The sequence below is a fragment of the Rhizobium sp. L1K21 genome (genome assembly GCF_024055895.1).
Classification (GTDB): Bacteria; Pseudomonadota; Alphaproteobacteria; order Rhizobiales; family Rhizobiaceae; genus Ensifer_A.
This window is the reverse complement of the sequence record NZ_JAMXLE010000004.1, coordinates 1-230,686: the sequence shown is the minus strand read 5'-3', so window position 1 is coordinate 230,686 and position 230,686 is coordinate 1. Positions and strand designations below refer to the sequence as shown.

206 protein-coding genes, 1 tRNA gene, 1 pseudogene and 2 riboswitches (1 of these 210 cut by a window edge) are annotated in these 230,686 nt (G+C 56.1%); of the genes and pseudogenes, 100 read left to right on the top strand and 108 right to left on the bottom strand.

From position 1 onward, the window contains the following. Both NHF56_RS18115 and NHF56_RS18110 read left to right on the top strand, forming a co-directional pair. Positions 1–54, top strand: partial view of a L,D-transpeptidase family protein gene (locus tag NHF56_RS18115; protein ID WP_252807175.1) — the end only. 1,137 nt of this gene lie to the left of the window's left edge; 54 of the gene's 1,191 nt are visible here — the last part of the coding sequence; the start codon falls outside the window, past its left edge; the stop codon is at positions 52–54. Beyond that, positions 54–287 carry a sulfurtransferase TusA family protein gene (locus NHF56_RS18110; RefSeq protein ID WP_252807173.1) on the top strand — a complete coding sequence of 78 codons (234 nt, stop codon included), beginning with the start codon at positions 54–56 and terminating at the stop codon, positions 285–287. Before NHF56_RS18115 ends, NHF56_RS18110 begins: the two co-directional genes overlap by 1 nt. A 13-nt stretch (positions 288–300) precedes the next feature. Here NHF56_RS18110 and NHF56_RS18105 read toward each other — a convergent pair whose 3' ends face one another. Together NHF56_RS18105 and NHF56_RS18100 are read right to left on the bottom strand one after the other, a co-directional pair. After that, entirely contained in the window at positions 301–1,398 is a 1,098-nt protein-coding gene (locus NHF56_RS18105; RefSeq protein WP_252807170.1) for a GTP-binding protein, read from the bottom strand. A gap of 8 nt (positions 1,399–1,406) precedes the next feature. Further along, complete coding sequence (locus tag NHF56_RS18100; RefSeq protein WP_252807168.1) at positions 1,407–2,495, bottom strand: D-alanyl-D-alanine carboxypeptidase family protein; 1,089 nt, start codon at positions 2,493–2,495, stop codon at positions 1,407–1,409. A gap of 204 nt (positions 2,496–2,699) precedes the next feature. Here NHF56_RS18100 and NHF56_RS18095 point away from each other — a divergent pair, with 204 nt between their 5' ends. The 3 genes from NHF56_RS18095 to NHF56_RS18085 all read left to right on the top strand — a co-directional run bounded on the left by NHF56_RS18095 (position 2,700) and on the right by NHF56_RS18085 (position 7,653). Next, positions 2,700–3,860 carry a M20 aminoacylase family protein gene (locus tag NHF56_RS18095; protein WP_252807166.1) on the top strand — a complete coding sequence of 387 codons (1,161 nt, stop codon included), beginning with the start codon at positions 2,700–2,702 and terminating at the stop codon, positions 3,858–3,860. Positions 3,861–4,108: 248 nt separating this feature from the next. Then, positions 4,109–6,916 carry an EAL domain-containing protein gene (locus tag NHF56_RS18090; protein ID WP_252807164.1) on the top strand — a complete coding sequence of 936 codons (2,808 nt, stop codon included), beginning with the start codon at positions 4,109–4,111 and terminating at the stop codon, positions 6,914–6,916. Between the two features lie 71 nt (positions 6,917–6,987). After that, positions 6,988–7,653: an FAD-binding oxidoreductase gene (locus tag NHF56_RS18085; RefSeq protein WP_252807162.1), complete on the top strand. Its 666-nt coding sequence runs from the start codon at positions 6,988–6,990 to the stop codon at positions 7,651–7,653. A gap of 29 nt (positions 7,654–7,682) precedes the next feature. Here NHF56_RS18085 and NHF56_RS18080 read toward each other — a convergent pair whose 3' ends face one another. Beyond that, a complete protein-coding gene (locus tag NHF56_RS18080) occupies positions 7,683–8,384 on the bottom strand; it encodes a dimethylsulfonioproprionate lyase family protein (protein WP_252807160.1) in 702 nt (233 codons plus the stop codon). A 150-nt stretch (positions 8,385–8,534) separates the two neighbouring features. On the opposite strand from NHF56_RS18080, the gene NHF56_RS18075 reads away from it, so the two are divergent. After that, positions 8,535–9,821, top strand: a complete 1,287-nt coding sequence (locus tag NHF56_RS18075) for an MFS transporter (RefSeq protein WP_252807159.1) — start codon at positions 8,535–8,537, stop codon at positions 9,819–9,821. A gap of 1,795 nt (positions 9,822–11,616) precedes the next feature. Here NHF56_RS18075 and NHF56_RS18070 read toward each other — a convergent pair. Both NHF56_RS18070 and NHF56_RS18065 read right to left on the bottom strand, forming a co-directional pair. Continuing rightward, on the bottom strand, positions 11,617–12,342 hold the full coding sequence (locus NHF56_RS18070; protein WP_252807157.1) for a beta-ketoacyl-ACP reductase: 726 nt from the start codon (positions 12,340–12,342) through the stop codon (positions 11,617–11,619). 82 nt (positions 12,343–12,424) lie between these two features. Next, positions 12,425–13,609: an acetyl-CoA C-acyltransferase gene (locus NHF56_RS18065; protein ID WP_252807155.1), complete on the bottom strand. Its 1,185-nt coding sequence runs from the start codon at positions 13,607–13,609 to the stop codon at positions 12,425–12,427. Between the two features lie 354 nt (positions 13,610–13,963). On the opposite strand from NHF56_RS18065, the gene phaR reads away from it, so the two are divergent. Next, positions 13,964–14,539 (top strand): polyhydroxyalkanoate synthesis repressor PhaR, encoded by a 576-nt coding sequence (gene phaR / locus NHF56_RS18060; RefSeq protein ID WP_252807153.1) that lies wholly within the window; start codon positions 13,964–13,966, stop codon positions 14,537–14,539. 64 nt (positions 14,540–14,603) lie between these two features. On the opposite strand, the gene NHF56_RS18055 is transcribed toward phaR, so the two are convergent. From NHF56_RS18055 to NHF56_RS18040, 4 genes are all read right to left on the bottom strand, one after another. Further along, complete coding sequence (locus tag NHF56_RS18055) at positions 14,604–15,005, bottom strand: hypothetical protein (RefSeq protein WP_252807151.1); 402 nt, start codon at positions 15,003–15,005, stop codon at positions 14,604–14,606. 106 nt (positions 15,006–15,111) lie between these two features. Next, on the bottom strand, positions 15,112–15,297 hold the full coding sequence (rpmF, locus tag NHF56_RS18050; protein ID WP_252807149.1) for a 50S ribosomal protein L32: 186 nt from the start codon (positions 15,295–15,297) through the stop codon (positions 15,112–15,114). Positions 15,298–15,453: 156 nt separating this feature from the next. Further along, the gene (locus NHF56_RS18045) at positions 15,454–16,101 is read right to left on the bottom strand and encodes a glutathione S-transferase family protein (protein WP_252807146.1); all 648 of its coding nucleotides are present in this window, start codon (positions 16,099–16,101) and stop codon (positions 15,454–15,456) included. 77 nt (positions 16,102–16,178) lie between these two features. Next, positions 16,179–16,898: a biosynthetic peptidoglycan transglycosylase gene (locus tag NHF56_RS18040; RefSeq protein WP_373456335.1), complete on the bottom strand. Its 720-nt coding sequence runs from the start codon at positions 16,896–16,898 to the stop codon at positions 16,179–16,181. Positions 16,899–17,023: 125 nt separating this feature from the next. Here NHF56_RS18040 and NHF56_RS18035 point away from each other — a divergent pair, with 125 nt between their 5' ends. From NHF56_RS18035 to NHF56_RS18025, 3 genes are read left to right on the top strand one after another with little or no spacing between them, the layout of a single operon-like run. Continuing rightward, entirely contained in the window at positions 17,024–17,938 is a 915-nt protein-coding gene (locus tag NHF56_RS18035; protein WP_252807144.1) for a polyprenyl synthetase family protein, read from the top strand. Between the two features lie 2 nt (positions 17,939–17,940). After that, a complete protein-coding gene (hisC, locus tag NHF56_RS18030) occupies positions 17,941–18,999 on the top strand; it encodes a histidinol-phosphate transaminase (protein WP_252807141.1) in 1,059 nt (352 codons plus the stop codon). 27 nt (positions 19,000–19,026) lie between these two features. After that, positions 19,027–19,347 (top strand): Dabb family protein, encoded by a 321-nt coding sequence (locus NHF56_RS18025; RefSeq protein WP_252807139.1) that lies wholly within the window; start codon positions 19,027–19,029, stop codon positions 19,345–19,347. 110 nt (positions 19,348–19,457) lie between these two features. Here the strand turns inward: NHF56_RS18025 and pyc are convergent, their stop codons facing one another. From pyc to NHF56_RS17985, 8 genes are all read right to left on the bottom strand, one after another. Continuing rightward, a complete protein-coding gene (gene pyc / locus NHF56_RS18020) occupies positions 19,458–22,916 on the bottom strand; it encodes a pyruvate carboxylase (RefSeq protein ID WP_252807137.1) in 3,459 nt (1,152 codons plus the stop codon). Between the two features lie 188 nt (positions 22,917–23,104). Then, on the bottom strand, positions 23,105–23,845 hold the full coding sequence (locus tag NHF56_RS18015) for a LuxR family transcriptional regulator (RefSeq protein WP_252807135.1): 741 nt from the start codon (positions 23,843–23,845) through the stop codon (positions 23,105–23,107). 142 nt (positions 23,846–23,987) lie between these two features. Beyond that, entirely contained in the window at positions 23,988–24,998 is a 1,011-nt protein-coding gene (locus NHF56_RS18010; protein WP_252807133.1) for an MBL fold metallo-hydrolase, read from the bottom strand. A 135-nt stretch (positions 24,999–25,133) separates the two neighbouring features. Next, the gene (locus NHF56_RS18005; protein ID WP_252807131.1) at positions 25,134–26,255 is read right to left on the bottom strand and encodes a 5-methyltetrahydropteroyltriglutamate--homocysteine S-methyltransferase; all 1,122 of its coding nucleotides are present in this window, start codon (positions 26,253–26,255) and stop codon (positions 25,134–25,136) included. Positions 26,256–26,451: 196 nt separating this feature from the next. Next, a complete protein-coding gene (locus tag NHF56_RS18000) occupies positions 26,452–26,790 on the bottom strand; it encodes a hypothetical protein (protein WP_252807129.1) in 339 nt (112 codons plus the stop codon). Further along, positions 26,787–27,488, bottom strand: a complete 702-nt coding sequence (locus NHF56_RS17995; protein ID WP_252807347.1) for a hypothetical protein — start codon at positions 27,486–27,488, stop codon at positions 26,787–26,789. The genes NHF56_RS18000 and NHF56_RS17995 overlap by 4 nt, the downstream gene beginning before the upstream one ends. Before the next feature lie 66 nt (positions 27,489–27,554). Continuing rightward, positions 27,555–28,802: a flavodoxin-dependent (E)-4-hydroxy-3-methylbut-2-enyl-diphosphate synthase gene (gene ispG, locus NHF56_RS17990; RefSeq protein ID WP_252807127.1), complete on the bottom strand. Its 1,248-nt coding sequence runs from the start codon at positions 28,800–28,802 to the stop codon at positions 27,555–27,557. 81 nt (positions 28,803–28,883) lie between these two features. Beyond that, positions 28,884–29,471, bottom strand: a complete 588-nt coding sequence (locus NHF56_RS17985) for a TetR/AcrR family transcriptional regulator (RefSeq protein ID WP_252807126.1) — start codon at positions 29,469–29,471, stop codon at positions 28,884–28,886. 76 nt (positions 29,472–29,547) lie between these two features. Between NHF56_RS17985 and NHF56_RS17980 the strand changes: the two genes are divergently transcribed. Next, positions 29,548–30,006 (top strand): (2Fe-2S)-binding protein, encoded by a 459-nt coding sequence (locus tag NHF56_RS17980; RefSeq protein ID WP_252807124.1) that lies wholly within the window; start codon positions 29,548–29,550, stop codon positions 30,004–30,006. 3 nt (positions 30,007–30,009) lie between these two features. Beyond that, entirely contained in the window at positions 30,010–32,289 is a 2,280-nt protein-coding gene (locus NHF56_RS17975) for a molybdopterin cofactor-binding domain-containing protein (protein ID WP_252807122.1), read from the top strand. A gap of 6 nt (positions 32,290–32,295) precedes the next feature. Here NHF56_RS17975 and NHF56_RS17970 read toward each other — a convergent pair whose 3' ends face one another. Then, the gene (locus NHF56_RS17970; protein WP_252807119.1) at positions 32,296–33,261 is read right to left on the bottom strand and encodes an NAD-dependent epimerase/dehydratase family protein; all 966 of its coding nucleotides are present in this window, start codon (positions 33,259–33,261) and stop codon (positions 32,296–32,298) included. Positions 33,262–33,355: 94 nt separating this feature from the next. On the opposite strand from NHF56_RS17970, the gene NHF56_RS17965 reads away from it, so the two are divergent. Further along, complete coding sequence (locus NHF56_RS17965; protein ID WP_252807117.1) at positions 33,356–34,252, top strand: LysR family transcriptional regulator; 897 nt, start codon at positions 33,356–33,358, stop codon at positions 34,250–34,252. Here the strand turns inward: NHF56_RS17965 and NHF56_RS17960 are convergent. The 3 genes from NHF56_RS17960 to NHF56_RS17950 all read right to left on the bottom strand — a co-directional run bounded on the left by NHF56_RS17960 (position 34,246) and on the right by NHF56_RS17950 (position 36,829). Then, positions 34,246–35,436, bottom strand: a complete 1,191-nt coding sequence (locus NHF56_RS17960) for an MFS transporter (RefSeq protein ID WP_252807115.1) — start codon at positions 35,434–35,436, stop codon at positions 34,246–34,248. The genes NHF56_RS17965 and NHF56_RS17960 overlap by 7 nt on opposite strands. A 1-nt stretch (position 35,437) precedes the next feature. Then, the gene (locus NHF56_RS17955) at positions 35,438–36,241 is read right to left on the bottom strand and encodes a DeoR/GlpR family DNA-binding transcription regulator (RefSeq protein WP_252807113.1); all 804 of its coding nucleotides are present in this window, start codon (positions 36,239–36,241) and stop codon (positions 35,438–35,440) included. A 69-nt stretch (positions 36,242–36,310) separates the two neighbouring features. After that, positions 36,311–36,829 carry a L,D-transpeptidase gene (locus NHF56_RS17950; RefSeq protein ID WP_252807112.1) on the bottom strand — a complete coding sequence of 173 codons (519 nt, stop codon included), beginning with the start codon at positions 36,827–36,829 and terminating at the stop codon, positions 36,311–36,313. Between the two features lie 163 nt (positions 36,830–36,992). Between NHF56_RS17950 and NHF56_RS17945 the strand changes: the two genes are divergently transcribed. The 3 genes from NHF56_RS17945 to NHF56_RS17935 all read left to right on the top strand — a co-directional run bounded on the left by NHF56_RS17945 (position 36,993) and on the right by NHF56_RS17935 (position 38,828). Next, entirely contained in the window at positions 36,993–37,676 is a 684-nt protein-coding gene (locus NHF56_RS17945) for a response regulator transcription factor (RefSeq protein WP_252807110.1), read from the top strand. Between the two features lie 28 nt (positions 37,677–37,704). Beyond that, positions 37,705–38,145, top strand: coding sequence for a cyclic nucleotide-binding domain-containing protein (locus NHF56_RS17940; protein WP_252807108.1), 441 nt, complete (start codon positions 37,705–37,707; stop codon positions 38,143–38,145). An 89-nt stretch (positions 38,146–38,234) separates the two neighbouring features. Then, a complete protein-coding gene (locus NHF56_RS17935; protein WP_252807105.1) occupies positions 38,235–38,828 on the top strand; it encodes a hypothetical protein in 594 nt (197 codons plus the stop codon). A gap of 10 nt (positions 38,829–38,838) precedes the next feature. On the opposite strand, the gene NHF56_RS17930 is transcribed toward NHF56_RS17935, so the two are convergent. Further along, entirely contained in the window at positions 38,839–39,516 is a 678-nt protein-coding gene (locus tag NHF56_RS17930) for a dienelactone hydrolase family protein (RefSeq protein WP_252807103.1), read from the bottom strand. A 114-nt stretch (positions 39,517–39,630) separates the two neighbouring features. Here NHF56_RS17930 and NHF56_RS17925 point away from each other — a divergent pair, with 114 nt between their 5' ends. After that, the gene (locus tag NHF56_RS17925) at positions 39,631–40,461 is read left to right on the top strand and encodes an aldo/keto reductase (protein WP_252807101.1); all 831 of its coding nucleotides are present in this window, start codon (positions 39,631–39,633) and stop codon (positions 40,459–40,461) included. A gap of 52 nt (positions 40,462–40,513) precedes the next feature. Here the strand turns inward: NHF56_RS17925 and NHF56_RS17920 are convergent, their stop codons facing one another. From NHF56_RS17920 to NHF56_RS17910, 4 genes are all read right to left on the bottom strand, one after another. Next, positions 40,514–41,047, bottom strand: coding sequence for a histidine phosphatase family protein (locus NHF56_RS17920; protein WP_252807098.1), 534 nt, complete (start codon positions 41,045–41,047; stop codon positions 40,514–40,516). Positions 41,048–41,140: 93 nt separating this feature from the next. Then, complete coding sequence (gene leuC / locus NHF56_RS17915; RefSeq protein ID WP_252807096.1) at positions 41,141–42,550, bottom strand: 3-isopropylmalate dehydratase large subunit; 1,410 nt, start codon at positions 42,548–42,550, stop codon at positions 41,141–41,143. A 63-nt stretch (positions 42,551–42,613) separates the two neighbouring features. After that, the gene (locus tag NHF56_RS20900; protein WP_256995428.1) at positions 42,614–42,736 is read right to left on the bottom strand and encodes a hypothetical protein; all 123 of its coding nucleotides are present in this window, start codon (positions 42,734–42,736) and stop codon (positions 42,614–42,616) included. 75 nt (positions 42,737–42,811) lie between these two features. Next, positions 42,812–43,804, bottom strand: a complete 993-nt coding sequence (locus NHF56_RS17910; protein ID WP_252807094.1) for a glycosyl transferase family 90 — start codon at positions 43,802–43,804, stop codon at positions 42,812–42,814. A 391-nt stretch (positions 43,805–44,195) separates the two neighbouring features. On the opposite strand from NHF56_RS17910, the gene NHF56_RS17905 reads away from it, so the two are divergent. After that, on the top strand, positions 44,196–45,134 hold the full coding sequence (locus tag NHF56_RS17905; protein ID WP_252807092.1) for a LysR substrate-binding domain-containing protein: 939 nt from the start codon (positions 44,196–44,198) through the stop codon (positions 45,132–45,134). A 77-nt stretch (positions 45,135–45,211) separates the two neighbouring features. Here the strand turns inward: NHF56_RS17905 and NHF56_RS17900 are convergent, their stop codons facing one another. From NHF56_RS17900 to rplS, 3 genes are all read right to left on the bottom strand, one after another. Further along, a complete protein-coding gene (locus NHF56_RS17900) occupies positions 45,212–46,027 on the bottom strand; it encodes an amino acid ABC transporter permease (RefSeq protein ID WP_252807090.1) in 816 nt (271 codons plus the stop codon). Positions 46,028–46,051: 24 nt separating this feature from the next. Continuing rightward, the gene (locus tag NHF56_RS17895) at positions 46,052–46,849 is read right to left on the bottom strand and encodes a transporter substrate-binding domain-containing protein (RefSeq protein WP_252807088.1); all 798 of its coding nucleotides are present in this window, start codon (positions 46,847–46,849) and stop codon (positions 46,052–46,054) included. A gap of 147 nt (positions 46,850–46,996) precedes the next feature. After that, complete coding sequence (gene rplS / locus NHF56_RS17890; protein ID WP_252807086.1) at positions 46,997–47,530, bottom strand: 50S ribosomal protein L19; 534 nt, start codon at positions 47,528–47,530, stop codon at positions 46,997–46,999. On the opposite strand from rplS, the gene NHF56_RS17885 reads away from it, so the two are divergent. Continuing rightward, complete coding sequence (locus NHF56_RS17885; RefSeq protein ID WP_252807084.1) at positions 47,520–47,801, top strand: hypothetical protein; 282 nt, start codon at positions 47,520–47,522, stop codon at positions 47,799–47,801. The two genes, rplS and NHF56_RS17885, sit on opposite strands and share 11 nt — an antisense overlap. 2 nt (positions 47,802–47,803) lie before the next feature. Then, positions 47,804–48,550: a sulfite exporter TauE/SafE family protein gene (locus NHF56_RS17880; protein WP_252807082.1), complete on the top strand. Its 747-nt coding sequence runs from the start codon at positions 47,804–47,806 to the stop codon at positions 48,548–48,550. On the opposite strand, the gene trmD is transcribed toward NHF56_RS17880, so the two are convergent. From trmD to ccmA, 18 genes are all read right to left on the bottom strand, one after another. Then, positions 48,532–49,218: a tRNA (guanosine(37)-N1)-methyltransferase TrmD gene (gene trmD / locus NHF56_RS17875; RefSeq protein ID WP_252807080.1), complete on the bottom strand. Its 687-nt coding sequence runs from the start codon at positions 49,216–49,218 to the stop codon at positions 48,532–48,534. The genes NHF56_RS17880 and trmD overlap by 19 nt on opposite strands. Further along, positions 49,215–49,778 carry a ribosome maturation factor RimM gene (gene rimM, locus NHF56_RS17870; protein WP_252807078.1) on the bottom strand — a complete coding sequence of 188 codons (564 nt, stop codon included), beginning with the start codon at positions 49,776–49,778 and terminating at the stop codon, positions 49,215–49,217. Before rimM ends, trmD begins: the two co-directional genes overlap by 4 nt. 69 nt (positions 49,779–49,847) lie before the next feature. Then, positions 49,848–50,246 carry a 30S ribosomal protein S16 gene (gene rpsP / locus NHF56_RS17865; RefSeq protein ID WP_252807076.1) on the bottom strand — a complete coding sequence of 133 codons (399 nt, stop codon included), beginning with the start codon at positions 50,244–50,246 and terminating at the stop codon, positions 49,848–49,850. Positions 50,247–50,305: 59 nt separating this feature from the next. Continuing rightward, positions 50,306–50,608, bottom strand: a complete 303-nt coding sequence (locus NHF56_RS17860; RefSeq protein WP_252807075.1) for a chorismate mutase — start codon at positions 50,606–50,608, stop codon at positions 50,306–50,308. Next, positions 50,605–51,021, bottom strand: coding sequence for a hypothetical protein (locus tag NHF56_RS17855; RefSeq protein WP_252807074.1), 417 nt, complete (start codon positions 51,019–51,021; stop codon positions 50,605–50,607). The genes NHF56_RS17860 and NHF56_RS17855 overlap by 4 nt, the downstream gene beginning before the upstream one ends. 2 nt (positions 51,022–51,023) lie before the next feature. Next, a complete protein-coding gene (ffh, locus tag NHF56_RS17850; RefSeq protein WP_252807072.1) occupies positions 51,024–52,571 on the bottom strand; it encodes a signal recognition particle protein in 1,548 nt (515 codons plus the stop codon). A gap of 290 nt (positions 52,572–52,861) precedes the next feature. Then, a complete protein-coding gene (locus tag NHF56_RS17845) occupies positions 52,862–56,986 on the bottom strand; it encodes a translocation/assembly module TamB domain-containing protein (protein WP_252807070.1) in 4,125 nt (1,374 codons plus the stop codon). 88 nt (positions 56,987–57,074) lie between these two features. Further along, entirely contained in the window at positions 57,075–58,961 is a 1,887-nt protein-coding gene (locus NHF56_RS17840; RefSeq protein WP_252807068.1) for an autotransporter assembly complex family protein, read from the bottom strand. A gap of 176 nt (positions 58,962–59,137) precedes the next feature. Then, entirely contained in the window at positions 59,138–59,713 is a 576-nt protein-coding gene (locus NHF56_RS17835; RefSeq protein WP_252807066.1) for a DUF2585 domain-containing protein, read from the bottom strand. Between the two features lie 4 nt (positions 59,714–59,717). Next, positions 59,718–60,356 (bottom strand): septation protein A, encoded by a 639-nt coding sequence (locus NHF56_RS17830; protein WP_252807064.1) that lies wholly within the window; start codon positions 60,354–60,356, stop codon positions 59,718–59,720. Positions 60,357–60,386: 30 nt separating this feature from the next. Beyond that, positions 60,387–62,003: a signal recognition particle-docking protein FtsY gene (gene ftsY / locus NHF56_RS17825; RefSeq protein WP_252807062.1), complete on the bottom strand. Its 1,617-nt coding sequence runs from the start codon at positions 62,001–62,003 to the stop codon at positions 60,387–60,389. Positions 62,004–62,020: 17 nt separating this feature from the next. Next, positions 62,021–63,295, bottom strand: a complete 1,275-nt coding sequence (gene mtaB / locus NHF56_RS17820) for a tRNA (N(6)-L-threonylcarbamoyladenosine(37)-C(2))-methylthiotransferase MtaB (protein ID WP_252807060.1) — start codon at positions 63,293–63,295, stop codon at positions 62,021–62,023. Next, positions 63,292–64,191 carry a diaminopimelate epimerase gene (gene dapF / locus NHF56_RS17815; RefSeq protein WP_252807058.1) on the bottom strand — a complete coding sequence of 300 codons (900 nt, stop codon included), beginning with the start codon at positions 64,189–64,191 and terminating at the stop codon, positions 63,292–63,294. The genes mtaB and dapF overlap by 4 nt, the downstream gene beginning before the upstream one ends. Positions 64,192–64,317: 126 nt before the next feature. After that, positions 64,318–64,917 (bottom strand): DsbE family thiol:disulfide interchange protein, encoded by a 600-nt coding sequence (locus tag NHF56_RS17810; RefSeq protein ID WP_252807056.1) that lies wholly within the window; start codon positions 64,915–64,917, stop codon positions 64,318–64,320. After that, the gene (ccmD, locus tag NHF56_RS17805) at positions 64,914–65,084 is read right to left on the bottom strand and encodes a heme exporter protein CcmD (RefSeq protein ID WP_252807054.1); all 171 of its coding nucleotides are present in this window, start codon (positions 65,082–65,084) and stop codon (positions 64,914–64,916) included. The genes NHF56_RS17810 and ccmD overlap by 4 nt, the downstream gene beginning before the upstream one ends. Beyond that, positions 65,081–65,848: a heme ABC transporter permease gene (locus tag NHF56_RS17800; RefSeq protein WP_252807052.1), complete on the bottom strand. Its 768-nt coding sequence runs from the start codon at positions 65,846–65,848 to the stop codon at positions 65,081–65,083. Before NHF56_RS17800 ends, ccmD begins: the two co-directional genes overlap by 4 nt. Positions 65,849–65,904: 56 nt before the next feature. Then, positions 65,905–66,564: a heme exporter protein CcmB gene (ccmB, locus tag NHF56_RS17795; RefSeq protein WP_252807050.1), complete on the bottom strand. Its 660-nt coding sequence runs from the start codon at positions 66,562–66,564 to the stop codon at positions 65,905–65,907. Positions 66,565–66,720: 156 nt separating this feature from the next. Further along, entirely contained in the window at positions 66,721–67,332 is a 612-nt protein-coding gene (ccmA, locus tag NHF56_RS17790; RefSeq protein WP_252807346.1) for a heme ABC exporter ATP-binding protein CcmA, read from the bottom strand. 278 nt (positions 67,333–67,610) lie between these two features. On the opposite strand from ccmA, the gene acnA reads away from it, so the two are divergent. After that, the gene (gene acnA, locus NHF56_RS17785; protein ID WP_252807048.1) at positions 67,611–70,301 is read left to right on the top strand and encodes an aconitate hydratase AcnA; all 2,691 of its coding nucleotides are present in this window, start codon (positions 67,611–67,613) and stop codon (positions 70,299–70,301) included. Between the two features lie 98 nt (positions 70,302–70,399). Here the strand turns inward: acnA and NHF56_RS17780 are convergent, their stop codons facing one another. The 4 genes from NHF56_RS17780 to NHF56_RS17765 all read right to left on the bottom strand — a co-directional run bounded on the left by NHF56_RS17780 (position 70,400) and on the right by NHF56_RS17765 (position 73,853). Beyond that, the gene (locus NHF56_RS17780; protein ID WP_252807046.1) at positions 70,400–71,383 is read right to left on the bottom strand and encodes an alpha/beta hydrolase; all 984 of its coding nucleotides are present in this window, start codon (positions 71,381–71,383) and stop codon (positions 70,400–70,402) included. A gap of 29 nt (positions 71,384–71,412) precedes the next feature. Continuing rightward, a complete protein-coding gene (locus tag NHF56_RS17775; RefSeq protein ID WP_252807043.1) occupies positions 71,413–71,817 on the bottom strand; it encodes a thioesterase family protein in 405 nt (134 codons plus the stop codon). A gap of 167 nt (positions 71,818–71,984) precedes the next feature. Continuing rightward, on the bottom strand, positions 71,985–73,001 hold the full coding sequence (locus tag NHF56_RS17770) for an alpha/beta fold hydrolase (protein ID WP_252807041.1): 1,017 nt from the start codon (positions 72,999–73,001) through the stop codon (positions 71,985–71,987). Between the two features lie 339 nt (positions 73,002–73,340). After that, a complete protein-coding gene (locus NHF56_RS17765) occupies positions 73,341–73,853 on the bottom strand; it encodes a DUF6622 family protein (RefSeq protein WP_252807039.1) in 513 nt (170 codons plus the stop codon). An 87-nt stretch (positions 73,854–73,940) separates the two neighbouring features. On the opposite strand from NHF56_RS17765, the gene NHF56_RS17760 reads away from it, so the two are divergent. The 5 genes from NHF56_RS17760 to NHF56_RS17740 all read left to right on the top strand — a co-directional run bounded on the left by NHF56_RS17760 (position 73,941) and on the right by NHF56_RS17740 (position 80,133). Then, a complete protein-coding gene (locus tag NHF56_RS17760) occupies positions 73,941–74,750 on the top strand; it encodes a LytTR family DNA-binding domain-containing protein (RefSeq protein WP_252807037.1) in 810 nt (269 codons plus the stop codon). Between the two features lie 634 nt (positions 74,751–75,384). Then, complete coding sequence (locus NHF56_RS17755; protein ID WP_252807345.1) at positions 75,385–78,312, top strand: helicase-related protein; 2,928 nt, start codon at positions 75,385–75,387, stop codon at positions 78,310–78,312. Then, positions 78,309–78,710, top strand: coding sequence for an RNA-binding S4 domain-containing protein (locus NHF56_RS17750; RefSeq protein ID WP_252807035.1), 402 nt, complete (start codon positions 78,309–78,311; stop codon positions 78,708–78,710). The genes NHF56_RS17755 and NHF56_RS17750 overlap by 4 nt, the downstream gene beginning before the upstream one ends. 144 nt (positions 78,711–78,854) lie before the next feature. Continuing rightward, positions 78,855–79,193, top strand: coding sequence for a ferredoxin FdxA (gene fdxA, locus NHF56_RS17745; protein WP_252807033.1), 339 nt, complete (start codon positions 78,855–78,857; stop codon positions 79,191–79,193). Positions 79,194–79,563: 370 nt separating this feature from the next. Next, positions 79,564–80,133 (top strand): CarD family transcriptional regulator, encoded by a 570-nt coding sequence (locus NHF56_RS17740; protein WP_252807031.1) that lies wholly within the window; start codon positions 79,564–79,566, stop codon positions 80,131–80,133. 60 nt (positions 80,134–80,193) lie between these two features. Here NHF56_RS17740 and NHF56_RS17735 read toward each other — a convergent pair whose 3' ends face one another. The 4 genes from NHF56_RS17735 to thiB all read right to left on the bottom strand — a co-directional run bounded on the left by NHF56_RS17735 (position 80,194) and on the right by thiB (position 85,113). Next, positions 80,194–81,702, bottom strand: coding sequence for a M48 family metalloprotease (locus tag NHF56_RS17735; RefSeq protein ID WP_252807029.1), 1,509 nt, complete (start codon positions 81,700–81,702; stop codon positions 80,194–80,196). 149 nt (positions 81,703–81,851) lie between these two features. After that, the gene (locus NHF56_RS17730) at positions 81,852–82,493 is read right to left on the bottom strand and encodes an ATP-binding cassette domain-containing protein (RefSeq protein ID WP_252807026.1); all 642 of its coding nucleotides are present in this window, start codon (positions 82,491–82,493) and stop codon (positions 81,852–81,854) included. After that, positions 82,490–84,103 carry a thiamine/thiamine pyrophosphate ABC transporter permease gene (gene thiP, locus NHF56_RS17725; RefSeq protein ID WP_252807024.1) on the bottom strand — a complete coding sequence of 538 codons (1,614 nt, stop codon included), beginning with the start codon at positions 84,101–84,103 and terminating at the stop codon, positions 82,490–82,492. The genes NHF56_RS17730 and thiP overlap by 4 nt, the downstream gene beginning before the upstream one ends. Then, positions 84,103–85,113 (bottom strand): thiamine ABC transporter substrate binding subunit, encoded by a 1,011-nt coding sequence (thiB, locus tag NHF56_RS17720; protein WP_252807022.1) that lies wholly within the window; start codon positions 85,111–85,113, stop codon positions 84,103–84,105. The genes thiP and thiB overlap by 1 nt, the downstream gene beginning before the upstream one ends. A 44-nt stretch (positions 85,114–85,157) precedes the next feature. Further along, positions 85,158–85,260, bottom strand: a riboswitch (TPP riboswitch). Between the two features lie 81 nt (positions 85,261–85,341). Here thiB and NHF56_RS17715 point away from each other — a divergent pair. From NHF56_RS17715 to NHF56_RS17695, 5 genes are all read left to right on the top strand, one after another. Next, positions 85,342–85,986 (top strand): thiamine diphosphokinase, encoded by a 645-nt coding sequence (locus NHF56_RS17715; protein WP_252807021.1) that lies wholly within the window; start codon positions 85,342–85,344, stop codon positions 85,984–85,986. A 1-nt stretch (position 85,987) separates the two neighbouring features. Beyond that, complete coding sequence (locus NHF56_RS17710; protein WP_252807019.1) at positions 85,988–87,805, top strand: ABC-F family ATP-binding cassette domain-containing protein; 1,818 nt, start codon at positions 85,988–85,990, stop codon at positions 87,803–87,805. Between the two features lie 208 nt (positions 87,806–88,013). Further along, the gene (locus NHF56_RS17705) at positions 88,014–89,189 is read left to right on the top strand and encodes an NEW3 domain-containing protein (protein ID WP_252807017.1); all 1,176 of its coding nucleotides are present in this window, start codon (positions 88,014–88,016) and stop codon (positions 89,187–89,189) included. Continuing rightward, positions 89,186–90,127, top strand: a complete 942-nt coding sequence (locus tag NHF56_RS17700; RefSeq protein ID WP_252807015.1) for an ABC transporter ATP-binding protein — start codon at positions 89,186–89,188, stop codon at positions 90,125–90,127. Before NHF56_RS17705 ends, NHF56_RS17700 begins: the two co-directional genes overlap by 4 nt. Then, positions 90,117–91,070: an ABC transporter permease gene (locus tag NHF56_RS17695; protein ID WP_252807013.1), complete on the top strand. Its 954-nt coding sequence runs from the start codon at positions 90,117–90,119 to the stop codon at positions 91,068–91,070. The genes NHF56_RS17700 and NHF56_RS17695 overlap by 11 nt, the downstream gene beginning before the upstream one ends. A 61-nt stretch (positions 91,071–91,131) precedes the next feature. Here the strand turns inward: NHF56_RS17695 and NHF56_RS17690 are convergent, their stop codons facing one another. Further along, on the bottom strand, positions 91,132–91,347 hold the full coding sequence (locus tag NHF56_RS17690) for a hypothetical protein (RefSeq protein WP_252807011.1): 216 nt from the start codon (positions 91,345–91,347) through the stop codon (positions 91,132–91,134). 130 nt (positions 91,348–91,477) lie between these two features. Between NHF56_RS17690 and NHF56_RS17685 the strand changes: the two genes are divergently transcribed. The 4 genes from NHF56_RS17685 (at position 91,478) to NHF56_RS17670 (ending at position 95,711) form a co-directional block, all read left to right on the top strand. After that, positions 91,478–92,317: a MoxR family ATPase gene (locus tag NHF56_RS17685; protein ID WP_252807009.1), complete on the top strand. Its 840-nt coding sequence runs from the start codon at positions 91,478–91,480 to the stop codon at positions 92,315–92,317. Positions 92,318–92,340: 23 nt separating this feature from the next. Continuing rightward, a riboswitch (SAM riboswitch) is annotated at positions 92,341–92,417 on the top strand. A 61-nt stretch (positions 92,418–92,478) separates the two neighbouring features. Then, positions 92,479–93,417, top strand: a complete 939-nt coding sequence (metA, locus tag NHF56_RS17680; RefSeq protein ID WP_252807008.1) for a homoserine O-succinyltransferase — start codon at positions 92,479–92,481, stop codon at positions 93,415–93,417. Between the two features lie 78 nt (positions 93,418–93,495). After that, a complete protein-coding gene (locus NHF56_RS17675) occupies positions 93,496–94,683 on the top strand; it encodes a VWA domain-containing protein (protein WP_252807006.1) in 1,188 nt (395 codons plus the stop codon). A 17-nt stretch (positions 94,684–94,700) separates the two neighbouring features. Continuing rightward, the gene (locus NHF56_RS17670) at positions 94,701–95,711 is read left to right on the top strand and encodes an aldose epimerase family protein (protein WP_252807004.1); all 1,011 of its coding nucleotides are present in this window, start codon (positions 94,701–94,703) and stop codon (positions 95,709–95,711) included. Positions 95,712–95,734: 23 nt separating this feature from the next. Here the strand turns inward: NHF56_RS17670 and NHF56_RS17665 are convergent, their stop codons facing one another. The 3 genes from NHF56_RS17665 to NHF56_RS17655 all read right to left on the bottom strand — a co-directional run bounded on the left by NHF56_RS17665 (position 95,735) and on the right by NHF56_RS17655 (position 98,390). Beyond that, complete coding sequence (locus tag NHF56_RS17665; protein ID WP_252807001.1) at positions 95,735–97,198, bottom strand: RimK-like ATPgrasp N-terminal domain-containing protein; 1,464 nt, start codon at positions 97,196–97,198, stop codon at positions 95,735–95,737. Next, positions 97,195–97,665 carry a GNAT family N-acetyltransferase gene (locus NHF56_RS17660; protein ID WP_252807000.1) on the bottom strand — a complete coding sequence of 157 codons (471 nt, stop codon included), beginning with the start codon at positions 97,663–97,665 and terminating at the stop codon, positions 97,195–97,197. Before NHF56_RS17660 ends, NHF56_RS17665 begins: the two co-directional genes overlap by 4 nt. A gap of 257 nt (positions 97,666–97,922) precedes the next feature. Then, positions 97,923–98,390 (bottom strand): hypothetical protein, encoded by a 468-nt coding sequence (locus tag NHF56_RS17655; protein WP_252806998.1) that lies wholly within the window; start codon positions 98,388–98,390, stop codon positions 97,923–97,925. Positions 98,391–98,615: 225 nt separating this feature from the next. Between NHF56_RS17655 and NHF56_RS17650 the strand changes: the two genes are divergently transcribed. Next, positions 98,616–99,395, top strand: a complete 780-nt coding sequence (locus NHF56_RS17650) for a LuxR family transcriptional regulator (protein ID WP_252806996.1) — start codon at positions 98,616–98,618, stop codon at positions 99,393–99,395. Between the two features lie 109 nt (positions 99,396–99,504). On the opposite strand, the gene NHF56_RS17645 is transcribed toward NHF56_RS17650, so the two are convergent. Further along, positions 99,505–99,579 (bottom strand) — tRNA-Gly (locus NHF56_RS17645). Between the two features lie 218 nt (positions 99,580–99,797). On the opposite strand from NHF56_RS17645, the gene NHF56_RS17640 reads away from it, so the two are divergent. From NHF56_RS17640 to NHF56_RS17625, 4 genes are all read left to right on the top strand, one after another. After that, a complete protein-coding gene (locus NHF56_RS17640) occupies positions 99,798–100,307 on the top strand; it encodes a prolyl-tRNA synthetase associated domain-containing protein (RefSeq protein ID WP_252807344.1) in 510 nt (169 codons plus the stop codon). Between the two features lie 59 nt (positions 100,308–100,366). Then, on the top strand, positions 100,367–101,344 hold the full coding sequence (gene trxA / locus NHF56_RS17635) for a thioredoxin (protein ID WP_252806994.1): 978 nt from the start codon (positions 100,367–100,369) through the stop codon (positions 101,342–101,344). A 116-nt stretch (positions 101,345–101,460) separates the two neighbouring features. After that, positions 101,461–102,126 (top strand): LON peptidase substrate-binding domain-containing protein, encoded by a 666-nt coding sequence (locus NHF56_RS17630; RefSeq protein WP_252806992.1) that lies wholly within the window; start codon positions 101,461–101,463, stop codon positions 102,124–102,126. Positions 102,127–102,152: 26 nt separating this feature from the next. Then, positions 102,153–102,320: a Trm112 family protein gene (locus NHF56_RS17625; protein WP_252807343.1), complete on the top strand. Its 168-nt coding sequence runs from the start codon at positions 102,153–102,155 to the stop codon at positions 102,318–102,320. A 24-nt stretch (positions 102,321–102,344) separates the two neighbouring features. On the opposite strand, the gene NHF56_RS17620 is transcribed toward NHF56_RS17625, so the two are convergent. Then, positions 102,345–103,559, bottom strand: coding sequence for a ubiquinone biosynthesis hydroxylase (locus tag NHF56_RS17620; RefSeq protein WP_252806990.1), 1,215 nt, complete (start codon positions 103,557–103,559; stop codon positions 102,345–102,347). A gap of 101 nt (positions 103,560–103,660) precedes the next feature. Here NHF56_RS17620 and tesB point away from each other — a divergent pair, with 101 nt between their 5' ends. The 10 genes from tesB (at position 103,661) to NHF56_RS17570 (ending at position 115,102) form a co-directional block, all read left to right on the top strand. Beyond that, positions 103,661–104,548 carry an acyl-CoA thioesterase II gene (tesB, locus tag NHF56_RS17615; protein ID WP_252806988.1) on the top strand — a complete coding sequence of 296 codons (888 nt, stop codon included), beginning with the start codon at positions 103,661–103,663 and terminating at the stop codon, positions 104,546–104,548. Between the two features lie 235 nt (positions 104,549–104,783). Then, on the top strand, positions 104,784–105,134 hold the full coding sequence (locus NHF56_RS17610; protein ID WP_306431193.1) for a P-II family nitrogen regulator: 351 nt from the start codon (positions 104,784–104,786) through the stop codon (positions 105,132–105,134). A gap of 18 nt (positions 105,135–105,152) precedes the next feature. Then, complete coding sequence (locus NHF56_RS17605; RefSeq protein WP_252806984.1) at positions 105,153–106,469, top strand: ammonium transporter; 1,317 nt, start codon at positions 105,153–105,155, stop codon at positions 106,467–106,469. 174 nt (positions 106,470–106,643) lie between these two features. Next, complete coding sequence (locus NHF56_RS17600) at positions 106,644–106,982, top strand: P-II family nitrogen regulator (RefSeq protein ID WP_252806982.1); 339 nt, start codon at positions 106,644–106,646, stop codon at positions 106,980–106,982. A 24-nt stretch (positions 106,983–107,006) separates the two neighbouring features. Continuing rightward, positions 107,007–108,350, top strand: a complete 1,344-nt coding sequence (locus NHF56_RS17595; RefSeq protein WP_252806981.1) for an ammonium transporter — start codon at positions 107,007–107,009, stop codon at positions 108,348–108,350. 196 nt (positions 108,351–108,546) lie between these two features. Continuing rightward, on the top strand, positions 108,547–111,207 hold the full coding sequence (locus NHF56_RS17590; protein WP_252806979.1) for a DNA translocase FtsK: 2,661 nt from the start codon (positions 108,547–108,549) through the stop codon (positions 111,205–111,207). Positions 111,208–111,289: 82 nt separating this feature from the next. Beyond that, the gene (locus NHF56_RS17585) at positions 111,290–111,928 is read left to right on the top strand and encodes an outer membrane lipoprotein carrier protein LolA (RefSeq protein ID WP_252806977.1); all 639 of its coding nucleotides are present in this window, start codon (positions 111,290–111,292) and stop codon (positions 111,926–111,928) included. A 70-nt stretch (positions 111,929–111,998) separates the two neighbouring features. Continuing rightward, complete coding sequence (locus tag NHF56_RS17580; protein WP_252806975.1) at positions 111,999–112,802, top strand: exodeoxyribonuclease III; 804 nt, start codon at positions 111,999–112,001, stop codon at positions 112,800–112,802. A gap of 325 nt (positions 112,803–113,127) precedes the next feature. Further along, positions 113,128–114,153 (top strand): aspartate-semialdehyde dehydrogenase, encoded by a 1,026-nt coding sequence (locus tag NHF56_RS17575; protein WP_252806973.1) that lies wholly within the window; start codon positions 113,128–113,130, stop codon positions 114,151–114,153. Between the two features lie 136 nt (positions 114,154–114,289). Further along, a complete protein-coding gene (locus NHF56_RS17570) occupies positions 114,290–115,102 on the top strand; it encodes a lytic transglycosylase domain-containing protein (protein WP_373456333.1) in 813 nt (270 codons plus the stop codon). 78 nt (positions 115,103–115,180) lie between these two features. On the opposite strand, the gene NHF56_RS17565 is transcribed toward NHF56_RS17570, so the two are convergent. Together NHF56_RS17565 and pdxY are read right to left on the bottom strand one after the other, a co-directional pair. After that, complete coding sequence (locus NHF56_RS17565; protein WP_252806970.1) at positions 115,181–115,828, bottom strand: carbonic anhydrase; 648 nt, start codon at positions 115,826–115,828, stop codon at positions 115,181–115,183. A 27-nt stretch (positions 115,829–115,855) separates the two neighbouring features. Further along, complete coding sequence (gene pdxY / locus NHF56_RS17560) at positions 115,856–116,737, bottom strand: pyridoxal kinase (protein ID WP_252806968.1); 882 nt, start codon at positions 116,735–116,737, stop codon at positions 115,856–115,858. Between the two features lie 244 nt (positions 116,738–116,981). Here pdxY and NHF56_RS17555 point away from each other — a divergent pair, with 244 nt between their 5' ends. Together NHF56_RS17555 and NHF56_RS17550 are read left to right on the top strand one after the other, a co-directional pair. After that, on the top strand, positions 116,982–121,766 hold the full coding sequence (locus tag NHF56_RS17555) for an NAD-glutamate dehydrogenase (RefSeq protein ID WP_252806966.1): 4,785 nt from the start codon (positions 116,982–116,984) through the stop codon (positions 121,764–121,766). Positions 121,767–121,874: 108 nt separating this feature from the next. Then, positions 121,875–123,209, top strand: a complete 1,335-nt coding sequence (locus NHF56_RS17550) for an MFS transporter (RefSeq protein WP_252807341.1) — start codon at positions 121,875–121,877, stop codon at positions 123,207–123,209. Between the two features lie 86 nt (positions 123,210–123,295). Here the strand turns inward: NHF56_RS17550 and purH are convergent, their stop codons facing one another. The 4 genes from purH to htpX form a co-directional block, all read right to left on the bottom strand. Beyond that, complete coding sequence (gene purH, locus NHF56_RS17545; RefSeq protein ID WP_252806964.1) at positions 123,296–124,912, bottom strand: bifunctional phosphoribosylaminoimidazolecarboxamide formyltransferase/IMP cyclohydrolase; 1,617 nt, start codon at positions 124,910–124,912, stop codon at positions 123,296–123,298. A gap of 134 nt (positions 124,913–125,046) precedes the next feature. Next, a complete protein-coding gene (locus NHF56_RS17540; protein WP_252806962.1) occupies positions 125,047–126,732 on the bottom strand; it encodes a heparinase II/III family protein in 1,686 nt (561 codons plus the stop codon). 123 nt (positions 126,733–126,855) lie between these two features. Next, positions 126,856–128,223, bottom strand: a complete 1,368-nt coding sequence (locus tag NHF56_RS17535) for an RsmB/NOP family class I SAM-dependent RNA methyltransferase (RefSeq protein ID WP_252806961.1) — start codon at positions 128,221–128,223, stop codon at positions 126,856–126,858. A 70-nt stretch (positions 128,224–128,293) separates the two neighbouring features. Continuing rightward, entirely contained in the window at positions 128,294–129,229 is a 936-nt protein-coding gene (gene htpX, locus NHF56_RS17530; protein ID WP_252806960.1) for a zinc metalloprotease HtpX, read from the bottom strand. A gap of 95 nt (positions 129,230–129,324) precedes the next feature. Here htpX and NHF56_RS17525 point away from each other — a divergent pair, with 95 nt between their 5' ends. The 3 genes from NHF56_RS17525 to NHF56_RS17515 all read left to right on the top strand — a co-directional run bounded on the left by NHF56_RS17525 (position 129,325) and on the right by NHF56_RS17515 (position 130,397). Then, positions 129,325–129,543, top strand: a complete 219-nt coding sequence (locus NHF56_RS17525) for a DUF1674 domain-containing protein (protein WP_252806958.1) — start codon at positions 129,325–129,327, stop codon at positions 129,541–129,543. Positions 129,544–129,596: 53 nt separating this feature from the next. Then, a complete protein-coding gene (locus tag NHF56_RS17520; RefSeq protein ID WP_252806957.1) occupies positions 129,597–130,055 on the top strand; it encodes a thermonuclease family protein in 459 nt (152 codons plus the stop codon). A gap of 87 nt (positions 130,056–130,142) precedes the next feature. After that, positions 130,143–130,397, top strand: a complete 255-nt coding sequence (locus NHF56_RS17515) for an excalibur calcium-binding domain-containing protein (protein WP_252806955.1) — start codon at positions 130,143–130,145, stop codon at positions 130,395–130,397. Between the two features lie 48 nt (positions 130,398–130,445). Here the strand turns inward: NHF56_RS17515 and acs are convergent, their stop codons facing one another. Continuing rightward, positions 130,446–132,395, bottom strand: a complete 1,950-nt coding sequence (acs, locus tag NHF56_RS17510; protein WP_252806953.1) for an acetate--CoA ligase — start codon at positions 132,393–132,395, stop codon at positions 130,446–130,448. 220 nt (positions 132,396–132,615) lie between these two features. Between acs and NHF56_RS17505 the strand changes: the two genes are divergently transcribed. Beyond that, positions 132,616–133,311: a DUF1013 domain-containing protein gene (locus NHF56_RS17505; protein WP_252806950.1), complete on the top strand. Its 696-nt coding sequence runs from the start codon at positions 132,616–132,618 to the stop codon at positions 133,309–133,311. A gap of 64 nt (positions 133,312–133,375) precedes the next feature. Here the strand turns inward: NHF56_RS17505 and NHF56_RS17500 are convergent, their stop codons facing one another. Both NHF56_RS17500 and NHF56_RS17495 read right to left on the bottom strand, forming a co-directional pair. Then, positions 133,376–135,289 (bottom strand): propionyl-CoA synthetase, encoded by a 1,914-nt coding sequence (locus NHF56_RS17500; protein ID WP_252806948.1) that lies wholly within the window; start codon positions 135,287–135,289, stop codon positions 133,376–133,378. A gap of 117 nt (positions 135,290–135,406) precedes the next feature. Next, positions 135,407–136,066, bottom strand: coding sequence for a YggS family pyridoxal phosphate-dependent enzyme (locus NHF56_RS17495; protein WP_252806946.1), 660 nt, complete (start codon positions 136,064–136,066; stop codon positions 135,407–135,409). 152 nt (positions 136,067–136,218) lie between these two features. Here NHF56_RS17495 and leuS point away from each other — a divergent pair, with 152 nt between their 5' ends. Genes leuS through holA form a run of 3 tightly spaced genes read left to right on the top strand, consistent with a single transcriptional unit; the run spans position 136,219 to position 140,406 of the window. Next, on the top strand, positions 136,219–138,849 hold the full coding sequence (gene leuS, locus NHF56_RS17490; RefSeq protein WP_252806944.1) for a leucine--tRNA ligase: 2,631 nt from the start codon (positions 136,219–136,221) through the stop codon (positions 138,847–138,849). Further along, complete coding sequence (gene lptE / locus NHF56_RS17485; RefSeq protein WP_252806942.1) at positions 138,836–139,363, top strand: LPS assembly lipoprotein LptE; 528 nt, start codon at positions 138,836–138,838, stop codon at positions 139,361–139,363. The genes leuS and lptE overlap by 14 nt, the downstream gene beginning before the upstream one ends. Beyond that, positions 139,360–140,406 (top strand): DNA polymerase III subunit delta, encoded by a 1,047-nt coding sequence (holA, locus tag NHF56_RS17480; protein ID WP_252806940.1) that lies wholly within the window; start codon positions 139,360–139,362, stop codon positions 140,404–140,406. Before lptE ends, holA begins: the two co-directional genes overlap by 4 nt. 71 nt (positions 140,407–140,477) lie before the next feature. Here holA and NHF56_RS17475 read toward each other — a convergent pair whose 3' ends face one another. The 8 genes from NHF56_RS17475 to hemE form a co-directional block, all read right to left on the bottom strand. Beyond that, positions 140,478–141,368: a ParB/RepB/Spo0J family partition protein gene (locus NHF56_RS17475; RefSeq protein WP_252806938.1), complete on the bottom strand. Its 891-nt coding sequence runs from the start codon at positions 141,366–141,368 to the stop codon at positions 140,478–140,480. Positions 141,369–141,400: 32 nt separating this feature from the next. Further along, positions 141,401–142,195 (bottom strand): ParA family protein, encoded by a 795-nt coding sequence (locus NHF56_RS17470; RefSeq protein ID WP_252806936.1) that lies wholly within the window; start codon positions 142,193–142,195, stop codon positions 141,401–141,403. Positions 142,196–142,204: 9 nt separating this feature from the next. Continuing rightward, positions 142,205–142,831 carry a 16S rRNA (guanine(527)-N(7))-methyltransferase RsmG gene (gene rsmG / locus NHF56_RS17465; RefSeq protein ID WP_373456339.1) on the bottom strand — a complete coding sequence of 209 codons (627 nt, stop codon included), beginning with the start codon at positions 142,829–142,831 and terminating at the stop codon, positions 142,205–142,207. Between the two features lie 13 nt (positions 142,832–142,844). Then, positions 142,845–144,716, bottom strand: a complete 1,872-nt coding sequence (mnmG, locus tag NHF56_RS17460; RefSeq protein WP_252806934.1) for a tRNA uridine-5-carboxymethylaminomethyl(34) synthesis enzyme MnmG — start codon at positions 144,714–144,716, stop codon at positions 142,845–142,847. 41 nt (positions 144,717–144,757) lie between these two features. Further along, positions 144,758–146,116, bottom strand: a complete 1,359-nt coding sequence (mnmE, locus tag NHF56_RS17455; RefSeq protein WP_252806932.1) for a tRNA uridine-5-carboxymethylaminomethyl(34) synthesis GTPase MnmE — start codon at positions 146,114–146,116, stop codon at positions 144,758–144,760. 78 nt (positions 146,117–146,194) lie between these two features. Beyond that, the gene (gene rho, locus NHF56_RS17450) at positions 146,195–147,460 is read right to left on the bottom strand and encodes a transcription termination factor Rho (protein ID WP_252806930.1); all 1,266 of its coding nucleotides are present in this window, start codon (positions 147,458–147,460) and stop codon (positions 146,195–146,197) included. A 160-nt stretch (positions 147,461–147,620) separates the two neighbouring features. Then, on the bottom strand, positions 147,621–148,157 hold the full coding sequence (gene hemJ, locus NHF56_RS17445; RefSeq protein ID WP_252806928.1) for a protoporphyrinogen oxidase HemJ: 537 nt from the start codon (positions 148,155–148,157) through the stop codon (positions 147,621–147,623). An 8-nt stretch (positions 148,158–148,165) separates the two neighbouring features. Next, positions 148,166–149,197 (bottom strand): uroporphyrinogen decarboxylase, encoded by a 1,032-nt coding sequence (gene hemE, locus NHF56_RS17440; RefSeq protein ID WP_256995427.1) that lies wholly within the window; start codon positions 149,195–149,197, stop codon positions 148,166–148,168. A 544-nt stretch (positions 149,198–149,741) separates the two neighbouring features. Between hemE and NHF56_RS17435 the strand changes: the two genes are divergently transcribed. The 4 genes from NHF56_RS17435 to dnaQ are packed head-to-tail and all read left to right on the top strand — an operon-like array spanning position 149,742 to position 152,478. Then, positions 149,742–150,335 carry a Maf-like protein gene (locus tag NHF56_RS17435; RefSeq protein ID WP_252807340.1) on the top strand — a complete coding sequence of 198 codons (594 nt, stop codon included), beginning with the start codon at positions 149,742–149,744 and terminating at the stop codon, positions 150,333–150,335. Next, on the top strand, positions 150,328–151,188 hold the full coding sequence (locus NHF56_RS17430; protein WP_252806924.1) for a shikimate dehydrogenase: 861 nt from the start codon (positions 150,328–150,330) through the stop codon (positions 151,186–151,188). Before NHF56_RS17435 ends, NHF56_RS17430 begins: the two co-directional genes overlap by 8 nt. Then, positions 151,185–151,778: a dephospho-CoA kinase gene (coaE, locus tag NHF56_RS17425; RefSeq protein ID WP_252806922.1), complete on the top strand. Its 594-nt coding sequence runs from the start codon at positions 151,185–151,187 to the stop codon at positions 151,776–151,778. Before NHF56_RS17430 ends, coaE begins: the two co-directional genes overlap by 4 nt. A 1-nt stretch (position 151,779) precedes the next feature. Continuing rightward, the gene (gene dnaQ, locus NHF56_RS17420; protein WP_252806920.1) at positions 151,780–152,478 is read left to right on the top strand and encodes a DNA polymerase III subunit epsilon; all 699 of its coding nucleotides are present in this window, start codon (positions 151,780–151,782) and stop codon (positions 152,476–152,478) included. A gap of 53 nt (positions 152,479–152,531) precedes the next feature. On the opposite strand, the gene secB is transcribed toward dnaQ, so the two are convergent. Further along, positions 152,532–153,029 (bottom strand): protein-export chaperone SecB, encoded by a 498-nt coding sequence (secB, locus tag NHF56_RS17415; RefSeq protein WP_252806918.1) that lies wholly within the window; start codon positions 153,027–153,029, stop codon positions 152,532–152,534. A gap of 96 nt (positions 153,030–153,125) precedes the next feature. Beyond that, positions 153,126–153,623, bottom strand: coding sequence for an FxsA family protein (locus tag NHF56_RS17410; protein ID WP_252806916.1), 498 nt, complete (start codon positions 153,621–153,623; stop codon positions 153,126–153,128). 144 nt (positions 153,624–153,767) lie between these two features. On the opposite strand from NHF56_RS17410, the gene NHF56_RS17405 reads away from it, so the two are divergent. From NHF56_RS17405 to NHF56_RS17345, 13 genes are all read left to right on the top strand, one after another. Then, entirely contained in the window at positions 153,768–154,466 is a 699-nt protein-coding gene (locus NHF56_RS17405; RefSeq protein ID WP_252806914.1) for a Tim44/TimA family putative adaptor protein, read from the top strand. Continuing rightward, positions 154,466–155,572, top strand: coding sequence for a murein transglycosylase A (locus tag NHF56_RS17400; protein WP_252806912.1), 1,107 nt, complete (start codon positions 154,466–154,468; stop codon positions 155,570–155,572). The genes NHF56_RS17405 and NHF56_RS17400 overlap by 1 nt, the downstream gene beginning before the upstream one ends. Positions 155,573–155,592: 20 nt before the next feature. After that, on the top strand, positions 155,593–156,153 hold the full coding sequence (locus NHF56_RS17395) for a Smr/MutS family protein (protein WP_252806910.1): 561 nt from the start codon (positions 155,593–155,595) through the stop codon (positions 156,151–156,153). Continuing rightward, complete coding sequence (locus NHF56_RS17390; RefSeq protein ID WP_252806908.1) at positions 156,150–156,527, top strand: helix-turn-helix domain-containing protein; 378 nt, start codon at positions 156,150–156,152, stop codon at positions 156,525–156,527. Before NHF56_RS17395 ends, NHF56_RS17390 begins: the two co-directional genes overlap by 4 nt. Positions 156,528–156,737: 210 nt before the next feature. After that, the gene (gene gyrB, locus NHF56_RS17385) at positions 156,738–159,167 is read left to right on the top strand and encodes a DNA topoisomerase (ATP-hydrolyzing) subunit B (protein ID WP_252806906.1); all 2,430 of its coding nucleotides are present in this window, start codon (positions 156,738–156,740) and stop codon (positions 159,165–159,167) included. A gap of 271 nt (positions 159,168–159,438) precedes the next feature. Further along, positions 159,439–160,746: a polyhydroxyalkanoate depolymerase gene (locus tag NHF56_RS17380; RefSeq protein WP_252806904.1), complete on the top strand. Its 1,308-nt coding sequence runs from the start codon at positions 159,439–159,441 to the stop codon at positions 160,744–160,746. Positions 160,747–160,879: 133 nt separating this feature from the next. Then, a complete protein-coding gene (locus NHF56_RS17375) occupies positions 160,880–161,278 on the top strand; it encodes a DUF2852 domain-containing protein (RefSeq protein ID WP_252806900.1) in 399 nt (132 codons plus the stop codon). 89 nt (positions 161,279–161,367) lie between these two features. Continuing rightward, positions 161,368–162,126 carry a M48 family metallopeptidase gene (locus NHF56_RS17370; protein WP_252806898.1) on the top strand — a complete coding sequence of 253 codons (759 nt, stop codon included), beginning with the start codon at positions 161,368–161,370 and terminating at the stop codon, positions 162,124–162,126. Positions 162,127–162,209: 83 nt separating this feature from the next. After that, positions 162,210–162,869, top strand: a complete 660-nt coding sequence (locus tag NHF56_RS17365) for a phosphoribosylanthranilate isomerase (RefSeq protein WP_252806895.1) — start codon at positions 162,210–162,212, stop codon at positions 162,867–162,869. A gap of 15 nt (positions 162,870–162,884) precedes the next feature. Further along, positions 162,885–164,117 (top strand): tryptophan synthase subunit beta, encoded by a 1,233-nt coding sequence (trpB, locus tag NHF56_RS17360; protein ID WP_252806893.1) that lies wholly within the window; start codon positions 162,885–162,887, stop codon positions 164,115–164,117. Further along, positions 164,114–164,953 (top strand): tryptophan synthase subunit alpha, encoded by an 840-nt coding sequence (trpA, locus tag NHF56_RS17355; RefSeq protein ID WP_252806891.1) that lies wholly within the window; start codon positions 164,114–164,116, stop codon positions 164,951–164,953. Before trpB ends, trpA begins: the two co-directional genes overlap by 4 nt. 21 nt (positions 164,954–164,974) lie before the next feature. Then, positions 164,975–165,877 (top strand): acetyl-CoA carboxylase, carboxyltransferase subunit beta, encoded by a 903-nt coding sequence (gene accD, locus NHF56_RS17350; protein ID WP_252806889.1) that lies wholly within the window; start codon positions 164,975–164,977, stop codon positions 165,875–165,877. 19 nt (positions 165,878–165,896) lie between these two features. After that, positions 165,897–167,243, top strand: coding sequence for a folylpolyglutamate synthase/dihydrofolate synthase family protein (locus NHF56_RS17345; protein WP_252806887.1), 1,347 nt, complete (start codon positions 165,897–165,899; stop codon positions 167,241–167,243). A gap of 50 nt (positions 167,244–167,293) precedes the next feature. Here NHF56_RS17345 and trxA (NHF56_RS17340) read toward each other — a convergent pair whose 3' ends face one another. The 12 genes from trxA (NHF56_RS17340) to NHF56_RS17285 all read right to left on the bottom strand — a co-directional run bounded on the left by trxA (NHF56_RS17340) (position 167,294) and on the right by NHF56_RS17285 (position 184,800). Next, on the bottom strand, positions 167,294–167,617 hold the full coding sequence (gene trxA, locus NHF56_RS17340) for a thioredoxin (RefSeq protein WP_252806886.1): 324 nt from the start codon (positions 167,615–167,617) through the stop codon (positions 167,294–167,296). A 76-nt stretch (positions 167,618–167,693) separates the two neighbouring features. After that, complete coding sequence (gene addA / locus NHF56_RS17335; RefSeq protein ID WP_252806884.1) at positions 167,694–171,251, bottom strand: double-strand break repair helicase AddA; 3,558 nt, start codon at positions 171,249–171,251, stop codon at positions 167,694–167,696. Then, positions 171,244–174,432, bottom strand: a complete 3,189-nt coding sequence (addB, locus tag NHF56_RS17330; protein WP_252806882.1) for a double-strand break repair protein AddB — start codon at positions 174,430–174,432, stop codon at positions 171,244–171,246. Before addB ends, addA begins: the two co-directional genes overlap by 8 nt. 3 nt (positions 174,433–174,435) lie before the next feature. Further along, the gene (locus NHF56_RS17325; protein WP_252806880.1) at positions 174,436–175,167 is read right to left on the bottom strand and encodes a nucleotidyltransferase family protein; all 732 of its coding nucleotides are present in this window, start codon (positions 175,165–175,167) and stop codon (positions 174,436–174,438) included. Positions 175,168–175,180: 13 nt separating this feature from the next. Then, positions 175,181–176,686, bottom strand: a complete 1,506-nt coding sequence (tsaE, locus tag NHF56_RS17320; protein WP_252806878.1) for a tRNA (adenosine(37)-N6)-threonylcarbamoyltransferase complex ATPase subunit type 1 TsaE — start codon at positions 176,684–176,686, stop codon at positions 175,181–175,183. A gap of 4 nt (positions 176,687–176,690) precedes the next feature. After that, positions 176,691–179,237, bottom strand: coding sequence for a PAS domain-containing sensor histidine kinase (locus tag NHF56_RS17315; RefSeq protein ID WP_252806876.1), 2,547 nt, complete (start codon positions 179,235–179,237; stop codon positions 176,691–176,693). Between the two features lie 205 nt (positions 179,238–179,442). Further along, positions 179,443–180,840: an adenosylhomocysteinase gene (gene ahcY, locus NHF56_RS17310; protein ID WP_252806874.1), complete on the bottom strand. Its 1,398-nt coding sequence runs from the start codon at positions 180,838–180,840 to the stop codon at positions 179,443–179,445. A gap of 141 nt (positions 180,841–180,981) precedes the next feature. Beyond that, positions 180,982–181,254 (bottom strand): HPr family phosphocarrier protein, encoded by a 273-nt coding sequence (locus NHF56_RS17305; RefSeq protein WP_252806872.1) that lies wholly within the window; start codon positions 181,252–181,254, stop codon positions 180,982–180,984. 11 nt (positions 181,255–181,265) lie between these two features. Next, a complete protein-coding gene (locus NHF56_RS17300; RefSeq protein ID WP_252806871.1) occupies positions 181,266–181,667 on the bottom strand; it encodes a PTS sugar transporter subunit IIA in 402 nt (133 codons plus the stop codon). Between the two features lie 129 nt (positions 181,668–181,796). Continuing rightward, entirely contained in the window at positions 181,797–182,264 is a 468-nt protein-coding gene (locus tag NHF56_RS17295) for an HPr kinase/phosphorylase (RefSeq protein ID WP_252806868.1), read from the bottom strand. Further along, the gene (locus NHF56_RS17290) at positions 182,254–183,972 is read right to left on the bottom strand and encodes a sensor histidine kinase (protein ID WP_252807339.1); all 1,719 of its coding nucleotides are present in this window, start codon (positions 183,970–183,972) and stop codon (positions 182,254–182,256) included. The genes NHF56_RS17295 and NHF56_RS17290 overlap by 11 nt, the downstream gene beginning before the upstream one ends. Before the next feature lie 108 nt (positions 183,973–184,080). Continuing rightward, a complete protein-coding gene (locus tag NHF56_RS17285; RefSeq protein ID WP_252807338.1) occupies positions 184,081–184,800 on the bottom strand; it encodes a response regulator transcription factor in 720 nt (239 codons plus the stop codon). Positions 184,801–185,150: 350 nt separating this feature from the next. Between NHF56_RS17285 and NHF56_RS17280 the strand changes: the two genes are divergently transcribed. The 13 genes from NHF56_RS17280 to NHF56_RS17220 all read left to right on the top strand — a co-directional run bounded on the left by NHF56_RS17280 (position 185,151) and on the right by NHF56_RS17220 (position 201,692). Next, positions 185,151–186,764 carry a phosphoenolpyruvate carboxykinase gene (locus NHF56_RS17280; RefSeq protein ID WP_252806866.1) on the top strand — a complete coding sequence of 538 codons (1,614 nt, stop codon included), beginning with the start codon at positions 185,151–185,153 and terminating at the stop codon, positions 186,762–186,764. Positions 186,765–186,833: 69 nt separating this feature from the next. Then, a complete protein-coding gene (gene arfB / locus NHF56_RS17275) occupies positions 186,834–187,268 on the top strand; it encodes an alternative ribosome rescue aminoacyl-tRNA hydrolase ArfB (RefSeq protein ID WP_252806864.1) in 435 nt (144 codons plus the stop codon). 98 nt (positions 187,269–187,366) lie between these two features. Next, on the top strand, positions 187,367–187,819 hold the full coding sequence (gene lysM, locus NHF56_RS17270; protein ID WP_252806862.1) for a peptidoglycan-binding protein LysM: 453 nt from the start codon (positions 187,367–187,369) through the stop codon (positions 187,817–187,819). 68 nt (positions 187,820–187,887) lie between these two features. Next, a complete protein-coding gene (locus NHF56_RS17265) occupies positions 187,888–188,502 on the top strand; it encodes an alpha-ketoglutarate-dependent dioxygenase AlkB (protein WP_252806860.1) in 615 nt (204 codons plus the stop codon). A gap of 206 nt (positions 188,503–188,708) precedes the next feature. Further along, positions 188,709–189,698, top strand: coding sequence for an NAD-dependent epimerase/dehydratase family protein (locus tag NHF56_RS17260; RefSeq protein WP_252806859.1), 990 nt, complete (start codon positions 188,709–188,711; stop codon positions 189,696–189,698). Positions 189,699–189,715: 17 nt separating this feature from the next. Beyond that, positions 189,716–191,038: a UDP-glucose/GDP-mannose dehydrogenase family protein gene (locus tag NHF56_RS17255; RefSeq protein ID WP_256995426.1), complete on the top strand. Its 1,323-nt coding sequence runs from the start codon at positions 189,716–189,718 to the stop codon at positions 191,036–191,038. 28 nt (positions 191,039–191,066) lie between these two features. Beyond that, positions 191,067–193,391: a hypothetical protein gene (locus NHF56_RS17250; protein ID WP_252806857.1), complete on the top strand. Its 2,325-nt coding sequence runs from the start codon at positions 191,067–191,069 to the stop codon at positions 193,389–193,391. Positions 193,392–193,632: 241 nt separating this feature from the next. Further along, on the top strand, positions 193,633–195,330 hold the full coding sequence (locus NHF56_RS17245) for a hypothetical protein (RefSeq protein WP_252806855.1): 1,698 nt from the start codon (positions 193,633–193,635) through the stop codon (positions 195,328–195,330). Positions 195,331–195,472: 142 nt separating this feature from the next. After that, complete coding sequence (locus NHF56_RS17240; RefSeq protein ID WP_252806853.1) at positions 195,473–196,504, top strand: glycosyltransferase family 2 protein; 1,032 nt, start codon at positions 195,473–195,475, stop codon at positions 196,502–196,504. Further along, positions 196,494–197,180, top strand: a complete 687-nt coding sequence (locus tag NHF56_RS17235; protein ID WP_252806851.1) for a trans-aconitate 2-methyltransferase — start codon at positions 196,494–196,496, stop codon at positions 197,178–197,180. The genes NHF56_RS17240 and NHF56_RS17235 overlap by 11 nt, the downstream gene beginning before the upstream one ends. A 4-nt stretch (positions 197,181–197,184) precedes the next feature. Then, a complete protein-coding gene (locus NHF56_RS17230) occupies positions 197,185–197,580 on the top strand; it encodes a GtrA family protein (protein WP_252806849.1) in 396 nt (131 codons plus the stop codon). A gap of 475 nt (positions 197,581–198,055) precedes the next feature. Beyond that, positions 198,056–200,086, top strand: coding sequence for an FkbM family methyltransferase (locus NHF56_RS17225; RefSeq protein WP_252806847.1), 2,031 nt, complete (start codon positions 198,056–198,058; stop codon positions 200,084–200,086). Between the two features lie 487 nt (positions 200,087–200,573). Beyond that, on the top strand, positions 200,574–201,692 hold the full coding sequence (locus tag NHF56_RS17220; RefSeq protein ID WP_252806845.1) for a glycosyltransferase: 1,119 nt from the start codon (positions 200,574–200,576) through the stop codon (positions 201,690–201,692). Positions 201,693–201,782: 90 nt separating this feature from the next. Here NHF56_RS17220 and NHF56_RS17215 read toward each other — a convergent pair whose 3' ends face one another. The 3 genes from NHF56_RS17215 to NHF56_RS17205 are packed head-to-tail and all read right to left on the bottom strand — an operon-like array spanning position 201,783 to position 205,304. After that, positions 201,783–202,496, bottom strand: a complete 714-nt coding sequence (locus NHF56_RS17215; RefSeq protein WP_252806843.1) for an ABC transporter ATP-binding protein — start codon at positions 202,494–202,496, stop codon at positions 201,783–201,785. A gap of 3 nt (positions 202,497–202,499) precedes the next feature. Continuing rightward, positions 202,500–203,297, bottom strand: a complete 798-nt coding sequence (locus NHF56_RS17210) for an ABC transporter permease (RefSeq protein WP_252806841.1) — start codon at positions 203,295–203,297, stop codon at positions 202,500–202,502. A 54-nt stretch (positions 203,298–203,351) separates the two neighbouring features. Next, positions 203,352–205,304, bottom strand: a complete 1,953-nt coding sequence (locus tag NHF56_RS17205; RefSeq protein ID WP_252806839.1) for a glycosyltransferase — start codon at positions 205,302–205,304, stop codon at positions 203,352–203,354. 482 nt (positions 205,305–205,786) lie between these two features. On the opposite strand from NHF56_RS17205, the gene NHF56_RS17200 reads away from it, so the two are divergent. The 4 genes and pseudogenes from NHF56_RS17200 to NHF56_RS17185 all read left to right on the top strand — a co-directional run bounded on the left by NHF56_RS17200 (position 205,787) and on the right by NHF56_RS17185 (position 211,723). Continuing rightward, positions 205,787–207,214 carry a mannose-1-phosphate guanylyltransferase/mannose-6-phosphate isomerase gene (locus NHF56_RS17200; protein WP_252806837.1) on the top strand — a complete coding sequence of 476 codons (1,428 nt, stop codon included), beginning with the start codon at positions 205,787–205,789 and terminating at the stop codon, positions 207,212–207,214. 68 nt (positions 207,215–207,282) lie between these two features. Next, on the top strand, positions 207,283–208,377 hold the full coding sequence (locus NHF56_RS17195; RefSeq protein ID WP_252806835.1) for a glycosyltransferase: 1,095 nt from the start codon (positions 207,283–207,285) through the stop codon (positions 208,375–208,377). Between the two features lie 228 nt (positions 208,378–208,605). Then, on the top strand, positions 208,606–210,684 hold the full coding sequence (locus NHF56_RS17190) for an NAD(+) synthase (protein WP_252806833.1): 2,079 nt from the start codon (positions 208,606–208,608) through the stop codon (positions 210,682–210,684). 302 nt (positions 210,685–210,986) lie between these two features. Beyond that, positions 210,987–211,723 (top strand): annotated as a pseudogene (locus tag NHF56_RS17185) (SDR family oxidoreductase). Positions 211,724–211,760: 37 nt separating this feature from the next. Here NHF56_RS17185 and coaA read toward each other — a convergent pair. The 7 genes from coaA to hisB are packed head-to-tail and all read right to left on the bottom strand — an operon-like array spanning position 211,761 to position 216,354. Further along, entirely contained in the window at positions 211,761–212,756 is a 996-nt protein-coding gene (gene coaA / locus NHF56_RS17180; RefSeq protein WP_252806831.1) for a type I pantothenate kinase, read from the bottom strand. Beyond that, entirely contained in the window at positions 212,757–213,077 is a 321-nt protein-coding gene (locus NHF56_RS17175) for a phosphoribosyl-ATP diphosphatase (RefSeq protein ID WP_252806829.1), read from the bottom strand. It abuts the gene before it with no gap. Between the two features lies 1 nt (position 213,078). Beyond that, positions 213,079–213,867: an imidazole glycerol phosphate synthase subunit HisF gene (gene hisF / locus NHF56_RS17170; protein ID WP_252806827.1), complete on the bottom strand. Its 789-nt coding sequence runs from the start codon at positions 213,865–213,867 to the stop codon at positions 213,079–213,081. Continuing rightward, complete coding sequence (gene hisA, locus NHF56_RS17165) at positions 213,864–214,607, bottom strand: 1-(5-phosphoribosyl)-5-[(5-phosphoribosylamino)methylideneamino]imidazole-4-carboxamide isomerase (RefSeq protein ID WP_252806825.1); 744 nt, start codon at positions 214,605–214,607, stop codon at positions 213,864–213,866. Before hisA ends, hisF begins: the two co-directional genes overlap by 4 nt. Further along, the gene (gene hisH, locus NHF56_RS17160) at positions 214,604–215,254 is read right to left on the bottom strand and encodes an imidazole glycerol phosphate synthase subunit HisH (protein ID WP_252806823.1); all 651 of its coding nucleotides are present in this window, start codon (positions 215,252–215,254) and stop codon (positions 214,604–214,606) included. Before hisH ends, hisA begins: the two co-directional genes overlap by 4 nt. Continuing rightward, positions 215,254–215,724: a DUF2628 domain-containing protein gene (locus NHF56_RS17155; RefSeq protein WP_252806821.1), complete on the bottom strand. Its 471-nt coding sequence runs from the start codon at positions 215,722–215,724 to the stop codon at positions 215,254–215,256. Before NHF56_RS17155 ends, hisH begins: the two co-directional genes overlap by 1 nt. Before the next feature lie 21 nt (positions 215,725–215,745). Then, positions 215,746–216,354: an imidazoleglycerol-phosphate dehydratase HisB gene (hisB, locus tag NHF56_RS17150; RefSeq protein ID WP_252806818.1), complete on the bottom strand. Its 609-nt coding sequence runs from the start codon at positions 216,352–216,354 to the stop codon at positions 215,746–215,748. Between the two features lie 184 nt (positions 216,355–216,538). Here hisB and hslV point away from each other — a divergent pair, with 184 nt between their 5' ends. From hslV to NHF56_RS17125, 5 genes are all read left to right on the top strand, one after another. Next, complete coding sequence (gene hslV / locus NHF56_RS17145; RefSeq protein WP_252806816.1) at positions 216,539–217,096, top strand: ATP-dependent protease subunit HslV; 558 nt, start codon at positions 216,539–216,541, stop codon at positions 217,094–217,096. Further along, positions 217,059–217,607, top strand: a complete 549-nt coding sequence (locus tag NHF56_RS17140; RefSeq protein WP_306431192.1) for a GNAT family N-acetyltransferase — start codon at positions 217,059–217,061, stop codon at positions 217,605–217,607. The genes hslV and NHF56_RS17140 overlap by 38 nt, the downstream gene beginning before the upstream one ends. After that, the gene (gene hslU / locus NHF56_RS17135; RefSeq protein ID WP_252806812.1) at positions 217,604–218,914 is read left to right on the top strand and encodes an ATP-dependent protease ATPase subunit HslU; all 1,311 of its coding nucleotides are present in this window, start codon (positions 217,604–217,606) and stop codon (positions 218,912–218,914) included. Before NHF56_RS17140 ends, hslU begins: the two co-directional genes overlap by 4 nt. Positions 218,915–219,135: 221 nt before the next feature. After that, positions 219,136–220,086 carry a DUF1402 family protein gene (locus NHF56_RS17130; protein ID WP_373456338.1) on the top strand — a complete coding sequence of 317 codons (951 nt, stop codon included), beginning with the start codon at positions 219,136–219,138 and terminating at the stop codon, positions 220,084–220,086. Positions 220,087–220,133: 47 nt separating this feature from the next. Next, positions 220,134–221,528: a cytochrome P450 gene (locus tag NHF56_RS17125; protein WP_252806810.1), complete on the top strand. Its 1,395-nt coding sequence runs from the start codon at positions 220,134–220,136 to the stop codon at positions 221,526–221,528. Positions 221,529–221,540: 12 nt separating this feature from the next. Here the strand turns inward: NHF56_RS17125 and NHF56_RS17120 are convergent, their stop codons facing one another. Continuing rightward, on the bottom strand, positions 221,541–222,068 hold the full coding sequence (locus tag NHF56_RS17120) for a hypothetical protein (RefSeq protein WP_252806808.1): 528 nt from the start codon (positions 222,066–222,068) through the stop codon (positions 221,541–221,543). 193 nt (positions 222,069–222,261) lie between these two features. Here NHF56_RS17120 and NHF56_RS17115 point away from each other — a divergent pair, with 193 nt between their 5' ends. Continuing rightward, positions 222,262–224,421 (top strand): malate synthase G, encoded by a 2,160-nt coding sequence (locus NHF56_RS17115; protein WP_252806806.1) that lies wholly within the window; start codon positions 222,262–222,264, stop codon positions 224,419–224,421. 56 nt (positions 224,422–224,477) lie between these two features. Here NHF56_RS17115 and NHF56_RS17110 read toward each other — a convergent pair whose 3' ends face one another. Then, on the bottom strand, positions 224,478–225,131 hold the full coding sequence (locus NHF56_RS17110; protein ID WP_252806804.1) for a L,D-transpeptidase: 654 nt from the start codon (positions 225,129–225,131) through the stop codon (positions 224,478–224,480). A 175-nt stretch (positions 225,132–225,306) separates the two neighbouring features. Between NHF56_RS17110 and NHF56_RS17105 the strand changes: the two genes are divergently transcribed. Then, positions 225,307–225,819: an MmcB family DNA repair protein gene (locus tag NHF56_RS17105; RefSeq protein ID WP_252806802.1), complete on the top strand. Its 513-nt coding sequence runs from the start codon at positions 225,307–225,309 to the stop codon at positions 225,817–225,819. An 8-nt stretch (positions 225,820–225,827) separates the two neighbouring features. Here NHF56_RS17105 and NHF56_RS17100 read toward each other — a convergent pair whose 3' ends face one another. From NHF56_RS17100 to NHF56_RS17085, 4 genes are all read right to left on the bottom strand, one after another. Next, positions 225,828–226,379 (bottom strand): ActR/PrrA/RegA family redox response regulator transcription factor, encoded by a 552-nt coding sequence (locus tag NHF56_RS17100; RefSeq protein WP_252806800.1) that lies wholly within the window; start codon positions 226,377–226,379, stop codon positions 225,828–225,830. 20 nt (positions 226,380–226,399) lie between these two features. After that, a complete protein-coding gene (locus NHF56_RS17095) occupies positions 226,400–227,746 on the bottom strand; it encodes an ActS/PrrB/RegB family redox-sensitive histidine kinase (protein WP_252806798.1) in 1,347 nt (448 codons plus the stop codon). A 78-nt stretch (positions 227,747–227,824) separates the two neighbouring features. Beyond that, entirely contained in the window at positions 227,825–230,302 is a 2,478-nt protein-coding gene (gene hrpB, locus NHF56_RS17090; protein WP_252806796.1) for an ATP-dependent helicase HrpB, read from the bottom strand. 190 nt (positions 230,303–230,492) lie between these two features. Next, positions 230,493–230,686, bottom strand: a 194-nt coding sequence (locus NHF56_RS17085; protein ID WP_252806794.1) for a hypothetical protein, incomplete at its 5' end; no start/stop codon positions are given.

The following is a 230,686-nucleotide window of genomic DNA, read 5'->3' as shown; positions in this document are numbered from 1 at the left end:
AAGCAGGAGCCCAGAAACAAGCTTTGGGACCTCTTCTCCTTCGGTAAGAAATAATGACGGACGAGCCCGTGCGGCTGGACCTGCGCGGCCTGAAATGCCCGCTGCCCGTCATCAAGGCCCGCAAGAAAATGCGTAGCCTTGAGCCCGGCCACCGCCTGGAGGTCGAAACCACCGACCCCCTCGCCGTCATCGACATCCCCCACTTTTGCAACGAAGACGGCCACAGCCTGGAAAAAACCGAAAAGCTCGAAAGCAGCCACCGTTTTTTGATCCGCAAGGGCGGGTGATCGCCGCCGAAACCTAAAACCGCATCCCCGGCACGGCAAGCGGATTGTCCTCCAGCGCCTGGCGGTCCGGGCGGTCGGTCTGGGGCTTCCCGATAAATGTGTCGAAGAGTTCACGTACAAAGGCTTCCGGCAGGTCCTGCGTGATCAAGACCATGCGCGTGCGCTGGTCGCCATCGGGCCATTTTTCCAGCCGTTTGGGCGGATGCATCACGGTTTGAACGGCGTGCAGAACGAGCGGGCGTGAGGGATCGTCGGAGAGTTTCACGACCGCCTTCATGCGAAGAAGCTTGTCCCCATGCGCCGAGCGCAGGAGATCGACGAACATGCCAATGACGGCCTGGTCGAGCGGTTCATCGTGTACGATGGAAAAGGAGCGTATGCGATCATTATGCCGGGTGACATCGTGATGGTGATGATGGTGGTGGTGCCCGTGGGCTTCCTCTTCGCCCAGCCAGCGCGCCACATCCGGGCTCTTGTTGGCCGCATCAAATGGCCCAGCAGCCAAAAGGCTGCCCGCCGCCGCTTCGTCACCGTCGGCATCGATGAACGGCGCAAACGGGTTGATTTCGCGCAAGCGCGCTTCCAGCGCCGCGATAGCCTCGGGTTCGGCAAGCGTCTGCTTCGAAATCACCAGCCTGTCAGCAACGGCGGCCTGTTTGACCGCCTCTTCCAAATGCTCCAGCGTGCGCATGCCATTGACAGCATCGACAACCGTGATCACCCCGTCGACGTGAAAATTCTGCGCAATCACCACATTGCCGATAATCGATTGCAGAACGGGTGCGGGATCGGCAAGGCCGGTCGTTTCAATCACGATTCGCGAAAGCGGCGCCATCTGGCCGGTCTGCATCCGGTCGACGAAATTGGCGAGCGTATCGACCAGCTCGCCGCGCACCGTGCAGCATAGGCAGCCATTGGAAAGCTCCACCATCTGATCGCCGGAAACTTCGACGAGCATGTGGTCGATCCCCACATCACCGAATTCATTGATGATGATGGCAGTATCTTTCAGTGCCGGATCCTTCAGAAGCCGGTTCAGAAGCGTCGATTTCCCCGCGCCAAGAAAGCCGGTGATGACGGAAACCGGAATGCTTTTCAAATGTGGCAGCATGCTCAAACTCAAAAATTTGCCGGACGCGGAAGCGGGATCGGCACCCGGTGGATATTCGGGCCGCCATCAGCCGCCACGGGTTTTGCGGTGGCGATGAGCCCGGTAAAGGCAAAATCCGGCTTTCCGGAAAATTCGCTGATATAGGCCGAATGCAGAACCATGCGGCCCGCTTCATCGCGGTTTTCGGCCCGCTCCTGACGTGCTTCCTTGGTGCAGATCTGGTCGCGGATATCCATCACCACATCCCGGCCCGAACCATAAGGCGCAAGCCCGGCAAGCGTTGGTCCACTCCCACCGGACATCTGGAAGCCCTTTTCCAGAAGATCGGCAGACAAGTCGGCCCGCCCGCCCAGGCTGTCAGCACCCAGAACAACGGCCACAAGCGTGCGGCCACCACGCGTGGCAGACGAAATCTGATTGAAGCCTGCAGAGCATATATAGCCGGTTTTCATGCCATCTGCGCCGCGAAAACGGCCAATCAGCAGATTGTAATTGGTATATTGCTTCTTGCCGGTGTTCACGCCTTCGACTGCGAAATAATGCGCGTATTCGGGAAATTCGCGGCGCACCGCAACCGACAGGACGGCGAGATCACGCGCCGTGGTATACTGCCCCTGACCCGGCAGGCCGTTCGGATTGACGAAGCGCGATGAAATCATGCCGATACGGCGGGCTTCACTGTTCATCAGATCGACGAAGGTCTGCTCCGAACCTGCAACCGTTTCGGCTATGGCAACGGCAATATCATTGGCGGATTTGACCAGCAGGATTTTCAGGGCGCTATCGAGCGTCAGCGTATCACCGGGCTTGAAATACATCTTGCTGGGCGGCTGGCTGACGGCGTGTTTTGACATGACAACGGGACTGTCTGGACGCAGCCTGCCCGCTTTCATGGCGCTGAATGCCAAATAGGCCGTCATGATCTTGGTAAGCGATGCAGGATACCACCGCTGAAACGCCTCCTTGTGCTCCAGAACCTTTCCCGTTCTCACGTCAACGAGAATGTGAGGACGCGCCAAGGCGCTCGTTGCCACGAAGGTCGAAAGCAGCACCGCAAAAAGAAGTTTGAAGCCAATTCTGCCGCCGGAAAAAGTCATCTACACCCCAATGCCAGCTTGTTTATTTCCACGCGCATGCCATATCTTGCCTATCTACAGACGCGCCAGATCCCTGATTTGCTCGAAATCTCCTGATGGTTTTAACCAAATCAGAGCCACTTGGCAAAGGCCCGCTTTGGACTTCATTCAAGGCGAACTTCATTTTGATGTGGAGCAATGGGTCAACATTTTGAAGGATGAGACATGCCCGTACTAAACCGTGCCGCAGAACTGCAAGAAGAAATTGCCGAGTGGAGACGCCACATCCACACCCAGCCGGAATTGCTTTTCGCTGTTGAGAAGACCGCCGCTTTTGTCGCCGAAAAGCTCAAGAGCTTCGGCGTTGACGAGATTGTAACGGGCATAGGCAAAACCGGCGTTGTTGGCCTCATCAAGGGCAAGGGTCCGGGCCGCACCATCGGCATGCGCGCCGATATGGACGCGCTACCCATCACCGAGCAGACCGGCAAACCATGGGCCTCCACTGTCCCCGGCATGATGCATGCCTGCGGCCACGATGGTCATACGGCCATGCTGCTTGGCGCGGCAAAATATCTGGCCGAAACGCGCAATTTTTCCGGCTCGGTGGCGGTGATCTTCCAGCCTGCCGAAGAAGGCGGCGGCGGCGGCAACGAAATGGTCAAGGACGGCATGATGGAGCGCTTTGGTATCCAGGAAGTTTACGGCATGCACAATATGCCGGGCATTCCCGTGGGCCAGTTCGCCATCCGCCAGGGCCCCATCATGGCGGCCACCGACGAGTTCAAGATCACCATCAAGGGTCACGGCGGCCACGCCGCCATGCCGCATCTGACCATCGACCCGATTGTCGCCGGTTCGCAGATCGTCAATTCGCTGCAGACCATTGCCTCGCGCAATGCCGACCCGCTGCAATCCGTCGTGGTTTCGGTCACCAAATTCAACGCCGGCTTTGCCCACAACATCATCCCCACAGAAGCCGTCATTGCAGGCACGGTCAGAACATTGATGCCTGAAATGCGCGATCTGGCGCAAAAGCGGCTGACGGAAATTGCCGAAGGCGTCGCCAAGGCGCAAGGAGCCGTTGCCGATGTCTATTACGACCGCAATTACCCGGTCACCTTCAATCATGCCGAAGAAACGCAATATGCCGCCGCTGCCGCAGGCGAGGTTGCCGGTTCAACCAACGTGAATGCGGAGGTAGCCCCGGTCATGGGCGGTGAAGACTTCTCCTACATGCTGGAAGCGCGCCCCGGCGCCTTTATCTTCATCGGCAATGGCGACACCGCAGGTCTCCACCACCCCGAATACGACTTCAACGACGAGATCATTCCCCACGGCATTTCCTATTGGGTCAAACTGGCGGAAGACCGCCTTGCCGGATGAACCGATCCGGCCCTTTGCCCTGAATTGATGTATAAGCTGAGAAACGGCCTCCATAATACTTGGAGGCCGCCTTTTATTTTTTAGAAATGAACCAGAATTTGGGCGCAGTTCTCTAAGTTAGCGAGCGTAAATATATATTTAAACTTTGCTCATTAAAAATACCGCCAGAATAAAGGCGGAGAGAGACACTGCAAGATCGTCGAGCCGACATCCCTGGCGAAAAACTTCTCGTCCTCTTCGGGCTGCGCTTGAAGGGGTGTTCGCGACCCGTTTCCGATTACTACACGATCATCGGTCAGGATCGTTCTACGCCCGGCGATGGCCTGTTTGCGGCAGATATCGCCGATCTTGTGCAGCAACTGCCGTCCATTCAAAGAGTCGGCTTTTACCGTAAGTTGATGGCGTCCGCCCGCCTATGCGAACCCGTCGAGTTTCATTTCGACCTCGCTCACGGTCATGCAGCGCACCCTCAGTCGCTCACGGCTTTTCTCCAGCCGACAACCGCCGAAAACGGTGACATTGTCTGGCATGGCGCGATTTCCACGACAGGCACGCAGAGCGCATATCAAAACGTGTTCGCCGCTTCGCCGAATAAAATCGCGATTTTTGACAGCAGCGCAAGGTTTGTGCTTGTCAATCCAAATCTGGAAGCGTTTCTGGGTCTTGGGCAACGGCAGGTTAAGGGCCGGTGCGCTGGTGAAATCTTCAAGGGCCAACAAGCCAAATTCCTGGACCAGGCCATTCAAAACGTTGCTCTGAGCGGCAATGAAACATTTGTTGAGATCGCGATTGAAAATGCCGATGGCGTTGCCAGCGTGCAGATTTTCAAACTTTTCTCGTGTCCAGATGAGGCAACCGGTCGCTGCCGGGTGATCGCCTATGGACACGCGGCAGACGATCTCGTCAAGTTGAAGGCCGCCGCGGAACATTCACAGGATCAGCTCCACGCAGCCATTCGAACCTTGCCCGATCTTTTCTGGATCAAGGACATGGATGGCCGATACACGCTTTGCAATGATGTATTTGACGCTTTCAACCGCGTGCCAAAGGGCGCAATGTTGGGCAAGACAGCTTACGAAACGGCCAATCCCATCAACTTGAAAGATCACCTGGAGACCGACCGAAGGGCTCTGGAGACAAATGAGCCCGTAAGCTTTGAGATCGAACTTCCTGCAGAGGACAACGACCCCGCCAAAGCCTCACATTATTTCGTCCAGAAAATCGCCATTCGAAACAACCTCGGCGAAGTGACGGGAATTCTCGGAACCGCACGAGACGTGAGCGAAAGCAAGCGCCTGGAAGCGGAAATTCGCCAGCGCGAAGCCGAATACCGACAATTGCTCGACAATCTTCCCGATTGCATCGTGCGTCATTCGGCCAAGGATGGTGCCATCTACCTGAACGCAGCGATGCGGGAGACCATCGAAAAGACGATCGGCTATCCGCTCGACATCTATCTCCAAACAATGGCGGCCAACCCGCAAGCCCATATCACCATGGCGGTGCCGATGGAGACCGCGCTAGAAGCCATCAGGACCCGCAAGCCCGTGGTGCGCGAACTGGAATTTCCCGGCAAATCCGGCGAGGTGTTTACCCACGAACTGCGCTACTTTCCGGAATTCAGCAGCGACGGATCGGTTCACTCCGCCCTGGGCATAGGCCGCGACATCACCGGCGAGAAAGCCGCCGAGCGAATGTTGCAGGCCAAGGAACGTGAACTGGAACGGATTGCCTATACAGACGCGCTCACCGGCCTGGCGAACCGGGTGAGGTTGCAGGAGACACTGAGAACGTTCCTGAACGACGCCATCGCCAATTACGGCCAAATGGCCCTGCTGACACTTGACATCGACCGCTTCAAATCGATCAACGACACCCTGGGCCACATTGTCGGTGACGAGTTGCTGATTGAATTTGCATCGCGGCTGAAGAAGGTCATCGCCACGAAAGGGTGGTTGGGACGTCTAGGCGGCGACGAGTTCGTAATCATTCTTCCGCATGTCAAAAACCGCGCGGACGTGCACGAGGTTGCTCAGGATATTATAGCCGCGATCAACAAACCGATGCGGATTGGTGGCAACATCGTTAGCGTGTCCACCAGTATCGGTGTTGCGATCGGACCCGAGGACAGCGCCTGCGAGGAAACACTGTTCCGCTTTTCCGACATTGCTCTCTATCAGGCCAAGTCTGAGGGCAGAAACCGCGCATGTTGCTACTCGCCCTTGATGAGCAAGCGTGCCGAAACCCATTTCAAACTGGAAGGCCTGATCCGTGAAGGATTGTTGAACGACCAGTTTGAGGCTTTCTTCCAGGCCAAGATCGCGCTTTCATCCAGACGGATCACCGGGGCGGAGGCACTGTGCCGCTGGTATCACCCCGAACTCGGCTTCATTGCGCCAGACCAGTTTATCCCCGTTGCAGAAGACACCGGCCAGATCATTGAAATCGGCAAACGCATTCTGCGTAAGGCCTGTGAATTTGCCGTTGCCTGCAATCGCATTTCCACGCGCCCGTTCACGGTTGCCGTCAACCTTTCGCCACGCCAGATCGTCTTCGGCGGTTTCCTGGGGGTTCTTGGACAATGCCTGGAGGAGACCGGTTGCAAGGCTGAATGGCTGGAGCTGGAGATCACCGAAAGCCTTCTTCTGGCGGACAACGAATCCATTCGTGAGACGCTTGCTGCCATAGCCGGGCTTGGCATTCTCATCTCCATTGACGACTTCGGCACGGGCTATTCGGCGCTGAGCTATCTGCGCAATCTGCCGATTGGCGGCCTCAAGGTTGACCAGTCCTTTGTGCGCGACATGAATACCGATGAAAAGCAGGCGGTTCTGGTGCGCAGCGTTCTCGGCATGGCGCAGGGCCTGAAACTCAAGACTGTTGCTGAAGGCGTCGAAAACGAAGAAATTGCCCGCAAGCTTGAAACGCTCGGCTGTGAGACCGGGCAGGGCTACCTCTGGCATAAACCCGCCCCCGCCACCGACCTGCTGGCGCGCCTGAAAGCGCAAACGGCAGCGGAGACACCCGCTCCTTTGTCCGTGCCGACAGCCGTTTGAAACAGCACATCTGGAACTTTGTCACGCCTGTCTCATTACCCTCTTGAACGGGTATCGACGGAGGTTGCGACATGGCACATAGGCTGACAATCAATTCCATTACGCCAGTGGGCGGCACGGTTTTTCAATACGATCTCGAGAAGCCTGAGAATTTTTCCTTCAAACCCGGACAGGCAACAGACGTCGCCATCGACAAGGATGACTGGCGCGAGGAAACGCGGCCTTTCACCTTCACGTCCCTCCCCGACTGGGACAAACTGCAGTTCACGATCAAGAGCTATCCCGATCATGACGGGGTCACAAAGCAGCTGATGAACCTGAGCCCGGGCGATCGCCTCATCATCGATGATCCCTGGGGTACAATTCAGTTCAAGGGCAAGGGCGTGTTCATTGCAGGCGGGGCCGGTATGACGCCGTTTCTTTCAATCCTGCGCGACCTGCGCGAAAGCGGTGAACTGGCAGGCAACCGCCTGTTCTTTGCCAACAAGACCGTGACCGATATATTCTGCAAGGATGAGATCGATGGCATGAGTGGGCTTGCTGTTCACCATGTGCTCAGCGAAGAAGACCGTCCGGGCTACCTCCACGGCATCATCGACGAAGACTTCCTCAAGCAGCATGTCAGCGACTTCAACCAGAAATTCTATGTCTGCGGCCCGCCGGAAATGGTCAAGTCGGTGAAGCAGGCGCTGAAGTCACTCGGTGCCAATGCCGAAGAGGTGGTCTTCGAAGAATAGGCCAGCCTGAGGATGGGCCAACGCGCCGTTCAGATGCCCCGCTCCACGCGCTTGCGCACTTTCGAGAATTTCATACCCGGTTCGGCAAGCCGCTCGCCGGGGCCGATCCAGGCATAGGCAAGCAGGCAGGGATCAAACTCGCCGGTGGTGATGCGATGCTCTTCACCCGGCCTGTTGAGAATGAGCGAGCCCGGCGCATAGACCGCCTGTTCATTTTCCGACCAGGCACCTGAAACGGAAATATAGCTTTCCTCAATGTCCTGGTGGCTGTGCTGGGGATAGACGGTGTTCGGTGCAAAAAGCACAAAACCCAGCGTCAAGCGCTCGGATTTGACCGGACCGCCGGGGCCTAAAATATCACAAAAGGCATATTTGCGCGCCAAAGCTTTTGGCACGGATTTATAGCCGTACTGCCAGGTCAATTGCGGGCTCAGGCGTTCGAGTGCGCGGCTGATACCGTAAAGCCCATTGCGGGCGGCAAGATCAAAAGCCCGGCCAAGATGCGCCGTCACCGGCTTTTGTTCGGGCTCTGAAAAAACAATCTCCGGATTGGCGTCGATGACGGCGGACAGCGTATCGCGAACGCGTTTGCGATGGGTGCGGATGGCTTTTGAGCCGCCCGCCGATCCGTGGCGGTAGAGAAGCTCGAACTCATGCAGAAGATAACGCCAATCGGGACGATCAGTCAGCCGCAGCGGCACCATATCAGCCTCGTCATGATGCTCCGCCATTCCCCTTCGGCCCCCATCCCTTCACTGCCAAAACCGGATCAAAGGATGCGGCAAAGGCAAACGCTGTCAAGCGCATAATCCGGCCACCGCATCATTGACCATGACGGGCAGCAATCGTAGGTTCGGCGCTCTTTGATTGGAGAGTGATGCATGTTTCAGGTCTTTTCCGGCATTTGGGCGCTGCTGCTCGGTATCGTGCTCATCATGCTGGGCAATGGCATGCAGTCCACGCTGATCGGCCTGCGCGGCAACCTGGAAGGCTTCTCCGCAACAGCCCTTTCCATCGTCACCTCCGGCTATTTCATTGGCTTCCTTTCCGGCGCACGCTACACGCCCGTTCTCTTGCGCCGTGTTGGCCATGTGCGGGTGTTTGCGGCGCTCGGCAGTTTCATGTCTGCGGGCGTGATTGCGCTTCCCGTGCTGCCCGACCCCTGGGCCTGGATGGTGCTGCGCCTGCTGATCGGCTTTTGCATGTCGGGCATTTATGTGACCGCCGAAAGCTGGCTGAACGATGCAGCGACGAACGAGACACGCGGCAAGGTTCTCTCCGCCTATATGATTGCCCAGACGCTTGGTCTCATTGGCGCGCAGGGGCTTTTGACGCTCGGCGACACGCAGACATCCGTGCTCTTCATCGGTGCTTCGATCCTCGTATCGGTTTCCTTTGCGCCGATCCTCTTGACAGTCAGCCCCGCACCGAAGACGGAACTCACCCGCCCTATGCCGCTGCGCGAACTCTTTACCGGATCGCCGCTCGGCACGGTCGGCGTCTTTCTTCTCGGCACCGTATACGCGACGCAATCGGGGATGGGACCGGTTTTCGGCGCGATGATCGGCATGACCACGGCTGGCATTGCGCTTTTCGTCGCCATGCTCTTTGCCGGCGCGCTTTTCCTGCAATATCCGATCGGCTGGCTCTCCGACCGCATGGATCGCCGCCAGGTGATTTTCGGCCTTTCGGCGATTGCAACGGCTGCCTGCATCTTCGGCTGGTTTACCGGCGAAAATTTCTGGCCGATGATGATTGCAGCCTTTATCTCCGGCGGCATGACCACGCCGCTCTACGCGCTCCTGCTGGCCTATACGAACGACTATCTTTCGCCCGAAGACATGCCGGCAGCCTCTGGCGGGCTGGTTTTCACCTTCGGTCTCGGCGCTATTCTCGGACCGCTGATCACCGGCTGGACGATGCAGCAGGCAGGTCCCTTCACCTTCTGGCTGGTCTTGACCGTCACCTTCGCGGCCATTGCCCTTTACGCGCTCTACCGCATGACCCAGCGCGCCGCGATCCCCGCCAGCGAAACCGAAAGCTATATCGGCGTCATCCCGACCGCCACGCCGGTCGCCGTGGAAGCGGCCAGCGCCTGGGCGGTGGAAAATGCCGAATCCGAACGCAGTGAAGAAAGTGACGAGGAAGAGACGCCAACCCCGGCGTGATGGCTTCCCTCTCCTTGGCCGCCGAGAGAAGGTCAGGGCGAGGGGCATTCTCGGATTTTTCAGCACATGCATGTTTTTTCGAGGCCTTTTGGCTTGCATACGCTTTTAACTATCTGATCCCTTCCGAACGCTTCGTTCCGCGCTGCCCCTCATCCGTCCCTTTTGGCCATCGCTCGTCTCCCTCGTCATGCTCCGGCTTGACCCACCACTGTCCGCAAGCTTGTGTTTGGATCCTCGGCTCAAGGCCGAGGATGACGGTGTGTGTGGTTGGCGCGGTGTCAAACAACGTTCTTCCTTCCTCCTGCACCTTAATCCCGGCAAGCAGATCGCTTCCGGGTTTCGCATCATTCTCTGCCGGGACTCGCTGATCTTTCTCGGCGTTGCCGTAAAAGGCGTCCCGGATGGGTGCCCTCCTGACAGGGAAGGCGGATGGGGCGTTTTGTGCGCCACATTGTTGTTAGTTTATGATGCGCACAAAGCGCCCCGCCTTCAGTCGTTTTTGAATTGCAAACTTGGTGATCAACGCCCGGTTCTCCTTCTCCTCCGTAGAGGTATCCAGATAAAGGCACAAACCGTGTCTTAGCTTATGCAGGCCAAGCCTGCACGTCGGAGGGGGCTGCCTTACCCTTGTCTCCGCCGGGTCACCGCTTCTTGCAAAACCCCGGTGCGAACATTCCCGTTTGAATGTCCAATGGCCTCTTCGGCAAGAGCCCATATCCGAGGCCTGCGTCTGCCCCCGAACCCGGAACCGACCCCGCTCGCCACAGCGCCCTGTGGTGTATCCGTGCGGGATGGGGGTATTATGAGCATGCGTGGAGAGGGCGGGGATGAAATGGCCTAAAATTTTTATCCGTCATCCTCGGCGTTGACCCGAGGATTCCTGCGTAATCAATGGCTTGTGTGTGGATGGTCGGCTCAAGGCCGACCATGACGGTGGTTTTTTTATCCCCGTTTTCGGGGTGCCGAGCGCGCTGCCCCTTGTCTTCTCCCCTTGGGGAGAAGGTGGCCCGAAGGGTCGGATGAGGCGTTCTCAGGCCCGTTCAGTGGGAACCCCTCATTGTCACGCTGCGCATGACATTTCTCCCCAGGGGGAGAAAGCCGGGTCGTGCTTGCGGCAGCCTCAATGGTGAGCCCTCACCCTGAGGAGGCCGAAGGCCGTCTCGAAGGGCGGGGGCGGGTTGTTGGATGATCGGGGCCAGCCTGACCCTTCGAGGGTCGCTACGCTCCCACCATGAGGCATGAGGCTGGACGGAGCTTACGCTTTGACCGCCGTCATGCCAGACTTGGATACTGGCATCCAGCCACCGCGCGTCTGCGCGGTGAAAGGACCCTGTTCGTTGGCGTGGAAAAGAGTTTCCCGCGCGAAGGACTTCGCGCTGCTGGATCCCTGATCAAGTCCGGGATGACGGAGGAGAGTTGGTGCCGCCCCCCTATCCTCTCCCCTTGTGGGAGAGGATAGCAAGCCCCAAGAGCGCAGCGATTGGTCGGCGCGCTTGGTGAGGGGTAATCCTTCGATGTATACTTTACCCCTCACCAAGTGCGTCCAGCGTTCAGCGATTGCTTCACGCGGACTTACTATCCTCTCCCACAGGGGGAGAGGTGGGAGCCTGGCGCGGTCGTGCCGGATGTCTCCGATCGAACAAGCGGAAAGGTTTGCCTTTGGCAAGCGCAAACCAAAAATGTTCGGATGAGGGGTCCTCGGGACCGTGCAGTGGAAACCCCTCATTGTCACGCTGCGCATGACATTTCTCCCCGAGAGGAGAAAGCCAGGTCGCGCTTGCGGCGGCGTCAGCGATCAGACGAAGAATTGGCCGCCGTTGGCTGACAGGGTCGAGCCGGTGATGAAACCGGCGTCGTCGGAGGCGAGGAAGACAACGCAACGGGCGATTTCCTCCGGTTCGCCGAGGCGGCCGACCGGGATTTGCGGAATGATACGTTCATTCAGCACCTTTTCCGGAATCGCGCGCACCATTTCCGTGCCGATATAACCAGGGCAGATGGCATTGACTGTGATGCCCTTCATCGCGCCTTCCTGGGCGAGCGCCTTGGTGAAACCAAGGTCACCGGCCTTGGCGGCGGAATAGTTTGCCTGACCGGCCTGGCCCTTCTGGCCGTTGATGGAGGAGATATTAATGACACGACCAAAGGAGCGATCCCGCATGCCGGACCAGACCGGATGGGTCATGTTGAAAAGACCTGTCAGATTGGTGTTGATGACCGCATTCCACTGATCCGGCGTCATCTTGTGGAACATGCCATCACGGGTGATACCGGCATTGTTGACCAGCACCTCCACCGGACCAAGATCGGCTTCCACTTTCGCGATGCCTTCCACGCAGGACTCATAGCTCGAGACATCCCACTTATAAGTCGGAATGCCGGTTTCATCGGTGAATTTGGCGGCCGCTTCATCATTGCCTGCATAGTTTGCAGCAACCTTATAGCCGGCGTTCTTCAGTGCGATGGAAATCGCTGCACCAATGCCGCGCGATCCGCCCGTGACGAGTGCTACTCTGCTCATCTTATCCTCCCAGTCTTTTTAAGAAGTGTTCCCTTGGAGTGCGGCTCTTCTGCGGAGCCGCATTTCCATGTCTCTGAGGTTCTTATTGCATGCTCTCAACGCACATGGCGACGCCCATGCCACCGCCGATGCAAAGGGTTGCGAGGCCCTTTTTCTTGCCCGTGCGCATCATTTCGAACAGCAGCGTATTGAGTACGCGTGCGCCCGATGCCCCGATCGGGTGACCAATGGCGATGGCCCCGCCGTTGACATTGACGATGGACGGATCCCAGCCGAGGTCCTTGTTGACGGCGCAGGCCTGCGCCGCAAAAGCCTCGTTGGCTTCCACCAGATCCAGATCGTTGATTGACCAGCCGGCTTTTTCCAGCGCCTTGCGGGAGGCCGGGATCGGGCCTGTGCCCATGATCTGCGGGTCGACACCGGCAGTTGCCCAGGACGCAATGCGCACCATGGGCTTGATACCGCGCTTGGCCGCTTCCTCTTCGGTCATCAAAAGGGTTGCGGCAGCACCATCGTTGATGCCGGAAGCATTGCCCGCCGTTACCGTGCCCTCCTTGTCGAAGGCGGGGCGAAGCTTGGCCATCGCATCCAGCGTCGCACCGGCGCGGATATATTCATCCTGATCCACCACGATGTCGCCCTTGCGGGTGCTGATGGTGAAGGGAACGATCTCGTCCTTGAACTTGCCGGCCTTCTGGGCAGCTTCAGCCTTGTTTTGCGAGGAAACGGCGAAGGCGTCCTGATCATCGCGCGAAAGCTGCCACTGCTTGGCAACATTCTCCGCCGTGTTGCCCATATGGTAGCCGTAAAAGGCGTCGGTGAGGCCATCACGGATCATGGTGTCGATCATCTTCAAATCGCCCATCTTGACGCCGGAGCGCAGATGCGCGCAATGCGGCGCCATGGACATGGACTCCATGCCACCGGCAACGATGATGGAGGCATCGCCCGTTGCAATCTGCTGCATGCCGAGCGCCACGGCGCGCAGGCCCGAACCACAGAGCTGATTGAGCCCCCAGGCCGTCGCTTCCTTCGGAATGCCGGCATTGATGGCGGCTTGGCGTGCCGGGTTCTGGCCCTGGCCCGCAGACAGAACCTGACCCATGATGACCTCGTTGACCTCTGCCGCATCCACACCGGCGCGCTCCAGCACGGCCTTGATGGTTGCGGTTCCCAGATCATGGGCGGGCGTGTTGGCAAACGCACCATTGAACGAACCGACTGCGGTGCGTGCCGCACTTGCGATAACGATTGAAGGGCTGCTCACTGAAATTCCTCCTTGCGAAAATCCGGTTTGCGTCCCTCAAACGGGAACGCTTTGCCTTGTTTTATCCTGTTACGATTGCACTTTTCGCGCTGACATGGAAGTCCACTTTCTGGTGATGTTCCAAAAACAAACGTCCACACTTTAGCAATTGCTAATTGCTGCACCTCTTTGAAAAAGCATGCGCTGCAGCAAATTGAATCCTCTGAGTTAATCGACACTTACATAAAATCGTTGCGCATGGCCCAAAAATGCGCAAGGTTCGCCGCAGCGCACAAATCGTTTGGCATTTCAGCCATTTTGCGTTTAAGCTCGCTAAAAGCCGTGTGGCGGCGCAGCTTGGGTGAGGAAGCAAATATGGCAAAAAACGACGGTCAGATTGTTATCAAGAAATACGCCAACCGGCGCCTGTATAATACCGGCACCAGCACTTACGTGACGCTTGACGACCTGGCGGAGATGGTCAAGCGCGGCGAGGATTTTGTGGTGCAGGATGCCAAGAGCGGCGATGACATTACACATTCGGTGCTCACGCAAATCATCTTCGAGCAGGAATCCAAGACCGGCAACACGCTTCTGCCGATCTCCTTCCTGCGCCAGTTGATTTCCTATTATGGCGACCAAATGCAGATGGTGGTGCCGAGTTATCTGGAGCATTCAATGAAAGCTTTCGCCGAGCAGCAATCGCAGATGCAGGAGCAGATGACGAAAGCCTTTGGCGAGACCCCGCTGGGCAAGAATTTCCAGCTGCCCATGCAGATGGTGGAGGAACAGGTGCGCCGAAACACCGAGCTTTTCCAGAATGCCATGAAAATGTTTTCGCCCTTTTCCACCCCGGCTGCCGCCGAGGAAAAGAAGAAAACGGAATCCAGCGACATCGAAGAGCTGAAAGAGCAACTGCGCTCGCTTCAGGTGAAGCTCGACAGCCTCTGAGCGGCGGCAACAACGATAGAATTCTTCAAGCCCGCTTCGTTTCGAGGCGGGCTTTTTCGCGGCATCAAAGGCCGATGGAAACGTCGCGTGAGGCGGAACGGATGGAAACGGCAAAGCCTGCAATCACATCGATAAAGGCGATGGTCATGAGGATGAAGAACACCTGGGTTGCCGCATTCTTCACCATCAGGAATTCGATCAGGAAGGCCACAAAGACCAGCATCGACAACAGATGATCGACAACGGAAAAGGTGCTGGTGCGGGTTGCCTTCATGATCTCCACAAAGAGGATGACAAGGCTGGCAACGATCAGGAGATCGCCGCCGCTCATGGTCCAGTCGGCCCCGGACATCATGTTCAGCGACAGCAAATTGGCCGAAAAGGTGGCCATGCCGCCGAACACGCCGAGCATGATCAGATTATAGGCCAGAAGGGGCAGAAGCATCAGCGGCACGATTGCGATCATGGTGTCCTCTCAAGACGGGTGCGGTTTGCAGTCAGCTCTATAGAAAACAAAAAGGCTGGTCCAAGACCAGCCTTTTTAAAGATTTCCGCCTGATGGCAGCGCCGAATTATGCGCTTTCCTTCGGGGTCAGAACCTGACGGCCACGGTACATGCCGGTCTTCAGGTCGATATGGTGCGGACGGCGCAGTTCGCCGGAGTTCTTGTCCTCAACATAGGTAGAGGCCTTGAGCGCATCTGCGGAACGACGCATACCGCGCTTGGAAGGGGTCGTTTTTCTTTTCGGTACAGCCATTTTACTTAACTCCTTGCCAGGCAATAAAACGTTGCTGGCCGAATGATAGGCCGGTGTCAACTTGCCGGTTTGTTCGAAATTTGGCGGGCTTATACCTTGCGAGACCGGTTTTGACCAGTCCCCGCCCGCAATTTTTTGCAATTCCCGCGTCAGCTATCAGATTTCGTCTTCGGGAACAACCCAAGGCTCCTTCAAAGCCTCCGTCTCCCACGCTTTCCAGGCAAAATGCGATTTCATGTTTTCCATATAGATTTCCGCCTCGGGCGACGGCGTAAGACCGTAGATGTCAAACCGGTTGACGACCGGCGCATACATGGCGTCTGCCGCTGAAAAATCGCCGAACAGGAACGGCCCGCCATGGGCAGCGATCTGCGATGTCCAAATGTGGTTGATACGGGCAATATCGGCCTTTGTCGCATCATCGACTTTCAGCTCAATGGGCTGCTGGCGGAAGTTCATCGGGCAATGGCTGCGCAGCGCCGAAAAGCTGGAGGCCATTTCCGCAGAGACCGCCCGCGCCAAGGCACGCTTTTCCATGCCGCCCGGCCAGATGCTGTGATCGGGATAAAGCTCGGCGACATATTCGATGATGGCAAGCGACTCCCAGACCTTCACTTTGCCGTTTTGCAGAAGCGGCACCTTGCCGCTTTCCGAGACCGCCTTGATATCGGGATTGCCGGCTGGAAAGTCGAAACGGATCAACGCTTCCTCAAAGGGGATGCCCGCCGCCGTCATGGCGAGCCAGGGGCGAAACGACCAGGAGGAATAGTTCTTGTTGCCGATATAGAGTTTGAGCGGTGCCATCGCGAAAATGCCTTCCATGCTTGTGGAGAGAGACCATAGGAAGCCGCTATCGATCTATCAAATGAATAGGTGTGATCTTATTCATAAAGACATTTGATGTAACTGCCGGATTGCCGCGCAAGACGCTTCACACGTGCCGCCAGCGACTGCATGCGCCCTGACGGCTTATTGGCAATCCGCTCATAGGGATTGGGCAAGGACACGGCGAGATAGGCCGCCTGACTGGCCGAGAGTTTCGAAGCCGGCACATTGAAATAGTGTTGTGCGGCGGCTTCAATGCCATAGATGCCATCGCCCCATTCGGCGATATTGAGATAGATCTCCATCATCCGGCGCTTGGACCAGATGAAATCGGCGGTGACGGCGAGCGGCAGTTCCAGCGCCTTGCGCACGACCGAACGGATATTGAAGAGATAGAGGTTTTTCACCGTCTGCATGGGGATGGTGCTGGCGCCGCGCGTGGCGTCACCATTGAGCGCATCCTCCACGACGGTTTTCAGCTCGCCGACATCGACGCCGTAATGGCTGCAGAACTGCCCGTCTTCCGACATCATCACCGACTGCACCAGAACGGGCGCGATATCGTCAAAACCGACCCAGCGGCGCTCATAGCCCTGAAAGGTCGCAAGATCGAGGATCATGAGCGTGGAGACGGGGTGGATGAACGGAATGGCGTAGAGAACAACGAGAGCATAGGGCAGGATCAGCAGGAAGATCAGCCATTTGATCGCCAGCCGCAGCCAGGACGCCCACGACGCTGTCTTTTCTCGTCTGCCTGTCTCCTCTTCCACGCGCAATCCCTTGATCTTTGCCCTTCGTCTGACGCTTTCTTAGCCGCTTGAACCGCAGATGGCCAGTATCGCCGTTGCTTTGATGAAACGACCCCGTTGCAAGCGCCCGTTTGAAGTGCCAAAGAGCAGATATGAACCTTTTGAGCCAAACCTTTGCAGACAGGCTTGCCGCGCGCGCCAGCGCCGTGGAAGCCATGCTCAATGCCATATTGACTGAGACGCCGCTGGAAGGCGAGACGGCGCGCCCCGCTCACCTGCTTTCGGCCATGCGCCACGGTGTATTGAATGGGGGAAAGCGCTTCCGGCCCTTTCTGGTTCTCGAAAGTGCGGCCCTCTTCGGCTTTGATGGCAATGCGGCCATGCGTGTCGCCGCGGCGCTGGAATGTCTGCATTGTTATTCGCTGGTTCACGATGATCTGCCTGCGATGGACGATGATGATCTGCGGCGCGGTCGGCCAACGGTGCATGTGGCCTATGACGATGCAACGGCAATCCTTGCAGGTGACGCGCTCCTGACGCTGGCATTTGACCTGATTGCCGACCCGCAAACCGACCTCCCGGCGGACCGACGGGCCGATCTCGTGCTGCTGCTGGCCCGCGCCGCGGGCATTGGCGGCATGGTGGGCGGGCAGGTGCTGGATATTGCTGCTGAAACGAAGACGCCCGATGAAGCGGGTATTATCACATTGCAGGCTATGAAAACCGGGGCACTGCTGCGCTTTGCCTGTGAGGCGGGCGCAGTCATTGCGGGTGCCGGGACGGACGACCGTACACGCCTTCGCCAATATGGCGAGAAAATCGGCCTTGCCTTCCAGCTTGCCGACGATCTCCTCGACCTGACGGCTGATACAGCCACACTCGGCAAGGCGGCCGGCAAGGATGCCGGGCGCGGCAAGGGAACTCTGCCCGCGCTGCACGGCGAAGCCTGGACGCGTAAACGGCTCGGAGAACTCGTGAGCGAGGCTGAATCCCTTTTGGAGCCATTCGGCGAACGGGCCGCCATCCTCAAAGAAGCCGCCCGTTTCGTAGCCAACAGAGACAAATAGTCATGAGCAAATTCTGGTCTGACATCGTTGCTGACCTACACCCCTATGTCGCGGGCGAACAACCGCGCATTGCCAATCTCACCAAGCTGAACACAAACGAAAACCCTTACGGCCCCTCGCCAAAGGCGCTGGAAGCCATCAAGACGGCAGCCGACGAGCGCTTGCGACTTTACCCCGACCCGGTTGCGCTGGAGCTGCGCGAGGCCATTGCCGCACGTTATGGTGTGACAGCCGATGAGGTCTTTGTCGGCAACGGGTCGGACGAGGTTCTGGCGCACACGTTTGCCGCCCTGTTGAAGCATGAAAAACCGCTCCTTTATCCCGATATCAGCTACAGCTTCTACCCGGTCTATTGCCAGCTATATGATATTGCCGCCGAAACGGTGCCGCTGGATGCAGACTTTGCCATCCGCCCCGCTGACTATGACCGCGATTGCGGCGCAATCATTTTGCCCAACCCGAACGCGCCGACGGGACGCGCACTGACCCTCGATGAAATCCGCGAACTGCTCAACGCCCATCGCGATATTCCGGTGGTGATCGACGAAGCTTACGTTGATTTTGGTGCCGAAAGTGCCGTTACGCTGGTCAAGGATTACGATAATCTGCTTGTCGTGCAGACCTTTTCAAAGTCCCGCTCGCTGGCAGGCATGCGTGTGGGGTTTGCCATCGGTCAACGGCCACTGATCGATGCACTGGAGCGCGTAAAAGACAGCTTCAACTCCTATCCGCTCGACCGCCTTGTGCAGGTGGCCGCCAAAGCCTCCATTGAAGATGAGGCCTGGTTTGAGGAATGCCGCGCAAAAGTGATCACAACGCGCGACTGGCTGACGGATGCACTGGAAGCACTCGGCTTTGACGTTCTGCCTTCAAAGGCCAATTTCGTTTTTGCCAAGCATGAGACGGTAGGTGGTGGCGAACTTTATGCGGGCTTGCGCGAACGCGCGGTTCTGGTGCGCCATTTCAACAAGCCCCGCATTGCCGACTATCTGCGCATGACCATTGGCACGCAGGGCGAATGCGAAAAGCTGGTTGCCGCACTGAAAGAGATTTTGACCTGACGCAACCAACCGTTCATTGGGACCGATATGATGATTGATATTCCAGATGGCGCAGTCATCCACACGGTTTTGTTTTCGTTTTACGATGATGTGGACGAATGCGCCCGCCAGAGCGCCGTGGAAATGCTTCGTTCGGCCGGTCACACATACGCAGCTGGTGACGATGGATTGTTGTACTGGCGTGTGAACGAAAATCTCGATCTGCGTAAGAACTGGCATCTGGTCGAGATTGGCATTTTCGCCGACCATGAAAGCCTGAGGCGCTTTGTAAAGAGCGAAATTCACCAGGCAGTCGCTGAGCGATTTCGAACGATTTCAAATTGGGCCGTTGGGGATCTGATGAGCTGAACCATGCAGTGGCAAACGCGCAGAACGCGTTTATAGGCGATAACCCCAGGCTGACCTGCCACGGGATGTGAAAAACGGGCCATTTCGGCCCGTTTTCTTTTGTCTCTGTTTCACGTTTCGAAGACGACCAGCAGATCCTTGGCGTCGATCTGGTCGCCGGTCTTGACGAGAACCTCCGCGATCTTGCCATCGCGTTCGGCATGCAGGGCCGTTTCCATTTTCATGGCTTCGATGGAAACCAGAACGTCGCCGGCCTTGACCTCCTGACCGGCGGCAACCGCCACGGTGGAGATGACGCCCGGCATGGGAGCACCCACCTGAGCGGCATTGCCGGCTTCAACCTTGCGTCGCACAGCCGATCCGCCTGTTCGGTTGCGATCCGGCACCTTGACGCGCCGCGGCTGGCCGTTCAGCTCGAAGAACACGGTGACCATGCCCTTTTCATCCGTTGCGCCAATGGCCTGATTGAGAACGACCAGCGTCTTGCCGCGCTCGATCTCGACGAAAAGCTCATCGCCCACCGGCAGGCCGTAGAAATAGGCAGGGGTCGGCAGCGTGGAAACCGGGCCGTACATTTCAGCAGCCAGTGCATAGTCGGTGAAGACCTTCGGATACATGAGGTAGGAGGCAAACTCGTATTCCGAGACTTCGCGCTCAAGCTTGGTTTCGATATCCTTGCGCTCGGCATCGAGATCGGCATCTTCGAGCAGCGAGCCTGGGCGAACCGTATAGGGCTTTTCGCCCTTCAGCGCCTTTTTCTGCAGACCTTCAGGCCAGCCGCCGGGGGGCTGACCAAGATCGCCCTTGAGCATGGACACCACTGAATCGGGGAAGGACAGATCCTTTGCCGGGTTCTCGACATCGGCCACCGTCATATCCTGGCTCACCATCATCAGCGCCATATCGCCGACAACCTTGGAGGATGGTGTCACCTTCACAATATCGCCGAACATGCGGTTGGCGTCTGCATAGGCCTGAGCAACCTGGTGCCAGCGGGTTTCCAGCCCCAGAGAACGCGCCTGTTCCTTCAGGTTGGTGAACTGGCCACCCGGCATTTCATGCAAGTAAACCTCGGACGCCGGACCCTTGAGGTCGCTTTCGAAGGCGGCATACTGGTTGCGCACCGCTTCCCAATAGAAGGAGATGCGGCGGATCCATTCCGGGTTGAGGCCCGGATCACGGTCGCTTCCGGTCAGCGCTTCGACGATGGAACCGAGGCACGGCTGCGAGGTATTGCCCGAAAGCGCATCCATGGCCGCATCAACAGCGTCCACACCGGCTTCGACAGCCGCCAGAACGGTGGCAGCCGCAATACCGGACGTGTCATGCGTGTGGAAGTGGATCGGCAGGCTGGTGGCTTCACGCAGCGCCTTGAACAGGATCTTGGCAGCAGCTGGTTTCAAAAGACCCGCCATATCCTTGACCGCAATGATATGGGCGCCTGCACGCTCCAGCTCCTGAGCCAGGTCGACATAATATTTCAGGTCGTATTTCGGCCGGGCGCTGTTCAGGATATCGCCGGTATAGCAGATGGCCGCTTCACAGAGCTTGTCTTCTTCGGCCACCGCATCCATCGACACCCGCATGTTTTCCACCCAGTTCAGGCAGTCGAATACGCGGAAGAGGTCAATACCGCCGCTGGCAGCCTGGCGGACGAAATGTTTCACCACATTGTCGGGATAATTCTTGTAGCCAACGCCGTTCGCACCGCGCAGCAGCATCTGCAGAAGCAGGTTCGGCGCGCCTTCGCGGACCAGCGCCAGACGCTCCCACGGATCCTCGGTGAGGAAGCGCATGGACACGTCAAATGTCGCGCCACCCCAGCATTCCAGCGAAAACAGGTTCGGCAGGGCGCGAGCATAAGCGCCGGCAATGCGGGCAATGTCATAAGTGCGCATGCGGGTGGCCAACAGCGACTGGTGGCCGTCACGCATGGTCGTATCTGTCAGAAGAATGCGCTTTTCATTGCGCATCCATTCGGCAAATTTCACTGGTCCGAGTTCGTCGAGCTTCTGCTTGGTGCCATCGGGAATATCACCATTGATATAGGGAAGAACGGGTGCCGCCGCATCTTCCGGGGGCCTGGTGCGGCCCTTGGCTTCGGGATGGCCGTTCACGGTAACATCGGCAAGATAGGTCAGAAGCTTGGTGGCGCGGTCCTGGCGTTTCACCTGCTCGAAGAGTTCTGGCGTATTGTCGATAAACCGGGTCGTATAGGTGTTGTCGCGGAATTTCGGGTGGCTGATGATGGCTTCAAGAAAGGTCAGGTTGGTCGCCACGCCGCGGATGCGGAATTCGCGCAGCGCACGGTCCATGCGGTCGATCGCCTCCTGCGCAGTCGGTGCCCAGGCCGTGACCTTCTCAAGCAGCGGATCATAAAAGCGCGTGATCACAGCACCTGAATAAGCCGTGCCGCCATCCAGACGGATACCGAAACCGGTGGCGCCGCGATAGGCGGTGATGCGGCCATAATCGGGAATGAAGTTCTGCTCGGGATCTTCCGTGGTGATACGGCATTGCAGGGCGTTGCCGTTCAGGCGGATTTCTTCCTGCGGAGGAACGCCGGATTCCGGCGTGCCAATGGCAAAACCATCAAGAATATGGATCTGCGCTTTCACGATATCGATGCCGGTGACCTCTTCGGTGACCGTATGCTCCACCTGAATACGCGGATTGACCTCGATGAAGTAGAACTTGCCGGTATCGGCATCCATCAGATATTCGACGGTGCCTGCACCGATATAGCTGGTTGCTTCAGCAATTTTCAGCGAGTATGCGGCCAGTTCCTGCCGCTGATCTTCCGACAAATAGGGTGCCGGTGCGCGCTCGACGACCTTCTGGTTGCGGCGCTGGATGGAACAGTCGCGCTCGAAAAGGTGAACGGCATTGCCGTGCGTGTCGCCCAAAATCTGGCTTTCCACGTGACGTGCCCGCTCAACGAGCTTTTCCAGATAAACCTCGTCCTTGCCGAAGGCAGCCCGCGCCTCGCGCTTGGCCTCTGTAACCTCGCGCTCAAGGTCTTCTGCCTTGCGGATGGCGCGCATGCCGCGCCCGCCGCCGCCCCAGGAGGCCTTGAGCATGACAGGATAGCCGATCTCATCGGCCATGCGGCGCACTTCGTTCATGTCATCCGGCAGCGGGTCGGTGGCCGGAACGACCGGGACCCCGATGGAAATCGCCAGATTGCGGGCGGCCACCTTGTTGCCGAGCGAGCGCATGGTTTCCGGCTTCGGACCGATGAAAATGATGCCGGCCTTTTCGCAGGCCTCGGCAAATTCCGGGCTTTCCGAAAGCAGGCCATAGCCCGGATGGATGGCGTCGGCACCTGAAAGTTTGGCAACGCGCAGCACCTCGTCAATCGAAAGATAGCTTTCGATCGGCCCCAGATCACGATCAAGATGCGGGCCGCGCCCGACCTGATAGGATTCATCCGCCTTGAAGCGATGGAGCGCGAGTTTATCCTCTTCCGCCCAGATCGCTACAGTCTTGATACCAAGTTCATTTGCGGCACGGAAAACGCGGATAGCAATTTCGGAACGGTTTGCAACGAGAATTTTGCTGATGGGCAAGGCGGGCTCTCCATATTTTTGCAACAGACGATGCTGCAATGCGAAGAAGTTTTAGACTGCCTCCTGCATAAGTTCAAGAATAGGGACAGAATTCTTGGCGCACGCAGGCCCTTGCCGAGAGTGACAAACCAAAGCCCCACATCATCGCATGCAAGCGCGCTGCCATGCCGGCTTGCATGCGCATCCGCTCATACGATCAAGCCTCTGCGAAAAGCGAGCGCCACAGTGTGCTGACGATTTCGCGCGCCATGTTTTTCCTGCAGGCTATTCACATGCCAGTCGACCGTGTTGGGAGAGATTTTCAAAAGCTCGCCAATTTCCTGTGAGGTGAGGCCGTCGGCCAGAAAATTCAGGATCTCCAGTTCGCGCACGGTCGCCTCGACCGCGCCGGTATCGAGCTGACCGGCCTGCCCTTCAACCGCCTCCATTTTCTGCAGCTCAAGCAGTGAAACCTTGGCAACCTGCTCGAACAGGCTCAGCTCCAGCGGGGAAAGCTCCAGTTCGTCACCCACAAGAACCAGCCCCCCGATCAGGCCGCGCGGGCTGTGGACCGGGAAACTGTAGCCGTGGGAAAGCCCATGCGCCTTGGCATCCTGCAACATCCTGCGCATCTTGCCGTTTTTGGTACTCTTATCGAAATACTGGATGGCCGTTTCCCATGTAAAACCACCTTCGGCACCGGAAAGATACCGGATCATCGGATCGACGAGAACATACCTTTTCTCAATGTAGCGCTCTGTCCAGCCATCGGGCCAGCGGCCCGCAAGGATCTGCCCAAACAGTTCGGGCCCGGGCTTGGGCTGCTTGAAAAGCCCGTAAAACGGAACTCTATACTGGGCGAGAAGATGTTCGAGGTCTGCAATCAGATACCGTGGCTTGGCGTGTTCCCTGGCCATAACCAGGAACTGCACAATCTCATTCACACTCATCTTACGCCCCAAAAAATGCAGAAACTGCAAAGTCATTCGGATCGAAAATCCAAATAGCCCAATAGTTTAAGGAAGCAGTAACCCTAAACAGTCTCTTGTCGTCAAGGTTGTTTCAACCTGAAATTTCAATCTTCCAGTTTTATTACTTACCCACGCTGGGGATTTCTGCTGTTTCGCCCGGCCGCAGCGCTCTGAAACGCGCAGGCTCAATTGCGGCTTCCATCAGCGCCTCGCACAAATGATCGACCGGATGATGGATCGCCTCGTTGGTGAGCTGGAAAGTGCCCCAATGATGACCAACGGCATACTCCGCGCCGCAGAGCTTGAACCCGCCAACGGCCTCCTGCGGGTTCTGGTGCTGGCCCTTCATGAACCAGCGCGGCTCATAAGCGCCGATGGGGAGGATCGCGAGGCGGATTTTCCCGTGTTTTTCCGCAATAGCGCGGTAGTGGCTGCCATCATGAAAGCCGGTGTCGCCGATGTGATAAATCTTTCCCGCTGGCGTATCGAACACAAAAGCCGCCCACAGAGCCATGCGCCTGTCGCCGGTGCCGCGCGCCGACCAATGATAGGACATTTCGGCATGGATGCGCAATCCATGCGTTTCCAGCGCATCGCCCCAATCCATCACGGCAAAGCGTGCTTTCGGCGCAAATTTCCGCATGATCGTGTCGTTGCCAAGCGGGGTGACAACCAGCGGATCATGCGCCTTGATGATTGTGCGCAGGCTGGCTGAATCCATGTGGTCGTAATGATTATGCGTGACGACGAGGATATCGATTTGCGGCAGATCTTCAAGCTTCACACCGGGCGGATTGACGCGCTTCGGCCCGGCAAACTGTACCGGGCTGACCCGGTTTGACCAGACGGGATCGGTCAGAATGTTCACGCCAGCGGTCTGGATCAGCAGAGAGGCATGCCCGATCATGGTGACCACCATGCGGCTTCCCTCAACGCGGGGCTCCGGCACTGTGCCATGAAACGGACTTGGATAGGACTTCGGCCACTTATGCCGCTTTTCGCGGAATTGCCATTTCAGCAAGCTGGCCAGATTACCGGGAGCCTCACCGCCGGGGACAAAGAAGCGCATGCCGTCAAAATGGTCGCTGACCGGGCCTTGATAGTAGGGATTGTCCGGTTTTTTTGCCGCCATGCTGCGCCTCACTCTGTCTTTGACTGTCTATATTTGGGCTGCTGGTGACATAATTCAACTCGGCCACGGAAAGCGGCAACCAAAAAGGGGTGGCGAAACCGCCACCCCATTTGCAAGGCGCTTTGTCCGCGCGCCTTATTTATCGACGCCGCCCCAGATGGCTTCGGCGGTCTTGACCACCAGTTCCAGTTTGCGGCGCTGATCGTCAGCGGTGATCTTGTTGCCTTCTTCGGTTGACGAGAAGCCGCATTGCGGGGCAATGCCGAGCTGATCGATATCCGCATATTTCGAGGCTTCCTCGAACTTGCGCTTCAGATCGTCGATGCTTTCCAACTCGCCTGTTTTGGTGGTGATGAAACCGGGCAAGACGCGCTTGTTGCCCTTGGGCAGCAGCCGCAACGGCTCAAGGCCACCGGCGCGGTCTGAATCATATTCCATGAAATAGATGTCGATACCGGTCTTGTTGAAGATGGCGTCAGCCGCGAGATCGTAAGCGCCTTCGGCCGCCCAGGTGGAGACAAAATTGCCGCGGCACAAATGCATGCCGATCTTCATATCCGCCGGACGATCCTTGATCGCCTCATGCATGGTCCAGGCATACCTGTCGATCAGCCAATCGGGATCGGTGCCTTCCGCCTTCTTGGCAGCGCGATGCTTGGGATCGCACAGATAAGCAAAGAAGATATCATCCATCTGCACATAGCGGCAGCCGGCATCGTAAAAGGCCTGGACCGCCTTTTTGTACGTTGCGGCAAGATCGGCAAACAGCACGTCGAGATCTTCATATTCCTTCGGATGGATGTCCTTTTTCGCCGTACGGAAGTGGCAGCAGGAGGGACCGGGAATGGAAATCTTCGGCTGTACCTTCGTGTGCTTGGCCACGAACTTGAAATGTTCGAGCATCGGATGGTCATCGGGAAAGTCGAGCTTTCCGGAGATGACAGGAAAGATCGGACGCAGCTTCACGCCATGGAACTGAACACCTTCATCGCGCTCTTCCAGATCGAAACCGGTAAGTTCGCCCATGAAATCATAATGCCAGAACGAACGGCGCTGTTCGCCGTCGGTCACGCATTTCAAGCCGACATCTTCCTGCATCTTGATGAGGTCGATAATCGCCTGATCCTCAACCGCAGTCAGCTCTTCTTTGGAAATGGACTTGTCCTCGAAGAATTTCTTGCGGGCATCGTGCACGGATTGCGGACGCAGCAAAGAGCCGACATGGTCGGCACGATAGGGCGCATTGTTCACAGACATGGGGGCCTCCATTTTTGTTATGATCTATAATCTCCTAAGGCGGTTCGGCGGTATTGTCGAGGGTGGTTTGACGCCTCTGCCAAGGTCTGTTTTATCTTAAAACCGCTTGGGGAGCTTATATCGGCAAAGGACGCAATCGGGTGCTTCTTTTCAAAGGAATCTCAAATATTGCAGGAGGTGCCGTAAGTTCAGTAATTTACTGAATGTCAGGCCAACGCCAAATCAGCAGACTTGCAACCTGATGCAGGGGAGTTTTCTGAAAGCCAGCCGCCATGACAAATCCATGCAATCCTGCGGTCCTCAACGCTGCTCTCTCTGCCGCATTCCTCAGGATTTGAGCGTCTGCTGAGATAAATATCCATTTCTCATTTGAGCGTGCTAGATAGCTGATCCATTCGATATCGCTTGAGTGGCGTCCGGATGGCAAATCCCGCAAGTCTCGAATATGCGCTGCTTTATGGCCTTCATGGCGAATGAAGCCATCAAGTGTGCTCGCGAGTTTGGGTGACGCACAATTGTCGAAGAAGACATTCACGCTGCCACTCGAGCTTCAAAATATGATTGAAATTCGACGGCATTACGGACGGCGCCCTCGCTCACATCATACGCTTTGGCCGCCGCTGCGACGCTCCCTTCGGCATGGACTGCATTTGCCAGTATCGCGGCGGGAACGTTTGATCGTGCATCAATAGGCTGCCCAAAAGAACGCTTTGGGTCAACGACGATATTCAGCTTTCTGCCGATGGGCCACCAAACCGTCGGCAGTCCATCGTCTCCGAAATCAACAGATTTTAGAACCGGCTCCAATATGCCATTAAATTCATACTGTCTTCTAAACAGGTTTAGGAGCTTTTCCTGATCTTCACCATCTTCGGTTCGTTCGATTGTTTGAAGAAATATCTCCCGTCCATCAGTACGAAATTTGTTGGTTGAGAGTGGGTGAGTTTCTCCAATTATTTCGCGGGCTGTCAAAATGGCAGACCTCACCTTGATCGCCGATACTCCAGCATTCATAAAAGCGTTAGCGACACGGGCCTCCATAAGGTCTCGGAACCCAAGATAGACTTTGTTGTCGCCCAGGGAAACTTCGCTCCTCCAGAGGGCAGGATAAGAACGGTCTCCCACTTTGTGGCCACCAAGCCAACGTGAAAGGCGCGCAGCTGGAATCTTCAAAAGCTTTCCAGCTTCCGAAGGTGTGTACAGCCCGACACCGATCAAATCATTTGTTTTCATCGCCACATTGATTCATCATCGCTGCTCGCTGTCAACGAGCTTCATCAAGCTATTGATCAATCAGTACTATTCAGCGGCTTCAGTCTTCCGCCCGAAACGGGCCTCAATGTAATCCTTCACCATGGCCTCGAAGTCCTCGGCAATCTTCGGTCCGCGCAGCGTTTTGGCCTTCTGGCCGTCGATAAAGACAGGCGCTGCCGGGCTTTCACCGGTGCCGGGCAGGGAAATGCCGATATCGGCATGTTTGGATTCGCCAGGTCCATTGACGATGCAGCCCATGACCGCAACGTTCAGCGCCTCAACGCCTGGATATTTTTCCCGCCAGACCGGCATGTTCTTGCGCAGGTCGCTTTCGATCTTCTGCGCCAGTTCCTGGAAAACGGTGGAGGTTGTGCGCCCGCAGCCGGGACATGCGGCAACAACCGGCAGGAACTGCCGGAAACCCATGACCTGCAGAAGCTCCTGGGCAACCACCACCTCACGCGTGCGATCACCGTTCGGCTCCGGCGTCAGGGAAACGCGGATCGTGTCACCAATGCCCTGTTGCAGCACATAGCCCATGGCGGCGGACGACGCGACGATGCCTTTCGACCCCATACCCGCTTCGGTGAGGCCAAGGTGCAAGGCGTGATCTGAGCGCGCGGCCAACATGGAATAGCAGGCGATGAGGTCCTGCACCTGAGAAACCTTAGCCGACAAAATAATGCGGTTGCGCGCCAGCCCGATTTCCTCGGCAAGCTCGGCGGAAAGAAGCGCTGACTGGACAATAGCTTCACGTGTGACCTGGCGGGCTGTCAGCGGAGAACCGTTGTTCTGGTTCTCATCCATCAGCCGGGTCAAAAGCTCCTGGTCAAGCGAACCCCAGTTCACCCCGATGCGAACCGGTTTGTCATACCGGATCGCCATTTCGACGATCTCGGCAAACTGTTTGTCCTTCTTGTCCTTGAAGCCGACATTGCCGGGATTGATGCGATATTTCGCAAGCGCCTCGGCACAGGCCGGATGATCGGCCAGAAGCTTGTGGCCGATATAGTGAAAATCGCCGACCAGCGGCACATCGAGCCCAAGGCGCTCAAGGCGCTCACGGATTTTCGGCACCGCAGCAGCACTTTCATCGCGGTCCACAGTGATGCGAACGATTTCGGAGCCGGCGCGGGAAAGGGCCGCGACCTGCGCGACGGTTGCGTCAACATCTGCCGTGTCGGTGTTGGTCATGGATTGCACGACGACAGGTGCACCACCCCCGACGATGACGCCGCCGACATCAACGGCAACGCTGGCACGGCGTGGTTGGGGATCATAAGAAGCAGTCATTGCGGTCTCCGGGAGACATTGCTTGTTTACATGTCAGGTGGATCAAGCACGGGCTTTTGTCAACAGCGTGACAGTGGCACCCTATCTCAGAAGCGGCCGCAAAATAAGGTCCAGAAGCGCATGGATGCGCCCTTCGATATCACCATCTTCGCCCATGCGAAGCTTGATACCCTCCGCGCCATCCACGATGACCGCGGCAATGTCTTCGGGTTTCATCCGGGCGTCGTCCAGCGCGATTTTTCCATTCTCGGCAGCGCGCTTGAGAGTGGCCGCTGTCGTGGCTTCCAGCGCACCCATCCAGGCTTCGAAGAGGTCAGCAGCAAGCTCGGATTTCATGTCGAAAATTTCCTGGCCATGCGCCGTTTGCGCCAGCAGGCGGAACGGGTTGATAATTCCAGCCTCCAGAATCGCATAGACACTTTCCTGAGGCGCGGCTTCGCTGGCAATGATTTCCTCCAGCCGCTCTTTCAGCGTCTCCAGCATGTCGGTGACGCAGGCGCGGTAAATGTCCTTCTTGTTCTTGTAGACAAGATAAAGCGCTGGGCGCGACATGCCCGCCGCCTTTGCGATGTCATCCATCGTCGTGCGCTTAAATCCATAATCCAGAAATGTTCGTATTGCCGCACTGAGAACAGCGGCGCGCTTCGTTTCGGCGCTTGAATCCAACATGATTGACACTCTGACATTTTTTGTTATTTTGTCAAGACAAATCGCTTTTTGCTGATACAAGCTTGGAGGGGCTCTCATGAAATTGCAAGTGAACGGCGCATTTCACGACGTGGATGTCGAACCGGACATGCCACTATTGTGGGTTCTGCGTGACGAATTGAATATCAAGGGTCCGAAATTCGGCTGTGGTGCCGGTCTTTGTGGCGCCTGCACGGTGATCATCGATGGACAGGCGGTTCGCTCCTGCCAGACCTTTGCAAGCGATGTGACCACCGACGTGCGCACCATCGACGGCCTGGCCAAGGGCGATACCCTGCATGCGGTTCAGCAGGCCTGGCTCGATGAGCAGGTGGCGCAATGCGGCTATTGTCAGGCCGGGCAGATCATGAATGCGGTTGCCCTTCTTGAGAACAATCCGAACCCCACCGATGCCGATATCGATGATGCCATGAGCGGCAATCTCTGTCGCTGCGGCACCTATCCGCGCATTCGCGCTGCCATCAAGCGGGCGGCCGCAACGAAAGTGGAGGCGTAGACGATGGGACGTTTGGCAACCATTACCCGGCGAACCTTTCTGGTCGGAGCCGCTGTCGTCGCCGGTGGCGCAGCCTTTGGCTATTACAAATATCAGCAACCCTACGCCAACCCGTTGGAGGGCGATCTTGCCGAGGGCGAAAGCACCTTCAACCCCTATGTGAAAATCGGTACCGACGACACAATCACCGTGATCGCCCCGCGTGCAGAAATGGGCCAGGGCGTTTACACCACGCTCGCCGCACTGGTGGCCGAAGAGCTGGATGTGACGCTGGACCAGATCACGATTGAGCACGGCCCCTCATCACCAGCCTATTTCAACGAAGCAGGCTTTCGAGACGGAGCGCCCTTCGCGGCATTTGATCGGGGCTTCGTTGCCGATGCTGTTCGCTCGACGCTGGGTGTGGCCTCGAAATTTCTGGCCATTCAAATGACCGGCGGCTCATCATCGACCATCGACGCCTATGACAAAATGCGCCATGCCGGTGCTGTCGCCCGCGAAATGCTGAAGGCGGCGGCAGCCGAAAAGCTTGGGGTGCCTGCTGCATCACTGAAAACCGAGGCAGGCCAGATCACCGACCCGGCGTCCGGCAAGGTTCTCACCTATGGCGAAGTGGCACTTGATGCAGCCCGGCGCGACCCTCCGTCCGATGTGACCCTGCGCGATCGCTCGAAATGGAAAATTCTGGGCCGCTCTCAGCCACGCAGGGATATGCCCGCCAAGGTCACCGGCGCGCCGGTTTTCGGCATCGACGTCGATTTGCCGGACATGCTCTATGCGACGGTTCGCATGAACCCGCAGCCCGGTGGCGGCATGACGCGCTTTGATGACAGCCAGGCCAAATCCATGCGGGGCGTGAAGAAGGTGATCGCCATCGACAGCCCCTATGGAAAAGGGATTGCGGTGATTGCGGACAATACCTGGCGGGCCTTTCAGGCAGCACAGGCTGTGGAGATCGAATGGGCCGATGGGCCGGGACCGCGTTCTTCCGACGACGTGAGCACGCTTCTGGACGAGACGCTTGCGACGGATGATTTCTTTTCGTTGCGCACGATTGGCGATCCCGATGTGGCTTTTGCCGATGCGCCCCGCGAGAAAATCGTTGAGGCCGTCTATGACGCACCCTTCCTGTCACATGCCCCGCTGGAGCCGATGAACGCAACCGCGCGGGTGAAAGACGGCGTTCTCGACATCTGGGCGCCAAATCAGGTGCCGACGGTGATGAAAATGGTTGGCGGCCGCATTACAGGCTTCGAAGACGCTCAGATCAACGTTCACACCACCTTCCTGGGTGGCGGGTTTGGCCGCCGGCTGGAGCCTGACTTTTCCGACTACGCCGTGCGCATCGCCATGGAAACCGATGGCCGCCCGGTCAAAGTGACCTGGACCCGCGAAGAAGATGTCTCGCATGGACCGTATCGCCCCATTGCCCGCGGTCGCTATCGCGCTGTGATGGACGACAATGGCCTGCCGAAGGCACTTGTTGGATCGGTTGCCTCCCCATCCGTCATAGCGGGCATGGTGAGCCGCATCATGCCCGGCATAACACCTGCCGGGCCCGATAATACGCTGGTTCACGGCGCTTTCGACCAGCCTTACGGCATTCCGAACTACCGCATCGACGGTTACAAGCTGCCGCTGAAGGGTATCGAGGTTGCCTCCTGGCGCTCAGTCGGCAATTCCTACAACGGCTTCATGCATGAAAGCTTCATCGATGAGCTGGCCCATGCGGGCGGCAAGGATCCGCTTTCCTTCCGGCGGGAACTGATGAAGGATTATCCCGCCGCACTTGCCGTGCTCGACAAGCTGGAAGAGATCTCAGGATGGAACACGCCGCTGCCTGAGGGCAAGGCACGCGGCATGGCTTTCACCCTCTCCTTCGGCACGTGGGTGGGCGAAGTGGTACAGGTGGCCGATGTCGATGGCAGCGTGCGCATCGAAAAGGTCTGGTGCGTGGCCGATCCAGGCCAGGTGATCGACCCGAAGAACTTCGAAGCCCAGATGATGTCTGGCATCATCTTCGGCCTCTCTGCCGGGATCAACCAGAAGATCACATTTGCCGATGGCGCAGTGGAACAATCCAACTTCCATGACTTCGATGCCATGCGCATGTCTCAGTGCCCGCAAATCGATGTGGCGATCCTGGAAAACTCGGACCATATGAGCGGAGCGGGCGAACCGGGCCTGCCCCCGGTCATGCCGGCACTGGCCAATGCGATCTTTGCCCTGAACGGCAAGCGGGTTCGCCGCATGCCGCTCAATGAAGAGATAGACTTTGTTTGATTTGGCTTACGCTGCAAGCCTGCTCCTGGCCTGAACCCTGTCCCAGAGGTTCAGGTCGTAGAGCGCCTGGCGGATTGCCTCTTGCGGCGGTGTCACCTTGATGCCGCCGAGAAATGCCTCAAGCTTGGAACCGTCCAGCGAATGGGGCGTGAACCACAGATAATTCATCTTCACCACCTCCCGCAAAAGTGGATAGAAAAGGCCGATCAGCCTGAACATGCCCCATGGCACACCACCACGCTTCAGCGGAGTGCAGGTGATGGCATCCAGAGCGCGGCCAAAATCTTCGCCGCTCAAAGTGTGGCCTTGAAAGCAAAACGCCGAGAAAACAGGTAGTTCTTCACTACGCTCGCCAACGCTTACGAAAACTTTCGCCAGATCGGGCAAATAGGCGAAGGCGTGCGGGATGGACATCTTACCCGGCCACGCAAAGCGCCCCTTGCGCAGGTCTTTGGCGATCATGAGATCAAGCCAGGTCCCGGGCTTGTCGCCGCCATAAAAATCGCCTGCGCGGACGATGACGGTCTTGACGCCAAAATCGTCCGCATAGCGCCTGAACAGGTTTTCCATGTTTTCACGAATGACAGCCTTTTCGGTGGTGAGCCGATGAGGTGTCTCCTCATTGGCATTCACCGGAATTTCCTTGCCGTAATTATAGACATTGCCGATGAAAAGGTGGGCGGCCTTGTTTGCCCTCACCGCCTCGATCACGTTTTGCGCCATGGGCATGCAAACCGCATCCCACTTGTCATAGGGCGGGTTGATGCCGTTGAAGACGACATCGGCGCCCTGTGTTGCGGCAACCACATCCTGTGCCTTCATCACATCGGCGGCGCGAAACTCGACATCGCCGCTCAATCCTTCACATTTTCCGTTTCGCGTGACCGCAATCACCGAATGGCCGGCGACCAGAAATGCCTTGGCAACTTCGTATGATAAACGCCCATTGGCGCCCAAAACTGCAACTTTCATCGAACTGTCTCCTGTTTGTATTTGAGACCAGTTTGAACCAAAGATATTTTTTATTAAATCGACAAATATTGAGATTTTATATACAAAAATGAATATGGAAAATCTTGATTGGAATCTGATTCGCTCTTTTCTGGCCGTCGCCGAAACCGGCAGTCTGCTCGCAGGTGCGGCCAAGCTCAATATCAGCCAACCCACCATTGGCCGCCATATTGATGAGCTGGAAGCTACGCTGTCGCTGACATTGTTTGCGCGCGGGCGTTCCGGTGCGCAAATTACCGAAGCCGGGCTTTCGCTTCTGGATGAGGCGAAAACGATGGCGGCTGAAGCCGACCGGTTTCTTGTCAAGGCAGCCGGACGCTCCGCCGAGGCGACGGGCGCTGTTCGTATTACCGCCAGCGACGTGGTGGCCACCTATGTCCTGCCACCAGTGCTCGTGGCGCTGAAGGATGCAGAACCAGGGATCGACGTGGAGCTTGTTCCCACCAACACAGTCGCCAACCTGCTGTCACGCGATGCCGATATCGCCGTGCGCATGGTGCGGCCGGTGCAGAATGATGTGATTGCGGTGAAGGTCAATGATTTGGTCATGGGGACCTATGCGCACCGCAATTATCTCTCCCGTTTCGGGACACCCCGCCATGCGGAAGCGCTTTATGACGGATCACATCGGCTGATCGGTTTTGACCGCGATCCTCTCATTCTCAACGCCATGGCTGAGCGCGGCTTTCGCGGCGACCGTTCCATGTTTACGTTCCGCACCGATGATCAGGTGGCCTATTGGGAACTGATCCGCGCCGGCGCGGGCATCGGCTTCGGCTCACGCTGGATCGCCCGCCAGATGACCGGGATCGTGCGCATCCTGCCCGATCTTGAGCTTCCCACGCTCCCCATGTGGCTGGCCTCGCATCAGGAACTTCGCCATTCCCTGAAAATTCGCCGGGCAATGGATTTCCTGCGCGCGGCATTATCCGACATGCTTCTGGATCAGTGAACGCCATCCTTGACGCTGTCGGCGTGGCGGGCGAGGCCGGAAAGCACCAGCACGCCAACGAGGAAGACCGGCAACGTCACGTAGACGGTCGAAAAGCTCGTGTGTTCCGCCACGAAGCCAATGACCGATGGTGCAAAGAGAATGCCCGAATAGCCGAGGAACGAGGTGATGGACAGCGCCACGCCTTGCGAAAATCCCGGCAGGTTGCCAGCGGCCGAAAAGGCAATCGGAACCATGTTGGAAATGCCGATCCCGGTGATGGCAAAACCGACAAGGGCAATCCACTGACTTGGCGCAAGCCCGGCGAGGACAAGCCCGATCATGGCCGTGACCGTGCAGAAACGGAACGTGCGGACCGCGCCGAAGCGATCACGGATAAAATCGCCGGCAAAGCGCATGATCGCCATGGTGAAGGAAAACATGCCGAATGCCAGACTGGAAACGGCAAGTGACGCACCGAGTTCGGTGTTGAGATAGAGACCGCTCCAATCGAGAACGGCACCTTCCGGAACCATGGAAAAGAGCGCCATCAGACCCAGCATCCACGGCAGTGGGCTGAGCGGCAAGCGGAAACGTCCGCCCTTTTCTGTCTCCGTCTTGTGCGGTTTGTCCTGGAGAATGCCCGTCAGCGCGACAATGAAAAGAAGGATGGTCGCTGCCGTGATCAGCCAGGCATGCAGGTCGGGACCCAGATTGGCGATCAGCCAGCCACCGCTCGATGCACCGATAAAGGTGCCGACGCTCCAGAAGGCGTGGCAGGACGACATGATGGAGCGCCGCATGAATTTTTCGGTCTCCACCGCATTGGCATTCATGCAGATATCCATCGCGCCGCTGAGGCCGCCGAAGAGAACGAGTGCGACAGCAGCGAGCCAGATATTCGGCGCATAGTTTACCAGCAACAGAAGCGGCAGGAGAAGCACTGTGCTGATCTTCGTTGCACGCGCAGAGCCGATGCGGGCGATCTGTGCGCCCGCCACCGGCATGAGGACCAGCGAGCCGATGCCAAAGAAAAAGATCATGACGCCCATCGTTCCAGGCGTCAGGCTCAACCGCTCTGCGAAGACGGGGATCTTCGAAGCCCAGGTTCCAATCAACAGACCGTTCATGAGGAACAATGTCGAAATGGCGATCCGCTCCCGGGTGACGATAGCGGGCCGGGTGATGTTGTCTGCAATGTCCATTTCAGATGCTTTCCTGGGCGCTGGCGGGGCGGTTGGCGACGACGAGATCAATGCCCAGCGCGGATATATCCCGCCGTGCGGGTTCCGGTGAATCAAATTCAAGGATCAGCCGCCCGCAGGCCTGGCTGGGAAGAATGTTGTAATTTGCTGCCGTTTCCAGCTTGTCGTTGGTAAGTGCTGCCATGGTGACGCGGCTGCGCATCGCCATGGCGCGCTTGACTTCGCTTTCCTCCAGCGTATGCGCGCTCAAGCCGTTGATGACATCGAAGCCGCAGGTGCCGAGAATGGCAAGATCGGCATTCAAAGCCTCGATCTCCCGCACGGTCCTGGCCCCCACCGCAGCACCGATCTGCTTGTCCACCTGTCCACCGAGAACGACAATCTGGCAGGCATCGTGATCCAGCAAAGCCGCCGCAATGGAGGGCGCGTTGGTGAGAACCGTCAAAGCCATATCGCCAGGAATGGCCTGCGCGATGGCGAGATTCGTGGTGCCGGCATCGATGAAAACATGCATGCCAGGCTGCAGGAAATCGATGGTCGCAGCGGCAAGCGCAACTTTACGCTCCGGCATGATGGATTGCCGGCCAAGGAAGTTGGCTTCCTTCGGCGCGGGCGGCAAAGCGCCGCCATAAACGCGCTGGCAAAGACCGAGGCTTGCCATGTCGCGCAAATCCCGCCGGATCGTGTCGACCGACACATTCAGGCTCTCCGCCAGATCGGCGGCAATCACCCGCCCTTCCCTTTGCAGGCATTTGTGAATGTAGGTCTGACGCTCTTGTGTGAGCAGGTCCATTTCCATCATCATCTCAAATCATGCATAAACACGTTGAAACGTGCATAAACAGGATTCAATCGTTTCGCAAGCGGAGATTTCTTAACGGGTATCTACCCTTGTGGCCGCGCCAACGGCTTTCAGAAGCCTGTGCATGTCACGCCTGGAAATGGCGATGCAGCCTTCGGTCGGCTTGTAGCCGGGTCTGGCGACATGAAGGAAAATGGCTGAACCGCCGCCGCGTCTACGCGCGCGGATATTCCAGTCCAGCACGATGCAGATATCGTATAGACCATCCTCGCGCATCATGGTTTCGTGCGAGGCCTTGAACGGTGCGCGCACGAACCGGTTATAGGCCGGGTGGGTGGACGCATCGCACCAAAGATCGCCGGTTCCGAGCGGGTGCATGTCAAGTAGGGTGACCGGCTTCGGGCCGCGATCGCGTCGCCAGTAGCCATAAAGAAGCGCCATGGAACCAACAGGGGTTTTGCCGTCCCCTTCTCGCTTGCGCGTTGCAATGCCCGACCGGCCAAGCGCTGCGCGAATGCGCAACGGTCCGATCTGCAAAATAGCCTGACTGCGGCTGTTGGGTGCCGTTTTAACCACGATGGACTGGATCATTTATCTTCACGCTCTTGTGCATTGCCTGTGAATGGCATGAAAAACTACATCCCAATGCGATGCATGCGTTTTGCCTTTACAGGCAAATGACATTAATACCAATGTTGCGATTGGCGAGCCAATGCCTGGCAGCGAGGCGCAAGGAACAAGAGGTGTTGTTGATATGACGGCCCGCACAATACTGCTCGTGGATGACGATAACGATCTGCGCGAGACGCTCGTCGAGCAATTCAATCTCTACGACGAATTCAGTGTATTGGAAGAATCCACCGCCTCCAAGGGCATTCAGACAGCCAAGAGCCAGCAGATCGACATGCTGATCATGGACGTTGGCCTGCCGGACATGGATGGCCGCGAAGCCGTGAAGCTTCTGCGCAAGGGTGGCTTCAAGGCACCGATCATCATGCTCACCGGGCACGACACCGACTCCGACACGATCCTTGGCCTGGAAGCCGGCGCCAACGACTATGTGACAAAACCGTTCCGCTTTGCCGTTCTGCTGGCCCGCATGCGTGCACAATTGCGCCAGCACGAGCAGAGCGAAGACGCCACCTTCACGGTGGGACCTTATACATTCCGCCCGGCGCAGAAATTGCTGACCACCCAATCCGGCCAGAAAATCCGCCTGACGGAAAAGGAGGCGGCCATTATACGTTTCCTCTATCGCGCCGACCAGAAGGTTGTCACACGCGACGTCTTGCTTGAAGAGGTCTGGGGGTATAATTCCGGCGTCACCACGCATACATTGGAAACGCATGTCTACCGTCTCCGCCAGAAGATCGAGCGGGACCCGTCCAACGCCGAGATCCTGGTTACCGAAAACGGTGGCTACAAGATCGTTCCTTAATACCAATGACCGATGATCAGGAGCGCGCATGGCGCTGAAAGACGACATAGCCGTTCTCTCCCGCGTTCCAGTCTTTTCCGGAATGAACGAGGAGCAGATACGCCTTTTGGCCTTCGGCGCGGAAAAGCGTCATATCGCCGAGGGACAGACCCTGTTCCGCGAGGGCGAGCCTGCCGATTGCGCCTATCTGATTTTGAGCGGACATCTGGTGCTGAAGGCTGCAAACGGTGCCGAGCAGGACGTTCAACCCGGCGCGCTGCTCTCCGAAATCGCGATGGTTTCACCCATAGAACGCAAGTTTTCCGCCTTCGCGGCGCAAGACAGCCAGGTGATGCGCATCACGCGCGAACTTTTTGTACGTTTGCTGGAAGAGTTTCCCGAAGCCGCAGCGATTGTGGAAGCGCGGATCCGTGACAATCTGACCTCGCTTCTCGGCGGCATTGCGGCGCAAAAACACCGCTTCTCCTGAACCAAAGATAAACCATTGGTAAACAAATTCCCGCTAATTTGAGATAAACGGCTTGTTTTGCCGTCTCCATAAAGCACGGGAATTTTGTTATGCGTATCGTGTTCTCTCTGACAGCGGCAGCTTTGGCTGCTCCGATGATTCTATCCACGCCGGCATCGGCCGAGGAACTGTTCCTGACGCCAAGCGTCGGCACTGAAGGGGCCGCTCTTTCCGGCGGCTACAAATCCGACAATGGGTGGGGCCTGACCACCAAGGTCAGCGCTTTTGCCTGGAACAAAAACGGCACCGTCAACGGCTATCCAACCACCGGCAACATGCGCTTCCTGAATATAGGCGCGACGTTCGACGTTTACCCCGCAGGCGGCAATTTCCGCGTCTCGGCCGGCGCACGCATTTCCGGCAACAAGATCACCGGCACACAAACCCAAGGTGCGGTCACCTCCAGCTATACGCTGAAGCAAAACAGCGTTCAGCCCTATCTCGGTGCCGGCTATTCCTACTATATTGCAGGAAACATGGCGCTGGATTTCGAAGCGGGCGCCTACTATGCGGGCACCACCAAGGTAACGAGCAACGGCAATGTTACCGTAAATGGGGCAACGGCAACCGCCACCTCCACCGGCACCTCGAACCAAAACGTGCTTTACCCGGTGGCGCAGCTCGGTCTTCGTATGCGCTTCTGAAGCGTGAGCCTCAGCTTTGTGACGCTGTGTCGATAAGCTCCATCGTGCGCTGCCATGCAAGTTTGGCGGATTCCGGCTCGTAAGAAGCGCGCGCATCACAATTGAAACCATGGCCTGCCGGATAGATGTAGATCGGCAGGTCGGGGCGCTTGGCGCGCACCTCTTCGACTTTTTCCAGAGGAATCGACTGGTCCGTTTCGCCATAGTGCAGGATCGTCGGGCAAAGAGGCTTCGTGTCGGCATATACGCCAATGCGCCCGCCATAATAGCAGGATGCGGCAACAAGATCGGAATTGATGGTCGCCATCAGGTAGGAAAGCGAGCCGCCCAGGCAAAAGCCGATGGTGGAAACCTTGCCAAAAGGCTTCAGCGCCTCAATGGCCGCTGTCATATCGGATTCGGCGGCGGCAAAATCGAATGTCTCCATCATTGCCCGGCCCGCAGCGACATCTTCAGCCTCATAGCCATGTTCATAGCCCGGCTGCAACCGGTCGAAAAGGCTCGGCGCGCCTGCGACATAGCCGAGCGCGGCAAGGCGGTCGCATACGGAACGGATGTGATCGTTGACACCGAAAATTTCCTGTAACACCATGACTGCACCCTTCGGCGCACCATCCGGTTTTGCCAGATACATCTTCGTCGTAAAGCCATCTTTTGCCGTTATATCGATCCATTCGGTGCGCAACATATTTCTCCTCCAAGCGGCTTAGGGTCAGGACGTCGAACAATAAAGACGCGTCTGCGTTGATCTTTCAAGGCACCCATTCAACGTAAAAAAATGTATAGAAGAGGATACAGCATTATGACTGAACAGGCTTTTCTGGAATTTCACGACGGAAACCGTATCCCGCAGCTGGGGCTTGGCGTTTTCAAGACAGGTGACGATATTGCCGCCCCCACCATACGCAAGGCAATCGAAACCGGCTACCGCCATATCGATACGGCTGCCATGTATGACAATGAAAAAGGCGTCGGCGAGGGCGTGCGCACCTGTGGGCTGCCGCGCGAAGAGATCTTCGTCACCACCAAACTCTGGAATGACAACCAGGGCCGCGACAAGACCCTGAAAGCCTTCGATGAAAGCTTCAAACGGCTCGGCCTCGATTACATCGATCTCTACCTTATTCACTGGCCCGCTCCCAATCGCGGGCTTTACGTGGAAACCTGGAAAACCTTGATCGAGCTGAAGGCCGAGGGCCGGGTGCGTTCCATTGGCGTTTCCAATTTCTGCCCGGAGCACCTGGAAAAGATTATTGACGAGACAGGCGTGAAGCCGGTGATCAACCAGGTGGAACTGCATCCGCTGTTTCAACAGAAGAAGCTGAGGGAAACCCACGCCAAGCACGGCATCCTGACGGAATGCTGGAGCCCGCTTGGGCGCGGCGAACTGCTGGACAACCCGGCAATCATGGGCGTGGCAAAGAAGCACGACCGCACCGCAGCCCAGGTTATTATTCGCTGGCACCTGCAAAACGGTCTGGTGGTGATACCGAAGTCCTCCAATCCGGAAAGGATTGAAGAGAATTTCAACGTGTTCGACTTCATCCTCGACGACAGCGACATGCGCGCTATCGGAGGGCTTGATAGCGCACTCGGGCGTATCGGTCCTGATCCGATGACAGCGACCTTCTGACGAGAAAAATGCCGGCGTGGCGTGTCCGACATCACATGTCACGCTTTGGTTTTCACGAATCCTGACTCATCTTTTTCAAGATTTTCGGCGTGATGAAACGTGTGAGCGTTGCGCCATCGGCGCTCAAATCCGCCCAGCGCTCCGTTTCCACGGTCAAAACTGCGAGCGCCGCCGTCGGAAACTTCCGCTTGAGCTGCTCTTCAGCCTCAGATGGCGTGGGTCGCATGATCTGCAGCGCGAGAATTTCAAGACCGGGATTGTGGCCGACGAGCATCAGCTTTTCGACATGCTCGCCGGTCTCATGGACCAGCCGCAGCAGGTCTTCGGCATGCGCCTCGTAAAGACGCGCCTCATCCCGCCGCTCAACGCCAGACATGGCCGGCTCCACCAATGCCCAAGTTTCCTGTGTGCGCCTGGCGGTGGAAACCAGAGCGAGGTCGGGCACCAGACCCTCCGCGCGCATATATGCCGCCATCAGGGGGGCCGCCTTGACGCCCCGCTCTGCCAAAGGCCGCTCATGATCGGCCACGCCATCCGGCCAGGCGGATTTGGCATGACGGAAGAGGAAAAGTTGCTTCGTATTCATGAAAGAACCTCCGCGTTTTTGACGAGCTTGCCCGTGACAACAAAAATGGCCGCCCAATGGACGGCCATCAACACCGATTACAGGTCGGCTTAATTATTTCCACGTCCGTATGTCAACGAAATGACCGGCAACGGCGGCAGCAGCAGCCATGGCGGGCGATACGAGGTGCGTACGGCCCTTGAAACCCTGACGGCCTTCGAAGTTGCGGTTTGATGTGGAGGCACAACGCTCGCCGGGCTTCAGGCGGTCGTCATTCATGGCCAGACACATGGAGCAGCCCGGCTCACGCCATTCGAAACCGGCTGCGATGAAGATCTTGTCCAGACCCTCGGCTTCTGCCTGTTCCTTCACGAGACCGGAGCCTGGAACGATCATGGCCGAAACCGTATCGGCAACCTTGCGGCCTTCGACAACGGCAGCGGCTGCACGCAAGTCTTCAATGCGGCCATTGGTGCAGGAGCCGATGAACACGCGGTCGATGGCGATATCGGTGATCTTGGTTCCCGGCTTCAGGCCCATATAGTCGAGCGCACGCCACTTGGAGGTCTTCTTGTTCTCGTCCTTGATCTCGTCAGGATTGGGAACGACGCCTTCAACGGAGACGACGTCTTCCGGCGAAGAACCCCAGGACACGATCGGCGGCAGGTTGGCGGCATCCAGCACCACAACCTTGTCGTAATGCGCGCCTTCGTCGGTCTTCAGCGTCTTCCAGTAGGCAAGCGCCTTTTCAAGGTCTTCGCCCTTCGGTGCGCGCGGCTTGTTCTTGATATATTCGAAGGTCTTTTCGTCAGGCGCGATCAGACCAGCGCGCGCGCCGCCCTCAATCGTCATGTTGCAGACGGTCATGCGGCCTTCCATGGAAAGCGCTTCAATGGCTTCGCCGGCAAATTCGATCACGTGGCCAGTACCGCCAGCGGTACCGATTTCGCCGATGATGGCGAGAACGATATCCTTGGCCGTCACACCCTCGGGAAGCTTGCCATCAACACGCACCAGCATGTTCTTGGCCTTCTTCTGGATCAGCGTCTGGGTGGCCAGAACGTGTTCCACCTCAGATGTACCGATACCATGCGCCAACGCACCGAATGCACCATGGGTGGAGGTGTGGCTGTCGCCGCAGACGATTGTCATGCCCGGCAGGGTAAAGCCCTGTTCGGGGCCAACAATGTGCACGATGCCCTGGCGTTTGTCGTTTTCGGAGTAATATTCGACATTGAAGTCGGCAGCATTCTTGGCGAGCGCTTCGACCTGAATGCGGCTTTCTTCGTTCTTGATGCCGGTGTGACGGTCAGGTGTGGTCGGCACGTTGTGGTCGACAACGGCCAGCGTCTTTTCCGGTGCACGCAGCTTGCGGTTTGCCATGCGCAGGCCTTCGAAAGCCTGCGGGCTCGTCACTTCGTGCACGAGGTGACGGTCGATGTAGAGAAGACAGGTGCCGTCTTCGGCCTGATCAACCAGGTGATCATCCCAGATCTTGTCATAAAGGGTGCGGGGTGCGCTCATGATAGTCGTCCATTGTTCGGAAAGTCTTGAATAGTGGGTTTGGTCGCCGCTTGGGCAATCCGATCAGGCCGCGCGGGTGTTGAGCGCGCCGGAAATTGCCGCAAAAAAGCGCGCGGGCAGACGCTTCCTGTCCTGCAGGACAAAAGCGCGCTCGATAGGGCAGCCGGTTTTCGCAACAATCCTCATGATGGCTGGCTCATATCAATTTTTGCACAAGCGGGCAATTGAATTCGCTTGCACGATTTTTCGACCGGATCGGACTTAAGCGCCCCCGAAGAAGGCGTCGGAAAAGGCAGAAGGCGAAACCTGGCCCGTCGCCTCGAAATATTTCTGCAGCACGAGCAATGAAACGCGCCGCTCGGTCTCGGGGTCGAGAAAGCCTCTGATATAGGCATTCGCGTTTTGGATGATCTCTTGCGCCAGCACCGGGTTGCTTTCCAGCATGTCGATCTTTTCTTCCAGGTCGGAAAAATCGTCGCGCAGCAGAACAAAATGATGGTCGGGGATCAATTGGCCTTCGGCATACCAGGTCTCGAAACGCGGTTTTGGCGCCAGGCAGATGCTGTTCGATGCCATCGCCCATTTCAGGTTGGTTGCCACATCAACACCCTCGACGGAGAGAATGTAGCGATAATCGAATTGCGCAAGCTGCGGCACTTTCGGCTTTGCGCCCGGCCCGTGTTTTTCGACCGAGCCGGAATGACCGACATCGGCAAAGGGGCTATCGAAATGCGCATCCAGCAGCGCCCGGCGCATGGGATTGTTCATATGTCCGCGCCAGACCGCAACCGGCTTTTTCTGGTCCCAGCTCCTGGTGTCGCGATAGAGCGTGTAGTGGCGAAACTTGTCGAGGTTCATCACCACGGAATTGGCATTGTCGCCCGCAATGGGCCTGCTCTTCAGCAGGCTCGGGCGGTGCGGGATTTCCGTGATATCGCCAAAAAGATAGTCGACATTCAAATCTGCCGGGAAGTACCGCAGATATTCCGACAGATCGAGATAATAGCGGCTTCGCGAACGATCTACCTTGTCGAGCGGGGTTTCAGGCTTGGACCTGTGCCCATCGCGGGTGAGCTTGTTGTAATAGTTCACGCGCGCCATCAGCGCGTCGAGTTCGCTGTCCTTCAACGTCGCAAACAGCTTTTCGCGTGCCTTGATGAAAGGCTTGCGCGGCAAAGCGCCCAGCACCGCGCCGCGTCCATAATAGCCAAAGCGGCTCAGGGTCCGTTCAAGATCGTTTGAATAAGGCTTCATGGCGCGGTCAATAGCAGAAGCCGGTTCGAATAAAAAGCGCCAACGGCAGGAAGAGCCTCGCTCAGAGAAGCGGCCAGCCGCGCTTGAGGCTGTCGCGATAATGCTGTTCTTTGGCCTCTGAATATTTCGGGGTTCGTTGGCGATCCAATCCAAGGTCATCTTCTGATGCGGCAGCGGGCAAATCTGCCTTGCCGGCGATGTCAATCGGGCGATGGAATCGCAACCGCAGCGGTGACCTGAGCATCAAGAAGATCGATGCCAACGTATTTTTGGAAAAAGCAAAATTATTCGACACGAGCCGATCCTCAAGCAGTTATCGCTTGTGTTTTGAGGAGAATTCGTGCGTTCTGCCAACGAAAATACCGGCTGCATCCATAAAGAGAACTTATCCATGAAGCTCTCAAAGCAATTTCCGCTCAATGCCATGCGCGTCTTCGAGGCTGTTGCGCGTCACGGCAGCTTCACGCGTGCAGCCGATGAGCTTGGCATGACGCAAACCGCGGTGAGCTATCAGATCAAGCTTCTGGAAGAGAACCTTGGCGAACAGCTTTTCCTGCGCCAGCCGCGACAGATCGTGAAAACCGATGTTGCCGAGCGCATGCTGCCGGATGTGGTCAAGGCGTTCGAACTGTTGAATGGAGCCGTTTCGTCTGCTCGCCAGGCATCCAGCGAGGTGCTGGAGGTTCATGCCGTGCCGACCTTCGTGTCGCACTGGCTTGCCGGCAAGCTTGGCGATTTTCAACTGAAAAATCCATCGATTGCGGTGCGCATGAAACGGATATGGGACATCACGAATTTTGAGCGCGACACCGCAGACGTGATGATCTGGCGCGATTATCACCCGCCGCCAAACCTGATGTGCCACAAACTGGGCGCCTTTTACTGTACACCCATGCTCAGCCCGTCCTTTGCGAAAAAAGCAGGGACGATTTCGAAGCCCGAGGACCTTTTGGGCTTGCCGCTGATCGGCGCGGGCCAGGACGACCCGTGCTGGTCAAACTGGTTTTCGGCAGCAGGCATTCCCGCAGAGCGCCAGCCGACCGAATGGCGCTACAGATATGTCGAGCAGGACCTTTGCGCCAATACCGCAATGGCGAGCCTGGGCGTCGCCATGCTGGATCGCATCTATTTTACCGAAGAGCTGGCTGCGGGCCGGCTGATTGCGCCTTTCGACCTTTACACCAATGATAATTCCAAACTCTGGCTTGCCTACCCGCACGGTCGCCGGAATGTGGCGAAGATCAAGGCCTTCCGTGACTGGGTAACCAGAGCGCTGGCAGAAGACATTGCCTTGACCACCCCTGCAAACGCAACAGTCCACTCCGTGTGAGTCTTAGGGTTACTCTCACCTTTCTGTGGACCAATATAACCTGCGTCTTTCGGTGGCCGTTTTGGAAGACCCTACATTCAACGCTGCTTCTCACGCAGCCGTTTCTCCAATTGACGGATCAGCAGCGACAGGCTGATCGTCAGGATAAGGTATATATAGGCGACGATGGAGTAGGTCTCGAAAAAGCGAAACGAGCCCGAGGCGTAGACCTTGCCCATCTGGGTGATATCGGCAACGCCGAGCACGGAGACGAGCGAGGAATCCTTCACCATCGCCACAAAATCATTGCCGAGCGGCGGCAGGATCACCTTGACAGCCTGCGGAAAGACAATGAAGCGGAACCGCTGAAAACGCGACAAGCCAAGGGAATCAGCCGCTTCCAGCTGCCCCTTGTCGACGGCCATGATGCCAGCGCGGAAGACCTCGCCGATAAAGGCCGAATAGCCGATCATGAGCGCCAGAATGGCCCGCCAGAGAAGCGAAATATCACGCACCAGCATCGGCTCCATGATGCCGGCGGCAATGAGCGGTGCGCAGAGGAAGTTGATCATCGCCACAAGGGCCGGCGCACCGACAAAGGCGATATAGAAAAGCAGAACCAGGATCGGCACGCCGCGGATGACTTCGGTGTAGAAACGCGCCACCTGGCGAAGCCATTTCGCCTCCGAAAGGCCCATGAGCGCAATGGCAAGCCCAAGCGCCGTTGCCAATGTAAAGCCAGTCAGCGTGACGCCGATGGTGATGCCGATGCCGCGGAAGACGGTCTGGAACACCTGGGAATAGATGTCGTTTGCGGCGACGACGATCGCGATGACCACCGCAATGGCCACGAGAACGGCCAGCCACCAGGGAAAGCCGTCCTCGTTCTTGTTGTTCTGGGTTTTGGCGTTCATGTGGCGTGAACGTCTCAACTTGCCCTATTCGCCCATCTTGTAGTCGAGGAACCATTTCTTGTTCAGCGCGTCCATGGTGCCGTCTTCCTTCATGGAGGCAATGGCTGCGTTGACCGGTGCCACGAGATCAGACCCTTTGGGGAAGATGAAACCAAAATCTTCCGAACCGAGCGGTCCCCCAACCAGTTTCAGGCCGCCGTCTGATGAATCGACATAACCCTTGCCTGCCGTTCCATCCGTCAGCACCGCGTCGACATCTCCGGCTTTCAAGGCCTGCACAGTCGCGCCGAAGGTTTCGAAAAGCTTGATGCGCGGATTGGCCTCGTCGCCGTCCAGCACCTCATAAACGGCGGTGTAAAACGGCGTCGTGCCGGGTTGCGCGCCAAAAAGCAGGTCCGGGTTTTCGGCAAAACTCTTGGCACCGTCAAAGCGGGTTTCATCGCCACGCACCAGCATGAACTGTTCAGAGCGCATATAGGGATCTGAGAAATCGACCTTTTCCTTGCGGTCGTCGCGAATGGTAATGCCGGTCATGCCCATATCATATTGATGGTCTGAGACGGACTGGATCATCGCATCCCAACTGGTGTTGAGATATTCCACTTTGAAATTGAGCCGCTTGGCGATTTCGTCGACCGCATCATATTCCCAGCCGATCTGCTTTCCTGTCTTGGGATCGATGAATTGCAGCGGCGGATAAGCGTTCTCCGTGACCACGACCACCGTCTTGCCCCCGAGGTCAGGCAGTTCGGCAGCAATAGCGGGCATGGTGAAAAGCGAAAGCGCGGCAAGACCGCCCAGGACGGTGCGTCTGGTAAACATTTGGAATGACTCCTGAATTTGTGGCGTGGGCAGAGTGTCACAGATGATGCGAAATTGACAAGGCTTGGCGGCTTCGCCCACAAAAAGAAGGCATAAAAAAACCGCCGGTCAAACGGCGGTTTCTTCATTCAGTATCCGAGGTCGCTCTTATTCAGAAGCGCCTTCGGCCTTTTCTGCAGCTTCAGCGGCAGCCTTTTCAGCGGCTTCTGCTGCTGCCTTCTCGGCGGCCAGAGCCTGTGCTGCTGCTACCTTTTCAGCTTCGATGCGTGCCTTTTCTTCGGCAATCGCCTGACGCTCGGCTTCGTTCAGCTTGCGTGCACGTGTACCTGTGTTTTCAACGATACGGGCAGATTTGCCGCGACGGTCGCGCAGGTAATAAAGCTTCGCACGGCGAACCTTACCACGGCGAACAACGTCAACGCCTTCGACCAGCGGAGAGTAAACCGGGAATACACGCTCAACGCCTTCGCCATAGGAAATCTTGCGAACCGTGAAGCTCTCGTTCAGGCCAGCGCCGGAACGGGCGATGCAAACGCCTTCGTAGGCCTGCACACGGGTACGGTTGCCTTCGACAACGCGTACGTTCACGCGGACGGTGTCGCCCGGCGAAAATTCAGGAAGCTTGCGCTTTTCTTCAATCTTTGCGGCCTGTTCAGCCTCGAGCTGCTTGATGATGCTCATTGTCTTCAACCTTCGTTCTTCTAAAACAGCCAGAGCGCTCGACCTTCATCCTTCGGATTTCCTCCGGATGCGCCTGATCAGCAAGAGCGGGTTCGCCAGTTCTTTATTTGGTAACGGTTGGGGCCATATTGAAAGCTGGCCCATCGGTTCCGCGCGGGTCATTACACGAACCACGGGCTTTTGTCACCCCTTGCCGGCAATTTTTGTGCCGACTTCGTTTGTGGGCTTTCGATTATCGGGGTTTCTGATTAAAAGCAATGTCCGGGGGTGACCATGACAATCATAACTGCACTGCTTCTGTTTCTCGCAGGTCTCGTTTCCGGCATCATCAATGCGATTGCCGGCGGGGGTACTTTTCTCACCTTCGGTGCGATGACGCTGGCCGGCCTGCCGCCGATTTCGGCGAATGCCACCTCCTCCATCGTGCAATTTCCGGGCTACATAACCTCGGCGCTGGCTTATAAGGAGACGGTCAAGCGGGAGTGGAAGGCGCTCGCCATTCTCTCGGTCGTGTCGATTGTCGGCTCGCTCGGCGGCGCGCTGTTTCTTCTGTCGCTGTCCAACCCGTCATTCAAAAGCATGGTCCCCTGGCTTCTGCTGGCAGCAACCGCACTCTTTGCCGCCGGGCCAAAGCTTCGCCCTGCGCAAAGCGTTGAGCATCCGCCCAGCAGCCCGCTCGGCATCGCCATTCAGTTCATCACCTCGATTTATGGCGGCTTTTTTGGCGCAGGCATGGGCATCATGATGCTCGCGTCGCTCAGCCTGGCCACCGGTGGCGACTATCACCGGCTGAATGCGATCAAGAACTTCCTGTCGATCATCATCGCACTCGTTGCGATCTTCGTGTTCACGGCAGGTGGAGCGATTTCCTGGCTGCACGGCATCATCATGCTGCCGGGCGCGGGTCTCGGCGGCTATCTCGGTGTTTATGTCGCCAAACGCGTGCCGCAGACATGGCTTCGCTACGCCGTGATTGCTGTCGGCCTGTTTCTGGCGGGCTATTATTTCTTCAAGGCTTGAATAAGGTCGGGGCGGCGTTCCTGCGTCAGCTTCAGCGCCTCTTCGTGCCGCCACTTCTCGATCTTGGCGTGATTGCCGGAGGTCAACACGTCGGGGATCGTGCGGCCTTCCCATTCGGCAGGACGGGTATAGTGCGGATGTTCCAGAAGGCCGCTCTCGAAGCTTTCATGCACGCCGGACTGGTCATTACCCATGACGCCCGGCAGTACCCGCACAACGGCATCAAGAAGGATCATGGCCGCCGGCTCGCCACCTGAAAGAACATAGTCGCCTATGGAGACCTCTTCGAGATTGCGTCCGTCGATGACCCGCTGGTCCACCCCCTCAAAACGGCCGCAGACAATCACCACGCCCGACCCATCCGCCAGTTCGCGCACACGCGCCTGAGTGAGTGGTTTGCCGCGCGGGCTCATCAGCAGGCGCGGCCTTTCATCGCTTGCTATCGAATCGATTGCCTGGCCCAGAATATCGGGCCGAAGAACCATGCCGGCACCGCCGCCAGAGGGGGTATCATCCACCGAGCGGTGTTTGTCGGTGGCAAAATCGCGAATTTGCACCGTCTCGAGCGACCAGTCGCCGCGCTCCATCGCTTTACCGGAGAGCGACTGACCGAGAAAACCCGGAAACATGTCCGGGTAGAGCGTCAGGATGGTGGCGCGGAAGCTCATTCCTCTTTGCCCTTTGACTGGAAAGGTTCGTCATCATCGCCGCTGTCCACCAGCCCTGCAGCCACCGGATCAACCAGAATACGCCCTGCATCGAGGTCGATCTCCAGAACGGCGGCCTCGGAAAAGGGAATGAGCACAGGCCGTTTGCCCGGCCCCTTCAGCTCCAGGAGATCGCCCGCGCCAAAATCGAATATGGCCGAAACGATACCGTAGCTATTGCCGTCTGCATCGAAGGTTTCCAGCCCTTCAAGATCGGCGTAATAGAACTCGTCATCTTCCAGGAGTTCGTCGGGCAAGTTATCGCGTTCGATATAAAGGTCCGTACCGCGCAGCGCTTCCGCCGCGTTACGATCATTCACGCCCTTGAAACGCACCACCGCCAAGCCCTTGGCCTCGCGGATTTCCAGTACCTCAAACACCCGCCCGTCTTCGCTGTGCAGATTGCCATAGTCGCCCAGCCCTTCCGGATCGGTCGTGAAGGTCTTGGCCCGCACCTCGCCACGCAAACCCTGCGCTGCGCCAATGGTGGCCATGAGGATGGGGTTCTTGAGTTTGGTCATGCATAAAATCCAAAAGAAAAGGGCGGCTTGAGTGAAGCCGCCCAATATCATGCCGTCAAGGCAAAAGCCTTATTCAGCAGCAGCTTCTTCAGCCGGTGCAGCAGCGGCTTCAGCTTCAGCGGCAGCCTTTTCAGCAGCAAGGGCTTCCTTTTCCTTGATGCGTTCCTGAGCCTTCTTGCCCGGCAGAGCCTTCTTCGGGTTGTTGCGGGCGTCGCGCTTTGCAAGGCCGGCTTCGTCGAGGAAGCGCATGACGCGGTCGGTCGGCTGTGCGCCGTTTTCGATCCAATGCTTGATACGCTCTTCGTTGAGCTGGATGCGCTCTGCGTTGTCCTTGGCCAGCATCGGGTTCCAGGAACCGAGCTTCTCGATGAAGCGGCCGTCGCGCGGTGCGCGCACGTCAGCAACAACAACGTGGTAATAAGGACGCTTCTTGGAACCGCCACGGGCGAGACGAATTTTCAGTGCCATTTTGTTTCTCCTTCAGGCATTTACGCGCCGGGCTTCCATCCGGCTTATCTCATTAATTTCTAATTGCCGTTATGTTCGGCAGCGATTGCTTCATGATGCCGGATCACTTCCTTGATGATGAAGTTCAAAAACTTCTCAGCAAAATCCGGGTCCAGATTGGCTTCCTTTGCAAGCCTGCGAAGGCGTTCGATCTGGTATTCCTCGCGCGCCGGATCAGACGGCGGCAATTCGTGCGTGGCCTTCAAGACGCCCACGGCCTTGGTACAGCGGAACCGTTCAGCCAGCATATGGATGAGCGCGGCGTCGATATTGTCGATCGACTGGCGGTAGCCCGCGAGCTGTTCCCTTACATTTTCGCTCATATCCAACGTTCCAGCCCGCGACGAATTTCATTCTGCTCAATGTTAAAAAAGCTCCGTGCCGAAGCCCCCAGAGTATTGTACGCTTCTCGCAGGCCAGCTTCATTTCCAGACTCAGCGTTCAAGGCGACTGGAAAGAGAGCATTCTTCAGTTTGGAGTGATGCTCGCAGGACATATCAAGCATCATGTCTATATATTCCATTAGGTATTGGAGACGAATTGAGTCTATCTTACTTGTTTCCCACTTGGCCGTTTCCGCAAATACGTTAGCTACCTTTTCGCGTAGATCGTTAAGCCAAGCTTGACGCAGCTCGGCGCTCCGCTTCCTTCCTTGAAGACGATAGGTTTGGAAAGACACAAACGCAGCAATCGCCGAAAAAAAGACTGTGAAGAGCTGCAAAATATCCATTTGCATACTCACTTCTTCTTGCCCGGCAGACCGGGAAGGCCCGGGAATCCGCCACCAGGCAAGCCCGGCAATCCGCCGCCACCGAGACCTGGCATACCCCTGCCAAGGCCAGCGGCTTCGGCCTGTTTCTGCAGCGCCTCAAGTTGCTTGGGATCCATCTTGGACAGGTCAGGCATGCCGCCCATACCGCCCATACCGCCAAGACCCATCTTGCCGGCAAGACCGCCCATCATCTGGCGCATCATGCCGCCGCCCTTTTTGCCACCCATGGCTTTCATCATGTCGGCCATCTGGCGATGCATCTTCAAGAGTTTGTTGATCTGCGCGGCATCCGTGCCGGAGCCTGCCGCAATGCGTTTCTTGCGCGAATGTTTCAAAAGGTCGGGATTGGCGCGTTCTGCCTTGGTCATCGATGAAATGATGGCGATCTGGCGCTTGAACATCTTGTCGTCGATACCGGCAGCTGCAACCTTGTCCTTCATGCCGGACATGCCCGGCATCATGCCCATCAGACCACCCATGCCGCCAAGCTTTTCCATCTGGCGAAGCTGATCGGCAAGGTCGTTCAAGTCGAACTTGCCCTTGGCCATCTTCTCGGCCATCGCCTGGGCTTTTTCAGCGTCGATCGTCTCGGCGGCTTTTTCCACCAGCGAAACGATATCGCCCATACCGAGAATACGGTCGGCAATACGGCGGGGATGGAACTCTTCGAGTTCGCCCATGCGCTCGCCGACACCGATGAGCTTCACCGGCTTGCCGGTGACGGCACGCATGGAAAGGGCGGCACCGCCACGGCCATCGCCGTCCATACGGGTCAGCACAAGACCGGTAATGCCCACGCGCTCATCGAAATTGCGGGCCAGATTGACCGCGTCCTGACCGGTGAGTGAATCGGCTACGAGCAGAATTTCGTGCGGATTGGCCTTCTTCTTGATATCGGCCATTTCCACCATCAACGGTTCGTCGATGTGGGTACGGCCTGCAGTATCAAGGATCACCACGTCATGGCCGCCGAGCTTGGCAGCCTGCACGGCGCGCGCCGAAATATCGACCGGAGACTGGCCTTCGATGATCGGCAGCGTCTTGACATTGACCTGCTCGCCGAGCTGGCGAAGCTGTTCCTGGGCGGCTGGACGGCGCGTGTCGAGCGAGGCCATCAGCACGCTCTTGCGCTCCCGCTCGGTCAGGCGCTTGGCAATCTTGGCCGTGGTCGTTGTCTTACCCGAACCCTGCAGACCCACCATCATGATGACGACGGGAGCCGCTGCGTTGAGTTCGATGGTCTGGCCTTCGGAGCCGAGCATTTCGACAAGTTCGTCATGCACGATCTTGACGACCATCTGGCCGGGCTTGATGGATTTCAAAACTTCCGCGCCAACGGCTTTTTCACGCACACGGTCGGTGAAGTCGCGCACCACTTCCAAAGCCACATCGGCTTCAAGAAGGGCACGGCGAACCTCGCGCAAAGCCGCCTTGACGTCGCTTTCGGAAAGCGCGCCACGTCCGGTCAGTCCATTCAAGATGGAGCCCAGGCGATCCTGCAGGTTCTCAAACATCAACTCTTCCTTCTCGTTTCGGGATTTGCCCCGAAACGTGGCGTTTCAAACCATCGAATGCAAGACCAAAGCAAATTGACATCCGGGGGCGCAACGCGCTGCCGGATGTTGACCTCCGGGATCGCCGTCCCGGTCAGTGACTCAAGTTTGGCCTTGAGATGGATTTGGCGCGCTTAAACAGGAAAAGGACGGCAAAGTCAAGGCATGCGGCCGTGGCCGCCGCAAAGATCAATTGAAGCCTCTCAATCCGAGACTTCAAAGACAATCCAGCATTTCCGAGACGGACGGCCTCAATATTCCTTCTCGTAGAAAATACCGGCGGCACCGGCGCCATCGCTGTCGGCCTCACCGCGCAACGTCACACCCCTGCCAACGTCAAGGTTGATGATCGCCTTGCCGGAGCCGGTGCCGGTGTTCTGCTGGAGTTCGAGATAGGTCTTGGAATTCAGATACTTTCCAGCCGTCACCTCCGCATTGCCGGCATCGTCGCTGGTCACATCCAGATTGTCCAGCCCGCCAGCCTGCCTGAGCTTGGAAAAGACAGAGCCGGTGCGCGCACCCGTCAGCTGGGCAACGGCATCGGCTAGCTGCGCAATCTGGAACGGTGATAACTTGGAGGTGGACTGCTGGAAGACGAGTTGCGCCAGCACCTCATCCTCCGGCAGGGAAGGCGAGGAGGAGAAGGTGAATTGCGGGTCGTTGGCGGGGCCATCTACACCGATGGTCACGGTTGTCGATCCAGCTTTGGTTGTGGCGTTCAGGGCGAGATTGGGAATAAGCCCGCCGGAAAAGCCGATCTTGCCGGATGTGAAATCGAGCCGCTTGCCAAGCAGGCTCAAGCGCCCGCGGATCATCTCGAAACCGCCCGACACGATAGGGTTTGATGTCGTGCCGTTGATGCCGACAGTGCCGCCGAGTTCTGCATCCATGCCACGGCCACGCACAAAGATCTGGTTCGGCGCTTTCACGGTCAAATCGAGGTTGGCAGCTGCCTGGTTGCCGTCGCCGGTGTTTGCTGGTTTGATCTCCGCATACTGTCGCGCAACATCGGCAGGCGCATTTTTGTGCTCCAGATTGATGGCCGCAATCGAGGTCGGCAGGGTCTCGGGCACGGTGATATTGGCCTGCGCCACATTGATTGTGCCTGCAATGGTGGGCGTACCCGTCAAACCACCGGTGATTTTGACTTCGCCACCCAGCGTGGCGCTGACAAGATTGCCATCGGTATATTGGACTCCGTTCAGGTTGATCGTCAGGTCTGCGGGAAAATCACCGCTGGTGCCGACGGTTCCTGAAGCGGTAAACGAGCCGCCATTGGAGAAATTGCCCTTCACGTCCGATAGGGTGGCAGTGTCACCCTGAAGCTGTACTTCGCCGGTAACGCCTTGAACGGAAATGTTCTGGCGGACGAGATCGGCCCCCACATTATCGAGCGTCACCCTGCCATTGATCTGGGGCGAGGCAAAGGAGCCTGAAACGGTGACATCGGCATTGGCTGTTCCGGTGAACGAAATGCCCTGCCCGGCAGTGGCACCGTTCAGCAGGCTCGTGGAGAGCGGCCCACTAAAGCGCAGATCAAGCGTGTTCGAGGAAAGATTGATCGATCCGCCACCGTTGAGGGAAAGCCCCGCGGCGTTCTTGGCGGCGAGGTCGAGGGAAAGATTATTCCGCTGAAAACGGCCATTGGCGGATGCAGAAATGCTGCCAATGCCAAGCGAGCGCATCTGCGCAACGCTGCTGCCATCCAGCCGAAGGTCGTAGGCAACATCCGGGTCCGATGGTGTTCCGGTCACCTTCACCGTGCCGGAAATGCTGCCCGCAGCCCCAAGATCTTGTGCAAAGGTATTTGCCAGCGAGGCCGGGATGGAAGAAAGCTTGGCGGTGATTGCAAGATCGTCTCCGACGCTGCCGGAAATGTCCAGCGAACCGCCGCCAACGGAAAGGGATGCGCTTTCAATACGTGCGCCGCCGTTAGCAACGACAATGGACGCCGGCTCTTTCAGGCTGATTGGAATACCACGCGGTTTCACATTGAGCGTTTCGAGTGCGACGGTCGTTGCATCGCCTGTCGTAATGGTGCCATTTGCCTTGGCATCCGCGTTGTCATAGCGGGCGGCAAAGTCGAAGGCCACGGCATTGCCGTCGCGGTCGAATGTGAGAACGGGGTTGTCGATGCGATTGCCGCTTGCACTGATTGAGGCGGTTTCCACGCGCCCGGAAATCAGAGGGCCTTGTGTTGTGACATGCACGACCGGCTCGACGATTTCAGCGGATGCGATGGAAAGCCGGCTGCCGGTCGCGTCGATCTTCGCAGCCAGTTCGCCATCGGTCTGGCTGATCTCTGCCGTACCCTTGAGGTCACCGGCCATCTCCTGCCCAGCAATGGCCCCCAGAAGTCCGATCTCGGGAAGATCGAAACTGAACCGGCCATTGGGCTCCAGCGCTTTGGTGAGGGTGAGCGAACCCTGGAGCTGATTGGCACCCGCCTCAGCCTTGATATTGGGAATGCTGTAACCGCCGTTTTCCAGCGTCTGCAGGTCCGCTTCGGCCTGCACGGTCTGGCCGCCCAGCACACCTTCCACCCGAAGCGATGCCGCAGGGCCGACCTCATTTACCTGGCCGGAAAGGGAAGCCGAAAGATCCTGCAATTCCTGACCCGAAACCATCGCCTCGGCCACGGAAAATTCAAACGAAGCGCTGGGCTGCGCAAGGGTTCCGGAGGCCTTGGCCGCCAATTCCGCTTCACCGGAAAGATCGGATCGCCACAGGCTGAGATCGGGAATCTTGCCCGTCAGATCAGCGCTGATGGCACCGTCGTCGAGGCTGGCGCTGCCCTGCGCACTCAAAAGCTCGGAATCGATCGTGAGTGTCGGCAGGGCAAAATTGCCGTCGGCGGAAAATGTGGCCCTGCCTTCAAGCCCGGTCGCCTTCGTCACATTGGCAGCGAGATCAGGCGGCAGAACGGAGGGCGCTGCAAAAAGCTTGAAGTCGGCGCTGCCGGTGCTCTCTGCAAGATCATATTGCGCGTCGAAAGTGCCACCAATGCTGGCACTCTGCAGCTCTGCCCCTTCAACGCTCACCTGGTCGCCATCGACCGTCAAGGGCAAGCCAAGCGTCAGCGGCGCCTCAACAAGCCGATCGAGATTCTCATCATCAAAGCGGCTCGAATCTACCCTCAATGTTGCAGAGATCGCGCCCGCGCGGTTTTTAAGGTCGAACGCACCTGAACGAATGCTCAAGTTCACACCATCAATTTCGCCGGCCTGGACTTCCACTTTATCCAGTGCCGCATTCACCGTGATGTTCGAGGCTTCAGCCGGACCGGAAATGGCGATATCCGCGCTTTTGAGCAGAACGCGCCAGCCACCATCATCCGTGAGAAAGTTGAAGTCGGCGACATCGTTGAGGGCGGTAATCTGCGCTTGCAGGTCGTTTTGACCCTCGGGCGTGTAGCGACCGGAAACTTTCGCGGAAAGCGCACCGGTCTGCACCAGACCACGGTTCACGCTGACCGAGCCTTCCGTGCCGATCTCGGCTTCCACATCGACCTTTGTCGTGCCGGCAAAAAGCGGCGAAACCGCCGGCGGCATCAGTGCATCAAGCGCGCCGCCACCGCTGACGGCAATAATGTTCTTGCCCGATTCCGGCTGGCGGTAATTGGCGTCGAAACGCACCACTTCGACACCTTCCAGCGCGCCATGCGCCTCACCCTTCCAATTGTTAAGCGGTCCCTTGCCTTCCACATTGATCGCCAGTGCCGGATCGCCGGGCAATTTCAGCAGGGATGAAACGAAACCGCCATTGGCTTCATTGACGTTCAAATCCAGAGCAAGATTGTTTGCTGCGACGTCGTAGTCGACCTTGGCAACCACCTCCGCATCGCCGCGATTGAGATCGGTCGCCTTCAGATCGGTCGCAATCCGGTCCTGATCAAGCGCCAAATTGCCGTTCAGCGCAAGCTTCTCGGTCTTGCCGGAGAAGGTCTCGCCCAAGATGACCTGCGGTAGCGATATGCCGTTTATGTCGAGCGCAACCGGCAGGCCGCCGGAGGATGTGTCGCCCGTGCTGTCACTTTCGGGAAGCCGGTCAAGGTTGACCGCATCAGCACTGAGCGCATTCACTTTCAGCGTCGCGGACAAAAGGTCGACTGGCGACCAGTCGGCCTTCAGATTATCGATTTCGAGCCACGTGTCTTCGGCATCAGCAATCGCAATATGCTTTGCGGTCAAGTCTCCGCTCAAAAGCGCACTCGGTTCGTCGATGCTGATTTTGAGGTTATCTGAGTTGATCAGCGGCAGTGCGATATTCAGGGCCAGCCGGGTTCCTGTCTGCGTGAAGCCGGCAAAGGCAATCCCGCCGACAAACAAAAGCAGCAGGAGGCCCAGGATAACAAAGAGCGTCTTGATATATTTCATTCTGTAATTTGCTGCTTTCCGATCATGACAGGCGCCGAAGGGGAATCACCCCCAACGCACTATAACAACGATTGTGCGGAAAGTTGGTTCAAAACGCCTGGCCGATACCCGCGTAGAGGCCGAACCGGCTGCCACCGGGATAGCGTTTCAGCGGAACAGCTACATCAAGCCGCAATGGCCCGAACGGCGTTGCATAGCGAATGCCGACACCGGCACCGGCACGAAAATCGGAAAACGTCGGTGTGGCCGAACTGCCGACTGTGCCAAAATCGAGGAAGGGAACCACGCCAAACGTGTCGCTCACCGAAATACGCGCCTCGACCGAGCCGACAATATAAGAGCGACCGCCAAGCGCCTGATCGGCCGCATTGTAGGGTGAGATTTCCTGATAGGAGTAACCGCGCACCGAACCGCCCCCACCGAGATAGAATCGCCGGTTCGCCGGAATATCACCCAGGTTGGAAACGCCAAGCAGACTTCCCGCTCCGAGCTTCCCCGCAAGCACCGTGCTTCCGCCAACATCGTAATAAGCAGACGCGCTGGCCTCCAGAGAGGTGAAGATGGTCTTGGAGTTGAACTCGTAGCCGGGCGTCGCCTTTGCCATCACCCGGTAGCCCTCGGTCGGGTTCAGCTTGTCATCGGTCGCATCGCGCTCCCATTCAAGCGGCGTTACGAGCGTCAGGTAATGGTTGGTGCCATAGGCATCTGTGTTTTCCGTCCAGGCGAAGTTCATCCCCCCCGTCAACGTATCCTGATCGGTCAGTTCGAAGCTGGTGGACGCCCCGCCGCCCAGCGTCTTCTCCTTGTAACTGTCATTCGTGGTCATCGCCGCTTTCAGGCTGGCGCTGAATGTGGTGCGCGGACCAAAGGCACCCGGTTTCGAAAACAACAAAGACGTCGCGTAGTCGAGATCGCGAAAGTTCCGCGTACGGCCAAGGCCGCTGACCGAGCCGCTCAACTTCAATGTCTCAGCATTGCCAAACAGGTTGCGATGTCCCCAATAGCCTTCCAAGCCAAGGCCCTCGTTGGACGACACCTGTGCGCCGATACCGAAATAGCGCGGTTTGGCCTCCTTGACGGTAATCGTCATCGGTATCGCCCCATTCGCGTCCAGTTCTTCGGCATTGGTGATGGTGGCAGACGATATAATCGGCAGCGCCCGCAGCCGTTTTGCCGCGCGTTTCACATCATCCGGCGAATAGGTCTCGCCCGTCTCAAGTCGCGACCATGAGGCGATGAATTCCGGATTGACCGCGTCCGCACCATCAATCGACACCGGACCAAAGGGCGCCACAGGGCCGCCGGCTGCAGCAATTGTCACGTCCACCGTATTGGTGCGGTGATCGGCCACCACTTGACGATTGGTCAGTTTGGCGAGCGGCCGGCCTTCCGATTTCAAAGCCGTCACGATCTTGGAGGACGCATCAATGATCTCTGCTGAACCCGCAGGCTCGCCGGTTTCAAGGCCGTAATCCGCGGGATTGAATGGTGCAGCATCACCCTCCAGATGGACGGTGCCGAGCTTGAAAACGGGACCAGGCTCAACGCTGATTTCCACAGGCACCGGGCGCGACGTGTCGAACTGCGGCGACGGCGGAAGCGCATCGATATCGCGCCCGTCAACCGTCACATTCACGATCGCTCCATAACGGGCCTTCTCATAAAGTGCCGCCACCAGCCGGTCGCGGTCGTCGCGCGCCTTGACTGCGAGACCGAACGAACCTTCCACAGGCTCGTCCTCGTCCTGCACCAGATTGGACTGTTCCTCCAGAAAGTCATCCAGTTCGGGGTCACTGCTTTTCAGGTCGACGGAATAGGACACTGGGTCACGCAGAGTATCGGACGTATCGTCGCCTTCGAAAAATTTCATGCCGAAGATTTCAAACGCCATCGCCCGTTCAGGCAAACCTGAAAGGCAGACGGCCAAAGCCGTGGCAGCCACCAGAGGTGCCGCGCGCCGGTACGCAATACTCATTCCCGGTCCCGTCTTTTTCACTCGACTGTCATTCACTATGAAACAATTCTGCTACCAGAGTGTAAAATTCTGTGCCGATTTAACCAGAGTTTCATCTGCTTGTCAGGCGTCTTCATGGCATTGCTTTGTGTCGTTCCGCAATGCCTAAGAACAACCATGCCCGGTTCAAATCTGCGTTATCCCAGCGCATTCTGCCAATTGCGGACAGCCTCAATCGGCCAGATCAGCATGATCACATTCAGCGTGAGATTGTCGCGTATGATCCAGCCGGTGAGCAATTCGAACACGATTGCAATGGTAATTGTCAGCCAAACCGGCGCGCGTGCGGCAAACCAGAAACCCAATATCATAAAGATCGAATCCGAGGCGGAATTCAAGATACTGTCGCCAGTGTATCCGACCGCAGCCGTTTCGCTGCGATACCGATCAATGATCAGCGGTGAATTTTCCAGAAGCTCCCAGAAGACCTCCACCACCATGGCAAAGGTCAGCCGCGTTGCCACACTTTTACGGCGAAGCAGAAGGTGGAAAACCAGGTAGAAGATGAACCCGTGGATGATATGGGATGGCGTATACCAATCCATCAGATGTTGTGAATTGCCCGGCGTGTTGACGCCGGGTTCGAAGAGTTTGACATAGCCGCAGGTGCAAATGGGAACCCGGCCCATGGCGTAAAGGATTGCGATTTGCGCAACCAACAGACCCAGAACAGCAAGGAGCGCAAAGCGCACATGATTGTGCTGGGACGCCATGCGCCTATTCCGCAGCGTTTTCGGGCTCTTCCACCGTGTGACGCATGATCATCGGCATCTGCAACATGGTGAAGAGAATGGTGATCGGCATCGTTCCCCAAAGCTTGAAGCTGATCCAGGCCTCATCAGAGAAATTGCGCCAAACCACTTCGTTCAGGATCGCCAAAAAGAAGAAGAAGATACCCCAGCGAAACGTAAGCTTGCGCCAACCTTCGTCATCCAGATTGAACGCGGAATTGAAGACATAGCCGAGCAGCGACTTGCCGAAGAAAAGGCCACCGAGAAGCACAGTGCCGAAGATCGCATTGATGATCGTCGGCTTCATTTTGATGAAGAGTTCATTGTGCAGATAAATGCCGAGCCCGCCGAAGGCCAAAACAATGCCGCAGGATACCAGTGGCATCAGCGGCAGGTGTTTGAACACGATCTTGGAAACGACGAGCGAAAGAACGGTGGCAACCATGAAAAACGCGGTGGCCACGAACAATGGCCCACCCAGTTCGGAAAGCGGGGGGAAGGTCTTCTCGAGCCACTCGCCGCGCAGATTGGCAAAAAAGAAGACAATGATGGGGCCAAGCTCCAGTACGAATTTCAGGAGCCCGTTTTCCTTAGGCTTCACTTCGGTGTTGTTGGCCTCGGCCATCTTTTCTTCTTTCTCGTGTTTGCGGAGAATTCAGTGCAGACCGGCGACGGCCTTGGCGAATTCACCCGCCTCAAAGGGTTCCAGATCATCGACACCTTCGCCGACGCCGATGAAATAGACCGGCAGCTTATGCTTGGCCGCAATCGCAACAAGGATGCCGCCGCGGGCCGTGCCGTCGAGCTTGGTCATCACCAGCCCCGACACACCCGCCACATTGCGGAAGATTTCCACCTGTTGCAGCGCGTTCTGTCCTGTCGTCGCATCCAGCGTTTGCAAAACCGTATGCGGGGCATCGGGATCAAGCTTGCCGAGCACGCGCACGATCTTCTCCAATTCGGCCATCAATTCGGCTTTATTTTGAAGACGGCCGGCTGTATCGATAATGAGAACGTCCGAGCCCTTTTCCTTCGCCTGTTTGAAGGCGTCAAAAGCAAGGCCAGCCGCATCCGCACCGAGTGTTGTGCCGATGAATTCTGAACCGGTGCGATCAGCCCAGATTTTCAGCTGTTCAATCGCCGCAGCGCGGAATGTATCGCCAGCAGCCAGCATCACCTTCAACCCGGCACCGGAGAGCTTGGCGGCAAGCTTGCCGATGGTTGTCGTCTTGCCGGTGCCGTTGACGCCCACCACCAGGATCACATGCGGTTTGTGGTTCAGGTCGAGCGCCAGAGGCTTCGCCACGGGAGTGAGAACTTTCTCGATTTCCCGTGCCATGATGGCGACAACCTCTTCGCCGCTCACGTCGCGGCCGTAACGCTCCGACGACAGCGTATCCGTGACCCGAAGCGCCGTTTCCACGCCGAGATCGGCCTGGATGAGCAGATCTTCCAATTCTTCGAGCGTATCTTCGTCCAGCTTGCGCTTTGTAAAGAGCGCGGTGATCTGACCGGTCAGCTGGGACGAGGTGCGCGCAAGGCCCGCCCGCAACCGCTGAAACCACGAAAGACGCGGGGCTGGCGCGGCAACCTCCGGCGTGGCGGCAGTTTCCTTTGCTGTCGAAAACCCCTTAGGCAGCACGGTTTCCTTCACCGCTAGCAAATCGGAAGCATCGTCAGGTTCCGGCATGGGAGAACCGAGATCGGCATCCCACTCGCTCAGTTCCTCAGCCTCTTCAACACTGATTTCGGGGACCTGGTGCTGAACAGGCGCGGCGGGCTCTTCCGCAGGCGCTGGTTCATCCGACACTCCAGCCAAGGGTTCGGGATCAGCGGTGTTGGCATCCCAATCGGCCAGTTTTTCAGCCTCTTCCGCGCTCAGATCATCGCTGTCCGGCCTATCATGTTGTATATCCGCTGTGGCAGGCTCAGGCGCTGGTTCGGGCAAATCCGCATCCCAGTCGGCCAGATCTTCGGCCTCATCCAGGCTGATTTCGGTAACATGCGGGGGTTCAGGTTCGGCAGCATGTTCGGCCGCAAATTCTTGCGCCGTTTCGTCTGAAACGCCGGGCTCTGGCTCCGGGTCGGGCAAGCCGCCGTCCCAATCAGCCAGTGCCTCGGCCTCAGCAAGGCTTATATCACCAGCAGCGCGGTCGGCTTCAGCAGCTGTTTCTTCTGCGGCTTCAATGTGCGGAACGGCATCCTGCTTGTCGGATGCTTCCTCGCTCTTCTTGCCGAAGGTGAAAACCTTTTTGATAAATCCAAGCGCCATGGCCGTTCCGTTTCCGCTCACGCCGCGCTGGCGGCAATGTCTCTCATCATCAGATATTTGCCATCGTGACCGGCAATTTCAACCTCGACGAAGGTGCCGGGCTCAAGATCGGGCGTGCGCACGATCGTGAAGTCCTGCGTATGCGCCACCCCGCCGCGTTCGGCAAGCACCATCTGGCGCGTGCCGGCAAAACGGTCGAGATGCATAGCCAGCAATTCACCGCCCTTTTCCCGAAGCCTTGCCGCTCTTTCCTTCACGACACGACGGTCGAGCTGCGGCATGCGCGCCGCTGGTGTACCTTCGCGCGGGCTGAAGGGAAAGACGTGCAGATTGGCAATGCCGATCTCTTCGGCCAGTGCCACCATATTGGCAAAGGCCTCTTCGGTTTCGGTTGGAAAGCCGGCTATGAAATCCGCGCCAAAGCTCATTTCAGGCCGCAAGCGGCGCGCTTCATGGCAGAAGTTCAGCGCATCCTCGCGCGAATGCCGCCGTTTCATGCGCTTGAGGATCAGATTGTCGCCATGCTGCAGCGAAAGGTGCAGATGCGGCATGAAACGCGGCTCATCCGCGATCAGATCAAGCAAATGCCGGTCAATCTCCACTGAATCGATGGACGAAAGCCTAAGCCGCCGGATCTCCGGCACCTGTTTGAGAAGCGTCTTGGCAAGCTGCCCCAGGCTCGGGCTGCCGGGAAGATCGGCACCATAGGATGTGGCGTCGACCCCGGTGAGCACGATTTCCTTGTAGCCGCTTTCAACCAGCTTTCGCGCCTGATCCACGACAGCACCCATAGGCACAGAGCGCGAATTGCCGCGACCATAGGGGATGATGCAAAAGGTGCAGCGATGATCGCAGCCGTTTTGCACCTGAATGAAAGCACGCACATGCCCGTCGATCAGCTCCACCATCTGGGGCGCTGTCTCGGTGACGCTCATGATGTCGTTGACGCGCAGCTTTTCTTCTGCCGACACGCCGAAATCGGGCAAGGCTGCATAAGAGGTGCTTTTCAGCTTCTCTTCATTGCCGATCACCGCGTCCACTTCCGGCATATTGGCAAAATCGTCTGGCGTGGTTTGGGCCGCACAGCCGGTGACCACGATGCGGGCCTGCGGATTTTCGCGCCGCGCCCGGCGAATGGCCTGCCGCGCCTGACGCACGGCCTCGCCGGTAACCGCACAGGTGTTCACCAGCACGGCATTGTCGAGCCCGGCTTTGGCAGCCTCAGCCTTCATCACTTCGGATTCATAGGTATTGAGGCGACAGCCGAAGGTTATGACTTCGACGCCCTTCAAATCGCCCTCGCCTCGTCCTGATCACGTTGCCAGTCGCCGGTTTCAGGATCAAGCTCACCGGACCATTCCCATTCGGCAGGTCCAGTCATGATCACATGGTCATCGTCGCGCCATTCAAGCTCCAGCTTGGAAGGAGCCGGTGCGCTGGCGACATTGATGGTAACCTTGCGTTCCGTGCGACCGGTGCGAACGCCATTGACAGCTGTCGCACAAGCGGCAGAACCGCAGGCAAGCGTAAGGCCAGCACCTCGTTCCCATGTGCGGGTGGTAATCGACGTCGGCGATGTGACCTGCGCAATGGTGATATTGGCGCGTTCGGGAAACATTGGATGATTTTCCAGAAGCGGCCCGAATTTTTCCAGATCATAAGACCAGACGTCCTTGTTGACCCAGAAAACCGCATGCGGATTGCCCATGGACATAACCGAGGGCGAGTGCAGAACCGGATCGTCAATCGGTCCGATCTGCAGCTCGATGCGGCTTGTATCGTGAAACTCTTCGGCCAGCGGGATCTTGTCCCACTCAAAAACCGGTTTGCCCATATCGACGGAAATCAGCCCGTCTTCATGTTCGATCGCATTCAAAATGCCGGCGATGGTCTGGAAGGTAAACACCTGCTTGCCGGTTTCGGCAGCAAGCGCCTGCACCACGCAACGCGTACCGTTACCACAAGCCTGCGCAAACGTGCCGTCGCAATTGAGAATGTCGATCCAGGCATCCGTGCCCTCGGCCTTCGGGTCGTAGACGGCCATGATCTGGTCAAAACTGGTTTGCGGGTCGGCGGCAAGCGCAATGGCCGCTTTCGGCGTGATCTTGTCCTTGCGGCCACGCATATCGACCACGAGAATCTTGTTCCCGAGCCCGTTCATCTTGGCAAATGGTGCGCGTTCAGACATGTCACCGCTTCCGGTCAAAGTGTTAATCTGACGCCTATATGGCGGAATTGCACGTGAATTTCCAGTGCAGAGGCCCGCAACGACTGCAACCAGCGAACCGCCCAGCCGTCAAATCAACTTCGTTCCTCAGCGTCCAGCCTGACCCGAAGCCTTTTCGATGTGTGGCATCAACTCGTTTTGAATGCTGTCCGGGTCAAACGGACCGACCTTTTTGTAGATGATCTTGCCGGTTTCATCGACCAGATAGGTTTCCGGCACACCGTAAACACCCCAGTCGATCGCCGCCTTGCCGTTCGGATCAACACCGATCGCCGCGAACGGATTGCCGAACTCTTCCAGGAAGGACAAGGCATTGGCATTCTTGTCCTTGTAATTGATGCCCACGATCTGGATGCGCGGGTCCTTGGCCAGTTCCATCAGCTCCGGCGCCTCATCGCGGCAGGGTATGCACCACGACGCCCACACATTGACGAGCGTCAGCTTGCCCTTGACGGCTTCATAGGTGAGCGCGGGCGTGTTGGCGCCTTCAAGAGGCTGCATATTCAGCGATGGTGCCGGTTTGTTGAGCAGGGCTGAGGGCAGGACGGAGGGATCTTTGCCGCTTTCAAGCTGCATCCAGAAAACGCCCGACAGCAGAATGAAGATCAGAAAGGGCAGGAACGCAATCACGATTCCGGTCTTGGAGAGACCACCCTTTTTTTCGGGCTGAACTGGTTCGTCCGTCATTTTGCGCCTTCCGCAGACCCGGCAGAGCGACGGCGAATGCCCGACGCTTCCAGCTTTTGCAGTTCCTTCCGGCGAGCTCGGCTGTCCAACCAGGTCCAGACGACGATACCAACGATGGTCAGCGCCGCGATGCCGTAGGAAGCGTAGATATAAAAAGCGTGGCTCATCGTTGAACCTCGCGCGACGCCTTTCTGGCAGCCAAGCGGCGCATATTGGCAATACGGCGGCGCCAGATTTCGGTGCGGATGGCCATGAAGTGCAGTGTGAAAAACAGCATGGTGAAGGCAAGCGCCATCACAAACAAGGGCCGCAGGAATTCCGGATCGATGGTCGGCCCATCAAGCCGCATCACAGATGCAGGCTGATGCAGCGTGTTCCACCACTCCACCGAAAACTTGATAATCGGGATGTTGACGAAGCCAATGAGGATCATCACCGCCGAAACACGTGCTGCGCGCAGCGGATCATCCATGGCGCGGTTGAACGCGATCAAGCCGAGATACATCAGGAAGAGGATGAAAACCGAGGTCAGGCGCGCATCCCACACCCACCAGGTGCCCCACATGGGCTTGCCCCAGAGTGAGCCGGTCACGAGCGCGAGAAAGGTGAAAGCAGCCCCGAGCGGAGCAGCGGTCTTGGCCGCAACATCAGCCAGCGGATGACGCCAGACCAAGGTTCCAAGTGCGGCAATCGCCATCACCGAATAACACATCATTGAGAGCCACGCCGCTGGCACATGGATATACATGATGCGCACGGTCAGTCCCTGCTGATAATCGCCTTCCGTCGTGAAACTCAGATAGAGCCCGACGGCAAACAGGATCGCGGTGATTGCGCCAAGCCATGGCAGCACGCGATTGACCAGCGCGATAAACCGCGTCGGATTGGCCAGATCAGTCAGCCAGGAAAAGGAAAGCGTGTTCTCAGTCATGCCGGTTTCCTATCCGCAAACACTGGATGCTGCAATTGATCTTAATCAAAACCGTTTCAATCTGACGAAGATTTGAGCGCCATGGACGCGGCAAAAGGCCCGATGACCGCAAACAGCAGCGTAATAGCCGTTAATATCATAAAAGGCGGCAAAAACGGGGCGGGGTCTTCCACAGCGGCATAGGTTGCCGAAACGCCGAAGATCAGCACCGGAATTGCCAGCGGCAGAACCAGGATCGAGACCAGAAGCCCGCCCCGCGGCAAAGAGACCGCAACCGCTGCACCCGCCGCACCGATGAATGTCAGTGCTGGCGAACCAACAAGCAGGGTGATCAGCGTGGCACCGATGGCCACTTCATTCATATTCATGAAGAGACCGAGAACCGGCGAGGCAATCACCAGCGGCAAGCCGTTTGCCACCCAATGGGCCAGGCATTTCACGAAAACAGTCAGCACCAGCGGGTTTTCCTGCATCAGGAGAAGATCGAGCGAACCATCTTCACGCTCGGCCTGAAACAACCGATCAAGACCAAGAAGCGCTGAAAGCAAGGCACCGATCCAAAGAATGGCAGGACCGATACGCGACAGCAGATTGAGGTCGGGACCAACGCCGAAAGGAATGACAGCCACGACGGTCATGAAAAACAGGACGCCGATCAACGCGCCGCCGCCTGCACGGATGGCCAGTTTGATATCGCGGAGGAAGAGTGCGGTCATGCATCGCTCCTGTCTTCTCCCCTTGGGGAGAAGGTGGCCCGTAGGGCCGGATGAGGGGTTTTCATGAGGTGGCGGGAACCCCTCATCGCCTCACGTCGTTCGGCACTTCTCCCCAAGGGGAGAAGGGGGAGCGTGACGCGCGCCTCTTTGCCGCATTCAATCCACATACTCAAACCCCTTCATCACGAGGCTCTGCGGCGCTTTCAGCCCGAGTGGCTGATGCGTTGCCGCGACAATGATCCCGCCCCGCGCCTGAAAATCCTGGCAGAGCTTGCCGAACATTGCATCAGAGGCTGCATCGAGTGCCGCCGTCGGTTCGTCGAGAAGCCAGACCGGGCGTTGCACCACGAGAAGCTTGGCCATGGCCATGCGACGCTGTTGCCCCGCCGAGAGGTAGCCGAAAGGCAAGTGGGTGATACCGCCCAAACCGACGGCCTCTGCGGCTTCGGTGGCTGAAACCGCACCTTCGCCACCACCCATAAAGTCCCGCCAGAAATCGAGATTTTCCTCCACTGTCAGTTCACGTTTCATCGCGTTGCGATGGCCAAGATAGTGGCAGGCTTCGGCGGCGCGCTCATAGCCTTCAGCTGCCACACTGCCGGTTTCGGCATAGAGCAAACCGGCCACCACCCTGAGTAGCGTGGACTTGCCCGAACCGTTGGGGCCAGTCACCAGAAGCGCTTCACCATCGCTGAGCGAAAAGGAAATATCGCGAAACAGCAGCTCCTCGCCGCGCCGCGCACCCAGATTTTCCGCCATAAACCGCATTGCTGTCGCACTTCTGCGGCTCATGAATGCCGCGTTGCCAAAAAAATGTTTCTTTTCACCCTTATAGGGTCTGGCACCATCTTTAGAATAGGTCTATAAGGCCCGCAACCACGCCAGCAGCCGGTGTGATCTTTTATATCCTAGCGCCGAACTTGAAAGTCTTCAGACTGTCACGGGCGGACAGCGGAAATGGCTGCACCCGCACCCTATCACTTCTTACCCAAGTGTTCGGGCGTCCGCGCGTCAAGATTTGGCGAACAGACGTACGGGGTTTTTCAGTGGCAAAATCACTCGACAGCTTCAATTGTCGTTCGACGATCACCGTCAACGGCAAAGAATTTGTTTACTACAGCCTTCCCGAGGCTGAAAAAAACGGCCTCACCGGCATTTCCAAGCTGCCCTTCTCCATGAAGGTGGTTTTGGAAAACCTGCTGCGCAATGAAGATGGCCGTTCGGTCACCAAGGCCGACATTGAAGCTTGCGCTGCATGGCTGACCAACAAGGGCAAGACCGAAGCTGAAATCGCCTACCGCCCGGCCCGCGTGCTGATGCAGGACTTCACCGGCGTTCCAGCCGTTGTTGACCTTGCAGCCATGCGTGACGGCCTCCAGGCGCTCGGCGGCGATCCGGAAAAGATCAACCCGCTCGTTCCCGTCGATCTCGTGATCGACCACTCCGTGATCGTCGATGAATTCGGTTCTGCCACCGCCTTCGCGCGCAACGTGGAACTGGAATATCAGCGCAACGCAGAGCGTTACAAGTTCCTGAAATGGGGCCAGCAGGCGTTCAAGAACTTCCGCGTTGTTCCCCCCGGCACCGGCATCTGTCACCAGGTGAACCTTGAATATCTGGGCCAGACGGTCTGGACCAAGGAAGAAGACGGCGAAACCACCGCTTATCCCGACACCTGCGTTGGCACCGACAGCCACACGACCATGATCAACGGTCTTGGCGTTCTCGGCTGGGGCGTTGGCGGTATCGAAGCTGAAGCGGCCATGCTCGGCCAGCCGGTTTCCATGCTTCTGCCGGAAGTCGTTGGCTTCAAGCTCACCGGCAAGCTGAAGGAAGGCTGCACGGCAACCGACCTCGTGCTGACCGTTGTGCAGATGCTGCGCAAGAAGGGCGTTGTCTCCAAGTTTGTCGAATTCTTCGGCCCCGGCCTTGACGCCATGTCGCTTGCCGACCGCGCCACCATCGGCAACATGGGTCCGGAATATGGCGCAACCTGCGGCTTCTTCCCCGTTGACGGCGAAACCATCAACTACCTCACCATGTCCGGTCGCGACACCGATCGCATCGCCCTCGTTGAAGCCTATTCGAAGGCTCAAGGAATGTGGCGCGAAGGCGACGGCTCCGATCTCGTGTTTACCGACACGCTGGAACTCGACCTTGGCGACGTTGTCCCCTCCATGGCTGGTCCCAAGCGTCCGGAAGGCCGCCTGGCGCTGGAAACCATTGCACCGAACTTCGCAACCGCGCTTGAGGCCGAGTACAAGAAGCCCGGCCAGCTGGAAAACCGCTATGCTGTTGAAGGCACGGATTACGATCTCGGTCACGGCGATGTCTGCATCGCAGCCATCACGTCGTGCACCAACACATCGAACCCATCGGTTCTGATTGCTGCCGGCCTGCTTGCCCGCAACGCTGTCGCCAAGGGTCTGAAGTCCAAGCCGTGGGTGAAAACCTCGCTGGCACCCGGATCGCAGGTGGTCGCGGAATATCTGAACAATTCCGGGCTCCAGAAGGACCTGGATGCGCTCGGCTTCAACCTCGTTGGCTTCGGCTGCACCACCTGCATCGGTAACTCTGGTCCGCTGCCGGGTCCGATCTCCAAGACCATCAACGACAAGGGCCTGATTGCCGCTGGCGTTCTCTCCGGCAACCGCAACTTCGAAGGCCGCGTGTCGCCGGACGTCCAGGCAAACTACCTGGCCTCCCCGCCGCTCGTTGTGGCTTATGCGCTCGCCGGCTCCGTCCAGAAGGACCTCACCAAGGATCCGATCGGCGAAGACCAGAACGGCAATCCGGTTTACCTGAAGGACATCTGGCCTTCCACGCAGGAAATCCAGGAATACATCATGAAATATGTGACGCGTGAAATTTACGCGGCCAAATATGCTGATGTATTCAAGGGTGATGAAAACTGGCAGGCTGTTCAGGCCCCGTCCGGTCAGACCTACACCTGGGACGACGAATCGACCTACGTGCAGAACCCGCCTTACTTCGTGGGCATGGGCGCACAGCCGACGCCGGTCTCCGACATTGTCGGCGCTCGCGTTCTCGGTCTCTTCGGCGACAAGATCACCACCGACCACATCTCGCCGGCCGGTTCGATCAAGGCGGCTTCGCCTGCCGGTGAATATCTCACCGAACACGGCGTGGGCGTTGCAGACTTCAACCAGTACGGCACGCGCCGCGGTAACCACGAAGTCATGATGCGCGGCACATTTGCCAATATCCGCATCCGCAACCACATGCTCGGCCCGAACGGCAAGGAAGGTGGCTACACGATCCACTATCCGTCGAAGGAAGAGATGTCGATCTACGACGCGGCCATGAAGTACAAGGAAGAGGGCGTTCCGCTCGTCATCTTCGCCGGTGTTGAATACGGCAACGGCTCGTCCCGTGACTGGGCTGCCAAGGGCACCAACCTGCTCGGCGTTCGCGCCGTGATTGCCCAGTCGTTTGAACGTATCCACCGTTCGAACCTGGTTGGCATGGGCGTCGTTCCCTTCGTTCTCGAAGAGGGCACCACCTGGGAAAGCCTCGGCCTCAAGGGCGACGAAATTGTCACCATCGAAGGTCTGGCCGGCGTCAAGCCGCGCGAAAAGAAGATCGCCAAGATCACCTTCGGCGACGGCTCCAACAAGGAAGTCCCGATCATCTGCCGCATCGACACGCTGGACGAGATCACCTACGTCAACAACGGCGGCATCCTGCAGACGGTGCTTCGGCAGCTGGCTGCTTAAGGGATTAGGTACAAAGAGCGAAAAGGCCGGGCATGTTGTCCGGCCTTTTTTTACATGCGTTCCTCTATCTGCCTTTCGCTGCTGGCCTATGGAGAGGCTCAATCCTTCCCCAGCACGAAATCGCGAATGATCTGAGCCGTCTCCGGCTTGTTGTAGACGTCCAGATGCCCGGTTTTGTCCAACAGCACGTAGCGCCCCTTCTCTGTCGCTTCAGAGAGCGTCGGCTGATAGGCTTCTGCTTGAAAGGCTTCATCGTCGCGCCCGGCGATCAGAAGGAAAGGCGGAAGCGCTGCGACGTCTTTCAGGTAGTCTGCCCGCGGCGCATAACTTTCATTCAGCCGATAGGAATAGGATTGCGTTGCGGTTGCCCCGAGAGGGCCTTGCAGAACGCTGTCGGGAAAATTGAACTCGATAGCCGTCAGGCCGTTGAGCTGGCTAATTCCGATCATGTTCAGCATCTTCAGTCCGGCGATGCGGCGCACCAGCGCATGCGCCCAGCCGCCGCTATTGGGCCGCATGGTTGGCGCGTTATATTTCAAGAACGGAGCGATCAGCACAGCCTGATCGAGATCGGACCCATGACGGCCGCCGGCATAGCGAATAACCAACCCGCCGCCGCTCGAATGTCCGCCAAGAACGAGCTTCTGGCCAGGATGCCGCAAAATGCTGATGAGTTCGGCAATATCGTCTTCCAGCTGTCCGATGTAATTGACATCCCCGCGCCGCTGAGGATGGGGCCCGTGGCCACGCAGATCAGGCAGGGCGACCGCGATGTCGCCCTCCCCATGGACCGCTTCGGCAAACTGCACATAGCCTTGACCGTGCCAGCCAGAGCCATGAACAAAGACCAGAAGCGGGACATCGTCGCTCTTGCCGGGCAGATAGCGGTATCCAAGCGTCGTCCCGTCACCGGCTTCATAATAGCGCAAGGGTATATCGGCAGTTCCCCCAAGGCGTGTTGCCTCAAACTGCAGGGTCTTTCCGGATATATGACCGGAAGCCGGCTGGCTGAGAATGAGGCCAAAGGCAATGACGAAGAAAATCGCGACGCTGATCAGCGCGAACTGAATGACAATGTGCATTTTTTGGAACGCCCCCCAGGCTCAGAGCCTCAAGCCAGAAGCTTTGCCGCGCCGTCAATCATCTCCTGCGGCAGCGGCGCGGATTTGCGGGCAACAAGATCGAAGAGGATGGTGGCAATGGTGATTTCAGCACAGAGGCCGCCCGTTTCTGTGTTGTACATCGCATGATGCAATGTCAGGGACGTGCGTCCCACCTTCAAAATCTTGCTTCGCACTTCGATCAGGCTACCGACAGGCAATTCGTCCAAAAAGTCCACGTCATAATGGCGATCGGCCCATCCGAGTTTGCGCTCTTCCAACCAGGCAGAGCGATAACCGGCCGCCGCCACAAGGTGCCAGGAGGCATGATCGAACGCAGCGATATAATGCTGCACGTTCATATGTCCCATAACATCGCATTGCTGCGGCGAAACAACGCCTTTGTATGTGATCATCCAACCCCTCCTCAATAGCCCCTTTGCCAGCGGCAAAGGTTAACACCGAGGAGGTGGAGAATGCCATCTACAGGCTGAAAAATATGGTTAATAATTTGTTATTACACAATATTTTGTAGAGAACAAACCGGGAAAGCAACGATGTGGGCGATTCGTCTGTGATTCGTTCACGGTCTGATCGAGGTGTTAATTTTATCACCCGAAACAAGCCTTCCGGCGATTGCACGCAAGTCCTCCGGCACGTCGAGATCGGGGACGTGAACTGGCTGCTCACGCGCCACCCGTGCCTGCGCATTCTGCGCCGGGAGAGCGAAACTCGCAGCCGCACCTGGAAGCGATTTCAAACCGTTCATCTCGACAAAAGCGTTGACCACGCGGTTGAAATAGGCGTGTTGCTCCACCATCGGCAAATGCCCGGAGTTCGGAAGCAGCACTGTTTGCACATTGGGCAACTGCCTGGAAACGTTGAGCTGGTGCACCGCAGGAACCACATAGTCTTTCAGCCCGATGACATTCAGCACCGGTCGTGTGATCTTCGGCAGGCTTTTCATGATGCTCTGGTGGCGCAACCAGGTGGCCATGGCAACAATGTCCAGCGGGTTTGACAGCAACAGCTGGCGGCGCACGTTTTCCATGCTCTCAAGCGTGACTTCCGTTTCCCACGGGCAGGCACGATCGCCCACGCAACGGGCCGCGCCCATCCTGAAATTGTCCGGTGTTGAAATCCACCGCGAAAAGAGCTTCATGAAAATGGCTGGACCGAGGAATGGCATCATCAGAATTCGTGTCGCGATACTCTCCTGGCCTTCGAAACGGCCACAGCCAAACCCCCCGGCCAGAATAACACCATCGACCAGATCGGGTCTCCTTGCCGCCACAAGAAGACAGAGATGCGCACCGGTGGAATGCCCAACCAGCGTCACAGGGTTGCCGCCAAAATCGCGTTCGATTACCTCTGCATAGGCATCAACAATCATATCTGTGCAAAGACCGGCGCGCTCCTCGTCACTCAATGTCCACGGATAATGGCCCGGAAGGGGATAGGCAGCACTCATGCCCGAAAGCAATTTGTCGGGGGTGAAGCTTCGCCAGAAAACCGGTGCCATCGTCATTCCATGAAGCAGGACAAACCGGGGACCCGGCTCTTTGCTGATCCACTCTGCTGACGGCACGCTCAGTTTCATCGTTTTGCTCCTGGTTTCCCAACGCAGAAGCAGACATTTGGTTCCTCGAAAGAGGCGGTTTATTTCCTTTACAGCGTCTTAACGCGATCCCCAAAAGGTTAAAGAAGCGGCGAAAAAGGGCGATCAAGCGGCAAGACGACTTGCGCAAAATAGTCGCCCCCGCCGCTAAAACCACAGCATGTAGTATAGAACGAAACAAAAACAGAGCCCCGTCAGCGATTCGTCGCCGATTCGTTCCGGCTTTGATCGAAAAGTAAAAGATGGCGAGGAATTTCGCTTATTTAACAATATATTAACCAAAATTTCGCGCGCCGATCACTTCGCCATCACGATGGAAAATTACCCACGCTGTGCGCTGGAAACAACCTCGCCTGTGTTTGATGAACGCAGATGCGCGATCGCGCGGCTGGTCATGAAGCCGACACTGAAGCCATTGAACAGGGCGGCGGCCAGCTGCGCATTCGTCGCCACCGCCGGATTGATGACGGCTAGAACACCTGCGATATAGTTGCCTGAAAAGACGGCGAGAAATATGCAGATGGAAATCCACTCGCCCTCGATCGCCAGTTTGCCGTCGGCCAGGCGTTGGGTGTTGCGCGCTGGCTTGAGGAAGACGACCGCCCAGAGCCCACTGAGAATGCCGATCAACGTCAGCAACAAGGTCTCGTTGCCGGCCTGTCTGGCAATCAATTGGACAGCATCCAGCAAAATGAAGATTGCCGGTATCAGCATGAGAGAAATTGGATGAATGACGCGGTCCCGCGTCATGGTCCATCCGCGGTAGACGAGAGCCGCCAGAATGGCCCAAACCCAGATCGGCGTATGCGTTACGATGCCGACAAGAAATTGCATGATCTTCTCCGTTTGTTTATTGCCTTGAACATGTCCCGGAAGGGATGCGGTTCAGCTCTCATCAGATGCGAAAGGACACAACGGCAGATGCGCGAAACGCAGCCAAGCTACGTGGCCGACAGCCCCCTGCAATTCGCGCTTCGTGAAACGCGAAAGGGATTTCGTTCGCTCCAGCAATGGGCTGTTCTGCTGGCGCTTATCGTGGTGCTGACCGTCTCCGGTCCTTTCGGCACCCTGGACACGCTGGCGCTGCCCCAGAGGCTCGGCTTTTGGGCTGTTATGGTCGTTTTGGGTTTTGCTGTGGGCGATTTCACCGCGTCCAACTGCCGCGTAGCGCTGATCAAACGCGGTTGCCCGCAGCCGTTTCGGGTTGTGATCACCGGCGTGGCTGCAGGTGTCGCCGTCCTGCCGGTAGCTCTCTCTGTCGAATGGTTTGCCTTCGGAAGCGATATATTCGATCTTGCCTTTATTCTAAAAAACAGTGGCTACACGGTGCTCATGGGGATCATTGTCGCAGGCATCGTGACGATCCTGCTGAACAAGAAAGCCACTGCAGGAACGGCCTCTCGGGCGGAAGATGGAAAATGTCGGCTGCTGGAGCGTCTGGCCTTTGCCAAGCGAGGCGATCTGATTTCACTTTCTGTCGCCGACCATTATGTGGAGGTGACCACAACCAAAGGCACACAGCTGCTGCTGATGCGGTTGAGCGATGCGATCAGCGAATGCGCGCCCACAGCCGGACTGCAGATCCATCGGTCCCATTGGGTGGCACTCGTCGCAATCAAGGCAGTCGAACGCCGCAACGGAAAAGTCATGATTGAAACGGTCACGGGCCAGCATCTGCCCGTCAGCCGCTCCTTCCTGCCAAAGGTGCGCGAAGCCGGATTGCTCGCTTGAACGCGCCTCACTGATTCGCAAATCACTCATCGGCGCTCCGTTCCATCGGACTGCATAGCGGCACCAGATAATAACAAAAGATGAAATGTCGCCATCCAGTGGTTAACAAACCGAGGGAGAACCACATCCGCCCGGAGTTAATGCGCAGCGAAATAGCGTCAGCCTAAAGGAGGAGCTACGAGATATAGTGGAGAACAAAGCCGCAACGGGCCGAGGTCGGCGATTCGTCGCCGATTCGTTCCGCCTTTGATCGGTTTATTAACGCAGGCGCGTAGAATCAGCATAATTTACAATCTGTTAACCATAATTGGAATTGTCACTTGCATGGCCCTTGGGGAAGAAAGCCGGCCTGGAAGCTGGCCAGCGAGCGCAAATTAACGACTCATCACGATCTGGGGCGGCGAGCGGAGAATCCACAATATATAGCCGTGAACAAAGATCGAACGGTAAAGAGTCAGCGATTCGTCGCCGATTCGTTCCCACGCTGTTCCAACAGGCCCGATTTCGACGAAAAAAACCGCAATGGGAAGGCAATCTTCCCTTGCGTCGAATGCGACCTATATGCATTGGTGCTGGCGCCTTCGAAATTCAATCAACTCCGCCAGCCGGAAGTGAACACGTGACGATCCAGCCGATGATCCTGAGTGGTCGCGGGGTAACCGCGGTCCTCGGCCCGACAAATACGGGCAAGACCCATTTCGCCATCGAGCGCATGGTGGCGCACGGCTCAGGCGTCATCGGACTGCCGCTCAGGCTGCTTGCCCGCGAGGTTTATGCGAAAGTCTGCGAAAGGGTCGGTGTCGCCAATGTCGCGCTGGTGACGGGTGAAGAAAAAATTTCACCGCCAAACGCGCGCTACACAATCTGCACCGTCGAGGCCATGCCACGTGAGACGAATGCCGCTTTCGTCGCCATTGACGAAGTGCAACTCGCGGGCGACCTGGAACGCGGACATATTTTCACCGACCGCATTTTGCACCTGCGCGGGCGCGAGGAAACCCTGCTTCTGGGTGCTGGAACAATGAGCGGCATCCTGCGGCAGCTTCTGCCGGGCCTGACGGTTGTGGAACGTCCACGCCTGTCACAGCTCTTTTACGCTGGCCAGAAGAAGATCACCCGCCTGCCGCCCCGCTCGGCCATCGTCGCCTTTTCCGCCGATGAGGTTTACGCCATTGCCGAGCTGATCCGGCGCCAGCGCGGTGGTGCAGCCGTGGTTCTGGGCGCACTGTCGCCGCGCACGCGCAATGCGCAGGTAAGCCTCTATCAGAACGGCGACGTGGATTATCTCGTCGCAACCGATGCCGTCGGCATGGGCCTGAACCTGGATGTCGACCACGTCGCCTTCGCGCAGGACCGCAAATTCGACGGTTATCAATACCGAAACCTCAATCCCGGCGAACTGGGCCAGATTGCCGGGCGCGCAGGACGCCATATGCGTGATGGAACCTTTGGCGTTACCGGCCATGTCAGCCCCTTCGACGAGGAATTGGTGGAGCGAATCGAAGCCCATGAATTCGACCCTGTGAAGGTGTTGCAGTGGCGTTCGAAGGCGCTCGACTTTTCGTCCCTGCGCGATCTCGATGAAAGCCTGAATGCAACGCCTGTGCTACCTGGCCTTACAAGAGCTTTGCCCGCTGTCGATATGCTGGCGCTTGAAAACCTCTGCAAACTGCCTGAGGTAAAGGACTTGGCTACGACGCCGGCGCGCATTGAAAAGCTTTGGGAAACTTGCGCCCTGCCGGACTATCGCCGTATTACGCCGGCACAGCATGCTGATATTATTCTGACGCTTTATTCCGATTTGATTCGGCAGGGTCATATCAATGAAGATTATATGGCCGAACAGGTAAAACGGGCCGGACGCACAGACGGCGAAATCGATACTTTGTCCGCCCGTATTGCGCAGATCAGAACCTGGACTTATGTGTCTAACCGCCCGGGATGGCTTGCCGATCCGACACACTGGCAGGAAAAAACGCGTGAAATAGAGGATCGCCTCTCTGACGCGCTACATGATAGGTTGACGAAACGCTTTGTTGATCGCAGGACATCTGTGCTCATGAAGCGCCTGAGAGAGAATGCGATGCTGGAAGCTGAAATCAGTGTGAATGGTGATGTCTTTGTAGAGGGGCATCATGTGGGACAATTGGCGGGCTTCCGCTTTACCCTGGCCAATGCAACCGAGAGTGCAGAGGGCAAGGCAATGGCTGCGGCGGCTCAAAAGGCGCTGGCGCTGGAGTTCGAGGCGCGTGCTGCCCGCATCCACGCCGCCGGAAACGGTGATCTGGCATTGGGCTCGGACGGCGTCGTGCGCTGGGTCGGTGATCCCGTTGCCCGCATCACATCCGGCGATCACATTCTGCGACCACGCGTTGTGCTTCTGGCCGATGAACAGCTGACCGGTCCGGCCCGCGATCACGTTGCAGCCCGCATCGAACGCTTTGTGAACCATCACATCGCAACCGTGCTGAAACCGCTGGACGATCTGTCCCGCGACGAGGAACTGCAGGGCATTGCCAAGGGCCTGGCCTTCCAGTTGGTGGAAAATCTCGGCGTGCTTTTCCGTCGCGACGTTGCCGACGAGGTCAAGAGCCTGGACCAGGATGCGCGCGGTGCCATGCGCAAGCTCGGCATTCGCTTCGGTGCTTACCATGTTTTCATGCCGGCTCTTCTCAAGCCCGCGCCCGCAGAACTGATCACGCTCCTTTGGGCGCTGAACAATGATGCGATGGACAAACCCGGCTACGGCGACCTGATCCCGGCGCTGGCTGCAGGCCGCACCTCGATTGTCACCGAACCGGGCTTCGAACGAACATTCTACAAGCTTGCGGGCTTCCGTTTCCTTGGAAAGCGCGCCGTGCGCATTGACATCCTCGAGCGTCTCGCTGATCTGATCCGCCCGCTTCTGCAGTGGAAGCCGGAAAGCGGTGTACGGCCTGAAGGTGCTTATGACGGTCGTCGTTTCACCACCACGCCCGCCATGCTCTCGATCCTGGGTGCGACAGCCGACGATATTGAAGAAATTCTCAAAGGGCTCGGTTACCGCGCCGACAGCGTTTCAGCTGAAGAGGCGAAGACATTCCTGCAGGAGCAGGACGCGAAATTTGCCAAGCCTGCGGCTGAAGCGGACAAGTCTGAAGAGGGCGCGCAAGCTGAGGCTGCCGTGACCGAAGAAAAAGCTGAAGGCGAAGCAAACGCGGAGCCGGCTTCACCGGCAGCAGAAACCTCTGCCACAACCGATGCGGCGGAGCCTGTGGCCGAGGAAGAGCCGAAGCCGGTTCTCCTATGGCGGCCAGCAGGTCGCAATGACAATCAGCGGCAGGGCCACCGTCGCGGTGGTCACCAGGCCAACCAGGCCCATCAAGGCCAGCCCGGAGAGCAGCGCGGACGTGGCAAAGTGCCGCACAAGGGCAAAGGCGGCGGAAAGGGCGCGCCCGGCGGCAAACATCAGCAGCCGCGCAAGGACGGCGGCAGACCCGCCCCTCAGCGCAAGGAAAAGCCGATAGACCCCAATTCGCCCTTCGCAAAATTGGCAATCCTGAAGGACCAGCTGAAGAAATGACGACAGAAGACGGGCCGGACATCGTTGCACGCCAGCGCATCGACAAATGGCTCTTCTTTACCCGCGTGGCAAAGTCCCGTTCTCTCGCGCAGACCCTGATTTCATCGGGGCGCGTGAAGGTGAACGGAAGCCGCATCGCGCAGCCTTCGGTCAACGTCAAACCCGGCGACACGGTTGAGGTCACGCTCGACCGGCGCGACCTTGTTTTGAAAGTGGTGAGTGGCGGTTCGCGGCGTGGTCCTTACCAGGAGGCACGCCTGCTCTATGAGGATCACTCCCCGCCCCCACCGCCGAAAAATGAACTGACGCCGTTCGAGATCGCCACGCGCGCTGCCGGCAGCGGAAGACCGGAAAAGAAGGATCGCCGCGCGCTCAATCGCCTCTTGGGCCGCGGTTAGCGGATTGCACACGCCCTGCCGCAAACTTCTACTACGGACGCGACAAAATTGAGCGTTCTTTTGCCTTGCCAATCCCCCGCAAAGCCTTTACCTCACGGCGATAATTGGAACGTGCCAGACGATTGAGACTTACTGGAGCGCCGCATGACCTATATCGTTACCGACAACTGCATTCGTTGCAAATACACCGATTGCGTTGAAGTCTGTCCCGTTGATTGCTTCTACGAGGGCGAAAACTTTCTTGTCATTCATCCTGACGAATGCATTGACTGCGGCGTCTGCGAACCCGAATGCCCGGCTGAAGCCATCAAGCCCGATACCGAACCGGGGCTGGAAAAGTGGCTCGAGATCAACACGAAATACGCTGCTGAATGGCCGAATATCACGGTCAAGCGCGAGCCGCTTGAAGACGCCGAAAAATATGACGGGGAAGAAGGAAAGCTCGAGAAATATTTCTCATCCAACCCCGGACAAGGTGATTGAAGACGCCCTGATGATCCGCCAGCGGCGTTTCGTTGGTTCGACCGCGCCACCAAGGTGAAAACGTCGATAGGGCAGCATCGGTGCCCTATCGGAACCAAATCATTGATTTCTTCGCTTTTTTGTGATAGGGTCTTTTTTACTGTCACGGCTAGGTGCAGCGCGCCTGCATATAACACCACGAAAGCAAACGATCCGAACACGCGGCCAACCCCTCGATATTGCAACACCGCGTTGCAACGTTATGACCGCATTGCTCTCTTCTGTTGCGCCTATAGTCAGGACAGCACCTTAGGACCCACCGTGCGGCGGGCCCCGACTCATCCGGCACATTGGTAACTGCCGGAAGCGTAACAGGGAGTTTTTGAAACGCATGACGACCCAGCAGAAAAAATCAGCCAACCGCCACAACTTCAAGACCGGTGAATCCATCGTGTATCCGGCTCATGGCGTGGGGCAGATTACCGCTATCGAAGAGCAGGAAGTCGCGGGCATGAAGCTCGAGCTCTTTGTCATTGACTTTGAAAAAGACAAAATGCGCCTGAAAGTGCCGGTAGCGAAAGCCGTCAGCATCGGCATGCGCAAACTTTCCGAGACCGATTTCGTCGATCGCTCCTTGAAGGTTCTTCAGGGCAAGGCCCGCGTCAAGCGCACCATGTGGTCGCGCCGCGCACAGGAATATGATGCAAAGATCAATTCCGGCGACCTGATTTCCATCGCTGAAGTCGTTCGTGACCTTTATCGCGCAGAAAACCAGCCTGAGCAGTCCTATTCCGAGCGTCAGCTTTATGAAGCCGCCCTCGACCGTATGGCACGCGAAATCGCGGCTGTGAACAAGGTGTCTGAAACCGAGGCCGTGCGCCTGATTGAGGTGAATCTCAACAAGGGTCCGAAGCGCGGCAAGACAGTCGACGAAGAAGATCAGGACGAAGAAGCGGCATAACAATCGCCATTCGTTAGAACAGAATACCGAGAACCCCGGCCTCAAAACCGGGGTTTTTGCTTATTCGGAGATAATCTTGACCTTCTGACCGGCTGAAACCGAGCCGCCCACCGGCAGCGCATTAATGAGACGGAAAAGCTCAAGCTTGCGATCCGTGCCACGCATGCGTCCAGCAAGACTTGCGACCGTGTCGCCGGGCCGCACCGTGACCACGCGCACCCTGAGCGGTTTCAGGGAAGCGATTTCAGACGCGTTCATCTTGCGGAAGCTGTTGCGGATGGAGGAGGCAACGCGTTCCAGGTTGGCCGATCCCTTCGGCACGGCAGTCAGGAACCGATAGATCTGCTTGTCGATGCGGATGACGGTCACGTCAAAATCCCACCGGTCGGCGCTTGCACGCGCCGTAGCCGCTTCGAGGCCATTGAGATCGATAGACTTGATGGTTTCCGGTTTCAGACCGGTGACCCAACCGCTTTGAATATAATCGGGCAGCGAAATGCGCTCGCTGGCAGACACACCGTCGAAACGCACCGCAGTGTCGCCGGGGCCAGTGGCAAGAACAGCCTCTGCCTTGTTGTCGATGTCAAAGCCCGGCGGCACATCGAAGCGGATACCAAGTCCCGAATGCAGGAATGTCCGCCCGCGCACGTAACCCTCTTCCGGCCGATCGCCGTAAAGCAGGCCATCAATGCCTTCGAGATAATAATCGCGGCCCACATCGCCAACTTGCCCTTCCTGGCCGAAAGCACGCGCATGCCGGCGCGCCAGCTCCACGCGCTGCGGCGCATTCGGGTGGCTGGACAGAAAGTCCAGACTGTTATCGGTATTGTTGTCACCTGCGGTGAATTTTGCGTAGGCGGCCATGGATTCAAGGAAGCGTGCCGCCGCATATGGGTCATAACCCGCTTCCCCCAGAGTGCGCACACCGATGACATCAGCCTGCAGCTCCTGATTACGCGAGAAAGCAGCCAGCCGAAGCTTGCCGCGCGCCAAAGCCTCCTGCCCCGCCAGATCGCTGGAAAGAAGCTCGGCAGCAACCTTGCTGGCAATCACCTCGGCCTCTTCGCGCTGTTGGCGCTGAATGCCATGGTTTGCGGTCACATGCGCCATTTCATGAGACAGAACGGCTGCGACTTCCGAAGCATCATTGGCAAGCGCCAGAAGGCCGCGCGTAACATACAGATAGCCGCCCGGCAGCGCAAAAGCATTGATCGCAGGGGAATTGAGGATGGTGATGCGATAGGATTGGGCCGGATTGTCCGAAGCCTGCGTCAAGGCACCCACGATGCGCGCCACCAGCCGCTCGGTTTTCTCATCCTTGTATTCGCCGCCGTAGCTCGCAAGAATATTCGGATGCTCACGCGCACCAAGCTGGGCACGCGGATCATTCTTCTGAACCTCGGAAACGATCTGCGGCGAGCGCGAAGGGCCAATATCATCGCTGCCCGATAGATTGAACACGCTCTGGCATGACGAAAGCGTCAAGAGAACCGGCAAAACGCCAATAAACCCCGCCCTGCGGCGCGCTTGCAGGCCGCATGATTTCAATTGCGCGTTTCTCTTTTCCATAGACCGATCAAAGACCATCCTGATTGCCGCCAAGCCCGGATGGCAGGCTTGAACGCTTTCAACTTATCCGATTTGGATTGCCTTTGCATAGGCGGAACCGGAAAAATCCGGTTACACAGGGCAACGGCCAAATTGTGGCGCACGCGCATTCAACCCGCGATTCTGCCGTTTTCGATGCGAATGGTGTAATTGGCAAGCCTCTCGGCTTCAGCCGGTTCGTGGGTGATGATCAGGATCGTTGCACCCTCGCGGCGGTGGAGTTTGGTGAGCAAGGCGCCCATTTCGACCCGCAGATGCGGATCAAGTGACGCAAAAGGCTCATCCAGCAATAAAACCGGGCGTTTGCGGACCAGCGCGCGGGCAAACGCGACCCGCTGCCGCTCTCCCCCCGAAAGAGAGCCCGGCATCCGCTCCCCAAAACCGGCAAGTCCCACCTCCTCCAGCGCGACGTCAATGCGTGCGCGATCTTCGCCCTTGAGGCGCAGGGCCGGATGAATGCCCAGTGCAACATTTTTGAACACATTAAGATGAGCAAACAGGTTGTGGTCCTGGAAAATCAGCGAGACCGGGCGCGCAGCCGGCGGCGTGTCATTCATTATCGCCTGCCCAATCCTGACCGCACCCGTGTCAGGTGCCACAAACCCGGCAATCAGATTAAAAAGCGTCGTCTTGCCCGAACCCGAAGGGCCGGTGACGGCCACAAAGGAACCCGCATCGATATGCCTATGGAAGTGAAATTCTGCATTCCCGAGTTTCAGACGAACATTGTCGAGGTCGATATCGGCTGTCAAATCGCCTTCTCCTGCGTTCCGCGCGGCGCTCCGGCAATGGCAAGTGTGAGGCAGATGATCGCCAAAAGAAACGCAATCGCTGCCGCATCGTCGCTGCGATAACTGCCGAGGCTCGAATACATCAGCCAGGGCAGCGTAACGATCTGATTGCCGCCGAAAAGGGCTACCGCACCGAGATCACCCAGCGAAAGCGCCGCAGCAAAGGCCCAGCCCATGGCAAGCGGCTTTCGCAGCACCGGCCAGTCAACGATGCGAAGCCGGGCCAGACCGAGAATACCCAGGCTCTGCGCCAACCGCTCCACCCGCAACCGGTGGCTGACGATAGCCGGTTCAAGGACACGTATGGCAAAGGGAAGCGCCATCAAGGCATTGATAATGGTGACCAGAATGATCGGAAGGCTCTCTCCGCGCCCGCGCAGGACCAGAAACCAACCCGTTGCCAACACAACAGGCGGCACGACAAGGATAAGCGACCCGGCACCTGACATGAGGGCCGAAAGCAATCTTGCATAGCCGGCTTTGTTTTCACCCAGCGTGAAACGCGCCACCGAAAGGCAATAGGCGAGAAAGACCGAGATAAGAGCCGCTGAGCCCGCAATCAGCGCGCTGGTGCCTGCTGCCCGCCAGAACAGCGGTCGCGCGGTCAGATCAACGATGGATGCGCTGACTCCTTTGGCGGCAACAGCAACAAGCGGCGAGGCACAGAACACAACGAGGGCAAGGATGAAGACGCCATCCAGAAGGCGCATTGACAGACCGGCACCATCATAGCGGCGATAGCCCATCTGTGTGAGGGCGCGGTCTTCCTGCGCGGAAGGCATCAAGGAGAGAGCCGCCAGCAGCAAGCCCATAAGGCCGACCTGAAGCAAACTGAGCGCCACGGCCAAAGGCGGATCAAAGTCAAATTTCAGGGCCTGATAAATGGCCACTTCCAACGTCGTGGATGCAGGCCCGCCGCCCAGCAGCAGGACCAGCGTGAACGACGTCGCGCACAGCATGAAGATGAGCCCTGCGATACCCGGCAGAAGCCGCAGGATGGCCGGCCATTCCACGAAACGAAAAATCTGCCAGGACCCCATGCCGAGGCTGACGGAAAGCCGCCAATATTGCGGCGGCAGTCGCTCAAGTCCGGCCAGAATGAGCCGTGCAGCCAGCGGCCAGTTGAAAAATACATGCGCAACCAGAATGCCGGAAAGGCCGTAGATACTGATAGGACGCTCAAATCCGAGCGCGTTGAGCCCGTCGTTCAATATGCCCTGTCGGCCCCAGACAGCAAGAATACCGAAGGCACCCACAAGTGCGGGCAAGCCCATGGGTGCCGCCATCAGGCGCACAATCCAGATACGGCCGGGAAACTGCGGCCGCCGGGCAAGCGCACTTGCCACGGGAATGGCACAGAGGATGGAGAGTGCGGTCGATAAAAACGCCTGCCAAAGCGTGAACTGCAGAATATAAAGCGTCCTGGCCGAGAAAATGACCTCCGTGAGCCCCGAACTGCCGATGCGCAACAGAGGAAAGATGGCCGCGAGCACAAAACCGGCTATGCCGCAGAGAGCAAGTGTCCCGGCGGCAATATCGGCATTGAAGCTGCGCCCCGCGGCCTTGGCCATTACCGGGTGCCCATGGCCGCAAGCCATTCATCCACCCACGCCTTACGGTTGGCGGAGACCTCTTCGGCACTCATGAGGAACGTGTTTTCCGGATGAACCAGCTTGTCGAATGCATCGGCCAGTGGCGCAGATGTTTTGGCAGCCGGGAACATCCAGTTGGTTTCAGGGATGATATCCTGAAAGGCCGGGCTGACCATGAAGGAGAGGAATCTCTTGGCAAGCTCCGGATTTTCGCTCGTTTTGGTGCGTCCGGCCACTTCGATCTGAATATAATGACCCTCGGAGAAAGATGCAGCCTGATAACGGTCCGTATCCTCGGCAATCATGTGATAGGCCGGAGAGGTCGTATAAGACAAAACCATCGGCGCTTCACCATTGGTGAACATGCCATAGGCCTCAGACCAGCCGGGCGTAACGGTGAGAACGCGGTCCTTGAGCTTGGACCATGCCTCGCCCGCCTTGTCGCCATAGATGGACTTCACCCAGAGCAGCAGGCCAAGGCCCGGCGTCGAGGTGCGCGGGTCTTCGATCACGATCTTCTGCGACGCATCGCCGTCGACCAGTTCCTGCATGCTCTTCGGCGGATTTTGCATCGCCTCGGTATCGTAGACCACGGCGAAATGACCGTAATCGTAAGGAACGAAAACTTCATCGGAAAAGCCGCCGGGAACAGACACGGCGGACGTATCGACATCAGCGGGCGCAAAAAGTCCGGTTGCTTTGGCGTCAGCAATCAGACCCGTGTCGAGACCGAGCACAATATCAGCTTTGGTCTCCTCACCCTCAAGCTTCAGACGGTTGAGCAAAGCAACGCCGTCTTCCACCCCAACAAAATTGACCTCGCAGCCGCAGCTCTTTTCAAAGGCCTCCTTGACCTTGGGGCCCGGACCCCACTCGGCAGTGAAGCTTTCATAGGTGTAGACGGTCAAGACCTTGTCTGCGGCATGGGACGTGGCCGAAACGGTCAATGCGGCCGCAGCCGTAAGAAGTGAAATGGTTATCTTGCGCATCAGCGCCTCCTCTCTTTTCGATTTCGGGGATAGGCGCTTCTTGGGCATTCAAGACGTCTAATCCCTCCGCCGGTGCTAGCCGGATCAGGTTCCTCGGGTTGGCACAAAGCCTCTCAGCCCAGCAAATGGGCACCCCGTTAGAGCGACACGAGCTTTAACGCCGGCTATTGCGCATTGCAAGTTCGATTACGCTTTGCTTGCCGGGCGCTTTGCGCTATTGGCGCGGATATGACGGTCTTCACCATTCTTCTTGGCGGCAATTTCACACCGAGTAAGCGCACGGCAGCGCTTGTGGCCGGCACGCGATCCGTTGCCGCCGACAGCGGCATGCGCCATGCCAAGGTGCTGGGCCTGACGCCCGAACTGTGGGTCGGCGATTTCGATTCCGCCTCCGCCGAGTTGCGCGCAGAATGGCCCAACGTTCCGCAACGTCCTTTTGATCCGAAAAAGTCTGACACCGATGGGGCAATCGCCGCCAAGGCAGCGCTGGACCGCGGTGCGACATCGCTGATTTTTGTCGGCGCACTCGGCGGGGAACGCACCGACCACGCCTTGATGCACCTGCTTTTTGGCTTGTCTTTGCAGGAGAAGGGCATATCCGTTACATTGACCTCCGGCGAAGAGGAGGCTTGGCCGCTGGAAGCAGGCGAACGGATTTTCAATCTGCCGGAAGAAAGCCTCTTTTCGATTATCGCCTTTTCCGATCTGAGCGATCTCTCCATTTCCAATGCACGCTATCCATTGGATGCTATTCAATTGCAGCTGGGCTCATCGCGCACGATTTCCAATGTTGCGCTCGGCCCGGTCACCATAACAATCGGCAGCGGTAAAGCCATTTTGCTGGCCCGCCCCTTTGACCTGACAGGAGCCTGACTTGGCCCCACCCATTCTGAAACTCGACGATATTCATCTCACCTTTGGCGGCACGCCGCTGCTGGCGGGCGCTGAACTGCAGGTGGAACCGGGCGACCGGATTTGCCTTGTGGGCCGCAATGGTTCCGGCAAATCGACCCTGCTCAAGATTGCCGCAGGCCTCGCGGAAGCCCAAAGTGGCGAAATTTTCCGCCATCCTTCTGCTACCATCCGCTACCTTGAACAGGCCCCGGATTTCGGCGCTTTTGAAACGGTGGAGGCCTATGCCCAAGCTGGCCTTGGTCCCGGCGATGATCCTTACCGTGTTCAATATCTGCTGGAACATCTGGGGCTTGCAGGCACTGAGAACCCGAAAAATCTCTCAGGTGGTGAGGCGCGCCGTGCAGCTCTTGCCCGCGTTCTGGCGCCTGAACCTGATATTTTATTGCTGGACGAGCCGACCAACCATCTGGATCTGACAACCATTGAATGGCTGGAAGGCGAACTGCAGAAAACCCGCTCCGCTCTGGTTCTGATCTCGCACGACCGCCGTTTTCTGGAAAAGGTCTCCACCGCCACCGTGTGGCTCGACCGCGGCACCGCACGGCGGCTTGAAAAGGGCTTTGCCGATTTTGAAGAGTGGCGCGACAAAGTTCTGGAAGAAGAAGCCGAAGCCCAGCACAAACTCGGCAAGGCCATCGAGCGCGAAGAACATTGGATGCGCTACGGCGTGACGGCGCGGCGCAAACGCAATATGCGCCGTGTGGGCGAACTGCAGGATATGCGCAAGGCTTACCGCGAACATCAGGGACCGCAAGGCCAGGCCAAGGCGCAGGTTGCCGACGCCAGGGAATCCGGCAAGCTGGTGATCGAAGCCGAGAAGATCGCCAAGTCCTTTGGCGAACGAACCATCGTTGCGCCCTTCTCCATGCGCGTGCACCGCGGCGACCGGATCGGTTTTGTCGGTCCGAATGGTGCCGGCAAGACAACGCTTCTGAAAATGCTGACGGGCCAGCTTGAGCCCGACGAAGGCATGCTGAAGCTCGGAACCAATCTGGAAATTGCAACACTCGATCAGCGCCGGGAAGATCTCAATCTGGATGACACGCTGGCGCATTACCTGACGGACGGGCGCGGCGAGAGCCTGGTCATTAACGGCGAACAGCGCCATGTGACCGGCTATATGAAGGATTTCCTCTTTCAGCCGGAACAGGCGCGAACGCCGATCCGGGAGCTTTCCGGTGGTGAACGGGCACGGCTGATGCTGGCGCGCATTCTCTCACGTCCAGCAAACCTGCTCATTCTCGACGAGCCAACCAACGACCTCGACATTGAAACGCTTGATCTGTTGCAGGAGATCGTGGCCGGTTTCCCCGGCACCGTGCTTCTCGTTTCGCACGACCGCGATTTCCTCGACCGCACCGTGACCTCGACAATTGCGCCCGCAAACCCGGAAAATCCCGATGGGCGCTGGATCGAATATGCAGGCGGCTATTCCGACATGCTCGCCCAGCGCAAGCTGACCGAAAAGGAAGAGCGCGCCGAGGCAAAGAAGGAAAAAGCAAAAGCGCCTGCGAGCCAGCCGGAAAAACCGAAGGGCCAGGGCAAGCTTTCCTACAAACAGAAATTCGCGCTCGAAAACCTGCCCAGGCAGATGGAAGAAGCAGAAGCCAAGGCGGCCAAGCTGGAGGAAAAGATGGCTGATCCAGCCTTTTTCAACAAGGACCCGGCTGGCTTCAACAAAGCGGCCGCCGACCTGCAAAAGCTGCGCGACAGCATAGTCGCAATGGAAGAGGAATGGCTGGAACTTGAGATGCTGCGCGAGGAGCTGGAAGGCTGATTCCAGCTGCTGCGACAACGCGCCTCAGGCCGTTTTGCGGATGTGGCGGTAATGCGGCTGTAACATGAACAAACCGTAATTTTCCTGCCCCCTTTTTGTCAAAATTCGAGCTGAGCGTTTGCGCGCCTATCCTGGGATCGGGAGGTGACAAAGGCCTTTCTGACCTTTGCCGTCGGAAACACATCAAGATCAAATGGAGAGTGATACGATGGTTCGTTTTCACCGCATGACACTGGCCGCGACCGCTGCCGGTGTGCTGCTCGCTGGAGCAAATTCTTCTTTCGCCGATAACATGAAGCCGCAGGGCCTTTGGTTGACGACGGATTATCCCGCCATCACGGAAAGCATCGGACAGGAGGCGACGCTTTCCATCAATCTCGCGAATTCCGAAGAACCGCCGCAGCGGGTCGAATTCTCAGTGAGGGACCTGCCGTCCGGTTGGACCTGGGAACTGCAGGGCAGCGGAAAGCCGATTTCCGCAGCTTACGCCATGCCGGACGACACCGCCCACCTGCAGCTCAAGGTCACCCCGCCCAAGGATATCAAACCTGGCCAGTATAACTTCACCCTGCAGGGCAATACCGAAAACGGAACGATGCTGACCTTGCCCATTGAAATGACCATGGCCGAGGGCAAACCGGCAAGCCTGTCTTTGGAGGCCAAACTGCCAGCGTTGCGCGGCACACCGAAATCTTCCTTCGACTACGACCTGACCATCAAGAACGAGAGCGAGAACGACACAACGCTGAACCTGCTTGCAAATGCGCCCGATGGTTTCCAGACCACCTTCAAGGAGCAATACGGCAATCAGGAACTGGCAAGCCTTCCGCTGAAGGCTGGCGAATCGAAGACGGTGAAACTTTCGGTGAAACCGCCCGCTGATGTTGCCGCCGGAGACTACAAGGTGGCGGTGGCTGCCGCAAATGCCGACATGAACGCCAAGACCGGGCTTCTGCTGCAGTTGACCGGCCAGCCGAATCTGGCGCTTTCCACCAAGGATGGACGCCTCTCCGGACAGGCGGAAGCCGGCAAGGAGCAGGTTTTCGATTACACCGTCTCCAACTCCGGCAGCGCGCCGGCACAGGATATCAAGCTTTCCGCCAGCGCCCCCTCCGGCTGGAAGGTGGAAATGGACCCCAAGACCATTGACCAACTGGCTCCCGGCAGCGATCAGCAGGTAGCCGTGCATATGACGCCGACCGACAAGGCCATCGCCGGCGATTACATGGTGACCGTGAACGCCCGCGGCGACGGACTTTCCGACAGCTCCAATTTCCGCGTCACTGTGACCACATCGACCCTCTGGGGCATTGCCGGTCTTGGCATTATCGGCAGCGCGCTGATGGTTCTGGCGCTGGCCGTCACCCGGTATGGCCGCAGATGAGTACGCCCGTCATTGAGGTAAAAGGCCTCCGGAAAACGTACGGGCCGAATGCCGCCGTCGACGGCCTCGACCTGACCGTGAACAAGGGCGAGATTTTCGGTCTTCTCGGTCCCAACGGCGCAGGCAAGACGACGACCATTCTGCTCATGCTCGGTCTGACCGAGGCAAGCGAAGGCGAAATCCGTGTTCTGGGACACGATCCCTTTCGCGAACCACTCGCTGTCAAACAGCGGGTGGGTTATCTGCCCGACGCGGTCGGTTTTTACGACAACATGACGGCGCGGGAAAACCTCGCCTTCATGGCCCGCCTGCAAGACATGCCGTCGTCAACGGCGCAGATGCGCATAGACGAGGCGCTGTTACGGGTTCGCCTCGCCCATGTGGCGGACAAGCGCGTGGCCACCTTCTCGCGCGGCATGCGCCAGAGGCTCGGGATTGCCGATATTCTGGTCAAGGGCGCTGAACTTGCCATTCTGGACGAGCCAACATCCGGCCTTGATCCGCAGTCAACGCAGGAACTTCTCGACCTGATCGTGAAATTGGCCTCCGAAGGCATGACGGTTGTCTTGTCCTCGCACCTGTTGAGCATGGTGCAATCGATCTGCAGCCGTGTGGCGCTGTTCAACAAGGGCAAGATCGGTCTCATCGGCAAGGTGAGCGATCTCGCCGGCGAAGTGCTGGGCGGTTCCTATGTCATCGAAACGGTCGCCGATGGTTGCGACATTGCCGCCGTCACGCGCGGTATAGACGGCATCGGCAATGTCAGCATGTCAAATTCCGGGGTGGTGCGTATTGATGCGACCCGCGACGTGCGCGGCGAGGTGGCAAAGGCCATCGTTGAGGCAGGCGGGATGCTGAAACAGATGTCTATGGACCGGTCCGATCTGGATGAGGTCTATGCGCGTTATTTCGAAAGGATGGATAGCTATGCAGCGTAAAGGTTCCCCCTTCACAGGTCTTGCTTCCGTCGCCATGAAGGAAGCCGCCGACCACATGACAAGCCCGCGCATGCATCTTGTCATGCTCCTGATCCTCCTGACCGCGCTCGGTTCGATCTATGGCGCTCTGGGCGAAATCAAGAGCACGGTGAGCGAAGATCCATTCATCTTCCTGCGGCTGCTCACCACAGCCAAACAACCGCTGCCGTCATTCGTCACCTTTCTCGGCTTCCTGCTGCCGCTGATCGGCATCGCGCTCGCCTTTGACGGCATCAACGGCGAATACTCGCGCCGCACGATGAGTCGAATATTGTCCCAGCCAATCTACCGGGATGCACTGCTGGCCGGCAAGTTTCTCGGTGGTCTGCTGGTCATCGGCATTTGCCTCGTCACTTTGTGGCTGCTGATCACCGGCATGGGTATCCTCATGCTGGGTCTTCCGCCGTCAGGCGAGGAAATCCTGCGTGGGCTGACATTCCTCTTGGTGTCATTGGCCTATGCAGGCGTGTGGCTGGCGATTTCGCTGTTCTTCTCGACAGTGTTCAAGTCGCCTGCAACGGCAGCGCTGGCCGGGCTGACGCTCTGGATGGTCTTCACCCTCTTCTGGGGCATGATTGCACCATTAGCGGCAAGCGGAATTGCGCCCGCAGACCCGTTCAACCAGATGAGTATTATCCACCAGGCCGAGGTGGGGCAGGCTATTGCCCGCATCTCGCCCAATACGCTGTTCAACGAGGCGACGATTGCGATCCTCAACCCGCAAACGCGGTCACTGGGGCTCGTATTCGCCTACCAGATGGAACGCGCGGTCATGGGCATGCCCTTGCCGTTTGGACAGAGCGCGCTTCTGATCTGGCCGGAGCTTTCCGGCCTGCTGGCGGCGATGGTGGTGGTTTACACAGCTGCCTATGTAACGTTCCAGAGGCAGGAGATAAGGGCCTGATCGCGACCTATAAGAGCAAAAAAAGCCGGGCGGAACGAAATCCACCCGGCTATTCACCAGTTTAAGGACGGTGCGCGCGATTGAGGCGCATCCGCGGTGCAAGGCGCCATGCAATCAGCGGTGTTATTGCAAAGCTGGCTGCCACCACAGCGGGGATGAAATAGGCAGCAAGGTCTTCAAGTGCGGGAATGCTCAAGACAGCAATCGCACCGGCACCGAAGAGTACGGAATTGACGACGGGCAGAAGAGCGCCCGCGATATAAGTGCGTGTACGCATGGGGATACTCCTTCTCTATGGTTTGTGTGAGTCCAACGCCACCCTCGGCGGAAATGTTCCCAGCTCACTTGCGCGAAGTCGGGCAAACCCATAGCTTTGGTCAAACTTGAACAATGAGGAACAAAACTCGATGCGTTTTGAAGGCACCGAAAGCTATATTGCCGAAAAGGATCTGATGATCGCGGTCAATGCCGCCATTCAGCTTGAGCGCCCGCTTCTGGTGAAGGGTGAGCCGGGCACGGGAAAAACGGAGCTCGCACGCCAGATCGCCGAAGGCCTTGGCCTGAAGATGATCGAATGGAACATCAAATCCACCACCAAGGCACAACAGGGCCTTTATGAATATGATGCCGTTTCCCGCCTGCGCGACAGCCAGCTGGGCGACGAACGTTTCAACGACATCAACAACTATATCCGCAAGGGTAAGCTCTGGGAGGCCTTCTCGGCGGGCGAAAAGGTCGTGCTGCTGATCGACGAAATCGACAAGGCTGATATCGAATTTCCAAACGACCTGCTGCAGGAACTCGATCGTATGGAGTTCCACGTCTATGAGACCGGCGAAACGGTGAAGGCAGCGGTTCGCCCCATCGTCATCATCACATCAAACAACGAAAAGGAACTGCCTGACGCGTTCCTGCGCCGCTGCTTCTTCCACTATATCAAGTTCCCGGAAGCCGACACGCTGATGAAGATTGTCGAGGTACACTATCCCGGCATCCGCAAGGACCTGGTGAGTGCCGCGCTCAACCGCTTCTTCGAAATCCGCGAGGTGCCGGGCATCAAGAAAAAGCCTTCGACATCTGAAGCGCTGGACTGGATTCGCCTTCTGGTGGCCGATGAGATCGATCCGCAGGACCTTTCGGCAGACGCCAAGACTATCCTGCCCAAGCTGCACGGCGCACTTTTGAAGAACGAACAGGACATTCATCTTTTCGAGCGATTGGCCTTCATGTCTCGACGGCAGAATTGATTTTTTGAGCCAACGGGATTATAGGGCTTTTCAGTGGTGATTTGCCGGCCGGCTTGCAGCCACTTAAAAAAAGTCGCTAAAGGGGCCCGAACATTGAGAATGTTTTAGGAACCGGTTGCGATTTTACGCCGCCGGTTTTTTGTTGTGTGAGAGAGACTGAAATGCCGATCAGAATTCCAGATGGTTTGCCAGCGCAGGAAACACTCATCGAAGAGGGTGTGCGCGTGATGACCGAAAAAGTGGCCATCCGCCAGGATATCCGCCCTCTGAGAATAGGTCTCCTGAACCTCATGCCGAACAAGATCAAGACAGAGGTGCAGATTGCCCGCCTCATCGGCGCCTCGCCCCTGCAGGTGGAATTGTCGCTCGTGCGTATTGGCGGCCATCAGGCCAAGAACACACCGGTTGAACACCTGCTTGCCTTCTACAACACCTGGGATGAAATCAAGGACCAGAAGTTTGACGGTTTCATCATTACCGGTGCACCGGTGGAAAAGCTGGAATTTGAGGACGTGACCTATTGGGACGAGATGAAGGCCATTCTCGACTGGACAACCACAAACGTTCACTCGACACTCAACATTTGCTGGGGCGCGATGGCCGCAATCTGGCATTTTCATAAGGTTCCCAAATATACGCTCGCGGAAAAGGCATTTGGTGTCTATCGCCATATGAACCTCAACCGCGCTTCGCCTTACATGAATGGCTTTTCCGATGACTTCCAGATTCCGGTATCCCGTTGGACCGAGTGCCGCTCAACGGATATTATCGAACATGAAGGTCTTGATATCCTGATGGAGTCGAGCGAAACCGGCCCTTGTATCGTGCACGAGCGCAAAGGCAACCGGCTCTATGTGTTCAATCATATCGAATATGATTCGACCTCTCTCGCGGATGAATATTTCCGCGACCAACAGGCCGGAATAGAGATCAAGCTGCCGCATAATTACTTCCCGAACAATGATCCGACCCGCCCGCCGCTAAACCGCTGGCGCAGCCATGCCCACCTGCTTTTCGGCAATTGGATCAATAACATCTATCAGACGACGCCGTTTGAAATCGAAAAGATTGGAAGCGAGGAGCACAATCCGGGCTATTGATGTTGCGGCGAAGAAGGGGTTGACGAATGGACGGTCAAATGTTCCGATCCCGGCCACCGTCGACAATGAGATTTCGAGATGTTCATCCCCTTCTTCCTTGAACTGAAAGCAGCCAAGGTTCCCGTTTCCCTGCGGGAATATCTGACGTTGCTGGAGGGTACAAAGAACGGCCTGGCAGACTTCGATGTCGAAGCGTTCTATTACCTTGCCCGCACCTCGCTGGTAAAGGATGAACGCCATATCGACCGTTTCGATCAAGTGTTCGCCCATGCGTTTCGTGGTCTGGAAGCCGTCAGCGGCATTCCCGAAGGCGTCGATCCGCGCGACCTGCCAGAAGAATGGCTCCGCCGTATGGCCGACCGCTTTCTGACAGAAGAAGAAAAGGCGCAGATTAAGGCGCTTGGCGGCCTCGAAAAGCTGATGGAGACGCTGAAAGAGCGTCTTGCCGAACAAAAGGAGCGCCACCAGGGCGGCAGCAAATGGATCGGCACGAACGGCACCTCGCCGTTCGGCGCCTATGGCTACAATCCCGAAGGCGTGCGCATTGGCCAGCACGAATCGCGAAACCGCCGCGCGGTCAAGGTTTGGGACAAACGCGAATTCAAGAATCTCGACGATTCCGTCGAAATCGGCACCCGCAACATCAAGATCGCGCTGAAACGGCTGCGCAAGTGGATACGCCAGGGCGCAGACGAAGAGCTTGATCTCGGCGGCACGATCAAATCGACCGCTGAACACGGCTATCTCGATATCAAAACCCGCCCGGAACGCCGAAACGCTGTCAAACTCTTGATGTTTTTCGATATCGGCGGCTCCATGGACGACCACATCAAGGTCGCCGAAGAGCTTTTTTCCGCTGCCCGATCCGAATTCAAGCACATGGAATATTTCTACTTCCACAATTGCATCTACGAAGGTGTCTGGAAGGACAATAAACGGCGCTATTCGGAGCGTATGGACACGTTTGATGTCATTCGCACCTTTGGCCCTGACTACAAGGTGATTTTTGTTGGCGATGCATCCATGGCACCCTATGAGGTCACCCATCCGGGTGGCTCAGTGGAGCATTTCAACAAGGAGGCTGGTGCCGTCTGGCTTCAACGGCTCTTGGATCACTTTCCAAAAGCCGTCTGGCTCAACCCATCGCGGGAAGACTACTGGCATTACACACACTCAACCACTATTTTGCGGCGACTGATGAATGAGCGCATGTATCCGCTGACACTTGGCGGGCTCGAAAATGCAACGCGCGAGCTAACGCGCTGAAATTTGGAAACGGGGAAATGGAACTGAAACTCTTCGGCACAACCGAACAGGGCGAAAACGTCTATCGCGCCACCCTCAGAGGCGGCGGATTGACCGCCAATATCATCAACTGGGGCGCAGTGATACAGGATCTGCGGCTCGAAGGTCATGACAAACCTCTGGTCATCGGCTTTGAAGACTTCGACGATTACCTGAACTACTCCTCCTATTTCGGAGCCACCGCTGGCCGCTGCGCAAACCGCATCTGCGAGGGCAAATTCGAAATCGACGGAAAAACCTATCAGCTGGAACGCAATGAAAAGGGCGTAACCCACCTTCATGGCGGCTCCAACGGCATTGCCAAACGGCTTTGGCAATTCGTCGAGACGACAGAGAACAGTGCCACGCTGGAAATTGTCGACCCGGACGGCCAGGCCGGTTACCCCGGCAATTGCACGATCCGCGCCACCTATACGCTGAAAGATGACGGCGTTCTCTCCGTCGTTTACACCTCAACCGTCGATCAGCCCTGCCCGGTCAATATCTGCCAGCACAGCTATTTCAACATCGGCAACAATGATGACACGCTCGACCACGAGATCATGATTGCTGCCGATCATTACCTGCCGACAGATGACGATCAGATCCCGACCGGCGAAATCGCACCGGTTGACGGCACGCCGTTTGACCTGCGCGAACTGAAATCCATGAAACAGATGGATCAGGGCAAACAGGTTCTCTACGATCACAATTTCTGCCTGTCCGACAAGCGTGTGGACAAGCGCAAGGTGGTCGAAGTGCGTTGCCCGACATCAGGCCTCGCCATGGATGTGGCAACAACGGAGCCCGGCGTGCAGTTTTACGCCGCCTTCAAGCTGGCAGGCAAACCGCCGGGCCTCGACGGCCGCGCTATCGGCCCATTCGGCGGCTTCTGCCTGGAAACGCAGGTATGGCCAGACGCGGTGAATCACCCTGACTTCCCCGAAGCCGTTCTGCGACCCGGCGAGGTGCTCGTTCAGGATACAGACTATATTTTCCGCCGTATTTAAGACGGGAAGAGACGGGGCCGGTTTTACCGGCCCATGCGCCTCTCAAGCCGGGCAGCGAACCAGGCGATAATCTTGCGCCAGAGTTCGTCTTTCAGAACTGCAGCCTCGATATCGATTTCCAGATTGGGGTTGTCGTTGATCTCAATGACAAAGACGCCGTCCTCGGTCTCCTTCAGATCAACACCGTAAAGACCGTCTCCGATCAACCTTGCTGCGCGCACGGCGGTTTCGACAACCAGTGCCGGCGCATCGGAAATCGCCATGGTCGCCGATCCGCCTTCGGTGATCTTGCCGTCCGTTCCGCGCTTGACGATCTGCCAATGACCGCGTGCCATGCGATACTGGCAGGCAAACAGCGGCTCGCCATCGAGGACGCCGATACGCCAGTCGAATTTGGTGGGCAGAAAGCCCTGCGCGATCAAAAGCGCCGTATCCTTGAACAGAGCAGATGAGCTGGCTTTCAGTTCCTCAAGATTGGTTGCCTTGACCATATTGGCGCCAAAGGAGCCATCAGGCGTCTTGAGAACCACCGGGCTTCCAAGACGCTCCATGACACCGGCCAGATCCGTCTTTTCGCTGATCACTTCGGTCTTCGGGATCGGCACACCGGCCTTTTCCAATATCTCTTTCAGATAAACCTTGTTGGTGCAGCGGATCATCGACATCGTATCGTCGATAACCGGCATGCCCTCCTGCTCTGCGCGGCGGGCGAATTTGTACGTGAAATTGTCGATCGATGTTGTCGCACGAATGAATAGCGCATCGAACTCGGCAAGGCTGGTCAGGTCGCCCGGTTCCAGAATTTCGGTTTCGACACCCATTTTTTCGGCAACATCGCAAAGCCGCTTCAAGGCAGCAGGCTTGGACGGCGGCATTTTCTCCGTCGGATCAGCCAGAATGGCAAGCGACCACTTGAACTGCGGCCGCGATTTGGGGTTGCTGGCCCGGCCCTTTGTATAGGCAGCCATCGATTCCAGAAAATGATGGCGGCGCGCGCCATTCATCTTGTGCGGCGGGATCGGCTTGATACGGGCGATATCGTGCGGCGGTTTTGGCTGAAACTCCACTTCGATAGCAGGCGTTCTAAACCAGTCTGAAAGCTCGCGGGCAAACTTGCCATAGCCGGAAACATCGGGCTTCGAAAAGGCAACGAAGAGGCTTTCCACCACCGGAGCGCCTTTTTGCCGGGCTTCCTGCAGGCGGGCGTTCAGGTCAGGGATCGCATGCGTGTAAAGACCCTTCTGCGACAGTTCCACAATGGTCTGCACACTTGGGCTGATGCGGTGGCCACGCGCTTCGGCCAGCAATGAGGCATAATAGCCGGACGACTGATACCCATAGGATCTTGCAAGATTCAGCACATAAGGCCGCCGCCCCGCAAAAAGGGAAGGTCGCGCCAGATAGTCGGCTATACGCATCACCTTATGGGGTGTCTCGCCCTGATCGATGTCACTAGTATTCTCGACAAGTATGAGCCAATCGGTCACGTTTGTTCCTCACCCAGAACCTTGCGCATTTTCAGCGCATCCTCTCCATCGTCGTAATATGATGCGATGGTTCCCGTTATTTCAAACCCGGTATTGCGATAAAGCCAGATTGCGGCATCATTTGAAACCCGCACTTCCAGGCTGAGAGCTTCACGGCCACGCGTTTGCGCGTTTCGTGCGCATGCCGCTAACAGCGCCTGTGCATATCCGCGCCCACGTGCGCTGGAAGCAACCGCAATCGAATATAGCCGCGCTGTGAGGCTGTTTGTGCGCAAAAGCAACACAGCTGCCGCCGCAATATGATCGTCGTCACGGATCACGAAAACAGTTCCGGGCTTACGCAAAAACCGCAACCAGCTGCGACGGGATATACGATCCTCTTCCGGAAACAGCTTTTCCAGTTCGATCAAAGCATCAACATCGCTCGGCCTGGCCTCATCGACCACGGCGACAGCATCACGGCTCACCGCAACGCCCTCCCGAACGCGTCAGCGGCGCTCGAAAAACATATCAATTTCAATGTGTCCATTGGACCCGCAATAGAATGCAACAACCGTCGTGCGGGGATCGTCGTTCTGCGATGTTGCTGAAACGAAGAGATACGCTCTTTTTGCAAAATCACAAGTGGAAATTTAGCGATCCGCCAAAGGCATCCTGAAACGAAAAAGGCCCCGGAAACGCCGGAGCCAAAAGCCCTTTGAAAAAGCAGAGCGATAGCGCACGATCACTTGTATAACGTGATCCACTGGCGCTTGTTTTTGAAATTCAGGAACGTCCTCTGCCCACCCTTGACGAAGGGAATGTACCAAGCCGATTTGCTGCCCGATTTCAACACCACAAGGATCGGTGTGTCGGGCTCGCTCTTGTTGCTCATGAAGGAGAAGGCGGTAAAGGCACCCTTGCTGTTGCCGGAACCATAGGTGATCTTTCCGCTACTGAAGGTCACCGTTCCCGTTTCACCCTTATAAGTGGAGAACTTCCAGGTACCGTTGATGGGCACATTGTTGGTTCGCTGGGTCGGCACAGTCCATCCCGCAGATTTGGCGGCGACGACCACCTTTTTCAAACTGGCAGGGTCCGACCTGAAACTGGGAAGAGCGGAAATGAGCGAGCTTTCACCGGCAGCATGGACCGGAAAAACCTGTGCAAGGCTCATAAAGACAGCCACAAGGAGCAAAGCATATTTTTTCATAACAAAATCCCGTTTCAATTTTTACAATATAAACAGAGGCTTACCAGCACGGAGAAATTTTGGTTTACGAATGTTGATTTCGCTGGTGAACTAATGTCTCACAGCAAATAGACAACGCGTTTTATCGTGCCTTCCCCCTATTATCGCAGCACTGCCCGACCAGTCATAAAAAGCATAGCAATGACCAGATAAATATTAAACCTGACAGATTTGATAGGATAAGCGATGAGTAAACTACAGTCATCTGCCGAAGCCCTCCTGATTGCGCAGAACCAGGAAGAAACCTTTAGAATCTATTGTGATTTCGTAGAATATCTTGGATATGACACGGCGGTTTTTTCACTGTTGTCAGATCATGACTCGATAGGCCTGAAACGCCTTCACGGATTTCTGACGGATTATCCAGAAGACTGGATAAAACATTATCATCAAAACGACTGCCACGAAGTCGACCCGGTATATCAACTTGGATTGAGTAAACCTGGAGCGTTCTTCTGGTCGGATGCAATCGATGAATTGAGCCGTGTCCCCCGCTTTGGGGGGGACGTTCGAGAAGACTGGCATCAACTGATGCGCGAGGCAGAGGACGCCGGCGTCGCCGACGGGCTGACCGTCTCGATTTTCAATGCGTCAGGCGAGGTTGCCGGATTTGGAATTTCGCGAAAGCAAACTGTGGGTAAAGGCAATATTGAACACCTGGCGGAAGTCTTTCTCCTGTCCTCCGTTTTTTATGACAAGTTTCTGAGCTTCTATCAGACCGCGCCCGTTCCACACCTCACAGAGCGTGAAAAGGATGTTCTGTCCTGGTCTGCGTCGGGAAAAACTGATTGGGAAATAGCCGAGATAACCGCAATTTCCACGGCCACTGTGCGCTTTCACTGGAATAATATCTTCCAGAAGTTGGGCGTGAACAACAAGACCGCAGCGACAGTGATGGCGATCCGCAGAAAACTTATTATCCCGGAAGCTTTGCGATCCGCCGTTGTAAAGCAGCCGCAAGCTTGAGATCCACCTTGCGAAAGGACCGCGATTCTATAGCCAGTTTGGGCGGGACCAAGCCCGACAATCGGCACGAATGTGTTACCTATGTCTCCGGGCTGGACAATTGGAAAACTGGAGCGGGCGAAGGGATTCGAACCCTCGACCCCAACCTTGGCAAGGTTGTGCTCTACCCCTGAGCTACACCCGCTCACGCGATCACGGTTCGGGGGTACGTGGTGAACCGTGCGCAACCTCAGTGGCTGCGACGGGCGCTATATGGCGCATGGCATTTTGAAATGCAACAGGAAAATCGGCATTCGCAGATTTTTTTTGATGCCGCGCGACTTTCCCTATTTGGCAAAGCGCATTGCATTCACCCCAAACCCTCGCTATTGCGGGACAAAGACGGTGAAAACAGGTTTCGAAATGACAGATGTTGCGCTGAAGAAAGCTGATGATCTTTTTGCTTTTCTCGATACGTTGGGCATCGAACACAAAACCATGTGGCACAGACCGGTCTTCACCGTTGCGGAAGGTGATGATTTGCGGGCGCAAATTCCCGGCGGCCACACCAAAAATCTCTTCGTCAAGGACAAGAAAGGCCGCTATTTTCTGCTGACTGTGGAAGAATATGCGACTGTGGATCTGAAAAAGGTGCACACAATCATTGGCGCATCAGGCCGGGTCAGCTTCGGTTCTGCCGACAAGCTCATGGAATATCTGGGTGTTGTGCCGGGCTCAGTGACCACTTTTGGGGCAATCAACGACACGGAAAACCAGGTCACTTTCATTTTGGATGAAGATTTGATGAAATGCGATATCATCAATTCGCATCCCCTGCAGAATGATGCGACGACGTCTGTGTCATCGTCCGATCTCTTGCGCTTCGTCAAGGCGACCGGCCATGAACCGCTGGTCTTGAAAGTGACGGAATAACTTACGATCTATGGTATGAGTTTTTTTGCCGCGCGAAACGCGGCAATGAGGAGTTTTCAATGAACGGCGGCAATCCCTACGGCAATTCTTTCGGTGGCTATGGCAGCCAGACAATCGGTAGCGCAACGGGTAAACCTGTGGCGAACGGCGCAGCCGGTGCGCTGATCAAGGACACGACAACGGCAGAGTTCATGACCGACGTTATCCAGGAATCCAGCACACAGCCCGTGCTGGTTGATTTCTGGGCACCGTGGTGCGGTCCATGCAAGCAGCTGGGTCCGATGATCGAGCGTGCCGTCAATGAAGCCGGCGGACGCGTGAAGCTCGTGAAGATGAATATTGACGACCACCCGGAAGTCGCGGGCCAAATGGGCATTCAATCGATTCCAGCCGTCGTTGCCTTCGTCAACGGCCAGCCGGCCGATGGCTTCATGGGCGCAGTACCGGAAAGCCAGATCAAGCAGTTCATCGAAAAGGTCGCAGGACCGGCCAAGCAGAACCCGCAGGAAGAACAGCTTGATGCGATTCTGGAGCAGGGCGAAACCCTGCTGGCGGAAAAGGACGCAGCCGGGGCAGCCAATTATTTCGCCGCAGCGATGCAGGCAGATCCGGGCAATATTCGAGCCGTTGCCGGAATGGCACAATGCATGGTGCTGGCAGGTCAGCCTGAACGCGCAGCCGACATGCTGGGCGAACTCGGCGACGAGGAGAGAAAAAACCCGAAGGTCGCGGCAGTTCTCAAGGCCATAGAGCAGCACCAGGAGGCTGCTAAGCTAGGCGATCCCCAAGCGTTGGAACACGAACTTTCGCTCAACCCGGATCATCATGAGGCCCGCATCAAGCTCGCCAAGATCGACAATGTGCGGGGAGATCGTACCTCGGCCAGCGAGCACCTTCTTTATATCATGAAGAGGGACCGCGAGTTTGGAGATGATGCTGCCCGCAAGCAGCTTCTCGAGTTTTTCGAGGCCTGGGGCCCGACTGACCCGGCAACGATTGCCGCACGGCGCAAAATGTCTGCGATCCTCTTCTCCTGATTGTCTTCCGCTTTTGACCTGAAACTGTGTTTGGGAGAGAATGCTGAAGGGGCCGAAATGGAAATGAGAAGGCTTGTTGACTGCCTGACGGCGGAACGCAGGTCAGAGAGAATGGTATGAACGCTGGAAACGCCCGATACCTGACTGCAAACGACCTACCGCAAAAAGTGGCCGTTTTTCCCTTAGCCGGCGCGTTGCTGCTTCCCGGCAACAGGCTTCCCCTGAATATATTTGAGCCGCGCTATCTCGCCATGATGGACACGGCAATCGCCGGAAACAGGCTGATCGGCATGATCCAGCCCGCTTCCGAAGAAGAAGCTGAGAAACAAAAGCCGGTGCTTGCGAAGGTGGGCTGCCTGGGCCGCATCACCTCTTTCATGGAAACGGGAGACGGTCGCCTCTTGATCACGCTGACCGGCGTCTGCCGCTTCCGTGTGACGGAGGAACTGACAACGACAACGCCCTTCCGCCAGATCCAGTTTGCGCCCTTCCTCGGCGACCTCGATGAGGAAGACGATAGTACGGTTGATCGCGAAACGCTGCTTAGCACGTTCCGCGACTTTCTGGAGGCCAACCAGCTGGAAGCCGATTGGGATAACGTCACGCGCGCCAGCAATGCCTCATTGGTCAATTCGCTCTCAATGATGGCACCATTCGGACTGGCCGAAAAACAGGCGCTTCTGGAAGCCCCCGACTTGAAAACGCGTGCCGAAACTCTGATTGCCATTACGGAAATCATTCTCGCGCGAGACGCAGACGGCGGCTCGTCGATGCTGCAATAGGAGAAGATGCTGTGCGCCGCAGTGGTATGGATCCCAAAATGCTGGAGCTGCTCGTCTGCCCGCTCACCAAGGGGCGGCTTCGGCATGACGAAGAGCGCAATGAGCTGGTGTCCGAAAAGGCCAGGATCGCCTATCCGATCAGAGACGGTATCCCGATCATGCTTGTCTCAGAAGCGCGCGAAATCGAAGACTGACGCGCGCCCGATTTCGCGAACCCGTCAGATCATCTCGCCAGCCAGCAATTTTGGATCGTTAGACCCGCCGACATTGGACGCCTGCCGGATGAAGAAATTCTTCAGGCCCGGCATGCGGTCCACGAGACCAAGGCCGAAATCACGCGCGATCCTGACCGGCGTGATGTCGTTTGAAAAGAGCCTGTTCAAAACATCCGTGGTCACACCCATTCGGAAGGTGTCAAACCGCCGCCACTCCTGATAGCGCTCCAGAATATTGAGTTGGCCGAAATCGATACCAAGCCGATCCGCATCGACAATGGTTTCCGCAAGCGCTGCAACATCCTTGAAACCCAGATTGAGGCCCTGCCCGGAAATCGGGTGAATGCCGTGTGCCGCATCGCCAGCCAGCGCAAAGCGCGGACGCACGAAATCGCGCGCCAATGTGAGCGCAAACGGAAAGGCCCGCTTGCCGCCCACCACCTTGATCGCGCCGAGCTTATGCCCAAAACGGCGTTCCAGTTCAGCTTCAAAAACAAAATCGTCTGCCGCAATCAAGCGGTTTGCGTCTTCGGTGCGCTCGTTCCAGACAAGGGAGGAACGGTTGTTTTTCAGCGGCAGCGTCGCAAACGGTCCGGCGGGCAGGAAGTGCTCCTCGGCCACCCCTTCATGCGGGCGTTCATGCTCGATGGTCGTCACGATTCCGGATTGGCCGTAATCAAAGCGAACTGTCTTGATGCCCGCAATATCCCGCAACTTGGAGCGCACGCCGTCGCAGGCAACAAGAAGCCGCGCATCAAGTGTCTTTCCATCAGAAAGCGTAATATGGGCTGCTGTATCGCCTATCGAAAAATCGAGAACCTGGGTCCCCTCCAGAAGTTCAATGCCAAGCGCGTCCATCTGCTTGCGCAATGCACCAACCATGGCGGGGTTGGGCACCATATAGGCAAACGGTTCATCACCCGCAACATTGCCTTCGAAGGTGAGAAATACCGGGCGAACCGGCTCTGAAAGCTTCGAATCGGTGATAACCATGCGCCGGATCGGTTCCGCTTCCGGCGTGATCTCATCCCAGACATTGAGCGTTTTCAAAAGATTGACAGCTCCCGCCGCGATGGCCGAAGCCCGCTCATCCTTTTTCCACACCCCGGCAGGCGCTGCATCAACGACGGTGATTTGAAGATGTGGCGCAGCTTTTTTGATGGCAACGGCAAGCGAAAGCCCAACATAACCGCCACCGCCGATGAGAATATCAATCATTTTTCGTTTCCTGCGTTTGCACGCTTTTCTGGGATTGTTCTTTTCGGCTTATCATATTAGCTCAAAGCGCAAGACCTGAATACCTTCGAGAGAGATCCAAAATGACGCGCCCCGAAACAAAAGCAGACGCCGTGGAAGATATGATCCGATTGCTCGACATCGAAACTCTCGAAGTCAACCTTTTCCGCGGCATCAGCCCGAAGACGGGATGGCAGCGCGTTTTCGGCGGACAGGTAATTGCCCAGGCGTTGGTGGCTGCGCAGCGCACGGTCGAAGACGATCGACACGTGCATTCGCTGCATGCTTATTTCATGCGCCCCGGCGATCCGAAGGTTCCAATCATCTACGAAGTCGACAGGATAAGGGACGGCAAGAGTTTTACCACACGCCGGGTCGTCGCCTTGCAGCACGGCCATGCCATTTTCTCGCTTTCCGCGTCTTTTCAATTTGACGAGGAAGGTTTTGACCATCAAATCGCCATGCCTGATGTGCCCTCTCCGGACGAACTCGCCGGCGAAGCGGAAATCCGCGACCATTATCTCGCCCATGCGCCAGAGCCCGTGCGGCAATATTGGGCGCGCCCGCGGCCCATCGAGTTGAGCCCCGCCAATCTGCAGGACTATTTCACCCGCGAGAAACGCGAACCCGTGCAGACTCTGTGGGTGCGTCCAACCGGCCCCATTCCCGATGACAGGAAGCTGGAATCAGCCGTTCTATCCTATATCTCCGATATGACGCTGCTAGACACATCACTTTATGCGCATGGTACATCGGTCTTCAGCAGCCAATTGCAGGCGGCAAGTCTCGACCACGCCATGTGGTTTCACCGCCGCGCCGATTTCAGCGACTGGCTGCTATATGTGCAGGACAGCCCCAGTTCGTCCGGTTCACGCGGAATGACGCGAGGCAGCCTGTTCAACCGGAATGGCACATTGGTCGCCTCCGTAGCGCAGGAAGGCCTGATCCGGCAGCGCTCACCCGGCCAATAAGGATGCAAATTATGCTTTTTGCACAAATTTTGTGCAAAAAGCCTCTATTGGACTGCATCGCCACTAGCCTAAAATTGAGGCAAATAAATAATCTGTTAATTTTTCAATACTTTAAGCGGCATTTTTGAATCTGGCACGCCACTTGAATGTTGAGGCTCGGCGGCTGAGTGCAGCGCACATCAGCAGCAAGGAGAGTCGTTGTCCTCTGTTTGGGGGGCTTACACATTCATAAAGGATGGGAAACCAGATGAAAGTTGTGATGGCCATTATCAAGCCGTTCAAGCTGGATGAGGTGCGTGAAGCCCTCACCGCTGTCGGCATTCAGGGCCTGACCGTGACCGAAGTAAAGGGTTACGGTCGTCAAAAGGGGCACACCGAAATCTATCGTGGCACGGAATATGCGGTCAGCTTCCTGCCGAAGCTGAAAATCGAAGTCGCGGTTGGCTCAGACCTCGTGGACAAGGCAATCGAAGCGATCGTTTCAGGCGCAAAGACGGGCCAGATCGGGGACGGCAAGGTCTTCGTTTATTCACTCGACCATGCCGTGCGCATCCGCACCGGCGAAACCGATTCCGAAGCGCTGTAAAGGCATTAGGGGAGACAAATGATAAAGAATTTCAAACTTATTGCTGGCACCGGTCTGATTGCAGCCGCTGCACTCGCGCTTCCTGCCTTGGCGCAGGATGCAACACCGGCAGCGCCTGCGGCGGTCAACGAAGAAGTCGTGAAAATTTTCAACACGGTTCTCTTCCTCGTCATGGGCTTCCTCGTGATGTGGATGGCAGCTGGTTTCGCCATGCTGGAAATGGGCCTCGTCCGCTCCAAGAACGTATCCATGCAGGGCCTCAAGAACGTCGCGATCTATGCCGTGGGCGGACTGATGTTCTGGGTCACCGGTTATAACCTCATGTATACGGGCGTTGACGGCGGCTTCTTCGGCTCCTTCGGCCCCTATAACTTCCCGGCTCCGGGCGCTGACACCGGCGATGCCGGCTATTCCGTTGCCTCCGACTGGTTCTTCCAGATGGTGTTCTGCGCAACAACGGCTTCGATCGTTTCGGGTACGCTGGCTGAGCGCATCAAACTCTGGCCTTTCATGTTCTTCACCGTCATCCTGACCGGCATTCTTTATCCGATCACAGGCTCCTGGCAGTGGGGCGGCGGCTGGCTCTCTGAAATGGGCTTCTCCGACTTCGCCGGTTCGACCCTCGTTCACTCCGTCGGCGGCTGGGCTGCTCTGGCAGGCGCCATCGTTCTCGGTTCGCGCAAGGGTAAATATGGTTCTGATGGTTCGGTTACGCCGATGCCGGGTTCCAACATTCCGCTGGCCGTTCTCGGTACCTTCATCCTGTGGCTCGGCTGGTTCGGCTTCAACGGCGGTTCCCAGCTCGCACTCGGCTCGATCGCCGATGCAGGCGACGTATCCCGCATCTTTGCCAACACCAACCTTGCCGCGGCTTCCGGTGCCGTTGTCGTCATGATCCTCATGCAGATCATCTACAAGAAGGTTGACGTTACGATGGTCTTGAACGGCGCGCTTGCCGGTCTGGTATCCATCACCGCCGAACCGCTTGCTCCAAGCGCATTCGGTGCCATCCTCATCGGTGGCGTTGGCGGTATCATCGTTGTTGTCGTTGTTCCGCTTCTCGACAAGCTGAAAATCGATGACGTTGTCGGTGCGATCCCGGTTCACCTTGTTGCCGGTATCTGGGGTACATTCATCACGCCGGCATCTGGTTCCGGCACATTCGGTACGCAGATCATCGGTATCGTTTCCATCGGTGCATTCACCTTCATCGTATCGCTGGTTATCTGGTTTGTTCTGAAGCTCATTCTGGGTATTCGCGTGTCGGAAGAAGAAGAAATGCTGGGCCTCGACAAGACGGAAATCGGTGTCGAAGCCTATCCGGAATTCAAGTAAGCCCCAGCGCTTGCTTGGCATCCGTCTGCGGCTCGCAGAGCCGTTCATACCCCCCGGGCTTCGGTCCGGGGATTTTATTGCCAGTCGGCTCAGTTGAATAAGATGATAATTTCCACACCCGGATAATATGCCGGAAAGCAAAGAAGCAGGTCACAACAGAAGAATGGGCACTATATGAAAATCATCACAGCGATCATTAAGCCATTTCGACTGGATGAGGTGCGCGAAGCCCTCACCGCCGTTGGCATCCAGGGCCTGACCGTAACCGAGGTGAAGGGTTATGGTCGTCAAAAGGGGCACACAGAAATCTATCGCGGCACGGAATATGCGGTTAGCTTCCTGCCGAAGCTGAAAATCGAGGTCGCCGTCAGCACCGACCTCGTGGAAAAGACAATCGAAGCAATCGTTTCAGGCGCAAAAACAGGTCAGATCGGCGACGGCAAAGTGTTCGTCTATTCGCTCGATCACGCCGTGCGTATCCGCACCGGCGAAACTGATTCCGAAGCGCTCTAGGCCGTGTTCAGGGAGTTATAACCAATGTCCTCTTCTCTTATCGTGAAAACTGCCAGCCGCGTGGGAGCCACCGCTGCCGCCATCATGGCGCCCGCTATTGCCTTTGCGCAGGAAGCAGCCCCCGCCGCTGCCGAAATTGTACCGGTCAAGGGCGATACAGCTTTCATGTTCCTCTCCACCATCCTGGTGCTGTTCATGATCATCCCGGGCCTTGCGCTTTTCTATGGCGGCCTCGTGCGCTCCAAGAACATGCTCTCGGTTCTCATGCAGACCACCGTGATTGCCTGCACAGTGATGATCATCTGGGTCGTTTACGGCTATTCGTTTGCCTTTGGCGGCTCCACCAACCCGTTCTTCGGCGGTACCGCAAAGATGTTCCTTGCCGGCGTTACCCCGGATAGCAACGCGGCCACCTTCTCTGATGCGGTCATTCCCGAATATGTCTTCATCATGTTCCAGATGACCTTTGCCGCCATCACGCCTGCCCTCATCATCGGCGCATTTGCCGAGCGTATCAAATTCGGTGCCTCGGTTCTGTTCTGCGCACTGTGGGTTACCTTCGTCTACTTCCCGGTTGCGCACATGGTGTGGGATGCCAACGGCTATCTCTTCGGTCTTGGCGCACTCGACTTCGCCGGCGGTACGGTTGTTCACATCAACGCCGGTGTCGCCGGTCTGATCGGTGCAATCATGGTTGGCAAGCGCATTGGCTTCGGCAAGGACATGATGGCTCCGCATTCGCTGACGCTCTCCATGGTCGGCGCAGCCATGCTGTGGTTCGGCTGGTTCGGCTTCAACGCCGGCTCCAACCTGGAAGCAAACGGCGGCGCAATGCTGGCCGCGATCAACACCTTCATCGCAACGGCTGCTGCAACACTGTCCTGGGCCGTCTCCGAAAAGGTCACCCGCGGCAAGGCGTCGATGCTCGGCGCGATCTCCGGCATGGTCGCCGGTCTCGTTGCCGTAACGCCGGCTTGCGGCTCCATCGGTCCGATGGGCGCAATCGTTCTCGGTGTACTGGTTTCGCCGCTCTGCTACTTCTTCGTCTCCGTGGTGAAGAACAAGTTCGGCTACGACGACACCGCTGACGTCTTCGGCGTTCACGGCATCGGCGGCATCTTTGGCGCGCTGGCAACCGGTATCCTGACGGCACCTTCCTTCGGTGGCACAGGCGCAGAAGACTTCTCCATTGGCGGTCAGCTCTACGTACAGGCCGTTGCCGTTATCGTAACGATCCTGTGGACCGGCATTGGCTCGGCTATCCTTTACAAGATCACCGACCTGATCATCGGTCTGCGCGTCAGCCCCGAAGCCGAACGCGAAGGCCTTGATCTCGCCAGCCACGGCGAAGCGGCCTACCACTCGTAAGCCAGATTATCTGCAATACTTTGCGCATGGAGGCCCGCCGGATTTTCCCGGCGGGCCTTTTTCTTTTGGCCATTCCAGAGCTCGATGGTTAATGGGCTATTAACTGCCCGCTGATAGTTTTCTGTCAAAACCGCGCGCAAAAAACGCGTGCGGCCGGATTTGCCCGGCAATCAACTTTGGAAGTGACAGGCAGAACATGGCACGCGGCTCTCAAACAACCTTTGATAACGGAAAAAGCAGCTCAGGACTTGGTGCCTTCATCTGGCGTCAGGCGGCATCGCTGATGGGTCTTGCGATTTTCCTGAGCCTTGCTCTTGCCGTGGTTGCGCTGTCCACCTGGAACGTCTCGGATCCCAGCCTGAGCTATGCAAATGGCGGCGAACCGTCCAACCTGCTGGGCTACCCCGGCGCCATATTCTCAGACCTTGCCATGCAGTTCTTCGGCCTCGGCGCTGTTGTGGCGCTGCTGCCCATTCTGGCGCTGGCCCTGGCACTGATCTTTCACAAACCCATCACCCGCCTGCCGCAGCGCGCCGTAGCCTGGTTTGCCGGTTCGGTCATGGCGTCGACGGCTCTCGGATGTTTTCCCTCGCCTATTACCTGGCCGCTGCCCAATGGCATAGGTGGTGTATCGGGCGACATGATCCTGCGCTTGCCAGCACTTTTCCTCGGTGCATACCCCTCCGGCATTGGTGGCATGATCGCCGGCAGCATTATTGCCGTTCCGGCAGCCTGGGTTCTGGCCTTTGCCTCCGGCCTCATTCAGGGCGAGCCGGTGCAGCCCAAGGCAAAGCCTTCACCGGCTCAGCGCCGCGCGCCGGAACCTCAGATTGAAGACGACGACGATGATTCGTTTTCGCCGTTCGAAGTTGCCTTTGGTGCTGCAGCTCATGGCTGGTACACCCTGCAGGGCCATGTCCGGCGACTGACAGGAATGCGTGAAAGACACGATGAGGACGATGATTTCGAAGCCCCATATGATTTCAATGAAGAAGAATTCGATGGCGCAATGCCCTACAGCGCACGGCAATATGACACCGAGCCCGGTCAGCGCGTGGAACCCGATCTCTATGAGAACAAGGCACCAGCGGCATCCGCCGGTCGCCGCGAACCCTCCTTCTTCGAGGACGATGAGGATGACGACCTTCCATTCGACCTCGATATGCCCAGGCCGGCGGGCATCCTGCCGGATCCAAGACCCGCTGCACCGCAGCCAAGCGCGCGTGTAGCGGCACCCCATCCAGCACCAACGCCGGCACCCGCAAGACCGCGGGCGCCACCGGCCGCCCGTGCGCCCATGCGCGCAAGCCCAACCCGCATGCCCGGCAGCGATGGCTTTCACCTGCCCCCAATGGACCTGCTGGCCCAGCCGCAGGCGTCCGGGCGTGATCCGACCTTGTCGCCGGAAGCCTTGGAACAGAATGCCCGCATTCTGGAAGGGGTTCTCGAAGATTTCGGCGTGAAGGGCGAGATCATCCATGTGCGCCCAGGACCTGTCGTCACGCTTTATGAGCTGGAACCTGCGCCCGGCATCAAGTCTTCCCGCGTGATCGGCCTTGCAGACGATATTGCCCGCTCCATGAGCGCGATTGCCGCCCGTGTGGCGGTGGTTCAGGGCCGCAATGCCATCGGCATCGAACTCCCGAACCAGAAACGCGAGACCGTTTATCTGCGCGAAATCATCGAAAACCGCGACTTCGAAGGCTCGAAGGCAAAGCTGGCTATGGCGCTTGGCAAGACCATTGGCGGCGAGCCCGTGGTCGCCGACCTTGCGAAAATGCCGCACCTTCTCGTTGCCGGTACAACGGGCTCCGGTAAGTCGGTCGCCATCAACACGATGATCCTGTCACTGGTCTACCGGCTTTCGCCGGAAAAGTGCCGCCTGATCATGATCGACCCGAAAATGCTCGAACTTTCGATCTATGACGGCATCCCGCACCTGCTGTCCCCTGTCGTGACAGACCCCAAGAAGGCCGTTGTCGCGCTCAAATGGACCGTGCGGGAGATGGAAGATCGCTATAAGAAAATGTCCAAGATCGGCGTGCGTAACATCGATGGCTTTAATGCCCGCGTCGAGCAGGCTTTGGCCAACGGAGAGGCGATTACCCGCACCGTGCAGACGGGTTTCGACCGCGAAACAGGCGAAGCGATCTACGAGACAGAAGAGTTCGATCTCAAGCCGCTGCCCTACATCGTCGTGATCATCGACGAAATGGCCGACCTGATGATGGTGGCTGGCAAGGACATCGAGGGTGCTGTTCAACGTCTGGCTCAGATGGCGCGTGCTGCTGGCATCCACGTGATCATGGCGACGCAGCGTCCTTCTGTGGACGTGATCACTGGTACCATCAAGGCGAACTTCCCGACCCGCATATCCTTCCAGGTGACCTCCAAGATCGACAGCCGTACCATCCTTGGCGAACAAGGCGCAGAACAGCTGCTGGGCATGGGCGACATGCTCTATATGGCCGGTGGCGGCCGCATTCAGCGCGTCCACGGACCTTTTGTTTCGGACAAGGAAGTCGAAGACATCGTGTCCTATCTGAAGACCCAGGGCGTGCCGGAATATCTCGACGCCATTACGGAAGATGACGACGAAGATGGCGAAGGCGGTGGCGGTCCCGCCGGCACATCGAACCTTGAGGGTTCTGACGATCCTTATGACCAGGCGGTCGCCATTGTGCTGCGCGACGGCAAGGCCTCCACCTCCTACATCCAGCGACGTCTCGGCATCGGCTACAACAGAGCCGCAACACTGATTGAGCGCATGGAGCAGGAAGGCGTGATCGGCCCGGCCAACCATGCCGGAAAACGCGAAATCCTGGTGCCCACCGAAAGAGACATAATCGGCGATTGATGAAGCCGAACGGCTTTATCCTCGCCACGAGTATGCCGCAGTTTGTAGCGAGTGTGCGGTGATGATCGAAGGAGAATCAAAAATGATGCACCCGCTGAAACGCAGGGTTTTCATGAAATTCGCGCTGGCAGGCGCCATCTCAGCAACCGGGCTATTGCCCGCATTGCCTGCATTGGCCGCAAACGCCAAGGCGCAGGAAATTGCCAACCATTTTGCGACCATCAAGACGATGACCGGCGAATTCATCCAGTTTGGACCGCGCGGCGAACAGACAGGCGGCAAGTTTTTTCTGGAGCGTCCCGGTCGCATTCGCTTCAATTATGAAGACCCCTCGCCGATGCGCGTCATTTCAGACGGCCAGTATGTGGTGATCGGCAACCAGAAGCTTGAAACCTGGAGCATCTATCCGCTTTCCAAGACACCGTTGAAACTGCTCCTGGATCAGACCATCGACCTGAATGGCGAAATGGTGCGCAACGTAACCGAGGATGAAGACCTCGTGACCGTCGTACTGGGTGACAAAACGATCTTCGGTGATTCGACGATTACCATGATGTTCGATCCCAAAACGAACGATCTGCGCCAATGGACGATCAAGGACAGCCGCGGGCAGGATACGACCGTGATGATCTTCAATACGCAGACCGGCGTCACATTTGGTCCCAAAGTGTTTGAAGTGCCTTACGACGAAGTCCACAAAACCGGCCGCGACTCCAGATAAGGCGTCGCGACATTTCCTTTTGCGAAAAATCGGGTTAGACGGGCCATGACAAAACGGACCGGATGACCTGATGCAATTCAAACTCGCCACCTGGAATATCAATTCAATTCGGCTTCGTATGCCGATCGTTCTCGATTTTCTCGCAAGCCATCAGCCTGATATTCTGTGCCTGCAGGAAACCAAATGCCCGAACGACCTCTTTCCGTTCGAGCCGCTGTGCGAAGCAGGTTACGAACACATCGAAATTCACGGCCAGAAGGGCTACCACGGCGTCGCAACGATTTCGAAACTGCCGCTGAGTGACGTTGATCGCCGCGATTTTTGCCGTGTAGGCGACACCCGGCACATGTCCACGCTCTTCGAGGCCGGGTCCAAGAAGATCAGGCTGCACAATTTCTACGTTCCAGCCGGTGGCGACGAGCCCAATCGGGACGTTAACCCGAAATTCGGCCATAAGCTCGATTTCATTGAGGAAATGAAAGAAATACACGCCGAAGCCGAGGCCGGTATCTCTTCCATTTTGGTTGGCGACCTCAATATTGCGCCGCTCGAAAACGATGTCTGGTCACACAAGCAGCTCCTGAAGATCGTCAGCCACACGCCCATAGAGACGGATGGTCTCAAGGAGGTGATGGCACGCGGTGCCTGGGCCGACCTGATGCGCGAGTTCACGCCCGAGCCGGAAAAGATCTACACATGGTGGAGTTACCGAGCAAAAGATTGGAGTGCAGCAGACAAGGGCCGCAGGCTTGACCACATCTGGTCATCGAAGGATTTGAGCCCGCATCTGCGCGCAATCGAGATTCTCAGGGAAGCGCGCGGCTGGAACCAGCCTTCCGATCATGTGCCCGTGATAGCGCAATTCGATCTCTGAGATGATCGCCGCTGCGGCAATTTGGGTCCATCGAAAGGGGCGAAACTGTTGACTCCTGCCAAAAACCGCGTATGAGCGAATGCAGAAAAAATGGAAACCCAGATGCCGCGCAATATTTTCAATATCGCTGAGCTTGACGCCCCGGTTGACGCCGGGCGGGTGAACCGTTTTTCCATTTCCAAAACCGTGGCCAAAACGACGACGAAAACCGTCTAAGTGTTCCTGGCCCACCGCTCTCTCCCCGGTTCGGCTGGGGACGGGAAGCCCGGCTGTTGCGGGTTTCCTCCTCACCGAAATGCGGAGAGAAGAGAAAGAGAGCTAGAAAATGGGTTTCAAAGTAGCAATTGCGGGCGCAACCGGGAATGTAGGCCGGGAGATGCTCAATATTCTTGAAGAGCGTAACTTCCCTGCCGACGAGATCGTGCCGCTGGCATCCAGCCGCTCCGTCGGCACCGAAGTATCCTATGGCGATAGAACGCTGCGGGTCTCCAACCTCGAAAACTACGACTTTTCCGATACAGATATCTGCTTGATGTCTGCCGGCGGCAGCGTATCGCAGAAGTTTTCGCCCAAGATCGGCAAGCAGGGTTGCGTGGTGATCGATAACTCCTCCGCATGGCGCTATGATTCGGAAGTTCCGCTGATCGTTCCGGAGGTAAACCCGGATGCCATCAGCGGCTTTACCAAGAAAAACATCATTGCAAACCCCAATTGCTCAACAGCTCAGCTTGTTGTGGCTCTGAAGCCACTGCATGACTTTGCCAAGATCAAGCGCATTGTCGTTTCCACCTACCAATCCGTTTCCGGTGCCGGCAAGGAGGGTATGGATGAACTTTTCAATCAGTCGCGCGCCGTCTTTGTCGCCGATCCCATTGAAACCAAGAAGTTCACCAAGCGGATTGCCTTCAACGTCATCCCGCATATCGATGTCTTCATGGAAGACGGATATACCAAGGAAGAGTGGAAGGTTCTGGCGGAAACCAAGAAGATGCTGGATACTTCAATCAAGGTTACCTGCACGGCCGTTCGCGTGCCGGTCTTCATCGGTCACTCTGAATCCGTCAATATGGAATTCGAGCGCGAAATTACCGCCGATCAGGCGCGCGATATTCTGCGTGATGCGCCGGGTTGCCTGGTGATCGACAAGCACGAAGATGGCGGTTACGTCACGCCGATCGAATGCGCGGGCGAAGATGCCACCTATATTTCCCGTATCCGCGAAGACGCAACCGTCGAAAACGGCCTGAACATGTGGGTCGTCTCCGACAACCTGCGCAAGGGTGCCGCCTTGAATGCGGTGCAGATTGCCGAATTGCTAATCAACCGCAATCTGATCAAGCCGAAGAACTGATTTTTCGGTCGTTCGGAATAATTGAGAGCACCCGCGCGTTTTCAAACGGCGGGTGCTTTTTATTAGCACCAACGAAATGATGACAAATCAGCCGTTTATTGGCATGTTCGCATCCGATCTAAATGGGGAAACATTTATGAAATTCGGCAAACGCTTTGCAGTCGCCGCAATGCTCGGCTTCATCACGGCAACACCGGTTCTGGCCGCAAGTTGTGGTAACACGTCCAGCGGCTTCGAAGCCTGGAAAGGCCAGTTCGCCCAGGAAGCCGTGAGAAATGGCATCAAGGCATCGACCCTCAACCAGGTGATGGCAAATGTGAATTACAACCGGGCGACCATTCGCGCCGACCGCGGCCAGAAGAGCTTCAAACTTTCGCTCGATCAGTTCATGCAGATGCGCGGCGCTTCCACGATTATCGCCCGTGGCAAGAAAATGAAGAGCGCGAATGCCGGTATCTTCAATGCGATCGAAAGCCGCTACGGGGTGCCTGCCGGCCCATTGATTGCCATCTGGGGCATGGAAACCGCGTTTGGCGGATATATGGGTGATCAGCACACGCTTTCTGCCGTAGCGACGCTCGCCTATGATTGCCGCCGCTCGGCATATTTCACCGATCAGCTCTATGCAGCTTTGAAGCTCGTGGAAAGCGGCGCGCTGCCAATCAATTCCATTGGCGCAGCCCATGGCGAGATCGGCCAGACCCAGTTTCTGCCGAAAAACGTGCTTCTTTATGGGGTCGATGGAGACCGTAATGGTCACGTCGATATGGCCCGGTCACGCATGGACGCCCTTTCATCAACGGCAAACTTCCTGGTCGGACACGGATGGCAGCGCGGTGCCGGATACCAGCCGGGCGAGCCGAATTTCAGGGCCATTCAAGGCTGGAACGCAGCCAGTGTCTATCAGCAGGCAATCGCTATCATGGCTGCTGAGATTGACGGCCGCTGACCGCCAAGCGATTTGAAAGAAAGCCAAAGCGGGCGGCGCGATCCTGTGGAAGTTCGCGCCGCACCTGTTTCTGACAATTCACAGATCAGGCCGCGTGAAGTCGCCGCTTTCAGCATTCATGACCCAGAGCTCTCCCGAGGATATATCAAACCAGGCTCCGTGCAGATTGAGGCGGCCCTTCTTCTCAAGGATGTTCACACATGGGAATGACCGCAGGTTCTGAAGCGAGTTTCGCACCGAAACCCGCTCAAGTGCTCTCTGACGCTCACCATCCGTAAGCAGTCCGGCGTCGCGGATCTGCTTTGCAGCGCCATCCAGAAGTCCCATCCATTTGCCGATGAAGTCACCGGGAGAAAGAGGCTCCGTGCTCGGGGAAAGAGCGGCCTGGATACCGCCGCAACGCCCGTGCCCCATCACAACGATGTCGCTCACTTTCAGCGATTGCACCGCAAATTCCAGCGCCGCAGAGGTCGAATGGTAACTCCCATCCGGCTCATAGGGTGGCACCAGATTGGCCACGTTGCGCACCACAAACAGTTCCCCCGGACCACAGTCAAAAACCGTCTCGGGTGCAGCCCGGGAGTCACAACAGGCGATAATCATGAATTTAGGCTTTTGACCTTCCGCAGCCAGCGAACGGTAGCGGTCGCGCTCCGCCGAATATCGGCCACTCATGAAGTTTTTATATCCGTTCAGGAGACGGTCGGGAAAGTGAGTCATGTTCATGCCCTATCAATGATGTCGCTGAAAAGATCAATCCTGTTTCAAGCGGGAATTTAAGCTAGGCAGCTGCCGCAACTGTACATTCGCATACGGCACCCGCAACGCATTTTGCATGTCTTCGAGCAGCAACTCATTGGCGCCGGCATCTACCGCGTGGGCCGCAGCTTGAAAGACGGCTGCCGTCGACAGTCTCAATGCGTCCTCCCCGCTTTGGCCCGAGAAGCTTCTTGCCAGAAAAAGTGCAGAAAACAAATCACCGAGGCCATTGGGAACATGGGAAAGTTCGCGATGTTCTGCCAGCAGGAGCTGGGAACCATCAACATAGAGATTGGCAATGGCACCGGAGCTCGTGGCATAGGCCGAGGTGATGACAGCCCTTGGCACCCCCAGGAGGCGGGCAGCTTCAACAATCTGCTGGTTATTTTCAACGGGACGGTTCGAAAGCCATCCCAGTTCAAAACGGTTGGGCGTTGCAAAGGAGGCGAGTGGCAGAAGAAAATCCCGGATGGCCTCAGCAATCACTTCTGGGACATAAAGACCTCCGCGATCTCCGATCACCGGATCGCAAAGATAAAGGAGCTCAGGCTTTTCGCGGCGCAAAGCGGAAATCAGTCCGGCGGCAGCACGAACCTGGCCCGCACTGGCAAAATATCCGGTCACAACCGCTTTTACCTCGTTTCGCCAGGGAGATTGCTCCAGATCCGTCATCGCGGATTGGAAAGCAGCCTCATCAAAGGTCAGCCGTGTCGAGGGACCCTGACCCGGATGCCACGGCAAAACCACTGTTGGAACGCTCCAGACAGGATAGCCAAGCGCTGAAAGCGAGAATGTGATGGCTCTATTTCCAACAGAACCGCGCATGACATGGCTCGAAATCGCGATAATGGCGCCTGCTTTAAAATTCTGACTCATTTTTCCGGCATCAAATAAGAAGTTGTTTGACTGGTTGCTCATGCGGCAAATTAAGTCAACAGCCCTGAAAATTGGTTATTTTCCATAACGATGAAAATTGGATACGATGTTGACGAGTAGGCGAAGTAATAACTACGATGACGCTGAAATGCCAAGAAAAGAAACTGGCCCCTCGCAAATCGGGGACACGTACGTCTATGTCTTCAAATCCATTCTACAATAAGAAACACGAGGGGGAAACGCTATGGGCGCACGTCGCAATCCCAAGCGCGATCGGCTGTTGCAGGCCGCAAAGAAGGTTGCATCAGCCAGCGGCAAGAGCTTCGTTGATCCAAGCCTGATCTTCAGCCGGGCCAGCATGGACGACATCGAGGTCTATGATCCCGAGATGCTGGCTGCCGCCGCAACGCATGCTGCGCAAGAGATCGAGGCCTGGAATAGCGACGGCACGCGCGTCAGCATCACCCAGGTCGATGAAATCAGAATTGGCGGGCAACCCTGCCACCTCCTTTCGGTAACCACCAAAAACCGGCCCTTCCTCTACGATTCCGTCATGGGCGAGGTCACCAGCACACACCGCGATCTCACTCTTGCCGTCCACCCCATATTGGTCGTCGAATCCGGCAAAGAATTACGTCTTTACAAGCGGGGCGAAAAGAGCGATCCGCAACAGCGGATCAGCCATATCCAAATTCATATCCCGACACTTGATGAACGCGAAAAGGCCTCTCTCGAGGAGCGCATCAACAACGTGTTGAAGCGTGTGGACCACGCCGTTCGCGACTGGCCCGCAATGCTCAAGGCGCTGGACAACGCCGTCGATGGCCTGAAGTCCCAAACGGTTTCCGCCAAACGCAAAGCCGACCACAAAGAAGCACTCGCTTTCATTAAATGGCTGCGGTCCGACAATTTCACCTTTTTGGGAATGCGCGAATACACCTATTCCGGCCAAGGCAAGGAAGCGCGCGTTGAGCGGGCCAAGGGTCCGGGTCTTGGCATCCTCTCCGACCCGGATATTTTCGTCCTTCGGTTTGGTAAGGATGCGGTGGCCACCACCCCTGAAATCCTGGAGTTCCTGGACGGACCCGACTATCTGATTGTCACAAAAGCAAATGCGAAATCGGTCGTCCACCGCCGCGCCTATATGGACTATATCGGCATCAAGCTGTTCAACAAGAACGGCAATGTAGCCGGCGAGTTGAGAATCGTCGGCCTCTTCACCTCCACGGCCTATACACAGCCCGCAGCTCAGATTCCGCTTTTGCGTTCCAAGGTCGCCAAGGTTGTCCAGAATTTCGGCTATGACGCGGAAAGCCATTCCGGCAAAGCGTTGAGCAATACATTGGAATCCTACCCGCGCGACGATCTCTTTCAGATCGACGTCGATCTGCTGTCCAGCTTCGCAGAACAGATCATGGAGCTGGTGGAGCGTCCGCGAGTGCGGGTTTTGACGCGGATCGACCATTTTGACAGGTTCGTTTCCGTTTTGGTCTATGTACCCCGCGAGCAGTATGATTCAGCGGTGCGTGAGAAGATCGGCGACTACCTCAAAACAGTCTACGAAGGTCGCCTCTCCGCCTATTATCCGGCTTTCCCTGAAGGCGGCGTTGCACGCGTGCACTTTATCATCGGCCGCAGCGAAGGTCAGACGCCGAAGATTTCGCAAAAATCACTTGAAAACGCCATTCGCGATATTGCAACGAGCTGGGATGATCGGTTCGCGGTGCTGATGAGCGATCCGGACAGCCAGCTCAAGTCGGGCAGCGAATATCAAACGGCATTTCAGCCGGAAGAAGCCTATGCCGATTTCGGCGAAATCGAACACGCCGCTACGCACGGAATTTCCATCAAGTTTTCCCGCAAAGGCGCTGACGAAGGGAGCGGTCTCGGGCTGAAGATTTTTCATGCCGAAATTCCGCTCTCGCTATCCCGGCGCGTACCGCTACTGGAAAATCTCGGTTTCCGGGTCATCAGCGAACGCACATTCGAGGTCGCCTATTGCACAGAAGGCAAAGAACAGCCTGTGATCCTCCACGATATGGAGCTGGACGAGAGTGCTGCGGGGACAGTTGACCTCAAGACGCAGGGACCACTGTTGAAGGATGCGTTCCTGGCAGCCTTTAGCGGCTCAACCGGCGACGATACATTTAACCGCCTGGTCTTGACGGCCGGTCTGGATGACAGCCAGGTCAATCTGCTGCGCGCCTATTCGCGCTACCTACGTCAGGCTGGAATTACATATTCGCAGGGCTACATTGCCGATACGCTGAACAAATATCCCGATGTTGCGCGCAATCTGATTGAGCTTTTCATTGCGCGCCTGGACCCCAGCTATTCGGAAAACAAGCGATCCAAGGCGCAAAATCTGATTTCCGATCTCATTGAGACAGCTCTGGCGGGTGTGCCGGTGCTGGATGAAGACAGAATATTGCGGCGCTATGTCAACGTCATCTGCGCAACGCTGCGAACCAACTATTTCCAAAAGACGGACGACGGGAAAGCCAAGCCCACCGTGGTCTTCAAACTGGATCCGCATGCGGTTGAAGGTCTCCCCGAGCCACGCCCTTTCCGAGAGATTTTTGTCTTTGGCGAGGAAGTGGAGGGCATTCACCTGCGTTTCGGCAAGGTTGCGCGTGGTGGACTTCGGTGGTCCGACCGGGCGCAGGATTATCGCACGGAAGTTTTGGGCCTGGTCAAGGCGCAGCAGGTAAAGAACGCAGTCATTGTGCCCGTCGGTGCCAAAGGCGGCTTCTTTCCGAAAAAGCTGCCCGCCGGCGGCTCCCGAGAAGAGGTCTTCGAAGCTGGCAAAAGCGCCTATAAGACCTTCATCCGTTCGCTTCTTTCTGTAACTGATAACTTACATGGCGCGGACGTCGTCCCGCCGCCGGAGACGGTACGACATGACGGCGACGATCCCTATTTCGTGGTCGCTGCCGACAAGGGGACCGCAACCTTCTCTGACACCGCCAACGCGCTCGCGCAGGAAGCAGATTTCTGGCTGGACGATGCTTTTGCCTCTGGCGGTTCAGCTGGCTACGACCACAAGAAGATGGGCATTACGGCACGTGGTGCCTGGGAAGCCGTCAAGCGCCATTTCCGGGAAATGGACATCGACATTCAGTCAACACCCTTTACGGTGGTCGGCGTTGGCGACATGTCGGGCGATGTTTTCGGCAACGGCATGCTGTTGTCACGCAAGATCCGCCTTGTGGCCGCCTTTGATCACCGCGATATCTTCATTGATCCCGATCCGGAACCGGCGTCTTCCTTCGCCGAACGGCAGCGCATGTTCAATCTTGCCCGCTCCAGCTGGCAGGACTACGACAAGGATAAACTCTCCAAAGGCGGCATGATCATTTCCCGGGCTGAAAAGTCCGTCAGGCTGACCCCGGAGGCTGCCGCCGCCATCGGCTTGGAAAACAAGGCTGTCACGCCCTTTGAAATCATGACGGCGATCCTGAAAGCCGATGTTGATCTTCTGTGGTTCGGCGGCATCGGGACCTATGTCCGCTCAACCTCGGAATCAAACGCCGAGGTTGGCGATCGCGCCAACGATCCAATCCGCATCGTGGCTGCCGAAGTGGGGGCCAAGGTGGTCGGTGAGGGGGCAAACCTCGGCATGACCCAGAAGGCTCGTATCGCCTATGGCTTGAAGGGCGGACGCTGCAATTCGGACGCGATCGACAATTCCGCCGGCGTGAATTCCTCCGACGTTGAGGTCAACATCAAGATTGCGCTTGCCACGGCCATGCGTGAAGGTAAGCTGACACGCACGCGTCGGAACAAGCTTCTCGCCTCCATGACCGATGAAGTGGCCGAGCTTGTGCTTCGCAACAACTATTTGCAGACGCTCGCTATTACGCTTTGCAGCCGCAGGGGGATGAAGAACCAGCGCGAGCTTTCGCAGCTCATGTCGTATCTTGAGGGACGAAACCGACTGGACCGGAAAGTTGAAGACCTCCCCGACGCGGCCACGATGGCGGAGCGTTATGCGTCCGGTTTGCCGCTCACGAGAGCCGAGATCGGCGTCCTGCTCTCCTATGCAAAAATCGTTCTGTTTGACGACATTGTGGCCAGTGATGTGCCGGATGATCCCTGGTTTGAGCCTTATTTGCGGGACTATTTCCCCCACGGGATGCAAAAGTCCTATGCGGCCGAAATTGACAGCCATCGCCTGCATCGGGAAATCATCTCAACGGTTCTGGCCAACCATGTCATCAACCGCGGCGGGCCATCATTGGTGGCAAGCCTGGTGGACTCCAGCGGCTTCCAGCCCGCAGATGTCGTGAAAGCCGGCATCATCATGCGCGATGGTTTTAACCTGACCGCTATCTGGAACGAAATTGACGCACTGGACAATGTTATCTCGGGTGACATTCAAAACAAGCTCTATGAGATAACCAGAAACTTCTACAAAAGCGGCGCTGCAGTTGTTTTGAAGACAGGTCTGTGCGCCTTGGGATTGAAGACGGCAACGGCGACCCTGCAGAAAGCGTCAGCCGCGGTCGAGAAGAAACGCGAGGCTATCTTGCCGCAGCACACACTCAACGAGCTGCTGGCCGTCCAGAGCGATTTTGTCGAGCAAGGTGTGCCTGTGACGCTCGCTGAGAAGCTGGCAATGCTGCGCGCGCTGATAATGATGCCGGAAATTGCGATGATTTCGGATCGCACAAAAGATGGCTTCGACCGCGTGGCGCATACATTCCTGGGCGTGAGTGAAAACTTCCGCATTGGCAGGCTTTTGAATGCCGTCACATCCATCAGCCCGTCCGATCAGTATGAGGAACAGGCGCTCAACCAGTGCCAGGATCAGATTGAAAAAGCGCGCAGGTTGATTGTGATTGCCGCACTCGAAGAAGGCCAGTCGGAAAGGAACCCGCTGCTCGCATGGCACTCCAAGCAAACGCAAGGCTTCAGCGCCACGATGTCCAAGCTCAGCGCGGTGGCCGATGCCGGTGAATTGAACCTCGCCAAGCTGGTGGTTGCCGCCGGCCAGCTCACAGAGCTTGCACGCGGCTCCGCCCCATGACACAGTCCGCCACATATCTACCTGCTGGGGGACAATGAGGTGGAAGCGGTACAATCCGAATCTGTGAAAGACACGACCCCGGTTACGCGCCGGGGTATTTTTGGCTGGATGATGTTCGACTGGGCAGCCCAGCCCACGTTCACAGTCGTCACAACATTCATCTTCGGCCCCTATTTCGTTTCCCGGCTAACGGACGATCCGGTTGCTGCGCAGACCATGTGGTCGAATATGGCAACACTGGCGGGCATCATGATCGCTGTATTCTCACCCATCCTCGGATCCATCGCGGATGCAACGGGCCGTAAGAAGCCATGGATCGGTTTTTTCAGCATCTTTCTGGTGATCGGCCTCAGCCTGCTCTGGTACGCGGTTCCAGGGTCCAATCCGCTCTATCCTTTTCTCCTGATGGTTATGGTGACGGTATCCGTTGAGTTTTCGACGGTTTTCAACGATTCCATGATGCCGACCCTGGTCTCCAAGGACAAGGTGGGGAAAATTTCCAATATTGCCTGGGGACTTGGCTACACCGGCGGCATGATTGTGCTGATTGGCGTTGTGGCGCTTCTCGCGGCAAGCCCAGACTCCGGCAAAACAATCCTCGGAATTCCTGCGCTTTTCGGCTTAGATCCGGCAACGGGCGACGACGCCCGTGTCGTGGGTCCGCTTTCAGCCGTATGGTATGTGATATTCGTCTTGCCGATGTTCCTGTTCACGCCAGATGCGCGCTCAGCGGGACAGGCACTGGTGCCGGCAGTCAGGCAGGGGTTCGCAGAACTGGGCAACACGCTCAAACAATTGCGGCAACGAAAATCGCTCCTGCGCTTCCTGATCGCCCGCATGATCTATCAGGATGGCGTCAACGGGCTTCTGGTGCTGGGCGGTGCTTTTGCCGCCGGCCTATTCGGCTGGGTCACGATGGAGATTGGCATTTATGGGATCATTCTCAACCTTGTGGCCATTCCCAGCTGTATCGTCGCCGGCTATGTCGACAGCATCTTCGGCTCGAAGCGAACAATCATACTCTCCCTCTTTGCGCTTCTTATTTCGTCGGTCGGCATTGTCTCCACCAGCCATGATGCAGCTCTTTTCGGGCTCGTCCAGCTTTCCACGGTCGATCAAGGCGGGCTTTTCGGCACAGCCGCAGAAAAACTCTACATTTTCTTCAGCCTCTTCACCGGCTTGGCTTTCGGCCCTATTCAGGCCTCTTCGCGTTCTTATTTGTCCCGCAGCATCGAGCCGGAAGAGGCCGGTCGCTATTTCGGGATCTATGCGCTGACGGGGCGCATTACCTCATTCATGGCAACCGCGGCCTTCTCGATCGCAACCGCAATTTCCGGATCGGCCTATTGGGGCATGGCAACAATCAGCCTGTTCTTTGTCGCGGGTTTGGTACTTCTTTGGGGCAATGCTTACCCGGCGCTCCCGGAGAAAGAATCAAAATAGATGTGGTTTCACGTGAATCACTCTTGACAGGATTCACCAAAAAACCCGGCCAGAAGCCGGGTTTTCTATCTCAGACAAGAGTTCACTCAGTGCCGGAAATGGCGCATTCCCGTAAACACCATGGCAATGCCCGCCTCGTCTGCCGCTTCAATCACAGCTGCATCATTGAGCGAGCCGCCGGGCTGTATGAGCGACGTTGCGCCTGCCGAAATCATCGAGATCAATGCGTCCGGGAACGGCAGGAAGGCTTCTGAAGCCACTGCCGAGCCCTTGGTCATCGGTTCGGGCCAGCCCATCGCCTTTGCCGCTTCTTCCGCCTTGATTGCCGCGATGCGGGCGGAATCGACGCGGCTCATCTGCCCGGCACCGATTCCAGCCGTCTGGCCGTCCTTGGCATAGACGACCGCATTGGACTTCACGTGTTTGGCCACACGGAAGGCGAATTTCATGTCTTCCAGCTCCTTGTCCGTCGGCTGGCGTTTCGTCACCACCTTGAGATCGAGCTCGTCGACATTGCCATTGTCGCGCGCCTGGACCAGGAGACCACCCGAAACCGTCTTTGCGGTGATCCCCGGCGCCATGGGGTCCGGGAGGCTTCCGGCGACGAGCAGACGCAGGTTTTTCTTCGCCGCGATCACGGCCTTGGCGTCATCGGTAACATCAGGCGCGATGATGACTTCGGTAAACAGCTTGACGATCTCTTCTGCCGTCGCCGCATCAAGCGTCTGATTGAGCGCGATAATGCCACCGAATGCTGAAGTCGAGTCGCAGGCAAGCGCCCGCTTGTAGGCTTCAACAAGGCTGGGGCCAGTCGCGATGCCGCAAGGGTTGGCGTGCTTGATGATTGCGCAGGCCGGGCCCTTTTCCGGCGGAAACTCGGCAACGAGTTCGTAGGCTGCATCCGTGTCGTTGATATTGTTGTAGGAAAGCTGCTTGCCTTGCAGCAGCTTTGCGGTTGCAACGCCTGGGCGGTTTTCGCCGGTGATGTAAAAGCCTGCAGCCTGATGAGGATTTTCGCCATAGCGCATCTCTTCGCGAAGAACACCGCCGATTGCCCGGTGCTTCATCATGCCAAGGCCCAGTTCGTCGGCAAACCAGTTGGAGATGGCTGCATCATAGGCTGCTGTTCTTGCGTAAGCACGCGCTGCCATTTCCTGACGAAACCGGTAGCTCGTCGCGCCATCGCCCTTTTCCAGCTCATCCAGCAGCGGCGCATAGTCGGAAGGGTCGGTAATCACGGTCACATAGGCATGGTTCTTGGCCGAAGCGCGGATCATCGCCGGGCCGCCGATATCGATGTTTTCGACGGTCGTGGGATAGTCGCCGCCTGTGGAGCGAACCTCTTCAAACGGATAAAGATTGATCACCGCCAGATCGATTTTGGCAATCTTGTGCTCTTCCATTGCAGCCTTGTGCTCTTCGTCGTCGCGAATGGCCAGAAGACCACCATGGACGCCCGGATGCAGCGTCTTGACGCGCCCGTCCATGATTTCCGGGAAGCCCGTGAGTTCAGAAACATCGCGAACCGGGAGACCAGCCTCGGCTATCGCCTTCTTGGTCCCTCCAGTGGAAACGAGCGCAACACCATGCGCGTCCAGCGCCTTGGCGAGATCTATGATGCCCGTTTTGTCGGAGACCGAAAGCAAAGCTGTTTTCAGCCGAACGCTTTCGGGAGCGGGAATTTTCTTGGAAACGACTGCCATATCGGGACTTCCTCTGACAAATTTGAATGAGAGGGACGGCAAGGAGATTGCCTGATCAATTCACGCGCGCCGTAGCACAGTTCCCTTGAAGGTGGAACCATTCGAGAGACCCAAAACGCCGCATATCGGGACATTCAGTGATTTTTTGAAAAGACCCACTGGATTTCAGGAAGCCCAGCCGCGCTGAAGGCGATTTCCAGTTGGTGAGAGAGGCGAATTCCGGACGGGTCGGCAAAAAACACGCTTTCCTCGACATGGATGGGCGCATCGATACAGGACAGCATCCAGGTTTCGCCGTCAGGCGCACGCAGGCGCACTTCGTTGCGGCCGCTTTGTTCGATGGCAATTGCTGGATGAATATGAAAGCGAGCAACCGCCTGCGCCGCGTTGGTGGACAGCGGATCGTTGCCGTCGCCTCCAACAAGACGATCACGCCCGCGGATGATATTACCACCGGAATTGACCTGAATGTCGCGCTCGACGATGAGACCCGTGCTCTCCCAATAGCCGTTATGACGGGCAGCGATGCCTTCGGCGCCGGAGCCCTCTCCCAGCCGCTGCACATCGACCTTCGTCAGGCCGCCATCCACGATTGCGCCAAGATATTCGGACTTCGAGAAATGCATGCTGGATGTATCATCCAATGTCACGGTGGAGTGTGCCGCTGTGGCGCGGGCCAATTGCCGGTAATTTTGCCCTGCAAATCGCGGAGACCCGGAATTGACGACGAACCGGTGATTGCCGGACGACATCTCGAATGACAGACATCCCGCATGCGCTTTGCGGCTGTCTTGCTCGCTGAGCGGCTGGCCAGTATCGACGATCACCACGGTCTGGCCGACAGCAAGCCGCTGATAGCCCATATAGGGCAGCGCCTTGAATGGCGCACCGCCGGTTTCGTCATAGCGCAGAACCGAGGCAAGCTCATTGGCAAGGGAAGCAGATGCCCCGTTAAAAAGCGCCAATTCTCCACCCTGATGGCGGAAGAAGCGTAAGGCCGGGAACATGCGATCGATTGTCGGCATCAGCACCTGCGGCACAGGATGGCCGAGATTGATATAAGTTTGGCGCAAAGGAAGGAGGTCGAGGAGAAGCTCCAGAAGAACCTGAGGGTTACGCGAGACATGCCCACCGTCTGCGCAGATCTGCCGCTCCAGCTCGCGATCAAGGTCGCGACCAGCTCGCTTGATCGTCGCATCGGAGGCCGGAAGCGCCAGGCTGGCCATCGCGAGCGCGATACGGCAGCGCAACCGCGCCTCGCTATCAGCGACATAGGGCGCAATTGCCCGAAGAAACCGAATGTGAAAAGCGATGCTTTTCAATAGCCGTCGATAGAACTTCAGATCGGCGCCGCGCAGCACGATTGTGGAATGCGAAAGCCAGGCAATAAGCCGTCGCGAGGCATTATCCGGCTCCCAGGCAATTGTGCTGGTTTCCCGGCCACAAATGGCAATCCAATCCGACAGGATAGAGCGGGCACGCGCGCAATGCGCATCGCCACCCGCAGCCCGGCAATTGCGCAACCAGCCGAAGGAATGCAGCCGATTGGCAAACTCCACCGATGGAAGTTCAAGGTCGAACGGAGAGACGCCACCGGTTTCAAACATGCGCCCGGCCAGAAGAAAGCGTCCCTCCAGCATCTCATCGGCTACAAAACTATCGCCGGACCTGAGATCGGTGGGCGCGACAATAAGGCGATCGGGAAGACGACCGAAAGACACAGGCATAACCACGCGGCCGAGGGCGAAGCCCATCAAGAACCGCCGGTGAGCCTCCCTTATATAAAGGCCAATCTGCTGTCTGCCCTCGGAAATATTCATTCCAGGCTATTCAACTCCCGTCCCGCGCTATTGGTATGGTGGTCAAAGTCAAAGTCAATGCGCAAGAATCATCCAATCACTGAGAAAACCAGTGTTATTTTGATTCAAATGCAAATTTCTTCATCAAATGCGTTGAAGTTTAGCCGCGTAGAACCCGTCCATGCCACTGGCGCTAGCAGATTCATCCCTCAACATGGCAGGAGTTGTGCGTATTTCGCCATCCGCGGTGAAGGCTTCGGAAAGTCCCGGCAAGACGGCCTGATCAATGGCCACAAGACGTGCATCAGCCCGCTTCTTCAAGACGCGTCGCACCATGAACTCACCTTCAAGCGGGTCGAGTGAGCAGTTTGAGAAGATCACGAATCCGCCGGGGCGAACCACATCAAGCGCATTGAGAAGAAGGCCCTCCTGAACCCGCGCGAGTTTCTCCACATCAGCCATGGTCTTGGTCCAGGGTACATCGGGATGACGTCGCACGGTGCCGGTGGACGAGCAGGGAGCATCAAGCAGCGCCGCATCGAAAAGCGCATCGGGCTTGAAACTGGCGGCATTCGCCTCGACAAGCACCGCCTCCATGCCCAGCCGCGCAAGATTGCTGCCGAGCCGCTTGAGCCGATTGGCGGATTGATCAAGCGCTGTCACAGACGCCCCGCGGGCAATCAGCTGGGCCGTTTTGCCACCAGGTGCAGCACAAAGATCAACGACGTGGCTGCCGGCAATATCGCCGAAGAGCTGGGCTGGAATGGAGGCCGCCGCATCCTGCACCCACCACGCGCCATCGGTATATCCGTCAAGATCAGGTATCGCACCCTGATAGCGAGAGAGACGAACGCTCCCCGTTGGCAGAACCTTTCCGCCGAGACGCTGCGCCCAACCTTCGGGATCGGATTTTACCGTCAGATCGACAGCCGCCGGGCTCAGTTGAGCTTCGGCGATTTCACTTGCCGTTTCCGCCCCATAGACCTCCACCAGCCTTTCAAAAAACCATTGCGGGAGCGACGGAAGCTGGCTCACTTTTGCAAGCAGCTCTTCTTTTTCCCGGCCAAGTCGGCGCAAAACAGCGTTCACCAGCCCTGCAAACCGGCGGTTTCGCGGGTCAAGGTTGGCCTGTTCGACGGCCAGATCGACGGCGGAATGGTCCGGAATATCCAGATAAAGAATCTGCGCCGCGGCGACGTAAAGAACCATTTGCAGGGCTCGTGCGCCTTCGGGCAGCGGGGATTTCAGGAGTTCGGCAAAAATTGCATCGATGCGCGGCAGATGGCGCAGCGCCGAGTTCAGAGCCGCCCGCACCAGCGCCTTGTCGGCATCATTCAAGGCCCTATAGGCCGGATTACCGTTTTCCTGATCCAGCATTCCATCAAGCGAAACCTTGCGATCGATGACAGCGGCCAAGATCTTGGCCGCGGCCTGTCTGGAAGCCAAGCCTGCCTTTGCATGTGTTTGACCTGATCCCGCTTTGGGGGGCGTCTTCTTAACCGATGGTTTCAATGCCGGGGTTCCTGGGCTTTGCTCTCGCGCGCTTCAATCGGCAAAACCGGTCCCCGCAGCTGCTGAGCTTTTAGCTGTCGCCACGTCCCCACTTGATGTTGGGAACCGAGCGAGTCGTGCGCGTCGCCTTAACAGGCTTGACCGGTTCAGTCGAGGCTTGCGGTTCATAAGCCGCCATTTTCTCCAGCGCCGCAATACGGTTTGCCGTATCAGGGTGTGTCGAAAACAGGTTGTCCATCTTCTCGCCAGAGAGGGGATTGATGATGAACATATGCGCAGTCGCCGGGTTCTGCTCGGCATCCATATTGGGAATGCCCCGGGCATAATTCTCGATTTTGCGCAGTGCAGAGGCAAGCGCCATCGGCTTGCCGCATATTTCCGCGCCGCGACGGTCAGCCTCATATTCGCGGGTCCGGCTGATGGCCATTTGCACCAGCATGGCGGCCAGCGGTGCCACAATCATCGCCACAAGCACGCCGACAAAGCCCAGAGGATTGTTGGAATCACGCCGCCCGCCGAAAAAGAAGGCGAAATTTCCAAGCATCGAAATGGCACCGGCCAGCGTCGCGGTAATCGTCATCGTCAGCGTGTCGCGATGCTGCACATGGGCAAGCTCATGCGCCATCACAGCCGCCACTTCTTCATAGGAAAGCCGGTTTAGAAGACCCACGGAGGCCGCAACAGCCGCGTTTTCGGGATTGCGGCCCGTTGCAAACGCGTTCGGTTGGTCGGAATTGAGGATAAAAACGCGGGGCATCGGCAAGTTCGCGTTTTTAGCGAGATCGCGCACAATACCATAATATTCAGGCGCGGATTGCGCATCCACCTCGCGGGCGTGATGCATTCTGAGCACCATATCGCCTGAATTCCACCAGGAAAACAGGTTCGTGCCAGCCGCGATCACCAAGGCGATCAGCATGCCGCCCTGCCCGCCAATCAAATAGCCCACGCCCATGAAAAGCGCGGTCATGAAAGCCAGAAGCATTGCCGTGCGCAACGTGTTCATTCAACAATCCTCGATCACCTGCGGGTTCCATACCCGGTTTGATGATTATATGATGGTAATTGAATGACCTAAGTTCAATAAGCCGAGGCAGGACGATGCAAAGCAACGAGAACCAAGAAAAGCGGGCCGAAACAGCCGAAGCTCAGCCGAAAAAGGTCCTTTCTCCTGCAGCCGAGCGGGCCTTGGCCGAAGCCGAAGAACGCCGCAAAAACGCTGAAAAGGTCGAACGCGCCAAGGAAATCGGCGGTCGCGGCGGCGAAGATCCTGCCCGTTATGGCGACTGGGAGATCAAGGGCCGCGCAATCGACTTCTGATCCGCTTTTATTCCTATTGATTGCCGAGCGGCATGCGAATATATTCCTATTCCATGAGGAATATATTGATTCTGGCTTTTTCTTTAGGTCTCGTTTGCCCAGAGGGTGCCATCGCTGAAAAATTGCGATCGGCGCAGATGTGGGTCGATGGGCCGGTGAATGCCGAGATTGTACGCGTGCTTGATGGCGACACGGTTGAAGTCAATGCCTTTCCCTGGCCACAGCAAAGCGTCACTGTGAAAGTGCGGTTGAGAGGCATTGACGCACCGGAAATTCATTCCCGCTGTGAAGCGGAAAAAGCGCGCGGGCTCGCCGCAAAACAAAAGCTTGCGGACCTCTTGAATGAGCGCACGTCCGTCAAACTGATCAACATCTCCGGCGGCAAATATTTCGGGCGCATTCTTGCCGATCTCCGGCTCGAAGATGGAACGGATGCTTCACGTGAAATGCTCAAGGCCGGCTTCGTGCAGCCCTATGAAGGCGGCAAGCGGGCGAAAGCGAAATGTCCCTAGGGCGCTTCAGCTGGAAATGCTGTAGGTTGCGCTCGGTTGCTTGACATGAACGCCCCGGCGTAAAATTCTGCAAGGGGGAGACGTTTCATGCTTGGAATCCGGCAAATAATCACTGTTTTTATAGTCTTGGCGGCAACGGCTGCAGAGGCAACCGAGCTGAGAAAAACAGGCTGGGAAGAGGCGCGCATAACCTGCAAACAGGTCGCGTCCTGTGAAGAAGCCGTTATTCTCTGGTGCAATGGCTATTCCAGAGCGGACGGCGATGGCGATGGCATTCCCTGCGAAAATATCTGCCATTCACTCAAACAGGTAAACGAAATTCGAAATAGCATTGGGTGTTAGAAAAACCCGGCGAAATACCGGGTTTCTCCTGATTGTCGTTGAAGGGGATCAGCCCTTTTTGTTTTGCCGGTTGGCAATCAGATCATCGACAACGCCTGGATCGGCCAGTGTCGATGTATCCCCCAGTGAACCGAAATCGTCTTCCGCAATCTTGCGCAGAATCCGGCGCATGATCTTGCCGGAACGGGTTTTCGGAAGGCCCGGCGCGAACTGGATCTTGTCCGGCGAGGCAATCGGTCCGATTTCCTTGCGAACATGCGTAACGAGATCCTTGCGCAGCTGATCAGACCCTTCCTGACCTGCCATCAGCGTGACATAGCAATAGATGCCCTGCCCCTTGACGTCATGTGGATAGCCAACAACGGCTGCCTCTGAGACCGCATCATGCGACACCAGCGCAGATTCGACCTCGGCGGTGCCCATACGGTGTCCGGAAACATTGATAACGTCATCGACGCGACCGGTAATCCAGTAATAGCCATCCTCATCCCGGCGGCAGCCGTCGCCGGTGAAGTACTTGCCCTTGTAGGTGGAAAAATACGTCTGGACAAAGCGCTCGTGGTCGCCATAGACGGTACGCATCTGCCCCGGCCAGGAGTCGATGATGCAGAGATTGCCATCCGTGGCACCGTCCAGAACCGCACCTTCATTGTCGACAAGCTGCGGCTGGATGCCGAAGAACGGCCGTGTTGCTGAACCCGGCTTCAGGTCCGTTGCGCCCGGCAGCGGCGTGATCAGAATACCACCCGTTTCGGTCTGCCACCAGGTGTCAACGATCGGGCAGTTCTTTTCGCCGACAACGTTGTAGTACCATTCCCAGGCTTCCGGGTTGATCGGCTCACCAACCGAACCCATCGTTCGCAACGTGGAGCGCGAATATTTCTTTACGAAACTGTCGCCGGCGCCCATCAGTGCGCGGATGGCTGTCGGCGCCGTGTAGAAAATATTGACCTTGTGCTTGTCCACCACCTCCCAGAAGCGGCCTGCATCGGGATAGTTCGGCACGCCCTCAAACATCAGTGTTGTCGCGCCGTTGGCGAGCGGTCCATAGACAATATAGGAGTGGCCGGTGACCCAGCCGACATCGGCCGTGCACCAATAGATATCCCCGTCATGATAATCGAAAACGTATTCGTGAGTCATCGAGGCATAGACGAGATATCCGCCGGTGGTGTGAAGCACACCCTTCGGCTTGCCGGTCGAACCGGATGTGTAAAGGATGAACAACGGATCTTCCGCCTTCATCTTGGCCGGCGGGCAATCCGGCTTCGCCTCGCGAATGGCTTCATGATACCAGATATCGCGCTTGTCGAACCATTCCGTCTTGCCGCCCGTGCGGCGAACGACGAGAACGCAATCCACATTCACGTCCTGCCGCGCAGCGATTTCAATCGCCAGGTCAGTATTGTGCTTCAGCGGAATGGTCTTGCCGCCGCGCAAGCCTTCATCTGCTGTGATGACGAATTTCGAATCGCAGTCAACAATGCGGCCAGCCAGCGCATCTGGCGAAAACCCACCGAAAACGATCGAATGGATCGCACCGATGCGGGCGCAGGCCAGCATGGCATAGGCTGCTTCCGGGATCATCGGCATGTAGATCGTGACGCGGTCGCCCTTCTTGACACCGCGGCTCTTCAGCACATTCGCAAGCCGGCAGACCTGATCATAAAGCTCATTATAGGTGATTTTCTTGTCATCATAGGGGTTGTCGCCTTCCCAGATGATGGCTACCTGGTCGCCGCGCTTCTTCAGATGCCGGTCGATGCAGTTGTAGGAAACGTTGGTAACGCCGTCTTCATACCACTTGATCGAAACCTTGCCGTCAAAGGAGGTATTTTTCACCTTCGTATAGGGCTTGAACCAATCGATACGCTTGCCGTGCTTGCCCCAGAATTCCTCCGGGTCCTTGACGCTCTGCTTGTACCACTTCCTGTAGGTCTCGTCGTCGATCAGGGCGCGCTTCTTGGCAGCCTTCAAAACTGGGTAACGCTGTGACATGAAATCCTCCGCTTAATTCCTCCGCGAGCGCGAACGCCCGAACTCTTCCCATTGTTTTATTCAGCAATATGGCCTTCTTCAATGCAACTTTGGTCATTATCGGGACCAAACAATTGCATTTCTGCGTCAGTGCGGTTATACAGCGTCCGATTTTCCCGGAAAACTAAGTGGTCACCCACTGCCCGCGGCCCCGGCGCGGACGGACAAGAGGAATTTATCTATGGCACAACAACTTCTTATGCCGAAAGCGACAGCTGTATGGCTGGTGGATAACACCGCCCTGTCCTTTGACCAGATTGCCCAGTTCTGCAAACTGCACCCGCTGGAAGTGAAGGCCATCGCCGATGGTGAAAGTGCACAAGGCATCAAGGGTCTCGACCCGATTTCAACCGGTCAGCTTTCCCGCGAAGAAATCGCCAAGGCCGAGAATGACCCGAACCATAAGCTGAAGCTTTCCGAACCGAAGGTGCGCGTTCCCGAATCCAAGCGCCGTGGTCCGCGTTACACGCCGGTTTCCAAGCGCCAGGACCGCCCGAATGCCATTCTCTGGCTGGTGCGCAACCATCCGGAACTGAAGGATGCGCAGATTTCACGTCTGGTCGGCACCACGAAGTCCACCATCCAGCAAATCCGCGAGCGCACGCACTGGAATTCCGCCAATCTGACGGCGATGGACCCGGTAACGCTCGGTCTTTGCACACAGATTGACCTGGACATGGAAGTGGAAAAGGCCGCCAAGAACCGTCCGCTGCCGACCGAAGCCGAAATGGGCGACACGCTGCAGCCCGCGTCGCTGACAGAAAACATGCCCTTCGGCTCAAGCGGCGATGAAGAGCCGGAAATCGATGCAGACGCCGTTTTTGCAAAGCTGAAATCGATGAAGTCCACCCGTCAGGATGACGAGGACGACAATTAACATAACGGTATTCACGCTTTAGAGATCAAGGGCGGCCCAGAGCCGCCCTTTTTGATTCCCACAATCAGGCCGCCGCCCCTGCATGGCCACGCTCACGAAGCGCCTCAGCGATCTCTTCGAGAATAGCCGGATCATCAATGGTGGCCGGCATTTTCCACGGCTCACAATCGGCGATCTTCTGCATTGTGCCGCGCAGGATCTTTCCCGAACGCGTCTTGGGCAAACGTTTTACGCAAATGGCCTGCTTGAACGCAGCAACCGGGCCGATTTCATCACGCACAAGCTTCACCACTTCACGTTCAACCTCTTCAGCCGATTTTCTGGTGCTGCTGTTCAACACCAGAAAACCGAAGGGCGACTGGCCTTTCAGAGGATCTGCAATACCGATGACAGCACATTCTGCGACATCGGGGTGGCTGGCGCACACCTCTTCCATCGCGCCCGTCGAAAGGCGGTGACCGGCAACATTGATGATGTCGTCTGTGCGCGCCATGATGAAGAGATAGCCGTCTTCGTCAATATAGCCGGCATCAGCGGTCTTGTAATAACCGGGAAATTCCGAAAGGCAGGCGTCGCGAAAACGCTGATCTGCATTCCAGAACGTGGGAAGCGCACCGGGCGGCAAAGGTAGTTTTACGACGATATTGCCCAATGTGCCTCTGGAAACCGGATGGCCCGCATCGTCCAGCACCTGAACGTCATAACCCGGCATAACCACCGTCGGTGAACCGTATTTGACCGGCAATATCTCGACGCCGACAGGGTTACCGGCAATCGTCCAGCCCGTTTCCGTTTGCCACCAATGGTCAATCACGGGAATACCGAGCATCTCCTCAGCCCATTTGATCGTATCGGGATCAGCCCGCTCGCCTGCCAGAAACAAGGTTCTGAGCGACGGCATCGGTATTTGTTTGATGAACTCGCCCGTGGAATCCTCTTTTCGAATGGCGCGGAATGCCGTTGGCGCCGTGAAGAGGGCTGCAACGCTATATTTCTGGATCACCCGCCAGAATGTTCCCGCATCAGGCGTGCCCACCGGCTTACCTTCAAAAAGAATGGTCGTGTTGCCGGAAAGAAGCGGGCCATAAACGATGTAGGAATGGCCGACCACCCAGCCGATATCAGACGCCGCCCAGAATGCTTCGCCGGGCTTTACGCCATAGATATTCTCCATGCTCCAGTTGAGCGCCACCATATGACCGCCATTGTCGCGCACGACGCCCTTTGGGCTGCCAGTCGTGCCGGACGTATAGAGGATGTAAAGTGGATCGGTTGCCTGAACGGGAACACAATCAACGCTTTCGCCACGATGCTTTGACACGGCATCGGCAAAATCAACATCCCGTTTGTCGATCAGATCATAGGGATGCTCATCACGCTCCAGCACGAGGCAATGCGCCGGTTTGTGCTTTGCCTGACGGATAGCTTCATCCAGCAGCGGCTTGTAGGGAACAATACGCCCCGGTTCCACGCCACAACTGGCGGAAATGACGAGTTTCGCCTGGCAGTCGTCGATGCGCGTTGCCAATTCATGTGCCGCAAACCCGCCAAACACCACTGAATGAACGGCACCCAGCCGCGCGCACGCCAGCATGGCGAACGTCGCTTCCGGTATCATCGGCATATAGATGATGACCCGGTCACCCTTCTCCACGCCGAGCGAGCGGATAACAGCCGCAACCGCATTTACCTCTTCCAAGACTTTCGAATAGCTGAATGTCGCGGCCTTGCCCGTGATCGGGCTTTCGTAAACAATCGCTGTCTGATCACCACGCCCAGCGTCCACGTGTCGGTCCAGACAATTGTAACAGGTGTTGGTGACAGCGTCGGGAAACCAGCGCCCATAAGTTCCAAGGCCCACATCAAAGATTGTCTTCGGCTTTTCAAACCAGTGAAGCTTTTCAGCTTCCTGACGCCAGAACCCCTCAGGGTCTTGTTTCCAGGCGTCATAAACCCGCCCGTATGCTCCAGCCCCCATCTCTACCTCCCTAAAGTCACAGCCAAACGGCTTCCTCAGGAGAAAGATACTAACAGCGATATATGTGAGGGAACCCCGACAAAAGGATTACGCGACAATCTGTCTTAGTGATGTGTCTCAGCGGTGGCCGAAAATCGCTGATCCGACACGCACACTGGTCGCGCCAAATTCGATCGCCGTTTCATAATCGCTGGACATGCCCATGGAAAGCTTTTCAAGCCCCGCCTGCTTCGCCAGCTTGCTAAGAAGGGCAAAATGCGGCCCAGGATTTTCGTCCGCCGGTGGAATACACATCAGGCCCTCGATATCGAGCGAAAGCTCATCGCGGCAGAAATTCACGAAAGCCACTGTATCATCAGGCGCGATTCCCGCCTTTTGTGGTTCCAAACCGGTGTTAACCTGGACATAAAGGCGAGGCTTACGCTCCTGTCGCGCAATTTCCTTGGCCAGCGCGCGCGCAATCTTTTCACGGTCTACCGTTTCAATGACGTCAAACAGCGCCACCGCGTCTTCTGCCTTGTTCGACTGCAGCGGTCCAATGAGATGCAATTCAACCCCGTCGTAAGCCGCCTTCAGCTCCGGCCACTTGGCCTGCGATTCCTGCACACGGTTTTCACCGAAAACCCGCTGCCCAGCCTCCAGGGCAGGGCGGATCTGCTCCGCATCGAAGGTCTTTGAAACGGCCACGAGTTGAACATCGCCCTGGCGGCGCCCGGACTTCGCAGCCACCTTGTCAATCGTTTGCAAAACCTCGGCAAGACGCGCCTGTAACGTCATGAATATCCATCCTCAAACACGATTTCGCACTGTTTACGCGCCATGCATCCAAAAGTCCAAGCATTTGACCCGCAAACCTTGACGATATGGGCATTTCGTGGTGAAGGTCTGGCCTATTTTCAGAATGCTTCAAATCCGGAATAAGAAAACTCATGGCAGTCGAACGCTATAATCCACGTGAAGTGGAACCCCGCTGGCAGGCGAAATGGAACGAGGCCGATATATTCACGACGGACAACAACGATCCGCGCGACAAATACTATGTCCTCGAGATGTTTCCCTATCCGTCGGGCCGCATTCACATGGGCCATGTTCGCAACTACGCGATGGGTGACGTGGTAGCGCGCTACAAGCGCGCCCGCGGGTTCAACGTTCTCCACCCGATGGGTTGGGACGCATTCGGTATGCCGGCTGAAAACGCTGCCATGCAGAACAAGACCCATCCCAAGGCCTGGACCTACGAAAACATTGCGACAATGCGCAAGCAGCTGAAGTCGCTGGGCCTTTCGCTGGATTGGTCGCGCGAATTCGCAACCTGCGATGTCGAATACTACCACCGCCAGCAACATCTTTTCCTCGACTTCCTGGAAAAAGGCCTGATTTACCGCAAGAAATCAAAGGTCAATTGGGACCCGGTCGATCAGACCGTTTTGGCGAATGAACAGGTGATTGAGGGCAGGGGATGGCGCTCGGGCGCGCTGGTCGAACAGCGTGAACTGACGCAGTGGTTCTTCAAGATTACAGATTTTGCGCAGGATCTTCTGGAGTCGCTCGATACGCTGGATCAGTGGCCTGAGAAGGTTCGATTGATGCAGAAGAACTGGATCGGCCGATCGGAAGGTTTGACCCTGCGCTGGGAAGTGGTCAGCGATGCCGCCGCTGGTGAATTCAAGGAAGTGACGGTCTACACGACACGTCCCGACACACTGTTTGGCGCATCGTTCCTCGCAATTGCCGCTGATCATCCGTTGGCGCTTCATATCGCGCAGTCCAACCCCGAAGTTGCAGCCTTCGCCGACGAGTGCCGCAAGACCGGCACCTCGCTGGCCGCACTCGAAACGGCTGAAAAGAAGGGCATGGACACCGGTATTAAGGTGCGCCACCCGCTGGACCCTGATTGGGAACTGCCGGTCTATGTCGCCAATTTCGTATTGATGGACTACGGCACTGGCGCCATTTTCGGCTGCCCGGCAGGGGACCAGCGCGACCTCGATTTCGCCCGCAAATACGGGTTGCCGGTGACCCCCGTTGTGATGCCGGCTGATGCCGATGCATCCACATTCGAGATCGGCGACGAAGCCTTCACCGACGATGGCGTGATGATCAATTCACGCTTCCTGAACGGCATGACCACAGAAGCAGCGTTTGAGGAAATTGCATCACGCCTGGAAGCCGAGATGTTCAACGGCAGTCCGCGCGCTGAGCGCAAGGTCAATTACCGCCTGCGCGATTGGGGCATCTCACGCCAGCGCTATTGGGGCTGCCCGATTCCGGTGATTCATTGCGAGGATTGCGGTATTGTTCCGGTCCCGAAACAGGATTTGCCGGTTCAGTTGCCAGATGACGTAACGTTCGATAAGCCGGGCAATCCGCTGGATCGCCATCCCACGTGGCGCCAGGTGTCCTGCCCGCATTGTGGAAAGAACGCTTTACGTGAAACCGACACGATGGACACATTCGTCGATTCCAGTTGGTATTTTGCCCGCTTTACCGCACCATGGGCGGATGCGCCCACAGAACCGGAAGCAGCCAATGGCTGGCTGCCCGTCGACCAGTATATCGGCGGCATTGAACACGCCATTTTGCATCTTCTTTACTCCCGCTTCTTTACGCGGGCGATGAAGGAAACCGGCCATGTGAACCTGAAAGAGCCGTTCAAAGGCCTGTTTACCCAGGGCATGGTGGTTCACGAAACCTATCGCCTCGGCAGCGGCATGAATGGCCAATGGATCGCCCCTGCCGATATTCGAATTGAAGAAAACGATGGCACGCGCCGCGCTTTCCTGCTCAGCTCCAATGAAGAGGTGACGATCGGCTCCATCGAGAAGATGTCGAAATCGAAGAAGAATGTCGTCGATCCTGATGACATTCTGGCATCCTACGGCTCTGACACTGCGCGCTTCTTCGTTCTGTCGGACTCGCCGCCAGATCGCGATGTTATCTGGACTGAATCGGGCGTGGAGGGCTCACACCGCTTCGTGCAGCGGCTTTGGCGGCTAATCGGGGAGGCAGCTCCCCACTTGAGCGAAATCGCTGCCAATCCGGCGTCTGAGGGCGAAGCGCTCGCGGTCTCGCAAGCCGCCCACAAAACGCTGAAGGCTGTCGGCGAAGACTTCGACAAACTCGCCTTCAACAAGGCCGTGGCGCGTATCTACGAACTGTTGAATGCGCTCGCAGCACCTTTGACCAAGGTCGCAGAGGGCAAGGCAGATGAAGCCTATGTGGCAGCCGTTCGCGACGCTTCCTGCATTCTGGTTCAGATTATCGCGCCTATTATGCCACATCTGGCCGAAGAATGCTGGAACCTTATCGGTACAGGAGGCCTTGTGGCCAAAGCCGCATGGCCCCAATTCGACACGGCGCTGGTTGTGGAGAGCGAAATCACGTTGCCGGTTCAAATCAACGGCAAGAAACGTGGAGAATTGACAATCGCACGCGACGCCCATCAGAATGAAGTTGAGGCTGCTGTGCTTGCCCTGGATTTTGTGCAAAATGCACTGGACGGACAGCAGCCGAAGAAAATCGTGGTCGTACCAAAGAGGATTGTGAATGTTGTGGTTTAACGGAACAGTCCTTTCTGCGGCAAAGAAAATCGCTGTCTTCATGGCGCTTTTGACAGGCCTTGCCGCCTGCCAGGTGCGACCGCTTTTGGACACCACAACCAACGCTGAACTTGCATCTGTCTCCATTTCACAGGTGGAAAACAATCCAGATCAGCAGGCCGTGCGGAATGAATTGATATTCCTCTTCTATGGCGGCGCATCACAACCGGCTGTTCCGGTCTACAAATTGAATCTGCAGGTCGGTTCAGGCGCAAGTGAGGTCGTTTACGATGCCTCGCTGGGGACCAATATCGCCGGCAGAATGACTGTCACCGGAACCTATACGTTGGAGCGCTTGTCTGATCAGAAGGTGATCGGAAAGGGCAGGAAAGAGGTGACGGCGCTGATCGATGACCTGGACCAGGATTTTGCCCGCGTGAGAGCGCTTCGAGACGCCAAAATGCGGGCAAGCCGTGAATTGGCGCAGTTCATACGCTCTGACGTTGCGATCATGCTGTCACGACAGGGCCAATGACGGAGCTGAAGTCGCACGATTTTGACCGTCTGCTTGCAAGCTCCGCGTCGCTGCCGCGCATTCTTCTCTTCTTTGGACCGGACCTCGGCCTCGTATCGGAACGTGCGCAGAAATCCGCGACGCGAACTGGCGTGCCGCTGGACGACCCTTTCGCCGTTGTTCACCTGACGGCCAACGACCTGACCTCGGACACGGGACGATTGGTCGACGAGGCAAATTCCATCGGACTTTTCGGCGGAGAGAAACTTATCTGGATCAAGGGTGCCGCCAACGAAAAGCAGCTCCTGGACGGGCTGAACATCCTCTGCGAAGATCTTCCTAATTCCACGTGGATCATCATTGAGGCGGCTGACCTTAAGAAAAACGCCGCACTCAGAAAACTCGCAGCGACCCAAAGGAATATTACATCCGTTCCTTGCTATGCCGACGACACAAAGGCGCTCAACACACTCCTCGACGAAATATTGCAGCAATTTCAGCTGCGTATCTCATCAGCAGCGCGGTCTATCCTGCTCTCCCAATTGGGAGGGGATCGCAAGGCAAGCCGCAACGAAATAGAAAAACTGGCGCTCTATTGCCTGAACGAAGACGTGATTGAAGAACATCATGTAACCGCCATTATCGGCGATGCCAGCGGTCTTTCGGTTGATGATGCCGTCAACGCCGTGCTCAGCGGTGACAAATCGGGCCTTCTCCACGCAGTCCGCAAAATCAGTGCGTCGAAGACGCCGATCTTCCTCGTACTTCAAGGCGTCCTGCGGCAGTTCCAGATGATCGACAGCATTCGAGCAGAAATGGATGAAGGGCATATGGCCCCGCCTGCGGCCCTTGCCAAATATGCACGGGGCCTTCACTTCAAAAAGCGCCCGATCATCGAGCGCGCCCTCTCGACCTGGCCGGCAGCCAGCGTTAAACGTGAACTGGAGCGACTGCAGAGTTGCATCCTCCAGTCGCGGCAAAATGCCAGCATTGAAGAAAGCGTTGCCTTGCAACTCCTGTTATCGATCACGCTGCAATCCGCGCGACTGAACGCGCGTCGATAACACTATTACGCCGGCTAAATAACTACACTGCCAACAAATTTGTGATGCAAAATGTTAGCAAAATCAGCGACCTAACGACGCTCCAGCAACCGGCATATTTCCTCCAGTTGTTCTAGAGTCTTATAGGCGATTCGAACCTGTCCGCCATTTTGTTTGTGGATCACCGAAACATCGAGACCCAGGCTGTCAGACAGTGTTTTCTCCAGCGCAAGCGTATCTGCGTCTTTTGATTGCTTGGGCTTTGCCGCCGACCCATCCGGATTTTCCTGTGAACGGATGTCATTCTGTGCAAGGCGCTCCGTATCACGAACAGAAAGCCCCTTTGATACAATCGTATTTGCCAATGCGACAGGATTTGATGTCGGAATCAGCGCCCGGGCGTGGCCGGCAGACAACGCGCCGGAAGAAAGCATATCACGAACCGGTTCTGGCAGCTTCAACAAGCGCAAACTGTTTGCAACATGGCTGCGGCTCTTGCCAATGATGTCACCAAGATCGTTTTGGGTGTAGCCGTGTTCTGCAATCAGCTGCTCGTAACCCAACGCTTCTTCAACCGGATTAAGATCGGAGCGTTGGACATTTTCGACAATAGCCAATTCCAGAGCGGTGCGATCATCAACATCCCGAATAATAACCGGAATCTCGGTGAAACCCGCCAACTGAGCCGCGCGCCATCGCCGCTCGCCAGCGATGATCTCAAAATGTCCGCCTTCAATGCTCCGCACTACAACCGGCTGTACGATGCCATGCTGACGAACGGAGGTTGCAAGATCCTGCAGTTCCTCCTCGTTAAAGCTCCTGCGGGGGTTGCGAGGATTGCGCACAACATATTCGATCGGAACGTTTCTGTCCGCACTCACCGCCGTACGCTGCTCGCCGCCGAGCGGTATCGGCTGGTCCATCTCACCGATCAACGCAGCCAGGCCTCGGCCCAAACGCCGTTTTGACTGGTCTTCTTCCATAATTAAGCTCCGTTTGTATCGGGTTCGAAACGTTATGCCGCTAAACGCTGGCGCTCGCGCTGGATGACCTCAGAGGCTAACTGCAAATACGCCTGACTGCCAGCGCATTTGAGATCATAAAGAATAGCGGGCTTCCCGTAAGACGGTGCCTCTGAAACACGCACATTGCGTGGAATAAGCGTCTGATAAACCTTGTCACCGAGGTGCTCACGCACGTCATTGACAACCTGCTGCGCCAGATTATTGCGCGCATCATACATTGTGAGAACGATACCCTGAATATCCAGCTGGGGATTTACAGTCGATCGAATTTGCTGAATAGTTTCAAGAAGTTGGCTCAAACCCTCCAAGGCAAAAAACTCACATTGAAGCGGAACGAGTACCGAATGCGCAGCGGCCATGGCATTCATGGTCAAGAGATTGAAACTGGGTGGGCAATCGACCAGAATATAGCTGTATTCATGCGCCTTGGTCGAAACCAGGGCGCGACGCAGCCTGAACACGCGATCGGAAGCCTGACCAATCTCCATTTCGACGCCAAGCATATCCATCGTGGATGGAACGACATGCAGATTGGGAACAGCAGTCTCCTGGACCGCATCGGCAATACCGCTCGTTCCGATCAGCACATCATAAGATGATATCTTGCGGCTTTGGCGGGACACACCAAGCCCAGTGCTGGCATTTCCTTGAGGATCAAGATCAATAATCAAGACCTTTTCGCCGATCGCAGCTAGGGCAGTCGCGAGATTGATCGCGGTCGTCGTTTTACCAACTCCGCCCTTTTGGTTTGCGATGGTAATAATCCGATTTCGATAGGCAGACATAAGCCGTTCTCACCGTTGATGGGTCAGTCTCGACACGTTCGAGATTTCAAGCACGCAGGAATCTGCTTCGACTGCGCTCTTATGTACTACCAAATCAAAAGACCATTCGCCACGCGCTTTTTCAACTTCCAACATGTAATCCCGCCCTTTATGAAAAAAAGCTCTTGTCTGCGTGCCAGCAGACATCCAGGGAGAAGAAAACTGAAGCAGTTGAGGCAAATCAGCCAGAGCGCGTGCAGAGATTGCATCACATTTGGGAAATTCGCTGGACGCATCTTCTATCCGCAGCGGATGAACAGACCCTCTTGCGCCCGTTTCGCGGAGCGCTGTCCGAAGAAACGACGCCTTCTTATGATTGCTCTCAATGAGGTGAACCCAACCTTCAGAGGATTCGGCCAACAGAATAGCGGTCACGACACCCGGAAATCCGCCACCACTGCCCAGATCCAACCACATATTCGGACCTTTATTAAGCGCGTATACCTGAGCGCTGTCCAGAACATGCCGGGACCACATGTCACCGAGTGTTGACGGCGCCACGAGATTGATCGCTTTTGCCCACTTCTGAAAAAGATCGCAAAATAGATGCAAGCGCTCCATCGTTTCACGTGAAACACGCAAGCCGATAGCATTCAAGTCCCTGGACATCTTAAGCCGCCTCAGTGTGCTGCCGGCGATCCCGCTTGATCCAGGCAGCAATGAGTGCCAATGCGGCAGGGGTCATACCTTCAATCTTCTTCGCCTGCGCCACATTACGGGGCTGAATTGTTTTCAGCTTTTGCAGCAACTCGTTCGAAAGGCCTGAAAGACGTGAATAGTCAAACTCTTCTGAAATCTCCAAACGTTCGTCTCGTTGGAGCTCAAGAACATCGGACTTCTGTCTCTCAATATAGACAGCATAAGATGCCTCGATTTCGACCGCATCCAGCACGACAGGACGAATATCGCCCACGTCCGGAAGAACGGGACGAAGAGCATCTAGATTCACGTCCGGGAATGATAGAAGATCGAAGGCGCTACGCCGGATTCCGTCTTGGTTAATCCTGATACCCAACTTGGATGCTTCACTCGGTGATACGCTCACATTCTGCAACACGTTACGGATGCGACTCAATTCCTCCTGGAACTGAGTGAACCGGGCGACGCGATCCGAATTGGCAATTCCCAACTGTATTGCGCGCGGCGTGAGCCTCACATCAGCATTGTCAGCCCTGAGGTAGAGACGGAATTCGGCGCGCGAGGTGAACATCCTGTAAGGCTCTGTCACCCCAAAGGACGTCAGATCATCAATCATAACGCCGATATAGGATTCCGAGCGACTGAAGATAACGCCCTTTTGCCCCCCGGAGAACCGTGCTGCGTTCAATCCAGCGACCAGACCCTGCGCGCCCGCCTCCTCGTAGCCTGTGGTTCCATTAATCTGACCAGCGAGGTATAACCCATTGACTTTCTTGAGATTCAACGTGGAATCAAGTTCACGTGGATCAATGTGATCGTATTCGATGGCATAGCCGGGTTGCAGAATTTCAACAGCCTCAAGCCCGGGAATGGATCGTATATACTGCTGCTGAACGGAAACGGGAAGTGAAGTGGAAATGCCATTGGGATAGACAGTATGGTCATCAAGGCCTTCCGGCTCCAAAAAGACCTGGTGCCCGTCGCGATCTCCAAAGCGCACAATCTTATCTTCGATGGATGGACAATAGCGCGGCCCAACCCCTTCAATTTGTCCCGAATACATCGCAGAAAGATGGATATTCTCGCGTATGATGCGATGCGTTTCCGGTGTCGTCCGCGTAACACCGCATGCGATTTGCGGCGTTGTAATCATGTCGGTCATAAACGAAAATGGTTGCGGGTCCGAATCGGCTTCCTGTTTCCCGATTTTATCCCACTCGATGGTTCGACCATCCAAACGTGCCGGCGTGCCCGTTTTCAAGCGGCCGAGACGCAGGCCGAGCCTGGAAAAGGTATTCGAGAGCACGACACTGGGGCCTTCCCCCATGCGACCTGCAGGGTATCTTTCGTTACCGATGTGAATCATTCCTCTCAGGAACGTACCAGTCGTCACCACAACGCTGCTGCATCGAAACGCTCGGCCATCCGACAACACAACGCCCGTAACCATACCGTTTGAAATGTGGATGTCGAACACCTCTCCCTCAAGAACCTCGAGATTTGGTGTTTCCAAAATCAGCCGCTGCATCTCTTCGCGGTAGAGCTTTCGGTCGGCTTGCGTTCTAGGGCCACGAACCGCCGGACCCTTCTTGCGGTTCAAAAGCCGGAACTGTATCCCGGCTTTGTCAGCAACACGCCCCATTAAACCATCAAGCGCATCAATCTCCCGCACAAGGTGACCCTTGCCCAAACCGCCAATGGCTGGATTGCACGACATCATGCCAATCGAGGCGATTTTCTGCGTAATGAGCGCTGTTCGTGCGCCGGCGCGCGCCGAAGCACTCGCCGCTTCGCAGCCCGCATGCCCACCGCCAATAACGATCACATCATAATCTTGCTTCATAAATCGCTCCGGTACCGAATCGAAATTTGCCCTTGGCTTTTCTACTTGCCCACGCAAAACTTCGAAAAAATGACGCCGAGTAGAGCATCGGCGCTCACCACACCTGTAATTCGACCCAACTCATCAGCCGCATTTCGTAAATATTCTGCGGTCAACTCTAGACCTTCGCCCTTCTGCGTGAGGGCCGCAGCCAGAAAACGCACCGAATTTTCGACATGCTCTTTATGTCGTTGGTTGAGAACAATTGAGCCTTCGCTGGCCTGCGAATATCGCGCAGCGACAGATTGAATTCGTTCCAGCAGCGAATCGACACCATCACCCGTCTTCACGGAGATAGCGAGGTCATATCCTCCTAACGAAACGTCACGGTCAAGATCCACCTTTGTGCGAACGCGTAATGTCTCGACATCGGCATGCAGTTGCAGAACACCGTCTGCTTCGCCACTGTCTAAAACCAGAACCAAATCTGCTTTGTCCAGTTCCCGCGACGTGCGTTCAATACCCGCCCGTTCAACCGGGTCTTCTGTATCACGAATCCCGGCAGTGTCCACAAGACAAATCTTGACACCACCAAGATCGAGATCAACCGCGATAACATCGCGGGTCGTGCCAGCGATATCGGTCACGATAGCAACATCGCGCTTGGCAAGATGGTTCAGCAAGCTCGACTTGCCAACATTGGGCGGGCCCACAATAACAACGCGAAATCCTTCACGAACGATTTCATGAACGTGAAGGCCGGCCAGCGACTCGTTCATTTCTTCCAGCAGAGTTTCAAGCTGCGGCCAAATCTGGTCAGATACCGCACCTGGAATATCACCTTCATCAGAAAAATCGAGCTCCGCCTCGATCATCGCGCGGGCAAAGGATAACGTCTCCATCCACGATTGATAACGCGCGGACGCTCCGCCCTCGGCAAAACGCAGCGCTTGCTTTCGCTGGGCCTGCGTGTCGGCATTGATGAGTTCGCCCAGGCCCTCTATCTCGACCAGATCAAGTTTGCCGTTTTCAAAAGCGCGCCGGGAGAATTCTCCGGCTTCCGCCAACCTGAAACCCGAGAAGGACCCCAGCTGTGCAAGAATGGCGGATACCACTGCACGGCTTCCGTGAACCTGAAACTCCACAGAGTCTTCGCCTGTGAAAGAGGCAGGTCCGGGGAAATACATAACAAGTCCGCGGTCCAGCAGCTGGCCTTCGGCATCGCGCAACGGCAAATAACTTGCGTTTCTCGGCGACGGAACCCGACCACTGACGCGCAGGCAAGCCTCTTTCGCCAAAGGCCCAGAAATACGAATAGTGGCAACACCTGACGGTAAGCCGCCGCTGGAGAGCGCGTAAATCGTATCCTGGTAACTCACTGTGTCATTCCCAAACGGCACATGTCTCAAATACAACGCCATAAAATGTCACGAAAATCAAAGAAAAGGGGACACCAATGGTCCCCTTGATCAATTTCCGACTGTGAATCCGGCTAATTATCAGGTGTTCATAGAATCGAAGAATTCTGCATTATTTTTCGTCTGTTTCAGCTTATCGATAAGGAATTCAATAGCATCTGTCGTACCCATAGGCGCAAGAATCCGGCGAAGAACAAATATCTTCTGGAGATCCTGACGCGGCACAAGCAGGTCTTCCTTGCGCGTCCCGGATTTCAGAATATCCATCGCAGGGAAGTTACGCTTGTCAGCCACCTTGCGATCAAGCACGATTTCGGAGTTGCCGGTACCCTTGAACTCTTCGAAGATCACTTCGTCCATGCGGCTACCGGTATCGATCAGTGCGGTTGCAATAATGGTTAGCGAACCGCCTTCTTCAATATTACGCGCCGCGCCAAAGAAACGCTTTGGCCGCTGCAATGCATTGGCATCAACACCACCGGTCAGAACCTTACCGGAAGAGGGAACGACCGTGTTATAGGCGCGGCCAAGACGCGTAATGGAATCGAGAAGGATAACAACATCCCGGCCATGTTCCACCAGACGCTTGGCCTTTTCGATCACCATTTCGGCGACCTGAACGTGACGGGTCGCCGGCTCATCGAACGTTGATGAAATCACTTCGCCGCGCACCGATCGCTGCATATCAGTCACTTCTTCGGGGCGCTCGTCGATCAGAAGAACGATCAGATAGCACTCTGGATGGTTGGCCGTGATGGAATGTGCAATGTTCTGCAGAAGAACGGTTTTACCGGTTCTCGGCGGTGCAACAATCAGACCACGCTGCCCTTTGCCGAGGGGTGCGACGAGATCGATCACGCGCGCCGACATATCCTTCGTGGTGGGATTGTCGATTTCCATCTTGAACCGCTGGTCTGGATAGAGCGGTGTCAGGTTATCGAAGTGCACCTTGTGGCGGATATTTTCCGGATCTTCGAAATTGATCGAATTGACCTTGAGAAGCGCAAAATAGCGTTCACCTTCCTTCGGTCCACGAATAGGCCCTTCCACCGTATCGCCCGTCTTCAGGGAAAAGCGGCGGATCTGCGAGGGAGAGATATAAATATCATCGGGACCTGGAAGATAATTCGCATTCGCAGAACGCAGAAATCCAAACCCGTCCTGAAGAACCTCGACAACGCCTTCGCCGATAATCTCGACATCCTGGCTCGCCAGCTCTTTCAAAATGGCAAACATCAATTCCTGTTTGCGCATCACGCTGGCATTTTCGACCTCCAGCGATTCGGCAAATGCCAGAAGATCGGTTGGTGTCTTGTTCTTGAGGTCCTGCAGCTTCATTTCAGCCATAAAATCGCACTTTATGTTTGTAGGGAAAACGGGCCAACGACTGGGATAAGCTTTTGAAGAAAGCGATCCGTGGACAAGAATATCCGCCCGTAAAGAAGGTTGCGCGGAAAATAGCGATTCCCGCGCGCTTGTGCAAGAGCCTAATCAGAACTTCGTAAAATCAGCCAAACGGTTTGACGATGACCAGCACGACGATCACGATCATCAGGACCGTTGGAACCTCGTTCATCAATCGCCAGTAGCGCTCACTGTGCAAACGTTCATCGTTGTGGAAAGCACGGACTGATCTCGCCTGATGGACATGGGCGACTGTCAAAAGAACAACTGCCGCGATCTTCATATGCAGCCATCCGCCCTGAAAGCCAAAGACAAACCAGGCCATCCACAGACCAAAGACCCAGCTCAGAACCATGGCCGGCCACATGATCACAGTCATCAAACGCCGTTCCATGACTTTGAACGTTTCCGAGGCCTCACTGCCAACTGCTGCTCCGGTGTGATAGATGAAAAGCCGCGGCATATAAAAGAGGCCCGCCATCCAGGAAATCACGGCAATCACATGCAGAGATTTCATCCAGAGATAACGGGACTGTTCGTCAGCCACATAAAGCGCAAAACCCACAAGAAGAAAAAGCGTGAGCGCAACCGCTGCCCTGATCCCCGCCTTGGAACCACCGTCCGACTTGCCTCCCGCCATGAAGAACCTCACCGACCCCGAACACGATTGACAAGACGGGTTACATTATCGGGATCCGCCTGCGGCGTGATGCCATGACCGAGATTGAAGATCAGCGGTCCATTGCTCAAGACAGAGAGGATGCGATCGATACCCTCGTCAAGCGCTGTCTCTCCAGCCACGACCCGCATCGGGTCGAGGTTACCCTGTATCGGACCTTCTTTCTGCAGCTCGGCAGCAAAGGAAAGCGGAACGGACCAATCAAGCCCGATTGCGTCCGCATCCGTGCCGGCGCGATAATCCCGCAACAAGAGACCCGCACCCTTCGCAAAGGCGATGATCTTGGCGCCAGGGCGAGCCGCACGGATCCGGTCCACCATCCGGCGCACAGGCTTTACGGCGAAAGCATCAAACTCGACCTCACCCAGTACACCGGCCCAGGAATCAAAAATCTGAACCGCGTCGGCACCTGCATCAATCTGCCGGATCAGATAATCGGCGGAGACATCTGCAAGATAATCGAGGAGTTTCAGAAAAACCTCAGGGGACTTATAGGCGAACAGACGGGCAGGGGCCTGATCCGGTGTGCCATGACCGGCGATCATATAGGTCGCAATCGTCCAGGGTGCACCACAAAATCCGAGGAGCGTGGTCTCATGAGGAAGCTCGGCCCGCAAACGCCGGACAGTTTCCATCACCGGATCGAGATGTGCCATATCCATCGCAGCCTCGAGATCGGCAATCCCCGCTTCGTCGATCGGATCGAGAAGCGGACCACGTCCCTCTTCAAAACGCACATTGCGCTTCATCGCATCGGGAATGACGAGAATATCTGAAAACAGAATAGCAGCATCAAAGCCATAACGACGGATGGGTTGAAGTGTCACCTCAACAGCAAAGTCCGGTGTGTAGCAAAGATTGAGAAAGCTTCCTGCCTTCTCACGTGTCTGCCGATATTCCGGAAGATACCGTCCTGCCTGTCTCATCAACCAGATCGGTGGAGGTGAAACCGTTTTCCCTTCGAGAACCTGGAGAATCTTTCGTTCCTGCGCAGAAGCCAATGGCTGCTCCCAATAAAATAGAAAAGATATTTATAAGGCTTCTATTTCTTAGAGTCGGTGAGGATCAAGGATTAAAATCAATCCCACGGTTTTGCCGCAGGCAGGGAATTCAATCCGCAAAAGCGGCTTTTCAAAATGCACGATCGTGGAAAATGTGAATCCGGTCTGATTTTTGAAAATTTAACAAACCGTTAACGCGAAAATCCGGCCTTCTCTATCTGTGGAAAATTCTTAACGCACGATTAACAACTGAGAGTTCTCCACACTATTCACAACACCGGCAAAAAACACTCCCGGAAATCCGTTTTGTGGATAAGTAATCGAATATGCACACCCCGCCCTGTGCGTGAGATTCGTCCACAGGGCCTGTCCCCCAATATCAACAGACTGCGAAGGAAAACGGGGAGAAGAGATTCTTTCGACTCGACTCTTGGACCTCGTTTCAATAGCGCGAGCAATAAAGCGAGTCGCAGCTTTGCTGCAAAGCCCCGTATTGGCATAGCGCTTGTGCCGCGCTATTTCGGTGGCAGGAGATAAAGCACCGATGAAATTGATTCTCGCCTCTGGTTCGCCCTTTCGCAAGGCTCTTCTTTCCAATGCAGGGTTCACCTTTGACGCTATCCCGGCAGGCATCGACGAGCGCCAGGTTGAAGCACCTCTTGCCGCGGCCGGCAGTGGCCCTCAGGATATTGCCTTGGCGCTCGCAGAAGCGAAGGCGCGGGATGTCTCAGTGAAAAATCCTGATGCGCTCACCATCGGTTCCGATCAGGTTCTGTCGATGGGCAGGGATATATTCCATAAATGCACCACCATGGCAGAAGCGAGAGAGAGGCTTCTGCAAATGTCGGGACGTGAACATCTTCTTGATAGTGCCTTTGTCATCGTCAGACATAATGCGGTTCTGACCAAACACGTTTCAAGAGCGAGCATGACATTCAGAACATTCACCGAGCGTGAGATAGACACTTACCTCGAAGAAGCTGGTGAGGGTGTTCTCGGCTCGGTTGGAGCATACCAATTCGAGGGACTGGGTATACGCCTGTTTGAAAAAATAGAAGGTGATTACTTCACCATCATCGGCATGCCGATGTTGCCCCTGTTGTCAGCTTTGCGCGAACTGGGAGCAATCGATGCGTGATTCACGTGAAACATGTTTAACAAAAGCCTTCGTCGCTGGCTTTCCGATCAAGCACTCCCGCTCACCGCTCATCCATAATTACTGGCTTTCCAGATTTGGTATGGAGGGGACTTATATCACCAGGGAAGTGAGCCCGGATGCTCTTCCAGACTTCATTGCAAAAATACGTTCAGGCGAGGAGCCGTTCGCCGGTGGAAATTTCACGATCCCCCACAAGGAAGCGATCTGCCGCCTGGCCGACGTCCTGGATCCGCTGGCCGAAGAGATAGGTGCCGCCAATACGCTCTGGATGGAAGACGGACGGCTGCATGTGACGAACACGGACAGCTACGGATTTTCCGCCAATCTCGATGCCAACTATCCCGGATGGGCGGACCAGAAAACGGCCATCATTTATGGTGCGGGCGGCGCGAGCCGAGCTGTCGTTCAGGCAATCCGCAATCGCGGCTTTTCTGAAATTCATGTCCTCAACCGCACGGTGGAACGGGCCAGGGAGTTGAGCGATCATTTTGGTCAGTCTGTCTTTGCCCATCCCTTGGATGCACTCGATGAGCTGATGAAAGAGGCAGGCCTCTTCGTCAATACGACATCCCTCAGCATGAACGATCAGGATGTCCCTAAAATCGATTTCACATCCATGGCCGCGGGCGCACTGGTGACGGACATTGTTTACGTACCGCTCAAGACCAGCTTTCTCAAACAGGCTGAAGAACAGGGACTGGCAACGGTCGATGGTCTCGGAATGCTATTGCATCAGGCCGTGCCCGGTTTTGAAAAATGGTTCGGAAAAAGACCGTCAGTTGATGCCGAGCTGCGAAACATTGTCATCGCCGATATGGAGAAACATGCATGATCAGAATCGGGCTCACGGGTTCCATCGGCATGGGAAAATCGACCACGGCCCAGATGTTTCGTGACGAGGGCATTCCCGTTAACGACGCGGACGCCGTGGTGCATGAACTCTACAAAAATGAAGCCGTGGGACCGATTGAGACAGCGTTTCCCGGCACCACCGTTAATGGACAGGTCGACCGCCAAGCGCTCTCTGCCGCTCTGGCAAAAAATCCTGATGGCTTTCAACAACTCGAAAAGATCGTTCATCCTCTCGTCAGAGAAAAGGAGTTGGCCTTTTTCAAGAGTGCAGAGGAGGCCGGTGCCGATATGGTTGTCGCCGACATTCCGCTGCTCTTCGAAACCGGCGGCCATGAACGGGTGGACGTGGTGGTCGTTGTCAGCTGCGATGAGGCGATCCAACGCGAGCGGGTTCTTGCCCGCCCCGGCATGACGGAAGGAAAATTCCAGATGATCAAGTCGCGCCAGACACCCGATAGCGAAAAGCGGGCGCGCGCAGATTTTGTGATCGACACCGGCCTTGGCATGGACCATGCGCGCGACGAGGTTCGCCGTGTCATTGCCGAGCTGCGCACACAAAGGACAAACTGACATGCGCGAAATCATCTTCGATACGGAAACGACCGGCCTCGACAATAAGGAAGACCGGATCATCGAAATCGGCGGATTGGAACTCGACAATCACTTTCCGACAGGCCGCACGCTTCATCTCTATATCAACCCGGGGGAACGCAAGGTTCATCCTGATGCACTGGCAGTCCACGGCATCACTGATGATTTTTTGAAGGACAAGCCGCTCTTCGCCGATGTTGCGCAGGACATCCTCGACTTCTTCCAGGGTGCCAAATGGGTGGCCCATAATGCAACCTTCGACATGGGTTTCATCAACAACGAGTTTGCCCGTCTCGGCCTCCCGGCAATCTCGGATTCGCTCGTGGTCGATACGCTGGCCATGGCCAGACGCAAACACCCGATGGGGCCAAACTCTCTGGATGCACTTTGCCGACGCTACGGAATAGACAACTCCCACCGCACGAAACACGGCGCGCTTCTCGACTCCGAACTTCTGGCTGAAGTCTATATCGAAATGACCGGCGGCCGGCAGGCAGCACTGGGTTTTGGAGGCCCTGCCGAAAGTGAGGAGACGTCTGAAATCGGACACATCTCGCTCAATCCGAAAGCCCGCCCGCGACCACTTACTCCACGCGTCACGGAGGCGGAGAAGGAAGCCCATCAGGCCATGCTGGCTGAATTGGGCGAAAAGGCCATCTGGGCAAAATACGGATTGTAATAAAAAACCCGGGTGCGAACCCGGGTTAGTCGTCATTTCATCTCAACTGAAAATCAGTTGTTGGCAGCCTGAACCTTGGCCTTGGCCTGTTCCTCAGCCATGCGCTGCTGGAACATCTGACCGAAGTCGATCGGATCGACGAGCAGCGGCGGAAAGCCACCATTGCGGGTAGCATCTGCAATGATCTGACGGGCGAAGGGGAAAAGAAGCCGCGGGCATTCGATAAACAGAACCGGCAGCATGTGCTCCTGCGGGAACCCGGCAACGCGGAAGACACCGCCGTAAACCAGTTCGACCTGGAAGAGCGTCTTGTCGCCATCCTTGGCCGTTGCGGAAAGCGTCAGGAGAACATCAAAATCGTTGCCCGAAAGCGGGTTCGCATTGACGTTTACATTGATGTTGATTTCAGGGGCTTTCTCGCGAGCCTGAAGAGATTGCGGCGCGCCAGGATTTTCGAACGAAAGGTCCTTGATGTATTGCGCAAGAATATTGAGACTTGGCTGTTGCTGCGCATTAGCGCCGTTTCCGTTCGTTTTGACTTCGTCCGCCATCAGGCCTGCTCCTTCGGAAAAAAACGAAAAAATTTGGTGCGGTCTACCATTTCCCCCTGTTGCTTACAACCCTTCCGCAAAGCGGGAAGCCACAGCCTAATTATTCCAGGGCGACTTTGGGTCAGGCTCACGATGGTAGTCGTCCTCGTCAAGATCAATGACGCCGGCGGTCGGCGGGCGGTGGTCTTTCTCGTCTCTTTCTTCATATTGCGAGTGGAAGCTTGTTGAGGCGAAGGTGAACCGCAGGCGCGACTTCAAAAAACGCCAGGCTGCATCCCTCACCGCGGGAACAAAAAGGAGAAAGCCGAGCGTGTCGGTCACAAAGCCCGGTGTCAGAAGAAGAATGCCCGCAATGACGATCATGCCGCCATGCACAAGCTCACGGCCAGGCATTCGACCTGCTTCATTTTCTGCCGCCAGGCGCTGGAGTATGGAAAGGCCTTGCACACGAAGCAGAATAGAGCCCAAGAGTGCCGTCAGCAGAATGAGCCCCAATGTCGGCAGAAGACCAATATATTGGCCAACCAGAATGAAGACCGAAATCTCCAGAACCGGCATGATGAGAAGGAAAAACGGAATGAACGAGAACCGCACCTCTGGTCTCCTTTGCGCTGGATGAAACCGCCATCAACCATTCCTGATGATTTTTCTAGCAGTTGGAAGCGCGAATATTTGAATCGTCTTGTATCGACGACTATATGGGTATGGTAAGGTGATTTTGAAACGGTAACGGGCAAAATGGGCGTGAATGATTTTGTAACACTCTTCTTTCTGGTCGCGGCGGTGCTGATTTTTCTTCAGCTGCGCAATGTGCTTGGTCGCCGAACCGGAAATGAAAAGCCGCGCTTTGACCCCTATGCCGTCAATGAACGCACCGCCCAGACAAAGTCCGAAGAGGCTGTCGTCACGCTGCCGCGCGGAGAGGGCAATGGTGAGGAGTTAAACCCCTACGTTCTTGCCGATGAATTCGCCAAACCGGGAACCGAACTCAATGCCGGTATCCGCAAGCTGATTGATGCTGATCCTTCCTTTAATCCGAAGGAGTTCATGAAGGGTGCCGGTATGGCCTACGAGATGATCGTGATGGCTTTTGCCGATGGCGACCGCGCGACGCTCCGCAACCTGCTTTCGCCAGACGTTTACGAAGGTTTTGAACAGGCAATCAAGGAACGCGAGGAGCGCGGTGAAGTTGTAAAATCCAATTTCGTCGGCATCGAAAAGGCTGACATGATGACGGCAGGCATTGAGGATGCACAGGCGAATGTCACCGTTCGAATCATCAGTCAGCTGATCTCCGCTACTTACGATCGTGATGGCAAGCTGGTTGAGGGCGATGCCGAAGAAGTCGCAGAAGTTCGTGATATTTGGACATTTGCCCGTGATGTACGCTCGCGCGATCCGAACTGGAAGCTGGTCTCGACGGCATCCGAACACTGATGGAAACAGGCTTTCGGCTTCAGCCTGTTTCATTTTCCGACCTGCCCGGATGGCAAGCGGATAATCCGCGCGAACTGATTGACGCATTGCGGCGTTGCCGAATACATGTGCTTGCAGAAAAGCACTACAAGACTGGCAGTTTGGGAGTTTCGACCGAAGATCTGTTACCGGCCATGAATGCTGCCGAGACGCATGAATCCGGCGATGCAGCTGCGGCACGTCAATTCTTCGAAGCGCATTTTACCCCGTTCAAGATCAATAAGTCTGATGGCACCCGTGGATTGGTAACGGCCTTCTACGAGCCGGATGTTGAGGTCCGCGCCGAACCGGATGATGAATGGAAACACCCATTTTATCGCAGGCCCGATGACCTGATCGATCTTGATGACAGCAATAGACCGCTCGAGATGGACGCAACTTATGCATTTGGCCTTCTGAAGAATGGGCAGATTTCGCCCTATCCAGATCGCCAGGCCATCGACAATGGTTATCTCGAGGGCAGGGGTCTGGAAATTGCTTGGGCGCGGTCGAAGGAAGATGTCTTCTTTGCCCACATCCAAGGTGCGGCACGTCTGGTTTATCCGGATGGCAACGTTAAGCGCATCACCTATGCAGCAAAAGCCGGACACGCCTTTTCAGCCATCGGAAAGAAGCTGGTTGACGAAGGCGAGATCAAGCCTGAAGACATATCCATGGGTTCAATCCGGCAGTGGCTACGGTCCAATCCTGAGCGCGCTGATCAGCTCTACTGGCATAACCGCTCTTATATCTTCTTCCGCGATGTGCCGGCGGGCGATCCACATTTGGGACCGATTGCGGCCGCCAAGGTTCAGATGACGGCCGGTCGTTCGCTGGCCGTCGACAGAACGATCCACACCTTCGCCACACCCTTCTTTATCGCGAGCGACAGTCTGACAAGGCTTGATCAGGGTCAGCCTTTTCGCAGGCTGATGTTGGCGCTCGATACCGGATCGGCTATTGTCGGGCCGGCACGCGGCGACATCTTTACCGGGAGCGGCGCTTTGGCAGGTGATCTCGCGGGAGCGGTGAAGAACGAAGCGGATTTTTACGTCTTCCTTCCGAGTTCCGCGGCCGCTCGATATTGAAACCAGACTTGGCATTCGGCATGACAAAAAAAGGCATGTCCCATGAGGACCGGATATTGTGGGGCAAGGTCGCCCGCTCCGTTCGTGCGCTGCCGGGTCGGATGGAAAGGCTGGGCGAATTCGAAGAGCTTCTAAACGGCGAGGCGCCCGAGACGCCGGTCGCCAAGCGGCGTGGTTTAGATACCAGTGCTTCTGAAGTTGAGGCGTTGCCTTCAACCCGCCAGCAGCCATCCGGCACACACCACCCTATTGAAAAACCGGTGAAGCGGAAAATCTCGAAAGGTCGCCTGGCGCTGGAAGCGCGCATCGATCTGCACGGACTGGTGCAAAGCGAAGCCCATGCTCTTTTGCATTCGTTTATCGTCCATGCGCACGAGCGGGGCATGCGCCACGTCCTTGTCATCACAGGCAAAGGTTCTTCCCTCGGCAGCGAAGGAGCATTGAAGCGGGCGGTGCCTCTTTGGTTCTCGAAACCCGAATTCCGCTTTCTGATTTCCGGTTACGAACAGGCGGCGCGCAACCACGGCGGAGAGGGCGCGCTCTATGTTCGCCTGAAACGCAAAATCGGAGACGCGTCGTGACGCCATTTGGAGAGATGATGCGCCGCATGCGAAAGGAACGCGGCATTTCGCAAAAGCAGATGGCACAGGCAATCGGGGTCTCGCCGGCTTACCTGTCCGCTCTTGAACATGGAAATCGGGGTGCGCCTTCTTTCGATTTCGTCCAGCGCGTGGCGGGCTTTTTCGGGGTCATCTGGGATGATGCCGAAGAACTCATGAACATTGCCGCACGGTCGCACCCGCGCATCGTCGTCGATACGTCCGGCCTTGAGGCGGAATATACGATGTTCGCCAATCGGCTTTCTGAAGAAATGCGCCATTTGACGCGCGAAGAACTGATGGAAATGGTAAGCATTCTGGACAAGGCACGCGCACGCAAGAAGGCGGCACCGTAACGCTGATCTGTGGGTTCAACGATATATGTGCTATTCTCCTTGGACAGAGCCTTGTTTCCGGGGAAAAAGGGCTTCAACCTTTGGAATAGGGTATTATTTTCCCTATAGTCCTTACCGATTGGATTGGGTGATTCGCGCCATTTGGCGGCATTCGCCTGCGCTGAAAGTGAGCCGCAAATCAATGCCGGCTTGTCATGAAAGACGAATTATATGAGCGACACGCCTGTAGTCGAAACCAGTGCTGAATACGGCGCTGATTCCATCAAAGTGTTGAAGGGTCTGGATGCAGTCCGCAAGCGGCCGGGCATGTATATCGGTGACACCGACGATGGCTCTGGCTTGCATCACATGGTCTACGAAGTCGTGGACAATGCAATTGATGAAGCGCTTGCCGGTCATGCCGACCGCGTGACTGTAACGCTCAATCCCGATGGCTCTGTGACAGTCACCGACAACGGTCGCGGCATTCCGACCGACATTCACTCCGAAGAAGGCGTTTCCGCCGCAGAAGTGATCATGACCCAGCTGCATGCCGGGGGCAAATTCGATCAGAATTCCTACAAGGTTTCGGGTGGTTTGCACGGCGTGGGCGTTTCGGTTGTGAACGCGCTTTCTGTTTCACTGTCGCTCAAGATTCGTCGCAACGGCAAAGTTCATGAGATGAGTTTTACCCACGGTGTGGCCGATGGTCCGCTGAAAATCACCGGGGAATATGAGGGGCGTTCAGGCACGGAAGTTACCTTCCTGCCCAGCCCGCAAACTTTCACCATGACAGAGTTTGATTACAACACGCTTGAACATCGGCTGCGGGAACTGGCCTTCCTCAATTCGGGTGTGCGCATTCTCCTCACCGATGCCCGCCGTTCCGATATCAAGCAGGAAGAATTGATGTATGAAGGCGGGCTTGAAGCCTTCGTCAGATATCTCGACCGGTCCAAGAAGTCGCTTGTCGAAAAGCCGATCGCCATCCAGGGCGAAAAGGACGGCATTACGGTTGAAGTGGCGATGTGGTGGAACGACAGCTATCACGAAAATGTCCTCTGCTTCACCAACAACATTCCGCAGCGTGATGGCGGAACCCATTTGGCTGGTTTCCGCGGCGCTCTGACGCGTCAGGTCACCTCCTATGCGGAATCCTCTGGCATTTTGAAGAAAGAAAAGGTTTCGCTAACCGGCGATGACTGCCGGGAAGGCATGACAGCCGTTCTTTCCGTCAAGGTTCCGGATCCGAAGTTTTCGTCTCAGACAAAGGACAAGCTCGTTTCCTCGGAAGTGCGTCCGGTGGTGGAAAGCCTTGTGAACGAGGCGCTTAACACCTGGCTGGAGGAAAATCCGTCGGATGCGAAAATTCTGGTGGGCAAGGTCGTGGAAGCCGCCGCTGCCCGCGAAGCAGCACGCAAGGCCCGTGAATTGACCCGCCGCAAGGGTGCCCTCGATATCTCGTCGCTGCCGGGCAAGCTTGCCGACTGCTCGGAGCGCGATCCGGCAAAGTCGGAATTGTTCCTCGTCGAGGGTGATTCCGCTGGCGGTTCTGCAAAACAGGGGCGGTCGCGCGAGACCCAGGCAATTTTGCCCCTGCGTGGTAAAATCCTGAACGTCGAGCGTGTACGCTTCGACAAGATGCTGTCGAGCCAGGAAATTGGCACGCTGATCACGGCGCTTGGGACGTCCATCGGCAAGGATGAATTCAATCCGGAAAAGCTGCGCTATCACAAGATCATCATCATGACCGATGCTGACGTGGACGGTGCACATATCAGAACCCTGCTTTTGACATTCTTCTTCCGCCAGATGCCAGAGCTGATCGAACGCGGGCACCTCTATATCGCGCAGCCGCCGCTCTACAAGGTTTCGCGCGGCAAGTCGGCGCAGTATCTGAAAAACGAAAAGGCACTTGAGGATTATCTCATCAATTCGGGCCTGGAGGACACGTCGCTTGCACTGGCAAGCGGTGAGGTTCGCACGGGGCAGGATTTGCGGGAGGTTATCAATGACGCCTTGCGTCTGCGCAATCTGGTCGACGGGCTGCATTCCCGCTACAGCCGCTCGATTATTGAGCAGGCCGCCATTTCCGGCGCTCTCGATGCTGAACGCCTTCAAAACAGCACGCAGGCTGGCGAGGTTGTCGCAAGGGTGGCCGCCCGCTTGGATATGATTGCCGAGGAGACCGAACGCGGCTGGGAAGGTAGTGTCGGCGAGCAGGGCAATCTTGTTTTCGAACGCACGGTTCGCGGCGTCAAGGAGGCAGCAATCATCGATATGGGTCTGATTGGCTCCGCGGATGCGCGCCACATCAACCAGATGACCGATCGCCTGCAGGAAATTTACGGCGAACGTCCCACATTGCAGCGCAAAGACGAGCGGATTCCCGTGTCCGGACCGCGCGAACTGCTGGACCTCATCTTTGCCACAGGTCGCAAGGGTATCGCGATGCAGCGCTATAAAGGCTTGGGCGAGATGAATGCCGAGCAGCTTTGGGAAACCACCCTCGACCCGAATGCACGCTCACTGCTTCAGGTGAAGATTTCCGATGCAACGGACGCAGACGGTCTCTTTACCCGTCTCATGGGTGATGAAGTTGAACCGCGTCGTGACTTCATCCAGGAAAATGCGCTCAGCGTTGCAAACCTGGATATCTGAGATAAGAAAGTCCTCAAAAAGGGTCGCCCAGGCGGCCCTTTTTTGTGTTTGCAGACCGGTTAATCGAGATGGAAGGAAGACGTTGGCGACAGCTTCAGGTCAGCTAAAAGGCGCATGCTGCTGCCAACATCGTGGCGAGACTGGATACATTGTTTATCCGAAAATTATTGCTCCGCAGCAAAAAGGTGGTAATCTAGCCGTTCGTGCTGCAGTGCAAAATAACGTCCCATAAATCCAGACGCGCGCAGCAAGCAACAAGGAATAAGCTTCCATGTTTTACCAGCTTTATGAATTAAATCATGCCGTTATGGCACCTTGGCGGACAGCTGCCGAAGCGATGCGAATGGCTTACCGAAACCCTCTCAATCCTCTCTCGCACACAGCCTATGGCCGCGCGGTTGCAGCAGGTTTTGAGGTCTTCGAGCGAACCACGCGCCGCTATGGCAAGCCTGAATTTGGTCTGGACACGACGACAATTGATGGCGTCGAGGTCTCGGTTCACGAGAAGACCGTATGGTCCAAACCGTTTTGCAATCTCAAACATTTCGGACGAGTTTTGCCGCCTGGCCACAAGCCGGACCCGAAAATCTTGCTCGTTGCTCCGATGTCCGGGCATTACGCCACGCTTTTGCGCGGTACAGTCGAAACCCTGCTGCCGTCGGCTGAAATCTACATCACCGACTGGGTTGATGCTCGCATGGTGCCGCTCACGGAAGGCACGTTCAATCTGGACGACTACGTGGATTACGTCATCGAAATGATCAAATTTCTCGGTCCTGATACCCATGTCATGGCTGTCTGCCAGCCGTCGGTTCCGGTTTTGGCCGCAGTCGCTGTCATGGAAGAGCGCGGTGATCCGGACGCGCCGGCATCCATGACACTCATGGGCGGTCCGATCGATACGCGTATCAAACCGACTGCCGTCAACGAATTGGCGCAGAACAAATCGATCGATTGGTTCGCGGACAATGTCATCATGCAGGTTCCCTGGCCGCAGCCCGGTTTCATGCGACCTGTTTACCCGGGCTTTCTGCAGTTGACAGGCTTCATGTCGATGAACCTCGACCGACATCTGACGGCACAAAAGGACTTCTTCTTCCATCTCGTGAAAAATGACGGCGATTCGGCCGAAAAGCACCGCGATTTCTACGATGAATATCTGGCCGTCATGGATCTGACAGCCGAATTCTACCTGCAGACGGTCGATGTGGTCTTTATCCAGCATGCATTGCCCAGGGGCGAATACATGCACCGTGGCCAACGCGTTGACCCCTCGAAAATCAAGACCGTGGCGTTGATGACCGTCGAAGGCGAAAACGACGACATTTCCGGCGTGGGCCAGACAGAGGCAGCGCAATCGCTCTGCTCGTCAATCCCGGACAACATGCGTTCGCACTATGTGCAGCCAGACGTCGGCCATTACGGCGTTTTCAATGGTTCCCGTTTCCGCAAGGAAATCGCCCCGCGAATTCTGAGCTTCATGGCTGAAAATCCGAAAGCGGCTGCAAAAGGCGCTTCCAAGCCTGCGAAAAAGCCGGCCCGCGTTGTTCGTGGCGTCTTTGGCGGAAAAGAGAAATAACGAAAGCGGGCCTGAAAGCCCTATCGTGCCAGGGAAATAAGCAGGTGGTCCCTTGAAGCTGTTGAACAGCTTTACCACATCAATGCGAGGTCGCAGCACAGACTGCGACCTTGTTTTCTTAAGGTGAGGTCTGATGAATCGTACGGCTTGGATAAAACCACGATGGTCACCGCTGAACATCGCGCTGATGGTATTCGGATTCATCATCTTCTGGCCCTTGGGCCTTCTCATGGTATTTTACATGAGCTTTGGGAAGCGCTGGGCATCGGGAAAACAACGTCGCAGCAAAGCGCCGCGATCGGAAAAACACCGCGATTATCATTTTGGCAGGGCTGCCAGCGAAGACTTCGGTGAGCGACGAAAGCACGAACTCGACCAGATTGAACGGGAACGCCGTACGCTGGAAGAGATGAAGGCCAAGAATGCGAAGGCATCCGCAGAGCCGCAGGACACCAAGGATCGGGAAGAATTTGCAAGCTTTGTCAAAAAGCGTCGACAAAATCGTGGTAACCAAGGCCCGCAAAAGGCCTGAAGCCCAACCCTGTCAAAGTTGAATATGTTGTGTCGGTGCCGTGTCTTTTGCACGCGCACTTTTACGTCGAATCGGCTAACAGTCCCCTTATGTTTTTCAAGAAGCGCACCTCGCCAACAAAGCCTGATACGCAGGGTCCGACCGGACGGACCGTCGCTGTGGCCGGGCGTGAGGTCCCTTTGCTGGTGAAAACCGACAAACGCGCAACGCGGTTGACCTTGCGCATAGAGCCAGGCGGGCGGGCGCTGAAGATGACAATCCCGCCCAACCTTCCCTTCCAGGAAGTGGATAACTTCCTTCACAGAAATCATCTCTGGCTGACCAGCAAGTTTGAAAAGCTGCCGCAGGATGAAGGTTTGGCCGACGGTAGCACGGTGACGATCCGCGGCGAGAAATATCAGATTGTCAGAACAGGCAAGCTTAGGGGCGTAACCCAAACCGGCGAGCTTGGCGGTCGCCGGGTCCTCTTTGTCGGGGGAGCGCCAGAGCATTTGCAGCGGCGTATTCGTGATTTCCTCAAAAAGGAGGCAAGGGCAGATCTGGAACGCCTCGTCGCCTTGCATGCTGCAGCCAGCGGCAAGCGCGTTCAGTCGATCTCCTATAAGGATACCAAAAGCCGCTGGGGTTCATGCACGCATGACGGCCGGCTGAATTTTTCCTGGCGCATCGTGATGGCACCACCTTTTGTCATCGATTACCTTGCGGCCCATGAGGTAGCGCATCTGAGCGAAATGAACCATGGGCCAAAGTTTTGGGCTCTCTGCCGCAAGCTGTGTCCCGCAACGGATCGGGCCAAAGCCTGGCTGAAACAAAACGGCTCTGCGCTTCACGCCGTCGATTTTAACTGAAACCTCTCCAACTCGAGCAAACGAAACAGCCAAAGACGCATTTTAGCTCGACTCTTGCGGCTTTTCGTGCGACTGCGAGCGCCATGACCTTTTCGATCAAGATCTGCGGATTGAAAACACCCGAAACGGTGGCGCGCGCCGTTGATTTGGGTGCGTCGCATATTGGCTTCATTTTCTTTCCCAAAAGCCCGCGAAACATAGAACCTGCTGACGCCGCAAAGCTAGCGGATATAGCCCGTGACCGCGCCAAGGTGGTCGCCGTAACGGTCAACGCGGAAAACGACGATCTTGATGAGATCGTTGCGCTCTTAAAACCGGATATTCTTCAGCTGCATGGAAATGAAAGCCCCGACCGTGTCCTGAATGTGAAAGCAGTCTATGGCCTGCCGGTGATGAAAGCCTTTTCCATCAGCACAAGCGAAGACCTGAAAAAGCTGGGTGCTTACGAATGTATTGCCGACCGCTTTCTTCTGGATGCGAAAGCGCCTGCCGGATCAACCCTTCCGGGCGGTAATGGCATTGCCTTTGACTGGGGGCTTCTCGATGCGCTTGACGAGAACCTCGATTACATGCTTTCGGGTGGTCTCAATAAAGATAATGTCGCCGATGCCATTAAGTTGACACGGTGCACGGGAATTGACGTATCATCAGGCGTGGAAAGCGCTCCCGGCGTCAAGGATATTGCAAAGATTGAAGCTTTCTTTGAGGCCGCGCAGACGGCAATCGCGGCAGCGCGGATTTAGCAGACGGAGTTGAATGTGAACGAAACGCCCAAACCGAACACATTCCGGTCGGGACCGGACGAAGACGGACGCTTTGGTATCTACGGTGGTCGCTTTGTGGCCGAAACGCTGATGCCGCTAATTCTCGATCTTGAAAACGAGTGGGAAAAGGCCAAGAAAGATCCGGAGTTTCAGGCGGAACTGAAAGCGCTCGGAAAGCACTATATCGGTCGTCCGAGCCCGCTTTATTATGCGGAACGTCTGACGGAGCATCTCGGCGGCGCAAAGATCTATTTCAAGCGCGAAGAGCTGAACCACACCGGTTCGCACAAGATCAACAACTGCATTGGCCAGATTCTGCTCGCCAAGCGCATGGGCAAGACGCGCATCATCGCTGAAACCGGTGCGGGTCAGCACGGTGTTGCTTCGGCCACGGTGGCCGCGCGCTTTGGTTTCCCTTGCGTGGTCTATATGGGCGCGACGGACGTGGAGCGGCAGGCTCCGAATGTCTTCCGCATGAAGCTGCTGGGTGCCGAGGTCAAGCCGGTGACTTCCGGCCATGGTACGCTCAAGGACGCGATGAACGAGGCTTTGCGCGACTGGGTCACCAATGTTGACGACACCTATTACCTGATTGGCACGGCTGCCGGTCCGCACCCCTATCCGGAGCTGGTGCGTGATTTCCAGGCCGTGATAGGCCAGGAAACGCGCGAACAAATCCTCGAAGCAGAAGGCAAGCTGCCCGATATGGTGATCGCGGCTGTCGGCGGCGGCTCCAACGCTATCGGTATTTTCCACCCCTTCCTCGATGATGAAGGTGTTCAGATCGTTGGCGTCGAAGCCGGCGGCAAGGGTCTGTCGGGTGAAGAACACTGTGCCTCCATCACAGCCGGTGCGCCGGGGGTCTTGCATGGCAACCGTACCTATCTCCTCCAGGATCGTGACGGACAGATCAAGGAAGGCCACTCTATCTCGGCAGGTCTGGATTATCCGGGCATCGGGCCTGAACATTCCTGGCTGGCTGATTCCGGTCGTGCCGAATATGTTCCGATCATGGATGATGAAGCGCTCGAAGCCTTCCAGCTTTTGACAAAGCTCGAAGGCATCATTCCCGCACTCGAACCGGCCCACGCCATCGCTGAAGTGATCAAGCGCGCGCCGAAAATGCGCAAGGACCAGGTTATCGTGATGAACCTGTCCGGCCGCGGCGACAAGGACATCTTCACGGTTGGCAAGATTTTGGGCATGGGACTTGGTGAAAACGCATGACTGAACGTATGGAAAAACGCTTCGCCGCATTGAAGGCGGAAGGCCGTCCGGCGCTGGTGACCTATTTCATGGGTGGCGACCCGGATTTTGATACGTCACTTGCCATCATGAAGGCGCTTCCTGGCGCCGGTGCCGACGTGATCGAATTGGGTATGCCCTTCTCGGATCCGATGGCCGATGGCCCTGCCATCCAGCTTGCAGGCCAGCGCGCACTGGCGGGCGGCCAGACGCTCGAAAAGACGCTTGATATGGCGCGCCGCTTCCGTGAGAGCGATCAGGATACCCCAATCGTCATGATGGGTTATTATAATCCGATCTATGTTTACGGTGTGGACCGGTTCCTGCAGACAGCGTTGGAAGCCGGTATCGATGGTTTGATCGTGGTCGACCTGCCTGCCGAAATGGACGACGAACTTTGCGTTCCAGCGCTGGAAAAAGGTATCAATTTCATTCGCTTGGCTACACCGACCACCGACGAAAAACGCCTGCCGAAGGTGCTCGAAAACACCTCTGGCTTCGTTTATTACGTCTCCATGAATGGTATTACGGGATCTGCGCTGCCGGACCCATCATTGATCGGTGGGGCGGTCGCCCGCATCAAGAAACACACCGAATTGCCGGTTTGCGTCGGATTTGGCGTCAAGACAGCCGAACATGCCCGCCTGATCGGCGCCAACGCTGATGGCGTTGTTGTTGGTACCGCAATCGTTGCGCAGGTGGCTGGCAGTCTGAATGCAAAAGGCGAAGCAACGGCAGACACGGTTGAAAGCGTCGTGACCTTCGTTCGTGGCCTTGCCAGCGGCGTCAAGGCCGCGCGCATGGCTGCTGCCGAGTAAGGCACAAGGAGCAAGAAACAGATGAACTGGCTGACCAACTACGTCCGTCCAAGAATCAACTCCATGCTTGGCCGCAGGGAGGTTCCCGAAAATCTCTGGATCAAGTGCCCCGAAACCGGCGAGATGGTTTTTCATAAGGACCTTGAGGAAAATCTCTGGGTCATTCCCGTCTCCGGTTACCATATGAAGATGCCGGCGATGGCGCGGCTCAACCAGCTTTTTGGCGAGGGAAATTATGAACTCCTGCCGCAGCCGAAAGTGGTGCAGGACCCGCTGAAATTCCGCGATTCCAAGAAATATACCGACCGTTTGCGGGACGGGCGTACAAAAACCGATTTAGAAGACACGATTGTGGCTGGCGTCGGCGAGCTGCATGGTTTGAAGATGGTTGCCGTGATCCATGAGTTTGAATTCATGGCCGGCTCTCTTGGAACTGCGGCAGGGGAGGCTATCATCCAGGCCTTTGAACGCGCGATTGCCGAAAAATGCCCTCTGGTGATGTTCCCCTCTTCCGGCGGAGCCCGCATGCAGGAGGGTATTCTCTCCCTCATGCAGCTGCCGCGCACGACAGTTGCCGTTGAAATGCTCAAAGAAGCCGGACTTCCGTATATTGTTGTTCTGACAAATCCGACGACAGGCGGTGTGACGGCTTCTTATGCGATGCTGGGCGATATTCATATTGCTGAACCCGGTGCGGTTATCGGTTTTGCCGGCCGCCGTGTCATTGAGCAAACCATTCGTGAAAAACTGCCCGACGACTTTCAGACATCTGAATATCTCTACGAGCACGGCATGGTCGATATGGTCGTTCACCGGCACAAACTGCCTGACACGCTTGGGCGGCTTTTGAAAATGCTCATGAAGCTTCCGGCAGATGCCAAAATGGCTCCAGCTGAAAATACGGTAGAAGAAGCGACTGCCTGAAAGGGTTGACTTACCAAAAATGGTAGAATCTGTGGACGAGAGTGAGGCAGTCCGCGAGATCGATAAGTTGATGGCCCTTCATCCGAAGGGCTTTGACATGTCGCTTGATCGCATTCTTCGCCTTTTGGACAAGTTGGGAAATCCGCACCTGAAGCTGCCGCCGGTGATCCACATTGCCGGCACAAACGGCAAGGGCTCGGCCACGGCCTTCTCGCGTGCGCTTCTCGAAGCCGGGGGATATGCGGTGCATATCGATACGTCCCCGCATCTTGTGCGCTGGCATGAGCGCTATCGCATCGGTCGAAAAGGCCAACGTGGTGAATTCGTCTCCGATGCCGATTTTGCCGATGCGCTGCGCCGTGTTGCCAAGGTCAATGACGGGCAGACGATTACCGTCTTTGAAATTCTGACGGCGGTCAGCTTTCTGCTGTTTTCGGAAAAGCCCGCTGACGCGGTTATTCTGGAAGTGGGTATGGGCGGCCGTTTTGATTCCACCAATGTTGTCCCCAATCCAGCCGTTTCCGTGATCATGCCGGTTTCCATGGATCATCAGGCCTATCTGGGCGACCGCGTTGAGCTGATTGCAGCTGAAAAGGCGGGCATCATGAAGCCGGGTTGCCCGGTGGTGATCGGACGCCAGGAATTTGACGGCGCGCGGGAAGTTTTGGTGGATACTGCTGAACGTCTCCGTTGCCCGCTGTCGGTTTACGGACAGGATTTTGCCGCGCACGAGGAATTCGGAAGGCTGATTTACCAGGATGAGTTCGGCCTTGCTGATCTGCCGCTGCCGCGCCTGCCGGGACGACACCAGATCGCCAATGCGGCTGCCGCCATTCGAGCGGTAAAAGCTGCCGGTTTTGAAGTTACCGAAACGATCATGGAAAAAGCCATGATCTCCGTTGAGTGGCCGGCCCGAATGCAGCGCCTGAACACAGGCCGGCTGTTCTCCATTCTGCCGCCAGGCAGCGAATTGTGGGTCGACGGCGGGCATAATCCGAGTGCCGGGACAGTGATTACCGAGATGCTTGCCGGGATGGAAGAACGGGATCCAAGACCACTTTACCTGGTGGCGGGCATGCTGAACACCAAGGACACGACCGGCTATTTCAAGACTTTCGAAGATATTACGCAGCTGGTGTTGACGGTTCCCATTTCAGGCTCTGACGCCGCTGTCGATCCGGTTGCTTTGGCTGCGGATGCAGCCGATGCCGGCCTGACGACAGAACCGCATCAGAGCCTTCGCGACGCGCTCGAAGCCATTCGCGCGAAGACGGCTAGACTGCCGGTGGCTCCGCGCGTCCTCATTGGTGGTTCGCTTTATCTCGCAGGCGAAGCGCTGAGAGAAAACGGAACAATACCGGACTAAAAAAGCCCGGCTTGAACCGGGCTTCTATCAGACTTAATTGTGAACGGAGATCAGGCAGAACCGCCGCTGATCCAGGCAGAGAGCTGCGACTTGGGACGCGCGCCCGTCAGCTGATCCGCCATTTCGCCGCCCTTGAACATGGCAAGCATCGGGATGCCACGAACGCCGAACTGAGCGGCAAGCTCAGGGTTTTCGTCCACATTCAGCTTGGCGATCTTCACCTTGCCGGCAAGCTCATCGGAAAGCTCTTCAAGAGCAGGCGCAATCATGCGGCAGGGGCCGCACCACTCCGCCCAGAAATCCACGACCACCGGTTCCGCTGACTGCAGGACTTCACTTTGAAAATTGGCATTGTCGACCTTAACTGTGGCCATCGGGGGAACTCCTTTTTGGAATCGCTAATTTTCCATATGATGTATGCCCTCGAATGGATATTGCAATAGCTATAGATCATTTTGCCATTACTAGTTTTTCGACAACATTGTCCATTTCAGCTTCATCCAACATGAAGGTGCGGCTGTTTGTGGTGTAGATCAGGCAGCAGGCAATTGCCTTGCCGGGATAAAGCGGCTTGAGAATTTCCCGGTAAAGGGCCATTTGGGCCAAATGTTCGGCTGCGATCTCGCTCTCGCTTTCCGGCGCACGGCGGTTCGTTTTGAAGTCGGCAATCAGGATGCGATCGTTTTCCACGGCCATCCTGTCGATACGGCCTGATACGGCAAACTCACCGCCACCGAGGTTTAAGATACCCATCACGTTGACCTCGGCTTGAGCCGAGGGAGAAAAGAGGATCGAAAGCTCACGGTTTTCCAGCGTGGAAAGGACCTGATCTGCAAGAGCCTCCCGAACTGCGTCATCGCTGGCGGGAAGAGCCCGCGCAAGATAACGCGCTGCGGCTGCAGCCTGCATTCCTGGTTCAATATCGGGAAGCACCTGAAAGAGGCGATGGACGGCGTGGCCGACTTTGAGCGACAGGCCCGCATTCCTTTTCACATTTCCAAAAAGCCGGGAGCCGCCTTCGGCCTTTGCATCGTCGTCGTCGTCGATCAGCGCGCCGGCACCTGATGGAGAAAGCGGGCGCGGCAACGTCTTCCGCTCGGCAAGGGGACGAAACAGCGAATCCGGCAAAATATCATCAAGATCTGCCATTTCGCCCGGCTCGGTGAGTAGCAGTTGGCGCTTCACGCCCTTCGCCCGCCATTTCAGCCCCGACCATTGCTCCGCACCATAAGAAAATTCATCAGGCTGACAATGTTCACGATCGGCCTCCAGGGATTGCCAGACCATATTGTGCCACGAATCCGGGTTTTCGCGTTGTTTGCGATAGCCGCACACGATGAGCTGGTCGGCTGCCCGTGTCATGGCGACATAAAGCAGACGTCTATATTCGTCCTCGGCGCTTGCCTTGCGGGTATCGGCGTCCGAGCGGGTCAAGGCGGTATTGAGTTCGCCGTTTGCAATCCAGAGCGGCACGTCCCGCTTTCCGGTTTCAGGTTCGATGAAGCGGAACTTTGAAAGATGGCTCGCGTCAAAAGCAGCGCCACCATCGTCGACAACGAAGACGACCGGTGCTTCCAACCCCTTCGAGGCATGAACGGTCATGATGCGGACTTCATTTCGGTCTTTGTCCTGTTCCCGCTTGATTGTGGGTGGCTCCATTTCAAGAAGCGAGAGGAAGGATTGAATGCCGGGCAGCCCGCTTGCCTCGAAACTGAGTGCCAGCGCCAGAAACTCATCCAATATGTCACTCGCTTCGCTGCCCAAGCGCGAAATGAACAGCTTGCGCCCACCGCCGGGCCCGAGGATCGCTTCATAGAACTCGAAGGGATTGTGCCAGCGCGCCGCCTCAATCCAGCCCTCCAGCTTCTCGTGGAGCGCTGTGAAAGGTGCCTTCTTTTCTGATGCCAGACGGCCGACACGTTGCCAGAGGCTTTCATCCATCTTGCGGTAAGCGGCAGCTGACATAAGTTCATCTTCCGTAACCCCGCAAAGCGGGCTTTTCAGCAGGGCAGCAAGGGAGAGGTCATCATGCGGAAGCAATGCGAATCGGCCAAGGGCTGCCAGATCCTGCACCGCGATATGATCGGTGAGAAGCAGGCGGTCGGCACCGGCGACCGGTATGTTGTCACGCGCTTTGAGCGCGCGCGTTAAAGCGCCTGCAAAGCCGCCTCTCTTGCGCACAAGAACAAGAATGTCGTTTGGTCGGATCGCACGTCGTTTATCGCGCTCAACAACCTCTCCCGTCTTCAGGAGGTTGGCAATTTTGTCGGCGATTCGCCGCGCAAGTACGGCTGGCGGCGCGCTCTCCGGGGTGGCGTCGAATGGCTCGGTCCAGTCTTCCTCATCCACCGATGCTTCCGGCACGATCAGGTCCCAAATATCCACCGCACCGGGATGACCGGTGCGGCTCGATTGGTGAATGACGGCACCATCTTCAGCCGTTAAACCTTTGGCATAATCCGGCCGCGAAAACACCTGATCGACTGCGGAGAGAACGTCCTCGGTGGAGCGGAAGGAAAGCGGCAGTCGGATGTCTGAAAACGCAAGCTGTGCCCCCACTGCCTTACTGCGTACATCTCGGCCTTCCTGAGAGAAGCGTTCAGGTCGCGCACCCTGGAAGGAGTAGATAGACTGCTTCTCGTCGCCCACCGCAAAGAGCGTGCGGCGTTGGCCGCGCGCGGTTTCTCCTGCGAGGAACTCCTCGGTCAAGGAACGCACCACCGCCCATTGCAAGGGGCTCGTGTCCTGCGCCTCGTCGACAAGAACATGATCGATACCCTGGTCCAGCTTGTAATGTATCCAGGGCCCGGCATCATCTCGGGTCAGCAAGTCCGCGGTTCGGGCGATCAGGTCGTCAAAATCGAGATGACCGCGCCGCTTCTTCAGCTCCTCATACTCCCCGTTCAAACGCCGCGCCAATATGATGGCCGCGTAGGAGGCTTCATAAAGCTGGATCGTCTTCAACCGATCCAGGCGCTGAACGATGTCTGCCTGAGCGGCTTCGATTTTGTCGGCAAGGTATGGATCAGCGTCGAGCATGGCTTTGGATGCGATGCCGGACATGGCTTTGGGTTCTTGTTTGGCTGTCAGTAAAGCCTTGCAGACAAGCGCGAATGCATCGGCTCCAGTGGCTTCGAAAGCTGCGGCGAGGAGGCCTGCGACCTCCTTCGGCTTTGCGCCACCTTTTTGATGCGCCAGATCGATGAACGCAATCAAATCCGCTTCGCTGAATCCGGCTAAGGGAAACATCCCCGCGTAAATGGCGTCTGCATTTTCATTCAGGCCCAAGCCAAGCGCATTTCGCAGTACCGCCTCTGCTCCGCCATTGGCGTCGCAATAGTGATGAAAGCGGACCAGCGACGTGTGGGTGGAGACAATTTCAGATAACAGACGCTCAAGGCCGGTGTCGTCGCCAATGGAGAGGGCGGTGGCAAAGGCGTCTGCCAACAGCCGGTCGTCCTCCGTCGTTGTGGCAGTGAGCAAAGTTCGGCGTGCCTCGGTCAGAAGGCTTGCCGCAGCGCGGTCGTCGAGCACGCTGAAGTGACCCGCGACATTGGCCTCCAGGGGGAACTGGTGCAGAAGCGCCTCGCAGAAGGCGTGGATGGTCTGAATTTTGAGACCGCCCGGCGTTTCCAGTGCCCGGGCGAAAAGCTGACGCGCGGCACTGAGCTTTTCTAGTGGTGGTGCAACCCCTTCCATATCCCGAATTGCCTGCGACAGGTTTTCATCGTCCAATGTTGCCCATCTGGAAAGCGTGCTAAGCACGCGGTTCGACATTTCCGATGCCGCCGCTTTTGTATAGGTCAGGCAAAGAATGGCGGAAGGACGCGCGCCGGCCAGCAAAAGCCGGATCACGCGCTGGGTCAGGACATGCGTCTTGCCCGAGCCTGCATTGGCCGACACCCAGGCGAAACGCTGCGGATCAGAGGCAAGCGATTGCTTGTTTTTGGTCCAGTTGATCCAATCGGAAGGGCTTTCTGGAAGTTGGTCGAGACCTTGTTCAGCCATCGTCGTCCTCCCCAGCCGATGTTTCTGCCGTTGACCACTCAGCAACGCGGGCGAGATGATCGTAATCGCCGTAGCTGCCAAGGCTTTCGGGAATGAGCCGGGCGATGAAACCGCGCTCACCGCTTCTCAGAAGCGTCACGAGCTTGGTGAACTCGCGCAGAGATTCCGCAGCCAGGTCATTTGCAGACTTTGTTTCCTGGTCGCCCCGCACCTTCTTGCCGTCATTGTTGACCGTTTCCACTTTGAAGCGATCGCCCGGCCTGAGCCTCACATAGACTAGATTTTCCGGTTCCCGTGGCCCCACCTTTTCAAAGGCACCCGCTTGCAATGCGCCAGCCTCGAGGGAAAGCTGCGGGTCAAGCAGCGTTCTTGCCTGCTTGACCGAAGGCGAAGAACCAGTCTTGTAATCGATAATGTCAGCCAAACCTGACGTTTTGATATCAATGCGATCTGCGATCCCGGAGATCTGGATATCGTCCGGCAGATCGAGCAGCGCCCGAACTTCGGTGAAGGATTGTTGAACCTCGTCCTGACGTCCCAATTCCCATTTCAAAAATGCGCGTGCCGTTTCCTCAAAGCGTGGCCGCCAAACGGCCTCCACATGCCGGGGCAGGCGCATGCCTGCAAAGGCTTCGTCAATCAGAGCCGCCATGATGTTCCAGGCATCCGGCGAAGTCGCGTCGGTGCCGGAGCGGACAAAACGGTCGAAAATCAGATGATATAGACTACCCCGGTCCGCAACACCCGGATCTGTGTTGAACGGATCGACCGGATCGAGCCGCAATATGCGCTTGGCGTAAACCGAATAGGGATCGCGGCGCAAACGTCCGACCTCGGAAAAAGAATAGCGGCTTGGAATAAGCCCGATTTCAGGTCGGGGTTCGGGCCTTGCGGCCGGTGCAGTTCTCCTGTTTTCGTCCAGCTTATGCGCATAGCGCAGATAGAGCGATCCACGCTCCCGCATCGCAGTGGTGATTGTTTCACCGCACACGGCTTCCAGCCGTTGGAGAAAGCGGGAGGCAACGGAAGGCGCACCCTCCTGACGCATGGAACGACTGTAGATGACCTGCCTGATGCCGTTTGCCATCTCAAAATCGTGAGCAATCTGGCCGGTGCGCCGTTCCGGTGGCTCCAGACCAAACGCCATCTTCATCGACCGCGAAAGAAAAGGGCTGTTTTCTGTTTTTCCCGGCCAGACACCTTCGTTCAGACCGCCAAGGACGACGGTATCCACATGCTGCAGACGGGCTTCCATGGTGCCGAAAATGAAAACGCGCGGGTGGCGCATGGCTCTCGGCTTGACTGTCTTGCCGGCTGAAATGGCTTGAACGATTGCCGACCATTCCGGCCCGCTGACTCCAAGTCCGGTTTCCGCCTGCATGACTCCGGCTAACAGATTGGCAAGCTCGTTGCCGGCCTCACTATCCCAAAGGCGGCTCAAGTCACCGTTCTCATCGACTGAAATAGCCTCCAGAACTTCGCCCGTTTTCTGCGCCCAGGATGCGGTAGAGACGTCGGTTGAAAGCCGCTCGCGACTGTCGCTCGAGAAAAGCAGTGAAACAAGCGGCTCTGCAGCCTCCGACACCCTCGTCGCATAGTCCTGCATCAAAGCGCGTTTCTGTTCATCCGGCTTTGGCCTCCATCGCGGCTCAAAGCTGGCGGCGGCCTGAGCGGAAAGGCTTTCTTCAAGAAGTGCAGGCAAAGCGGAGATATCGCAACTGCGTGTACCGCCACGCAGTGCATGGATTTCTATGAGTTCGCCAGCCTTGCGGGCTGTCTTCTGATCAAGACCGAAAAGCGCAAGCGGATGTTTTAACAAAGACGCCAGAACAACCGGATCGCCCGGCGACAGAGCGGCTTCAAGAACCAGCCGAAGAAGGCTGCCCTGCGGTGTTGCATAAAAAGGCGTTCCAGCTGAATCATCAGCATCGATGCCAAAACGCGATAGTTCGCCGGCAACACGCCGAGCCAGCGTTCGGTCGGGCGTTATGAGTGCGACCTGGCTTTCACCAAACTCGCCGTTCTTCTCCAGCGCAAGGCGCAGCGCAGTGGCGATGGCTAAAGCCTCTTCTCGCTCATTGGCAGCTTCTATGATGGCACAATCGGCAAATGAACGGGAAAGTACATCATCACTGACATTTCTTCGTTGTTCCGGCCAGTTTCCCGTTGCGCGTGACGGTGCCAGCGCTGTCGAAATCACGCGCGCCCGCTGTGTCATCGTTTCATCCGACCCACCGAGATTTTCGACGTCCGATCTATCGCATTGCATGCGCTTTAAGAGCGATGCGAGACCAAATTGCGGGTGGCTGAAAATGGCGGGGTCTGGAACACCATCGACAGCTGTATCATGCAGCATGTTCCAGTGGTCTTCAGGCATGGTCTTGTCAAGACCGGGCAAGACAACCGCGCCCATTTCAAGGGATGCAATCGCATCAATGAGGCGGGCGGTCGCGGGCAGCGAGCCAGTCGAGCCTGCAACGATCACCGGGCCCTTGTGATCGTGTCTCTTGATCCTTTCGGCTTCGACCATGAGAACCGCGTTGCGGTGCCGGGCGGGGGATGCAAAACCAAGCTCCTGCAATCTGGCCGGCCAGTAGACACTGGCGATCTTCAGGAATTCCAGCGTGAGCTGCCACCAGACGGCATGATCGCCCGCGTCAATGTTAGAAAGTGCTGACCAATCGAGCTCCGCAGTTTCCACCTCTCCGATCAGGGCAAGAAGTCCTTTTGCAAGCCACACGGCATCCGCCGGGCTTGCCGGCGCAATCAAGGCCTGGCCGTCGTGCAGGTCCGTGATGGCAGCGGGCAATCGGTTGCGCCAGGCTAAAATGAGCTGTGAGAGTTCCAGAAGTGCCGGCGTTGCCGCTATGGGTTCAGCCATGTCGAGCGTTTCGGGCAGGCCATCCTCGAAATAGCCGATGTCCTCGTCCGTTTCGCCAAGCGGCCGGATGCTTGGCAGGATGGCCGACCTCTTGCCGCAGAGAGCGGTAAATTCGGAGCGCAATACGCGCGCTGCGCGCCTGGTTGGTACATAGATCGTCGCACTGGCGAGAGATTGCGGATTGTCAGGGTCGAATGAAAAGCCGGGTATCAGCCGACCATCCATCAGGCTGTCGGCAAGGACCCGAAGAAACGGTTGTCCAGGCGAAATCGTGAATATGCGTTTATCGCCGGAAGCCATGGATTAAGGCCCCAGACCGAGATGTTGAATTGCCTCTTCGGCAGGTACGATGGCATCTGGCGTTCCCACCGTTATCCAATGCCCTTTCAGTTCCATGCCATAGAGCCTGCCAGTCTTGATTGCCTTGTCGAAATAGATGTTGAGATTGAATGCCTCATCCGGGGCGTCATCCAGAAAGGAAGACAGCATCGCAATGGCACCGGCATAAACAACGGGGTTGAGATGATCATCGGCATAACGGGTCAGCTTTCCATCGTCGCCCAGGGAGAAGTCGAGCTTCCCGTTATGGCCGGTCGTGTGCTCGTTTTTCACACAGAGAAGCGCCATGTCCATCTTCTTGGGGTCGAAAAAGGCTGCCAGTTTCTCGAGGTTCGACATTTCATCGTTTGGCTCTCCCACCCAGAAGAGATCCGCATTCATCACGAACAGGGGGCCGGAGGGAAGCAGCTTCAGACCCTTGGCCAGGCCGCCGCCTGAGTTCATCAATGCCGCACGTTCGTCGGAAATGATGATTTTTGGCGCTTGGCGCTCGGCGAGATGCGCAAGCATCTGGTCTGCGAGATGGTGGACGTTCACAACTGCGGTTTCAACACCAGCGTGGTGGAGCGAATCCAGCGCATAATCGATCATCGCCTTGCCGCCGATTTTCACAAGCGGCTTTGGCGTCGTGTCGGTAATGGGGCGCATGCGGGTTCCAAGCCCCGCAGCCAGCACCATGGCATGTTCAATTTTCATCGAGATACAGGCTTTATGATTCGGCTGACAGGATTCCAGCCTTTATCAGCCACGCTTTCAAGGGGGCGAGCGCTTCATGTTCACAGGCAACCTGCAGATGCCAGAGTGTGCGTGGCATATGCCGCATGTAAGCGGGCAGATGATCACGCTGCATGAGCCGCACCCAGAGCCCATTCAACCGGCAAGCACGCTGTGCGGACATGATCGCCCAGGTTTTCATGAAGGCCACCCGGTCAAACGGACCTTGCGCCTCGCGGGCGCTCAGATAATCCTCAAGCAGCGCGTCCATCAGCGGTCGCTCGACGGTAACGCGCGCATCCTGCACCAGCGACACGACATCGTAGGCGCTGGGTCCGATAATCGCATCCTGAAAATCGATAATGCCGACCTTGCCCAGACCCTCGCGCTCTTTCAGCCAAAGAAGGTTCGGTGAATGATAATCGCGAAGGATGAGCGCCTGTTCGGTGTGGCCCAACTGATCGAAGAGGTTTTGCCAAATGTCGAGATAGGCTTTCCTCTCGCCATCGCCAACCGCACCTCCGTCGCGTTTCCAGGGAAGGTGCCAGTCCAAAAGCAGCTCGACCTCATAGCTCAATGCGGCGCGGTCGAAGTGGGGAACGATGTGCTCGCTACGCTCGTCGATGGGCAGAGAAGCCGGAGCCGGAACCCGGTGGAAATCAGCCAGACACAAGACAGCCTTTTGATAGCGCTCGGCGATTGGTTTGCCCTCGTCGTCGAGGACACCGTCACAGCCAAGATCCTCAATCAAAAGGATTCCGTTTTCCTGATCCGCCTCAAAAATCTCCGGCGCCGAAAGGCCGAGCGACTTGAGATAGCGGCCGACGGCGATAAAAGGCCGAACATCTTCGGCAAGATGCACAAGCTGCGAATAAGGCTTCCCATCGCGAATGGGTGGGCCGTTCGACCGAGCCGGCGAATCCATCAGGACAAACTTTTCGCCATTCTGATCGGTAATTCTTTCGTAAGCGCGAAACGACGTATCGCCCGTCAGAAAGCGGCGACTGGCGCCTGCATGCCCGGTTTTCTCAAGGAATGTGCGTATGGTGAGCACACGCTTCAAACGGGCCAAAGTTGGGCCGCTCGCTTTCACCTCGAGCCGTCGTCCACCGCCTTCCTCTGTATAAATGATGTCGATGCGATTGGCCGGTAGTGCATCGCCGGCCCGGTCAGGCCATTCGATCAGCGCAATCCCGTCTTCCAGGGCTTCATCAAGGCCGAGCTCATCGAGTTCGCTCTCGTCGCCAAGGCGGTAAAGGTCGAAATGGGAAACCGGAATGCGCAAATCATAGGACTGCACAAGCGTAAAGGTGGGGCTCGGCACCTCAAGCGTTTCGTCATTGGCCAAAGCATGAATGAAGGCCCGCGCCAATGTTGATTTGCCAGCACCCAGGCCGCCTGAAAGCGCAATGCAGAGGCCCTTGGCTGCGGCCAGCGCCAAATCCTCGCCGAGCCGCCGTGTGGCGTTTTCATCGGCGAGAAACAGGGAAAGCGTTTCCATGTATTTACTCGGCAGCGCTGACAGCTTCGCTTTCGCCGATCTCGGATGGCGACAGACTTGCCGAAGGAATCCGGCAGGTCACTTCAGTCCCACGGCCCTCAACGGAATCGATCGAGACCTCGCCGTGATGCAAGCTGACGAAGCTTTCCACGATGGAGAGGCCAAGCCCCGCGCCGCTGCGCTTTCCCCGTGCTTCAAAGCGATTGAACACCTTGTCGATCATGTCCTTCGGGATACCCTGACCCTCGTCAACGACCTTGAAGAAGAAATCATTGCCGTCGCGCCAGCACTTCAGCTGTATGACACTGCCTTCGGGGGTAAAATTGGCTGCATTGGTGAGAAGCTTGACGAATATCTGCTTGAGACGCTGGTGGTCGGCGACAATGACGCCGAGATCCTGGCTTGCCGTAATATGCAGCGTGACATTGCTTTCCTGGAAGCGGCTCGCCACACGCTCGGATACTTCGTCGAGCAGATCGTCGATCACCACCTCGCTGAATTCAAGCTGCATGATGCCCGCATCAACGGTCGCCAGATCCAGAATGTCGTTCACGATGGTCAGCAGAATGGAAGAGGACGCAGAGATGTGTTCGACATACTCCGCCTGTCGCTCGTTCAACGGGCCGATGCCGGATGTCTTCAGAAGGTCGGTAAAGCCGATAATGTTCGTCAACGGTGAGCGCAGCTCATAGGAAACATGCTGCACGAAATCGTTCTTGATTTCATCGGCTTTGCGCAAGGCAGCATTCTTTTCCGTCAAAGCGCGTTCTGCCAGAACGCTGTCGGTGATGTTGACAAAGGTAAGCATGGTCTGCGCGTTGGGAAGCGGCGTCACGGCATAATCCAGAACAAGACCTGTCGTAAGCTCTATCTTACCTTCATAACTGTTTCGCTCGTCGTCGAAGCTGGTGATGATCTGGCCAAAGCGACGCCATCCATCCGGCTTGTCATAATAGGTTTCACAGGCATGTTCGATTGCGCGGATATGCGTTCCTTCCGCAGCCTGCTCGGCATTGATGCCCCAAATGGCACGGAAAGCGGGATTGCAAAGCTTGATCTTCCCGTCGGGACCGAAAACGGCGACGCCCTCTGCAAGGTGATCGATGGTTTCCTGCTGCACCTTCAAGAGCGAATTATATTGGGTCTCGAGTGTTACCTGCTCGGTCAGATTCTCGAAGACCCAGGTTGCGCCACCTTGTGGGTGAGCATTGGCGAAAACGCGTAGCGTCTGACCATTCGGCAAATACCAAAGGTCTGATTGATTATCGACGGAATGGTAGACCGAAAGGGCGTTTTCACGCCAGGATTTCCAGTTCAGTTGCTCCGGCAATTTCCCATTGTCGCGCAACCGGTCCAGCAACTCGCCATTGCTTGGATGCGATTCCAGGAAGGCCAGGTCCAGACCCCAAAGGCTTTGGAATGCCTGATTGTAAAATTGCAGATTTTGCGCGCTGTCGAAGATGGCGACTGGCGTTCCAAGGTGATCCAATGTCTCCGCATGGCTTTTCAAAGTGCGGTTCAGTTCCTCGCGAACCGCTTCGATATTGGAGATATCGACCGCCATCCCGGCGGTGCCGCCGGGCGTCTTGATCTCGGCCACTTCGTAAAATGCCCTTTCCCCCTTCACCACAGTGGAAATGCGGTCGTAATAGGGGCTCTCAGGTGTAACCGAGGAGCGAATCTTCTGGCGCGTCGCTGTGGAAAGCAGTTCCTTACCTTCCGCAATCGCCTCCTGTGGGTTGCGCGCTTCGACAGCTTCACTGAAGGCTTCGTTGACCCAAAGAAGGGTGCCGTCGTTGGAGCGCTGCCAGACCGGCACTTCCACAGAATCGAGCAATGATTGGAACATGGAAATCGTAGAGGACAGACGATCACGTTCGATCTGCAATTCCGCCAGTTCGGCGCGCAAATTGCTGAGCGCGACGAAACGGACGAATGCCCGCCCGCCGGAAACCCGCCCTTGGGCTTCCAAAACCTCAGCGCGCTGCGTTTCCACGATCATGTCAAAGCTTACGCCCTGAGAGCGAAGCGCATCAATGGAGGCCTCCAATTCGCCGGCCGAGCGCGGGTTCAGCCATTTGCCGAAGGCCAGGAATTCGCGGTGATCGGCGGGCGCTCCGGTTTCAGCAGGCAGATGCCCGAGAATTTCCCGCTGCCCGCTCATAGAATCCCAAATCACAATCCGGCGGTTCTTGTCGGCAATGAGCGCTTCGTAGCGTGAGATTTTCTGCGTTGCTTCACTGAGTTCGCCACGCACCTGAATGCTTTCCGCTTCGGCTGCGCTGCGCCGGCGTCTTTGCCAGACTGCCGAGATCAGGGCTGCGGAGAGCCCGCCGGCAAGCAAGGAAAATCCCGCGACCCCTGCAGAATTGAATGCGCTGCCGAACAGCACAAGCTTGCTGGCCGCATGGGCATTCACAGCTGAAAGCACTGTTCCCGACGCCAGCAATATGCCGAACTTTCCAGCATTGATCTTTGAAACGGCAGCACGCCTGTCGAGGCTCAATAGCTGCTCACTGCCGGATTGTCCGGTTTTATTTTTAGAACCCATTACCGGTCTGTCCCCGTCTTTTGCCGCCAATTCGACAAGACATACCAAATCGTGTCGCCGGATTTTCCGCACCTGATCCGGCGAATCATGCTGCAAAGACAATACTTCCTTCGTGATTCTGCGGGAAGTGATTTGGATCAAAAATATAGCCGCTACTCCTAGGGAGAGTAGCGGCTACAATATCTTGTGTTGCTATCAGGTAAAATCAGTAGCGATAGTGTTCCGGCTTGAACGGGCCCTTTTGTTCTACGCCAATATAGGCCGCCTGTTCTTCCGAAAGCTGCGTGAGTGTTGCACCGAGTTTGGCCAGGTGCAGAGCTGCAACCTTTTCGTCGAGGTGCTTGGGCAGAACATAAACGTCGTTCTTGTAGTTTTCACCACGGACGAAAAGCTCAATCTGAGCCAGAACCTGGTTGGAGAACGATGCGGACATCACGAAAGACGGGTGGCCTGTGGCGTTGCCGAGATTCAAAAGACGGCCTTCGGAGAGAAGAAGCATGCGATTGCCGCCAGGGAATTCGATCATATCGACCTGCGGCTTCACGTTGGTCCATTTCAGGTTACGAAGGGCGGCGACCTGGATCTCGTTGTCGAAGTGTCCAATATTGCCGACAATCGCCATATCCTTCATGGCGCGCATATGTTCGATGCGGATGACGTCCTTGTTGCCGGTGGTCGTGATGAAGATATCGGCAGACGAGGCGACGTCTTCGAGCGTAACCACTTCGAAACCATCCATAGCGGCCTGAAGCGCGCAGATCGGATCGACTTCGGTGACCTTCACGCGTGCGCCAGCACCGCGAAGCGAGGCGGCAGAGCCCTTGCCCACGTCGCCATAGCCACAAACAACAGCAACCTTGCCGGCCATCATCACATCGGTACCGCGGCGAATGCCGTCAACCAGCGATTCCTTGCAGCCATACTTGTTGTCGAACTTGGACTTCGTAACCGAATCGTTGACATTGATGGCCGGGAAGGGAAGCAGGCCCTTCTTGGAGAGCTGATAAAGGCGGTTCACGCCTGTCGTCGTCTCTTCGGTAACGCCCTTGATGGCGTCGCGCTGTTTGGTGAACCAGCCTGGCGAAGCTGCAAGGCGCTTCTTGATCTGCGCAAAAAGAACCTCTTCTTCTTCGGAACCTGGGTTCGACAACACGTCTTCGCCAGCCTCAGCGCGTGCGCCAAGCAGGATATACATGGTCGCATCGCCGCCATCATCCAGGATCATGTTAGAGAAGCCACCGTCGGCCCACTGGAAGATGCTGTCGGTATAGGTCCAGTATTCTTCAAGTGTCTCACCCTTGACGGCGAAAACCGGAATGCCGGACGCTGCAATCGCAGCGGCGGCATGGTCCTGCGTGGAGAAGATGTTGCACGAAGCCCAGCGCACGTCTGCGCCCAGCGCAACCAGCGTTTCGATCAGTACCGCGGTCTGGATCGTCATGTGCAGCGAGCCGGAAATGCGCGCGCCCTTCAGAGGCTTGTCGGAACCGAACTCTTCGCGGCAGGCCATCAGGCCCGGCATTTCCGTTTCGGCAATGTCGATTTCTTTGCGGCCGTAGTCAGCCAGGCCGATATCGGCGACAACATAATCTTTGTTGCTCATTCTGTTTCTCCAGATCTCTATTGTGTGCTGCGTTGGTTTGCCGGCAGCCAAATTCCAATGGCATTGCGCCTTCGCACAAAGCCATATCAGGGCGCGCGCACTATTTCAATAAAGATATAAAGAAGTCTTTATGTCAGCTAGTCATTCTTCCTCGCCGAACTTGCTTGCGACAAGTTCGGCAAGCGCATCCAGCGCGTCTTCTGCATCCCCACCTACGGCGGAAACGGTAATCGAACTACCAGGGCTGGCTGCAAGCATCATCAATCCCATGATGGATGTTCCGCCGACAGTCATGCCGTCCTTTGAGACGGAGATCTGCGCTTCGAATTGCTCAACAACCTGAACGAATTTTGCAGAGGCCCGCGCATGCAGGCCGCGTTTATTGACGATGAGAAATTCCCGTGGGTCAGCCATTGCGCCGTGAATTATTTGCCCGCAAGCAGGCTGCTTGCAATGTTGATGTATTTGCGGCCCGCTTCAGCCGAATCTTTCAACGCCTTGGCCATATCATTTTCGGCGCGAATGCCTGCAAGCTTGATCAGCATGGGCAGATTGACGCCGGCAATCACTTCTATTCGTCCGGCAGACATGACGGAAATCGCCAGATTGGAAGGCGTTCCGCCAAACATGTCTGTCAAAATGATCACGCCATTGCCGTCGTCTGTCTTTTTCACAGCGTCAAGTATATCCTGCCGCCGTTGATCCATATCGTCTTCAGGGCCGATCGACACGGTCTCAAGCTGTTCTTGCGGGCCGACCACATGTTCAAGCGCGTGCCGGAATTCTTCAGCAAGCTTGCCATGCGTTACAAGAACGAGTCCAATCATGCAGCAATTGCTCCATCTTTCATTTGAAGCGGCCAGTTATCGCATCGCAGCAAATCCGTCCACCGGTAGCCGGGCATCTTGGCAAGGAAAATTGGAAGTTCAAGACAAATCTGCCCAAATGGGGCAGAATTATGCTTTGTCTGCGGGATGTTGCAGGCGCGTCCCTACAATTCTGGATAGTACAAACCAGGGTTCGCCAATAGGAAATGGCAGGTGCAGAAGTGGCAATTCGCCGATCCCGTCTATCGCAAGTGCAGCATTTTCCTCAGGAACCCGCTCGTCTTGCGCTGGTTGAACCAGCTTTACGGCGAATTTCAAAACACATCGCTTGAGCCTCGGCATGCTCACAATGCCGGCACCGCGAACTTCCAACAGCCCTTCGATTGACGCTGTTGAACGGGCAACAAGCTTTCCGCCGACCACGGAGATGAAAACCTGATCGTCGGAAACCAGCGCCGAAAAATGCCCCTCGCGCTTTGCGCTGGCTATAATAGCGAGCGCTGCAGCACTCTTGCCGCTTCCCGATGGCCCTGTGATGAGAAAACCGGTGTCGCCGACAACAATCGCCGTTGCGTGGATATTGCGTTCACCGGTCACCGCTCTGCTCCGTCGGCAGAGACAGAATGAACCTTGCGCCTTTGATATCGCCTTTGGCGTCTATGATGTTTTCAGCTTTCAGCGTCCCGCGGTGCGCTTCGGCAATCTGTCGGCTGATGGAAAGCCCCAGGCCCGAATTCTGGCCGAAATCCTCGCCCTCGGGACGGTCAGTGTAAAAGCGCTCAAAGACGCGTTCAATGTCTTCCGCACGAATGCCGGGTCCATTGTCTTCAACGGATATACGGCAGAAATCGCGCGAACGGGAGAGTTTCACCGTAATGTGCCCACTGTTTTCAGGAACGAAGGAACGGGCATTTTCAATCAGGTTCGTCACCACCTGACCGATGCGCAGATCGTGGCCGGTGATCTTGTAGCCGCCTTTGCTTGTCTTATCGCGATCGATTTCCAGAGAAAGCGCAACCTTCTTTTTGGAACTGCGTATTTCACGTGAAATCGTCACCAGATCTTCCAGCAGCTTTTCAAGGTCCACCGTTCTGGAATCGGCGCGCGCCAGTTCTGCGTCCAGACGCGAGGCATCGGAAATGTCGCTGATCAACCGGTCGAGGCGGCGCACATCATGCTGAATAATATCCATGAGCCGTTGCCGGGAATTGTCGTTTTTCGCCAATGGCAGGGTTTCGACAGCGCTCCTCAGCGAGGTGAGGGGGTTTTTCAGCTCATGACTGACATCTGCCGCAAAGCTCTCGATGGCGTCGATACGGTCATAAAGTGCGGTCGTCATGTCACGAAGGGCAATGGAAAGGTTGCCGATTTCGTCGCGGCGGCGGGAGAAGTCGGGAATTTCCTCACGTGCCTTGGCACCGCGCCGTACGCGGATAGCCGCCGCCGCCAGCCGACGCAGCGGATTGGCGATCGTGGACGACAGAAGCATCGACAGCGCCACGTTGACCAAGGTCGCAATACCGAACACCCGTATGATCGCAAGCCGCTCCGCGTGAACGATCTTGTCAATATCGCCGGCTTGCGTGGACAAAAGCAGCACACCGAGAACGGCCCGAAATCGCTGAATGGGAACAGCGACGGAAACGATCAGCTCGCCCTTTTCCGTCGTGCGAACGACCGCGCCGCGCACACCAGTCAGAGCGTTCATGACCTCCGGGTAGATCGAACCATCCCCGCCGGGAGCTTCCTTGTAGACCGGCAGATTGCCGGGCTGCAGCAGGCGGTTGAACCAGGTTCCGATCTTTTCCGAAAGGGTCGATGGCTCATCGTCCAGAGGCGCGAGGTCGTAGCGCAGCACCTGGGCACCAGTATAAAGGTGTCTGGAATCGAGGATCAGGCTGGCATCTGCATCATAAATGCGCGCGCGTGTGCGGGTTGGTGAAATCAGCCGTCTCAGGATCGGCGCCACCTTTTGCGGCACGATCGGAAAATCAAGGTCCTCATCGTTCGGAATTGGCGTGATGCTCTGCCCGGCCTGCAATTCGAGAAGCTTTTGCGGGTCGATTGTGATGGAATTCGTGTCCACCGATGCAGAGGCCGAAATGGCACCGGAAATGATCTCGCCTTGCGTGAGCAGGCTTTCAACGCGCGCGTCGATCAAGCCCTCACGGAACTGGTTGAGATAGAGAATACCGCCGACCAGAACCAGAAGTGCCGCAAGGTTGAAAAAGACGATCTGCCGGGTGAGGCTCGAAAACAAAGCATTGCCAAAAATGCGACGTGCGAGCACGAAAGGGCGCGACAGAAGCGGCGCGTGTCCCTTTCCGGCAGCCGAACGGCCGGATGAAACGCCTTCATTTTCGAATGTGTCGTCGGCCAAGATCCAAAAACCCGTTCAATGGCGGATATCCCGTCAAGCCGCCTCGCGGAAGCGATACCCAACGCCATAAAGGGTTTCTATCATGTCGAATTCAACGTCAACCACTTTGAATTTCTTGCGCAGCCGCTTGATGTGGCTGTCGATCGTACGGTCATCCACATAAACGTGCTCGTCATAGGCTGCATCCATCAGCGAATCGCGGCTTTTGACAACGCCGGGGCGCTGGGCGAGCGATTGCAGGATGAGAAACTCGGTGACCGTCAGCGTCACGGGTTCGCCCTTCCAGGTGCAGGTGTGCCGCTCTTCATCCATCACCAGCTGGCCGCGCTCCAACGTGCGCACCTGATCCGGTTGGCCGGTCTTCAACGTACCGGCAGCGCTGGCTTCGCGGCTTGCCACGCGGCGCATTACGGCTTTGACGCGCTCCACCAGGAGCCGCTGAGAGAACGGCTTGGTGATGAAATCGTCCGCACCCATCTTCAGGCCGAACAGTTCGTCGATCTCTTCATCCTTCGAGGTCAGGAAAATAACGGGCAGATCGGACTTCTGCCGCAATCTGCGCAGAAGCTCCATGCCGTCCATACGCGGCATCTTGATATCGAAAATGGCAAGTTGTGGCGGTCGCGCCAGCAGCCCGTCGAGCGCTGATGCACCGTCTGTATAGGTTTCAACCTTGTATCCCTCGGCCTCGAGCGCAATCGATACCGACGTCAGGATGTTGCGGTCATCATCCACCAGTGCAATCGTCTGCATTTCATTCAACTCCAATCTCATGTCAGCACATCTCCTTGCGGTGGAAAAATGTCAGCCCCATTCCTCGTGCCCCACAAGTCAGTTTCGCTAATGAGGATAAAGGTGGAACAAATTGTGGCAAAGCGAAAAAACTTTTCACTTACCTATTTCTGTGTCCGGCAGGCAGATTCTGCGAAATGATTTTCTAAAACTGTCACATTAAAACGATTTAGATTTTTTGGTTAATAATTAAATCGATTAAATATTTGAATTGATTGGCAAATTTCTCCTATTTCGTATTGCCTTTTAAAATGAAGCATGCCTATGGTCGCCGCCATTAGAACCCTAACTGGAAGCAAAGGACACGGGTTATGGAGGAATTGGGCCTACGCAATCCCAACGCGGGCATTGGCGCCATCGGTTTCAGGAAATTGAAGACTGTGCGCTACAATTTTCTGGAGGCGGCTCTTTATGAGGAAGCCATCCGCAACGGCGAAGCCGAACTGACCGCTGACGGTGCACTGCGCGCCGTGACAGGCCACCATACCGGTCGCTCGGCAAAGGACAAGTTCGTTGTGCGCGATGAAAACACCGACGGCAAAGTCTGGTGGGACAACAACAAGCCTATGGCACCGCGCCATTTCGAGCAGCTTTTCGATGATATGCTCGCCTATGCCGAGGGCAAATCGCTTTACGTGCAGGACCTCATCGGCGGCGCTGATGCCGAAAATGCCCTGCCGACGCGCGTTATTACGGAATTTGCATGGCATTCCCTGTTCATCCGCAATCTTCTGATTCGTCCGGAACAGGAAGCGTTGAAGGACTTCCAGGCCAAGTTCACGATCATTGATCTGCCCGGCTTCAAGGCCAACCCTGAGCGCCACGGCTGCCGCACTGAAACCGTGATTGCTTGCGATCTGGTCAACGGCGTCGTTCTCATCGGCGGCACGGCTTATGCCGGTGAAATGAAGAAGTCGGTCTTCACCGCACTCAACTATATGCTGCCGGAAAAGGGCGTCATGCCTATGCACTGCTCGGCCAATGTTGGCCCCGATGGTGACACCGCTGTCTTCTTCGGCCTTTCGGGCACCGGCAAGACAACCCTGTCCGCAGACCCATCGCGCACGCTGATCGGTGACGATGAGCACGGCTGGGGTGAAAATGGCATCTTCAACTTCGAAGGTGGCTGCTATGCCAAGACAATCCGGCTTTCTGCAGAAGCCGAGCCGGAAATTTTCGCAACGACCAAGCGTTTCGGCACTGTGTTGGAAAACGTCGTTCTCGACGAAAACCGCGTTCCGGATTTCAACGACGGTTCGCTGACAGAGAACACGCGCTGCGCCTATCCGCTGCATTTCATTCCGAATGCATCCGAAACCGGCACGTCCGGGCACCCGGCAACGATCATCATGCTGACGGCTGATGCCTTCGGTGTGATGCCGCCGATCGCCAAGCTGACGCCTGAGCAGGCCATGTACCACTTCCTCTCCGGCTACACCGCAAAGGTCGCTGGCACCGAACGTGGCGTCACAGAACCGGAAGCGACCTTCTCCACCTGCTTCGGCGCACCGTTCATGCCGCGCCATCCGTCGGAATATGGCAACCTGTTGCGCGATCTGATTGCCGAGCACAAGGTCAATTGCTGGCTGGTGAATACGGGCTGGACCGGCGGTGCTTATGGCACTGGCTCACGTATGCCCATCAAGGCGACGCGCGCACTTCTGACCGCTGCTCTCGACGGTTCGCTGTCGAAGGTTGAATTCCGCAAGGACGAAAACTTTGGCTTTGAAGTGCCGGTGGCTGTTTCCGGTGTCGATACAAAGATCCTCGATCCGCGTTCGACCTGGGCCGATGGCGACGCCTATGACGCGCAGGCCCGCAAGCTGGCCGATATGTTCATCGCCAACTTCGCGAAGTTCGAGGCCCATGTTGACGGTGGCGTGCTGAGTGCAGCCCCCGGCGTTCGTCTGGCTGCTGCAGAATAAATCCCGAATCCAAGGATTCACGTGAAACCCGGCGTTCTCAGCGCCGGGTTTTTTCGTTATGAAGACGCCATGGCAAGTACCGATCTCCATATCAACGACCGCGTCGTGATCGCCGGCTGGGAGCTGACCGAGCAATTCGTGCTGGCCGGCGGCCCCGGCGGGCAGAATGTCAACAAGGTGTCGACAGCCGTTCAGCTGTTTTTCAATTTGCGTGGCTCACCGGCGCTGAGCGATGCGGTCAAGGCGCGCGCTGCCCGCATCGCTGGGCGTCGGCTTTCAAAGGACGGCGTTCTGATGATCGAGGCAAGCAGATTTCGCTCCCAGGAGCGAAACCGCGAAGACGCCCGCGAGCGGCTGAAGGAGCTTCTCTTGCAGGCGCTCGCCCCGCCGCCGCCACCGCGCAAGAAGACGAGGCCGACAAAGGGTTCGATCGAACGCCGGCTGAAGGCCAAGGCAGGTCGCAGTGAGGTGAAGAAGATGCGCGAACGGCCGCGTGACGACTGAGCTTGGAATTTGTAGGCACCCGCGGACGAAATTCTGTTGCTTTTGGGCCGGTGTTCAACTCTGATAAGGTACAACAAACCTGAAGGGGGATCACGGAAATGGGTTTTTTCAGCTTTATCAAATCGGCAGGCAAGAAGCTGGGTCTTGGTGGTGACGACGAAGCGCCTGATGCTCAAGCCGTCAAAAAAGAGCTCGAGTCCCATGGTCTCGGCACCGACGCCGTCGAGGTGCAGGTTATCGACGACAAGGTTGTTCTCAAAGGTGCGGTGAAAGATCAGTCGATCTTTGAAAAAGCCGTTGTGGCGGTGGGAAACACGCTCGGCATTGCCGCTGTTGAAGCCGACGATCTGAAGGTGGAAGGCGCAAAGGCGGCCGAACCCATTTTCCATACGGTGAAGAAGGGCGATAATCTCTGGAAAATCGCCGAAGCAGAATACGGCAAGGGCAACGGTCCCAAATACGAGATGATATTTGAAGCCAACAAGCCGATGCTCACCCATCCCGACAAGATTTACCCGGGCCAGGTCTTGCGCATTCCGCCTTTGAAATAACCGAACCTGACTGGCGAAAAAAGCGGGTCCCTTTGACAACCCATTACGCAACGTGGGAATGAAGCGGTATGACTTTTGTTCTGCCAAAAGGTATTCGCCACATCCCTGCCTATCTCGACCGAAGCGAGCAGGTGGCTCTGGTTGAAACCATTCGATCGATCGTTGAAGAGGCTCCGCTTTATACGCCGCATATGCCGCGAAACGGCCAGCCCATGTCCGTCCGCATGACAAATTGCGGAACACTGGGCTGGTATACCGATAAGGCAGAAGGCTACCGCTACATCTCCGCCCACCCGGTCACATCAAAGCCATGGCCGGCGATTCCGCTGAAACTGATGGAGATTTGGCAGGAATTCTCAGGTGTCGAAAAGGATCCCGAGGCCTGCCTGATCAATTTCTACGCCCCAGAGGCCAAAATGGGCCTGCATGCAGACATTGATGAGAAGGCCTTCGACTGCCCGGTGGTCTCAGTCTCGTTGGGCGATGATTGTCTGTTCCGGGTCGGCGGCTTGGCCAGAAAAGATAAAACCCAGTCTTTCCGCCTCTGCAGCGGCGATATCGTCGTCATCGGCGGAGAAAACCGCAAGGCCTATCACGGAGTTGACCGCATCTACCCAAACACATCCGATCTCCTGAAAAGCGGCGGCAGGATCAATCTCACGCTGAGGCGGGTTAATGCTTGACCGGCCACAAGTTCAATATTGTGCCGGCGGAAATGCAGTGTTATTGCAACACTTTGCGCTCCGCCCGCTGTGAGGTGGATCGAAATCTGCCTTGTCTGAGGCAAGCAGTGATAAATTTGCTCGTGATGTAAGGCTTTCTGAAGCCTTGCAAGATAGGTAAAATTTGCGTAGAGAACGCCCGGTAATCAGCATTGGGATGAGACAGTATGACGAAGACAGCTTTGGTATGTGGTGCCGGTGGCTTTATTGGCTCGCATCTTGTGAAGCGGCTAAAGCGGGAAGGTTTCTGGGTTCGCGGGGTCGATCTGAAATTTCCCGAATTTGCTGAAACCGAAGCTGATGACTTTGTTGTTGCCGACTTGCGTGACAACGGGAACTGTAAAGCTGTGATCGATAGACGTTTCGATGAAGTTTATCAGCTTGCTGCGGATATGGGCGGCGCGGGCTTCATCTTTACCGGAGAAAACGATGCGGACATTATGCATAACTCCGCCACGATCAACCTGAACATTGTTGATGCATGCCACAAGCGCAACGTTCAGCGCGTATTTTATTCATCTTCTGCGTGCATTTATCCTGAACACAATCAGCTTGACCCAGACAAGCCGGTTACTGCTGAAGAAAGTGCTTATCCCGCCAATCCCGATAGCGAATATGGTTGGGAGAAGCTATTTTCGGAGCGCCTTTTCCTTGCTTACGCACGCAACCACAATATGACCTGCCGCGTCGCGCGTTACCACAATATTTTTGGTCCGGAAGGTACCTGGGCTGGCGGCCGCGAAAAAGCGCCTGCAGCTATGTGCCGAAAAGTTGCGGAGGCCCAGGACGGGGGCGAGATAGAGATCTGGGGCGACGGAAAGCAGACCCGCTCCTTCCTTTACATTGATGAATGCGTCGAGGGCACACTCCGTCTTATGCGTTCAGAAACATTTGCCGGCCCGGTGAATATCGGTTCGGACGAAATGGTGACGATCAACCAACTGGCTGAGCTGGTGATGCAGGCTGCCGGAAAGCAGCTTGCTCTCAAGCACATTCCAGGCCCGCTCGGTGTGCGTGGACGCAACTCTCATAATGAGTTAATCCGCAGCAAGCTCAATTGGGCCCCGTCTGCGAGCCTTGCTGACGGTATCGCAAAGACCTATCCTTGGGTGGCGTCGAAGGTTGCCGAGCGCCAGGCCAAGTCGAAAAAGAACTAAATTCAGGTTTCCAAATCATGGTTCAAAATCTATCTGTTGTAGGGCTCGGTAAGCTCGGTGCCCCGATGCTCGCTGTGTTCGCCCAAAAAGGTTTCAACGCCATTGGAATGGATTTGAATCCAGCCTTTGTCGATGCAATCAATGAAGGCCGCGCACCTGTGCCAGAGCCGGGTTTGCAGGAAATGATCACGGCCAATCGGAGCCGCATTCGTGCAACGACAAAAATGGAGGAGGCTGTTCTTGAATCAGATATCACCTTCATTATCGTGCCGACGCCAAGTGGTGAAGGTGGCTTTTTCCGCAATGACTATGTCATTTCAGCGGTCAAGGAAATCGGTGCCGCCCTTCGTAAGAAGGAAGGCTATCATGTCGTGGTTATAACCTCGACCGTCATGCCGGGCTCGACGGGCGGTGTGATCCGACAGGCTCTGGAAGAGGCATCCGGTCGAACAGTCGGCGAAGACCTTGGTCTTTGCTATAACCCCGAATTCATTGCACTCGGAACTGTCGTGCGGGACATGCTTTTTCCTGACATGATCCTGATCGGGGAAAGCGACGACAAGGCGGGCGGTGTACTGGAGACGGTTTATCGTCAATCGACTGAAAGCAATCCTGAATTTCAGCGCATGAATTGGGTAAACGCCGAAATATGCAAGATATCGGTTAACACCTATGTGACCACGAAGATCTCCTACGCAAACATGATCGCTGATCTGTGCGATCATCTTGAGGGAGCAGATGCAGACGTTGTCACGTCGGCGCTTGGCGCTGATAGCCGTATCGGCAAGAAGTACATCCGTGGTGCCATCGCCTATGGTGGCCCCTGCTTCCCGCGTGATAACAAGGCTTTCGCCGCGTTGGGTCGCTCGCTGGGCGCAAACACCGACTTGGCTGTTGCAACGGACGTGATCAACTCGCATCAGTCTGTTCGGTTGTCGCGGGCGGTGGCCAAGCTGAACAAGCCTGGTGCCAAAGTTGCAATTCTCGGGCTTGCGTACAAACCGAATACGCCTGTTATTGAGGAAAGTCAGGGGCTTGCCTTGGCAGAGCAGCTTCTTGCCGATGGCTACGGCGTGTCGCTGAGCGATCCTGAGGCGCTCGAAAGCCTCTCAGCTGCAAGCCTGCCCTCTGGCGCGACGGTGGAGGCTGATCCCCACGCGGCAATCAACAAGGCCGATATCGTCATCGTAATGACGGCTTGGGATGCATACCGTCAGCTGTCAGCCGGCGAATTTGCAGGAAAGATTGTCATCGACCCGTGGCGGCTTTACAACCAAGGTTCTCTTTCGGCCGCGGAAAACCATATCTGGCTCGGCTGGGGATCGAAGTCCGCCAACTGATTTCTCTGCTCAAACGAGGTGATATGCCATGATTTCGCTCGTCCTTTACGGTCGCAATGACAATTATGGCTATAACCTGCATAAACGCGCAGCGCTGAGCCTCAATTGCATGGCTGAGGTGCTGACGGGGCAGGACGATGAAATCCTGTTCGTCGATTACAACACGCCGGACGATTTCCCCACGTTTCCGGAAGCGATCCAGGACACACTGACCGCTCAGGCCAAGAAAAAACTGCGCATTCTACGAGTACGTCCTGACGTGCATCGCCGCCTTTTCGCGCACAAGACGCATCTGATTGCGTTGGAGCCGGTCTCCCGAAACGTGGCGGTGCGGCGGTCGAACCCAAACAACCGTTGGATACTCTCATCCAACACAGACATGATCTTCGTTCCGAGCAAGGGTCGTTCGTTGACCGAGTCAGTGGGCGGGCTCCCGGACGGCTTCTATTGCGCGCCGCGCCTCGAGATCCCCGAAACTCTTTGGGAAGATCAGTTTGACCGGATGAACCCGGAACGCGTCATCGAATTAACGCGTGACTGGGGTTGGCGCTATCACCTCAACGAGGTGGTTTATGGTGCCGATACTATCCTCTATGATGGCCCCGGCGACTTCCAGTTGATGCTGCGTGAAGACCTCTTCCGCTACCATGGCTTCCATGAGGAAATGTTGCGCGGCTGGCACGTGGACTCCAACATCTCCAAGAGACTTTGTCTCGTACATGGTGCCGTGGGCGATGCAGCACCCTATGTATACGGCTACCACTGCGACCACACGCGGCAGATTACGGCGATGCATAAGAGCGGTGCGGTTGAAAACAGCACAAAGACCTTTATCGATGATGTAGCGAAACCTGACATTCCGGAACAGGCCGACACCTGGGGTCTTGCAGACGAAGAAATCGAGGAAGTAAGACTCATCGGGAAAACTCAGGTCGGCTATGCATCCGCATTGGACAAGGTCATTGAACCCCGCCTCAAGACCCCGATTCTTTCCTATTACAAACAGGGTTTTTTCGACAAGAATCCGGCTCACCCCGGGCACATTCTCCCTTTCCTGTTGGATTTGTTCGTTAACGCGCGTAGTGGCCAAAGAATCTTGTGGCTTGGACCTCGTGGTGAGATGTTTGATCTCTTCTCGAAAGCTCTCGATGTCCTCGACAACGGCCACATCATCGAGACTTGTGAACATGACTCGCCTAGGGTAGCAGACCTGATCGAGCGCGCAGACACATTTGTGGTCAACTTTGGGGTACCGCATATTCTGCCAAATCATGAAATTATGCATCTTTGGGAGCGTTTGAAGGCGATCCAGGACGCTGAGCAACTGCGTCACGACGAGGGCCGACCGCGGCGTGTGGTCGGGTTAAACGCAGTCCACACCTCGGCAGAGCCGGTCATGACGTCGATTGTAGATTGCGCAAAGACGCCCTTTTCTTGCCGGCTTCGCCATGGTTATGTGAAAGCACGAAAGCACATGCCCAAGGTGATCGACGCGCGTGAGAAAATGCTTGTTACCGAGCACGGTAGAATTCTGCCCGACGGCCGAGTGGCCACTAACCCTCAACTCAAAAATCGTCATCTGAGGGATGCCATTTACGGGCCTTATCTCAATCTGGAATTTGGTTCATTTCGGTTGGAGGCTGACTTATCTTGCGATGAAACACAGACTGAGGCAGAGCAGCAGGCCAGCGAAGGCCGCCATGCTCGGGTGGTGCTAAAGATCGGTCAGAGAACCATCTATGCACGCGCGCTTTCCGCGCAGGAGCTTCGTAAGTGCCATATTGCTATCGACTTCGCTGTAACAACGCAAACTGGGCTGGGAGCGATGGAGTTCGTCGTCTCGTCGAATTTGACAAGTTCTGTCGCGCTCGATTCAATTTCAGTCACGCGAATTCTCGAGGAACAACCGCAGCAGAAGCAGTTTGAACCGCTTGACTGTCTTCCGGTGTTGAACTTCACCTCAAGAATTGACGGTTTTTCCAACAAGGGCCTCGTTGTTAAAGCCGGCGGTGAAATCGGATGGCAAAGGAACTGTCTCTTTGGACCCTACGTGACTTTGCCACAAGGCTCGTATCGACTGGAGGTCGAGGCAAGGCTGAATACTGAACAGAGAACAGGGCGTCTTCTTAAGCGTCTTGGCATGTCCAAGACGAAGCTTTCTGCAACGGTGAGAGACTCGAAGAAAAACGTTGCCTCCTCTCGGGCCACCGTTAGCGAGGACGGCATGCACCTGTGCGTGCCTTTTGAGGTGACTGATAGGGAATTCGGCGAACTGTTCGAATTCGTGTTGGATGTGGCCGGACCCAGTTCCTTGGTGGTGACTTCGATGAAAGTCAAGAAGGCGGACGTCTAGGTTTTTGTTGGACCCAAGAGCGCAATTATCAGGGGCTTTGAATGGTTGAAAGCCACTTTGATTGACGGCATCGCGCGAGGCGGATATCTGTGCTTCAACTGAGTAAATCGCACTTAGCGGTGAAAATAGGTTCTAAATGTTAAATTTGAGACCCCAAGAAAAAACGGTTGCCCATCGGAATTTAGACTTTGTTTTTCTCTTGTTTATACCTGTCGGATACGCATTTATCAATGATAACTGGATGTTTACTGCGGTCGGCTGGTTAGATCCATGGTACTATATAGGTTATGGTCTCAATTACGATAATCCAGACTTCCTTGATGATTACTATAAAATCTCCAGGCTTCCGTGGATATTAATTGAATATTTTGTTAGGGATAATTTTAGTTACTACTATTCAGGCGTAATTATACAGATGACGCTGATGATGGGCACAACTGCGGCAATGTATGCTGCGCTCTTTAGAACAATCGGACGAACGGGCGCCCTATTTGGAGTTCTGTTTTATGCCACTTACGTGTATTCCTACGCTTCCGGCGGCGCCGATTACCATAATGGCTGCGGTGGACTATTTTTCGCATTATCCTGGATTTGCGCGATCCGCGCCGGCGAGACACAGGCCTCCGCACGTTGGACCGTTGCAACCGGTGCAATGATTGGACTTTCTGTCCACAGCATAATCGTAATGGTGAATCTTGCACCCATTCCGATTGTATTTCTCCTAGCACAATATAGAACGCTAAATCACCGTTGGCCCCCAATAGCTAAGACGCTATTATGGCTTGCTTCGGGCGCTCTGCTAGTAACGGCATTACTGTGCATCGTGAATTGGAGCGTGGGGCGTAACCCGTTATTCTTTTTACTTCAATTTAAGCTGGCATCATCGTTTATTGCCGACTCAAGCCATCAAACCGCGTGGTGGCATGATTGGGGAACGCCATGGTATCTTTCGGTAAACCGCTTATACCTAATTCCGGCAGCTGCTGGTCTCGCGGTTACCTTTCCTCTGGCTTTTTACATTTGGAAAAGCGAAAAGAATAAGACGCGTCGCGATATCGCGCTGCTTTACGTGCTTCTATATGCTTTCTATGGCGCTTTATGGATCTTTTGGCAGTCCGTGGGGCAAACAGCCTTGGACTGGATTTATTTTGCCTACCCTCTCATATTTCCGTTATCGGGCCTGGTCGGTGCGGCCGCGTCAGTACATGCCGAAAAATTGGATAGGGAAGCAGGAATATACTTCAGCTTGATTCCCGCCTTTTCGGTCTTTTTGGTGCTTGCTCCGTTCGCCCTGCACCCCGTCTTTTATTTTGAAATGACTGACAAGTTGTTTTTCGCAGTAATCGGTTTTAATTTCTTGTTTCTCGTATTTATTTTAGCTCGGGGAGTAGGACGCTGGCAGTCCACCTTTGCTTCCGGCCTCCTGTGTTCCGTAGCAATTTCAATCCTCAATTATAACGCTGGCAGGGGTGAAATCGATCATTTTAAGAGAGACAGCTGCCACTACAATGCAATTAACGGTGCGGCAATTGAAGAAGCGCATCGATTTTTGCGTGAATCAGGCTTCGGCTTTGACAGAATTCTTATTTGGGGCGACGCCAATGAGTCAGTCAGGCTCCCGCTTTGCCCAGGCGCTCCAGGCTCGGTTTCGCTGGGACAAATCTGGCCTTCACTTGTTTCAACAGGCTTCAGATATGTTGCGGCGCCTTGGGAAGCGAAGAAGCTTGAGGAGATCTCGATAAGGCGATTTCAGGAAATCAGTGAAAATCCAACGCTGATTGTGCAGGTCAGTAACTCTCTGATATCTGCGGAGGAGCTTCGCAACAGATTCGCGGTGGTGGCCAGCGCCGAAATGCCAGGGCAGATAAATTCGCATCAACTCAAAACTCTGCCGTTGAAACTGTATTTCTTCGAGGTCGGCGGAATGAAGCAGAAATGAAAAACGGATGAAAAAGCCAAGATTCAAGCTATTCTCGCCGTTTTGATGCCAGAAAATCCTTTGCAGAAATTAGTTCAACTATAGCAGGCTGGCTGTAAAACAAGTATGGAAGGCAGCTTTGTCAATAACGCGTGCAGAGAAAATGTTCGAAATTGAAGCAATAACCCGCCCGGATCGGTCGGGACAATTGGGTGAGCGTCCGAAATTGCCCTGTCTGGCCGTGGTTGTTCCCTGCTACAACGAGGAGGATATGCTTCCTATCACTTTTGCAAAGCTCGAAGCTTTCTTGCAAAGCGTCATTGACGTGGAAATTTGCGCATCGGAAAGCTACATTGTCTTTGTGGACGACGGGTCTAAGGACCGCACCTGGTCTCTAATCGTAGAGCAATCTGATGTGGATCCGGATCGCTTCCGCGGCATCAAGCTTGCTGCAAATGTAGGACACCAGAATGCCTTGTTGAGTGGTCTTCATTACGTCACTGACAATTGCGATATTTGTGTAAGTATTGATGCTGACCTTCAAGACGACCTAAAAGCGATTAAGGAGATGATCGCGGCCTATCAGGCTGGCGCGGAGCTGGTATTGGGCGTACGTAGGAGCCGAAACACAGACACGAGTTTCAAGCGCAACACTGCTCGCGGGTTCTACAAGTTCATGAAATGGCTTGGCGTAAACTTGGTAGAAGACCACGCGGATTTTCGGTTGATGTCCAACGTTGCTCTCCAGAATTTGAAGCAATATCCTGAGCGGAACCTGTTTCTGAGAGGCATCGTTCCTATTTTGCACCAGGACGTTGCTTATGTTTATTATGATCGGTTGGAGCGGTTAGCCGGAGTCAGCAAATATCCACTGTCAAAGATGCTGATGCTTGCCTGGAATGGTGTAACATCCTTTTCCGTGAAGCCGCTAAGAGTAATAACGTCTGTTGGACTTTTAGTGTTCGCTTGCTCATTGATCCTGACAATCTATGCGCTTATCGGTGCAATGATCGGAATAACAGTTCCAGGCTGGGCCTCCACCGTGATCCCCATTTATCTCATGGGTGGTCTTAACATGAGCGCGATCGGAATTTTGGGCGAGTACATTGGCAAGATCTTCATTGAGGTCAAGCACCGGCCAAGGTTTGTTGTCGATCGCCTAACGGCTGAAAGGAGCCCGCTTGATGGCCAGTAGCAAGCATCAGAAGGTCGACTTTGATCTCTATGCCGAAAGATATGAAGCATTGTTGCAGACGCAGCTTTCCTTTTTCGAAGGTGATAGAAGCTACTTCACTCGCGCAAAAGTGGATATAATTCAGGAGCTAATCAAGGTGAAGCCGAAATCGGTGTTGGATTTCGGCTGCGGTATCGGATTGTCGCTCCCATTTCTTAAGGCTGCGTTCCCCGATGCGGAAGTCTATGGCTCCGACCTGTCGGAAAAGAGCTTGAAGTACGTTCGCGACAATATTCCTAACGTGTATACACTTGCAGATGAGGAGGTAGATTCCAAGAGTTTCGATTTGATCTTTGTTTCTTGCGTTTACCATCACATCCATCCGTCACTCAGGGAGCAGGTTACAAGACGTCTTGCAGGCCTGCTGAATCCGGGAGGGAGCTTCGGGATTTTCGAGCACAACCCCTATAATCCGGTCACACAACGCATGGTCTCGACCTGCGAGTTTGACGATGATGCGATCCTGCTCCGTCCTAGCGAAACCACAAAATTGTTAGAGGATGCTGCTTTGAACATTAACTCAAACGGCTTCTATCTCTTTTTCCCGGGTTTCCTGAAAGCTTTTAGGGGAATGGAAAAGGCGTTGAGATTTTTGCCGCTTGGGGGTCAATATTTTGTCATCGCCTCAAAGGACTAAGTTGTTGCGTCAGCTGCGGCGCTTCTCGCTCGTGGGCATTCTCAATACTTGCGTCGGTTACTTTGTCATTTTCCTCGTGCAGCATATAACGGGTCGTCCAGTGCTTGCAAACGTGTCAGGATATGCCGCAGGTCTTGTTTTTTCGTTTGTTCTTTATCGCGTCTATGTATTCGAGGCAAATGGCGAGAAAGCTCATCCTTTGAAATTTGCGGGCGCGTTTGCGGCGGCTTACTTGGTCAATTTATTTGTTTTGACGAGAATGCTATCTCTGCTGCCAGACATGCCTTATCTTGCCCAAGTTACGGCGAGTGCGGCGTATCTTTCCGTGATGTTTTCCGCCTCGAAATTTTGGGTTTTCAGGCAAAGCAACAGATTGACGCAGAAAACTTTGCGGAATTAGACGAACTCGAGTCGGACTTCACGAAGCAATGTTCAGAACCAGAGGTCATCTTGTTAGCCGCTGGTTGCTCTCTATGCGATCCGGGCTAGGCACTTTCCGTAGCGCATTCTTGCCCACTTCGCCGTTTTGATCAGCTTGACGGCGTTTGGTGCTCGAAAAACTGAGATTCGCGATCGTCGATAATCTTCTCGGGACAAGCCGACAGGTTTCAACCTAAGCATAGACAAGGGCCTTTAAACAAGTATATCACAGCCTGCGAGATCCTCGGAAGATAATGCGTTGGGATATTGAGGACGAGTTCTGTGATGAAAGGATGGCGGCTAGCGCTGATCCATACTGCGCCGCACCTGTGTCGCGCTCCGAATGATAGATTGTCCCGGACACGCACCCGTTCAAGCCATCTGGCTCAAAGCCGGAGAATAAGACATATGTTCAATGAGACAATATTTGCTGTCGTGCAGGAGGGCCAGAGTATATGGTGCAGGGGAATAATAGACATGGTATATCCCGGAAATGGATTGAAAAGGCACCTTGGTATTCCTGGCTGAAGGGAAAGGCTTCAGTTGAAAGCACACCGAGTATAGTATCAAAGAATCCGATACACTCGATTGTTCCGGGATATGATCCCGTCACCTTGGTATCCTACTATGATGAATTTCAAGATTATTATCCAGAGTCGGAATTACAAACCAAACGCTGGCTTGTTCGTAACTGTCAGGAAGACTGGGTTGCCTTCGACATCGGCGCAAATGTAGGAATTTATTCCGTCCTTCTGGGAAAGCTCCTTTCGCAAGGGAAGGTATACGCGTTTGAGCCAACGACCACGATAGCCAAACTGAGTGAAAATATTAGTCACGCGGGCTTGGAAAATGTCGAAACATTTCAATTGGCTTTGGGTGCGAAGGTCGGCAATTTCAATGATGCGATATATCGCATGTGGGGGCAAGATCCCGATGTCGGCGACTTTCCTTTCACCACCGTCGACCAATTTGTTGCGGAGAAGAAGATAGGCAAAATCGACATCATGAAAATCGATGTCGATGGATTTGACTTGGAAACGCTGAAGGGCAGTGAGAAGACACTAGAAGCGTTAAATCCCTACCTTGTTATTGAATTGAACCATGCACTTGTAACGCGTGGACAGTCTGTCAATGAGGCACTGGCATGGCTTGTCGAGCGTGGGTATTCGAGTGCTCTGGTGCTGGATAATGAGAACTACCTATTAAAAAGGGATGATAAAGAGAGTTGTGGCGTGCCGGTGTTTAACTTGCGCTTCGACGTAGAGCCGCTGATTCTTCCACCCGCCTTTGAAGCTGCTTCTTCTCCAATGGAGAATGTGGCAACCTCGTTGCGTTTGCACAACGGCTCTGAAATCAACGAGCAGAATATGGTTGTCGGTCCATCCGACCGTTGGAGCTATGCTGCGGACTGTGTTTTTGATGGTTTTCTCGAGTCAACAGGTCCATCAATCGTTGAAGTGAAATTCGACGAAGTTGAGGGAAAACTTGGGGTTGGTTGCCTAAGCAGCGACGAGCAAAACTACGTTGGCAAAGAACTGCATCTGGAGTCGGGCGTCAATATGACAGCCTCTCTGTACGTTGAAAAGCCTTCTCAGATTTACTCGGTTATGTTCCGGAACGTGGATGAAAGGGGAGTTCAGGTTAAGTTCACAGTGCCAGAAATAGCTGTCTATCCAGCCGTGCCTGCGAAGGCTGTTGCAGCCTCTGTTATCGAGCCGAAAAGGCGGAAATTCAGCTTAGACGACATTTCGCTGGCCGATTCCAGTAAAGGCAGGTCGATCGACATTGTTGATTATGCGGGAGTGGGGAACGCACTTTCTTTCGATCGTCCTTTGATGTCCAATGGCAGAATATATCGGTACGACGTCGGCGACTTTAAGACCGAGGTGGATGAAACGCATATCTTCAGATATTTGTATCGAAACTTTGAACCCAAGCGGCATTTGGAATTCGGCACGTGGGAGGGACATGGTGCAGTCATTTGTGCTGAGTCCTGCGACGCCGACATTTGGACTATTAACTTGCCCGACGGCGAAATCGATGAAGACGGAAATCCGCGCTATGGTCGGCAAAACCTTGACGGTGATGGTATCGAGGCACCCACGGTGGTTGGTGATGCAGGGTCGATGATCGGCTGGCGTTATCGGGCCAAAGGGTTTGAAAACCGGGTAACCCAGATTTTGTGCGACAGTCGAGATTTCGATGTATCCGCGTATGCCCCCGACTTCTTTGATTCTGTCTTGATCGATGGAGGGCACACCGCTGAGCTTGTTGAGAGCGATACAGAAAAAGCATTTTCTGTCACACGCAGCGGTGCACTGTTTATCTGGCATGACTTCTGCCCGGATCCGGCCGCAATGGAGCTTTCGCCGGCGGGGAAGGGAGTATTTGAGGCTTGGCAGAACAATTTCGAGCAGTGGAGGCCGCGGTTGAAGACTCTTTTCTGGCTACGTCCAAGCTGGCTTCTGATTGGGGTAAAAGAGTAAACAGAAAGCGTGTTAAAGAAGGCAAAAGGCTCCCCATGAATATCTGAAAAGGCTCTTACTCTGCGTTGTGCGCAGACGATGAGCATCGAATTTATCGGCGCTTGATTTGAGCCTTCTTGCAGCTTCACGCCGGCGGGTATCTTAGCGTCCAGGAGCTTTTGAAGATATCGATGTTCGATTGGAAGGCCGTTTTTGTGATTGTTCAAGAGGATCGGCCGCGAATCCGGAGTTATAGATAGTATTGGGAAAGCTGGCGGATGCGTCCGCAAGAAGTGACCTGGTGGTGGTTTGGATTTCAAACTTCCAATTTCAGTTTGTTAAAATCAGGAAATTTTTTCTATCTGATAGAGGAAATGGCGGGCGCTTCACGGAGCGCCACGCGTTCTAATCATCTGAGATATAAGCAATACCACCGTGGCCCCTAGCCAGCGTTTTATGAAAAGAGGCGTTTTACATATGCCGGTCTACGCATGAGGAACGAAGAGAATTGAAGAAGACGTCGTCAGAAACCGGTGTGGTCTACCATGATTATTTTGCCATTCGCGGTGGGGGGGAAAGACTGGTCTTGACCCTGGCAAACGCGTTTCACTTCGATCTGAAGTGCGGATATCTGACCGAGAGCAGTTATGACAATGAACAGTTCGAGACAGATGTCGAGTCATTGGAACTCACGCCGGTTTTGAGAAGGTTTGGCATACGTCCGATCGCACTCTCAATGTTGTTTTCGCGCCAGAAGAAAAAGGCGGCTCAGTATCGTCTAAGGATTTTCTCAGGCGTGGCGGCACCCTTCGCTGCGCCCGAAGCTTCGCGAGGACTCAACGTCTTCTACTGCCACACTCCGCCGCGTTTTCTTTACGATCAGAGAGTTCATTTTCTGTCGCGCCTGCCATTTGCCGTTCGTATCTTTGCAGCGCCGGTTCTCCGCCTGTTTGAACGGCGCTACCGGGCAGCGGTCACGCGCATGCACGTCGTTGTCGCAAATTCCGAAACGACGCGCCTCCGTATATCCAAGTTCCTTGGCGTGGAAAGCGTGGTGATCAATCCGCCTGTCGAGACATCGTCCTTTGTTTGGCAGCCGCCCCAGGGATACTACCTTTCGACCGCAAGACTGTCTCCGCTCAAACGGGTAGACCTCATCGTTGAAGCTTTCCGCAAAATGCCCGACAAGAGGCTGATTGTTGTTTCTGGCGGTGAAGAGTTGAAACGGTTAAGGGAATTGGCGGCGGGAGCGACCAATATCGAGTTCCTTGGATGGGTTAATGATGATTTGCTTTTCCGCCTGATCAGCGAGGCGATTGCAACGATTTACCTGCCCAAGGACGAAGATTTCGGAATGTCTCCTGTGGAATCCATGGCGGCTGGCAAGCCCGTCATTGGCGTCGCGGAAGGTGGGCTCCTTGAAACCATTATCGATGGCGAAACAGGCCTGCTCCTTCCTCCTCGATTTGAGATTGAAGATATTGTCAAGGCAGTCAATTCCCTGTCCGAGGAGCGCGCGCTGCAAATGAGAGATCGTTGTATTCAACGTTCGCAGGATTTCACAAGGGAAAAGTTTCTGGCGCGAATGGCTGAGGTGCTTTCCATCGACGCTTATTCTTCGAAGTGATAGCCAACATCACGCCCCAGCCTTTGTTCAGATACAATACAGCAGGATGATGCCTGCCGGTGAATGAACCACGGGACTCGGCGCGACAACTCAGAATCGCTCGTCCTTGATCAGTTTTCCGTGCTCGAAGGTGAGTGCCCGATTGCAGTAAAGTTCAATCATTATATCGGAATGCGAAGCCAAGACCATAATTTTGGCGGACTTCACGACGTTGATCAAGCGCTCCTTAGCGCGTTCCTGAAAGCGCTGGTCGCCCGCGCCGATGACTTCGTCGATGAGAAGAATTTCGGGTTCTACTGCGGTCGCAACGGCAAATGCCAGACGTGTCAGCATACCGGCCGAATAGGTTCTCACCGGCATGGAAAGAAAATCCCCAAGTTCCGCAAAGTCCTCAATTTCGGGTATCATCGCTCTTGCTTTTTTTCCGCTGGCACCCAGAAACATCGCCATACGCACAATATTTTCATAACCGCTGAGTTCTGTATCCAGACCGGCGTTGAGATCGAAAATTGTCGATATCTTCCCATCAACCGTTACCGACCCACCAGTGGGAGTATAAATGCCCGCCAGAGTCCGTAATAAAGTGGATTTGCCGGATCCATTGTGGCCTATCAATCCAACGCGATCGCCCTCTTCCAAGGTGAAGGACACATCATCAAGGGCCTTTACGGTAACAATGTTTTTAACCCCGCGAGAGATCGTCCCGCCAGTGCCAATGGAAACGATCTTGTTGCGCAGCGACATGCTGTCAGCGTGGTAGATGGGATATTCTACCGTTGCGTTCTTAAGTTCTATTTTGCTCATCTCTTAGTTGACCCAATATGGCAGTCTACGGCGCTTCGATTTCGTCAGGACTAAGGTGGCCCCCCAACCGATGATCGTGAGGCCTATCATCACGGCCCAGGTCGTGATTGAAGGAATTTTGCCCATCAGCGGATCACGGACAATCTCAAGCATGTATGTGAGCGGATTAATTGCGGTGACGTAAGCGCGGGCGCCCAATTGCTCCGGTCGGAAAAGGACAGGTGTAATAAAGAAAAGCGGCTGCATGATCGCCGCTATAAGCGGGGCGAGATCGCGAAAACGCGCACCGATATAACCCGTCAATTGAATAATCCACAGCAGGTTGAAGCTCACCAGCAAAATACCAATCGGCGCCAGCAACGCCGCCCAGCCGAGATGTTCGGGATATACGACATAGACAATCACAACCACAACAATGTTGTGCGCAAAATTGATGAGCTGTCGAAATAGCAAAAGCAGAGATATCAGGAGAGATGAAACCTCCATGTTCAAAAAGAGGCTTCGGTTGTTGAAGAAGACGGAAGCCGCTTCTGTGATACTTCCACTCAGCAGATACCACGTAATGATGCTAATAGTCAGCGAGGGTATGAAAACGGAACGGTCCACGTCGAGCAGAGCGCCCCAGACAAAACCCAGACCTCCCACCCCCAGCAATGTTCCAAAGACCAGCCAGAATGGCCCGAGAATTGAACGGCGGTAGCGCGCACGTGTGTCGCTCCATGCTAAATGGAATGCAAGCTCTGCCCGGCTGAGCGCGCCGCTAATTTCCTTAGAGAGAATATCGTTTTTTGCGTCTGTCATCGTATCGCTTGGCTAAGTGTGCCGATGTTGGTTCCATTTTGTGTGCAGCAGCACCTAATTTTCTGCAGCCACCCTTTGAAGGATTTGGAGAAGATTGTCTACCGAGCGGTCCCAGTTGAATTCGGTTTCAACACACTTACGGGCATTTTGAACGGCGGCTTGAGGCAAGCCCTCGTGGGTTAGAAGAGACATGGCTTGCGCCCATTCTCTTGGATCTTCAGGGTCACAAAATACTACACCTTCGCTCAGCATCTCATTCATGGCGGGTCTGTCACTGCAAATCGAAGGTACGCCGAGAAGGGCTGCTTCCATTGGCGGCAATCCGAATCCCTCATATAAACTGGGGAATACCAAACCACATGATTTGCTCAAGGCGTAACCGAGTTCGCCATCAGTACACTTCCCCAGGAAGCTCAGCCGAGAATGGACGCCCAGTTTCTTTGCGTAGTCCAAGATCCCCGAGTTGTCGCCAACGAGTGCCAGTTCAACATCTTTGGCAACCGTTTCTTTCATAGCCTGCAATACGATCTTCAGGTTCTTGTGATAGTCTTGGCTTCCGACGAAAACCAGATACGGTTTTTTCGGCAAATTCAGTTTATTGTCGTAGTCGACGGGAAGCTGGGTGACCCCGTTATGAACGACGCTGATCTTTCTCTGATCCACTTCCAGCAGGGTTGAGATTTTTTCCAAATTTGCGTGGCTGATTGTGACGATGTGTTCGGCTTGAGCGGCGGCCGACTTCAACCGGCCCTCCCATTCCCAAATGAGGGACCTGGGAAAGATATCACGAAAAATCAAAGGTATGACATCGTGAATCATGATTACGCTCTTTTCCGGCAACTCCGGGGGACACCAATGAATTGAGGTGTAGAAATGAAGATTAGGAACATTGTCGGCCCCCGCTTCTTCCTCTGCGCCGGTTGTCTCACGCTCACGCAGTTTGGAAAACTGTTCTCTGGCAACGCGCCCAATTCCACGCGCGTCCCCCAAAGGTCCAGAGCAAAAATCGACCGTAAAACGACCGAATTTCAAATTCACGAAATCTAAGGATCCGCTTGGGTGATCTGTACCCATAGCTTTCCGAAGCAGCGTATGGACAATCGGCATCTTGTGAACGAGGGCTCGTGTCGAGTTTGCCAGGACTGGATTCCGAGCGACTGCCACACGCGCATGTCGTATAATAACATACAATAGTTGCTTCGGGTTATACTGCCGCAGCGGCTGAGTAAGCCGCCAGGACAGACTTTTGTGGAGCCTCTGCAGGTCGGCGCGCAGCGCATTGGTCTGTTGTACAATCGCGAGGTTTGAATCCAAAGCGACTTTCAGCTTTTTCGTGAGTTTATCAGCAGCATCTTCCGCTTCCTGAAGTTGGACTTCCAGGTCTATAACGTCATATAATGGGATATTATTGGCAGCTTTCGATGGATCGCTGAATAGGTCGGCAAGTTCTGCATGTTCATCTGCAAGATAGAATTTGCTTGAGCCGAGAGAAAGCACCATGCGGTAGCGCGCAGCGACAAGTGTTGCTTCCAGATCTGCCAGGCTTTCCGCGCTTGATCCAGATGGACGCGATCTGACAAGAACAACCCAGGGTCTATGTTGGACCCAATCATTGGACGCAATGATCTCATGTCCGTTTGTGCCCGCATCGATCTTGAGAAGATGCACGGTTGTCCCATCGGGAACATGGGTTTTCCAGATGAGATCCAACGTCTGCCTTGGTGCAGAAGTTCCTGCAGCAAGTTCTGTTTCCACCTGTTCCGACATATTGCCGACGAACGCTCTTAGGTTTACGTCGCGAGGCCGCCGTTGAAGCAAAAGCGCATGGCGTTTGGGATTGGGCTCAATGTTGATGCCGGACCATCCGGCCTCGTAAAGTGCTTTTGTGGCTGAGTTCAGGGTCGGTCCCTTCGCCCCAATATCAATATAGAGCCCCGCCTGGACTTTGCTAAACACGCGGTCGAGCACAACGTCTTCCAAGTTTTGCGAGTACGAAACAAAATCCAATACGCTGCCTCTGAAAAGAATGAATTCTCGACCTCATTTCAGGATGGGATTATCCGCTCTGACCGTTACATGCAACACAAAGTGAGCGGCACCTGAATTTGCGGGGGCAAATCCTCAAATTACGAACCTGGATTTGCCTGCCGAAGGCGGTATTTCATGGTATTTCATATAGAATAGCCGCAGAAGAAGCAGCTTGCAGCGCACGGACAGGGTTTTGCATTCGGCGCGAAGCCCAAAAGATCTGCAGCATTTATTTCAGCAGCCGGCGGTTTTGGCGACCTCTTGGCAAGAACCTCGAAAAAACGATATCGATGAACTGCGTTTAACGCTAAACAGGCGTCGACATCTTCATTTGCGTCATTCGAGAATTATGCCCGAATTCGCATGCCATTGAAGCTGGGCGGGAGGGAGAAAGACTGATAAACGGACTTACTCCGAGCGCTGATGCAGAGAACAACTTTCAGGAAGTGAAGAGATCTAAATTGACCCAAAAAATCGTTCCCGTAGTACTGGCCGGCGGCAAGGGCACACGCCTTTGGCCGCTTTCGCGCGCTGCAGCACCAAAACAATTCATTCGGTTCATCGGCCCAAAAACGCTTTTTCAGAACACGCTTGAACGCATTTCTGATAAAGCGCGCTACGAAGCGCCCATTATTTTGACCAATGAAGATTTCCGTTTTCTCGTTGCGGAGCAGGCCCGCGAAATGGAAATGAAGCTTTCTTCCATTATTTTGGAACCTGTCGCGCGCAACACGGCGCCGGCTGTAGCAGCAGCTGCGGTTCTTGTCCGAAATATGTTCGGTGAGGATGCTATCATGCAGATATTTGCATCCGACCACGAAATTCGGGCCGATGAAATTTACTTCGACTGTATCGACAAGGCATTTGCTGCCGCACAAAGCGGAAAGCTTGTTACTTTCGGTATAACGCCAACCGAACCTTCAACCGGGTACGGATATATCGAGGCAGGCAAAGATCTGGGCCGCGGAATCTTTCAGGTTGAGCGCTTTGTTGAAAAGCCATCTGCGGAAAGGGCACGGGAGCTGGTCGAATCCGGACGCTTTTCGTGGAATTCCGGAATGTTCATGTTCCCCGTTTCGATTTTGCTTAAGGAGTTTGCGGAACTCGCTCCCGAGATTTTGGAGCATGCGAATGAATCGGTAGATCGTGACGTCGGAGATCTTGACTTCACGCGTCTGGATGGTGAGGCGTTTGCCAAGTGCCCTGACATTTCCATCGACTATGCCATTATGGAAAAGACGGAGCTTGCTGCTGTGGTCCCGTCTTCCTTCAGATGGTCCGATCTCGGTGCATGGAACGCCCTTTGGGAAAACAACAATAAGGACGCTGACGGCAATGTTGTTGAAGCAGAGGCAACACTAATCAACACTCAAAATTCTCTGGTCGTTTCACCCCATCTCCATATTGCTGCTCAAGGGCTCGAGGGCATGGCGATTGTCGCCAGTGAAGATGCCGTTTATGTCGGAAAGCTCTCCGATAGCCAGAATGTTGGCCAGATCGTCAAGGCACTCAAAGCCTCGAAGAAAACACAGGCCATGGCGGAAATTCACCCGACCTCCTATCGGCCTTGGGGCGGCTACACGTCGATCATCAGCGGCGACCGTTTCCAGGTGAAGCGCATCTTTGTGCAGCCTGGAAAACAGCTTTCGCTGCAAAAGCATCACCATCGCTCGGAACATTGGATTGTTGTCAAGGGAACTGCCGAAGTCACAGTTGGTGAAACGGTATCCATGCTGACTGAAAACGAGTCAATTTATATACCGCTAGGCGCCGTTCACCGCCTCGCCAATCCCGGCAAGATTCAGCTTGAACTGATCGAGATTCAAACGGGTGCGTATCTTGGGGAAGACGACATTATCCGGCTGACGGACGATTTTGGGCGCAATTAGAGCTGCGGGAAGGGCGGAGCTCTTCGCGCACCTAGTGCATCCAAATTCCAAATGTGGGGTAAATCCGAATGCGCGTCTTGCACGTCTACAAGACATATTTGCCAGAAAACTTTACGGGCGTTGCGAAAGTCATCCATGAGATTGCTGAACCGCTTTCTTTCAAGGGGGTTCACTCAGATGTCTTGGTGACTGGTGAACAGGAAAGTGGTGAGCCCATAAAAATAGGCCACCATTATGTGCACGTGGCCAAACGCGACCTTCACATTGCTTCGACGAGTTTTTCGCTTTCAATTTTCGCCATGTACCGAAAGCTCAGCCAAAGTGCGGATGTAATTCACTACCACTTCCCATGGCCCATGATGGACGTTCTTGATCTTACAATCCGCCCGGATAAGCCAATCGTGGTCACCTACCACTCCGACATCGTCAAGCAACAGAGAATATTGCCTTTTTATAAGCCCTTGATGCACGCTTTTCTTTCGCGGGCGAGCAGCATTGTGGCAACCTCTCAAAATTACCTTGAAAGTAGTCCGACACTTGAGAGGTTCAAAAACAAGGTGGAAGTGATCCCGCTTGGGCTCAGCGAACGCAAGCCCGTCGAGACCGAGCGCGTCGATATGTGGCGAAGCCGGCTGGGCGAAGGCTTTTTTCTGTTTGTCGGCGCCAATCGTTACTACAAGGGCTTGGGCTTCTTGTTGGAGGCTGCCCGCAAAACAAACTTTCCTGTCGTGATTGCAGGTTTTGGGTTCTCGGATTACGAAGTACAGGAAAATATTCCACCGAATGTAAAAGTCGTTGGCTCGGTGAGCGAAGAAGATAAGGAGGCCCTGTTGGACCTTTGCGGGACATTCGTGTTTCCCTCGCATCTTCGCTCCGAGGCGTTCGGTCTGGCTCTCCTGGAAGCCGCAAGAGCTGGCAAACCTATGATTTCCTGCGAGATCGGGACCGGCACAAGTTATATCAACCGCGATGGCGAAACCGGGTTTGTCATAACACCGGCCAACTCTGAAGCCTTGGCGGAGGCGATGACGAAAATCTACGCAAATCACGATTTACAAAGGAACTTCGGCGCAGCCGCTCGCCGACGTTACGAAAGTCACTTCCACAACAGTTTGAGCGAGGCGAAATACCTCAAGCTATACGAGAGACTAGCCAAGAGATGAGACGATGCGGATAATCGGTGGCTTAACATCACGTTCGGTTCTTTCGTCGGGCTGGTTCAGAGCAGATCAATCGGAGGCAATCAACACTCCGATGTCTGTCAACACGGCGGAATTCTATCGAACCTTGATCTCGACTGTCATGCCGACAGTCCTTTGTGAAGCGGATCGAGCCGTGTTAACAGCCCAGTCAAGGTAATATCAAAATCCGGAATAAATTGGTCCAACCGCATGACGCACACTTTCCTCAATGCCGAAACCTTTTTCTCCCTATATGCGCAAGGCATGGCGCGCGTTGCTGTCGCCACGCCCCTTGTTCGCCTCACAGACCCGATGGCCAACGCAGAGCGTCATATCCACTTGGCAAGTCAAGCAGGTGATAAAGGTGCCGTGCTTGTTCTCTTTACCGAAATGGGTTTGACGGGTTATTCAATAGACGACCTGTTCCATCAGGGAGCCTTGCTTGACGCAACCGAGGTCGCGCTTGCTCATCTGGTCGAATCCTCCAAGCTTTTGTTGCCGGTCCTGTTTGTGGGAGCACCTTTGCGTGTCGGCACCGGCCTCTATAACTGCGCGATAGCCATCCATAGAGGGCGTATCCTCGGCGTGGTTCCAAAAAGCTATCTGCCAAATTATCGCGAATTCTATGATCCCCGCTATTTTACGCCCGCAGACGGTGCGACCTCCCTGAGCAGCATTGAGCTTTGCGGACAGGAAGTCCCGTTCGGCATCGACCTTCTGTTTGAAGCGGACGATTGCCAAGGTCTCATCATTGCAGCGGAAATTTGTGAAGACGCCTGGACACCGATACCGCCATCTACACGTGCGGCAATGGCGGGTGCGAATGTCATAGTGAATCTTTCCGCGTCGAACGCCACGGTTGGCAAGGCTCAGTTTCGCCACTCCCTATGCGAGGTGCAATCGAGCCAATGCATGGCGGCCTATCTTTACTCTGCGGCGGGGGAAGGTGAATCCACAACAGACCTAGCCTGGGATGGCCATGCAATGATTTATGAAAACGGCACCCTGCTGACACAGGCCGAGCGTTTTCTCGATCGCCCGAACATGGTGATGGCCGACATCGATCTGGAGCGTTTGACTGGAGAACGGATTCGTTCCGGCTCTTTCCAGCAATGTGGTCGAGCCAACCCACCGGCCAAGCCTTACCGCCGTGTGAAGTTCCATCTTGATCCGCCTCTTACCGATCTCGGGTTGATGCGTCCATTGTCTCGCTTCCCCTATGTGCCAAGTGACACGGCGCGGCTCGATGAACTGTGTTTCGAGGCCTATAACATTCAGGTTCAAGGCCTCACGCAACGTCTGCGCTCTTCCGGCATGAACAAGATTGTCATTGGTGTATCAGGTGGGCTTGATTCCTCGCATGCGCTGATCGTGGCAGCGCGCGCTTTCGACAGGCTGAAGTTACCACGCAAGAATATTCTGGCCTATACGCTTCCCGCATTTGCAACATCCGATCATACGAAATCGAATGCCTGGAAGCTGATGAAAGCCCTGGGTGTGAGCGCAGAAGAGATCGACATCGCTCCAGCTGCAACGCAGATGCTCAAGGACATTGGTCACGGCGCGGCAGAGGGCGAGAAGCTCTACGATATTACGTTTGAGAACGTACAGGCGGGTGCACGCACGTCTATTCTTTTCCGCCTGGCCAACCAAAACAATGCACTGGTGCTTGGAACGGGGGACCTTTCTGAACTGGCGCTCGGCTGGTGCACTTATGGCGTGGGTGACCATATGAGCCATTACAACGTGAACGCGTCAGTGCCAAAAACGCTTATACAGCATCTTATCCGTTGGGTAGTTGCCAAGGATCTCTTTGGTAACGAAGCGTCGAAGACCCTGGAATCGATCGTTGATACCGAGATCAGTCCGGAACTGGTGCCGGGCGATGGAGACACGCCGAGCCAGAAGACAGAAGATTTCGTTGGCCCCTATGCGCTTCAGGATTTTAACCTGTTCCACACAATTCGTTATGGTCTTCGCCCTTCCAAGATCGCCTTCCTCTCCTGGCATACCTGGCGTGAGCAAAGCACTGCGCCCTGGCCGCCCAACATGCGCGACGAGAAGATGCAATCTTATGATCTTGAGACCATTCGGTTTTGGCTGCGCTCTTTCCTGCGTCGCTTCTTTCTGACGAGCCAGTTTAAACGCTCGGCTGTTCCCAACGGGCCAAAAATCTCTTCCGGCGGCTCGCTTTCGCCGCGTGGTGATTGGCGTGCACCCTCAGACGGTACAGCCGCAGCCTGGATAGCCGAACTGGATCGCGTGCTTCCGCCGCCTGGCGAGAAATAAAGCTGATCTGACGCGTCTCGTGCGACGGCTCGGAAACTCGCGGTTATCGAAGCGGCGCAACGGAAGGCCTGGGCTACACGCTGGCGCTGGATTTTCCAGTCAACGCAAGCATGCTTGCTTTGATGGAAAGACTTGACCGCGGGGTCCTAGACCATGGAGGACGCTTTTATCTGGCCAAGGACAGCCGCATGAGCGCGGCCACGCTTGCCGCTTCCGATCCACGGACGCAGGGCTTCCGAAACCTGCGCCAATCTCTCTCTGGCCAGGCATTTTCGCTCGGCACAATCCGAAAGGCTCGCTCTGTGACAACCGGACCCGTTCTCATTATTGGTGCAGCCTCCGATATTGGTCGAGCCACTGCCCACGCCTTCGCTGCAAAGGGTCATGCCATCCAGCTTGCGGCGCGCAACAGTGCCCGCCTTGGCGCCGACCAGGCTGATATTTCCGTTCGCTACGGCGTTAGCGTGACGCTGCATGATTTTGATGCGCTGGCGACAGACACCCATGCCGACTTCGTCGCCAGCCTTCCCGAACTGCCGCATGTGGCGGTCAGTGTCGTCGGCGTGTTGGGCGATCAGGCTGAAAACGAACAGGATATCGCAGCGGCCGTCGCTGTTATGAGGGCGAATTACGAGGGACCGGCGAGCCTTCTCGCGGTGCTCGCCAATCGATTTGAGACGCGCGGTTCAGGTACTCTGGTCGGTATTTCTTCCGTCGCCGGTATCCGTGGGCGCGCGAGCAATTACGTTTATGGCTCAGCCAAGGCTGGCTTCACTGCGTTTCTCTCGGGTTTGCGCAACAGGCTGGCAAAAAAGGAGTTCACGTGGTCACCGTACTCCCCGGTTTCGTCAATACACAGATGACGGCGGGCATGGACCTGCCGGCAAAGTTGACCGCCGAGCCTGAGGAAGTGGGCGAAGCCATCGTCCGTGCGGTCATCAAGGGTCGTAACGTTATCTATGTCCGGCCGATCTGGCAGCTTATCATGCTCATCATCCGTCACATTCCCGAAGCAGTCTTCAAGAAAATGAGCATCTGACTCAAGCCAGAGCAAAGCTTTGGGTGGAAGCGCTCTCTTAAAGTTTGCGCAGGGCCACTTCTTCAATCAGGTGATTTTGGCCCTTGCGGAGAATAAGGTCCGCGCGGGGGCGGGTCGGCAGGATGTTTTCGCGCAGGTTTTTCAGGTTCGTGTTTTTCCAGAGACCTTCTGCAATCGCCAGAGCCTCTTCCTCGCTCACACGCGAATACCGGTTGAAGTAGGAAGCCGGGTCTTTAAAAGCAGTGTTTCGCAGCTTCATGAACCTGTCGATATACCAGGTGTGGATGAGGTCTTCTTCTGCATCGATATAAATCGAAAAATCGAAGAAATCAGAAACGATCGGTACGATCTTGCCGTCCGCGGGAAGGTCGCGTGACTGCAGGACATTGATGCCCTCGAAAATCAGAATATCCGGTCTGTCGATGGTCTGGTATTCGCCGGGCAGCCGGTCATAGGTCAGGTGCGAATAGCGCGACGCGCGCACATTCGGCTGGCCGGCTTTGATGGCGGAAAGGAAGCGGAGCAGGGCACCAATATCATAGCTTTCAGGAAAGCCCTTGCGATCCATGATCTTGTGCTCTTCCAGGATCGCGTTTGGATAAAGAAAACCGTCGGTCGTCACCAGATCGACCTTGGGGCTTGATGGCCAGCGCGCCAGAAGCTGCTTCAGAATACGGGCCGTGGTGGATTTACCGACCGCAACCGACCCGGCAATGCCGATAACGAAAGGAGTCTTTGTCACATTTTCCATGCTGAGAAAGCGTTTGCGCTGCTCAAACAGCATTTGCGATGATTCCACATGCGCGGAAAGAAGTCTCGAAAGCGATAGATAGATCCGTTTGACCTCGGAAATATCGACCGGGTCGTTCAGCGAACGGAGCTGCTTCACTTCTTCTTCGGACAATGTCAGGGGGGTGTCGGCGCGAAACTTTGACCATGCCTCAGCGGAGTAGAAGCGATAGGGCGAATATTCCTTCGCCTGGAAATGATCCAGAACGTCGCTTTCCCCCACCATGCCCGCCACTGCTTCCATCTATTGTCCCCGGCCAGCTTTCTCCGCAAGGCCAGACTGTGCAGTCCGGCTTTGCAGTTCCTCCATCACTCTATCTAACGGTATTCCGGCAATTTTCAATACGACCAGCAGGTGATAGAGCAAATCCGCCGATTCCTTGACAAGCTCGCCATCGTTTCTGGTAACCGCAGCAATCACTGCTTCAACGGCCTCTTCTCCCATCTTCTGGGCTGCCTTTTCCTGACCTTTTGAAATGAGTTTCGCCGTCCAGGATTCTTCGGGCGACGCACTTGCGCGCTCGGCAACGATCTTCTCAAGATCGGAGAGGCTAAAGTCGGTCATATCATTCTCCCGGCGGATCAAGCCGCATGGCGATGCCGTGGTTGGCCATATATTGCTTGGCCTCGCCGATCGTGTAGGTGCCGAAGTGAAAGATGGAAGCGGCAAGCACTGCCGTTGCATGGCCGTCGCGCACGCCTTCCACCAGATGATCAAGCGTGCCGACACCGCCCGAGGCGATAACGGGAACGGAAACACTGTCGGCAATCGTGCGGGTGAGTTCGATGTCGTAACCGCTTTTCTGACCATCCTGGTCCATGGAGGTCAAGAGCAGCTCGCCAGCACCTTTTTCAACAAGGGTGTGGGCAAACTGTACTGCGTCGATACCGGTTGGCGTACGCCCGCCATGGGTGAAAATTTCCCAGCGTGGCGTCTCGCCTGGCTTCGAGACGCGCTTGGCATCAATGGAACCAACGATGCACTGGTTGCCAAATTTGTCAGCCGCTTCGGCGACGAAATCCGGGTTTTTGACCGCCGCAGAATTGATCGAAACCTTGTCGGCACCGGCCAGCAGCAATTTGCGAATGTCGCCTGTTGTGCGAACGCCGCCACCGACCGTCACGGGCATGAAGCAATGTTCTGCCGTGCGCGCCACGACATCGAAAATCGTATCCCGGTTGTCGGATGATGCGGTGATATCCAGAAAGCAGAGTTCGTCGGCACCTGCTGCATCATAGGCCTTGGCGGACTCCACCGGGTCCCCGGCATCGACCAGATCGACGAAGCTGACACCCTTGACGACGCGACCGTCCTTCACATCGAGGCAGGGAATGACACGGGCCTTCAGCGTCATCGTACATTCTCCTTTGCCGCGCGGATGATGGCGAGCGCCTGGGCCGGATCAATCCGCCCATCATAAAGTGCGCGGCCTGAGATTGCGCCTTCCAGCTTTTCGGCGTCAGGCTCACACATGCGGCGAATGTCGTCCAGCGACGCAAGCCCGCCGGACGCAATGACGGGAATGGAAACGGCCTCGGCCAGTTCCAGCGTCGATTCCCAGTTGATGCCGGTCAGAATGCCGTCCCGGTCGATATCGGTATAGATGATGGCCGAGACGCCGGCGCCTTCAAACTTCTTTGCCAGTTCGACAACACCAAGTTCTGAGGCCTCAGCCCAGCCCTCGACAGCCACCTTGCCGCCTTTGGCGTCGATGCCGACTGCGATCTTGCCGGGAAACTTCTTACAGGCCTCTATCACGAGGTCCGGATCGCGCACCGCCACAGTGCCGAGAATGACACGCGCCAGACCCTTGGAAAGCCAGTTTTCAATATGTTCAAGCGTGCGAATGCCGCCGCCAAGCTGCACCGGATTGCGCGTTGCTTTCAAGATCGCGTCCACAGCAGCCCCATTGACGCTTTCGCCCGCAAAAGCGCCGTTCAGGTCCACCACATGCAGCCACTCGAAGCCCTGATGTTCGAAGGCGAGCGCCTGCGCTGCCGGGTCCGGATTATAGACGGTCGCCTGGTCCATATCGCCAAGTTTCAGGCGAACGCACTGACCGTCCTTCAAATCGATAGCAGGAAATAGGATCATGGCTTCCACTTCAGGAAATTGGTGATGAGAAGATGGCCGAGGCGCTGGCTCTTTTCCGGGTGGAACTGAGCCCCCGCCTTGTTGCCGTCTGCAACAAAAGCCGTGACCGGTCCACCGTAATCTGCCGTCGCAATCACGTTTTCAGGCTTTTCAGCGTTGATATGGTAGGAATGCACGAAATAGGCATGCAGCCCGTTCTCCCCCGTTGGAACACCCTCAAAAAGCGGATGCGGGTTTTGAATTTCAAGCGTATTCCAGCCGATTTGCGGGATCTTGAGGTTCGGGTCAGACGGTGTGATCAGCTTCACATCGCCCTTGATCCAGTCAAATCCAGGCGTCGTTGCCTTTTCAAGGCCACGGGTCGCCATCAGCTGGGTTCCAACGCAGATGCCGAGGAAGGGTTGCCCGCGCTTTTCGACAGCCTCTTCTATAGCCTCGAACATGCCGGACACAGCATCAAGCCCGGCCCGGCAATCGGCATAGGCACCCACACCCGGCAATACGATATGGCTCGATTTGGCAACGACCTCCGGATCGTCTGTCAGCGTAATTTCGTGCGGCAGGCCGGCTTTCACGACATCGCGCTGAAAGGCCTTGGTGGCCGATCGCAGATTTCCCGAACCATAGTCGATAATGGCAACACGCATCAGCGGCGTCCCTTTTCATAATCCATCAGGCCAAGCGCCATTGCGGTTCCGCCCGGCGTCGCGGCTTTGTTTGTTGTGGTGCGGCCCCATGGGGGTTCGCGTGCCGGCGCCGCATTTCCATAAAACATTGCCTCTGCATCGCCAAGGGTCGGTGCCGAGATCACCGCCTCCTGCTGCCACCCCTTCTTTTCCAGCCTGCCGACAAGCCAGTTGCGCGCCTCCAATCCCCAAAGAAGCGAGATAATCAGCGAAACAGCGGTTGCGGGTCCTTCCAAATCAGGGTTTTGACTGAGATAGATGATTGCAAGCTCAATGGCGAAGAGAATGAGGGCTTCCACGTAGAGCTTCTTGGTCAGCGCCCAAATGAACGGAAAAACGGCAGCCCAAATCGAAAAACCGTCCTTGATGAAACGGTTTTTCTCGTCCCGGGCAATGCCGCCGGGCGGGGACAGAACAATGTAGCTTGTCATTCTGGCATCCGGAAGTGTCCGTCAGACCAGCATACCCTTTGTGGAAGGTACGCGGGAAGCCTGGCGCGGGTCGATCTCAACAGCGGTGCGCAGCACGCGCGCCACCGACTTGAAACAAGTCTCGGCTATATGGTGATTGTTGGCACCGTAGTGGTTCATCACATGCAGTGTGATGCCGCCATGCTGGGCGAGCGCCTGAAAGAACTCGCGCACCAACTCTGTGTCGAATGTGCCGACTTTTGGCGCTGAAAACTCGACATTCCAGACGAGGAACGGTCGACCGGAAAGGTCAACGGCTGCCTTGGTCATGGTTTCATCCATCACCAGATCGAGTGATGCATAACGCGTGATACCGCGGCGGTCACCGAGTGCCTTCGAAATGGCCTGACCGATTGCAATGCCGGTGTCCTCCACCGTGTGGTGGTCGTCAATGTGAAGGTCGCCCTTGGCGACGATTTCCATGTCGATCAGCGAATGGCGCGAAAGCTGTTCCAGCATATGATCGAAGAAGCCCACACCGGTCGAAATCTTCGACACGCCGGTACCATCCAGGTTGACCGAAACGGAAATATCCGTTTCGTTCGTTTTCCGCGCGATACTGCCCTTTCGGGCGGTTGCTTCACTCGACATTTGGCAACTCCACTCTTTCTGCGTTTCCCTTATCAGGCAGCGGTAAAAATATCCAGAAGATCAATGTGATGAAATCATTCCAGCCTTTGATGGAGCGCTTCTCCCTTTGCATTCGCTGGCATCGTCCCTAAATAACCAGCAACACACAAGCGCTAGAACGCGCTAAAATAGTGAGACTATATAGATGAGCGAACACAATCCATACGGCACCATGCACGCGACAACCATCATCACCGTGCGCAAGGGCGGCAAGGTTGTCATGGCCGGCGACGGCCAGGTGAGCCTCGGCCAGACCGTCATGAAGGGCAATGCCCGCAAGGTGCGCCGCATTGGCAAGGGCGAAGTGATTGCAGGTTTTGCCGGCGCGACCGCCGATGCTTTCACACTTCTGGAGCGCCTCGAGAAGAAGCTCGATCAGTATCCGGGCCAGCTCATGCGCGCTGCCGTTGAGCTTGCCAAGGATTGGCGTACCGACAAATACTTGCGCAATCTGGAGGCCATGATGCTGGTTGCCGACAAGGACATCACCCTGGCGGTCACCGGTAACGGCGATGTTCTGGAGCCCGAACATGGCACGATGGCCATCGGCTCAGGCGGCAACTACGCCTATGCTGCAGCACGTGCATTGATGGACACAGATAAGAGCGCGGAAGAGGTGGCGCGCCGGGCGATGGAAATCGCCGGCGAAATCTGCGTCTACACCAATGGTAATATCGTGGTGGAAACGCTGGATGCCGCATGATGAGTTGCCGATTTCCTTCAGGCCAGTGAGACCGCAGGATTTTGTTCTCTTGCGGCAATGGCTGGAATATCCGCATGTTCAAAAATGGTGGTCTTCTCCAGACGAGCAAATCACCCGCATCGGTGCGCATTTGGATGATCCAACGGTTGAACCGATGATGGTTGAATATGGAGAAACCGCGTTTGCCTATATCCAGATTTGCCGGCTTGATGGAGAGCGGGTGAGCGAGCCGGCGCTGCAGGATCAACCGGACGGCACTGTGGGCATAGACCAGTTTATTGGCCCGCCGGAACTGATTGGAAAAGGCTTGGGGCCGCGTTTCATGAACATCGTTTGCGATCGACTCTTCGCCGAAGGTGTTCCCAGAATATTGGTAGACCCGGACCCGGCCAATAACAGCGCGATACGCGCTTATGAAAAGATCGGCTTTAAAAAGCTGAAGAAAGCCATGACCAAAAGCGGACCAGCGCTATTCATGAATCTGGACCGTCAGGAGTACGAAAAACAATGACGACTTTTTCTCCCCGCGAGATCGTATCCGAACTTGACCGCTTCATCATCGGCCAGCACGAGGCCAAGCGTGCTGTGGCAATCGCCTTGCGCAACCGCTGGCGCCGGCAACAGCTGGAAGATGATCTGCGCGATGAAGTCATGCCGAAGAACATTCTGATGATCGGCCCGACCGGTGTGGGCAAGACGGAAATTTCCCGCCGTCTGGCCAAGCTCGCCGGTGCGCCCTTCATCAAGGTCGAAGCCACGAAATTTACCGAAGTCGGATATGTTGGCCGCGATGTAGAGCAGATCATCCGCGATCTGGTCGAAGCCGGTATCATGCTGGTGAAGGAAAAAAAGCGTGCCGAGGTCCAGACCAAGGCGCACAAGAATGCCGAAGAGCGCGTTCTGGACGCACTTGTGGGCTCAACGGCTTCGCCTGCAACCCGCGACAGCTTCCGCAAGAAGCTGCGCGATGGGCTTCTTGACGACAAGGAAATCGAAATCGAGGTTGCCGACAATCCCGGCCCCGCCGGTGGGCTGGAAATTCCGGGCATGCCCGGTGCCAATATCGGCGTTCTGAACATTTCCGATCTGCTCGGCAAGGCCATGGGCAACCAGCCGAAGAAAAAGATCAGAACGACGGTTCGCGAATCCTACCGCGATCTCATCAATGATGAGGCCGAAAAGCTGATCGACAACGATCAGATCAACCGCGAAGCGATGAAAGCGGTCGAAAATGACGGCATCGTTTTCCTGGACGAGATCGACAAGATCGCTGCCGGTGACGGGCGCATGGGTGCAGGTGTTTCACGTGAAGGCGTGCAGCGCGACCTTCTGCCACTGGTGGAAGGAACCACAGTTGCGACGAAATACGGGCCGGTCAAGACCGATCACATTCTCTTTATCGCATCCGGCGCATTCCATGTCTCGAAACCTTCCGATCTCCTTCCGGAGTTACAGGGCCGCCTTCCGATCCGGGTGGAACTCAAGGCGCTGACAAAGGAGGATTTCCGCCGGATTCTCACTGAAACCGAAGCAAGCCTGATCCGTCAGTACAAGGCGCTGATGGGAACGGAAGGGATCAACCTTGATTTCACGGAAGACGCCATTGATGAACTTGCTGATGTTGCCGTGCATCTGAATGCGAGCGTCGAAAACATTGGTGCTCGTCGCCTGCAAACGGTGATGGAACGTGTCTTGGACGAAATTTCGTTCACCGCGCCCGACCGTGAAGGCGAGGAGGTGATGATCGATTCAGCCTATGTCCGCAAATCTGTCGGTGAATTGGCAGCCGACACGGATCTGTCACGCTATATTTTGTGACTTTCGTGGCTCAGCGCTGATCAATTTTACTTCATCGGAATATATTATTGGCCCGCCGGTTCTCGACACTGGCGGGCCTTTTTCATAAAGGTGATGGCCCTGTGAAATATGGGAATCGGTGTCTGCTGCCAAAAAAACAGATTGGGCAGGAACTAATTTGCGGCCTCCAGCCGTTATCCCAATATCAGGATTGAGGTTCGCGGAGAGAAGAATTGAGATTTTTGCGGTCGTTTGCTGTTGCGCTCATCACACTGTCCCTGGTGGCCGTTGCGGGCGCCGAGGCAGCCGGTGTTCGCGTTGTTCCGGAAGGGAACCGTTCGGCAAAACAGCCACCGGTTCCCGGCGCATCCTCCCGTCGCACATCGGCAGGCAAAACCACGTTCGATGAAAAATATGAACGCGTGGTCAAGCTTCTGGAGACCGACACGCAGCTCATGTCGAAAATCAAATCGACCGCAAAGCGCTATGGTATCGATCCTATTCACATGATCGGGGCGATTGTTGGCGAGCATACCTATAACGTGGATGCTTATGACCGGCTGCAGAGCTACTATGTGAAAGCTGCGGCCTATGCCGGTGAATCCTTCCGATTTGCCTATGACGGGGAGAAGGTAACGGACTTTGTGGAGCGGCCCCAGTTCGAACCCTGCAACAAAAACACGGATTCCTATTCGCTTTGGACTTGCCGGGAGCAGATTTGGGAGAAAGAATTCCGAGGCAAGGTCGTGGATGGAAAACGCTATCCCAATGATCGCTTCAGCAAAATCTTCTTTCAGCCGTTTTATGCCGGGCAGACCTTCGGCATCGGTCAGATCAACCCCCTGACGGCACTGCAACTGACAGATCTTGTGGCGTCGAAATCCGGCTATCCGAAACTCGACGAAACGCGGGCGGCCAAGGTCTATCAGGCCATTATGAAACCCGATATCTCGCTTGCCTATATGGCTGCGGCCATCCGCAAATCGATCGACGAATACCGCGATGTTGCGCATATGGATATTTCGAAAAATCCCGGGATTACTGCCACGCTTTACAACCTCGGGAATCCACATGAGCGAGCAGAAGAGTTGGCCGCAAAGAACAGAGGCCGCTCCAGCCCGGCATGGCCCCAGGAAAACTATTATGGCTGGTTGGTGAACGATAAGCAGAAAGAGCTTGAAGCGCTTCTCTGACACTCCATATTGTTAAGGAGTGGCACAAGGAAGGAGCGTGTTTGCGAATGGATAAAGCGGTCGAGTATTTCGAGCCGGCAGCGCCCATTCCGCGAAATACCCCACCCAGTGGGTTGGACGTGGTTCGCGTGACCATGCGCAACCCACTCGAATTGTGGGGTGAGCCCTCCTATAATGAACCCGTCATTCAAGCCCGCTTTTTCGGACAACATCTCACAATCGCAAATCACCCCGGTCTGGTCCGTCATGTTCTGGTGGATAATGCAGCCAGATATGGCATGCAGCCGGTTCGACAACTCGTTCTCAAGCCGATTTTGCGGGAAGGTCTTCTGACGGCCGAAGGCGAGAACTGGAAGCGCAGCCGCAAGGCGATGGCGCCCGTCTTCACACCGCGCCATGCGCGGGGTTTTGCCCAGCAGATGCTGGCGCAATCGGTCGCCTTTGCCGATCGTTTGGAAGAAGATGCAAGCCGGGCCTCGGAAATCAACGCCTCTGCGTTGATGACCCAGCTGACCTACGAGGTGTTGGCCGAAACGTTGTTTTCAGGCGGCATTGCACGCAGCGACGGCGACCTCGGCGAGCTGATCGACAATCTGCTCAAGACAATGGGCCGGGTCGATCCCATGGACCTGATACAGGCCCCGCGCTGGATACCGCGGCTGCTGCGCCTGCGCGGTCTCAAAACACTGCGCGGATTTCGCGACATGGTGTCTCGAACCATGGATCAGCGAAAAGCCGAAATCGCGAGCGGAAAACAGGTTCCCGACGACTTCCTGACGCTTCTATTGGGTCTGGAAGGCGAGGCGGGGCTCAACCGCAATGAGATAGAAGACAATATTCTGACGTTTATCGGTGCTGGCCATGAAACGACGGCGCGTGCGCTAGGCTGGACGCTCTACTGCCTCGCCGGCAGTCCCCATTTCAGATCTTTGGTCGAAGAGGAAATAGATCGCGTTTTGGCGACGGGCGCCGATCCTGTCGAATGGCTTGATCTCATGCCGCATGTCCGTTCCGCATTTGAGGAAGCTATGCGGCTTTATCCGCCAGCATCGAATATTGGCCGGGCGCCCTTGGAGGATGACAGCTGGACGGATGAAAACGGCAAACGCTACGATCTACCGGCCGGTGAGGCTGTTGTCGTATTGCCGTGGGTGCTCCACCGGCACAATCTCTATTGGGAAAACCCGCGCCAATACCGCCCCGAACGTTTTCTGCCCGGTGCGCGCGAAAAGATCGGGCGCTTTCAATACCTGCCGTTTGGTGCGGGCCCGCGCATCTGCATTGGAGCAACTTTTGCGCTGCAGGAAGCTGCCATCGCATTGGCAACCCTGCTCGGGCGTTTTCGGTTCGACATGACCGAAAATACCCGTCCCTGGCCGGTCCAGCGTCTGACCGTTCAACCCGCCGGCGGACTGCCGATGCGAATCAGCCATCGCCACTGAACATATGGTAGATCAACGACCATCATTTGGCGCAGCTGGAGCCTCCTGCATCGCTGCAGGCTTGTTGATGGTTTCGATGCGCGCGCAGGTCGATTCCCCAACATTCTCACATGGCTTGTAGACGACAATTTCGCTGCCTGCGCCATCATCCCACACAGCCTGAACAGCAATGGTCTTTGCCGTGCCGGGCGGCAGACTCAAATAAATGTATTCTGTGCCCTCCGGCAGATTGAAGGGCAGCTGCGGGTCACATTTGCCGAGCGGAAATTCCTTGTCCAGCGCATCGGAATTGATGGAATAGCGGATCTTGGAAAGACGGCAGTTCAGGGTCTGGAGCGCGGTGAAATAAATCAGCTGTTGTCCGGAAAAATTCCGAAACGCGATCCAGCCAGGCTGTTTGTTTGCTTCCAGCATCGTACGGAAAAGGGCCATATCCGGCAGCTGTGGTGCGTACTCGTCGCTGGCGAAAGCCTCGCTCGCGATCACCGAAAATCCAAGGCAGGCAGTCAGCGAAGCCGCCGTTCGAAATTTACGTTTCATGAGGTTCACCTTCAGTCTCAATCATCAAGGCCATAGCATTTGAAGCCAGATCGCAACATGCCTGTTTTAACGCTCCAATGCCCGGAATTATTTCCACTATGGCATAAATCTTTGAAACTTTTTCCCGATTGACCCGGCCGATGTTATGCGAAAGATTGCAACAAACATGGCACGCTCGGCGGGAGATAAAGAAATGGCGATGACAGAAAAATACGGCCTGAAGATTGATTCGAAGCTGCATGATTTTCTCGTAGACGAAGCACTGCCGGGAACTGGTGTTGATCCGGAAGCGTTTCTGAGCGCGTTTGCGGCCATGGTTGCCGATCTGGCACCCAAAAACCGCGCGCTTCTTGAAAAGCGTGATGCAATGCAGCTGAAAATTGATGCATGGTATAAGGAGAATGGTGCACCGACGGATCTGGAGGCCTATCAGGGCTTCTTGAAGGAAATCGGCTACATGGTCCCCGAAGGCGGTGACTTTCAGATTTCGACGGAGAATGTCGATCCGGAAATCTCCGAAATTGCCGGTCCTCAGTTGGTCGTCCCGGTTTCCAATGCACGCTATGCACTGAACGCTGCCAATGCGCGCTGGGGCTCTCTCTATGATGCGCTTTATGGCACCGATGCTTTGGGCGAACCGCCAAGGGGTGGCGGATATGATCCTGAACGCGGCGGCAAGGTCATCGCCTGGGCGCGTGATTTCCTCGATCGTTCGGTGCCGCTTGATGGCGAAAGCTGGAGTGTGGCGCAGGGCTTTGAGATCAAGGACGGCGCGCTTGTGGTGAAGACGCCGAATGGGACCACCGGGCCGATTGATGTGGCCCAGTTTGCCGGCTATCGCGGCACACCGGAAAGCCCGACCGCAATCGTGCTGACGAAGAACAATCTCTATATGATTGTCGAAATCGATCCGAGCTCGCCCATTGGAAAGGGCGATCCGGCAGGAATTGCTGATGTGACGCTCGAATCAGCCATCACCACGATCATGGACTGCGAAGATTCCGTCGCTGCCGTTGATGCCGAAGACAAGGTCGGCGTTTACCGCAACTGGCTCGGCCTGATGAAGGGAGACCTGCAGGAAGAGGTGAGCAAAGGCGGAAAGACCTTCGTTCGCGCCCTGAACCCCGATGTCGAGTTCCTGAGCCCAAGCGGCGAGAAGGCGTCCTTGCCCGGTCGTTCGCTGATGCTGGTTCGCAATGTCGGTCACCTGATGACCAACCCTGCCGTTTTGGACGCGAACGGAAATGAAGTGCCGGAAGGCATCATGGATGCCGCAGTGACAGCGTTGATTGCGTTGCATGACGTCGGTGAAAATGGCAGACGCGCCAATTCGCGCGCCGGCTCCATGTATGTCGTCAAGCCCAAGATGCACGGTCCCGAAGAGGTCGCCTTCGCCTGCGAGATTTTCGACCGCGCCGAACAAGCGGTCGGCATGAAGAAGAACACCATGAAAATGGGCATTATGGATGAAGAACGCCGCACCACGGTGAACCTGAAAGAGTGCATTCGCGCCGCATCGGAACGGGTCGTCTTCATCAATACCGGCTTCCTCGATCGCACCGGTGACGAAATCCACACATCCATGGAAGCCGGCCCAATGATCCGCAAGGGCGACATGAAACAGGCCGCCTGGATTTCGGCCTATGAAAACTGGAACGTCGATGTGGGCCTCGCCTGCGGTCTTTCCGGGCGCGCTCAGATCGGCAAGGGCATGTGGGCCATGCCGGACCTGATGGCGGCAATGTTGGAGCAGAAAATCGGCCATCCCAAAGCCGGCGCCAACACCGCCTGGGTTCCCTCTCCCACGGCGGCGACCCTCCACGCGACACACTACCATGCCGTTGATGTCGCTGAGGTCCAGAACAAGCTGCGATCGCGCGAAAAGGCAAAGCTGTCGGATATTCTCTCGGTCCCGGTCGCCCCGCGGCCCAATTGGACGCCGGAGGAAATTCAGGCCGAGCTCGACAACAATGCCCAGGGTATTCTGGGTTATGTTGTCCGCTGGATCGATCAGGGTGTCGGCTGCTCCAAGGTGCCGGACATCAACAATATCGGCCTTATGGAAGACCGCGCAACGTTGCGCATCTCCTCCCAGCACATGGCCAACTGGCTACACCACGGCATTGTCAGCGAAGCACAGATCCTGGAAACCATGAAGCGCATGGCTGCGGTGGTCGACAAGCAGAACGCCGGCGATCCGGCCTATATGCCGATGGATGGGCACTTTGAGAGTTCAATTGCCTTCCAGGCAGCCCTTGATCTGGTACTCAAGGGTCGCGAACAACCCAACGGCTATACCGAACCCGTCTTGCATCGCCGTCGCCTGGAGCTGAAGGCAAAGCAAGCATCTTAAAAGCAAAAAAGGCCGTCCACTGGGCGGCCTTTTTCTTGATCTCCTGGTTCTGAGAACTACTGCAGAACAACAACCTTTGCGCTGCGACCAGGTTTGACGCGCTTGTAAAGGTCGATGATGTCCTGATTGATCAGGCGAATGCAGCCGGAAGAGGCGGCCGTTCCAATGGAAGACCAGACCGGCGTTCCGTGCAGCCGGAACAGCGTATCCTGGCCCTTCTCGTTGAAGAGATAAAGCGCACGTGCGCCCAGCGGGTTGTTGAGGCCAGGGCCCATGCCGTCTTCCACATAACGGGCGACGTCCGGCTTGCGCTCAGCCATTTCCCGCGGCGGATGCCACGTCGGCCATTCCTGCTTCCATGCAACATAGGCTTCACCCTTCCAGGCGAAACCGGCTTTGCCGACGCCAATGCCATAACGAACAGCCTTGCCGCCGGGCAGCACATAATAAAGAAAGCGGTTCGGCGTATCGACCACGATCGTACCGGGACGCTCGCTGGTGCTGTAGCTCACGATCTGGCGCTGATATTTGGGATTCAGTCTGTTGATCGGGATGGCAGGCAGTGTGTAGCCGGCATCTTTGGTCACGCCATAAGAGTTGGTGAAGACCTGGGTGGTCTCTACCGCGCCACTGTCAGACGACGTCGTGCAGCCGGTGAGAATGGAGAGAGCGGAAAGTGAAAGAATAAAAGCTGAAGTGCGCAGGCGCATTGTTTTCTCTGATTGAGGTGGAGTCTCTCCCGGCTCGTCCCCCGCCGGCATTGCAACGAGATGTATGGCGAACAGTCTTAATATTGCAATACTCGCCCCAGCCAAACATCACTGGGAACATTCAAAAATTCGCGAGCTGGCTTTTTTGCAACAAGTTGACTGCTAAGATGGGCCTATGACGATTCTTTCGCTCCATTCAAACAATCCTTTGGAAGACGGGCGCCAATCTGAGCGGGCGCTGCTGATTCGCCGGGGCATGCAGCGTTTGCTGCATTCCATGCGCTTTGCGGTTCTGCCTGAACTGTCACTGCCAAGCGGACGCCGGGCTGACCTCGTGGCCGTGTCCGCCAAAGGAGAGATATGGATCATCGAAATCAAGTCCTCGATCGAGGACTTCCGCGTCGATCGCAAATGGCCGGAGTATCGCAGCCATTGCGACAGGCTTTTCTTCGCTACACACAAGGATGTGCCGCTCGAAATTTTCCCCAAGGAGTGCGGTCTGTTTCTCTCAGACGGCTACGGCGCGCACATGATACGCGAAGCGCCCGAACATAAGCTGAGCGGCGCGACACGAAAGGTGTTGATGCTCAACTATTCACGCACCGCAGCCCAAAGGCTTCTGGCAGCTGAATTGGCCGCCGAACAGGAAGGAAAGACGCTGCAGACTGAAAGTGAAGACGGTTTCTGAACCTGCTTCTACTTCGGGGCGCGTTTGGCGAGGATGCGCTGCAGCGTGCGTCTGTGCATGTTCAAGCGCCGCGCCGTCTCTGAAACATTCCTGTCGCACATTTCATAGACCCGCTGAATATGCTCCCAGCGAACACGGTCGGCAGACATCGGATTTTCCGGTGGTTCGATCTTGTCGCCAGGTGTGCGCACGAGCGCTGCGAAAATATCGTCCGCATCTGCAGGCTTTGCCAGATAATCCTCAGCACCGAGCTTAACAGCGTTCACTGCGGTCGCGATATTTCCGTATCCCGTGAGAACAATTACCTTGGCATCAGAACGTTTGCGCCGGATCGTTTCAATCACATCCAGCCCGTTGCCATCGGCCAGCCGCATATCAACCACGGCATATTTTGGCGCATGAGCCTTGGCCTTCATATGGCCTTCTGCGACCGATTCGGCTGTCTCGACGACAAAACCCCGCACTTCCATCGCCCGCGCGATGCGCCTGAGAAATGGACCATCATCGTCAACAATCAGCAGCGAAGGGTCTGGGCCAATTGCTTCATCTTCAACCGTCATCTTATCGGTACTCTCTCTCGTCAATTGTCGCCCGCATTGCCTGCAGTGATCGGGCTGTTTGTGTCGCCGTCGATAAACATAGTCGCATCCATGCGGCTACGTGGCCACTCGACAATCACTTTTGCGCCATTATTTCCATTTGTGAATTTAAGCCTTGCGCCGGATCGTTCAAGCAGCGTCTTTGCAATAAAAAGTCCAAGACCCAACCCGCCGGCACTGTCATATTGACTTCTTGAGGTGACATAAGGCTCGCCAATGCGTTGAAGAATGTCGCTGGAATAGCCAGGCCCATCATCTTCAATGACCACCAGAAGCCTGAGCGAATCATATTCCGTGGTAACGGTGACTCTATCCTTTGCGTAATCGACCGCATTTTCGATGAGGTTGCCCAAACCATAAATGATGCCGGCATTGCGCCGGCCCACGGGTTCGCCGGATCGTGATGATTTTTCCTTCAACTCCAGTTTTATGCCGAACTCCCGGTAAGGCGTCATTGCCTCTTCAACAAGCGAAGAAAACGGCAGGAGGCGCAAACTGGCCTCATCTTCCGTGGAGAGTGTTGTCAGCCGGCGCAGGATATCCTTGCAGCGATTGGTCTGGCTCTGCAGTAATTGCAGGTCTTCCGTGAAACGTTCGTCGCTGCCGAGCGCGCGTTGCATCTCTTTCGCCACAACGCTGATTGTGGCAAGCGGCGTCCCCAGTTCGTGGGCTGCTGCTGCTGCCAGCCCATCCAGCTGCGACAGGTGGTTTTCCCGCTGCAGCACAAGTTCGGTAGCCGCCAGCGCATCGGAGAGCTGGTTGGCTTCCACAGAAACGCGGTAGGCGTAAAAGGCCGCAAACGCGGTCATCGAGAGAATGGCAAACCAGGTGCCTGTCAGCAGTTCGGTCGGCAGGAAAAAACGCCTGTCTTCATACCAGGGCAGTGGAAACGGCGAGAATGCAAGAACGGAGATAAAGACCAGAAGCAATGCACCCAGCGCCACAGTGTAGCGGATGGGCTGCGAAGCAGACGAGATGATAACGGGCACACACAGAAGCGGCGCGAACGGGTTGGTCAGTCCGCCGGTGATAAAAAGCAGCCCCGCCATCTGGCTGAGATCGAAGCTGAGCAGAGCCAAAGTGGGCCCAGGCTCAAGCCGGTAAGTCGGGGGGTAGCGCAACGACAGCCCCACATTGACCACCGCCAGGGCACCGATCAGCACAGTGGCAGCCAGAAGGGGCAAGTGGAAATCGAGCCACACATGAACAAGAAGAACAGCAAGCACCTGACCGATCGCGCCCACCCACCGCAGCCGGATAAGGGTCTGAAGCCTGATTCGTCCGCCAAGTCCGAAGCTTTTCGCCTCATAGGAAAGTGACTGTGTCATTTGACGCTGCCTTTTTAAGAGCAATTCGCGAGAGTTCATTTGAGCTTTTGACCGCGAATCGCCAAGAATACAAATTTCTTAACGTCCACGCGGCTTGGCGCGATGCGTGGCTTCAGCCTCGGCGGGGTCTTCCGGCCACGGGTGTTTGGGATAGCGCCCCCGCATTTCAGCACGAACATCCTTCCAGCTGCCGGCCCAAAAGCCCGGCAAATCCCGCGTTGTCTGAATGGGCCGATGTGCCGGTGACGTCAGCTCCAAGAGAAGCGGCCAGCGCCCGCCCGCAATGGAAGGGTGCGCTTTCAGCCCGAAAAGCTCCTGAACCCTGACGGAGAGCAGGGGCTCTTCGCCTTCATACTGAATAGGATGGCGCTGGCCTGCCGGTGTCTCGAAGTGAGTCGGTGCCAGAACGTTCAAATCCCGCTGCAGATCAAAAGGCACGAGTGCATGAAGCCCTTGCTTCAGGCTTGCAGGGGTCACCTTGTCCAGGCTGCGTACACCGCTTTGAAACGGCACGAACCAGTCATCCAGCCCTTCCAGCAGAGCATTATCTGAGACGTCAGGCCAGGGTGAGCCGAGGCTTCGGTGCAGGAAGCCAATCCGCTCACGCAGTTGCAGCGCCTCCTTGCCAAAGTCGATTGCATCAAGCCCGAGGGCGCGCAGCCCCTCGGCCAATGCTTTGGCGGCGGCGTCGCCCGTCGGTGCGGGCAAAGGCGTTTCCTCGAATATGATGGCACCCAGGCGTGTTGATCGACGCGCACGTACCTGACGGGATTGCCGGTCAAAATACGATTGCTCGCCGGTGATGATTGCGCCGGGCAGGCGGTCTTCTATGTCCTGGCGGCTAATGGCGGCTGCGGAAAGAATGCGCGTCTTCCCCGCTTTCCCCGTCGCATCGGCAACCACAATCAATTCCGAGCCTGCCAGCGCTTCCTCAGGCGGAATTTCACCCCCGCGCCCGTTGGCCATCAAAAACCGCCCCCGCCCGCCGCGCTGAAAGGCGATCCGGTCAGGATATGCATCGATCAGCAGTGCGCCTGCATGCACCGCCGCGTCACGATCAGATTGGCCTTTGACGCTGGACGCGATCTTGCGGGCAAGCCCCCTGGCTGCGTCTGCCCGCTGGCTCCGGTCTCGCTGGAACCCCGCCAGTCTCGTATCAAGATCAAGCCCGCTTCCGCCAAGGCCCTGCTCGCCTAGAAGAACGGCGAGCAGGGCCGCTTGCCTTGCTTCTCCCCGTTCACCTGCAGCAACCACCATGGCGGCGAGCCGCGGCGGCAGGCCAAGCGCGCGCATTTGCTTGCCTTTTGTGGTCAGGCCATAGCTGTCATCAAGAGCGCCGAGCGAAATGAGAAGCTGGCGGGCCTCCTGAAGCGCCGCCTTGGGCGGCTGATCTGCAAAATGAAGCATTGCCGGATCGGATACACCCCAGGCGGCGAGATCGAGAACAAAGCCGGTCAGGTCGGATGCCAGGATCTGCGGCGGTGTGTGGGCCGGCAAGGCTGCCGTCTGTCCGGCATTCCAAAGCCGAATCGCGATGCCGGGCTCCGTTCGGCCCGCGCGCCCGGCCCTTTGATCAGCTGCAGCGCGCGAAACACGCACGGTTTCCAGCCGCGTCATGCCCGTTGCCGGCTCGAAGACAGGAAGCCTCTGAAACCCGCTATCAATCACAATACGAACACCGTCGATCGTGATGGAGGTTTCCGCAATCGAGGTCGCCAGCACAATCTTCCGTGTTCCGGCTGCCGGAGGAGTGATGGCCTGGTCTTGCTCCTTCTTTGACAGATTGCCAAAGAGCGGAACAACAAACGTACCGGTGCCGAAGTGGCCTTCAAGCCTCTCATAAACGCGCCTGATTTCACCCTGTCCTGGCAGGAAGGCGAGAATGGACCCGCTTTCTTCAGCATGTGCCTTGACAACAGACCGTGTCACGCTTTCCTCTATGCGTTCTCCCGGCGGGCGATCCTCATAACGGATATCGACCGGAAAACTGCGGCCCCGACTTTCAATAACTGGCGCACCGGCAAGCACATGCTGTGTCTTTTCCACGTCCAGCGTGGCCGACATCACGATGATACGCAGGTCATCGCGCAACGCCTCCTGCACGTCGAGCGCCAGCGCCAGCCCGAAATCAGCCTCTAGAGACCGCTCGTGAAACTCATCAAAGATAACGGCCCCAATACCGTCCAGAGACGGATCGTCAAGGATCATGCGGGTGAAGACACCTTCCGTCACCACCTCAATGCGGGTCTTGTTGGAGATCTTGCTGTCGAGCCGCATGCGGTAACCCACCGTCTGCCCCACCGGCTCGCCAAGCAGATCTGCCATACGCTGAGCGGCAGCCCGTGCTGCAAGACGCCGCGGTTCGAGCAATATGAGGCGACGATCCTCTCTCCATGCGGTGTCCAGGAGGCGCAGAGGCACAAGCGTCGTCTTGCCCGCGCCGGGCGGTGCGCACAGGATCGCACGATTGCCGTCGCTCAACGCTTCCAGCAGCTGCGGCAGAATTGCTTCCACAGGAAGGCGATCCGCGCCTTGAGTTTCGCTACCCAATTTCATCTTCTAGTCCGGATCCAGTTGATCTTTGGATTCGCGCGTTTGAACGCCGATTGCAAGACAATTAGGCCAGTTTCATGTGTGCGCCGAAGCACACGCAAGGTGCATATTCCGCCGCATATTGTGAAAACAGCGCAGGCGTTGCGAGGATTCGGGAATTGCGACCTCAACAGCCCCCTCAAAAGCACCGTTTTCAAGAGCGCTGAATCGGTGCGCTGAAATAACCTAGTAAAATCAATGCACTGGAAAAAAATGACAGTTTTTTGAATTTCGTTGTTGACTCTCTGAGGGGGGTAGTTCTATAAGCCCAATCACTGACGAGGGCGGCGGCGCTGCTGGCGACGACCTCCTTCGCTCTTGGAAAATCTTCAGAAGTTGCTGGTAAGT

Coding starts and splice junctions, on each gene's coding strand:
- NHF56_RS18110 (WP_252807173.1), top strand. CDS start 54: ATGACGGACGAGCCCGTGCGGCTGGACCTGCGCGGCCTGAAATGCCCG.
- NHF56_RS18105 (WP_252807170.1), bottom strand. CDS start 1,398: ATGCTGCCACATTTGAAAAGCATTCCGGTTTCCGTCATCACCGGCTTT.
- NHF56_RS18100 (WP_252807168.1), bottom strand. CDS start 2,495: ATGACTTTTTCCGGCGGCAGAATTGGCTTCAAACTTCTTTTTGCGGTG.
- NHF56_RS18095 (WP_252807166.1), top strand. CDS start 2,700: ATGCCCGTACTAAACCGTGCCGCAGAACTGCAAGAAGAAATTGCCGAG.
- NHF56_RS18085 (WP_252807162.1), top strand. CDS start 6,988: ATGGCACATAGGCTGACAATCAATTCCATTACGCCAGTGGGCGGCACG.
- NHF56_RS18080 (WP_252807160.1), bottom strand. CDS start 8,384: ATGGCGGAGCATCATGACGAGGCTGATATGGTGCCGCTGCGGCTGACT.
- NHF56_RS18075 (WP_252807159.1), top strand. CDS start 8,535: ATGTTTCAGGTCTTTTCCGGCATTTGGGCGCTGCTGCTCGGTATCGTG.
- NHF56_RS18070 (WP_252807157.1), bottom strand. CDS start 12,342: ATGAGCAGAGTAGCACTCGTCACGGGCGGATCGCGCGGCATTGGTGCA.
- phaR (WP_252807153.1), top strand. CDS start 13,964: ATGGCAAAAAACGACGGTCAGATTGTTATCAAGAAATACGCCAACCGG.
- NHF56_RS18055 (WP_252807151.1), bottom strand. CDS start 15,005: ATGATCGCAATCGTGCCGCTGATGCTTCTGCCCCTTCTGGCCTATAAT.
- rpmF (WP_252807149.1), bottom strand. CDS start 15,297: ATGGCTGTACCGAAAAGAAAAACGACCCCTTCCAAGCGCGGTATGCGT.
- NHF56_RS18045 (WP_252807146.1), bottom strand. CDS start 16,101: ATGGCACCGCTCAAACTCTATATCGGCAACAAGAACTATTCCTCCTGG.
- NHF56_RS18035 (WP_252807144.1), top strand. CDS start 17,024: ATGAACCTTTTGAGCCAAACCTTTGCAGACAGGCTTGCCGCGCGCGCC.
- hisC (WP_252807141.1), top strand. CDS start 17,941: ATGAGCAAATTCTGGTCTGACATCGTTGCTGACCTACACCCCTATGTC.
- NHF56_RS18025 (WP_252807139.1), top strand. CDS start 19,027: ATGATGATTGATATTCCAGATGGCGCAGTCATCCACACGGTTTTGTTT.
- NHF56_RS18015 (WP_252807135.1), bottom strand. CDS start 23,845: ATGAGTGTGAATGAGATTGTGCAGTTCCTGGTTATGGCCAGGGAACAC.
- NHF56_RS18010 (WP_252807133.1), bottom strand. CDS start 24,998: ATGGCGGCAAAAAAACCGGACAATCCCTACTATCAAGGCCCGGTCAGC.
- NHF56_RS18005 (WP_252807131.1), bottom strand. CDS start 26,255: ATGTCTGTGAACAATGCGCCCTATCGTGCCGACCATGTCGGCTCTTTG.
- NHF56_RS17995 (WP_252807347.1), bottom strand. CDS start 27,488: ATGAAAACAAATGATTTGATCGGTGTCGGGCTGTACACACCTTCGGAA.
- ispG (WP_252807127.1), bottom strand. CDS start 28,802: ATGACTGCTTCTTATGATCCCCAACCACGCCGTGCCAGCGTTGCCGTT.
- NHF56_RS17985 (WP_252807126.1), bottom strand. CDS start 29,471: ATGTTGGATTCAAGCGCCGAAACGAAGCGCGCCGCTGTTCTCAGTGCG.
- NHF56_RS17980 (WP_252807124.1), top strand. CDS start 29,548: ATGAAATTGCAAGTGAACGGCGCATTTCACGACGTGGATGTCGAACCG.
- NHF56_RS17975 (WP_252807122.1), top strand. CDS start 30,010: ATGGGACGTTTGGCAACCATTACCCGGCGAACCTTTCTGGTCGGAGCC.
- NHF56_RS17970 (WP_252807119.1), bottom strand. CDS start 33,261: ATGAAAGTTGCAGTTTTGGGCGCCAATGGGCGTTTATCATACGAAGTT.
- NHF56_RS17965 (WP_252807117.1), top strand. CDS start 33,356: ATGGAAAATCTTGATTGGAATCTGATTCGCTCTTTTCTGGCCGTCGCC.
- NHF56_RS17960 (WP_252807115.1), bottom strand. CDS start 35,436: ATGGACATTGCAGACAACATCACCCGGCCCGCTATCGTCACCCGGGAG.
- NHF56_RS17955 (WP_252807113.1), bottom strand. CDS start 36,241: ATGATGATGGAAATGGACCTGCTCACACAAGAGCGTCAGACCTACATT.
- NHF56_RS17950 (WP_252807112.1), bottom strand. CDS start 36,829: ATGATCCAGTCCATCGTGGTTAAAACGGCACCCAACAGCCGCAGTCAG.
- NHF56_RS17945 (WP_252807110.1), top strand. CDS start 36,993: ATGACGGCCCGCACAATACTGCTCGTGGATGACGATAACGATCTGCGC.
- NHF56_RS17940 (WP_252807108.1), top strand. CDS start 37,705: ATGGCGCTGAAAGACGACATAGCCGTTCTCTCCCGCGTTCCAGTCTTT.
- NHF56_RS17935 (WP_252807105.1), top strand. CDS start 38,235: ATGCGTATCGTGTTCTCTCTGACAGCGGCAGCTTTGGCTGCTCCGATG.
- NHF56_RS17930 (WP_252807103.1), bottom strand. CDS start 39,516: ATGTTGCGCACCGAATGGATCGATATAACGGCAAAAGATGGCTTTACG.
- NHF56_RS17925 (WP_252807101.1), top strand. CDS start 39,631: ATGACTGAACAGGCTTTTCTGGAATTTCACGACGGAAACCGTATCCCG.
- NHF56_RS17920 (WP_252807098.1), bottom strand. CDS start 41,047: ATGAATACGAAGCAACTTTTCCTCTTCCGTCATGCCAAATCCGCCTGG.
- leuC (WP_252807096.1), bottom strand. CDS start 42,550: ATGAGCGCACCCCGCACCCTTTATGACAAGATCTGGGATGATCACCTG.
- NHF56_RS20900 (WP_256995428.1), bottom strand. CDS start 42,736: ATGAGGATTGTTGCGAAAACCGGCTGCCCTATCGAGCGCGCTTTTGTC.
- NHF56_RS17910 (WP_252807094.1), bottom strand. CDS start 43,804: ATGAAGCCTTATTCAAACGATCTTGAACGGACCCTGAGCCGCTTTGGC.
- NHF56_RS17905 (WP_252807092.1), top strand. CDS start 44,196: ATGAAGCTCTCAAAGCAATTTCCGCTCAATGCCATGCGCGTCTTCGAG.
- NHF56_RS17900 (WP_252807090.1), bottom strand. CDS start 46,027: ATGAACGCCAAAACCCAGAACAACAAGAACGAGGACGGCTTTCCCTGG.
- NHF56_RS17895 (WP_252807088.1), bottom strand. CDS start 46,849: ATGTTTACCAGACGCACCGTCCTGGGCGGTCTTGCCGCGCTTTCGCTT.
- NHF56_RS17885 (WP_252807084.1), top strand. CDS start 47,520: ATGATGCTCATTGTCTTCAACCTTCGTTCTTCTAAAACAGCCAGAGCG.
- rplS (WP_252807086.1), bottom strand. CDS start 47,530: ATGAGCATCATCAAGCAGCTCGAGGCTGAACAGGCCGCAAAGATTGAA.
- NHF56_RS17880 (WP_252807082.1), top strand. CDS start 47,804: ATGACAATCATAACTGCACTGCTTCTGTTTCTCGCAGGTCTCGTTTCC.
- trmD (WP_252807080.1), bottom strand. CDS start 49,218: ATGAGCTTCCGCGCCACCATCCTGACGCTCTACCCGGACATGTTTCCG.
- rimM (WP_252807078.1), bottom strand. CDS start 49,778: ATGACCAAACTCAAGAACCCCATCCTCATGGCCACCATTGGCGCAGCG.
- rpsP (WP_252807076.1), bottom strand. CDS start 50,246: ATGGCACTGAAAATTCGTCTCGCCCGTGGCGGTTCCAAGAAGCGTCCT.
- NHF56_RS17860 (WP_252807075.1), bottom strand. CDS start 50,608: ATGAGCGAAAATGTAAGGGAACAGCTCGCGGGCTACCGCCAGTCGATC.
- NHF56_RS17855 (WP_252807074.1), bottom strand. CDS start 51,021: ATGCAAATGGATATTTTGCAGCTCTTCACAGTCTTTTTTTCGGCGATT.
- ffh (WP_252807072.1), bottom strand. CDS start 52,571: ATGTTTGAGAACCTGCAGGATCGCCTGGGCTCCATCTTGAATGGACTG.
- NHF56_RS17845 (WP_252807070.1), bottom strand. CDS start 56,986: ATGAAATATATCAAGACGCTCTTTGTTATCCTGGGCCTCCTGCTGCTT.
- NHF56_RS17840 (WP_252807068.1), bottom strand. CDS start 58,961: ATGAGTATTGCGTACCGGCGCGCGGCACCTCTGGTGGCTGCCACGGCT.
- NHF56_RS17835 (WP_252807066.1), bottom strand. CDS start 59,713: ATGGCGTCCCAGCACAATCATGTGCGCTTTGCGCTCCTTGCTGTTCTG.
- NHF56_RS17830 (WP_252807064.1), bottom strand. CDS start 60,356: ATGGCCGAGGCCAACAACACCGAAGTGAAGCCTAAGGAAAACGGGCTC.
- ftsY (WP_252807062.1), bottom strand. CDS start 62,003: ATGGCGCTTGGATTTATCAAAAAGGTTTTCACCTTCGGCAAGAAGAGC.
- dapF (WP_252807058.1), bottom strand. CDS start 64,191: ATGTCTGAACGCGCACCATTTGCCAAGATGAACGGGCTCGGGAACAAG.
- NHF56_RS17810 (WP_252807056.1), bottom strand. CDS start 64,917: ATGACGGACGAACCAGTTCAGCCCGAAAAAAAGGGTGGTCTCTCCAAG.
- ccmD (WP_252807054.1), bottom strand. CDS start 65,084: ATGAGCCACGCTTTTTATATCTACGCTTCCTACGGCATCGCGGCGCTG.
- NHF56_RS17800 (WP_252807052.1), bottom strand. CDS start 65,848: ATGACTGAGAACACGCTTTCCTTTTCCTGGCTGACTGATCTGGCCAAT.
- ccmB (WP_252807050.1), bottom strand. CDS start 66,564: ATGACCGCACTCTTCCTCCGCGATATCAAACTGGCCATCCGTGCAGGC.
- ccmA (WP_252807346.1), bottom strand. CDS start 67,332: ATGCGGTTTATGGCGGAAAATCTGGGTGCGCGGCGCGGCGAGGAGCTG.
- NHF56_RS17780 (WP_252807046.1), bottom strand. CDS start 71,383: ATGCACATTGTCATTCAGTTCGCGCTGATCAGCGTCGCGATTTTCTTC.
- NHF56_RS17775 (WP_252807043.1), bottom strand. CDS start 71,817: ATGATCACATACAAAGGCGTTGTTTCGCCGCAGCAATGCGATGTTATG.
- NHF56_RS17770 (WP_252807041.1), bottom strand. CDS start 73,001: ATGAAACTGAGCGTGCCGTCAGCAGAGTGGATCAGCAAAGAGCCGGGT.
- NHF56_RS17765 (WP_252807039.1), bottom strand. CDS start 73,853: ATGCAATTTCTTGTCGGCATCGTAACGCATACGCCGATCTGGGTTTGG.
- NHF56_RS17760 (WP_252807037.1), top strand. CDS start 73,941: ATGCGCGAAACGCAGCCAAGCTACGTGGCCGACAGCCCCCTGCAATTC.
- NHF56_RS17755 (WP_252807345.1), top strand. CDS start 75,385: ATGATCCTGAGTGGTCGCGGGGTAACCGCGGTCCTCGGCCCGACAAAT.
- NHF56_RS17750 (WP_252807035.1), top strand. CDS start 78,309: ATGACGACAGAAGACGGGCCGGACATCGTTGCACGCCAGCGCATCGAC.
- fdxA (WP_252807033.1), top strand. CDS start 78,855: ATGACCTATATCGTTACCGACAACTGCATTCGTTGCAAATACACCGAT.
- NHF56_RS17740 (WP_252807031.1), top strand. CDS start 79,564: ATGACGACCCAGCAGAAAAAATCAGCCAACCGCCACAACTTCAAGACC.
- NHF56_RS17735 (WP_252807029.1), bottom strand. CDS start 81,702: ATGGAAAAGAGAAACGCGCAATTGAAATCATGCGGCCTGCAAGCGCGC.
- thiP (WP_252807024.1), bottom strand. CDS start 84,103: ATGGCCAAGGCCGCGGGGCGCAGCTTCAATGCCGATATTGCCGCCGGG.
- thiB (WP_252807022.1), bottom strand. CDS start 85,113: ATGCGCAAGATAACCATTTCACTTCTTACGGCTGCGGCCGCATTGACC.
- NHF56_RS17715 (WP_252807021.1), top strand. CDS start 85,342: ATGACGGTCTTCACCATTCTTCTTGGCGGCAATTTCACACCGAGTAAG.
- NHF56_RS17705 (WP_252807017.1), top strand. CDS start 88,014: ATGGTTCGTTTTCACCGCATGACACTGGCCGCGACCGCTGCCGGTGTG.
- NHF56_RS17700 (WP_252807015.1), top strand. CDS start 89,186: ATGAGTACGCCCGTCATTGAGGTAAAAGGCCTCCGGAAAACGTACGGG.
- NHF56_RS17695 (WP_252807013.1), top strand. CDS start 90,117: ATGCAGCGTAAAGGTTCCCCCTTCACAGGTCTTGCTTCCGTCGCCATG.
- NHF56_RS17690 (WP_252807011.1), bottom strand. CDS start 91,347: ATGCGTACACGCACTTATATCGCGGGCGCTCTTCTGCCCGTCGTCAAT.
- NHF56_RS17685 (WP_252807009.1), top strand. CDS start 91,478: ATGCGTTTTGAAGGCACCGAAAGCTATATTGCCGAAAAGGATCTGATG.
- metA (WP_252807008.1), top strand. CDS start 92,479: ATGCCGATCAGAATTCCAGATGGTTTGCCAGCGCAGGAAACACTCATC.
- NHF56_RS17675 (WP_252807006.1), top strand. CDS start 93,496: ATGTTCATCCCCTTCTTCCTTGAACTGAAAGCAGCCAAGGTTCCCGTT.
- NHF56_RS17670 (WP_252807004.1), top strand. CDS start 94,701: ATGGAACTGAAACTCTTCGGCACAACCGAACAGGGCGAAAACGTCTAT.
- NHF56_RS17655 (WP_252806998.1), bottom strand. CDS start 98,390: ATGAAAAAATATGCTTTGCTCCTTGTGGCTGTCTTTATGAGCCTTGCA.
- NHF56_RS17650 (WP_252806996.1), top strand. CDS start 98,616: ATGAGTAAACTACAGTCATCTGCCGAAGCCCTCCTGATTGCGCAGAAC.
- NHF56_RS17640 (WP_252807344.1), top strand. CDS start 99,798: ATGACAGATGTTGCGCTGAAGAAAGCTGATGATCTTTTTGCTTTTCTC.
- trxA (WP_252806994.1), top strand. CDS start 100,367: ATGAACGGCGGCAATCCCTACGGCAATTCTTTCGGTGGCTATGGCAGC.
- NHF56_RS17630 (WP_252806992.1), top strand. CDS start 101,461: ATGAACGCTGGAAACGCCCGATACCTGACTGCAAACGACCTACCGCAA.
- NHF56_RS17625 (WP_252807343.1), top strand. CDS start 102,153: ATGGATCCCAAAATGCTGGAGCTGCTCGTCTGCCCGCTCACCAAGGGG.
- NHF56_RS17620 (WP_252806990.1), bottom strand. CDS start 103,559: ATGATTGATATTCTCATCGGCGGTGGCGGTTATGTTGGGCTTTCGCTT.
- tesB (WP_252806988.1), top strand. CDS start 103,661: ATGACGCGCCCCGAAACAAAAGCAGACGCCGTGGAAGATATGATCCGA.
- NHF56_RS17610 (WP_306431193.1), top strand. CDS start 104,784: ATGGGAAACCAGATGAAAGTTGTGATGGCCATTATCAAGCCGTTCAAG.
- NHF56_RS17605 (WP_252806984.1), top strand. CDS start 105,153: ATGATAAAGAATTTCAAACTTATTGCTGGCACCGGTCTGATTGCAGCC.
- NHF56_RS17600 (WP_252806982.1), top strand. CDS start 106,644: ATGAAAATCATCACAGCGATCATTAAGCCATTTCGACTGGATGAGGTG.
- NHF56_RS17595 (WP_252806981.1), top strand. CDS start 107,007: ATGTCCTCTTCTCTTATCGTGAAAACTGCCAGCCGCGTGGGAGCCACC.
- NHF56_RS17590 (WP_252806979.1), top strand. CDS start 108,547: ATGGCACGCGGCTCTCAAACAACCTTTGATAACGGAAAAAGCAGCTCA.
- NHF56_RS17585 (WP_252806977.1), top strand. CDS start 111,290: ATGATGCACCCGCTGAAACGCAGGGTTTTCATGAAATTCGCGCTGGCA.
- NHF56_RS17580 (WP_252806975.1), top strand. CDS start 111,999: ATGCAATTCAAACTCGCCACCTGGAATATCAATTCAATTCGGCTTCGT.
- NHF56_RS17575 (WP_252806973.1), top strand. CDS start 113,128: ATGGGTTTCAAAGTAGCAATTGCGGGCGCAACCGGGAATGTAGGCCGG.
- NHF56_RS17570 (WP_373456333.1), top strand. CDS start 114,290: ATGAAATTCGGCAAACGCTTTGCAGTCGCCGCAATGCTCGGCTTCATC.
- NHF56_RS17565 (WP_252806970.1), bottom strand. CDS start 115,828: ATGAACATGACTCACTTTCCCGACCGTCTCCTGAACGGATATAAAAAC.
- pdxY (WP_252806968.1), bottom strand. CDS start 116,737: ATGAGTCAGAATTTTAAAGCAGGCGCCATTATCGCGATTTCGAGCCAT.
- NHF56_RS17555 (WP_252806966.1), top strand. CDS start 116,982: ATGGGCGCACGTCGCAATCCCAAGCGCGATCGGCTGTTGCAGGCCGCA.
- NHF56_RS17550 (WP_252807341.1), top strand. CDS start 121,875: ATGATGTTCGACTGGGCAGCCCAGCCCACGTTCACAGTCGTCACAACA.
- purH (WP_252806964.1), bottom strand. CDS start 124,912: ATGGCAGTCGTTTCCAAGAAAATTCCCGCTCCCGAAAGCGTTCGGCTG.
- NHF56_RS17540 (WP_252806962.1), bottom strand. CDS start 126,732: ATGAATATTTCCGAGGGCAGACAGCAGATTGGCCTTTATATAAGGGAG.
- htpX (WP_252806960.1), bottom strand. CDS start 129,229: ATGAACACGTTGCGCACGGCAATGCTTCTGGCTTTCATGACCGCGCTT.
- NHF56_RS17525 (WP_252806958.1), top strand. CDS start 129,325: ATGCAAAGCAACGAGAACCAAGAAAAGCGGGCCGAAACAGCCGAAGCT.
- NHF56_RS17520 (WP_252806957.1), top strand. CDS start 129,597: ATGAGGAATATATTGATTCTGGCTTTTTCTTTAGGTCTCGTTTGCCCA.
- NHF56_RS17515 (WP_252806955.1), top strand. CDS start 130,143: ATGCTTGGAATCCGGCAAATAATCACTGTTTTTATAGTCTTGGCGGCA.
- acs (WP_252806953.1), bottom strand. CDS start 132,395: ATGTCACAGCGTTACCCAGTTTTGAAGGCTGCCAAGAAGCGCGCCCTG.
- NHF56_RS17505 (WP_252806950.1), top strand. CDS start 132,616: ATGGCACAACAACTTCTTATGCCGAAAGCGACAGCTGTATGGCTGGTG.
- NHF56_RS17500 (WP_252806948.1), bottom strand. CDS start 135,289: ATGGGGGCTGGAGCATACGGGCGGGTTTATGACGCCTGGAAACAAGAC.
- NHF56_RS17495 (WP_252806946.1), bottom strand. CDS start 136,066: ATGACGTTACAGGCGCGTCTTGCCGAGGTTTTGCAAACGATTGACAAG.
- leuS (WP_252806944.1), top strand. CDS start 136,219: ATGGCAGTCGAACGCTATAATCCACGTGAAGTGGAACCCCGCTGGCAG.
- lptE (WP_252806942.1), top strand. CDS start 138,836: ATGTTGTGGTTTAACGGAACAGTCCTTTCTGCGGCAAAGAAAATCGCT.
- holA (WP_252806940.1), top strand. CDS start 139,360: ATGACGGAGCTGAAGTCGCACGATTTTGACCGTCTGCTTGCAAGCTCC.
- NHF56_RS17475 (WP_252806938.1), bottom strand. CDS start 141,368: ATGGAAGAAGACCAGTCAAAACGGCGTTTGGGCCGAGGCCTGGCTGCG.
- NHF56_RS17470 (WP_252806936.1), bottom strand. CDS start 142,195: ATGTCTGCCTATCGAAATCGGATTATTACCATCGCAAACCAAAAGGGC.
- mnmG (WP_252806934.1), bottom strand. CDS start 144,716: ATGAAGCAAGATTATGATGTGATCGTTATTGGCGGTGGGCATGCGGGC.
- mnmE (WP_252806932.1), bottom strand. CDS start 146,116: ATGGCGTTGTATTTGAGACATGTGCCGTTTGGGAATGACACAGTGAGT.
- rho (WP_252806930.1), bottom strand. CDS start 147,460: ATGGCTGAAATGAAGCTGCAGGACCTCAAGAACAAGACACCAACCGAT.
- hemJ (WP_252806928.1), bottom strand. CDS start 148,157: ATGGCGGGAGGCAAGTCGGACGGTGGTTCCAAGGCGGGGATCAGGGCA.
- NHF56_RS17435 (WP_252807340.1), top strand. CDS start 149,742: ATGAAATTGATTCTCGCCTCTGGTTCGCCCTTTCGCAAGGCTCTTCTT.
- NHF56_RS17430 (WP_252806924.1), top strand. CDS start 150,328: ATGCGTGATTCACGTGAAACATGTTTAACAAAAGCCTTCGTCGCTGGC.
- coaE (WP_252806922.1), top strand. CDS start 151,185: ATGATCAGAATCGGGCTCACGGGTTCCATCGGCATGGGAAAATCGACC.
- dnaQ (WP_252806920.1), top strand. CDS start 151,780: ATGCGCGAAATCATCTTCGATACGGAAACGACCGGCCTCGACAATAAG.
- secB (WP_252806918.1), bottom strand. CDS start 153,029: ATGGCGGACGAAGTCAAAACGAACGGAAACGGCGCTAATGCGCAGCAA.
- NHF56_RS17405 (WP_252806914.1), top strand. CDS start 153,768: ATGGGCGTGAATGATTTTGTAACACTCTTCTTTCTGGTCGCGGCGGTG.
- NHF56_RS17400 (WP_252806912.1), top strand. CDS start 154,466: ATGGAAACAGGCTTTCGGCTTCAGCCTGTTTCATTTTCCGACCTGCCC.
- NHF56_RS17395 (WP_252806910.1), top strand. CDS start 155,593: ATGACAAAAAAAGGCATGTCCCATGAGGACCGGATATTGTGGGGCAAG.
- gyrB (WP_252806906.1), top strand. CDS start 156,738: ATGAGCGACACGCCTGTAGTCGAAACCAGTGCTGAATACGGCGCTGAT.
- NHF56_RS17380 (WP_252806904.1), top strand. CDS start 159,439: ATGTTTTACCAGCTTTATGAATTAAATCATGCCGTTATGGCACCTTGG.
- NHF56_RS17375 (WP_252806900.1), top strand. CDS start 160,880: ATGAATCGTACGGCTTGGATAAAACCACGATGGTCACCGCTGAACATC.
- NHF56_RS17370 (WP_252806898.1), top strand. CDS start 161,368: ATGTTTTTCAAGAAGCGCACCTCGCCAACAAAGCCTGATACGCAGGGT.
- NHF56_RS17365 (WP_252806895.1), top strand. CDS start 162,210: ATGACCTTTTCGATCAAGATCTGCGGATTGAAAACACCCGAAACGGTG.
- trpA (WP_252806891.1), top strand. CDS start 164,114: ATGACTGAACGTATGGAAAAACGCTTCGCCGCATTGAAGGCGGAAGGC.
- accD (WP_252806889.1), top strand. CDS start 164,975: ATGAACTGGCTGACCAACTACGTCCGTCCAAGAATCAACTCCATGCTT.
- NHF56_RS17345 (WP_252806887.1), top strand. CDS start 165,897: ATGGTAGAATCTGTGGACGAGAGTGAGGCAGTCCGCGAGATCGATAAG.
- trxA (WP_252806886.1), bottom strand. CDS start 167,617: ATGGCCACAGTTAAGGTCGACAATGCCAATTTTCAAAGTGAAGTCCTG.
- addA (WP_252806884.1), bottom strand. CDS start 171,251: ATGGCTGAACAAGGTCTCGACCAACTTCCAGAAAGCCCTTCCGATTGG.
- addB (WP_252806882.1), bottom strand. CDS start 174,432: ATGGCTTCCGGCGATAAACGCATATTCACGATTTCGCCTGGACAACCG.
- NHF56_RS17325 (WP_252806880.1), bottom strand. CDS start 175,167: ATGAAAATTGAACATGCCATGGTGCTGGCTGCGGGGCTTGGAACCCGC.
- tsaE (WP_252806878.1), bottom strand. CDS start 176,686: ATGGAAACGCTTTCCCTGTTTCTCGCCGATGAAAACGCCACACGGCGG.
- NHF56_RS17315 (WP_252806876.1), bottom strand. CDS start 179,237: ATGGGTTCTAAAAATAAAACCGGACAATCCGGCAGTGAGCAGCTATTG.
- ahcY (WP_252806874.1), bottom strand. CDS start 180,840: ATGAGCAACAAAGATTATGTTGTCGCCGATATCGGCCTGGCTGACTAC.
- NHF56_RS17305 (WP_252806872.1), bottom strand. CDS start 181,254: ATGGCTGACCCACGGGAATTTCTCATCGTCAATAAACGCGGCCTGCAT.
- NHF56_RS17300 (WP_252806871.1), bottom strand. CDS start 181,667: ATGATTGGACTCGTTCTTGTAACGCATGGCAAGCTTGCTGAAGAATTC.
- NHF56_RS17285 (WP_252807338.1), bottom strand. CDS start 184,800: ATGCAGACGATTGCACTGGTGGATGATGACCGCAACATCCTGACGTCG.
- NHF56_RS17280 (WP_252806866.1), top strand. CDS start 185,151: ATGGAGGAATTGGGCCTACGCAATCCCAACGCGGGCATTGGCGCCATC.
- arfB (WP_252806864.1), top strand. CDS start 186,834: ATGGCAAGTACCGATCTCCATATCAACGACCGCGTCGTGATCGCCGGC.
- lysM (WP_252806862.1), top strand. CDS start 187,367: ATGGGTTTTTTCAGCTTTATCAAATCGGCAGGCAAGAAGCTGGGTCTT.
- NHF56_RS17265 (WP_252806860.1), top strand. CDS start 187,888: ATGACTTTTGTTCTGCCAAAAGGTATTCGCCACATCCCTGCCTATCTC.
- NHF56_RS17260 (WP_252806859.1), top strand. CDS start 188,709: ATGACGAAGACAGCTTTGGTATGTGGTGCCGGTGGCTTTATTGGCTCG.
- NHF56_RS17255 (WP_256995426.1), top strand. CDS start 189,716: ATGGTTCAAAATCTATCTGTTGTAGGGCTCGGTAAGCTCGGTGCCCCG.
- NHF56_RS17250 (WP_252806857.1), top strand. CDS start 191,067: ATGATTTCGCTCGTCCTTTACGGTCGCAATGACAATTATGGCTATAAC.
- NHF56_RS17245 (WP_252806855.1), top strand. CDS start 193,633: ATGTTTACTGCGGTCGGCTGGTTAGATCCATGGTACTATATAGGTTAT.
- NHF56_RS17240 (WP_252806853.1), top strand. CDS start 195,473: ATGTTCGAAATTGAAGCAATAACCCGCCCGGATCGGTCGGGACAATTG.
- NHF56_RS17235 (WP_252806851.1), top strand. CDS start 196,494: ATGGCCAGTAGCAAGCATCAGAAGGTCGACTTTGATCTCTATGCCGAA.
- NHF56_RS17225 (WP_252806847.1), top strand. CDS start 198,056: ATGGTGCAGGGGAATAATAGACATGGTATATCCCGGAAATGGATTGAA.
- NHF56_RS17215 (WP_252806843.1), bottom strand. CDS start 202,496: ATGAGCAAAATAGAACTTAAGAACGCAACGGTAGAATATCCCATCTAC.
- NHF56_RS17210 (WP_252806841.1), bottom strand. CDS start 203,297: ATGACAGACGCAAAAAACGATATTCTCTCTAAGGAAATTAGCGGCGCG.
- NHF56_RS17195 (WP_252806835.1), top strand. CDS start 207,283: ATGCGCGTCTTGCACGTCTACAAGACATATTTGCCAGAAAACTTTACG.
- NHF56_RS17190 (WP_252806833.1), top strand. CDS start 208,606: ATGACGCACACTTTCCTCAATGCCGAAACCTTTTTCTCCCTATATGCG.
- coaA (WP_252806831.1), bottom strand. CDS start 212,756: ATGGAAGCAGTGGCGGGCATGGTGGGGGAAAGCGACGTTCTGGATCAT.
- NHF56_RS17175 (WP_252806829.1), bottom strand. CDS start 213,077: ATGACCGACTTTAGCCTCTCCGATCTTGAGAAGATCGTTGCCGAGCGC.
- hisF (WP_252806827.1), bottom strand. CDS start 213,867: ATGACGCTGAAGGCCCGTGTCATTCCCTGCCTCGATGTGAAGGACGGT.
- hisA (WP_252806825.1), bottom strand. CDS start 214,607: ATGATCCTATTTCCTGCTATCGATTTGAAGGACGGTCAGTGCGTTCGC.
- hisH (WP_252806823.1), bottom strand. CDS start 215,254: ATGCGTGTTGCCATTATCGACTATGGTTCGGGAAATCTGCGATCGGCC.
- NHF56_RS17155 (WP_252806821.1), bottom strand. CDS start 215,724: ATGACAAGCTACATTGTTCTGTCCCCGCCCGGCGGCATTGCCCGGGAC.
- hisB (WP_252806818.1), bottom strand. CDS start 216,354: ATGTCGAGTGAAGCAACCGCCCGAAAGGGCAGTATCGCGCGGAAAACG.
- hslV (WP_252806816.1), top strand. CDS start 216,539: ATGAGCGAACACAATCCATACGGCACCATGCACGCGACAACCATCATC.
- NHF56_RS17140 (WP_306431192.1), top strand. CDS start 217,059: ATGGTAATATCGTGGTGGAAACGCTGGATGCCGCATGATGAGTTGCCG.
- hslU (WP_252806812.1), top strand. CDS start 217,604: ATGACGACTTTTTCTCCCCGCGAGATCGTATCCGAACTTGACCGCTTC.
- NHF56_RS17125 (WP_252806810.1), top strand. CDS start 220,134: ATGGATAAAGCGGTCGAGTATTTCGAGCCGGCAGCGCCCATTCCGCGA.
- NHF56_RS17120 (WP_252806808.1), bottom strand. CDS start 222,068: ATGAAACGTAAATTTCGAACGGCGGCTTCGCTGACTGCCTGCCTTGGA.
- NHF56_RS17115 (WP_252806806.1), top strand. CDS start 222,262: ATGGCGATGACAGAAAAATACGGCCTGAAGATTGATTCGAAGCTGCAT.
- NHF56_RS17110 (WP_252806804.1), bottom strand. CDS start 225,131: ATGCGCCTGCGCACTTCAGCTTTTATTCTTTCACTTTCCGCTCTCTCC.
- NHF56_RS17105 (WP_252806802.1), top strand. CDS start 225,307: ATGACGATTCTTTCGCTCCATTCAAACAATCCTTTGGAAGACGGGCGC.
- NHF56_RS17100 (WP_252806800.1), bottom strand. CDS start 226,379: ATGACGGTTGAAGATGAAGCAATTGGCCCAGACCCTTCGCTGCTGATT.
- NHF56_RS17095 (WP_252806798.1), bottom strand. CDS start 227,746: ATGACACAGTCACTTTCCTATGAGGCGAAAAGCTTCGGACTTGGCGGA.
- hrpB (WP_252806796.1), bottom strand. CDS start 230,302: ATGAAATTGGGTAGCGAAACTCAAGGCGCGGATCGCCTTCCTGTGGAA.